The organism is uncultured Phycicoccus sp. (assembly GCF_947495705.1).
Taxonomy (GTDB): domain Bacteria; phylum Actinomycetota; class Actinomycetes; order Actinomycetales; family Dermatophilaceae; genus Phycicoccus.
Map to the genome: position 1 here is coordinate 227,148 of NZ_CANLZR010000002.1, position 186,271 is coordinate 413,418.

Annotated in this window: 172 protein-coding genes and 1 tRNA gene; 79 read left to right on the top strand and 94 right to left on the bottom strand. The window is 74.0% G+C overall.

Annotation, left to right across the window (positions count from 1 at the left end; all coding sequences use genetic code 11):
* Nucleotides 1-81: 81 nt before the first annotated feature.
* The 3 genes from Q0963_RS04325 to Q0963_RS04335 all read left to right on the top strand — a co-directional run bounded on the left by Q0963_RS04325 (nt 82) and on the right by Q0963_RS04335 (nt 2,402).
* Nucleotides 82-741, top strand: coding sequence for a metalloregulator ArsR/SmtB family transcription factor (locus tag Q0963_RS04325; RefSeq protein WP_299443108.1), 660 nt, complete (start codon nt 82-84; stop codon nt 739-741).
* Nucleotides 742-819: 78 nt separating this feature from the next.
* Nucleotides 820-1,545 (top strand): thioredoxin domain-containing protein, encoded by a 726-nt coding sequence (locus Q0963_RS04330; RefSeq protein WP_299443111.1) that lies wholly within the window; start codon nt 820-822, stop codon nt 1,543-1,545.
* Nucleotides 1,542-2,402, top strand: coding sequence for a cytochrome c biogenesis CcdA family protein (locus Q0963_RS04335; RefSeq protein ID WP_299443114.1), 861 nt, complete (start codon nt 1,542-1,544; stop codon nt 2,400-2,402). Before Q0963_RS04330 ends, Q0963_RS04335 begins: the two co-directional genes overlap by 4 nt.
* On the opposite strand, the gene Q0963_RS04340 is transcribed toward Q0963_RS04335, so the two are convergent.
* Nucleotides 2,399-2,749 (bottom strand): antitoxin, encoded by a 351-nt coding sequence (locus Q0963_RS04340; protein WP_299443117.1) that lies wholly within the window; start codon nt 2,747-2,749, stop codon nt 2,399-2,401. The genes Q0963_RS04335 and Q0963_RS04340 overlap by 4 nt on opposite strands.
* A gap of 78 nt (nt 2,750-2,827) precedes the next feature.
* A complete protein-coding gene (locus Q0963_RS04345; RefSeq protein ID WP_299443119.1) occupies nt 2,828-4,243 on the bottom strand; it encodes an NAD(P)H-quinone dehydrogenase in 1,416 nt (471 codons plus the stop codon).
* A 147-nt stretch (nt 4,244-4,390) separates the two neighbouring features.
* On the opposite strand from Q0963_RS04345, the gene Q0963_RS04350 reads away from it, so the two are divergent.
* From Q0963_RS04350 to Q0963_RS04430, 17 genes are all read left to right on the top strand, one after another.
* The gene (locus Q0963_RS04350; protein WP_299443122.1) at nt 4,391-5,533 is read left to right on the top strand and encodes an ABC transporter substrate-binding protein; all 1,143 of its coding nucleotides are present in this window, start codon (nt 4,391-4,393) and stop codon (nt 5,531-5,533) included.
* Nucleotides 5,526-6,419 (top strand): ABC transporter permease subunit, encoded by an 894-nt coding sequence (locus Q0963_RS04355; RefSeq protein ID WP_299443125.1) that lies wholly within the window; start codon nt 5,526-5,528, stop codon nt 6,417-6,419. The genes Q0963_RS04350 and Q0963_RS04355 overlap by 8 nt, the downstream gene beginning before the upstream one ends.
* Entirely contained in the window at nt 6,416-7,267 is an 852-nt protein-coding gene (locus tag Q0963_RS04360) for an ABC transporter permease (RefSeq protein ID WP_299443128.1), read from the top strand. The genes Q0963_RS04355 and Q0963_RS04360 overlap by 4 nt, the downstream gene beginning before the upstream one ends.
* Nucleotides 7,264-8,355, top strand: a complete 1,092-nt coding sequence (locus Q0963_RS04365; protein ID WP_299443131.1) for an ABC transporter ATP-binding protein — start codon at nt 7,264-7,266, stop codon at nt 8,353-8,355. The genes Q0963_RS04360 and Q0963_RS04365 overlap by 4 nt, the downstream gene beginning before the upstream one ends.
* A gap of 55 nt (nt 8,356-8,410) precedes the next feature.
* Nucleotides 8,411-9,823: a glycosyltransferase family 39 protein gene (locus Q0963_RS04370; RefSeq protein ID WP_299443134.1), complete on the top strand. Its 1,413-nt coding sequence runs from the start codon at nt 8,411-8,413 to the stop codon at nt 9,821-9,823.
* 108 nt (nt 9,824-9,931) lie between these two features.
* Nucleotides 9,932-10,771: a purine-nucleoside phosphorylase gene (locus tag Q0963_RS04375; protein WP_299443137.1), complete on the top strand. Its 840-nt coding sequence runs from the start codon at nt 9,932-9,934 to the stop codon at nt 10,769-10,771.
* A gap of 9 nt (nt 10,772-10,780) precedes the next feature.
* The gene (locus Q0963_RS04380) at nt 10,781-12,463 is read left to right on the top strand and encodes a phospho-sugar mutase (protein WP_299443140.1); all 1,683 of its coding nucleotides are present in this window, start codon (nt 10,781-10,783) and stop codon (nt 12,461-12,463) included.
* 256 nt (nt 12,464-12,719) lie between these two features.
* Complete coding sequence (locus Q0963_RS04385; protein ID WP_299443143.1) at nt 12,720-13,301, top strand: hypothetical protein; 582 nt, start codon at nt 12,720-12,722, stop codon at nt 13,299-13,301.
* Nucleotides 13,302-13,392: 91 nt separating this feature from the next.
* Complete coding sequence (gene deoC / locus Q0963_RS04390) at nt 13,393-14,382, top strand: deoxyribose-phosphate aldolase (RefSeq protein WP_299443145.1); 990 nt, start codon at nt 13,393-13,395, stop codon at nt 14,380-14,382.
* Between the two features lie 26 nt (nt 14,383-14,408).
* On the top strand, nt 14,409-15,857 hold the full coding sequence (locus Q0963_RS04395; RefSeq protein WP_299443148.1) for an aldehyde dehydrogenase family protein: 1,449 nt from the start codon (nt 14,409-14,411) through the stop codon (nt 15,855-15,857).
* Nucleotides 15,854-16,762, top strand: coding sequence for an aldehyde dehydrogenase family protein (locus tag Q0963_RS04400; protein WP_299443152.1), 909 nt, complete (start codon nt 15,854-15,856; stop codon nt 16,760-16,762). The genes Q0963_RS04395 and Q0963_RS04400 overlap by 4 nt, the downstream gene beginning before the upstream one ends.
* A gap of 42 nt (nt 16,763-16,804) precedes the next feature.
* Complete coding sequence (locus Q0963_RS04405) at nt 16,805-17,446, top strand: uridine kinase (protein ID WP_299443155.1); 642 nt, start codon at nt 16,805-16,807, stop codon at nt 17,444-17,446.
* A gap of 203 nt (nt 17,447-17,649) precedes the next feature.
* Nucleotides 17,650-18,660, top strand: a complete 1,011-nt coding sequence (locus Q0963_RS04410; RefSeq protein ID WP_299443158.1) for a hypothetical protein — start codon at nt 17,650-17,652, stop codon at nt 18,658-18,660.
* A gap of 8 nt (nt 18,661-18,668) precedes the next feature.
* On the top strand, nt 18,669-19,331 hold the full coding sequence (locus Q0963_RS04415) for a DUF4129 domain-containing protein (RefSeq protein WP_299443162.1): 663 nt from the start codon (nt 18,669-18,671) through the stop codon (nt 19,329-19,331).
* Nucleotides 19,328-20,572: a DUF4350 domain-containing protein gene (locus Q0963_RS04420; RefSeq protein ID WP_299443165.1), complete on the top strand. Its 1,245-nt coding sequence runs from the start codon at nt 19,328-19,330 to the stop codon at nt 20,570-20,572. The genes Q0963_RS04415 and Q0963_RS04420 overlap by 4 nt, the downstream gene beginning before the upstream one ends.
* Nucleotides 20,569-21,618, top strand: a complete 1,050-nt coding sequence (locus Q0963_RS04425; RefSeq protein ID WP_299443168.1) for a MoxR family ATPase — start codon at nt 20,569-20,571, stop codon at nt 21,616-21,618. Before Q0963_RS04420 ends, Q0963_RS04425 begins: the two co-directional genes overlap by 4 nt.
* On the top strand, nt 21,618-22,907 hold the full coding sequence (locus tag Q0963_RS04430) for a DUF58 domain-containing protein (protein ID WP_299443171.1): 1,290 nt from the start codon (nt 21,618-21,620) through the stop codon (nt 22,905-22,907). Before Q0963_RS04425 ends, Q0963_RS04430 begins: the two co-directional genes overlap by 1 nt.
* A gap of 119 nt (nt 22,908-23,026) precedes the next feature.
* Here the strand turns inward: Q0963_RS04430 and Q0963_RS04435 are convergent, their stop codons facing one another.
* A complete protein-coding gene (locus Q0963_RS04435) occupies nt 23,027-24,022 on the bottom strand; it encodes a stage II sporulation protein M (protein ID WP_299443174.1) in 996 nt (331 codons plus the stop codon).
* 53 nt (nt 24,023-24,075) lie between these two features.
* Here Q0963_RS04435 and Q0963_RS04440 point away from each other — a divergent pair, with 53 nt between their 5' ends.
* The gene (locus Q0963_RS04440; protein ID WP_299443177.1) at nt 24,076-24,909 is read left to right on the top strand and encodes an RDD family protein; all 834 of its coding nucleotides are present in this window, start codon (nt 24,076-24,078) and stop codon (nt 24,907-24,909) included.
* A 10-nt stretch (nt 24,910-24,919) separates the two neighbouring features.
* On the opposite strand, the gene Q0963_RS04445 is transcribed toward Q0963_RS04440, so the two are convergent.
* The 6 genes from Q0963_RS04445 to Q0963_RS04470 form a co-directional block, all read right to left on the bottom strand.
* The gene (locus Q0963_RS04445; protein WP_299443180.1) at nt 24,920-26,026 is read right to left on the bottom strand and encodes an adenosine deaminase; all 1,107 of its coding nucleotides are present in this window, start codon (nt 26,024-26,026) and stop codon (nt 24,920-24,922) included.
* Between the two features lie 50 nt (nt 26,027-26,076).
* Nucleotides 26,077-26,325 carry an SCO4226 family nickel-binding protein gene (locus tag Q0963_RS04450; protein ID WP_367180027.1) on the bottom strand — a complete coding sequence of 83 codons (249 nt, stop codon included), beginning with the start codon at nt 26,323-26,325 and terminating at the stop codon, nt 26,077-26,079.
* A gap of 88 nt (nt 26,326-26,413) precedes the next feature.
* Nucleotides 26,414-27,697: a thymidine phosphorylase gene (locus Q0963_RS04455; protein ID WP_299443183.1), complete on the bottom strand. Its 1,284-nt coding sequence runs from the start codon at nt 27,695-27,697 to the stop codon at nt 26,414-26,416.
* A 97-nt stretch (nt 27,698-27,794) separates the two neighbouring features.
* Complete coding sequence (locus tag Q0963_RS04460) at nt 27,795-28,199, bottom strand: cytidine deaminase (protein WP_299443187.1); 405 nt, start codon at nt 28,197-28,199, stop codon at nt 27,795-27,797.
* Nucleotides 28,196-29,416, bottom strand: a complete 1,221-nt coding sequence (locus tag Q0963_RS04465) for an amidohydrolase (protein ID WP_299443190.1) — start codon at nt 29,414-29,416, stop codon at nt 28,196-28,198. Before Q0963_RS04465 ends, Q0963_RS04460 begins: the two co-directional genes overlap by 4 nt.
* Nucleotides 29,417-29,506: 90 nt before the next feature.
* Entirely contained in the window at nt 29,507-30,019 is a 513-nt protein-coding gene (locus tag Q0963_RS04470; RefSeq protein ID WP_299443193.1) for a GbsR/MarR family transcriptional regulator, read from the bottom strand.
* A gap of 54 nt (nt 30,020-30,073) precedes the next feature.
* On the opposite strand from Q0963_RS04470, the gene Q0963_RS04475 reads away from it, so the two are divergent.
* A complete protein-coding gene (locus tag Q0963_RS04475; protein ID WP_299443196.1) occupies nt 30,074-30,991 on the top strand; it encodes an ABC transporter ATP-binding protein in 918 nt (305 codons plus the stop codon).
* Complete coding sequence (locus tag Q0963_RS04480; protein WP_299443199.1) at nt 30,988-32,586, top strand: ABC transporter permease; 1,599 nt, start codon at nt 30,988-30,990, stop codon at nt 32,584-32,586. Before Q0963_RS04475 ends, Q0963_RS04480 begins: the two co-directional genes overlap by 4 nt.
* Here Q0963_RS04480 and Q0963_RS04485 read toward each other — a convergent pair.
* The 3 genes from Q0963_RS04485 to trpS form a co-directional block, all read right to left on the bottom strand.
* Nucleotides 32,579-33,658 carry a mannose-1-phosphate guanylyltransferase gene (locus tag Q0963_RS04485; RefSeq protein WP_299443202.1) on the bottom strand — a complete coding sequence of 360 codons (1,080 nt, stop codon included), beginning with the start codon at nt 33,656-33,658 and terminating at the stop codon, nt 32,579-32,581. The two genes, Q0963_RS04480 and Q0963_RS04485, sit on opposite strands and share 8 nt — an antisense overlap.
* A gap of 62 nt (nt 33,659-33,720) precedes the next feature.
* A complete protein-coding gene (locus tag Q0963_RS04490) occupies nt 33,721-34,245 on the bottom strand; it encodes a 2'-5' RNA ligase family protein (protein WP_299443205.1) in 525 nt (174 codons plus the stop codon).
* An 11-nt stretch (nt 34,246-34,256) separates the two neighbouring features.
* The gene (gene trpS / locus Q0963_RS04495) at nt 34,257-35,282 is read right to left on the bottom strand and encodes a tryptophan--tRNA ligase (RefSeq protein WP_299443208.1); all 1,026 of its coding nucleotides are present in this window, start codon (nt 35,280-35,282) and stop codon (nt 34,257-34,259) included.
* Between the two features lie 41 nt (nt 35,283-35,323).
* Here trpS and galK point away from each other — a divergent pair, with 41 nt between their 5' ends.
* Nucleotides 35,324-36,481 (top strand): galactokinase, encoded by a 1,158-nt coding sequence (gene galK / locus Q0963_RS04500; RefSeq protein ID WP_299443211.1) that lies wholly within the window; start codon nt 35,324-35,326, stop codon nt 36,479-36,481.
* A gap of 112 nt (nt 36,482-36,593) precedes the next feature.
* Nucleotides 36,594-38,225 carry a cyclic nucleotide-binding domain-containing protein gene (locus Q0963_RS04505; protein ID WP_299443214.1) on the top strand — a complete coding sequence of 544 codons (1,632 nt, stop codon included), beginning with the start codon at nt 36,594-36,596 and terminating at the stop codon, nt 38,223-38,225.
* Between the two features lie 93 nt (nt 38,226-38,318).
* On the opposite strand, the gene Q0963_RS04510 is transcribed toward Q0963_RS04505, so the two are convergent.
* The 4 genes from Q0963_RS04510 to cysD all read right to left on the bottom strand — a co-directional run bounded on the left by Q0963_RS04510 (nt 38,319) and on the right by cysD (nt 42,601).
* Nucleotides 38,319-39,494, bottom strand: coding sequence for an FAD/NAD(P)-binding oxidoreductase (locus Q0963_RS04510; RefSeq protein WP_299443217.1), 1,176 nt, complete (start codon nt 39,492-39,494; stop codon nt 38,319-38,321).
* 152 nt (nt 39,495-39,646) lie between these two features.
* Nucleotides 39,647-40,444, bottom strand: coding sequence for an exodeoxyribonuclease III (locus tag Q0963_RS04515; protein WP_299443220.1), 798 nt, complete (start codon nt 40,442-40,444; stop codon nt 39,647-39,649).
* Nucleotides 40,445-40,448: 4 nt separating this feature from the next.
* Entirely contained in the window at nt 40,449-41,690 is a 1,242-nt protein-coding gene (locus Q0963_RS04520; RefSeq protein WP_299443224.1) for a sulfate adenylyltransferase subunit 1, read from the bottom strand.
* Nucleotides 41,690-42,601: a sulfate adenylyltransferase subunit CysD gene (cysD, locus tag Q0963_RS04525; RefSeq protein WP_299443227.1), complete on the bottom strand. Its 912-nt coding sequence runs from the start codon at nt 42,599-42,601 to the stop codon at nt 41,690-41,692. Before cysD ends, Q0963_RS04520 begins: the two co-directional genes overlap by 1 nt.
* Before the next feature lie 106 nt (nt 42,602-42,707).
* On the opposite strand from cysD, the gene cysC reads away from it, so the two are divergent.
* From cysC to aqpZ, 5 genes are all read left to right on the top strand, one after another.
* The gene (gene cysC / locus Q0963_RS04530) at nt 42,708-43,868 is read left to right on the top strand and encodes an adenylyl-sulfate kinase (protein WP_299443230.1); all 1,161 of its coding nucleotides are present in this window, start codon (nt 42,708-42,710) and stop codon (nt 43,866-43,868) included.
* Nucleotides 43,861-44,823: a sulfite exporter TauE/SafE family protein gene (locus tag Q0963_RS04535; RefSeq protein ID WP_299443233.1), complete on the top strand. Its 963-nt coding sequence runs from the start codon at nt 43,861-43,863 to the stop codon at nt 44,821-44,823. Before cysC ends, Q0963_RS04535 begins: the two co-directional genes overlap by 8 nt.
* On the top strand, nt 44,820-45,572 hold the full coding sequence (locus Q0963_RS04540) for a 3'(2'),5'-bisphosphate nucleotidase CysQ (RefSeq protein ID WP_299443235.1): 753 nt from the start codon (nt 44,820-44,822) through the stop codon (nt 45,570-45,572). Before Q0963_RS04535 ends, Q0963_RS04540 begins: the two co-directional genes overlap by 4 nt.
* Nucleotides 45,573-45,680: 108 nt before the next feature.
* Nucleotides 45,681-47,891, top strand: a complete 2,211-nt coding sequence (locus Q0963_RS04545) for an NADP-dependent isocitrate dehydrogenase (protein WP_299443237.1) — start codon at nt 45,681-45,683, stop codon at nt 47,889-47,891.
* 165 nt (nt 47,892-48,056) lie between these two features.
* Nucleotides 48,057-48,872: an aquaporin Z gene (gene aqpZ, locus Q0963_RS04550; protein WP_299443241.1), complete on the top strand. Its 816-nt coding sequence runs from the start codon at nt 48,057-48,059 to the stop codon at nt 48,870-48,872.
* 3 nt (nt 48,873-48,875) lie between these two features.
* Here aqpZ and Q0963_RS04555 read toward each other — a convergent pair whose 3' ends face one another.
* Nucleotides 48,876-49,691: a ceramidase domain-containing protein gene (locus Q0963_RS04555; protein WP_299443244.1), complete on the bottom strand. Its 816-nt coding sequence runs from the start codon at nt 49,689-49,691 to the stop codon at nt 48,876-48,878.
* A 96-nt stretch (nt 49,692-49,787) separates the two neighbouring features.
* Between Q0963_RS04555 and Q0963_RS04560 the strand changes: the two genes are divergently transcribed.
* Together Q0963_RS04560 and Q0963_RS04565 are read left to right on the top strand one after the other, a co-directional pair.
* On the top strand, nt 49,788-50,777 hold the full coding sequence (locus Q0963_RS04560) for a malate dehydrogenase (protein WP_299443247.1): 990 nt from the start codon (nt 49,788-49,790) through the stop codon (nt 50,775-50,777).
* A 19-nt stretch (nt 50,778-50,796) separates the two neighbouring features.
* Nucleotides 50,797-51,726: a mechanosensitive ion channel family protein gene (locus Q0963_RS04565; RefSeq protein ID WP_299443250.1), complete on the top strand. Its 930-nt coding sequence runs from the start codon at nt 50,797-50,799 to the stop codon at nt 51,724-51,726.
* A 27-nt stretch (nt 51,727-51,753) separates the two neighbouring features.
* Here Q0963_RS04565 and Q0963_RS04570 read toward each other — a convergent pair whose 3' ends face one another.
* Nucleotides 51,754-52,626 (bottom strand): bifunctional methylenetetrahydrofolate dehydrogenase/methenyltetrahydrofolate cyclohydrolase, encoded by an 873-nt coding sequence (locus Q0963_RS04570; RefSeq protein ID WP_299443253.1) that lies wholly within the window; start codon nt 52,624-52,626, stop codon nt 51,754-51,756.
* An 81-nt stretch (nt 52,627-52,707) separates the two neighbouring features.
* On the opposite strand from Q0963_RS04570, the gene Q0963_RS04575 reads away from it, so the two are divergent.
* Together Q0963_RS04575 and Q0963_RS04580 are read left to right on the top strand one after the other, a co-directional pair.
* Complete coding sequence (locus Q0963_RS04575) at nt 52,708-53,058, top strand: hypothetical protein (RefSeq protein WP_299443256.1); 351 nt, start codon at nt 52,708-52,710, stop codon at nt 53,056-53,058.
* A gap of 10 nt (nt 53,059-53,068) precedes the next feature.
* Nucleotides 53,069-54,202 (top strand): DUF418 domain-containing protein, encoded by a 1,134-nt coding sequence (locus tag Q0963_RS04580; protein WP_299443259.1) that lies wholly within the window; start codon nt 53,069-53,071, stop codon nt 54,200-54,202.
* Here the strand turns inward: Q0963_RS04580 and Q0963_RS04585 are convergent.
* The 3 genes from Q0963_RS04585 to Q0963_RS04595 are packed head-to-tail and all read right to left on the bottom strand — an operon-like array spanning nt 54,171 to nt 57,906.
* Nucleotides 54,171-55,577 carry a DUF1116 domain-containing protein gene (locus Q0963_RS04585; protein WP_299443262.1) on the bottom strand — a complete coding sequence of 469 codons (1,407 nt, stop codon included), beginning with the start codon at nt 55,575-55,577 and terminating at the stop codon, nt 54,171-54,173. The two genes, Q0963_RS04580 and Q0963_RS04585, sit on opposite strands and share 32 nt — an antisense overlap.
* Nucleotides 55,574-57,067 carry an FdrA family protein gene (locus tag Q0963_RS04590; RefSeq protein WP_299443265.1) on the bottom strand — a complete coding sequence of 498 codons (1,494 nt, stop codon included), beginning with the start codon at nt 57,065-57,067 and terminating at the stop codon, nt 55,574-55,576. The genes Q0963_RS04585 and Q0963_RS04590 overlap by 4 nt, the downstream gene beginning before the upstream one ends.
* Nucleotides 57,064-57,906 carry a DUF2877 domain-containing protein gene (locus Q0963_RS04595; protein WP_299443268.1) on the bottom strand — a complete coding sequence of 281 codons (843 nt, stop codon included), beginning with the start codon at nt 57,904-57,906 and terminating at the stop codon, nt 57,064-57,066. Before Q0963_RS04595 ends, Q0963_RS04590 begins: the two co-directional genes overlap by 4 nt.
* 76 nt (nt 57,907-57,982) lie before the next feature.
* Between Q0963_RS04595 and Q0963_RS04600 the strand changes: the two genes are divergently transcribed.
* Nucleotides 57,983-59,287 carry a CdaR family transcriptional regulator gene (locus Q0963_RS04600; RefSeq protein WP_299443271.1) on the top strand — a complete coding sequence of 435 codons (1,305 nt, stop codon included), beginning with the start codon at nt 57,983-57,985 and terminating at the stop codon, nt 59,285-59,287.
* Nucleotides 59,288-59,532: 245 nt separating this feature from the next.
* Here Q0963_RS04600 and Q0963_RS04605 read toward each other — a convergent pair whose 3' ends face one another.
* The 5 genes from Q0963_RS04605 to Q0963_RS04625 form a co-directional block, all read right to left on the bottom strand.
* Complete coding sequence (locus Q0963_RS04605) at nt 59,533-59,919, bottom strand: hypothetical protein (protein ID WP_299443274.1); 387 nt, start codon at nt 59,917-59,919, stop codon at nt 59,533-59,535.
* A gap of 45 nt (nt 59,920-59,964) precedes the next feature.
* Nucleotides 59,965-60,477 (bottom strand): 2'-5' RNA ligase family protein, encoded by a 513-nt coding sequence (locus tag Q0963_RS04610; protein ID WP_299443277.1) that lies wholly within the window; start codon nt 60,475-60,477, stop codon nt 59,965-59,967.
* Between the two features lie 39 nt (nt 60,478-60,516).
* The gene (locus tag Q0963_RS04615) at nt 60,517-60,696 is read right to left on the bottom strand and encodes a hypothetical protein (RefSeq protein WP_299443280.1); all 180 of its coding nucleotides are present in this window, start codon (nt 60,694-60,696) and stop codon (nt 60,517-60,519) included.
* A gap of 87 nt (nt 60,697-60,783) precedes the next feature.
* Nucleotides 60,784-61,032: a hypothetical protein gene (locus Q0963_RS04620; protein WP_299443282.1), complete on the bottom strand. Its 249-nt coding sequence runs from the start codon at nt 61,030-61,032 to the stop codon at nt 60,784-60,786.
* Nucleotides 61,029-61,949 carry a sigma-70 family RNA polymerase sigma factor gene (locus Q0963_RS04625; protein WP_299443285.1) on the bottom strand — a complete coding sequence of 307 codons (921 nt, stop codon included), beginning with the start codon at nt 61,947-61,949 and terminating at the stop codon, nt 61,029-61,031. Before Q0963_RS04625 ends, Q0963_RS04620 begins: the two co-directional genes overlap by 4 nt.
* A 212-nt stretch (nt 61,950-62,161) precedes the next feature.
* Here Q0963_RS04625 and Q0963_RS04630 point away from each other — a divergent pair, with 212 nt between their 5' ends.
* From Q0963_RS04630 to Q0963_RS04655, 6 genes are all read left to right on the top strand, one after another.
* A complete protein-coding gene (locus tag Q0963_RS04630; protein WP_299443288.1) occupies nt 62,162-63,661 on the top strand; it encodes a uracil-xanthine permease family protein in 1,500 nt (499 codons plus the stop codon).
* 102 nt (nt 63,662-63,763) lie between these two features.
* Nucleotides 63,764-64,636: a xanthine dehydrogenase family protein subunit M gene (locus tag Q0963_RS04635; RefSeq protein ID WP_299443291.1), complete on the top strand. Its 873-nt coding sequence runs from the start codon at nt 63,764-63,766 to the stop codon at nt 64,634-64,636.
* Nucleotides 64,633-65,136, top strand: a complete 504-nt coding sequence (locus Q0963_RS04640) for a (2Fe-2S)-binding protein (RefSeq protein WP_299443294.1) — start codon at nt 64,633-64,635, stop codon at nt 65,134-65,136. The genes Q0963_RS04635 and Q0963_RS04640 overlap by 4 nt, the downstream gene beginning before the upstream one ends.
* Nucleotides 65,133-67,538, top strand: coding sequence for an aerobic carbon-monoxide dehydrogenase large subunit (gene cutA / locus Q0963_RS04645; protein ID WP_299443297.1), 2,406 nt, complete (start codon nt 65,133-65,135; stop codon nt 67,536-67,538). Before Q0963_RS04640 ends, cutA begins: the two co-directional genes overlap by 4 nt.
* Complete coding sequence (locus tag Q0963_RS04650) at nt 67,535-68,167, top strand: carbon monoxide dehydrogenase subunit G (RefSeq protein WP_299443300.1); 633 nt, start codon at nt 67,535-67,537, stop codon at nt 68,165-68,167. The genes cutA and Q0963_RS04650 overlap by 4 nt, the downstream gene beginning before the upstream one ends.
* Complete coding sequence (locus Q0963_RS04655) at nt 68,167-69,066, top strand: carbon-nitrogen hydrolase family protein (RefSeq protein ID WP_299443304.1); 900 nt, start codon at nt 68,167-68,169, stop codon at nt 69,064-69,066. Before Q0963_RS04650 ends, Q0963_RS04655 begins: the two co-directional genes overlap by 1 nt.
* An 11-nt stretch (nt 69,067-69,077) precedes the next feature.
* On the opposite strand, the gene Q0963_RS04660 is transcribed toward Q0963_RS04655, so the two are convergent.
* On the bottom strand, nt 69,078-69,854 hold the full coding sequence (locus Q0963_RS04660; RefSeq protein ID WP_299443307.1) for a class I SAM-dependent methyltransferase: 777 nt from the start codon (nt 69,852-69,854) through the stop codon (nt 69,078-69,080).
* Nucleotides 69,855-69,989: 135 nt separating this feature from the next.
* Between Q0963_RS04660 and Q0963_RS04665 the strand changes: the two genes are divergently transcribed.
* The 6 genes from Q0963_RS04665 to Q0963_RS04690 all read left to right on the top strand — a co-directional run bounded on the left by Q0963_RS04665 (nt 69,990) and on the right by Q0963_RS04690 (nt 78,105).
* The gene (locus tag Q0963_RS04665) at nt 69,990-70,211 is read left to right on the top strand and encodes a hypothetical protein (RefSeq protein WP_299443310.1); all 222 of its coding nucleotides are present in this window, start codon (nt 69,990-69,992) and stop codon (nt 70,209-70,211) included.
* Nucleotides 70,212-70,335: 124 nt separating this feature from the next.
* Complete coding sequence (locus Q0963_RS04670; protein ID WP_299443313.1) at nt 70,336-70,833, top strand: hypothetical protein; 498 nt, start codon at nt 70,336-70,338, stop codon at nt 70,831-70,833.
* A 96-nt stretch (nt 70,834-70,929) separates the two neighbouring features.
* Nucleotides 70,930-72,468 carry a flotillin family protein gene (locus Q0963_RS04675; protein ID WP_299443316.1) on the top strand — a complete coding sequence of 513 codons (1,539 nt, stop codon included), beginning with the start codon at nt 70,930-70,932 and terminating at the stop codon, nt 72,466-72,468.
* 259 nt (nt 72,469-72,727) lie between these two features.
* Nucleotides 72,728-74,935: a hydantoinase/oxoprolinase family protein gene (locus Q0963_RS04680; RefSeq protein WP_299443320.1), complete on the top strand. Its 2,208-nt coding sequence runs from the start codon at nt 72,728-72,730 to the stop codon at nt 74,933-74,935.
* Complete coding sequence (locus tag Q0963_RS04685) at nt 74,932-76,914, top strand: hydantoinase B/oxoprolinase family protein (RefSeq protein ID WP_299443323.1); 1,983 nt, start codon at nt 74,932-74,934, stop codon at nt 76,912-76,914. The genes Q0963_RS04680 and Q0963_RS04685 overlap by 4 nt, the downstream gene beginning before the upstream one ends.
* Nucleotides 76,915-76,923: 9 nt before the next feature.
* Entirely contained in the window at nt 76,924-78,105 is a 1,182-nt protein-coding gene (locus Q0963_RS04690) for a CaiB/BaiF CoA-transferase family protein (RefSeq protein ID WP_299443326.1), read from the top strand.
* Nucleotides 78,106-78,186: 81 nt separating this feature from the next.
* On the opposite strand, the gene Q0963_RS04695 is transcribed toward Q0963_RS04690, so the two are convergent.
* Complete coding sequence (locus tag Q0963_RS04695; protein ID WP_299443329.1) at nt 78,187-79,125, bottom strand: DMT family transporter; 939 nt, start codon at nt 79,123-79,125, stop codon at nt 78,187-78,189.
* 162 nt (nt 79,126-79,287) lie between these two features.
* On the opposite strand from Q0963_RS04695, the gene Q0963_RS04700 reads away from it, so the two are divergent.
* Together Q0963_RS04700 and Q0963_RS04705 are read left to right on the top strand one after the other, a co-directional pair.
* Nucleotides 79,288-80,256, top strand: a complete 969-nt coding sequence (locus Q0963_RS04700) for a carbamate kinase (protein WP_299443332.1) — start codon at nt 79,288-79,290, stop codon at nt 80,254-80,256.
* 22 nt (nt 80,257-80,278) lie between these two features.
* Nucleotides 80,279-81,406, top strand: coding sequence for a ring-opening amidohydrolase (locus Q0963_RS04705; RefSeq protein WP_299443335.1), 1,128 nt, complete (start codon nt 80,279-80,281; stop codon nt 81,404-81,406).
* 43 nt (nt 81,407-81,449) lie between these two features.
* Here the strand turns inward: Q0963_RS04705 and purH are convergent, their stop codons facing one another.
* The 4 genes from purH to Q0963_RS04725 form a co-directional block, all read right to left on the bottom strand.
* On the bottom strand, nt 81,450-83,078 hold the full coding sequence (gene purH / locus Q0963_RS04710; RefSeq protein ID WP_299443338.1) for a bifunctional phosphoribosylaminoimidazolecarboxamide formyltransferase/IMP cyclohydrolase: 1,629 nt from the start codon (nt 83,076-83,078) through the stop codon (nt 81,450-81,452).
* Between the two features lie 157 nt (nt 83,079-83,235).
* Nucleotides 83,236-83,661, bottom strand: coding sequence for a TIGR03618 family F420-dependent PPOX class oxidoreductase (locus tag Q0963_RS04715; protein WP_299443340.1), 426 nt, complete (start codon nt 83,659-83,661; stop codon nt 83,236-83,238).
* Nucleotides 83,652-84,224, bottom strand: coding sequence for a phosphoribosylglycinamide formyltransferase (gene purN, locus Q0963_RS04720; protein ID WP_299443343.1), 573 nt, complete (start codon nt 84,222-84,224; stop codon nt 83,652-83,654). Before purN ends, Q0963_RS04715 begins: the two co-directional genes overlap by 10 nt.
* Nucleotides 84,221-85,471 (bottom strand): DUF6350 family protein, encoded by a 1,251-nt coding sequence (locus tag Q0963_RS04725; protein WP_299443346.1) that lies wholly within the window; start codon nt 85,469-85,471, stop codon nt 84,221-84,223. Before Q0963_RS04725 ends, purN begins: the two co-directional genes overlap by 4 nt.
* Before the next feature lie 185 nt (nt 85,472-85,656).
* Here Q0963_RS04725 and Q0963_RS04730 point away from each other — a divergent pair, with 185 nt between their 5' ends.
* Together Q0963_RS04730 and Q0963_RS04735 are read left to right on the top strand one after the other, a co-directional pair.
* A complete protein-coding gene (locus tag Q0963_RS04730; protein ID WP_299443349.1) occupies nt 85,657-86,184 on the top strand; it encodes an RNA polymerase sigma factor in 528 nt (175 codons plus the stop codon).
* Nucleotides 86,171-86,848 (top strand): hypothetical protein, encoded by a 678-nt coding sequence (locus Q0963_RS04735; RefSeq protein ID WP_299443352.1) that lies wholly within the window; start codon nt 86,171-86,173, stop codon nt 86,846-86,848. The genes Q0963_RS04730 and Q0963_RS04735 overlap by 14 nt, the downstream gene beginning before the upstream one ends.
* 5 nt (nt 86,849-86,853) lie before the next feature.
* Here the strand turns inward: Q0963_RS04735 and sucD are convergent, their stop codons facing one another.
* The 4 genes from sucD to Q0963_RS04755 form a co-directional block, all read right to left on the bottom strand.
* Nucleotides 86,854-87,747, bottom strand: coding sequence for a succinate--CoA ligase subunit alpha (gene sucD / locus Q0963_RS04740; RefSeq protein WP_299443355.1), 894 nt, complete (start codon nt 87,745-87,747; stop codon nt 86,854-86,856).
* 37 nt (nt 87,748-87,784) lie between these two features.
* A complete protein-coding gene (gene sucC / locus Q0963_RS04745) occupies nt 87,785-88,963 on the bottom strand; it encodes an ADP-forming succinate--CoA ligase subunit beta (protein WP_299443626.1) in 1,179 nt (392 codons plus the stop codon).
* 184 nt (nt 88,964-89,147) lie between these two features.
* Nucleotides 89,148-90,566: a M20/M25/M40 family metallo-hydrolase gene (locus Q0963_RS04750; RefSeq protein ID WP_299443358.1), complete on the bottom strand. Its 1,419-nt coding sequence runs from the start codon at nt 90,564-90,566 to the stop codon at nt 89,148-89,150.
* Between the two features lie 82 nt (nt 90,567-90,648).
* Complete coding sequence (locus Q0963_RS04755; protein ID WP_299443361.1) at nt 90,649-92,685, bottom strand: M4 family metallopeptidase; 2,037 nt, start codon at nt 92,683-92,685, stop codon at nt 90,649-90,651.
* Between the two features lie 199 nt (nt 92,686-92,884).
* On the opposite strand from Q0963_RS04755, the gene Q0963_RS04760 reads away from it, so the two are divergent.
* From Q0963_RS04760 to Q0963_RS04770, 3 genes are all read left to right on the top strand, one after another.
* Entirely contained in the window at nt 92,885-93,817 is a 933-nt protein-coding gene (locus Q0963_RS04760; protein WP_299443364.1) for a triacylglycerol lipase, read from the top strand.
* Nucleotides 93,818-94,054: 237 nt separating this feature from the next.
* Nucleotides 94,055-94,834, top strand: a complete 780-nt coding sequence (locus Q0963_RS04765; protein WP_299443367.1) for a M23 family metallopeptidase — start codon at nt 94,055-94,057, stop codon at nt 94,832-94,834.
* A 156-nt stretch (nt 94,835-94,990) separates the two neighbouring features.
* A complete protein-coding gene (locus tag Q0963_RS04770) occupies nt 94,991-96,160 on the top strand; it encodes a sialidase family protein (RefSeq protein ID WP_299443370.1) in 1,170 nt (389 codons plus the stop codon).
* Nucleotides 96,161-96,164: 4 nt separating this feature from the next.
* Here the strand turns inward: Q0963_RS04770 and pcrA are convergent, their stop codons facing one another.
* Both pcrA and Q0963_RS04780 read right to left on the bottom strand, forming a co-directional pair.
* A complete protein-coding gene (pcrA, locus tag Q0963_RS04775) occupies nt 96,165-98,612 on the bottom strand; it encodes a DNA helicase PcrA (RefSeq protein ID WP_299443374.1) in 2,448 nt (815 codons plus the stop codon).
* Nucleotides 98,613-98,734: 122 nt separating this feature from the next.
* Entirely contained in the window at nt 98,735-99,052 is a 318-nt protein-coding gene (locus Q0963_RS04780; protein ID WP_299443377.1) for a hypothetical protein, read from the bottom strand.
* A 147-nt stretch (nt 99,053-99,199) separates the two neighbouring features.
* Here Q0963_RS04780 and ligD point away from each other — a divergent pair, with 147 nt between their 5' ends.
* Nucleotides 99,200-100,189, top strand: coding sequence for a non-homologous end-joining DNA ligase (gene ligD, locus Q0963_RS04785; RefSeq protein WP_299443380.1), 990 nt, complete (start codon nt 99,200-99,202; stop codon nt 100,187-100,189).
* Nucleotides 100,189-100,632: an alternative ribosome rescue aminoacyl-tRNA hydrolase ArfB gene (arfB, locus tag Q0963_RS04790; RefSeq protein ID WP_299443383.1), complete on the top strand. Its 444-nt coding sequence runs from the start codon at nt 100,189-100,191 to the stop codon at nt 100,630-100,632. The genes ligD and arfB overlap by 1 nt, the downstream gene beginning before the upstream one ends.
* Nucleotides 100,633-100,661: 29 nt before the next feature.
* Here the strand turns inward: arfB and Q0963_RS04795 are convergent, their stop codons facing one another.
* Both Q0963_RS04795 and Q0963_RS04800 read right to left on the bottom strand, forming a co-directional pair.
* Complete coding sequence (locus Q0963_RS04795) at nt 100,662-101,597, bottom strand: FAD-binding oxidoreductase (protein WP_299443386.1); 936 nt, start codon at nt 101,595-101,597, stop codon at nt 100,662-100,664.
* Nucleotides 101,598-101,677: 80 nt separating this feature from the next.
* Nucleotides 101,678-102,475, bottom strand: coding sequence for a methyltransferase domain-containing protein (locus tag Q0963_RS04800; protein ID WP_299443389.1), 798 nt, complete (start codon nt 102,473-102,475; stop codon nt 101,678-101,680).
* An 84-nt stretch (nt 102,476-102,559) separates the two neighbouring features.
* Between Q0963_RS04800 and Q0963_RS04805 the strand changes: the two genes are divergently transcribed.
* Complete coding sequence (locus tag Q0963_RS04805; RefSeq protein ID WP_299443392.1) at nt 102,560-103,393, top strand: uracil-DNA glycosylase; 834 nt, start codon at nt 102,560-102,562, stop codon at nt 103,391-103,393.
* 85 nt (nt 103,394-103,478) lie between these two features.
* Nucleotides 103,479-104,465 (top strand): quinone oxidoreductase, encoded by a 987-nt coding sequence (locus tag Q0963_RS04810; protein WP_299443395.1) that lies wholly within the window; start codon nt 103,479-103,481, stop codon nt 104,463-104,465.
* 25 nt (nt 104,466-104,490) lie between these two features.
* Here the strand turns inward: Q0963_RS04810 and Q0963_RS04815 are convergent, their stop codons facing one another.
* The 3 genes from Q0963_RS04815 to Q0963_RS04825 are packed head-to-tail and all read right to left on the bottom strand — an operon-like array spanning nt 104,491 to nt 106,832.
* Nucleotides 104,491-104,838 carry a hypothetical protein gene (locus tag Q0963_RS04815; RefSeq protein ID WP_299443398.1) on the bottom strand — a complete coding sequence of 116 codons (348 nt, stop codon included), beginning with the start codon at nt 104,836-104,838 and terminating at the stop codon, nt 104,491-104,493.
* Between the two features lie 18 nt (nt 104,839-104,856).
* A complete protein-coding gene (locus Q0963_RS04820; protein WP_299443401.1) occupies nt 104,857-105,573 on the bottom strand; it encodes a response regulator transcription factor in 717 nt (238 codons plus the stop codon).
* Nucleotides 105,570-106,832 carry an ATP-binding protein gene (locus tag Q0963_RS04825; protein WP_299443404.1) on the bottom strand — a complete coding sequence of 421 codons (1,263 nt, stop codon included), beginning with the start codon at nt 106,830-106,832 and terminating at the stop codon, nt 105,570-105,572. Before Q0963_RS04825 ends, Q0963_RS04820 begins: the two co-directional genes overlap by 4 nt.
* A gap of 114 nt (nt 106,833-106,946) precedes the next feature.
* Between Q0963_RS04825 and Q0963_RS04830 the strand changes: the two genes are divergently transcribed.
* Together Q0963_RS04830 and Q0963_RS04835 are read left to right on the top strand one after the other, a co-directional pair.
* Nucleotides 106,947-108,296: a PspC domain-containing protein gene (locus tag Q0963_RS04830; protein WP_299443407.1), complete on the top strand. Its 1,350-nt coding sequence runs from the start codon at nt 106,947-106,949 to the stop codon at nt 108,294-108,296.
* Between the two features lies 1 nt (nt 108,297).
* Entirely contained in the window at nt 108,298-108,618 is a 321-nt protein-coding gene (locus Q0963_RS04835; RefSeq protein WP_299443410.1) for a hypothetical protein, read from the top strand.
* Here Q0963_RS04835 and Q0963_RS04840 read toward each other — a convergent pair.
* On the bottom strand, nt 108,609-109,298 hold the full coding sequence (locus Q0963_RS04840) for an NUDIX hydrolase (protein ID WP_299443413.1): 690 nt from the start codon (nt 109,296-109,298) through the stop codon (nt 108,609-108,611). The genes Q0963_RS04835 and Q0963_RS04840 overlap by 10 nt on opposite strands.
* Complete coding sequence (locus tag Q0963_RS04845) at nt 109,295-110,443, bottom strand: glycosyltransferase family 4 protein (protein ID WP_299443416.1); 1,149 nt, start codon at nt 110,441-110,443, stop codon at nt 109,295-109,297. The genes Q0963_RS04840 and Q0963_RS04845 overlap by 4 nt, the downstream gene beginning before the upstream one ends.
* A gap of 18 nt (nt 110,444-110,461) precedes the next feature.
* On the opposite strand from Q0963_RS04845, the gene Q0963_RS04850 reads away from it, so the two are divergent.
* Both Q0963_RS04850 and Q0963_RS04855 read left to right on the top strand, forming a co-directional pair.
* Entirely contained in the window at nt 110,462-111,310 is an 849-nt protein-coding gene (locus Q0963_RS04850) for a PIG-L deacetylase family protein (RefSeq protein WP_299443419.1), read from the top strand.
* Complete coding sequence (locus tag Q0963_RS04855; RefSeq protein ID WP_299443422.1) at nt 111,307-112,401, top strand: lysylphosphatidylglycerol synthase transmembrane domain-containing protein; 1,095 nt, start codon at nt 111,307-111,309, stop codon at nt 112,399-112,401. Before Q0963_RS04850 ends, Q0963_RS04855 begins: the two co-directional genes overlap by 4 nt.
* Here Q0963_RS04855 and Q0963_RS04860 read toward each other — a convergent pair.
* The 6 genes from Q0963_RS04860 to Q0963_RS04885 all read right to left on the bottom strand — a co-directional run bounded on the left by Q0963_RS04860 (nt 112,371) and on the right by Q0963_RS04885 (nt 118,659).
* Nucleotides 112,371-113,132, bottom strand: coding sequence for a type 1 glutamine amidotransferase (locus Q0963_RS04860; RefSeq protein ID WP_299443425.1), 762 nt, complete (start codon nt 113,130-113,132; stop codon nt 112,371-112,373). The two genes, Q0963_RS04855 and Q0963_RS04860, sit on opposite strands and share 31 nt — an antisense overlap.
* Nucleotides 113,129-114,430 carry a Mur ligase family protein gene (locus tag Q0963_RS04865; protein WP_299443428.1) on the bottom strand — a complete coding sequence of 434 codons (1,302 nt, stop codon included), beginning with the start codon at nt 114,428-114,430 and terminating at the stop codon, nt 113,129-113,131. The genes Q0963_RS04860 and Q0963_RS04865 overlap by 4 nt, the downstream gene beginning before the upstream one ends.
* 70 nt (nt 114,431-114,500) lie before the next feature.
* Nucleotides 114,501-115,427, bottom strand: a complete 927-nt coding sequence (locus Q0963_RS04870; protein ID WP_299443431.1) for an alpha/beta hydrolase — start codon at nt 115,425-115,427, stop codon at nt 114,501-114,503.
* A gap of 377 nt (nt 115,428-115,804) precedes the next feature.
* Nucleotides 115,805-117,379, bottom strand: coding sequence for a glutamine-hydrolyzing GMP synthase (gene guaA / locus Q0963_RS04875; protein ID WP_299443629.1), 1,575 nt, complete (start codon nt 117,377-117,379; stop codon nt 115,805-115,807).
* Between the two features lie 88 nt (nt 117,380-117,467).
* Nucleotides 117,468-117,812, bottom strand: coding sequence for a DUF3817 domain-containing protein (locus Q0963_RS04880; protein WP_299443632.1), 345 nt, complete (start codon nt 117,810-117,812; stop codon nt 117,468-117,470).
* Nucleotides 117,813-117,831: 19 nt separating this feature from the next.
* Complete coding sequence (locus Q0963_RS04885; RefSeq protein WP_299443435.1) at nt 117,832-118,659, bottom strand: SURF1 family protein; 828 nt, start codon at nt 118,657-118,659, stop codon at nt 117,832-117,834.
* Between the two features lie 154 nt (nt 118,660-118,813).
* On the opposite strand from Q0963_RS04885, the gene Q0963_RS04890 reads away from it, so the two are divergent.
* On the top strand, nt 118,814-119,935 hold the full coding sequence (locus Q0963_RS04890; protein WP_299443438.1) for an NAD(P)/FAD-dependent oxidoreductase: 1,122 nt from the start codon (nt 118,814-118,816) through the stop codon (nt 119,933-119,935).
* Between the two features lie 7 nt (nt 119,936-119,942).
* Here Q0963_RS04890 and Q0963_RS04895 read toward each other — a convergent pair whose 3' ends face one another.
* On the bottom strand, nt 119,943-121,586 hold the full coding sequence (locus Q0963_RS04895; RefSeq protein ID WP_299443441.1) for a helix-turn-helix transcriptional regulator: 1,644 nt from the start codon (nt 121,584-121,586) through the stop codon (nt 119,943-119,945).
* A gap of 97 nt (nt 121,587-121,683) precedes the next feature.
* Between Q0963_RS04895 and Q0963_RS04900 the strand changes: the two genes are divergently transcribed.
* Together Q0963_RS04900 and Q0963_RS04905 are read left to right on the top strand one after the other, a co-directional pair.
* Nucleotides 121,684-123,396: an ABC transporter ATP-binding protein gene (locus Q0963_RS04900; RefSeq protein ID WP_299443444.1), complete on the top strand. Its 1,713-nt coding sequence runs from the start codon at nt 121,684-121,686 to the stop codon at nt 123,394-123,396.
* Entirely contained in the window at nt 123,396-125,171 is a 1,776-nt protein-coding gene (locus Q0963_RS04905) for an ABC transporter ATP-binding protein (protein WP_299443447.1), read from the top strand. Before Q0963_RS04900 ends, Q0963_RS04905 begins: the two co-directional genes overlap by 1 nt.
* Before the next feature lie 64 nt (nt 125,172-125,235).
* On the opposite strand, the gene Q0963_RS04910 is transcribed toward Q0963_RS04905, so the two are convergent.
* On the bottom strand, nt 125,236-126,126 hold the full coding sequence (locus tag Q0963_RS04910) for a LysR family transcriptional regulator (RefSeq protein ID WP_299443450.1): 891 nt from the start codon (nt 126,124-126,126) through the stop codon (nt 125,236-125,238).
* 207 nt (nt 126,127-126,333) lie between these two features.
* Between Q0963_RS04910 and Q0963_RS04915 the strand changes: the two genes are divergently transcribed.
* On the top strand, nt 126,334-126,927 hold the full coding sequence (locus Q0963_RS04915; RefSeq protein WP_299443453.1) for a hypothetical protein: 594 nt from the start codon (nt 126,334-126,336) through the stop codon (nt 126,925-126,927).
* Nucleotides 126,928-126,996: 69 nt separating this feature from the next.
* On the opposite strand, the gene Q0963_RS04920 is transcribed toward Q0963_RS04915, so the two are convergent.
* From Q0963_RS04920 to Q0963_RS04940, 5 genes are all read right to left on the bottom strand, one after another.
* Nucleotides 126,997-127,320 carry a DUF1905 domain-containing protein gene (locus Q0963_RS04920; RefSeq protein ID WP_299443456.1) on the bottom strand — a complete coding sequence of 108 codons (324 nt, stop codon included), beginning with the start codon at nt 127,318-127,320 and terminating at the stop codon, nt 126,997-126,999.
* 12 nt (nt 127,321-127,332) lie between these two features.
* Complete coding sequence (locus Q0963_RS04925; RefSeq protein WP_299443459.1) at nt 127,333-127,518, bottom strand: hypothetical protein; 186 nt, start codon at nt 127,516-127,518, stop codon at nt 127,333-127,335.
* Between the two features lie 188 nt (nt 127,519-127,706).
* Nucleotides 127,707-129,440: a GMC family oxidoreductase gene (locus Q0963_RS04930; protein ID WP_299443462.1), complete on the bottom strand. Its 1,734-nt coding sequence runs from the start codon at nt 129,438-129,440 to the stop codon at nt 127,707-127,709.
* Nucleotides 129,437-131,020 carry a succinic semialdehyde dehydrogenase gene (locus tag Q0963_RS04935; protein ID WP_299443465.1) on the bottom strand — a complete coding sequence of 528 codons (1,584 nt, stop codon included), beginning with the start codon at nt 131,018-131,020 and terminating at the stop codon, nt 129,437-129,439. Before Q0963_RS04935 ends, Q0963_RS04930 begins: the two co-directional genes overlap by 4 nt.
* Nucleotides 131,021-131,068: 48 nt before the next feature.
* Nucleotides 131,069-132,190 (bottom strand): GuaB3 family IMP dehydrogenase-related protein, encoded by a 1,122-nt coding sequence (locus Q0963_RS04940; RefSeq protein ID WP_299443468.1) that lies wholly within the window; start codon nt 132,188-132,190, stop codon nt 131,069-131,071.
* Nucleotides 132,191-132,289: 99 nt separating this feature from the next.
* On the opposite strand from Q0963_RS04940, the gene Q0963_RS04945 reads away from it, so the two are divergent.
* On the top strand, nt 132,290-133,327 hold the full coding sequence (locus tag Q0963_RS04945; RefSeq protein ID WP_299443471.1) for a P1 family peptidase: 1,038 nt from the start codon (nt 132,290-132,292) through the stop codon (nt 133,325-133,327).
* 50 nt (nt 133,328-133,377) lie between these two features.
* Here the strand turns inward: Q0963_RS04945 and Q0963_RS04950 are convergent, their stop codons facing one another.
* Together Q0963_RS04950 and guaB are read right to left on the bottom strand one after the other, a co-directional pair.
* The gene (locus Q0963_RS04950; protein ID WP_299443474.1) at nt 133,378-134,316 is read right to left on the bottom strand and encodes a hypothetical protein; all 939 of its coding nucleotides are present in this window, start codon (nt 134,314-134,316) and stop codon (nt 133,378-133,380) included.
* Between the two features lie 45 nt (nt 134,317-134,361).
* Entirely contained in the window at nt 134,362-135,972 is a 1,611-nt protein-coding gene (guaB, locus tag Q0963_RS04955) for an IMP dehydrogenase (RefSeq protein WP_299443477.1), read from the bottom strand.
* 226 nt (nt 135,973-136,198) lie between these two features.
* Between guaB and Q0963_RS04960 the strand changes: the two genes are divergently transcribed.
* Nucleotides 136,199-136,489, top strand: coding sequence for a WhiB family transcriptional regulator (locus Q0963_RS04960; protein ID WP_299443480.1), 291 nt, complete (start codon nt 136,199-136,201; stop codon nt 136,487-136,489).
* 301 nt (nt 136,490-136,790) lie between these two features.
* Here the strand turns inward: Q0963_RS04960 and aroE are convergent, their stop codons facing one another.
* A complete protein-coding gene (aroE, locus tag Q0963_RS04965; protein WP_299443483.1) occupies nt 136,791-137,645 on the bottom strand; it encodes a shikimate dehydrogenase in 855 nt (284 codons plus the stop codon).
* A gap of 23 nt (nt 137,646-137,668) precedes the next feature.
* Here aroE and Q0963_RS04970 point away from each other — a divergent pair, with 23 nt between their 5' ends.
* Nucleotides 137,669-137,896: an RNA-binding S4 domain-containing protein gene (locus Q0963_RS04970; RefSeq protein WP_299443486.1), complete on the top strand. Its 228-nt coding sequence runs from the start codon at nt 137,669-137,671 to the stop codon at nt 137,894-137,896.
* A gap of 382 nt (nt 137,897-138,278) precedes the next feature.
* Here the strand turns inward: Q0963_RS04970 and Q0963_RS04975 are convergent, their stop codons facing one another.
* From Q0963_RS04975 to groES, 3 genes are all read right to left on the bottom strand, one after another.
* Nucleotides 138,279-138,971, bottom strand: coding sequence for an aspartate/glutamate racemase family protein (locus Q0963_RS04975; RefSeq protein ID WP_299443489.1), 693 nt, complete (start codon nt 138,969-138,971; stop codon nt 138,279-138,281).
* 94 nt (nt 138,972-139,065) lie between these two features.
* A complete protein-coding gene (gene groL / locus Q0963_RS04980) occupies nt 139,066-140,685 on the bottom strand; it encodes a chaperonin GroEL (RefSeq protein ID WP_299443492.1) in 1,620 nt (539 codons plus the stop codon).
* Between the two features lie 129 nt (nt 140,686-140,814).
* Nucleotides 140,815-141,108 carry a co-chaperone GroES gene (gene groES / locus Q0963_RS04985; protein ID WP_299443495.1) on the bottom strand — a complete coding sequence of 98 codons (294 nt, stop codon included), beginning with the start codon at nt 141,106-141,108 and terminating at the stop codon, nt 140,815-140,817.
* Between the two features lie 247 nt (nt 141,109-141,355).
* Here groES and Q0963_RS04990 point away from each other — a divergent pair, with 247 nt between their 5' ends.
* Nucleotides 141,356-142,597 (top strand): THUMP-like domain-containing protein, encoded by a 1,242-nt coding sequence (locus tag Q0963_RS04990; protein ID WP_299443498.1) that lies wholly within the window; start codon nt 141,356-141,358, stop codon nt 142,595-142,597.
* Between the two features lie 108 nt (nt 142,598-142,705).
* Here the strand turns inward: Q0963_RS04990 and Q0963_RS04995 are convergent, their stop codons facing one another.
* The 5 genes from Q0963_RS04995 to Q0963_RS05015 all read right to left on the bottom strand — a co-directional run bounded on the left by Q0963_RS04995 (nt 142,706) and on the right by Q0963_RS05015 (nt 148,042).
* Nucleotides 142,706-144,706, bottom strand: a complete 2,001-nt coding sequence (locus tag Q0963_RS04995) for an acyl-CoA dehydrogenase (RefSeq protein WP_299443501.1) — start codon at nt 144,704-144,706, stop codon at nt 142,706-142,708.
* Between the two features lie 54 nt (nt 144,707-144,760).
* Complete coding sequence (locus Q0963_RS05000) at nt 144,761-145,597, bottom strand: PfkB family carbohydrate kinase (protein ID WP_299443635.1); 837 nt, start codon at nt 145,595-145,597, stop codon at nt 144,761-144,763.
* Nucleotides 145,591-146,547: a nucleoside hydrolase gene (locus Q0963_RS05005; protein WP_299443505.1), complete on the bottom strand. Its 957-nt coding sequence runs from the start codon at nt 146,545-146,547 to the stop codon at nt 145,591-145,593. Before Q0963_RS05005 ends, Q0963_RS05000 begins: the two co-directional genes overlap by 7 nt.
* A gap of 101 nt (nt 146,548-146,648) precedes the next feature.
* Nucleotides 146,649-147,221 carry a maleylpyruvate isomerase family mycothiol-dependent enzyme gene (locus tag Q0963_RS05010; protein WP_299443508.1) on the bottom strand — a complete coding sequence of 191 codons (573 nt, stop codon included), beginning with the start codon at nt 147,219-147,221 and terminating at the stop codon, nt 146,649-146,651.
* Nucleotides 147,218-148,042 (bottom strand): SRPBCC domain-containing protein, encoded by an 825-nt coding sequence (locus Q0963_RS05015; protein ID WP_299443511.1) that lies wholly within the window; start codon nt 148,040-148,042, stop codon nt 147,218-147,220. Before Q0963_RS05015 ends, Q0963_RS05010 begins: the two co-directional genes overlap by 4 nt.
* A 91-nt stretch (nt 148,043-148,133) precedes the next feature.
* On the opposite strand from Q0963_RS05015, the gene Q0963_RS05020 reads away from it, so the two are divergent.
* A complete protein-coding gene (locus tag Q0963_RS05020; protein ID WP_299443638.1) occupies nt 148,134-149,372 on the top strand; it encodes a glycoside hydrolase family 3 N-terminal domain-containing protein in 1,239 nt (412 codons plus the stop codon).
* A 93-nt stretch (nt 149,373-149,465) separates the two neighbouring features.
* Here Q0963_RS05020 and Q0963_RS05025 read toward each other — a convergent pair whose 3' ends face one another.
* From Q0963_RS05025 to glmS, 10 genes are all read right to left on the bottom strand, one after another.
* Nucleotides 149,466-150,920 (bottom strand): hypothetical protein, encoded by a 1,455-nt coding sequence (locus Q0963_RS05025; RefSeq protein WP_299443513.1) that lies wholly within the window; start codon nt 150,918-150,920, stop codon nt 149,466-149,468.
* A 106-nt stretch (nt 150,921-151,026) separates the two neighbouring features.
* Complete coding sequence (tsaD, locus tag Q0963_RS05030; RefSeq protein ID WP_299443516.1) at nt 151,027-152,070, bottom strand: tRNA (adenosine(37)-N6)-threonylcarbamoyltransferase complex transferase subunit TsaD; 1,044 nt, start codon at nt 152,068-152,070, stop codon at nt 151,027-151,029.
* Nucleotides 152,063-152,554 carry a ribosomal protein S18-alanine N-acetyltransferase gene (gene rimI, locus Q0963_RS05035; protein ID WP_299443519.1) on the bottom strand — a complete coding sequence of 164 codons (492 nt, stop codon included), beginning with the start codon at nt 152,552-152,554 and terminating at the stop codon, nt 152,063-152,065. Before rimI ends, tsaD begins: the two co-directional genes overlap by 8 nt.
* Nucleotides 152,551-153,213 (bottom strand): tRNA (adenosine(37)-N6)-threonylcarbamoyltransferase complex dimerization subunit type 1 TsaB, encoded by a 663-nt coding sequence (tsaB, locus tag Q0963_RS05040; protein ID WP_299443523.1) that lies wholly within the window; start codon nt 153,211-153,213, stop codon nt 152,551-152,553. The genes rimI and tsaB overlap by 4 nt, the downstream gene beginning before the upstream one ends.
* Nucleotides 153,207-153,695 (bottom strand): tRNA (adenosine(37)-N6)-threonylcarbamoyltransferase complex ATPase subunit type 1 TsaE, encoded by a 489-nt coding sequence (gene tsaE / locus Q0963_RS05045; RefSeq protein WP_299443526.1) that lies wholly within the window; start codon nt 153,693-153,695, stop codon nt 153,207-153,209. Before tsaE ends, tsaB begins: the two co-directional genes overlap by 7 nt.
* Nucleotides 153,692-154,843, bottom strand: a complete 1,152-nt coding sequence (locus Q0963_RS05050; RefSeq protein ID WP_299443529.1) for an alpha/beta fold hydrolase — start codon at nt 154,841-154,843, stop codon at nt 153,692-153,694. The genes tsaE and Q0963_RS05050 overlap by 4 nt, the downstream gene beginning before the upstream one ends.
* On the bottom strand, nt 154,840-156,012 hold the full coding sequence (alr, locus tag Q0963_RS05055; RefSeq protein ID WP_299443532.1) for an alanine racemase: 1,173 nt from the start codon (nt 156,010-156,012) through the stop codon (nt 154,840-154,842). The genes Q0963_RS05050 and alr overlap by 4 nt, the downstream gene beginning before the upstream one ends.
* Before the next feature lie 92 nt (nt 156,013-156,104).
* Complete coding sequence (locus Q0963_RS05060; RefSeq protein WP_299443535.1) at nt 156,105-157,556, bottom strand: bifunctional ADP-dependent NAD(P)H-hydrate dehydratase/NAD(P)H-hydrate epimerase; 1,452 nt, start codon at nt 157,554-157,556, stop codon at nt 156,105-156,107.
* A complete protein-coding gene (locus Q0963_RS05065; RefSeq protein ID WP_299443538.1) occupies nt 157,553-157,918 on the bottom strand; it encodes a holo-ACP synthase in 366 nt (121 codons plus the stop codon). The genes Q0963_RS05060 and Q0963_RS05065 overlap by 4 nt, the downstream gene beginning before the upstream one ends.
* A 13-nt stretch (nt 157,919-157,931) precedes the next feature.
* Nucleotides 157,932-159,791 carry a glutamine--fructose-6-phosphate transaminase (isomerizing) gene (gene glmS / locus Q0963_RS05070; RefSeq protein ID WP_299443541.1) on the bottom strand — a complete coding sequence of 620 codons (1,860 nt, stop codon included), beginning with the start codon at nt 159,789-159,791 and terminating at the stop codon, nt 157,932-157,934.
* Between the two features lie 112 nt (nt 159,792-159,903).
* Between glmS and coaA the strand changes: the two genes are divergently transcribed.
* Nucleotides 159,904-160,887, top strand: a complete 984-nt coding sequence (coaA, locus tag Q0963_RS05075) for a type I pantothenate kinase (protein ID WP_299443544.1) — start codon at nt 159,904-159,906, stop codon at nt 160,885-160,887.
* Between the two features lie 7 nt (nt 160,888-160,894).
* Here the strand turns inward: coaA and Q0963_RS05080 are convergent, their stop codons facing one another.
* The 3 genes from Q0963_RS05080 to Q0963_RS05090 form a co-directional block, all read right to left on the bottom strand.
* A complete protein-coding gene (locus Q0963_RS05080) occupies nt 160,895-161,554 on the bottom strand; it encodes a hypothetical protein (protein ID WP_299443547.1) in 660 nt (219 codons plus the stop codon).
* 224 nt (nt 161,555-161,778) lie between these two features.
* Entirely contained in the window at nt 161,779-163,116 is a 1,338-nt protein-coding gene (locus Q0963_RS05085; protein ID WP_299443550.1) for a PhoH family protein, read from the bottom strand.
* Between the two features lie 208 nt (nt 163,117-163,324).
* Complete coding sequence (locus tag Q0963_RS05090; protein ID WP_299443641.1) at nt 163,325-164,077, bottom strand: isoprenyl transferase; 753 nt, start codon at nt 164,075-164,077, stop codon at nt 163,325-163,327.
* A 192-nt stretch (nt 164,078-164,269) separates the two neighbouring features.
* Here Q0963_RS05090 and Q0963_RS05095 point away from each other — a divergent pair, with 192 nt between their 5' ends.
* Entirely contained in the window at nt 164,270-164,986 is a 717-nt protein-coding gene (locus tag Q0963_RS05095) for a hemolysin III family protein (RefSeq protein ID WP_299443553.1), read from the top strand.
* Between the two features lie 34 nt (nt 164,987-165,020).
* Here the strand turns inward: Q0963_RS05095 and Q0963_RS05100 are convergent, their stop codons facing one another.
* On the bottom strand, nt 165,021-165,269 hold the full coding sequence (locus Q0963_RS05100; protein ID WP_299443556.1) for a hypothetical protein: 249 nt from the start codon (nt 165,267-165,269) through the stop codon (nt 165,021-165,023).
* Nucleotides 165,266-166,204 carry a mycothiol conjugate amidase Mca gene (mca, locus tag Q0963_RS05105; protein WP_299443559.1) on the bottom strand — a complete coding sequence of 313 codons (939 nt, stop codon included), beginning with the start codon at nt 166,202-166,204 and terminating at the stop codon, nt 165,266-165,268. Before mca ends, Q0963_RS05100 begins: the two co-directional genes overlap by 4 nt.
* A 91-nt stretch (nt 166,205-166,295) precedes the next feature.
* Between mca and Q0963_RS05110 the strand changes: the two genes are divergently transcribed.
* Nucleotides 166,296-166,667, top strand: a complete 372-nt coding sequence (locus Q0963_RS05110; protein ID WP_299443562.1) for a DUF4307 domain-containing protein — start codon at nt 166,296-166,298, stop codon at nt 166,665-166,667.
* 226 nt (nt 166,668-166,893) lie between these two features.
* On the top strand, nt 166,894-167,382 hold the full coding sequence (gene greA, locus Q0963_RS05115) for a transcription elongation factor GreA (protein ID WP_299443565.1): 489 nt from the start codon (nt 166,894-166,896) through the stop codon (nt 167,380-167,382).
* Between the two features lie 78 nt (nt 167,383-167,460).
* Here the strand turns inward: greA and Q0963_RS05120 are convergent, their stop codons facing one another.
* The 3 genes from Q0963_RS05120 to Q0963_RS05130 form a co-directional block, all read right to left on the bottom strand.
* The gene (locus tag Q0963_RS05120; protein WP_299443568.1) at nt 167,461-168,774 is read right to left on the bottom strand and encodes a glutamate mutase L; all 1,314 of its coding nucleotides are present in this window, start codon (nt 168,772-168,774) and stop codon (nt 167,461-167,463) included.
* 37 nt (nt 168,775-168,811) lie between these two features.
* The gene (locus tag Q0963_RS05125) at nt 168,812-169,990 is read right to left on the bottom strand and encodes a cystathionine gamma-synthase (RefSeq protein WP_299443571.1); all 1,179 of its coding nucleotides are present in this window, start codon (nt 169,988-169,990) and stop codon (nt 168,812-168,814) included.
* Nucleotides 169,991-170,364: 374 nt separating this feature from the next.
* A complete protein-coding gene (locus Q0963_RS05130; protein WP_299443574.1) occupies nt 170,365-171,375 on the bottom strand; it encodes a hypothetical protein in 1,011 nt (336 codons plus the stop codon).
* Nucleotides 171,376-171,403: 28 nt separating this feature from the next.
* Between Q0963_RS05130 and msrA the strand changes: the two genes are divergently transcribed.
* Nucleotides 171,404-172,099 (top strand): peptide-methionine (S)-S-oxide reductase MsrA, encoded by a 696-nt coding sequence (gene msrA, locus Q0963_RS05135; RefSeq protein WP_299443577.1) that lies wholly within the window; start codon nt 171,404-171,406, stop codon nt 172,097-172,099.
* 81 nt (nt 172,100-172,180) lie between these two features.
* Here the strand turns inward: msrA and Q0963_RS05140 are convergent, their stop codons facing one another.
* The 4 genes from Q0963_RS05140 to Q0963_RS05155 all read right to left on the bottom strand — a co-directional run bounded on the left by Q0963_RS05140 (nt 172,181) and on the right by Q0963_RS05155 (nt 179,858).
* On the bottom strand, nt 172,181-174,205 hold the full coding sequence (locus Q0963_RS05140) for an NADPH-dependent 2,4-dienoyl-CoA reductase (protein WP_299443580.1): 2,025 nt from the start codon (nt 174,203-174,205) through the stop codon (nt 172,181-172,183).
* A 183-nt stretch (nt 174,206-174,388) separates the two neighbouring features.
* Nucleotides 174,389-177,874 (bottom strand): Ig-like domain-containing protein, encoded by a 3,486-nt coding sequence (locus Q0963_RS05145; protein ID WP_299443583.1) that lies wholly within the window; start codon nt 177,872-177,874, stop codon nt 174,389-174,391.
* 185 nt (nt 177,875-178,059) lie between these two features.
* Complete coding sequence (locus Q0963_RS05150) at nt 178,060-179,436, bottom strand: cystathionine beta-synthase (RefSeq protein WP_299443586.1); 1,377 nt, start codon at nt 179,434-179,436, stop codon at nt 178,060-178,062.
* 35 nt (nt 179,437-179,471) lie between these two features.
* The gene (locus tag Q0963_RS05155) at nt 179,472-179,858 is read right to left on the bottom strand and encodes a thioesterase family protein (RefSeq protein WP_299443589.1); all 387 of its coding nucleotides are present in this window, start codon (nt 179,856-179,858) and stop codon (nt 179,472-179,474) included.
* 98 nt (nt 179,859-179,956) lie between these two features.
* On the opposite strand from Q0963_RS05155, the gene Q0963_RS05160 reads away from it, so the two are divergent.
* Nucleotides 179,957-181,066 (top strand): SGNH/GDSL hydrolase family protein, encoded by a 1,110-nt coding sequence (locus tag Q0963_RS05160; protein WP_299443591.1) that lies wholly within the window; start codon nt 179,957-179,959, stop codon nt 181,064-181,066.
* A 133-nt stretch (nt 181,067-181,199) separates the two neighbouring features.
* Nucleotides 181,200-182,423, top strand: a complete 1,224-nt coding sequence (locus tag Q0963_RS05165) for an acetyl-CoA C-acetyltransferase (protein WP_299443594.1) — start codon at nt 181,200-181,202, stop codon at nt 182,421-182,423.
* A gap of 12 nt (nt 182,424-182,435) precedes the next feature.
* Here Q0963_RS05165 and Q0963_RS05170 read toward each other — a convergent pair whose 3' ends face one another.
* The 3 genes from Q0963_RS05170 to Q0963_RS05180 all read right to left on the bottom strand — a co-directional run bounded on the left by Q0963_RS05170 (nt 182,436) and on the right by Q0963_RS05180 (nt 185,864).
* Complete coding sequence (locus tag Q0963_RS05170; RefSeq protein WP_299443597.1) at nt 182,436-182,798, bottom strand: hypothetical protein; 363 nt, start codon at nt 182,796-182,798, stop codon at nt 182,436-182,438.
* Nucleotides 182,795-183,625: a Bax inhibitor-1/YccA family protein gene (locus Q0963_RS05175; RefSeq protein WP_299443600.1), complete on the bottom strand. Its 831-nt coding sequence runs from the start codon at nt 183,623-183,625 to the stop codon at nt 182,795-182,797. The genes Q0963_RS05170 and Q0963_RS05175 overlap by 4 nt, the downstream gene beginning before the upstream one ends.
* A gap of 97 nt (nt 183,626-183,722) precedes the next feature.
* Nucleotides 183,723-185,864 (bottom strand): PAS domain S-box protein, encoded by a 2,142-nt coding sequence (locus Q0963_RS05180; protein WP_299443603.1) that lies wholly within the window; start codon nt 185,862-185,864, stop codon nt 183,723-183,725.
* 200 nt (nt 185,865-186,064) lie between these two features.
* Between Q0963_RS05180 and Q0963_RS05185 the strand changes: the two genes are divergently transcribed.
* Nucleotides 186,065-186,139: transfer RNA gene (locus Q0963_RS05185), tRNA-Leu, on the top strand.
* Nucleotides 186,140-186,271 lie beyond the last annotated feature (132 nt).

A 186,271-nucleotide genomic window follows, 5' to 3' on the forward strand; every position in this document is an offset into this window, starting at 1 on the left:
GGCCCGCAGCAGACCGGACCCCCGATCAGGTCCGTGGTGGCACGCTGTGTCATGCTGTTCTCGAAATCTTTGGAGGACTGGATGACAGAGTCGAGATCGAACGTCTACGACGAGCTGGCCGTGGTCGGCAAGGCCTTCGCCAGCGCCAAGCGCCTCGAGATCATCGAGCTGCTGGCCCAGAGCGAGCACTCCGTCGACGAGATCGTGCGCGCCACCGGCCAGGGCCTGAGCACCGTCTCGGCCCACCTGCAGATCCTGCGGGCCGCCGACCTCGTCCGGACCCGACGGTCGGGCACCCGCGTCATCTACCGAGTGGCGGGGCCGGACGTCGCCGAGCTGCACGCCCTGCTCGGGGCCGTCGCCCGGCGCCACTCCCCCGACGTCGGGGCCGCCCTGGCAGCGCATCTCGGCAGCGGGGGCGAGGTCCACGACATCAGTCGTGAGGACCTGACCGCCCGGATGCGGGACGGCACGGTGACCCTGCTCGACGTCCGCCCGGCCGAGGAGTTCGCGAGCGCGCACATCCCCGGAGCCGTGTCCGTGCCCCTGGCCGACCTCGGCACCCGGCTCGCCGAGGTGCCCGCCGACCGCGGCATCGTCGCGTACTGCCGTGGTGCGTACTGCGTCATGGCGCACGACGCCGTCACCCTCATCAACGCCCAGGGCAGGGAGGCGCGGCGACTCCAGGACGGGTTCCTCGAGTGGCGCCTCGCCGGCCTGCCCGTCACCGCGGACGCGTAACCACCCGACTCCCGCCCACCCCACCGGCTGCCCGAGCCCCGACCCGACCACGTCGACCCCCGTCGACCGAGGAGAAGCATGCAGACCCAGCCCACCAGCACCCGCCGCCGTTCGGTGGTCGTCCCGACGCTCATCGCGGTCATCGCGCTCGTCCTGACCGTCGTGGCCGTCGTCGCGTCCCGGCCCGACCCGTCCGCAGCGAAGCCCGGCGCCGCCGACCGGTCGTCGGCGGGCAGCGGCGCCGAGGACCCGCTGGCGCAGCTGCCCCGCCGGACCCCCGGGGACCCGCTGGCCGTCGGCGACCCCGACGCGCCGGTGGTCATGGTCAGCTACTCCGAGTTCCAGTGCCCGTTCTGCGGCAAGTTCGCCCGCGACACCGAGCCGGGCCTCATCGAGAAGTACGTCGAGGACGGCACGCTCCGCATCGAGTGGCGTGACTTCCCCTACCTCGGCGAGGAGTCGACGACGGCGGCGCTCGCCGGCCGGGCCGCGGCGCTGCAGGGGAAGTTCTGGGAGTTCCACGACGCCGTGTACGCCGAGCAGCGGCCCGTCAACGGCGGCGTCCTCACCGAGGAGTACCTCGCCTCCCTCGCTCGGGACGCGGGGCTCGACGGCGACCGGCTCGTGGAGGACATGGCCCGCCCCGAGCTCGCCGAGGCGGTTCGCGCCGACTTCGCGGAGGGTCAGGCCCTCGGCGTCACCGGCACCCCGGCCTTCATCGTCAACGGGCAGCCCATCATCGGGGCCCAGCCCGCCGAGGTCTTCGAGCAGGCCATCGAGAACGCAGCCGACGCGGCCCGATGAGCGAGGTCAGCTTCGTCGGGGCGCTGGTGGCCGGGACGCTCGCCCTGCTGTCCCCGTGCAGCGCCCTGCTCCTGCCGTCGTTCTTCGCGTACGCGTTCTCCAGCCGCTCGGCGCTGCTGGCCCGGACCGGCGTGTTCTACCTGGGACTGCTGGTCACCCTCGTCCCGCTCGGGACGGGCGCTGCGGCGGCCTCCGCGCTCTTCTACGGCCACCGCGCCGCCCTCATCACCATCGCGGGCTGGTCGGTCATCGGGCTCGGCGTGCTGCAGGTCCTCGGCCGCGGGTTCAGCCTGCCGTTCGCCGGGCGCCTGCAGGCCTGGTCCTCGGCCGCCGGTGCCGGACGGGGCGGCTACGCCTCCACCTTCGGGCTGGGCGCCGTGTACGGGCTGGCCGGGTTCTGCTCCGGACCGGTGCTCGGCGCGATCCTCACCGTCGCCGCCACCCGCTCGACCCCGCTCGAGGGCGGACTGCTGCTCGCGGTCTACGCACTGGGGATGTCCCTCCCGCTCTTCGTGCTCGCCGCGCTGTGGGACCGGCACCGGCTGGGTGAGCGTCGCTGGCTCCGCGGGCGGATGCTGACCGTCGGCCGCCTCCAGGTGCACACGACCTCGCTGGCCTCCGGGCTCCTCTTCATCCTCATCGGCGCCCTGTTCCTGCGGTACGACGGGACGGCCGGGGTGACGGGGCTCCTCGGGCTCGGCGACACCACCGAGCTGGAGGTGTCTGCGCAGACGGCGGTCGCGGAGGCCACCGCCGCGGTCCCCCTCTGGCTGCTCCCCGCCGCTGTCGCGGTCGGCGCCGGTCTCCTGGCCTGGTCGCGTGCCCGGCGCCGGGCCTCGGACTCGGCTCGCTCCTAGCCCGTCCGCTCCCCCGGGGTCATCGGGGCGTCGTCGTCGGCGGACCGGCGTGGCTGCGGGTCGTCCGGGGTGCCGGGCACCGGGTTGGGGGGCGGCGGGGGCGGCACCTGGCCACCCTGCGTGCCGGACCCGGGCGTCCCGCTCGCCCCGCCCGACGGGACCCCGAGCCCCTTGCGGAGGGCGTCCCCGCCCTTGCCCACCTTGTCGGCGTGCGCGGGCCCGGCCTTGGACCGGACGAAGCCCTCGACCTTGCCGATCGCGTCGGAGGTCTTCTCGGGGTTCTGACGGGCGTAGTCCTTGACCTTCGCGACGGCGGCGATCAGCGCCGCGGCCCGGAACCTGGCCATCGTGTCCTCCTGGGGTCGGCTGCACTGGACCCCCTCATCCTGCCCCAGCCGGGTTCGCGGCAGGTCGCCGGAGGTCCGTCAGTCGGTGGGATGCAGCCGGCGGGCGGCCTCGGCCACCGACCCCGAGAGCGAGGGGTAGACGGTGAACGTCGAGGCGATCTGGTCGACGTTGAGCCGGTGCTGCACGGCGAGGGTGACGGGGAAGATGAGCTCGGACGCGCGCGGCGCGACGATGACTCCCCCGATGACGGCCCCGGACCCCTTCTGCGCGAAGAGCTTGACGAACCCGTCGGTGATCCCGAGCATCTTCGCGCGCGGGTTGCGGGAGAGCTGGAGCATGAGGACCTCGGCGTCGACCCGCTCGTCGTCGACGTCGTGCTGGGTGACGCCGACGGTCGCGATCTCGGGGTCGGTGAAGATGTTCGCCGAGACCACCCCGAGGTTGAGCGGGGCGACGGCGTCGCCGAGCGCGTGCGACATCGCGATCCGCCCCTGCATCGCCGCCACCGAGGCGAGCGGCAGGACGCCGGTGCAGTCGCCGGCGGCGTACACCCCGCGCACCGACGTCCGCGAGACCTTGTCGACGGCCACGTGGCCCGAGGGCAGGAGGTCGACCCCGACGTCCTCGAGGCCGATCCCGCTGGTCTGCGGGACCGAGCCGACCGCCAGGAGTGCGTGCGAGCCGGTGACCTCGCGGCCGTCCTCGAGCCGGACGAGCACCCCCTCGTCGGTGCGCTCCACCGACGCCATCCGGGACCGGCCGAGCACCTCCATCCCGCGCTTGCGGAAGACGTCCTCGATGACCGTGGCCGCGTCGGGGTCCTCCCCCGGCAGCACCCGGTCGCGGCTGGAGACGAGGACGACCTCGGCACCGAGGCCGAGGTACGCCTGCGCGAGCTCGGCGCCGGTGACCCCGGAGCCGACGACGACGAGCCGCTCGGGAAGCTCCTCCAGGTCGTAGATCTGCTGCCAGGTGAGGATCCGCTCGCCGTCGGGGACGGCGGTGTCCATCACCCGGGGCGTCGCGCCGGTGGCGACGAGCACGACATCGGCCTCGAGGTCGCGGCTGCCGCCGTCGCCGTCCTCGACCCGCACGCAGGTCGGTGAGGTCAGCCGCGCGGTACCGGTGACGATGCTGACCCCGACCTCGGCGAGGCGGGCCGTGATGTCGCTGCTCTGGGCCGCCGCGAGAGCGACGACCCGGCGGTTCACCTCGGGCAGGTCCGCCACGGCGTCCGCCACGGGGTCGCCGTCGTGGTCCTCGAGATGGACGCCGAGGTCGGTGGCGGTCGCGAAGTCGCTGAGGTAGTCGGCGGTCGAGATGAGCGCCTTGCTCGGGACGCAGTCGGTGAGGACGGCGGCGCCGCCCATGCCGGTGCGCTCGACGACGGTGACCTCGGCACCGAGGTGCGCCGCGACCAGGGCCGCCTCGTACCCACCGGGGCCCCCACCGAGGATGACGACTCTGCTCGACCGCGCATTCACGGGATCCATCCAACCACCCGGGCCGGTCGCGGCCCCGGTGGCCCGGTCGAATCGTGACAAAGGTGCTATTCCGCACCACTCCGGAAGTCCCTAGAGTGCGACCTGCAGCCGTCTCCGGTCCCCGGTCGCGGCCGTCCGTCGCCCCAGGAGGTCCCCATGCCCAACCCCATCGGCCGCCGCGCCACCGCGCTCGCCGCGGCAGGCCTCACCGCCGTCGCCATCACCGCCTGCTCACCTCCCACCGAGAGCGGCTCGGGAGGCACCGACACCGGCGGTGGCGTCTCGGCCGCGACGGCCACCTCCGCCGAGGAGCTCGGGGGGATGGACGCGCTCGTCGCCGCCGCGAACGAGGAGGGCGCGCTCAACGTCATCGCGCTGCCGCCGGACTGGGCGAACTACGGCGAGGTCATCAAGGCCTTCCAGGCGAAGTACCCCGACATCACCGTCACCAGCGACCAGCCCGACGCGAGCAGCGCCGACGAGATCGCCACCGCCAAGCGGCTCAAGGGCCAGTCCGGCGCCCCCGACGTCTTCGACCTCGGAGCCGCCGTGGCCCTCGCCAACACCGACATGTACGCGAAGTACAAGGTCGCCACCTGGGACGACGTCCCGGCCGACTTCAAGGACCCCGACGGGTTGTGGATCAACGACTACGGCGGCTACATGAGCATCGGCTACGACTCCTCGAAGGTCCCCGCCCCGACGAGCGTGCAGGACCTGATGGGCGCCGACTACAAGGGCAAGGTCGCCCTCAACGGCAACCCCACTGAGGCCGGCGCCGCGTTCGCCGGCGTCCAGATGGTCGCGATCGCCGAGGGCGGCAGCGCCGGCGACCTCGCCAAGGGCGTGGAGTTCTTCAAGGAGCTCAAGGCGGCCGGCAACTTCCTGCCCGTCGACCCCACCCCGGCCACCGTCGAGTCCGGCCAGACGCCGGTCGTCATCGACTGGGACTACCTCAACGCCTCGCTGAGCGCCAAGGTCCCGACCTGGGAGGTGTTCGTCCCGTCGGACGCCGTCGTGGCCGGCTACTACTACCAGGCCATCAACGTCGACGCGCCGCACCCGGCCGCCGCGCGGCTCTGGCAGGAGTTCCTCTACAGCGACGAGGGCCAGAACCTCTGGCTGAAGGGCGGCGCCCGGCCGGTCCGCTTCGACGCCATGAAAGAGGCGGGCACCCTCGACGAGGCCGCCGCGGCGGCGCTGCCCGCCGTCGACGGCACCCCGGTCGTCCCGACCCAGGAGGACGCCGAGTCCGGCAAGACCTACCTCGCCGAGAACTGGGCCAACGCCGTTGGCTGACGCGGCGACGGCCCGCCCCGCGGGGGCGCTGCGACGGCTTCGTCCGTCCGGCGCCCTCGCCGGGGTGGTGCCGTTCTTCGCGTACACCACGGTCTTCCTGCTCATCCCGACGCTCGTCGTCGTCATCGGGGCGTTCCTCGACGGCGACAACCGGCCGACCCTCGGGAACGTCGAGGGCCTCACCCAGCCCTCGGTCGTCCGAGGCCTCACCCAGTCGCTCATCCTCTCGGCGGTGACCTCGGTCGGGGGCGCCGTCATCGGCGGCGTGCTCGCCTACGCGGTGAGCACCGCCCGGGAGGGGTCGGTGACGAGGCGCTTCTTCAGCTCGTTGTGCGGTGTGCTCGCCCAGTTCGGCGGGGTCGCCCTCGCGTTCGCCTTCATCGCCTCCTTCAGCGCGCAGGGGCTGCTGAGCGTGCTCCTCGGGCGGGTGGGGCTCGTCACGGGCGGCGGGCTGTGGCTCTACGAGTGGGACAAGGGCCTCATGCTCGTCTACCTCTACTTCCAGATCCCGCTCATGCTCATCGTCTTCCTGCCCGCGGTCGAGGGCCTGCGCCCGCAGTGGCGGGAGGCCACCGAGACCCTCGGCGGCACGACGTGGACGTACTGGCGCCGGGTCGCGGCCCCGATCCTCTTCCCGTCGTTCGTCGGCGCCACCCTGCTGCTCTTCACCAACGCCTTCTCGGCGTACTCCACGGCCAAGGCCCTGGTCCCGCAGGCCAACCCGCTGCTCCCCCTGCAGATCGGCGGCGCCCTCTCGTCCGAGGTCATCCTCGGGCAGGAGAACCTCGGCAAGGCGATGGCGCTCGCGATGGTCGTCGTCGTCGCGCTCGTCATGACGCTCTACGCCTGGATCGACAAGCGCGCCAGCCGCTGGATGACCCGATGAGCGGGCGGAGCCGGTTCCGCCGGCGCCAGCGCGCGTTCCGGTGGGTGACCCTCAGCCTGCTGCTTGCCTTCTTCGCGCTGCCCCTGCTGGGCATGCTGGAGTTCACGACCCAGGGCCGCGGCGGGGAGGGGCGGACCCTGGACACCTGGCGCACCCTCGCCGACGTCTCGACGGTCTCGCTCGAGTACCCGGCGCTCCGCGAGGGCTTCCTCGCCTCCGTGGGGCTCGGGGTCGTCACCCCGCTCGTCATGCTCGTTCTGCTCGTGCCGACGATGACCTGGGTGCGGCTGCGACTGCCGGGACTGTCCCGGACCGTCGAGTTCATCTGCCTGCTGCCGCTCACCGTGCCGGCCATCGTCCTCGTCGTCGGCCTGACGCCCATCTACGCCTGGGTCTACTACCTCGTGGGGTCCTCGACGCTGTGGCTGTCGCTGGCCTACGTCATCCTCGTGCTGCCGTACGCCTACCGGGCCCTGGACGCCGGGCTGCGCGCCATCGACGTCCGCACCCTCGCCGAGGCGGCTCGCTCGCTCGGGGCCGGCTGGGCCACCGTGATGTGGCGGGTCATCCTGCCCAACCTGCGCACCGCCGTCCTCTCGGCGTCCTTCCTGTCCGTCGCCCTGGTGCTCGGCGAGTTCACGATCGCGAGCCTGTTCAGCAAGAAGAACCTCCAGGTCGCCATGTTCGAGCTCGGCAAGTCCGACGCGAAGGTGTCGGTGGCCGTGGGGCTGGCGGCCCTCGTGTTCGGCTTCCTCGTCCTCTTCGCCATGTCCTTCGTCGGCAGCCGCGCGGCGGGCCCCTCCCGCTTCAGCCGGTTCCGTCGCTCCCGCAAGGAGACCCCCGCATGACCGCCACGACCGAGGCCAGCAGCACCCGCACCGACCGCGGGATCGCCGTCGAGCTCACCGACCTACGCCGCGTCTACGGCGGCGTGGCGGCCCTCGACGGCCTGACCCTGCACATCGAGCCCGGCGAGTTCGTGGCCCTGCTCGGCCCGTCCGGGTGCGGCAAGACCACCGCGCTGCGCTGCCTCGCCGGGCTCGAGGACCCCGACTCGGGCACCATCACCGTCGGCGGCCGGGACGTCACCTCGGTGCCGACGAGCAAGCGCGACATGGGCATGGTGTTCCAGGCCTACAGCCTCTTCCCGCACATGACGGCCCGCCAGAACGTCGAGTTCGGTCTCGAGCTGCGCGGGCAGGACAAGACCGCGCGCCGGGCCCGGGCCGGCGAGATGCTCGACCTCGTCGGGCTGTCCGAGCACGCCGAGAAGTACGCCCACCAGCTGTCCGGCGGGCAGCAGCAGCGCGTCGCACTCGCCCGGGCGCTGGCCATCGAGCCGCAGGTCCTGCTGCTCGACGAGCCGCTGTCGGCACTCGACGCGAAGGTCCGCACCCAGCTGCGCGACGAGATCCGCCGCATCCAGCTGGAGGTCGGCACGACGACGCTGTTCGTCACGCACGACCAGGAGGAGGCGCTCGCGGTCGCGGACCGCGTCGGGGTCATGTCGACCGGCCGGCTCGAGCAGCTCGCCGCCCCGGCCGAGCTGTACTCGGCCCCGGTCTCGCCGTTCGTCGCCGACTTCGTCGGGCTGACCAACCGGCTGCGGGCCCGCATCGAGGGCGGCCGTGCCCAGGTGCTCGGGGGCAGCGTGCCGGTGCTGCCGGGGTCGGCCGCCGGCCCGGACGTGGTGCTGCTCGTGCGGCCCGAGGGCGTCGAGGTGGCGCCGGCGTCCGGAGCCGGGTCGGAGCCTGGCTCGGCGACGGTCGAGAGCGCCAGCTTCCTCGGCGGGCACGGGCGGGTCATCGCGCGCACGGCGGCCGGCGAGGTCGTCACCGTGCAGGTGCCGAACACCGACGTCACGAAGTACCACGCGGGCGACCGCGTCGTCCTCAGCCCGCGGGGCGACGCCGCGCTGGCCGTGGCGGCCGACTGACGCGCCACGGCTCGTGGCGGTGATGCGGGCCGGCCGGCCGCGGTGGGGGGCGCCGATGGTCGCGGCGGCGACCCAGGCGGTCGTCCTCACGCTCGGTAGCGTCGGCTACGGGTACCACCGGGACGAGCTCTACTTCCGGATGCTCCCGCCGGACTGGGGGTACGTCGACCAGCCGCCCCTGGCCCCCTGGCTGGCGCGCACGCTCGCCGCCGTCGTCGACGAGCCCTGGGCGCTGCGCGTGCCGGCCACGCTCGCGAGCGCCGTGACGGTGCTGCTCCTGGCCCTGCTCGCCCGCGAGCTCGGCGGGGACCGGCGGGCCGAGGCGTTCGCCGCGTGGGGCGGCGCCTTCGCCACGCTGCCCCTGGCGCTCGGCCACCTCCTGCTCACGTCCACGATCGACCTGGCGATGACCGTCGGGGTCGTCGTGCTCGCCTGCCGGGCCCTGCGGGGCGACCCCCGCTGGTGGCTCGCCGTCGGCGCCCTCTCAGGCCTGGCGTCGCTGAACCGCCTGCTCATCCCGGTCGTCCTCGCCGGCCTCGTGCTCGGGGTGCTGCTGCTCGGGCCGCGGCGCTCGCTCGGCACTCCGTGGCCCTGGGCCGGGGCGCTCGTCGCCGTCGTGCTCGCCGGGCCGAGCATCGCCTACCAGGTCGTCAACGGCTGGCCCCAGCTCGCGATGGGCGCGGCGCTCGGCGAGAACAACGCGGCCGAGGTCCGCTCCCAGCTCCCGCTCATCCTCCTCGTCGCCATCGGCCCGCTGCTCGTCCCCGTGTGGCTGGCCGGCGCGGTTCACGCGTGGCGCAGGCCCGAGGCGCGCTGGCTCGTCGTCGCGGCGGTCGTCCTCGTCGCCTTCGCCTGGGTCTCGGGCGCGCAGCCGCACTACCCCGTGGCGCTGCTCGCCGCCCTCTTCGCGGCCGGGTGCGTCCCGGTGGCGCGGTGGACCCGTGCAGCCCCGTGGCGGCGGTGGACCCTGGCGGGCGTGCTGGCGGTGAGTGCCGGCGTGTCGACCGTGCTGGCCGTGCCGGTCGTCCCGCTCACCGTCGTCGGCGCGACGCCCGTGACGGAGGCGGGCCCGCTCGTCGGGGACCAGGTGGGCTGGCCGCGCTACGTCGAGCAGGTCGCCGACGTGTGGCGGGCGGCCGGCGACCCGGACGCGGCCGTCCTCACCTCGAACTACGGGGAAGCGGGGGCGGTCGCCCGCTTCGGTCCTGCGCTCGGGCTCGCCGGAGCCGTCAGCGGGCACAACCACCTGTGGGAGCTCGGGCCGCCACCGGAGGCCACGCGCACCGTCGTCGTGGTCGGCGCCCAGTACGAGGCGCTCGTCCCGCTCTTCGAGCGCTGCGAGGTCCGCGACCGGCTCTCGAACGGGGTCGGGGTCGACAACGAGGAGGAGGGGGTGCCGGTGGCGCTCTGCCAGGACCCTGTGGCGCCGTGGTCCGTCCTGTGGCCGCGCGTCCGCCACCTGGACTGACCCGACCCCCCACCCAGGCGGGGACGCCGTGCCCGACGTGATCCCAGCGAGGCCCGCGCCGTCGGCAGCGCTGTAGGTGACAGAGGGCCCCGTCGGTACGCTGCCCCGGTGACCGACACCGCCGCCGCCCACGACCTCTCCGACCCCGCCGTCGACCCGTTCTCCGTCGCCGAGGCCGCCGCCGCGGTCATCCGCGAGCGCACCGGGGTCGAGCGGCACGACGTGGCCCTCGTCCTCGGCTCCGGCTGGGGCCAGGCCGGCGACCTCGTCGGCGAGACGCTCGCCACGATCGAGAACACCGACGTCCCGGGCTTCGCGAAGGCGGCCGTCGAGGGCCACAGCGGCACGATGCGCTCGGTCGCGATCGGCGACACCGGCCGCCGGGCCCTGGTGTACGGCACGCGGACCCACTTCTACGAGGGCCGCGGGGTGCGCTCGGTCGTCCACGGGGTGCGCACCGCCGCGGCCGCCGGCTGCAGCGCCATCGTCCTCACCAACGGCTGTGGGGGCCTGCGGCCCGAGTGGGCACCCGGCTCCCCCGTCCTCATCTCCGACCACATCAACCTGACCGCGGCCACACCCATCGAGGGCGCGAACTTCGTCGACCTCACCGACCTGTACTCCCCGCGGCTGCGGGCCCTGGCCCAGGAGGTCGACCCGACCCTCGACGAGGGCGTCTACGTCCAGTTCCGCGGGCCGCAGTACGAGACCCCCGCCGAGGTCCGGATGGCACGCGTGCTCGGCGGTGACCTCGTCGGCATGTCGACCACGCTCGAGGCGGTCGCCGCCCGCCAGGCGGGCCTGGAGATCCTCGGCATCTCGCTCGTGACGAACGCGGCCGCCGGCATCTCGGCGACGCCGCTGAGCCACGAGGAGGTCCTGGACGCGGGCCGCGCGGCCGCCGACCGGTGCGGGCGCCTCCTCGCCGACGTCGTCGGCCTCATCTGAGGGGGAACGGTGACCGACATCGACCACGCCGACCTGGACGACCTCCTGGCCCGCGCCCGCTCCTGGGCCGCCGACGACCCCGACCCCGAGACCCGGGCCGAGCTGCTGGGCCTCGCCGACGCGGCCGAGCGCAGCGACGCGGCCGCGGTCGAGGAGCTCGCCGACGCGATGTCCGGGATGCTCGAGTTCGGCACCGCCGGGCTGCGGGGCAAGCTCGGCGGTGGGCCGAACCGGATGAACCGCGCGGTCGTCATCCGCGCCGCGGCCGGCCTCACCGCCTACCTGAAGACCGTCGCGGACGAGCCCTTCGTCGTCGTCGGCTTCGACGCCCGCACCAACTCCGACGTCTTCGCCCACGACACCTGCGCCGTCGTCACGGGGATGGGCGGGCGCGCCGTCGTCCTGCCGCACCCCCTGCCGACCCCCGTGCTGGCCTACGCGATCCGCTACCTCGGCGCCGACGCGGGCGTCATGGTGACGGCCTCGCACAACCCGCCGCAGGACAACGGGTACAAGGTCTACGTCGGCGACGGGTCGCAGATCGTGCCGCCGGTCGACGGCCTCATCGCCGAGCGCATCGCGGCGGTGGAGTCGGTCGCCTCGGTTCCGCTCGCGGACGACGGCTGGGAGACCCTCGGCGACGACGTGCTCGCGGCCTACCTCGACGACGTCGTCACCGTCCTCGCGCCGGACGGCCGCCGCGACGTCACCGTCGTGCACACCGCCCTGCACGGGGTCGGCTCCGAGACCGTGCGGCGCGCCTTCCTGGCCGCCGGGTTCGACGCGCCCATCCCGGTGGCGTCCCAGGCCGAGCCCGACCCGATGTTCCCCACCGTCTCGTTCCCGAACCCCGAGGAGCCGGGCGCGATGGACGCGGCCCTCGAGCTGGCCGAGCAGACCGACCCGGACCTCGTCGTCGCCAACGACCCGGACGCCGACCGGTGCGCCGTGGCCGTCCCGGGACGCGGCGGGTGGCGGATGCTGCGCGGGGACGAGGTCGGCGCGCTGCTCGGCTCGTACGTGCTCGAGCGTGGGGTGGCGCCCGACTCCCCCGACGCCGTCTTCGCCAACTCGATCGTCTCCTCGCGGCTCCTCGCGGCGATGTGCGGTGCGGCGGGGGTCCGGCACGAGGAGACCCTCACCGGCTTCAAGTGGATCGGGCGGGTGCCCGGCCTGCGCTACGGGTACGAGGAGGCCCTCGGCTACTGCGTCGACCCGGGGCACGTGCGCGACAAGGACGGTGTCTCGGCGGCGCTCCTCGTCGCCGAGCTCGCGGCCACGCTGAAGGCGCAAGGCCTGACCCTGGCCGACCGGCTCGACGACCTCGCGCGCACCCACGGGGTGCACGCCACCGACGCACTGGCGGTGCGGGTCGAGGACCTCTCGCTCATCGGCCGCATCATGGAGCGCCTCCGGGCCCAGCCCCCGGCGAGCCTGGCCGGCGTCGAGGTGACGCGCACCGACGACCTCGCCCGCGGCGACGGCGGCCTACCCCCCACCGAGGGGCTGCGCTACTTCCTCGCGGACGACTCCCGCGTCATCGTGCGGCCGTCCGGGACGGAGCCGAAGCTCAAGGTGTACCTCGAGGTCGTCGAGCCAGTGGCCGACGGGGACGTACAGGCGGCGCGCGAGCGGGCCGACCTGCGCCTCGCGGCCCTGCGCGAGGAGCTGGCCGCGGCGACCGCCGGCTGACCTCCAGTGGATCCGACGATGCCCCGTTCTCGAGATCCGGCCTACCACCGACTGACGGGATCTCGGTCGATCGCCTCGCCATTTACCCCATCGGCGTCGTACGTCTGATTTTCGATGTCCATTCTTTATGCGTTTCTTGTGGCGGGAGTTACGTCTGGGCCCTAGGGTGCTGGACGTCGGAGCCCTGGCACCCTGCGCCGTCCGGCCCCCGACACCCTGCACGACCTGCCGTTTCCCTGCACCGAGAGGCCGTCCGATGTCCCCTGCTGCCCAGCACCCCACACCCCGGGAGCCGATGCGCCCGTCCCGTCGTGCGGTCGCCCGAGGCGCCGCGTGGAGCGTCCCCGTCATCGCCGTCGGTGCCGCCGCACCGGCGATGGCCGCCTCCCCCACCCCCTGCCCGACCCTTCCGGCGTTCAGTGCGACCGACGGTTGGGTGATCTCCGAAGCCGGGACCCCCACGGCCGGAAGCGCTCGGTTCGCCAGCGGCACCTTCGTGGTCGACAGCGACGCCCAGCCCCTGTCGAGCTACTCCGCCTCGGCCTCGCACAGCCTCGACGTCGTCAACGGACAGTCCTACACGTTCCAGTACAGCTGGACGGCGCTGACGTCCAACCCGAATCCGATGACCTCGGAGCTCCTCATCGACGGCACGCTCGTCCCGGGGTCCCTCGTCGACACCACCACCAGCGGCCCCGGTGGCTCGGTCTCCGCCACCTATGTCGCCTCCGCGACGGGGACGGTCACAGTGGCTGTCCGGATGTCCACCTCCGACTCGTCCTTCGAGTCCGGTGACGACATCACCGTCGGCGCCATCACCATCGACTGCGGCACCTGACCGGCGCAGCGGCCCGGCCACCGGCACCGGTGGCCGGGCCGCTGCCGTCCCGGCGGTGCCCAGCGGGCGCCGCCGCCCGTACACTCGCGGGGTGAGCACCGCCATCGACGTCGACCCCACGACGCGCGCCCGCGACATCCTCGGAGTGTCGCGGCTGACCAACTCCGCCCTCACCGGATGGCTGCACGGCCTCCCGGGCGTCGACCAGGTCGGCTGCGAGGCCCGCGCCGCGGCCCTGTCCACCCGCTCGATCAAGACGACGAGCAAGGCGTGGGCCATCGACCTCGCCATCTCGATGATCGACCTCACGACGCTCGAGGGCGCCGACACCCCCGGCAAGGTCCGGGGCCTGGCCACCCGCGCGCTCGTCCCCGACCCGAGCGACCTGTCGACCCCCAGCCCCGCCGCCGTCTGCGTGTACGGCGACATGGCCGGCATCGCCCGCGAGACCCTCGGCTCCAGCGACATCAACGTCGCCGCCGTGGCCACCGCCTTCCCCAGCGGCCGCGCCAGCCGGGCCGTCAAGCTCGCCGACACCCGTGACGCCGTCGAGAACGGCGCCGACGAGATCGACATGGTCATCGACCGCGGGGCGTTCCTGACCGGCGACTACCTCACCGTGTTCCGCGAGATCGCCGAGACCAAGGAGGCCTGCGGCGACGCCCGCCTCAAGGTCATCATGGAGACCGGCGAGCTCTCGACCTACGACAACGTGCGCCGCGCCTCGTGGCTCTCGATGCTCGCGGGCGGCGACTTCATCAAGACCTCCACCGGCAAGATCTCGCCCGCCGCGACCCTGCCGGTCACCCTCGTCATGCTCGAGGCCGTCCGCGACTGGCGCGACGAGACCGGCGTCCAGGTCGGGGTCAAGCCGGCCGGCGGCATCCGCACGAGCAAGGACGCCATCAAGTACCTCGTCACCGTCAACGAGATCGCCGGCGAGGACTGGCTCGACAACCACTGGTTCCGGTTCGGGGCCTCGAGCCTGCTCAACGACCTGATCCTGCAGCGGCAGAAGATGGCCACGGGCGCCTACTCCGGCGCCGACTACGTCGCCGACGACGCCCCCAGCGGCTACTGACCACCACCACCTGAGGACAGCAGCGAATGCCCACCTTCGAGTACGCGCCGGCCCCCGAGTCCCGCGCCGTCGTCGACATCGCCAGCAGCTACGGGCTGTTCATCGGCGGCGAGTTCGTCGAGGCCACCGGCGGCACCCCGTTCAAGACCGTCAACCCCGCCACCGAGGAGGTCCTCGCCGAGGTCTCCGAGGCCGGCGAGGACGACGTCGACGCCGCCGTCCGGGCCGCCCGCACCGCGTACACCCGGGTCTGGTCGCGGATGAGCGGCGCCGACCGCGGCAAGTACCTCTACCGGATCGCGCGGATCATCCAGGAGCGCGCCCGCGAGCTGGCCGTCCTGGAGACCCTCGACAACGGCAAGCCCATCAAGGAGAGCCGCGACGTCGACGTCCCCCTCGTCGCGGCGCATTTCTTCTACCACGCGGGCTGGGCCGACAAGCTCGACTACGCGGCGCTCGGCGAGAACCCCCGGCCCGTCGGCGTCGTCGGCCAGATCATCCCGTGGAACTTCCCGCTCATGATGCTCGCGTGGAAGGTCGCCCCGGCCCTGGCCTGCGGCAACACCGTCGTGCTCAAGCCGGCCGAGACGACCCCGCTGACGGCCCTGCTCTTCGCCGAGATCTGCCGGCAGGCCGACCTGCCGCCGGGCGTCGTCAACATCGTCACCGGCGCGGGCCCGACGGGGCAGGCCATCGTCGACCACCCCGGCATCGACAAGCTCGCCTTCACCGGCTCGACGAACGTCGGCAAGATGATCGCCCGCTCCATCGCGGGGACCCGCAAGAAGGCGACCCTCGAGCTCGGCGGCAAGGGCGCGAACATCATCTTCGACGACGCCCCCATCGACCAGGCCGTCGAGGGCATCGTCAACGGCATCTTCTTCAACCAGGGCCACGTGTGCTGCGCCGGCAGCCGGATCCTGGTCCAGGAGAACGTCGCCGACGAGATGCTGCGCCGGCTCAAGCGTCGCCTCAAGACCCTGCGGGTCGGTGACCCGATGGACAAGAACACCGACGTCGGCGCCATCAACTCCAAGGCCCAGCTCAAGCGCATCGTCGAGATGACCGCCGCCGGCGAGGCCGAGGGCGCCGAGCGCTGGGACTCCGGCTGCGACCTGCCCGGGGCGGGGTTCTGGTTCCGGCCCACCGTCTTCAGCAACGTCTCGCAGACGCACCGGATCGCCCAGGAGGAGATCTTCGGGCCCGTCGTCTCGGTCCTGACGTTCCGCACGCCGGGCGAGGCCGTCGCGAAGGCGAACAACACCCCGTACGGCCTCTCGGCCGGCATCTGGACCGAGAAGGGCAGCCGCATCCTGTGGATGGCCGACCAGCTGCGCGCGGGCGTCGTCTGGGCCAACACGTTCAACAAGTTCGACCCGACCTCGCCGTTCGGCGGGTACAAGGAGTCCGGGTACGGCCGTGAAGGCGGCCGCCACGGGCTCGCGGCGTACGTGAAGACCGGGAGTGGCCAGTGAGCACGCGGGTGGACGTCCGCAAGACGTACAAGCTCTACATCGGGGGCAAGTTCCCCCGCTCCGAGAGCGGCCGGTCCTACGAGGTGCTCGCGACCCCCACCGGTCGCAGGTCGGCGCCGGCGTTCCTCGCGAACGCCGCGATGGGCTCGCGCAAGGACGCCCGCGACGCGGTCGTCGCCGCGCGCAAGGCGCAGCCCGGGTGGGCCGGTGCCACCGCCTACAACCGCGGCCAGGTGCTCTACCGCGTCGCCGAGGTCATGGAAGGTCGGCGGGCCCAGCTCGTCCAGGACGTCCGTGACTCCGAGGGGCTCACGCCCGCGCGTGCCGAGGCCACCGTGTCGGCCGCCATCGACCGGTGGGTCTGGTACGCGGGCTGGTCCGACAAGTACCCGCAGATCCTCGGCGGGCTCAACCCCGTCGCCGGGCCGTACTTCGACATCTCGGCGCCGGAGCCCACCGGGGTCGTCGCCGTCCTCGCACCGCAGACCTCCAGCCTGCTGGGGCTCGTGTCGGTGCTCGCACCGGTCATCGTCTCGGGCAACACCTGCGTCGTCCTGGCCTCCGAGCAGCGCCCGCTGCCGGCCATCGACCTCGCCGAGTGCCTCGCGACGTCCGACGTGCCGGGCGGGGTCGTCAACGTCGTCACCGGCCGCACCGCCGAGGTGGCGCCGTGGCTCGCGTCGCACCGTGACGTCAACGCCATCGACCTCACCGGTGCCGCGGGCGCCGACGGGGTCGAGTGGGGCGCGCTCGAGCTCGCCGCCGCCGAGAACCTCAAGCGGGTGCTGCGGCCCGGCGGGTCCGGCGTCGAGGCCGTGGAGCCCGACTTCGAGCCGACCCCCGACCTGTCGCGTCTCACGGCGTTCCTCGAGACCAAGACCGTCTGGCACCCCAAGGGCCGCTGACCCCGTCTGGGCAGCCCGCGCGGGGCCCTAGAATCGTCGCCCGTGGGTGAGCAGGCGACGGACTCCGACCAGGCCCGGCCCTCCCCTCGCCCCGGCCGCCGACGCGTCGTCGTCCTCGCCGGCCCGAGCGGCTCCGGCAAGTCCCGCCTCGCGCACCGGCTGCGCGCGGCCCGCGGCTGGCCGGTCTTCCGGCTCGACGACTTCTACCGCGACGAGGACGACCCCGCGATGCCCCGGCACCCCGACCTCGGCATCCTCGACTGGGACCACCCCGACAGCTGGGACGCCGACCGCGCCGTCGCCGGCCTGCGCGAGCTGCTCGACACCGGGCGCACCGAGCTCCCCGTCTACGACATCTCACGCAGCCGCGCCGTCGGCAGCCACGAGGTGACGGCGGCCCCGCACGACCTCGTCCTCGCCGAGGGGATCTTCGCGGCCGACATCGTCGCCCGGCTCGACGCCGAGGGGATGCTGCACAGCGCCTGGTGCGTGCACCACCGGCCCGTCGTGACGTTCGTCCGCCGCCTGGCCCGCGACCTCAAGGAACGCCGCAAGTCCCCGCCGGTCCTCGTTCGACGCGGCTGGCGGCTCATGCGCGACGAGCCGGGCATCGTCGCGCGGCAGACCGCACTCGGTGCCGCGGGTTCCCGCGCCGCAACCGTGGAGCGCAGCCTCCTCGGTTAGGGTTGCGGCGTGCCGCACGAGGGGACCCGCCGATGACCGACCAGCCGTGGGTCCCGCCGGGGTCCGCGCCCGGGACCCCGCCGTCCGCGGAGCCCACACCGCAGCCCCCACCGCCGCCGCCTCCGGCGCCGGGTCCCCCGCCCGGTTCCGCTCCGCCCCCCGGCGGCGGCTGGGCGCCTCCCGGCCAGGCCCCCTACGGCCAGATGGACTACCGGCCCGGCATCATCCCCTTGCGCCCGCTGACGCTCGGTGACCTGTACGGCGGCGTCCTCAAGGCCGTCCGCGGCAACCCCGCCGCGACCATCGGCCTCGCCGCGCTCACCACGCTCGCGTTCCTCGTCCCCGCCACCGCGCTCGGCTCCTGGCTCGCCGGGCAGACCTCGTTCTCCTTCCTCGACGACGGCTCGAGCGGCGCGTCCGACACGCTCCCCGACGGCTTCGGTCTCGGGATCCTCGGGGTCTACCTGCCCTCGATCGCCCAGGTGTTCGCCTCGATCCTCCTCGCCGGCTTCCTCGCCCAGGTCATCGGCCAGGCGGTCCTCGGCCGGAAGGTGTCGATGGGCCAGACCTGGCGCGCCACTCGCGGGCGGGTCCCCGCGATGCTCGGCGCGGTCCTCGTCACCCTGTTGGCCGCGCTCGTCGTCGTCGCGGTGACGGTCGGCATCCCGGTCGGCGTCATCGTCTTCGGGGAGACAGCCGGCGGGGGCAACATCGGGGTCTACGTCCTCGTCGGGATCCTGGGGTTCATCGCCCTCATGGCGGCGCTGTTCTACCTCTCGACGGCCTGGGCGTTCGCCACCCCCGCCATCGTCATCGAGCGGGTCGGCGTCTTCGCGGGCCTGCTCCGCTCGGCCCGGCTCGTGGGCAGCCCCGTGAAGGGCCCCTTCTGGCGGATCCTCGGGCTCCGGCTCCTCACCGGGCTCATCGTCGGGGTCGCCGCGTCGGTCATCACCCTGCCCATCACCTTTCTCCTGTTCTTCATCGTCGGCCTGACCTTGGCCGATGACCCCAGCGGCGGGAACTTCCTCGTGCTGCAGACCGTGACGTCGGGCATCGCCGGCCTCCTCACCGGGGCCCTCACCACCCCGTTCAGCGCGGGGGTCGACGCGCTGCTCTACGTCGACGCGCGGATCCGCCGGGAGGGTCTCGACGTCCAGCTGATCCAGACCGCGCAGGGCGCCGCGGCGCCACCGTGGCCGACGCCCCCCGGCTGAGCCCACCCGTGCCCACCCTCCCGCACCTCGTGCTGCCCCTCGACGTCCCCCTGGACCCCACGTCGGACGAGGCGCGACGCTGGCTGGAGGAGGAACTGTCGAGCGCCCGGTACAACGCCCAGCCCGGGCTGCTGGAGCGGCTGCGCGAATGGCTCGACCGGCTCCTGTCGAGCTCCCCCGACGGGGGGTTGCCGTCGGTGTTCCTCCCGGTCGCGATCGGGCTTCTCGTCGGGGTGCTCGCGCTGGTGCTGTACCGCGTCCTGCGCCGCGAGGTCGGCTCCTCCGGCGCCCAGGCCGGCTCCGGTGTCCTCGACGTCCCCGACCTCCCGGCCGCCGTCCTGCGTCGCCAGGCCCGGGCCGCTGCGGACCGGGGCGACTGGGACACGGCGGTCCTCGAGGGGGTGCGCGCCGTCGCGCGGGCCGCCGTGGAGCGGGTTGTGCTCGACGACGCACCGGGGCGGACGGCGCACGAGGTGGCCCTCGAGCTGGCCACTGCCTTCCCCGCCGAGGACGCCGCCCTCATCGCCGCGGCCGACTCCTTCGACGCCGTCCGCTACGGCGACCGGCCCGCCACCGAGGCCCAGGCGCGCGGCGTCCTGGCCCTCGACGACCGGCTCACCGCCACCCGCCCCTCCCGTCCGGGCCACGTCGCCGCGGAGGCGGCCGGATGACGACGACCACCCCCGCCGCGCCCGCGGGCATCGCCCCCGCCGGCGCCGACACGGGTCGTGCCGCCCGGCGCGTCCGCGACGTCGTGGTCTGGGTGCTCGTGTTCGTCGTCGGAGGCGTCCTCGTCGCCCTCGCGGCCGGGTCCCCGTCCCCCGAGGAGTACCTCCACCCCGACGGCACCGGGCAGTCCGGGACGCGTGCCCTCGTCGAGGTCCTCACCGACCAGGGCGTCGACGTCCGGGTCGTCGGCACGGCGGGTGACGCCGTCGATGCGACGGGCGCCGGCCCGGGGGTGACGGTCGTCGTCGGCAACTCCGACCTCCTCACCTCGACCGCCGCGCGTCGGCTGCTGCGGGAGACCCGTGGGGCCGACCGGGTGGTCCTCCTCGACGGAGCACCGCGCGTGCTCGCCGACCTCGGTCTCGGCGTCGAGGTGACGTACCCGCCGGTCGACCCCGACGCCGCGGACTGCGGCGTTCCGTGGGTGCGCCCGGACGACGAGCTCGCCCGGGTCTCGTGGTCGATCCTCGCCACCGCCGAGGACCTCCCGGCGGGCGCCCGGGCGTGCTACCCGCTCGTGCCGCCGGAGGATCGCGGCAGCAGCGCCGAGCCGCCCCCGACCGGCTGGGCCTCCGTCGACCTCCCGGCCACCGACGGCCACGCGCCGGTCACCGTCGTCGGCTTCCCCGACGCCGCCACCAACCGCTTCGTCACCGAGGCCGACCACGCGGGGCTCGTCGTCCGGCTCCTCGGGGCGTCGCCGACCCTCGTCTGGTACCACCCGGCGGCCGACGACCTCACCCAGAACCCCGCTCCGGCCGACGAGCAGTCGGTGTGGCCCGCGTGGGTCGAGCCCGGCCTGGCCGTCGCCGCCCTGGCCTTCCTCGTGTTCGCCCTGGCCCGGGGGCGGCGGCTCGGGCGGCTCGTGCCCGAACCCCTGCCGGTCGTCGTGCGGGCCACCGAGACCACCGAGAGCCGCGCCGAGCTCTACCGTGCCGCGGGCGACCGCGCGCGCGCCGCCAGCGTGCTGCGGCGGGCCGGCGCCGGCCGGCTCGCCGCCCGGCTCGGCCTGGCAGCCGGCACCTCCCACCCGGCGCTCGTCGCGGCGGTCGCCGAGGCCACCGGGACCCCCGCCGCCGAGGTCGACGCACTCCTGCGTGACGTCCCCCCGTCCGACGAGGCAGCCCTCGTCATGCTCGCCCAGCAGCTCGCCCATCTCGAGGAGAAGGTCCGTACGTCATGACTGAGCACCCCACCCCGCCCGCCCCGGCGACCGACGACCGCGGCACCGGGGCCGACTCTGCCGCCTCCGGGTCCGCCGGTGCGCCCGCCCCCGCGGCCTCCGACGCCCGCGCCGCGCTCGTCCGGGTGCGCGCGGAGGTCGGCAAGGCCGTCGTCGGGCAGGACGCGGCCGTCGCCGGGATGCTCGTCGCGCTGCTGTGCCGGGGCCACATCCTCCTCGAAGGTGTCCCGGGGGTCGCGAAGACGCTGCTCGTCCGCTCGCTCGCCGCGTCCCTCGACATCGGGACCAAGCGCGTCCAGTTCACCCCCGACCTCATGCCCGGCGACCTCACCGGCTCGCTCGTCTTCGACGCCAAGGAGGGCGACTTCAGCTTCCGCCCGGGCCCGGTGTTCACCAACCTCCTCCTCGCGGACGAGATCAACCGCACTCCCCCGAAGACCCAGTCGGCGCTGCTCGAGGCGATGGAGGAGCGGCAGGTGTCGGTCGACGGCACGCCGCACCCGCTGCCCTCCCCGTTCCTTGTCGCCGCCACCCAGAACCCCGTCGAGTACGAAGGCACCTACCCGCTGCCCGAGGCCCAGCTCGACCGCTTCCTCCTCAAGGTGCAGCTGCCCGTCCCCGAGCGGGCCGACGAGGTCGCGGTGCTCGAGCGGCACGCGGCCGGGTTCGACCCGCGCGACCTCGCGGCCGCGGGCATCCGGCCCGTCGCGACGGCCGCCGACCTCGAGGCCGGGGCCGCCGCCGTCCGGCAGGTGCAGGTCTCCCCCGAGATCATCGGCTACGTCGTCGACCTCGCCCGGGCCACCCGCGTCTCGCCGTCGCTGGCGCTCGGGGTGTCCCCGCGCGGGGCGACCGCGCTGCTCGCGACGAGCCGGGCGTGGGCGTGGCTCAGCGGCCGCGGCTACGTCACCCCGGACGACGTGAAGGCCCTCGCCCTGGCCACCCTCGCGCACCGGCTCATGCTCCGGCCCGAGGCCGAGCTCGAGGGCACCTCGGTCACCTCGGTGCTGCACAGCGTCCTCGCGTCGGTGCCCGTCCCCCGCTGATGACCCTGACGACCCGCGCCGCGGCGCTGCTCCTGCTCGGCCTCGTCCCGGTCGTGCTGCGGCCGGCGGCGTCGACCGTGTGGGTCTGGCTGCTCGTCTGGCTCGTGCTCGTCGGCCTCGACCTCGCGCTCGCCGCCGCTCCGGGCGGCCTGCGGCTGACCCGGGAGGGCGAGACCCAGGTGCGGCTCGGGGAGTCGCTGTCCACCAGCATCATCGTGGAGAACACCGGCCGCCGGACCGCCCGCGGCGTGGTGCGCGACGGGTGGCCCCCGTCGGCGGGGTCCCGGCCCGGACGGCACCCGGTCTCCGTGCCGCCGGGCGAGCGGCGCCGGGTCACCACCACGCTCGTACCGACCCGCCGGGGCGACCGGCGCGCCGACCGCGTGACGGTCCGCCTGGCCGGGCCGCTCGGCCTCGCCGCGCGCCAGCGCTCGGTCGAGGTGCCGGGGCGGGTCCGGGTCCTGCACGCCTTCCCGTCGCGCAAGCACCTGCCGAGCCGGCTCGCGGTGCTCCGCGAGCTCGACGGCCGGGCGGCGGTGCGCACGCGCGGGCAGGGCACCGAGTTCGACAGCCTGCGCGACTACGTCGAGGGCGACGACGTCCGGTCCATCGACTGGCGTGCCACGGCCCGGCGCCGCAACCTCGTCGTGCGGACCTGGCAGCCCGAGCAGCACCGGCGCATCGTCATCGTCATCGACACCGGGCGCACGAGCGCCGGACGGGTGGGCGACGCGCCCCGGCTCGACGCGGCGATGGACGCCGCCCTCCTCCTCACCGCGCTCGCGGGGCACGCGCGCGACCGAGTGCAGGTCGTCGCGGGCGACCGGCGGGTACGGGCCCGGGTCACCGGCGCCGACCGCGCGGCGCTGCTGCACGACGTCATCAGCACGCTGGCGCCCGTCGATCCGCAGGTCGTCGAGACCGACTGGGGGGTGCTGGCCGCCGAGGTGACCCGGTCGACCCATCGGTCGCTCGTGGTCCTGCTCACCCCGCTCGAGCCGGCCGCCGTCGAAGAAGGGCTGCTGCCCGTGCTGCCGGCCCTCGTCAACCACCACCGGGTCGTCGTCGCATCGGTGGCCGACCCCGCGCTGGACGCGATGCGCGCCGCCCGGGACGGGTCCACGCAGGTCTGGGGTGCCGCCGCGGCCGAGCGGACCCTCGCCCTGCGCGGCGCCGCCGCCGAGGCCCTCGGCCGGCTCGGCGTCGACGTCCTCGACGCACCACCGGACGAGCTGCCGGTGCGGCTGGCCGACCACTACCTGGCGCTCAAGCGCCAGGGCCTCCTCTGAGCGAACTCCCGCTCCTCGCAGTCGAACGACGAGAACATGCCGCGGGCCCTGGAGCAAACACGGCACGTTCTCGTCTCTCGACCGGGGTGGCCGCATGGTCACCGCTCGGCGAAGACTGCTCAGCCGGCGACCGGCAGGGTGTCGCCGACGTCGCGCACCGTGAGGTCCCCGGTGGCGCCCCGCGCGGCAGCGGCCCGCCCGACGACGAAGACGTAGAGCAGGAAGGCGGTCTCGGCGACGACGCCGATGCCGATGCGGGCCCAGGTCGGCAGCCCCGACGGGGTGACGAAGCCCTCGATGACGCCGCTGACGAAGAGGACGGCGACGAGGCCGAGCGCGACCGCGACGGCCGAGCGGAACTCCCGGGCCAGCGACTGCCCGCGCGGCAGCGGCCCGGGGCTGACCCAGGACCAGAAGATCCGCAGCCCCACGGCGCCGGCGACGAAGATGGCGGTGAGCTCGAGCAGCCCGTGCGGCAGGATCAGCCCGAAGAACAGCCCGGTCCGGTCGTGGTAGGCCATGAGCGCGCCCGCGATCCCGACGTTGAGGACGTTCGTCGCCAGGACGTAGACGACCGGCAGCCCGAGGATCCCGAACGCGATGACCTGGGCCGACACCCACGCGTTGTTCGTCCACACCAGGCCGGTGAAGTCGAGGTGGGCGTACTCGGAGTAGTACTGCTCGAAGTCGGTGCCGACGAAGGACTCGATCTGGGCGGGCGACATCACCGACGTCCACACCTGGGGGTGCCGGTAGGCGTACCACCCCACAGCGAACGCGATGGCGACGTTGGCCAGGGCCGTCGTGACCCACCACCACCGGAGCCGGTAGAGCGCGGCGGGGAAGGTCGTCGTGAAGAACGCGCCCAGCGCCGCCCAGGTGCCGGTGCGCTTCCCGGCGGTGGCCAGCCGGGCTCGGGACAGCACGGAGGACAGGTGCGCGACGACCGCCGGGTCGGGGCTGGCCGAGCGGACGACCGACAGGTGGGTCGAGACGCGCTGGTAGAGGTCGAGGAGCTCGTCGGCCTCGGCGCCGGTGAGGTGGCGGCGCCCGACGAGCTGCTCGAGCCGGTGCCACTGCGCGTGGTGCGCGGCGACGTACGCATCGAGGTCCACGCGGTCAGCCTAGGTGACCGGTCCGGGCCGGCGACGCCGGTTAGCCTGTCCCCGTGGACGAGAGCGGCAGCCGCGGGACCGGGTACCGGGCGTACGCCGCCGAGGACGTCGTCACGGGCGAGGGCGTCGCCGTCGAGCTGCCCGTGGCGAGCACGATGCACCGCGCGGCCAGCGGGATCATCGACCTCGCCGTCGCCGTCGCCCTCCTCATCGGCATGATCTGGGGGCTCGGCGTGCTCGTCGCCGACACCTCCAACGCCGTCGCCACCGCCGTCACCCTCGTCGGGGTCGTCGCGGTCACGGTCGCCTTCCCGGCCACCGTCGAGACCCTGACCCGGGGGCGCACCCTCGGCAAGCTCGCGCTCGGCCTGCGCGTCGTGCGCGACGACGGCGGCCCCATCACGGCGCGGCACGCCATCGCGCGGGCGCTCGTCGGGTTCGTCGAGATCTACCTCCTGTCGGGCATCGCGCCGCTCGTGTCGTCCATCGTCAACCCCCGGTGCAAGCGGCTCGGCGACCTGGCGGCAGGGACCTACGTCGTCACCCAGCGCTCGAAGCTGCGCCTGCAGCCGCCCCCGCAGATGCCCGCCCCGCTCGAGGCCTGGGCGCGCTCGGCCGACGTCGCGGCCCTGCCGTCGGGGCTCACCGTGGCCGTCCGCCAGTTCCTGGCCCGCGCCGGAGCCCTGACCCCCGAGTCCCGCGAGCCGATCGGCCGGCAGCTGCTGGGCGAGGTGCTCCGCTACGTCGCACCGGCGCCGCCGCCGGGCTTCCACGGCGAGTACGTCCTCGCGGCCGTCATCGCCGAGCGTCGGCGCCGCGACACCGAGCGGCTCGGCCGCGAGCAGGCGCTGCGGCACCGGGTCGTCGGCGCCGACCCGTTGGGCTGAGCTGCGAGGGTCAGCGCGCCGACCCGAGCGCGGCGTAGCCGGGCTTGACGACGTGCTCGATGAGCTCGAGGCGCTCGTCGAAGGGCAGGAACGCCGACTTCATCGCGTTGATCGTGGCCCAGCGCAGGTCCTCGAGGGTCCAGCCCGCCTCGTCGACGAGCAGCTGCATCTCGCGCGACATCGACGTGCCGCTCATGAGCCGGTTGTCGGTGTTGACCGTCACCCGGAAGCGCAGGTCCTTGAGCAGCGTGATCGGGTGCGTCGCGACGGATTCGGCCGCCCCGGTCTGGATGTTCGAGCTCGGGCACATCTCGAGCGGGATGCGGCGGTCGCGCACGTACGCCGCGAGCAGGCCGAGGGTGGTCTCGCCGTCGTCGCCGACGGTGATGTCGTCGACGATCCGGACCCCGTGGCCGAGCCGCTCGGCGCCGCACCACTGCAGCGCCTCCCAGATGCTCGGCAGGCCGAAGGCCTCCCCGGCGTGGATCGTGAAGTGCGCGTTCTCGCGCTGGAGGTACTCGAAGGCGTCGAGGTGCCGGGTGGGCGGGAACCCCGCCTCGGCCCCGGCGATGTCGAAGCCGCCGACGCCCCGGTCGCGGTAGGCGACCATGAGCTCGGCGATCTCGCGGCCGTTGGCGGCATGCCGCATCGCCGTGAGCAGCGCCCTCATCCGGATCGGGGTGCCCGCGGCGGCCGCCTCCTGCTCGCCTTCCCGGAAGCCGGCGAGGACGGCCTCGACGACCTGCGGCAGCGACAGGCCACCCTCCACGTGCAGCTCGGGGGCGAACCGGGACTCGGCGTACACGACGCCGTCGGCCGCGAGGTCGAGCGCACACTCGCGTGCGACCCGGGTCAGCTGCTCCGCGGTCTGCATGACCGCGACGGTGTGCGAGAAGGTCTCGAGGTAGCGCTCGAGGGAGCCGGAGTCCGCGGCGTCGCGGAACCAGGTGCCGAGCGCCTCCGGGTCGGTGGTCGGCAGCGCGTCGTAGCCCGAGGCCTCGGCGAGCTCGACGACGGTGGCCGGACGCAGCCCGCCGTCGAGGTGGTCGTGCAGCAGCGCCTTCGGGGCGCGGGCGACGACGGAGGCGGGCACGGCAGAGGTGGAGGCGGGAGGCACGGCCTCACCCTAGTGCGACCGCGCCTCCCCCCGGCCCCACCCCGACCGGCTCAGGCCGTGACGGGGACCGGGTGGATCTCGTCGTACGGGTGGCCGGCCCGCTCGTGGATCCGCTGGACGGCTTCGGCCGACGGACCCTCGGACAGGCAGTAGGCGACCCCTGACTCCGGGTCCGCCCAGGCGTGCTTGAAGACGACGCCTTCCTCGGACTGGATGGCGACGTCGGCGGCGTGGGCCTCTCTCAGCCCCTCCGGCGTGATCCCGACCATTCCGTGATGGACATCCATGAACTCCGGCATTGGGTTCCTTCCACAGACCCCGCCGACCGGCGAGGACTCCTCGACCGTAGGCCGCAGGATCACCCCCGGCAATGGGCCGGTCGAGCCACTAGGCGATGCGGTCGAGCACGACGGAGGTCGCCTCGGGCTCCGTCCCGCCGATCTCGATGCCGCCGTCGAGGGCCTCCTCGGCGCGGGCGAACCGCTCCGGGGTGTCGGTGTGCAGGGTGAGCAGCACGTCCCCCTCCCGCACGGTGTCCCCGGGCTTCGCGTGCATCTCGACCCCGGCCCCGGCCTGCACCGGGTCCTCCTTGCGGGCGCGGCCGGCGCCGAGGCGCCAGGCCGCGACCCCGACGGCGTAGGCGTCGAGGCGGGTGAGGACCCCGGAGGAGGTGGCCTTGACCTCCTGGGTGTGCTCGGCGACCGGCAGCGTCGCGTCGGGGTCGCCGCCCTGGGCCGCGATCATCCGGCGCCACGCGTCCATGGCGCGCCCGTCGGTGAGGGCGGCGCGCACGTCCTGGCCGCCGCGGCCGGCGGCCTCCAACATCTCCTCGGCCAGCCGGACGGTCAGCTCGACGACGTCGGCGGGCCCGCCGCCGGCGAGCACCTCGACGGACTCGCGGACCTCGAGCGCGTTGCCCGCGGTGAGCCCGAGCGGGGTCGACATGTCGGTGAGCAGCGCGACCGTCGTGACGCCGGCGTCCGTCCCGAGGGCGACCATGGTGCGGGCGAGCTCGGTGGCGTCCTCGAGGTTCTTCATGAAGGCGCCGCTGCCGACCTTGACGTCGAGGACCAGGGCGCCGGTGCCCTCGGCGATCTTCTTGCTCATGATCGAGGACGCGATGAGCGGGATGGCCTCGACGGTGCCGGTGACGTCGCGCAGCGCGTACAGCTTCTTGTCGGCAGGGGCGAGCCCGGAGCCCGCCGCGCAGATGACCGCGCCGACGTCCTCGAGCTGGCGGAGCATCGCCTCGTTCGACAGGCCCGCCTGCCAGCCGGGGATCGACTCGAGCTTGTCGAGTGTGCCGCCGGTGTGCCCGAGCCCGCGGCCCGAGAGCTGCGGCACCGCGACGTCGAACACGGCGACGAGGGGGGCCAGCGGCAGGGTGATCTTGTCGCCGACGCCGCCGGTGGAGTGCTTGTCGGCGGTCGGCCGGGACAGCGCGGAGAAGTCCATCCGCTCGCCGCTGGCGATCATCGCCGCGGTCCACGTGGCGATCTCGCGGCGGGTCATCCCGTTGAGGAGGATCGCCATCGCCAGGGAGCTCATCTGCTCCTCGGCGACGGCCTCGCGGGTGTAGGCGTCGACGACCCAGCGGATCTGCTCGTCGGTCAGCTCGTGGCGGTCGCGCTTGGCGATGATGACGTCGACGGCGTCGAAGGCTTCGCTCATCCGGACATCATGGCAGCCCCCGCGTTCCCCACTTTTCAGGCCCACAGCCGGGTACGCAGCGCGTGTCGCGCGGACGCCGGCCTGAAAAGTCGGGAAATCAGGGGCGGCGGGTCTCGAGGTCGTTAGGGCCGAACGCCTGCGGCAGCATCTCGCGCATCGTCCGGACCCCCTCGGGGGTCTGCAGCAGCGTGTCAGGAGTGCCGTTCTCCCACAACAGCTGCCGGCACCGGCCGCACGGCATCAGGGTGTCGCCCCGGCCGTCGACGCAGTACACGGCGACGAGCCGGCCGCCGCCGGTGGCGTGCAGCTGCGAGACCATGCCGCACTCGGCGCAGAGGGTGACCCCGTACCCCGCGTTCTCGACGTTGCACCCCGAGACGACCCGGCCGTCGTCGACGAGCCCCGCGACCCCGACGGGGAAGTCGCTGTAGGGGCAGTACGCGTGCTCGGTCATCCGGACGGCCTCGGCGTGCAGGGCGTCCCAGTCGATGTCGGCGCTCATGCGGTGTCCTCCGGGGGTGCGGTGCGGCGGGCGTCGAGGCCGCGGACGACGGCGACGGACGCGAGAAGACGGGCCCCGAGGGCGACGGAACGCTCGTCGACGACGAGGTCGCCCTGGTGCAGGTCGTACGTCGGGCCCCCGGGGGTCCGGGTGCCGAGGCGGGCCATCGCCCCGGTGCAGTGCGCGAGGTACCACGAGAAGTCCTCGCCGCCCAGGGACTGCGCCGTCTGGACGGGCGCGACCCGGCTCGCGAGTGCCGCCCGACGCAGCGCGGAGATCCCGTCGCCGGTGTTGACGACCGGCGGGACCCCCTTGAGGCGCTCCACCTTCGCCTGCACCCCGTAGGGCTGGACGACGCCGTGGACGATCTCCTCCAGGAGCGGCCCGACCGTCAGCCACGACTCGGCGTCGAGCATCCGCAGCGTGCCGCGGCACTCCCCCGTGGACGGGATGACGTTGGCGACCCGGCCGGCGCCGACCATCCCCCACACCAGCGCCGCGCCGGTGCGCGGGTCGAGCCGTCGGCCCAGGACGGCCGGGACGTCGGTGACGACCTTGGCCAGCGCGTAGACGAGGTCCTCGGTGAGCTGGGGGCGCGAGGTGTGGCCGCCGCGCCCGTGCAGGGTCACCGCGATCTGGTCGGCCGCGGCCGTCAGCGCGCCCTCACGCAGCCCGACCTCGCCGACGTCGATGCTCGGGTCGCAGTGGACGGCGAAGATGCTGTCGACGTCCTCGAGGGCGCCCGCCGCGATGGCGTCGATGGCACCGCCGGGCATGACCTCCTCGGCCGCCTGGAAGATGGCGCGCACGGCGATGCCCCGCTCGGCGAGGGACTCCTCGACCGCGTGCAGCGCGATGACGGCTCCGACGAGGGCGGCCGTGTGCACGTCGTGCCCGCACGCGTGGCACACCCCGGGGTTCTTCGAGCCGTAGCGCAGCCCGGAGCGCTCGCGCACCGGCAGCGCGTCCATGTCGGCGCGCAGGGCGACCCGGTACTGCGGCTCGGGGGCGCCGACATCGGCGACGACACCGGTGCCGGGGAGCCGCCGGACGGCCACGCCGGCGTCCGCCAGGCGTCGGGCCACCGACTCGGTCGTGCGCGTCTCCTCGCGGGACAGCTCGGGATGGGCGTGGAAGTCCCGCCGGAGGTCGATGAGCTCGGGTGACAGCGAGGTGATGCGCTCGCCGAGGGCGGCGAGGAGGGCATCATCGTTCATGGGATCGCCGAGTCTACGCCGGACGGGCCGCCCGGCCGGGCAGGTCCGGGTTTCCGGCCGACGGCGGCACCGCCGGGCGGGGACGCGTCGTCAACCCCGGCGGACGGCGCCGGCCGCCCGGTCGGGCTTGTACTCCTCCCACCGCACCGCCATGGCCCCCATCTCGCGCTGGACGAACTCCAGGAACTCGACCGACAGCTGCATCCGCTCCCCGGCCCGGGTGTGGGGCCCCACCCGGTCGTGGGCGGCGGCGAGCGCCGCGACGAGCGGCCGGTACAGGGTGTCCTTCTGCACGAGGACGTCGTGCCACGCGTCGTCCTGGACGACGTACACGTCCCGCCGCGACCCCCGCGTCCGCTCCCGGCGGATCATCCGGACCTGGGCGAGGTGGCGCACCGCCCCGGAGATGGCGGCGGGGCTGATGTCGAGGACGTCGGCGAGCTGGGCCGAGGTGAGCCGGCCGTCCTCGGTGGCGAGCAGCGCCGCGAACACGCGGGCCGGCTGCACCTGCATCCCGAGGTCGGCCAGCGCGCCGCCCAGCCGCTCGACGACGTCGGCGGGGGGCAGCGCGACATCCTGCAGTCGGGGGTCGGCAGTCGTCATGGGGCGAACGTTACAACATTCACAATCTTGTGAACCAGGTGTAGCGTCGAGGATGTGACTGACGCGATCACCGTCTCGGGCCTGCGCAAGGCGTTCGGCCGCACCGTCGCCCTCGACGGGCTGGACCTCACCGTGGCCGAGGGCGAGGTGCACGGCTTCCTCGGGCCCAACGGCTCCGGCAAGTCGACGACCCTGCGCGCCCTCCTCGGCCTCCTCCGCCCCGACGCCGGCACTGCGAGCGTCCTGGGCCGGGACCCCTGGCACGACGCCACCGAGCTGCACCGCGACCTCGCCTACGTCCCGGGGGACGTCGTGCTGTGGCCGACCCTCACCGGCGGCGAGACCATCGACCTCCTCGGCCGGCTCCGCGGCGGTGTCGACGAGGACCGCCGCCGCCACCTCGTCGAGCGGTTCGAGCTCGACGAGACGAAGAAGGGCAAGGCGTACAGCAAGGGCAACCGGCAGAAGGTGGCCCTCATCGCGGCCCTGGCCAGCGACGCCCGGCTGCTCCTGCTCGACGAGCCCACCGCCGGCCTCGACCCGCTGATGGAGCAGGTCTTCCAGGACGAGCTGGTGGCGGTGCGCCGCGACGGGCGCACCGTCCTGCTCTCGAGCCACATCCTCAGTGAGGTCGAGCGCGCCTGCGACCGGGTGAGCATCGTGCGGGCCGGCAAGGTCGTGGACTCCGGCAGCCTCGCCGAGCTCCGCGGGCTCACCCGCACGCGGGTGCGCGCCTCGCTCACCGACGTCCCGGACGTGGCCGAGGCGAGCCGCTGGCCCGGGGTCGGCGACGTCGCCGTCGACGGCACCCACCTGAGCTGCGCGGTCGAGGCCGAGCACCTCGGCACCCTCGTCGCCGAGCTCGCCCGCCGGGGGGTCACCGGGCTCACGTGCCAGCCACCGACCCTCGAAGAGCTCTTCCTCGCCCGCTACGACCGCACCAGCCCGGCCTACGAGGAGGTGCCGACATGACCCGCCTCGCCGGCACGGCCGAGCTGCTGCGCCTCGCCGTGCGCCGCGACCGGGTACTGATCCCGGCGAGCATCCTCGGGCTGCTCGTCCTCGCCCTCGGCTCCGCCCGGGCGACCCTGGACATCTACCCCGACGACGCGACGGCCGCGGCGGGTCTGGGCGAGATCATCGCCAACCCCGCGGTCGTCGCGATGTACGGCCCGCTGGGCTCGCCCACCGCCGACGCCCTGGCGGTCTTCAAGACGGTGATGATGGGTGCCGTCCTCACCAGCATCCTCGCGCTCGTCGTCGTCCGCCGACACACCCGGACCGAGGAGGACGACGGGCGGCTCGAGCTGGTCAGCGCCGGCGTCGTGGGGCGCTGGGCGCCGCTCGCCTCCGCCGTCACCCTCGCCGTCGGCGCCGTCCTCGTGGCAAGCGCGCTGGCCGGCGCCGGGCTGGCCGCCCTCGGGCTGGACGGCCGGGGCTCCCTGGCGTTCGCCGTGTCGTGGGCCACGGCCGGTCTCGCGATGGTCGGTATCGCCGCCCTCGCCGTCCAGGTGGCGTCGACCACCCGCGGCGCCGGGGGCCTGGCGTTCGGTGCCGTCGGCGCCGCGTACCTCGTGCGGGCCGCCGGCGACACCGCGACCGAGGGCAGCGCCGTGCACGCCCTCGGCTGGCTCTCGCCCCTCGGCTGGGCCGGACGGGTCGAGCCGTACGGCGCTGACCGGCTGTGGGTGCTCGGCCTCGGCGTGGGTGTGCTCGTCGTCGGCGTCACCGGCGCCGTGGCCGTCCTGGACCGGCGCGACCTCGGCGCCGGGCTGCTCCCGGCGCGGAGCGGGCCGTCCCGGGCGGGCCGCTCCCTCGGCGGCCCCTTGGGGCTCGCCGCCCGGCTCGCGACGGGCACCCTCGTCGGCTGGGTCGTGGGGCTCGTCCTCGGCGGGGCCGTCGTCGGCTCGCTCATGGGGTCCATCGGCAGCCTCGCCGACAACCCGCAGATGCGCCAGGTCCTGGAGGCGATCGGCGGCAGCGCCGGGAGCGTCGAGGAGATCTACCTCGCGACGGAGACGAAGTTCGTCGCCATCGCGGTCGCCGCCGCCGGCATCGGGCTCGTGCTGCGCCTCACCGCGGCCGAGCGAGCGGGGCTCACCGAGTCCGTCCTCGCCACCCCCACCCGGCGGGCGCACTGGTACGGCGCGCACGTCGCCGTCGGGATCGTCCTGCCAGCCGTCCTGATGACCGTCGTCGGACTCGTCGTCGGGTTCGTCGGCTCGCGGACCAGCGCCGCGGCCCCGGGCGTCGGCGAGACCCTCGCCGCGTCGCTCGCGACCCTGCCGGCGGTCTGGGTGCTCATCGGGGTCGCGGCCCTGCTGGCCGGCGCCACCCCACGGTTCGCCCCGACCGCGTGGGGGGTGGCCCTCGTGGCGTTCGTCGTCGGCGAGCTCGGCCCGACGATGCAGCTGCCGGGGTGGGTCGTCGACCTCTCCCCGTTCACGCACCTGTCCCAGCTGCCGGGAGGCTCGTTCGCGGCCACGGAGGCGCTGGCGCTCACCCTGCTCGCCGCGGCGCTCGTCCTCGCCGGGGCCGTCGCCTACGACCGGCGCGACGTCACGTGAGGTCGGTGCGGCCCGACGCCTTGAGGGCGTCGACGACCTTCTTCACGTCCTGCGCCCGGGCCCGGGTCGTGACGAGGACGGCGTCCGGGGTGTCGACGACCACGACGTCGTCGAGCCCCACGACGGCGACCCGCCGGCCACCGGCGGCGACGACGAGCCCCTCGGTGTCGACGCTCGTCACGTCGGCGGCGTCCCCGACGACCGTCACCGGCCCGTCGCCGTGCGGCAGGAGGCTCGAGAGGCTCGCGAAGTCCCCGACGTCGTCCCAGCCGAACGGGGCAGGCACGACGACGACCCGGCCGGCGTCGGCGGCCGGCTCGGCGACGGCGTGGTCGATGGCGATCTTCTCGAGCCCCGGCCACAGGTCGTCGAGCCGCGACGGGTCGGCCGCGATCGCCCGCAGGCCCTCCGCCAGATCGGGGTGCCAGCGCCCGAGCAGGTCGAGGAGCACGCCGGCCCGGACCACGAACATGCCGGCGTTCCACCGGAACTCACCGGACGCGAGGTAGGCGGCGGCGCGCTCGGCATCGGGCTTCTCGACGAACTCCACGGCGTGCAGCGCGGTCGCGAACCCGGCGAGCGGGTCACCGGCCCGGATGTAGCCGAAGCCGGTGGCCGGGTGCGTCGGCTCGACGCCGAGGGTGACGAGATGGCCCTCGCGGGCGACCTCGACGGCCTCGCGGACGGCGGCGTGGAAGGCGCCGACCTCGGGGATGACGTGGTCGGCGGCGAACGAGCCGATGACCGCGTCGGGGTCCGTGCGCTCGACGACGGCGGCGGCGAGCCCGATGGCGGCCATCGAGTCACGCGGGGCCGGCTCGGCCAGGATCCGGGCGCCGTCGAGGTCGGGCAGCTGGCCCCGCACGGCCTCGGCGTGGGCGGCTCCGGTGACGACGACGACGCGGTCCGACGTCAGCGGTACGAGCCGGTCGACGGTGGCCTGGAGCAGGGTGCGCCCGCTGCCGGTGAGGTCGAGCAGGAACTTCGGGCGCCCCGCTCGGCTCAGCGGCCACAGCCGGGTGCCCGCCCCACCTGCGGGAACGACGGCCCAGAACCCCTCGACATCAGGCATGGCTGTGAGGGTACTCGCCGCCCGCCCCTCGTTCCTCGGCTCCGGGGGGTGCCCGCGGCGGCTCAGGCGATCGTCGTCCCGGTGAGGTCGAAGGAGCGGACGGCGCGCCAGACCCCGTCGCTGTCGTGGAGGTACAGCTCGACGGTGCCGACGGCGAACTCGCACCGGAAGTCCGCGAGGTCCTCGAAGGCCCGGTCGAGCTCGTCGTCGCCGAGGTGGTGGGCGATCGTCACGTGCGGGTGGTACGGGAACTCCAGGACCCGGGTCACCGGCCCCGACCGCACCGCCGCCTCGAGCACCTCGCACGCCGCGATGCCGCGCGAGACCTGCACGAAGACCACCGGCGACACCGGCCGGAACGTGCCCGTCCCAGAGAGCACCATGTCGAACGGAGCCACGCCCGCGCACACGTCGCCGAGGTGCCGGACGAAGTCGTCGACGGCCTCCGGCTCGACGGCGGTCGGCGGCAGGAGCGTGACGTGCGGCGGGATCGCCTCGGCCATCGGGTCCCCGACGTCGCGGCGGGCGGCCTGCAGCCGGCTCCCCCAGGGCTCGGGGATGGTGACGGCGACTCCGTGGACGGGCATGACCGGACTCCTCAGCGCGCGGCCGGCAGCAGGCCGACGGCGTCGCGCACCCTCGACATCGTGGCGTGCGCGACCTCGGCCGCCCGGTCGGCACCGTCGGCGAGGATCCGGTCGAGCTCCGCGGGGTCGTCGAGCAGGGTGCTCATCCGCTGCTGGAAGGGGGTCAGGGCCTCGATGACGACGTCGGCGACCTCCTGCTTGAGGTCCCCGTAGCCGCGCCCGGCGAAGGCGTCGGCCACGTCGGCCACCGGGGTGCCCGAGAGCACCGAGTGGATGACGAGCAGGTTGGAGACGCCCGGCTTGCCCTCCGGGTCGTAGCGGACCTCGGCGTCGGTGTCGGTGACCGCGGACCGGATGTTCTTCGCGATCCGCGAGGGGTCCTCCATGAGGTCGATGAGGCCCTTGGGCGAGGACCCCGTCTTGCTCATCTTGGCAGTGGGCTCCTGGAGGTCCATGATCTTCGCCGCGCCCTTGACGATGTACGGGTCGGGCACGACGAGCGTCTCGCCGAAGCGGGTGTTGAACCGCTCGGCGAGGTCGCGGGTGATCTCGAGGTGCTGGCGCTGGTCCTCGCCGACGGGGACGTAGGCCGCGTCGTACATGAGGATGTCGGCGGCCATGAGCATCGGGTAGGTGAGCAGGCCCACGCTGGCGCTCTGCCCCTTGGCGACCTTGTCCTTGAACTGGGTCATCCGCCGCGCCTCGCCGTCGCCGGTGAGGCAGTTCATGACCCAGCCGAGCTCAGCATGCGCGGGAATATGGCTCTGGCAGAACACCGCCGAGCGGGTGGGGTCGACGCCGCCCGCGATGAACTGGGCGGCGGTCGCCCGCGTGCGACGGCGCAGCACCTGCGGGTCGGTGGGCACCGTGAGGGCGTGCAGGTCGGCGACGAAGTAGTAGGCGTCGAAGTCGTCCTGGAGCCCGACCCAGTTGACCAGCGCCCCGAGGTAGTTGCCGAGGTGCAGCGAGTCGCTGGTCGGCTGCATCCCGGACAGGATGCGGGGGCGTGCGGCATCGGCGGTGGAGGCGGCGGGCATCGCCCCATTGTGCCCTGTCGCTCCTGCCTAGACTCACCGGCATGACGAGCCCCGCCCGGACCCATCGCGACGTGTTCGGCGCCGACCCCGCGGGGGTGTGGTCGGCCCCGGGCCGGGTCAACCTCATCGGCGAGCACACCGACTACAACGGCGGCCTCGCGCTGCCGATCGCGCTGCCGCAGCGCACGGCCGCGGCCTGCTCGGCGCGCGGCGACGACCTCCTGCGGATCCATTCGGTGCAGGCCGGCGAGACCGTCGAGGTGGCGCTGGGGGACGTCGGCCCGGGGAGCCCGCACGGGTGGACGGCGTACGCGGCGGGGGTGTTGTGGGCCCTGCGCGCCGACGGGTGCGAGGTCCGCGGGATGGACGTCACGGTCGACAGCGCGGTGCCGGTCGGGGCGGGACTGTCGAGCTCCGCGGCGCTCGAGTGCGCCGTGGGGGCAGCGGCCAGCGACCTGTTCGGGCTCGGCCTGCTCGCCGACGACGCGGCGCGGGCCCGGCTGGCGCGGGCCTGCGTCCGGGCCGAGAACGAGGTCGCCGGCGCCGCGACCGGCGGCATGGACCAGTCCGCGGCGCTGTTGTGCCGCACCGGGTCCGCCCTGCTGCTGGACTGCCGCGACGGAGCCACCGAGCACGTTCCCTTCGACCTCGCCGCGGCCGGGCACGTCCTGCTCGTCACCGACACCCGCGCCTCGCACGCGCTCAACGACGGGCAGTACGAGAAGCGGCGGCGGGCCTGCGAGCAGGCTGCCGCGGAGCTCGGGGTCGCGACCCTGCGCGAGGTACCGCCGGGCGCGCTCGACGAGGCACTGGCCCGGCTCTCCACGGACGAGCTGCGGCAGCGGACCCGGCACGTCGTCACCGAGATCGCCCGGGTCGAGGCGGCGGTCGCGGCGCTGCGCGACGGGGACCTCGCGGAGGTCGGTCGGCTGTTCCGCGCCTCGCACGCCTCGCTGCGCGACGACTACGAGGTGAGCTGCGCCGAGCTCGACGTCGCCGTCGAGGCCGCCGAGGGTGCCGGCGCGCTGGGGGCCCGGATGACCGGCGGGGGCTTCGGCGGCTCGAGCATCGCCCTGGTCCCGGAGGACGCCGCGGACGACGCGGCCGTCGCCGTGCGGGCCGCGTTCGCCGCCCGGGGCTGGGCCGAGCCGCAGTGCTTCCCCGTCACCGCCGGCCCCCCTGCCGCGCGCGACATCTGACTCCCCCACAGCCGGACCCGACGGCTGCGGCTCTGGTCGGCGAGCCCCTGGCGGCCTATCGTGACGACCACTGCGCAGCCATGGTGAATGGCGGCGGGGAAAGGACTGCGCTGTGGACGGCTCCCCCAGCCTCGCCCCTCCGTCGCAGGGCCGGACCGAGGTGCTCCTCGGCGTGCTGCGCAACCCGCGCCTCCGGCGGGTGCTCATCGCCTTCCTCCTCTTCAACATCGTCGAGTGGGCGACCTGGATCGCGGTGCTCGTCTGGGCCTACGGCTACGGCGGGGTGCGGGCCGCGAGCCTCGTCGCCCTCGTCCAGCTCGTCCCGGCGGCGGTCTTCGCCCCGGGGCTGGCCCTCCTCGCCGAGCGCCTCGCACACGGCCGGGCGCTGGCCCTCGGGTACGCCGCGCAGGCCCTGGCGTTCATCGGCTGCGGCGCGGCGCTCGCCGCGGGGGCGCAGTTCGCGGTGGTGGCCGCGCTGGCCGCGGTCGCGTCGGTCACGGTGGCGACGACGCGCCCGGTGCACAACGCCCTGCTCCCCGAGCTCTCCGAGACGACCGCCGAGCTGACCGCGGGCAACGCGGCCTCCGGGTCGGTGGAGTCGGCGGCCATCCTCGCTGGGCCCCTGCTGAGCGGCCTGCTCATCGTCCCGCTCGGCGCGGGTGGCGTGCTGATGACGATGGGCACCCTCTCCTGCGTCGCGGTGGCCCTCGTCGCCAGGCTCGACGTCGCGCGCCTCCCCGCCGGCCCGGGCACGGCCGCGCACGGGGCCCGGTTGCGCGAGGTGGTACGAGACCCGGTCACCCGGGTTCTCACCGTGCTCGTGGGGGCCGAGTACGTCCTCATCGGAATGGTCGACATCCTGCTCGTGCTGCTGGCACTGGACCTGCTCGCGATGGGCGAGTCCGGGCCGGGGCTGCTCAACGCGATGCTCGGGGTCGGCGGGCTCGTCGGCGCCGCCGTGACCCTGCTGCTCGTCGGCCGGCAGCGTCTGTCTCCGGCCATCCTGGTGGGCGGCCTCCTCGCCGGCGGTGCCTTCGCCGTCGCCGGGCTGGCCGAGACCTCCCTCGTCGCCGTGGCCCTCATCGCCGCGAGCGGCTGCGGGAAGGTCCTCTTCGACGTGTCGGCCCGGACCCTCGTCCAGCGCCTCCTGCCCGAGCGGCTGCTCACGGCGGTCTTCGGTCTCCAGGAGGCGATGCTCAGTGGCGGCCTCGCGGTGGGCTCGCTGCTGGCACCGATCCTCGTCGCGCTCGTCGGGCCGCGCGGCGCCTTCATCGCGGCCGGCTCGTTCCTGCCGCTGCTCGTCCTGGTCACTCTCGCGCAGCTGCGCCGGATCGACCGGGAGGCCGAGGTGCCCGCCGATGTGCTGGCCCTGCTCCGCGGTGTGCCCCTGCTCGCCGTGCTGCCTCCGCGCGTCGTGGACCGGCTCGCCCGGGACGCGAGCGAGACATCCGTCGCCGCGGGCGCCACGATCATCCGGCAGGGGGAGCCGGGGGAACGGTTCTCCGTCATCGCGTCCGGCACGGTGGAGGTCGTGATGGATCGCGTGCCGGTGCGCCGGCTCGGCCCCGGGGACTGGTTCGGCGAGCTCGCCCTGCTGCGCGACACCCCCCGCACCGCCACCGTCATCGCTCTCGACGACGTCGTCCTGTGGTCGATCGAGCGCGAGCACTTCCTCGCCGTGGTGGCGGGCGTCCCGCGTGCCGTCGAGGCCGGCGAGGACTACGCCCAGGGGCACTACCGCTGAGCCGCGCCTCCCCCGACTTTTCAGGCCACGGTCCGCCGACACGCCGCACCGTGACGCATCGACGCGGACGCCAGCATGAGAAGTCGGGAGCTGTCAGACCTTGCCGCGCAGGATGCGGCGGAAGTACGTCTGCGGCAGGGCGTAGCGGTCGACCCACCACGTGGCCCGCCGAGGTCGGACGAGGTCGGGGAAGGGGACCGTGGGGGCCGGCCGGCCGTCGCGGTCGATCTCGACGAGCATCAGCCGGTGTCGGGCGACCGTGATCGGCATGACGGTGTAGCCGTCGTACCGGGCGAACACGCCGGCATCGGCGGCTGCCATGTTCTGGGTGAGCACGGCCACCTGCTTGCGCAGTGCGCCGCCGGAGGGCTTGATGCCGAGGTCCGCGACGTCGCCCAGCGACCACACCGCGCCATGCCTGGGGTGGCGCAGGGTCGCCGGGTCGACGTCGACCAGGCCGGCCGCGGAGGCGCCGGCCAGGTCGCTCTCGGCGACCCAGCGGGGTGCGTGGTAGTGCGGGACGACATGGGCGTAGCGGAGGTCGTCCAGGTGCTGGTCGCCCGCGGGGGTCGTGACGCTGACCCGTCGCGCGCCGACCGAGCTCACCCTGGCGTCCCGGAGCACCTGCACGCCGTACGAGGCCAGGGTCCGCTCGAGCAGGGCGTCGGCCCTCGGCACCCCGATCGGTGAGCTGCCCGGGAGGACCAGGTGGACGTCGAGGTCGTCGAGCACTCCCGCGCGGCGCCAGTGGTCGCAGGCCATGAACAGCGGCTTCAGGGCGGTCGCGCTGCACGGCGCCGGCTCGGGCGGCATCGTGAACACCACTCGCCCCCCGGCCAGGTCCCGCAGCGCGGGCCACACCCGGGGCGCGGTCTCGACGACGAAGGTCGACCCCGCCCAGCCCGCCGCGTACGCCTCGACGAGGCCGGGGGTGGCGTCCCAGTCCTCCTCCAGCCCGGGGCACACGACGAGCCGGGCGCAGCCGACCCGCCTGCCGTCCCGCAGCAGCACGCTCGGACCGCCCGGGTCGACCGACTCCACCACGGCCTGGATCCAGGTGGCTCCGTCGGGCATCACCGAGGCAGCGGGCCGCTCCAGCAAGGCCATCGACGCCTCCCCGGCTCCCACGTAGTTCAGGAGCGGGCGGTACCGGTGGACGGACTCGGACTCCACGATGGCGACGTCCTGCGCCCCGTCGCGCAGCAGCCGAGCGGCCAGGGAGATGCCGGCATTGCCCCCACCGACGATCAGGACGTCGTGATGCTCCATGCCGCCCTCTCCCGTCGCTGCCGGCTCACCCCTCGACCGTAGCGGCGGGCGCCGCCCCCACCCCCGTCCGTCCCCGACTTTTCAGGCCCCCCGTCCGCCGCCACGCCGGTCCGGCGGGGACGCCAGCATGAAAAGTCGGGAAAGCGCCGGGGTCAGAGGGCGTAGTCGACGAGGACCGGGGCGTGGTCGCTCCAGCGCTCGGCGTACGTCGGCGCCCGGCCGACGTCCGCCCGCACCGCCCGCGCGGCGAGGGGTGCCGTCGCGAGCTGGTAGTCGATGCGCCAGCCGGCGTCGGTGTCGAAGGCCTTCCCGCGCCAGGACCACCACGTGTACGGCCCCGGGCCCGGCCCGTGGAGCCGCCGGTGCACGTCGACGAGCCCGTGCTCGGCGGCCCACCGGTCCAGGTGCGCCTGCTCGTCGGGCAGGAACCCGGCCTTGCCCCGGTTGCCCTTCCAGTTCTTCAGGTCGTCGGCGGTGTGCGCGATGTTGAGGTCCCCGGTGAGGACCGCCGGCCGCCCCTGCGCCGCCCACGACGCGACCCGCTCCCCCAGCGCCTCGAGGAACCGGTACTTCTCGTCCTGCCGCGGCGTCCCCGCCTCACCGGTGTGGACGTACGCCGACGCCACCGTGACGGCCTCGCCGCCGACGACGACATCGGCCTCCACCCAGCGCCCGGCGCCCTCGAACTCGGCGCCGACAGCCGTCCGGACGTCCTTGACCGGGTGCCGCGACAGGACGGCCACCCCCGAGCGGCCCTTGGTCACGCACGGGCTGTGGGCGAGGTCCCACGTCTCGAACACGCTGCCGGACAACGCTGCCCGCAGCTGGGCATCGTCGGCCCGCACCTCCTGCAGGGTCACGACGTCGGGCGCGAGCGCGGCGAGCCGGTCGAGCCCGCCGCGGCGGACGGCGGCCCGGATCCCGTTGACGTTGGCCGAGGCGAGAAGCACGCCCCTAGTTGATCATCCCGGCGCCGACGGTGTTGCCGGTGGCCTCGTCGATGAGGATGAAGGAGCCGGTCGTCCGGTTCTGCTCGTACGGGTCGACGAGCAGCTGCTGGGTGGTGCGCAGCGTGACGCGGCCGATCTCGTTGAGCCCCAGCTCGCGGGTCTCGGTGTCGCGATGCAGGGAGTTGATGTCGAGGCGGTACTGGATGTCTTTGACCAGCGCCCGGGCACCGCGCGTCGTGTGCTTGATCGCGAGCTTCTGCCGCGGCCGCAGCGGCTCGCGGGTCATCCAGCACACCATCGCGTCGACGTCCTGGGTGGGCTCCGGCGCGTTCTTGACCCGGCAGATCATGTCGCCCCGCGAGACGTCGAGGTCGTCCTCGAGCCGGACGACGACCGACATCGGGGGGAAGGCCTCGCCGACCTCCCGGTCGAAGACGTCGATCCCCGCGATCCGGCTCGTGAGCCCGCTCGGCAGGACCATGACCTCGTCGCCGGGCTTGAGCACGCCGCTGGCGACCCGGCCCGCGTAGCCGCGGTAGTCGTGGTAGTCGTCGGACTTGGGCCGGACGACGTACTGCACGGGGAAGCGGACGTCGCGCAGGTCGCGGTCCGAGGCGATGTGCACGTTCTCGAGGTGGTGCATGAGCGAGGAGCCCTCGTACCAGGGCATGTGCTCGCTGCGGGTCACGACGTTGTCGCCCTTGAGCGCTGACAGGGGGATGACGGCGAGGTCCGGGACGTTGAGCCGCTGCGTGAAGGTCACGAACTCCTGACGGATCCGCTCGAAGACCTCCTGGTCGTAGTCGACGAGGTCCATCTTGTTCACCGCGAGGACGAGGTGCGGGACCCGCAGCAGCGACAGGAGGACGGCGTGCCGCCGGGACTGCTCGGTGAGCCCCTGGCGCGCGTCGACGAGGACGAGCCCGAGGTCGGCGGTCGAGGCGCCGGTCACCATGTTCCGGGTGTACTGCACGTGCCCGGGGGTGTCGGCGATGATGAACTTCCGTCGCGGAGTGGCGAAGTAGCGGTACGCGACGTCGATCGTGATGCCCTGCTCACGCTCGGAGCGCAGGCCGTCGGTGAGCAGCGCGAGGTCGGTGTAGTCGTAGCCCCGGGTCTTCGAGGTGGCCTCGACGGCCTCGAGCTGGTCCTCGAAGATCGCCTTGGAGTCCAGGAGCAGCCGGCCGATGAGCGTCGACTTGCCGTCGTCGACCGAGCCGGCCGTGGCGAAGCGCAGCAGGTCCATCAGAAGTACCCCTCCTTCTTGCGGTCCTCCATGGCGGCCTCCGAGAACCGGTCGTCGCCGCGGGTGGCGCCCCGTTCGGTGACCCGGGCGACGGCGACCTCCTCGACGATCTCCTCGAGGGTGGACGCGGCGGACTCGACGCAGCCGGTGAGGGTGAGGTCGCCGACGGTGCGGAACCGGACGGTGCGCTCGGCCACGACCTCGCCGTCGCGGCACGGGTTGTGCGGGCTCTCGGTGAGGAGCATCCCGTCGCGCTCGAAGACCCGGCGCCGGTGGGCGAAGTAGATGGACGGGATCTCGACGCGCTCACGGGCGATGTAGTGCCAGATGTCGAGCTCGGTCCAGTTCGACAGCGGGAAGACGCGCATGTGCTCGCCCTCGTGCAGCCGCCCGTTGTACAGCGACCACAGCTCGGGGCGCTGGTTCTTGGGGTCCCACTGGCCGAAGTCGTCACGGTGCGAGTAGACGCGCTCCTTGGCGCGCGCCTTCTCCTCGTCGCGCCGGCCGCCGCCGAAGGCCGCGGTGAACCCGTTGGTCTCGATGGCGTCGAGCAGGGTCGCCGTCTGCATCCGGTTGCGGCTCGTCTTGCCGTCGTCGACGACGATGCCGGTGGCGATGGCCTCCTCGACGGAGGCGACGACGAGGTTGGCGCCGAGCCGCTCGACCCACGCGTCGCGGGTGGCCAGGACCTCGGGGAAGTCGAGGCCGGTGTCGACCTGGAGCAGCGGGAACGGCAGCCGCGCCGGGTGGAACGCCTTCTCGGCGAGCCGCAGCATGACGATGGAGTCCTTGCCCCCCGAGAACATCAGGACGGGTCGCTCGAGCTCAGCCACGACCTCGCGGAAGATGTGGATCGACTCGGACTCCAGCTCGTCGAGGTGCGACAGCCGGTAGTCGGCGGGGGTCTGCACGGGTTTCACCTCTCGTCCCTGACAACGCTGCTGACCATACCGGCGGGGCCCGTCCAGTTCTGCCGCGTCCGGAACGAGGGACGGGCTCCGTTGGCACACTGGCTCCGTGACCGACAGCCCGCCCGCGTTCTGCCCTGCTCGGGAGGACCTCGACGACCTCGAGGTGCTCCGCCGCGGGCTCTACGGCCCGGACGCCACGATGCGGCCGCTGCCGGCCCCGGCCGAGGTGGCCGCGGCGGCCGTCGCGGCGGGCACGCTGGTGGTCCTGGACCCCGAGGGCGTCCCCGTCGCGCGGGTGCTCGACGTGACCCGGACCGGCGACGGGTGCCTGCTCGGGTCGCCCACCTGGCTGGCGGAGCCGTCCCCGCGACCCTTCCGGCGCCACCACCTGGACGCCCCGGTCGACCTGGCCGGCGCCGACGTCGTGCTCGTCGAGGCGGCGGCCCACGTCCCCTCCGCACTGCCGGACCGCGCCCACGTCCTCGTCCTGGCGTCCACCTCGCTCGACGGCCCGTCCGAGGGCAACGACACCGTCCGCGCAGCCGTCCGGTCCGCGTCCACCTGCGCGGACGCCTGGGTCGGCGTCGTCCCACTGCCCCCGGGCGACCCCGCCCGCAGGTCCGCGCTGCTGCGGACGCTCGGCCTCGACCCCACGCTCCGGCCCGCGCCGCACGACGACGCGGCGACCGACGGGCCGACCGAGCGCGGACCACGCGACGAGGCGGGCGTCGTCGTCCTGCTCACCGGGCTCTCCGGCTCCGGGAAGTCGACGGTGGCGCGCGCCGTGGCCACCCGCCTCGTCGAGGACGGCACCCCGGTCACGCTGCTCGACGGTGACGTCGTCCGCCGACACCTCACCGCCGGGCTGGGGTTCTCCCCCGCCGACCGCCGGACCAACGTGCTGCGGATCGGCTGGGTCGCCGCCGAGGTCGCCCACCACGGCGGCATCGCGATCTGCAGCCCCATCGCACCCGAGGACGCCGTGCGCCGCGAGGTGGCCCGGATGGCCAGCGACCGCGGCGCGCGCTTCGTCCTCGTCCATGTCGCCACCCCGCTCGCCGAGTGCGAGCGCCGCGACCGCAAGGGCCTGTACGCCGCCGCCCGGCGCGGCGACATCGCGGACTTCACCGGCATCTCGGCGCCCTACGAGGAGCCCGAGCACCCGGACCTGCGCCTCGACACGACCGGCCGGGACGTCGCGGGCTGCGCCGACCTCGTCCTGGACCTCCTCGGCGGGGCCGGGCGCCGGACGGACGCCGATGCCTGAAGCCATCCTCACCGCCGACGCGCTCGTCGTCCTCGTCGTCAGCCTGGCCGTCGGGGTCGTCGTCGGCCTCACCGGCATGGGCGGTGGGGCGCTGATGACCCCGGCCCTGGTCTTCCTCGGCGTCCCCCCGACGGCGGCCGTCGCGAACGACCTCGTCGCCGCGGCGTTCAACAAGTCCGTCGGCGCCGCCGTGCACGCGCGGCGCGGGTCGCCCGACCTGAGGCTGGCCGGGCTCCTCGTCGTGGGATCGGTGCCCTTCGCCCTCGTCGGCGCCTTCATCGTCGGCCGGCTCGGGTCCGGCGAGGAGCAGCAGGAGCTGCTGCGCCTGGCCATCGGGGCGACCCTGCTCCTCACCGCGGCGACGTACACCCTGCGCGTCTACGGGTCGGTCTTCCGCGGCTGGGGCCACGGCACCGGGCCGCAGCGGCCCGTGCGGGTCGTCCCCACCGTCGTGGTGGGCGCCGTCGGCGGGCTCCTCGTCGGGGTCACGAGCGTCGGGTCGGGGTCGATCATCATGATCGCCCTGTTGCTCCTCTACCCGGCGCTGTCGGCCAAGCGTCTCGTAGGGACCGACCTCGTGCAGGCCGTCCCCCTCGTCGTCGCCGCGGCCATCGGCCACGTCATCGTCACCGGGGTCGACTGGGCGGTGCTCGTCCCGCTCGTGCTCGGCGGCGCACCCGGCACCTTCCTCGGGGCGCGGCTCGCGGCGTGGGTGCCCTCGCAGGCGGTCCGTCGCGGCATCGTCATCGTCCTCACGCTCACCGGGCTCAGCCTGCTGCGCGTCCCGCCGGAGGCCGTCGGGGCCACCGGGGCCGCGCTGCTCGTCCTCGGCCCGCTCGGCTGGGCGGTGCTCCGCCGGCTGCACGGGCTGCCCGCCTTCGCGGGCCGGGCCGACGAGGACCACCTCCCCCCCACCGCCGACACCCCCACCGCCGACGACAGGACTGCTCCGTGACGACCGGCCCCACCGACCACGCCGTCTGCGCCGAGGTCGCGCAGGACACCGGACGGCTGCTCGTCGCCCTGCGCGCCGCTCGCACCGACCTCGAGGGCCGGGACCTCAAGGACGCCGGTGACGCCGCCGCCCACGAGCACATCGTGGGGCTGCTCGGTCGCCTGCGTCCCGGCGACGCGGTGCTCAGCGAGGAGGGGGCCGACGACTCACGGCGCCTCAGCGCGAGCCGGGTGTGGATCGTCGACCCGCTCGACGGGACCCGGGAGTTCTCGGAGCGCCCCCGCGACGACTGGGCCGTGCACGTCGCGCTCTGGCAGGACGGCGCGCTCGTCGCGGGGGCCGTCGCGCTCCCGGCCCGCGACGCCCTGCACCGGATGGACCGCCCGGTCCCCCTGCCGCCGCGCCCGGACGGCCCGGTGCGGCTCGCCGTGAGCCGCAGCCGACCACCGCGCTTCGTCCTGGCCCTCGCCGAGCGGCTCGGCGCCACCCTGGTGCCGATGGGCTCGGCCGGGGTCAAGGCCACCGCGGTCCTGGACGGGACGGCCGACGCGTACGTCCACGCCGGCGGCCAGTACGAGTGGGACTCCGCGGCGCCGGTGGCGGTGGCGCTCGGGCACGGGCTGGCGCCCACCCGGGTCGACGGCTCCCCGCTGCGCTACAACCGCCCCGACCCGTGGCTGCCCGACCTCGTCGTCGCCCGGCCCGAGGTCCTGCCCCCGCTGCGCGCCGCCCTGGACGAGCTCGGCTGACCCGCCGGTCGCCGCCCGACCCGCGGGCTGTCCCGATCGCGCGTCCTCCGGTAAGATTTGTCTTGACGTCAAGATATCCGCGAAGACCGAGGAGCGACGAGTACCCCCATGGCAACGATCATCTACACCCTCACCGACGAGGCCCCGATGCTGGCCACCTACTCGTTCCTCCCCGTGGTCCAGGCGTTCGCCTCGTCCGCGGGCGTCGACGTCGAGACCCGCGACATCTCGCTCGGGGGCCGCATCCTCGCTCTCTTCCCGGAGCACCTCACCGAGGAGCAGCGCATCGACGACGCCCTCGCCGAGCTCGGCGAGCTCGCCACGACGCCCGACGCGAACATCATCAAGCTGCCGAACATCTCGGCGTCGATGCCCCAGCTCAAGGCCGCGATCCGCGAGCTCCAGTCGCAGGGCTACGCGCTGCCGGACTACCCCGACGAGCCGGCCACCGACGAGGAGCGCGACATCCGCGCCCGCTACGACAAGGTCAAGGGCAGCGCCGTCAACCCGGTGCTGCGCGAGGGCAACTCCGACCGGCGCGCACCCGCCGCGGTCAAGAACTACGCCCGCAAGCACCCGCACTCGATGGGTGAGTGGAGCGCCGACAGCAAGACCTCGGTCGCGACGATGGGGCAGGACGACTTCCGGTCCAACGAGCAGTCGGTGGTCATCGACGGCGGCGACACCCTGACGATCCGGCACATCGCCGACGACGGCACCGAGACGGTCCTCAAGGACGGGCTCGCCGTGCTCGACGGCGAGGTCGTCGACGCCACCGTCATGCGCGCCGCCCCGCTCGAGGCGTTCCTGCGCGAGCAGGTGGCCAGGGCCAAGGCGGACGACGTGCTGTTCTCGGTCCACCTCAAGGCGACGATGATGAAGGTCAGCGACCCGATCATCTTCGGCCACGTCGTCAAGGCCTTCTTCCCCGAGGTCTTCGAGCGCTACGGCGCCGACCTCCAGGCGGCCGGCCTGTCGCCCAACAACGGCCTCGGCGGGATCCTGGACGGCCTCGACGCGCTGCCGAACGGCGACGAGATCCGCACCGCCTTCGAGCAGGGCCTCGCCGACGGCCCCCGGCTCGCGATGGTCAACTCCGACAAGGGCATCACCAACCTGCACGTCCCCAGCGACGTCATCGTCGACGCCTCGATGCCCGCGATGATCCGCACCTCCGGCCACATGTGGGGCCCGGACGGCGACGAGCACGACACCCTCGCCGTCATCCCGGACTCCTCGTACGCCGGCGTCTACCAGGCCGTCGTCGAGGACTGCCAGCGGCACGGCGCCTTCGACCCGACGACGATGGGCTCGGTCCCGAACGTCGGGCTCATGGCGCAGAAGGCCGAGGAGTACGGCAGCCACGACAAGACCTTCGAGATGACCGCCGCGGGGCGCGTCGAGGTCGTCGGCGCCGACGGCCGGGTGCTGATGAGCCACGACGTCGAGCCCGGCGACATCTGGCGCGCCTGCCAGACCAAGGACGCCCCGATCCGGGACTGGGTCAAGCTCGCGGTCACCCGTGCCCGGGCCTCGCAGACCCCCGCGGTCTTCTGGCTCGACGAGACCCGCGCCCACGACCGCAACCTCATCGCCAAGGTCGAGGCCTACCTGCCCGAGCACGACACCGAGGGGCTCGACCTGCGGATCCTGTCGCCGGTCGAGGCCGCGAAGCTGTCCGTCGAGCGGATCCGCCGCGGCGAGGACACGATCTCGGTCACCGGCAACGTCCTGCGCGACTACAACACCGACCTCTTCCCCATCCTCGAGCTCGGCACCTCCGCGAAGATGCTCTCGGTCGTCCCGCTGATGAACGGCGGCGGGCTCTTCGAGACCGGGGCCGGCGGGTCGGCGCCCAAGCACGTCCAGCAGCTCGTCGAGCAGAACTACCTGCGCTGGGACAGCCTCGGCGAGTTCCTCGCGCTCGCCGAGTCCTTCCGGCACGAGGCCGCGAACGGCAACGCCCGGGCCGGCGTCCTCGGCGAGACCCTGGACCGGGCCACCGAGTCGCTCCTCAACGAGAACAAGTCCCCGTCCCGGCGGATCGGCCAGATCGACAACCGGGGCAGTCACTTCTGGCTCGCGCGGTTCTGGGCCGAGGAGCTGGCCGGCCAGACCGAGGACGCGGCACTGGCCGAGATCTTCGCACCCGTGGCCGAGCAGCTCGTCGCGCAGACCGACGCCATCGAGGCCGAGCTCATCGCCGTCCAGGGCGAGCCGGTCGACATCGGCGGCTACTACCGGCCCGACGGCGACAAGGCCGCCGCGGTGATGCGCCCGAGCGAGACCTTCAACGGGGTCCTCGCGAGCCTGGCCTGACCGGATCGAGCGGCGTCTGCCGCGCCCGCCGGCGAACAGGGGCGCGGCAGACAGGCGGCGCCGAGCGTAGGGCAGTGATGGACGCAGGGCGGGTCGCCGCGACCGACGGCACGGGAATGCGGCGCGTTCCCCCACGGGGCCGCCGCCCGGGCCACACTGTGCGACATGACGACACCGACAATGCCCCAGCGACTCGGCGCCGAGATGCTCGGGGCCTTCTGGCTCGTGTTCGGGGGCTGCGGTTCGGCCGTGTTCTCGGCGGTGTACATCGCCCCGAACGTCATCGGCGGCCAGAGCGCGCAGGTGGGCATCGGCTTCCTGGGGGTCGCGCTCGCCTTCGGCCTCACCGTCGTGACGATGGCCTATGCCGTCGGCCATGTGTCAGGTGCGCACTTCAACCCCGCCGTGACCATCGGCGCTGCGGTGGCCCGTCGGTTCGAGTGGCGGGAGGTGCCGGGCTACATCGGGGCCCAGGTCGTGGGCGGCCTGCTCGCCGGCGCCGCGTTGTGGGGCATCGCCCGCGGCGTCCCTGGCTTCTCGCCGACCGGGAACCTCGCGGCCAACGGCTACGGCGAGCACTCCCCCGGCGGCTACTCCCTCGTCGCGGTCCTGGTCGCGGAGGCCTTGCTCACCGCGGTCTTCCTGTACGTCATCCTCGGGGCCACCGACTCCCGTGCCCCGCAGGGTTTCGCCCCCATCGCGATCGGGCTGTCGCTGACGCTGATCCACCTCATCTCGATCCCCATCTCGAACACGTCCGTCAACCCTGCCCGCTCCACCGGGGTCGCGTTCTTCAACGGTGACGGGGCCCCGGGCCAGCTCTGGCTGTTCTGGCTCGCACCGATCCTCGGCGCGGCCATCGCGGGCGCGACCTTCCACCTCATCACCGGCGTGGACCGGCGGGACCGTGACATCTCGGGCGAGATCGAACCTCAGGACGCCGTCGTCGCCGAGGGCGTGGACCCGGACGCCCCGCGCTGACCGTCACGGGGGCGGCGCCGGGCGCTCCGCGACGTAGTGCCGGAACAGCAGGTAGGCGGCCACGGCGCACAGCACGTGCCAGAGGCCGTGCCACTGCAGGAGCGAGCCGGGGTCGCACCAGGGGTGGCCCCGCCGGCCGAACTGCCACACCGTGTAGGCGACGAGCAGCGTCACGACCGACGCCAGCCCGAAGGCCGCGTCCTGGCGGGGGTCGCGACGCCGCCAGAGGGCGACCTCGACGGCGACAGCGAGCACGATCATGGCCGCGAAGGCGGCGTTGCCCGAGTGGCGCACCAGGGGCACCCGGCCCCCGCTGAGGAGGACCACCATCCCCACCGCGACGAGCACGGGGAACAGCAGCGCGAACAGGCCCGGGCCGCGGCGCGCGAGGCGCATTACGGCGTACGCGAGGGCGAACCCCGACACGAGGAACATGCTCAGCAGGTCGAGGTGGCCGCCGAGCCGGGTCTGGGTCGCGTGCATGGCCAGCGAGCCCGGCCCGAGGAGGACCACGACCACGGCGTAGGTCAGCGCCAGGCCGGGGTGCGCGCCCATCGTGACGCCGAGCCGAGCCCGGTCGGCGGCGTACGCGGCCACGGCCAGGCCGGCGACCACGAAGGCGAGGTTGCTCCAGGCGTTGGTCGGCTGCAGCACCCAGCCCGGCCGAGCGGCCTCACAGAACCCGCTGCCGCGGCCCACGTCGGCGCCCAGCCAGCCCCAGCGCGCGGCGGCGAGGACCACGCCGAGGGAGACCACCGCGGTCGCGGCCGCAGCGAGCACCGGGCGGCGGTCCGTCCGCTCGGTCTCCGGGGTCGCCACGACAGCCAGCCCACCACACCGCCGCGGGCGGCGCCATGGTCCGGCGCTGATAGCGTCGAGCCGTCATCGACACGCTCGTCACGAAGGGGTACCACCGTGAGCACCACGCCCGTCAAGGTCGCCGTCACCGGCGCCGCCGGCCAGATCGGCTACAGCCTGCTCTTCCGCATCGCGAGCGGCGCGCTCCTGGGCCCCGACACCCCGGTCGAGCTGCGGCTCCTCGAGATCACCCCGGCCCTCAAGGCGCTCGAGGGCGTCGTCATGGAGCTCGACGACTGCGCGTTCCCGACGTTGGCGAAGGTCGAGATCGGCGACGACGCCTCGACGGTGTTCGACGGCGTCAACCACGCCCTCCTCGTCGGTGCGCGCCCCCGCGGCCCGGGCATGGAGCGCGGCGACCTCCTCGAGGCCAACGGCGGCATCTTCGCCCCGCAGGGCAAGGCGCTCAACGAGGTCGCGGCCGACGACATCCGCGTCACCGTCACCGGCAACCCGGCGAACACCAACGCCCTCATCGCGATGAGCAACGCCCCCGACATCCCCACCGAGCGGTTCTCGGCCCTCACCCGGCTCGACCACAACCGCGCCATCTCCCAGCTGGCCGCGAAGCTCGGGGTGCCGGTCACCGAGATCCGGAAGATGACGATCTGGGGCAACCACTCCGCGACCCAGTACCCCGACCTGTTCCACGCCGAGGTCGGTGGCCGCAACGCCGCCGAGGTCGTCGGCGACCAGGAGTGGCTGGCGAACACGTTCATCCCGACGGTGGCCAAGCGCGGCGCGGCCATCATCGAGGCGCGCGGTGCGTCGTCGGCCGCCTCGGCGGCGTCGGCGACGATCGACCACGCGCGCACCTGGGTCGAGGGCACGCCCGAGGGCGACTGGGTCTCGATGTCGGTCCGCTCCGACGGCTCGTACGGTGTCGAGGAGGGCCTCATCTCCTCCTTCCCCGTCACCGTGCGCGACGGCCGCTGGGAGATCGTCCAGGGCCTCGACATCGACGACTTCTCGCGCGAGCGCATCGACGCCTCGGTGGCCGAGCTGGCCGAGGAGCGCGACGCGGTCAAGGGACTCGGCCTCATCTGACGCCCGGGCGGTGCCCTTCATGAGCGGGATCCTGACCGTGTCGCCGACGTCCTGGAGTGACGAGCTGCTCGGCTCCGCCGGCCGGATGGTCGACTCCCTGGTGGCCGCGGTGCCGCGCCTCGCCGTCGCTCTGGCGGTCCTGCTCCTGGGGTGGGCTGCGGCCCGGGCGCTGCGGTGGGCGCTGCGGCGCTGGCTGCGGGAGCGCCAGACACCGAGCTTCACCAACGTCATCAGCACGCTGTCCGGGTGGCTCCTGGTCTTCGTCTCGGTGCTCGCCGCCATCGCGGTCGTCTTCCCGTCGGTCCGTCCGGTCGACCTCCTCGGCGGCCTCGGGTTCTTCTCGATCGCGGTGGGGTTCGCGTTCCAGGACATCCTCGAGAACACCCTGTCCGGGGTGCTGATGCTGTTCCGGCAGCCGTTCCGTTCCGGCGACCAGATCGAGGTCCAGGGCCACGTGGGCACCGTGCAGGCGATCACCATCCGCGAGACCCGGATCCGCACGTTCGACGGCCAGCTGCTCCTCATCCCGAACCGCGACGTCTACAAGAGCGTCATCCGGGTCCAGACCCACTTCGAGCGGCGCCGCCTGGCCTTTGTCGTGGGCATCGCCTACGAGAACGACCCGGCCGAGGCGGCCGCCGTCATCGTCGACGCGCTGTCGGGCGTCGAGGGCGTGCTGCCCGAGCCCGGGCCGGAGGCGCTCATCCAGGCCCTGGGCGTGTCCACCGTGGACCTCGAGGCACGGTTCTGGTGCGCGCCGACCCAGCACGAGGCACTCGTCGTCCTGCACCGCAGCATCGACGCCGTCAAGAAGGCGCTGGACACCGCCGGCATCGAGATGCCCGCCGAGATCATCGCGCTCCAGGCGACCCCGAGCTTCCGGGCCGCGCTCCAGGGTGACGCCGACGTGACCCCCGGTGGTGCCGTCCGCAGCGGTCCGAGCGCCTGACGGCGGACCGTGGGGCCCCGGGCGGGGTCAGGCGGGGGTCGCGGCGAGACGCTCGGCGGCCTCGACGACGTTGGACAGCAGCATCGCCCGCGTCATCGGCCCGACGCCGCCGGGGTTCGGCGACACGTAGCCCGCGACGTCCCAGACGTCGTCGGCCACGTCGCCGGCCACCGACCCCTTGCCGGTCTCGGCGTCGACGATGCGGGACACCCCGACGTCGAGCACGGCGGCTCCCGGCTTGACCATGTCGCCCCGCACGATGCCGGGCACGCCGGCGGCCGCGATGACGATGTCGGCCTGCCGCACCTCGGCGGCCAGGTCACGGGTCCCGGTGTGGCACAGGGTGACCGTCGCGTTCTCGGAACGACGGGTGAGGATGAGCCCCAGCGGCCGCCCCACCGTGAGCCCGCGACCCACGACGACGACCTTGGCGCCGGCGATCGGGACGTCGTACCGGCGGAGCAGCTCGATGCAGCCGACCGGCGTGCACGGCAGGGGGGCCGGCCGGCCGAGGACCAGCCACCCGAGGTTCGTCGGGTGCAGGCCGTCGACGTCCTTGGCCGGGTCCACCGCCGAGAGGATCGTGTTCTCGTCGAGGCCCGTCGGCTGCTGCACGATGAAGCCCGTGCAGGCGGGGTCCTCGTTGAGCTCGCGGACGACGGCCAGGACCTCGTCCTGCGTCGTCCCGGTGGGCAGGTCGCGGCGGATGGAGTGCAGCCCGATCTCGGCGCAGTCCTTGTGCTTCGCCCCGACGTACCACCGGCTGCCCGGGTCGTCACCGACGAGGACCGTCCCGAGCCCGGGGACCACCCCGCGCTCGGCGAGCGCGGCCACGCGGGCCCGCAGCTCGTCCTTGATCGTCGCGAGGATGGCCTTGCCGTCGAGAGTCGTCGCCGTCACGACGGTCATCCTTGCATTGGCGGTCGCCCAACCCGTCCGACCCGTTCCCACGATGAGCCGGGAGTGACTAGCGTGGTGCCTGTGGCGAGCTACGCGGTGAACGGGGCGGCGGTCGAGCACGTGCGTGCCCTGATCGACGCCCGCCAGTACGTCCTCGACAGCGAGTGGGGTGAGGTGCAGCCGGACGCGGAGGCACAGAACGCCTACCTCGAGCGGCACCCCTGGGAGGAGTACGGCGCCTGGCACCTCGGCCTCACCGAGGGCGCTGCCGACGACACGAAGGCCCGCTACGCCTTCGCCGTCGGGGACTTCCGCCGGGTGCACCGCAGCGCGCTCATCGCCTGCGTCTTCCGCGCCTCGCAGTGGCGGCACAAGGACGTCGAGCTGGCGGCGCACGACCTGCTCCAGCACCTCGACGCCACCAGCGGCTGAACCGGCACCCATGGCAACCGACGCGACCCCGACCGGCGGCCGGCACCGGTCACGCACCCGCCGCGGCCCGGCCCCCGCCGCGACCCGTCCCGGGTCCACGGGCCCCCGTCTCGAGGGGCTCGACGTCGCGCGCGGCCTGGCGGTGCTCTCGATGCTCGTCGCCCACCTCAGCCCCGTCGGGGGCGTGCTCGACGTCTCGGAGTACCTGACCGCCCCCCTGTTCGCCGTGACGATCGGGGTCGCCCTCGGGGTGCGGCTGTCCCGCGCCGATGTCGACCGGCGCCGGATCGTGGCCGACGACGTCCTGCGCGGAGTGCTGCTCGTGCTCGTCGGCGTGCTGCTGCAAGCGCTCTACGGCCAGATCGACGTCGTCCTGCCCTACCTCGGCGTGCTCGTCGTCGTCCTCGCGCCGCTCGCGCTGCTGCTCCGCCGCCTGCCGGTGCTCACGCTCGGGCTCGTCACGGCCGGCGCCGTCCTCGGCCCGCTCGTCACCGAGCGGCTCCGCGACCGGGTCGCCGCCGACCCGTCGGTCGCGGCCGGGGTGACCGGGGACCTCCTGCGCTGGGTCGCGACGGGCCCGAACTACCGGCTCGTCTCGTTCCTCCCGATGGCGCTGGCCGGGGTCGTCCTCGTGCTGCTCCTGCCCCGCCTCACCCGCTTGGCGCTCACGTCCGGCATCGCGGCCGTCCTGCTCGGCACGAGCGCGGTCATCCACCTGATCGGGCGGACCACCGAGGACGGTGCCGCGCCCTACTCCGGGACGACCGCCGAGGTCCTGGCCGCGACGTTCCTCGCGTGTGGCGCCGTCGTCGCATCCTTCGCCGTCGTGCTGCTCGTGCGCGGCCCGGCCCCCGGCCTCGCGCGCGCTCTCACCCCGGTCCTGGCGGTCGGGCGCCTCGCCTTCACCGCCTACACGGTGCAGATCCTCGTCCTCGCCGCCATCTCGCTCGCGCGCGGCGGAGCCGACGACGACACCTGGCCGGTCCTCGTCGGGACGACGGCGGTCGTCGTCGGCGTGTGCTGGGTGCTCGACCGCCGCGTCGGCACCGGCCCGCTCGAGGCCCTCGTCCGGGCCACCCGGATGCCGTCCCGCGGCCGCCACGGCGGGCCGCTCAGCGGACTGCGGCCTCCGCGAGCGCGGTGATCGCCGCCGTGAAGCACTGCTCCGGGGGCGTGACGAGCCCGGCGCCCACCTGACCGGTCCCTGCGACCCGTCCGGCCATCCCGGTGTTGATCTGCGGGAGCTCGCCGGTGCGCACCACGGCCGTCACGTCGATCCCCACCGGCGTGCCCCGGAAGCCGAGGATCGGCACCTGGTACATGGGGTGCTCCCCCACCGTGACCTCGTACATCCGCCGGGTCGCGGCGAGCGCGAAGGGGACGTCGCCGCCGACGAACTTGACGATCGCGGGCGCGGCCGCCATCGCGAGCCCGCCGATGCCGCCGGTCTCGGTGATGGCCGAGTCGCCGATGTCGGGGTTGGCGTCCTCCGGGCCGAAGTCCCCGAGGAACAAGCCTTCCGGGGTGTTCGCCGGGCCGGTGAACCAGGCGTCGCCGGTGCCCGAGACGCGGATGCCGAAGTCGGTGCCGTTGCGCGCCATCGTCGTGACGACGGTGGAGCCCGCGATGCCCTCGGCGGCCCGGGTCGCGAGCTTGCACGCCGGCATCCCGAGGTTGAGGAAGAAGTGCTCGTTGGCGCCGGAGAAGCGCACGGCCTCGGCCACGTCGGTCGCGGGCGCGTCGGTGGTGATCATCCCCGGCAGCAGCTCGCGCAGCAGCATGAGCGACCCCGCCCGGTTCCGGTTGTGCCCCTCGTCGCCCATCTGGAGCATCTGCGCGATGATCGCCCGGATGTCGACGGGCCCGACGGACCGCACCGCCTGCTGCAGGATCGGCCCGAGGACCTCGCCCATCCACCGCAGCCGGTCGATGACCTCCGGCCCGTACGCGCCGTACCGCAGGACCTTGCCGAGGCCCTCGTTGAGCGAGCACCACGAGTCGTTCCCGTGCACCTCGTCGCGCAGGACGTAGACCCACATCGACGGGCTGACGACCCCGGCCATCGGGCCGACGCCACCGCGGTGGTGGCACGGCTCGAGGTCGAAGGCCCCGGCGGCCAGGTGCCGCTCGGCCTCCTCGGCGGTGTCGGCGAGGCCCTCGAGCAGGACGGCGCCGACGAGCGCGCCGCGCATCGGGCCCGACGCCCGCTCCCACGTGACCGGCGGCCCCGCGTGCAGGAACGTCCCCCGCTCGAGCCCGAGCGCCTCCGACGCCGGGAGGACGTCGACGAGGACCGCCTCGGCGGCGGTCATCCGGGCCACCGCCTCGGCGTTGGCGGCGACCCGGCGCGGGTCGGCCATGACCGCGGCGAGCGCGGCCTCGGTGCCGGGCAGCGGCGGGTGCCAGCCGGCGTCCACGACGGGGACCGCCTGGTCGCGCAGGGCGTCGGCGAACAGGGCGACGCCCGCGGTGGCGACGACGGGGTCGGCGGCCAGCAGACCGCGCAGCGGGGCGCTCATCGGGCACCTCCGAGCAGGGCGACGGCGTGCCGGGTCGCCGCCGCGTTGGACAGGAACACCGACGCCCCGGCGGCGGCGAGGACGCGGGCGCACTCGGCCCGGTCCTGTGGGTCGGCCTCGGTGCCCGTGAGCGAGACGACGACCGGGAGCCGTCGCCCGGCGGCCGACGCCCGGTCCCGCGCGTCCCGGATCGCGTCGGCGAGCTCGCCGGCGGGGTCGGGGTGGGCGCCGTGGCCGAGCACGAGGTCGAGCAGCAGGACGCCGCAGGTGGGGTCCGTGGCCTCGGCGGCGATGCGCTCCATCCGCAGCGTCGGGTCGATCATCGGGTGCGCCCGCCCGCGGGTGAGCTCATCGGCGCCGAAGTCGACGACGACGTGGCCGTCGTGGCGCAGGTCCGGCCCGAGCGCGAGACCGGGGTCGTGGCCGAGGTTGGTGCGGACCTCGCCGAGCGTCTCGGCCGCGACGAGCATCGTCTCCTCGGCGAGGGTGCCCCCGCAGAAGAGGCCGCGCAGGGACGGCCCCTGCGGGCCGGCGGCGTCGGCGTCCACCGTCGTCGCGGGCCAGGCCGGGACGTCGACGCCCTCGGCGGCCAGGGCGGCCTCGACGGCAGCGGTGAGGTCGGCCCGCCCGGCGCCGAGGATGGCCCAGTGGACCCGCAGGCCGAGCCCCGAGGCCTGGTGCTCGACCGACGCGAGCACGTCGGCGTCCGGCGGCTTGGACACGACGACCACCCACCCGGTGGCGGGGTCCTCGGCGAGTGCGCGCAACGCCTGGCGGGTGGACCGGCCGGCCACCGCGGCCGTGAGGTCGCGCCCGCCGACCCCGAGGCAGTGGCTCACGCCGACGCCGGCGGCGTCGAGCAGGCACATGACCTGCTGGGCCCCGGTGCCCGACGCCGCGACGATGCCGACGGGACCGGCGCGCACGACGTTGGCGAAGCCCAGCGCGACGCCCCCGACGAGAGCGGTGCCGCAGTCCGGACCCATGACGAGGACGTCGGCCGCGGCGGCGGCGTCCTTGAGCCGCACCTCGTCCTCGACGGCGACGTTGTCGGAGAAGAGCATCACCGAGGCGCCGGCGGCGATCGCGTCGTAGGTCTCGGTGACGGCGTGCGCCCCGGGGACCGAGACCAGGGCGAGCGTCGCGCCCGACCGGCGGACCGCCGACCCGAGGGTGGCGGGCGGGACCTCGTCGGCCGCGCCGGTGCCGGCGGAGCTCTGCGAGATGGCGCGCAGGGCGTCCTCGACGGCCGCCAGACCCGCCGCGAGGCCGCTGTCGTCGTCGGCTCGAAGCGCGACGACGAGGTCGTTGGGTGCCGCTGCACCGGGCACCGCGAAGCCCATGCCCGTGAGGACCTCGACGTTGAGCTCGGTGGCCATCGCGACCTGCGCCGCCTGCACGCCCGCGGTGCCCGCGACCGCCCGGGACACCTGCAGGAGGCTCACCGAGTCGTGGTAGGCGCCGCGGCGGAGCTCGACGTGGACGGTCATACGGCGACCCTTTCGGAGGAGGTGAGGGCCTCGAAGGCGGCGGACACCCCGGCGACGAGGTCACGCCCCGAGGTGTGCCCGATGGCCAGCACGGCCGGCAACGCTGAGCGGGCCCGGGCGGCGTCACCCCGCCCGACGGCGGTCACGAGGTCGACGACCTCGCCGGTGGCGAACCCGTCAGCGGCGGCCTGGAGGAGAGCGGCCGAGACGGCCGTCGTGGCCCATGCCCGGGCGCGGACCGCGTCGAGAAGCGGGTCCGGCGCACCCGGGCGCGGCCCCCGGCCGAGGGAGCGGCGCACGAGCAGTGCCCCGGCGAGCGCGTCGTCGCCGCTCGGGGTGAGCCCGGGCCCGCGCCCGACGAGGGCCGTCACCGCCTCCCGGGGGTCGGCGTCCCGCACGGCACGGGCGACCCCGGCGGTGAGCCAGTCGTCGCCGCCCGCGAGCGGGGCCCGGAGCACGGTGCAGACGTGAGCCAGGTCGCCCCGGTCCGTGGCACAGGTAGCGGGCACGCGGGCCGGACGCCACGTCCGCACGCCGCGCACGACGACGGTGGGCAGGCGGATGGCCCCGGCACCGACGACGGCGATGTCCCCGGGCCGGGCCCCGAGCCGCACCTCCCCGGAGGGCTGCCCGAGCCGCACGGCGCCGGGCAGCGCGAAGGCGTCGCTGGTGAGGACGGGCAGGACGCGGTCGCCGACACCCAGATACACGCCGGCCCGCGACGCGGCGAGGACGACGGCGGTGTGCCGTGGCCCCCGGACGAGGTCGGCGGTGAGCGGCGAGAGCGCCCCCGGCAGCACCGGCGGCCCACACGCCGGGGCGGGTGCGGGCGAGGACATACGTCGACGCTAGTGACGCCGTTACAGTGGCCTGATGGTGAGAGTTGCCAACGATGGCGATGCCGACACACAGACCTTGACAGCCGACGAGGCCGAGGTGGTTCGGCTGACCGCGGTCGTGGAGCAGCAGCGCGCCCTCCTCGAGCGCGAGGACGAGGTGCACCGGGTCCTCGTGCGGGTCGTCCTCGACGGCGGCGGCCTGCCCGAGATCGCCGGAGCGGTCGCCGGGTTCTTCGGTGGCGCGGCGGTCGTGACGACCACCGACGGGCGAGTCCTCGCCCAGGCCGGGTCCCTGCCCGGCCACGCCTCGCCGACCGAGCTGGACTGCTTCGACCGCACCGGGCGGCTCGTCGTCGAGCACGAGCCGGTGGGGCGGCGCGGCCCGGGCGGCGCCGCGGACCCGGCACGGGCCTTCGTGCGGATCGTCGCCGGCTCGGCCGACCTCGGGGTCCTCGGCGCCTTCTCCCCCGACCGCCCGCTGGGAGCCCCGGACGTCCACATGCTCGAACGGGCCGCCACCGTCGCGGCACTCGCCGTGACGAAGGAGCAGGCGGTGGCCGCCGTCGAGGGCAAGTACCGCGCCGAGTTCCTCCGTGACGCTCTCGCCGGGCGCGCCGGCGACGCGCACGACGCCGCCTCGCACGCCACGTCGCTCGGCTGGGACATCGACCGGCCCCTCGTCGTCGTCGTCGCCGAGACCGACGAGAACGACGCCGAGTCCACGCGCACCACCGCCGAGGTCCGTGACCTGCAGGACCGGTTCGCCCGGGCGTGGACCCAGGCGGTGCGCTCCCGCGACCCCTCGGTGGCCGTCGCCGGGTTCAGCCAGGAGGTCGTCGTGCTGCTCCCGGTCCCCGAGGACGCCGACGCCGACGCCGTGCTGCGGCCGGTGGGCGACCTCGTCCGCGTCGTCCGCGGCGACGGCGGCGGGGGCCGTCGCACCTTCACCGCCGGGGTGTCCCGGCTCGTCACCTCCGCCGCCGACCTGCCGCGCGCCTACGACGAGGCGTTGACGGCGGTGCACGTGGGCCGGCAGGTGGACGGCGGCTCGGGCCTGGCGCACTTCGACCAGCTCGGCATCTACCGGCTGCTCGCGCTCGTGCCGGACTCCGCGGACCTGCGGCGGTTCGTCACCGAGAGCCTGGGCGAGCTCGCGATCGACGACGTGCCCGAGCACGCGGACCTGCGGCACACCCTGTCGGTGCTCATCGACACCAACCTCAACGTCGCCGAGACCGCACGCCGCCTGTTCTTCCACTACAACACGCTGCGCTACCGCATCGCCAAGCTCGAGCGGATGCTCGGCCCCTTCACGACCGACCCCCAGCTGCGGCTCACCCTGGCGCTGGCCCTGCGGGTGCACCGGATGAAGGGCATCTGAGGGGGCGCCCCGGTGCCGGGGTTGTCGGCGTGGTCCGGGGATACGTGGCCGTCCTGCGCCGACAACCCCGTCCGGGCCATCGATCAGCCGTCGTCAGGGTCGGACAACGCCCGACCTGCGGCAGGAACGGCGACCCCGCCGGTGCGGTGAAGCGGGGTCCTGGCACCGGTCAACTGCACCGCTGATCTCGACGAGCGTCTCTGCGCTGCAAGGACGGGCCCCAGCCACACACCCCGTGAACGCGGTCAGCCCCGGAGCGCGGCCGCGAACCCGTCGACGTCGGCGACGGTGAACGTCGCCCCCGGGTGAAGCAGCCGGCCGCTGCGGTCCAGGGCCTGCACCGGCTCGTGGAAGCGCACGCACACCCCGCGGTCGCCGTTCGTCGCGAAGGTCACGCCCTTGTCGGTGAGCGACAGGTGCGCCGGACCCGCGGTCTTGAGGAACCCGTAGCCGCCGGAGACGGACACCTCGGCCACGTTGTCGAGCGGGGTGTCGAGGCGCCACGGCCCGAACCGGGCGCGCAGCCTCCCGTCGCCCACCTCGACCCAGGCGCGGCCCGGCGTGACGCCGAACGGGAGCCCGGCCGCCCGGTAGCGGGGGTCGAAGGCGAAGTCGAAGCGCTGGGTCGTCATGCCCCCGACGCTACGCGGCGGCCGAACGCGGCGGGGGCGCGGGCCTCAGCCGTCGAGCGGCTCGTCGAGCCGGGCGTCGGAGTCCCAGTGCCGAGCGCGGTCCAGGGCGGCCTCGCGCTCGGGGGCCTGCGCGAGGAGCGCCAGCGCCTCGGCGACCTGGCCGCCTGCCAGCCGGCGCCCGAGGGTGACGTGCGGGGTCCACCGGTCCGGGACGAGCAGATCCGAGGCAAGCGGTGGCAGCCGGTGGACGAGGTCGCGGTGCAGCGCGAGCAGCGCGCCGGTGGCGACGACGAGGCGGGCCAGGACGTAGGGGTCCCGGCCGAACACGACGGGCGCGCCGAGCCGGACCGGCAGCGGCAGGACGGCCAGGGGGGCGAGCACGTCCTGGCGGGCGCCGACGACGGGCCAGTCCTTGGTCATCGCCAGGGTGACGTGGGGCCGGTTGGACGTGCTGCGGTGCTGCGCCTGGCTCGGCAGCCCGGCCTCGTCGAGCAGCCGCCACTGGTCGCGGACCGCCGCGTCGGTGTCGGGGTCCAGGAGCAGCTCGACATGGTGCACCCGGACATCGTGCCCGACAGACGGACCGCGGCGCCGGGCTCAGAAGCCGGCGCCCGTGCCCCCGCTGTCGTGGTGCCGCGACATCTCGACACCGAACATGTGCTCACCGTTGCCCGCGACCCGCATCGTGTCGCGGTCGGAGGCGTGCGTCCCCCGCCGGTGCGCGACGACGATCGCCGCGACGACGACGACGAGCGCGCCGATGATCAGCCACCACATCGCGACACCTCCTTCGAGCCGTCGACCCATTGTCACCCGCAACGGGATGGGGTGTCCATCCTGAGGCCACGGGAGGCCCCGGGCCGGTCAGCGGTGGGGCGGGTCGTCGGGGAGCGCGGCGAACGCCTTCTTCGTGGCCCGGTACCAGCCCATCCCCTTGACAGGGTTCCGCCATCGGCCCTTCATCTCGTCGTGCGCCTGCTGGTGCGCCGTGTCCCCGGCTCGCACCTGGTCCTCGAGGTGGCGGTCCTGGGCCTTGATGACGTCATCGGCGCTCGCACCCGGCAGCTCGTGGTCGCACGGGCCGCCGAGCTGCCGGCAGGTCATGGTCTTCATCGGGTCTCCTTCGGTCGGGGTAGGGGTCGGGGTGGCGCCGTGGCGCCGGGCCGCCGCACGACCCGGGCGAGCACGCCCGGGTCGGCACGGAAGACGATGCCGCTGACGACGCCGTCCTCGACGGTGATGTCGAAGAGCACCCGGGCCTCGCCTCGGTGGTACCAGGCGGCGCCGGGCCGGTCGCCGACGAGCACGGGGAGGGCCGCCTTCGCCGCACCGTCGAACATCGCGGCCACCGCCTGGCGCCCTTCGAGCCGCTCGGGCGTCCCGGTGGCGACCGCGGCCGCGTCCGCGGTGACGACGACATCCGGAGCGAGCAGGGCGAGGAGCCGGCGGAGGTCCCCGCCGCGGGCCGCGGCGAGGAAGGCGTCGACGACCTCCCAGTCGGCCGGTGCGCCCTCGGTGGAGGCGGCACGGACCTTGGCTCGCGCCCGCGAGGCCAGCTTGCGGGCGGCGGCCGGGGACGTGTCGAGCGTCGCGGCGACCGTGGCGAACTCGACCCCGAAGGTGTCATGGAGGACGAAGGCGACCCGCTCGCCCGGGGTCAGCCGGTCGAGCACCACCTGGAGGGCGACGCTCACGGTGTCGGCGAGGGCGACCCGGTCGGCGGGGTCCGGCACCGCGTGCAGCGTCGGTCCGCCGGCCGCGAGGACCTCGGTCGGCTCCGTCGGGACCGGCGTCCGGGCCCGGAGCCGGTCGAGGCACAGCCGGGTCACCACCGTCGTCAGCCAGCCCGCCAGGTTCTCGATGTCACCGTCGGCGTGGTGCAGGCGGAGCCACGACTGCTGGACGACGTCCTCCGCCTCCGCAGGGTCGCCGAGGACGCCGCCCGCGATGCGCAGCAGCCGCGGCCGTTCGGCCTCGAACCGTTCGATCCCGTCCATGGTGCGCACCCCTCCGTCGACGAAGCCTGCCACCGTGGTGACGATCGCCGAGGGGGAGATGTGACGGCCCGGTGTCCGCGACGGGTCGCGCGGCCTCACCGCGACGGCACTGTGCCAACGGTCCGGGCCTTCGGCTGTCAACCATTGCTGAGGGTGTCGCCGGACAGCGTCACTAGGTTCCCGGTATCACGGTCCCTGTGAGCCGCGCCGGAGTGGGCGCGGACCCGGCTGGAAGAGGTCACCGCATGCCCCTCGGACTCGGTTGGACAGTCAAGGGCGACGGCTCGTCGCTCGCGCCCGGGGAGGTCGTCGCCCCCGACGAGCGTCTCTCGTGGGGCCGCACCGTCGGTCTCGGCGCCCAGCACGTCGTCGCGATGTTCGGCGCGACGTTCGTGTTCCCGCTCATCATGGGCCTGAACCCCCAGCTCGCGATCATGATGAGCGGCATCGCGACCATCGCGTTCCTCCTCATCGTCTCGGGGAAGGTCCCCAGCTACCTCGGCACCTCGGCGTCCTTCGTCGGTGGCGTCGCGGCCATCCGGGCCCAGGGCGGGGACTCCCCGACCGTCACGGGCGCGATCCTCGTCGCGGGTCTCGTCCTCGCGGCGGTCGGCGTCGCCATCCACTTCCTCGGCTCCTCGGTCCTGCACAAGGTTCTGCCCCCGGTCGTCACGGGCGCGGTCGTCATGCTCATCGGCTTCAACCTCGCACCGGTCGTCGCGGGCATCTACTGGCCGCAGGACCAGTGGGTCGCCATCCTCACGATGCTGTTCACGATCGTGTGCGCGGTGGCCTTCCGCGGCTTCGTCAGCCGGATCGCGATCTTCCTCGCCCTGATCTTCGGGACGGCGCTGTCCTGGTTCTTCGACGCGACGCTGGGCCAGATCAACTCCGTCCTCGGCGGGGCGACCGAGGCCACCGACCACTACCGCTGGGACACCTCGGGCATCGGCGACGCGGCGTGGTTCGGCTTCCCGAGCCAGACGATGATCGCCGCGGACGGCCAGGAGGTCGTCGGCTGGCACACCCCCAGCTTCTCGGTCGCGGCCGTCCTCCTCGTCCTGCCGGCCGTCATCGCCCTGATCGCCGAGAACACCGGTCACGTCAAGGCGGTCGCCGAGATGACCGGGCACGACCTCGACCCCGTCATGGGCCGGGCCATCGCGGCCGACGGCGTCGGCACCGTCCTCGCCTCCTCGGTCGGCGGCTCCCCGACGACGACGTACGCCGAGAACATCGGCGTCATGGCCGCCACCCGGGTCTACTCGACCGCGGCGTACTACGTCGCCGCGGCCGTCGCGGTCGTCTTCGGCCTCTCGCCCAAGTTCGGGGCGCTCGTGGCCTCGGTCCCCGGCGGCGTCCTCGGGGGCATCACCGTCGTCCTCTACGGGATGATCGGCCTGCTCGGCGCGAAGATCTGGAAGGAGAACGGGGTCGACTTCGGCAACCCGATCAACCTCGTGCCCGTCGCCGCCGGCATCATCATCGGCATCGGCAACGTCTCGCTCGACATCAGCGCGGACTTCTCGCTCACCGGCATCGCCCTCGGCACCATCGTGACGATCGCCGGCTGGCACCTCGCTCGGGCCATCGCTCCCCCCGAGATGCGCGCCGGGGCCGACGGCACCGCGATGGCGATCGGCGACCACATGTACGGCGACTCCGACGGCGTCGACGACCTCCGCCAGGAGGGCTACCCCGGCTCGCCCGGCGAGCGCGACCCGGGCCGCGACCGCCGGCCCTGACCCAGCACCGTTCGCCCCGCCCGGCGCCATCGTCGGGCGGGGCGAACCGTTTTCGTCACGTTCCCTTCCGCGACCGACCCTTCGAGAGGCAGGATCGAACAGGTGAAGCCCGCTCCGTTCGTCCATCACGCACCGCGGACCGTCGACGAGGCCGTCTCGGTGCTCGGCGAGGTCGGCCACGACGGGAAGGTCCTCGCGGGCGGGCAGAGCCTCATCCCCGTCCTCAACATGCGGCTGGCCTCGCCCGGCCACCTCGTCGACATCAACGGGGTCGCGGGTCTCGGCGCGGTCGACATCACCCCCGAGCACGTCCGCGTCGGGGCGCTCGTCCGGCACGCCGGGCTGGAGCGCCATGGCGGGGCCGCGGCTGCTCTGCCGCTGCTCCGCCAGGCCGTCCGGAACGTGGCCCATCCCGCGATCCGCACCCGCGGCACGACCGTCGGCTCCATCGCGCACGCCGACCCGGCCGGCGAGATGCCCTCGGTCGCGGTCCTCACCGGCGCGACCGTCGAGGTGGTCGGCCCCTCGGGGCCGCGCGAGATCCCCGCCGCGGACTTCTTCACCGGGCCGCTCGAGACCACCCTCGCCCCCGACGAGCTCGTCGTCGCGGTCCGCTTCGGCCGTCTCCCGGCGGGCACCCGCACATGGTTCACGGAGTCGGCCCGCCGGTCCGGCGACTACGCCCTCGCCGGGGTCGCCCTCGTCGTGACGCTCGACGGCGACGCGGTGGCCGCGGCCCGCGCGTCGTTCGTGTCGGTGACCCCCGTCCCGGACGTCCTCGACCTCACCGACCTCCTCGCCGGGCGCACCGTCGGCGACCTGCCCCTCGACGCGGTCGCCGAGGCCGTGCGGGCCCACGTCGACCCCGAGTCCGACATCCACGCGAGCGCCGACTACCGCCGGATGCTCGCGGCCGAGCTGACCCGGCGCGCGCTTGCCGCGTGCACGACCGACCACACGGAGGGTGCCGCATGAGCGAGCCGGCCACCGAGCAGATGCTCGACATCACGCTGCGGGTCAACGGCGTGCACCGCACGGCGGCGGCTCCGGCGCGACGGCTGCTGTCGGACTTCCTCCGCCACGACCTCGGGCTCACCGGCACCCACGTCGGCTGCGAGCACGGGGTCTGCGGCGCGTGCACCGTCCTCGTCGACGGCGAGCCCGCCCGGGCCTGCCTGATGTTCGCGGTCACCGCCCAGCCGCACGACATCACGACCGTGGAGGGCATCGGCAACGACCCGGATGCGCTGAGCCCGGTCCAGCAGGCCTTCACCCAGTGCCACGCCCTGCAGTGCGGCTTCTGCACACCGGGGTTCGTCACGACGATCAGCGCGTACCTCGAGGACCATCCCGACCCGACGCCGGAGGAGGCCCGCGAGGCCATCTCGGGCAACCTGTGCCGCTGCACCGGCTACCAGAACATCGTCAAGGCCGTCGTCCGGGCCGCCGAGATCCGGCGGGGTGAGGCGACGTGAGCACCCGGCAGTTCGGCGAGCGGGTGCAGCGCCGCGAGGACCCCCGCCTCCTCACCGGCAACGGCCGCTACGTCGACGACCTCGGCCGGGGCGCCCTGCACGCCGCCTTCGTCCGCAGCCCGCACGCGCACGCCCGGATCACCGACATCGACATCGCCGACGCGTGGGAGCTCGCGGGGGTCGAGGCGATCTACACGTGGGAGGACCTCGACGGCCGCGTCGCCGACCCCCTGCCGGTCCTCATCCCGCACCCCGCGATGACGCACGCCCGCACGGGCCACTGCCTCGCGAAGGACGCGGTCAACCACGTCGGCGAGGCCGTCGTCATGGTCGTCGCCCGCGACCGGTACGTCGCCGAGGACGCCTGCGCCCGCATCACCGTGACCTACGAGAGCCTCCCCGCCGTCGTCGGGGTCGACCGCGCCCGGGAGGGCGCCCACCTCGTCCACGACGACGTCCCCGGCAACGTCGCGGCGAACCTGCGCCAGGAGGTGGGCGACGTCGACGCCGCCCTCGCCGCGGCCCCGAACACCCTGACCCTCGAGCTCGCCATCGAGCGCAGCGCGTGCATGCCGATGGAGGGCAAGGGCGTCTATGCCCGCTGGGACGCCGACGAGGGGTCCCTGCGCCTGTTCTCCTCGACCCAGACGAGCACGGGGGTCCGCGCCGCCGTCGCCGCCAAGCTCGGGATGCCGCTGGCCAAGGTCGAGGTCGTCACCCCCGACGTCGGCGGCGGCTTCGGGGTCAAGATCGTGCACCCCTGGCCCGAGGAGGTGCTCGTCCCGTGGGCGGCCCGGGCCCTGGGCCGGGACGTCAAGTGGACCGAGGACCGCCGCGAGCACTTCGTGTCCAGCGCCCACGAGCGCGGCCAGCTCCAGGAGGTGACGGTCGGGTTCGACGACGACGGCCGGCTGCTGGCCCTCGACGTCCGCTTCTGGCACGACAACGGCGCCTACACCCCGTACGGGATCATCGTCCCGATCATCACGGCCACCCAGCTGCTCGGCCCGTACAAGCCCGGCGCCTACCGGGTCGAGTTCTGGTCGCTCTACACGAACACCGTCATCGTGACGCCGTACCGGGGGGCGGGCCGGCCGCAGGGCTGCTACGCGATGGAGCGGACGATGGACGCCATCGCGGCCCACCTCGGCCTCGACCGCGCCGAGGTGCGCAGCCGCAACTTCATCCAGCCCGACGAGATGCCCTACGACCAGGGCCTGATGTTCCAGGACGGCCGGCCGCTCAAGTACGACTCCGGCGACTTCCCCGCCTCGCTCGCCAAGCTCAAGGACCTCGTCGGCTGGGACGACTTCGCCGCCTACCGCGCCCAGGCCGAGCGCGAGGGCCGGCGGGTCGGGCTGGGCATCGGGTGCTACGTCGAGGGCACCGGCGTCGGCCCGTACGAGGGCGGGCACGTCCAGGTCGAGACGAGCGGGCGGGTCAACGTCGCCACCGGCCTCACGACCCAGGGGCAGGGCCACCAGACGATCCTCGCCCAGATCGTCGCCGACGAGCTCGGCGTGCCGATCGAGGACGTGCACGTGACGACCGGCGACACCCGCCGGATGGCGTACGCCGTCGGCACCTTCGCGTCGCGGGGCGCCGTCATGTCGGGCAACGCGGTGGCCCTGGCGTCCCGGGTGGTCCGCGCCAAGGCGCTGCGGATCGCCGCCGAGGCGCTCGAGGTGTCGGCGGACGACCTCGAGATCAGTGACGGCGTCATCTCGGTCAAGGGCGCGCCGGGGACCTCGATCGACCTCAAGACCGTTGCGGTGCTGTCGAACCCGCTCCGGTACGCGTTCGACACCTCGGCCCAGGCCGCAACGCAGTTCGCCGGCACCTTCGACCCCGACAAGCCGCCCGTCGCCGACGACGACGAGCCCGGCCTCGAGGGCCAGGACTTCTACTCCCCCACCCAGGCGACCTTCGCCAACGGGATGCACGCCGCGATCGTCGAGACCGACCCGGTGACGGCCGAGATCCGCATCCTGCGCTACTGCGTCGTGCACGACTGCGGCGTCATGGTCAATCCGCTGATCGTCGAGGGCCAGGTCCACGGCGGCGTCGCCCAGGGAGTGGGCGGCGCGCTCTACGAGCGGATGGTCTACGACGAGGGCGGGCAGCTGCTCAACGCGTCGTTCATGGACTTCCTCATCCCCTACGCCTCGGAGGTCCCGACGGTCGAGACCGACCACCTCGAGACCCCCTCCCCCCTCAACCCGCTCGGCATCAAGGGCGCCGGCGAGGCGGGCACGATCCCGGTGTCGGCGGTCATCGCCTCCGCCATCGAGGACGCCGAGGGCCTGACCATCCGCTCGATGCCGATCAGCCCCGCCGAGCTGTGGGAGCTGCGGCGGCAGCACTCCCCCGACCCCGTCACCGCCCAGGAAGGCCCGCGATGAAGCTCACCGGCACCTCGACCCTCGAGGCGACCCCCGCGCAGGTGTGGTCCGCGATCCTCGACCCGGCCATCCTCGCCCGGTGCATCCCCGGGTGTGAGGCGCTGACGACGGTCGGCGAGGACCGGTACGCGATGACCGTCACCGCCGGGGTCGCCGCGATCAAGGGCACCTACACCGGCGAGGTCGCCCTCACCGACATGGACGAGCCGTCGTCGCTGACGCTGCGCGCCAGCGGGTCCGGCGCCCCCGGCACCATCGACGCCGACGTCCGGGTCCGGCTCGAGCCGTCCGCCTCCGGCGGCACCGACCTCGCCTACGACGCCGACGCGACCGTGGGCGGGACCATCGGCGGGGTGGGCCAGCGGATGCTCGCCGGTGTCACCCGGAAGATGGCGACCCAGTTCTTCACCGCCCTCGACGACGACATCGCCGGGCGTCGCGTCCCCGTCGCGCCGGTCCCGGGGGTCCCGGTCCCGGCGGGCACTCCCGCCGTCGGCGAGACGTTCACCGGACGAGCGGCCGCCGCCCCCGCTGCTTCGACGCGCGACCTCGTCGTCGCCGCCCTGGCCGGCGGTCTACTCGCCCTCGCCGGCGTCGCCCTCGGCGCCCGGATCGCCAGGAGGCGCTGATGCGCGCGTTCACCGCCGCCGCCGTGCAGGTGGCCCCCGTTCCCGGCCCGCTGACCGCCGAGTCCGTCACGGCGAACATCACCAGGTGCGTCGAGATCACCCGGCGCTGCGTCGAGGACACCGCCGCCGAGCTCGTCGTCCTGCCCGAGTCGTGCACCACCGGCTTCACCCCCGGCTGCCCGACCGAGGAGCTGTGGGAGCTGGTCTCCGAGGTCCCCGGCCCCGTCACCCAGCGGCTGTGCGACGTCGCCGCCGAGCTGGGGGTCCACCTGGTCGCCGGCACCTACGAGCGCGGCCCCACCCCCGACATCGTCTACAACAGCTCGGTTCTCATCGACCCCGTGGGCGTCATCCGGGGCATCTACCGCAAGACGCACCCGTTCTGCTCCGAGGCCGTCGCCGGCGGTGGCTGGGTCACCCCGGGCGACACCGTCACCGTCGTCGACACCGAGCTCGGCCGGATCGGGATGATCGTCTGCTTCGACGGCGACTACCCCGAGCTCTCTCGCATCCAGGCGGTCCGCGGAGCCGAAGTCATCGCCCGCCCGTCGGCGCTGCTCCGATCGGCCGACATCTGGGAGCTCACCTCACGCGCCCGCGCCTACGACAACCACGTGTACGTCGTCGGCGCCAACGCCACCGGCACCGACGCCGCAGGGGTCCACTACTTCGGCAACAGCCACATCGTCACCCCGCTCGGGCACATCGTCGCCAAGGCCGCATCCCACGAGGGCTGGGTCTCGGCGCGCCTCGACCCGGCCGAGGCCCTCGCGTCGCTGACCCCGGGGTCGAACATCGGCCAGGGCTTCGACCACCTGCGGGACCGCAACCTCGACCTCATCCGCAACCACCGTGCGGACCTCGAGGCACCGGCCAAGACGACCTTCCCGCACGGCTGAGCAGGAGCCGGCTAGCCCGGGACGGTGCCGCGCACCCAGCGGGCCGTCGACGTCATCTCGATGACGCCGGACCCGAGCCGCCGCTCGAGCTCGGCCCGCAGCGCCTCCCTGGCGTCCTCGTCGAGCGCCGCGACGTACGCCCCGGCCGGCCCGATACCACCGAGGAGCGGGCTCCAGTAGTCCTCGAACGACGAGAAGCGCTGCGGCACGTCGGCCAGGCCTTCCTCCACGTCCGCGAGCCCGGCGTCCCTCAGGAGCGGCCCCAGCCCGCCACCGGCGGCGTGCCGGTCGAGGCCCTGGTCGACGACCTCCTGGCCCGGTCGCACGGCGGCCACGGCGTCCCAGAACACCCGGAGCATCGTCATCCCGCTCGCGTAGTCCCACACCGCGGCGCCGACGAGACCGCCGGGCCTGGTGACCCGACGCATCTCCCGCACTGCCGCGAGCGCGTCGGGAACGAAGTTGAGGACGAGCAGCGCCAGCGCCGCGTCGACCTCGTGCTCACGCAGCGGCAGGTCGAGCGCGTTGCCGACCTGGAAGCGCACGCGGGGGCTGCCGAGGCGCGCCTGCGCAGCGGCGACGAACGGCGGCGAGGGGTCGACCCCGGTGACCCGCACCGACGGGTGTCGCTCGAGCAGCGCCGCGGCGAGGTTGCCGGTGCCGCTGCCGACGTCGCAGACCGCCGTCGGGTCCTGCGTCCCCTCGAGCACGGCGTCCAGGAACTGTGGGGCCAGGGCCGCACTCCACCGGCCCATGAACCGGTCGTACCCCCGTGCGTCGTCGAACATCGGCCCAGCATGATGGCCGATCGCCGGGCGCGCCATGGCCCGGACGGGCTCCCCGCACGCACGGATCGGGCCCGACCGACAGGAGTCACCACCTCGCGGGACCATCGGGCCCCCGGAGGGCGCATACTGGGGGGGATGGCACAGCACCCCGCACGCGAACCTCGTTACTCCGCCGGCAGCCCCTTCAAGGCGCGCCCCGTCCCGGAGATCGAGGATTTCGCGGTCGGCGACCGGGTGACCCACGACAAGTTCGGGCTGGGTCGCGTCATCAAGCAGGGCAGCGGCGCGGTCGTCGTCGACTTCGGCGCCGAGCGCGCCCGCATCGCCAGCCCGTTCACCCGGCTCACCAAGCTGTAGCCGGCGCCGGGGGCCCGGTTCCCGCGACCACGCCCCCGACCCCGCAGCACCCGATACCCTCACCGGGACGGCGCCCGCGGACCGCGGCGCCACGGTCGTCGCCGGGGACGGGAAGGACGCACGCATGCAGGTCACGATGCTCGTCATCGGAGGGATCGGGATCCTGCTGCTCCTGGTGTCCTTCGTCCTCGGTGACATCCTCGACGGGGTCCTCGACAGCATCGGCCCCGAGGCCTTCTCGGGCCTGGCGATCGCCGGCTTCCTCGCCGCCTTCGGGTTCGTCGGCGCGCTCACCCTCGACACCGGCGCCTCCGCGGGCGTGGCGATCATCGCCGGTCTCGTGGCCGGCGTGGCCGCAGGTGCCGGGGCCGGGTATGCGAGCAGCCGCCTCATGCGCGGCGGCGACGAGTCCACCGTGCGGACCTCCGGGCTCGTCGGCCTCAGCGGGACCGTCGTCGAGGCCGTCCCGGCCGACGGCTACGGCATGGTCAGCGTCACCGCGGCCGGCCACATCACCCGGCTCAACGCGCGCTGCGAGGAGCCGCTCCCAGGCGGCACCGCGGTCGTCGTCACCGCCGTCCTCAGCCCCACCTCCGTCATGGTGTCGCGCCGCGGCAGCTGACGGCCCACACCGGACGGAACCGGGGGTCCGTCCGCAGCGTCCATCTCGACACAACCCACCCTGGGTGCCTCGGGCATCCGGAAAGGCCAGGCACCCATGTTCGGGTTCGATGTCTCCGTCGGGCTGATCTCCGTCCTCGGGCTCGTCCTCCTCGTCGTCCTCACCGGGCTCATCATCGCCTCGCGCTACCGCGTGGCCGGGCCCAACGAGGCGTTCATCGTCACGGGGCGCAAGGGCAACCGGGAGGTGAAGAACCCCGAGACCGGGCAGATCTCCACCGACCTGTCCGGGCAGAAGGTCGTCATGGGCGGCGGCGCGTTCGTCATCCCGTTCGTCCAGCGCCTCCACATCCTCGACCTGTCGAGCCGCCGCATCATGGTCCAGATCCGGGGCGCCGTCTCCGGGCAGGGCGTCAAGCTCAACCTCGACGGCGTCGCCATCGTCAAGGTCGGCGGCAACGAGGACTCGATCCGGGCCGCCGCCCAGCGCTTCCTCACCCAGCAGGGCGAGGTCGAGACCTTCACCCAGGAGACCCTCGCCGGCTCGCTGCGCTCGATCGTCGGCTCGCTGACCGTCGAGCAGATCATCCGCGACCGCGCCGCGTTCGCCCAGCGGGTCGCCGACGAGGCCGAGTCCTCGCTCACCGGCCAGGGCCTGGTGCTGGACACCTTCCAGATCCAGGACATCACCGACGACGGCACCTACCTGTCCGACCTCGGCCGTCCCGAGTCGGCGAAGGTCGGCCAGGTCGCCGCCATCGCCGAGGCCAACGCGCGGCAGGCGGCCGAGCAGGCCAGGATCGTGGCCGAGCAGGAGATCGCGATCAGCCAGCGTCAGCTCGCGCTGAAGCAGTCCGAGATCAAGGCCGAGACCGACGCGGCGTCCGCCCAGGCCGCCGCCGCCGGCCCGCTCGCGCAGGCCGACCGCGACCAGGCGATCCTCACCGAGCAGGAGAAGGTCGCCGTCCGGCAGGCCGCCCTCAAGGAGCGCCAGCTCGACACCGAGGTGCGCAAGCCCGCCGACGCCGCCCGGTACCAGGTCGAGCAGGAGGCCGAGGGCGCCCGCAACGCGGCGATCTACGAGGCCGAGGCGCGCAAGGCCGCCGCGATCGCGGCCGCCCAGGCCGACGCCGAGAAGGCCCGGCTCACCGGTGAGTCCGAGAAGGCCCGACGCTCCGCCCTCGCCGACGCCGAGGCCATCGAGGGCTCCCGCCGCGGTGAGGCCGACAAGGCGCTGCGTGTCGCGCAGGCCGAGGCGACCCGCGCCGAGGGTGAGGCGCAGGCGAGCGCCATCCTCGCCACCGGTCAGGCCGAGGCCGAGGCGATGAACAAGCGCGCCGACGCCTTCGCGCGGTACAACGAGGCCGCGGTGCTGCAGATGCTCGTCGAGGTCCTGCCGAAGGTCGCCCGCGAGGTCGCGGCCCCGATGGCGGCCATCGACCACCTGACGGTCGTGTCCACCGACGGTGCCGGTGCGCTGCCGAAGCAGGTGACCGACAACCTCACCCAGACCATGGCGATGCTGAAGAACACCACGGGCGTCGACATGCAGGAGATCCTCAAGCGGTACACCTCCAACGCCACGGGCAGCGCTCCGGCCGCGCCGGTCTCGACCGAGGGCGGCTCCGCGGACTGAGCCCGGCCCCGGGACCAGTCGAGGGCCCGCCGCGCGCCCCGGTGGCTGCGGCGGGCCCTCTGCCATCGCCAGGACCAGTTCCACCACCGCTGAGGGCAGAGGGCCGGCCTGTCTGGTGTTCGGTGCCGACACCACGCCGGATTGCCCGACCCGGCTCCACGGCCGCACCGCCGGGTTGGCGAGGATGGGGGCGGATCGGCCCGTCCGTCGGCAGCATCTGCCAACGCGACCCGGCACGGTTGCCGGTTGGATCGTGGGCATGGCGGTTGCGCAGCGGCGGATCAGGGTCGGCATCGACACCGGCGGGACGTTCACCGACGTCGTCGCCGTCGACGAGGACTCCGGCGAGGTCCTGACGACCAAGACGCCGAGCACTCCGGCCAACCCCGCCGACGGGTTCATCGCGGGCATCGAGAAGATCCTCGACCTCATGGGTGCCTCCGGGCACGACCTGAGCGCGGTGAGCCACGGGACGACGGTGGCGACGAACAAGCTGCTCGAGGGCAAGGTCGAGCGGCTCGGCTTCGTGACGACCGAGGGCTACGAGTTCATGCTCGAGATCGCCCGGCAGGCGGTCCCCGACGGCTACGGCAACTCGTACTTCTGGGTCAAGCCGCCGCGCATCGTGCCGGCCGACGCGGTGCGCACCGTCCGCGGCCGCCTCGACGTCTCCGGGGCGGAGGTGCGCCCGTTCTCGGAGGAGGACGCCGTGGCCGCCGCCCGGTGGTTCCGCGACCGGGGCATCACGACGATCGGGGTCTGCTTCCTGCACTCCTACGCCGACGACACCCACGAGCTGGCGATGCGCGAGGTGCTGCGCCGCGAGCACCCCGACGCGGTCGTGTCGATCAGCAGCGAGGTCCTGCGGGAGTACCGCGAGTACGAACGGGCGATGACCACGCTCGTCGACGCCGCCGTCAAGCCGAACGTCAGCCGGTACGTGACGAACATCCACGAGCGGCTCGACGGCTTCACCGGCGGGCGGCCGGTGCCGTTCTACGTCATGAAGTCCAACGGCGGGGTGCTCTCGGCCGACGAGGTCGTCCATCAGCCGATCACGACGGTGCTGTCGGGGCCGGCGGCCGGGGCGCTGGGGGCGGCCCTGATCGCCGAGCGGGCCGGCTTCCCGAAGGTGCTCACGTGTGACGGCGGCGGGACCTCCACCGACGTGTCCGTCGTCCTCGACGGGGAGCCCACCCTGACGACCGAGGGGTCGGTGGGCGCGTACCCGAGCAAGATCCCGATGATCGACGTCGTCACCGTCGGCGCCGGCGGCGGGTCGATCGCCTGGGTCTCCCCCGAGGGGATGCTCAAGGTCGGACCGCACTCGGCCGGGGCCGACCCGGGGCCGCTCTGCTACGCCCGTGGGGGCACGGACCCGACGATCACCGACGCGCACGTCGTCCTCGGCCGCATCCCCCCGCACCTGCTGGGCGGCGAGATCCCGCTCGACGTCGAGGCGGCCCGGTCCGGGCTCGTCGCGCTCGCCGAGCGGCTCGGGCTCGGGCTCGAGCGGTGCGCGGCCGGGGTCCTCGAGATCTCGGCGTGGAACCAGGCGAACGCGCTGCGCCAGGTGTCGGTCAAGCGGGGCCTGGACGTCCGCGACTTCATGCTCACGACGTTCGGGGGGTCCGGGTCGCTGCTCGCGTGCCGGCTCGTCGACGTCCTCGACCTGGCCGGGGTCGTGGTGCCGATGAACCCGGGCAACCTCAGCGCGTTCGGGCTGCTCACCGTCGACGTCCGCAACGACTACGTCCAGACCCACGTCGCCCGGCACGACGGCCTCGACCTCCGCGCGGTCGCCGCGGTCCTGGACACCCTGACCGGCCGGGCCACGGGCGCCCTGCGGGCCGAGGGGTTCGCCGACGCAGAGCACGAGTTCGTCCGCACCGCCGACCTGCGCTACTTCGGGCAGGCCTACGAGGTCCGGGTGCCCGCCGGTCCCGGCGTGGTCGACCAGGCGTGGGCGGCCGACGTCGCCCGGCACTTCCACGACGAGCACCGCCGCCTGTACGGGTACGACTTCCGCGACGACCCGACCCAGCAGGTCGAGTGGGTGAACCTGCGGGTCACCGGCGTCGGACCGATCACCCGCCCCGAGCCCCAGCCCCTCCCCGAGCGCACCCCCGACCCCACATCGACCAATAGGTCACAGCAGGTACACACCCCCGACCCCACATCGACCGATAGGTCACAGCCGGTCCACACCCCCGACCCCACCTCGACCGATAGGTCACGCGAGGTCCACGTTCCCGGTCTGCGCTCGACCCGGGATGTCTGCTTCGACCCCGACGACGGGTACGTGCCCACCCCGGTCCTCTGGCGCCCCGACCTGCGCGCCGGCGACACCTTCAGCGGCCCCGCCATCGTCGAGGAGTTCGGCTCGACCGTCCCGGTCCACCCCGGCTTCGCCGTCCGCGTCGACACCTGGGGCAACCTCGTCATCACGAAGGAGCCGACCCGATGACCGCCGACGCGCTGCTCCCCGCCGACCTCGAGGCCTACCTCGCCGCGGCCCCGGCCAACCCGGCGGGCCTCCCGACCGCGTACGAGCACGGCGGTCGCCTCACCCCCGAGGGGTCGGCGGTCGACCCGATCCTCGTCGAGATCGTCCAGGGCACCCTCGCCTCGGTCGAGATGGAGGTCGAGACGGCCATCGCCCGCACCTCGCGCTCCCCGATGATCCGCGACGCCCACGACTTCCGGGCCGGCATCCACGACCGGCAGCTGCGCAAGCTGACCGGCCGCTCGTACTCCGCACTCGTGCACCCGATCGTGCGGGACTTCCCCATCGAGCAGATGCGCGAGGGCGACGTCTACTTCCACAACGACGTGTACGAGTCCGAGGGCGGCATCGGCCACCTCCCCGACCTCTGCGTCACCGTGCCGGTCTTCCACGACGGCGAGGTCGTCGCGTTCGTCCAGGCGTTCGGGCACCACGACGACATCGGCGGCGCCGTCCCGGGCTCGATGCCGAGCGGGGCCCGGACGGTGTTCGAGGAGGGGCTGGCGGTCCCCCCGATCAAGCTGTGGGACGCGGGCACCCCGAACCGGGCGGCGCTGCGGATCATGACCCGTAACTCCCGCATGCCCGACAGCCTCGCCGCGGACCTCGACGCCGAGTGCTCGGCCTGCCTCATGGGCGCCCGGCGCCTCGGCGAGCTGTTCGCCCGCTACGGGCGCAGCACCGTGGAGACCGCGTTCGACGCCATCCTCGACGCGACGACCGAGACGTACCGCCGCGAGATCCTCGACCGGATCCCGGACGGCTCGTACGTCTGGGAGGACTACGCCGAGCACGACGGCGTCGACGACCCGATGCTGCACACCCAGCGGATCACCCTGACCAAGACGAGCACCGGCGGCCCCGGCCCCGGCGACGGCGGGCCGCGGATCATCCTCGACTTCACCGGGACCAGCGCCCAGGCGAAGGGCCCCATCAACCACTGCGGCGACTACGTCGGCGGCAACTTCCTCAAGAAGTGGCTCGCCCCGATCCTGCGCAACCTCGCCGACTCCCCCGAGCGGATGGCCGAGCTCGACGTCAACGAGGGCGTCGTGCCACTCATCGAGATGCGCTTCCCCGAGAAGGGCACGCTGCTGACCCCGGTGCACCCGGCTCCGACCAACGCCCGCACCTTCGTCATCCTCCGGCTGCTCGGGGTGCTCGCCGGGGTCGTCGCCAAAGCCGTCGACGGCCGGATGCCCGCCGACCAGGAGACGATCCGGTACACCGGCGTCTACGGCAAGGACCGTGACGGCAACGACTACCTCATGCGCGAGGTGCTGGGCGGCGGCTCGGGCGGGCGGTACTACGCCGACGGCGAGGACACCATCCACGTCGTCCCCGACAGCCGCAACCTGCCCACCGAGTTCACCGAGAGCCGCTTCCCGTTCCGGGTCGAGCGGCTCGGGCTCGCGGTCGACTCCGGCGGGGCCGGGCGGCACCGCGGCGGCCTCGGCTACGAGAAGCACATCCGGATGCTCCAGGACGCGCACTTCATGTCGATCGCCGACCGGTCGATCCTCGCCTGCTGGGGGGTCAAGGGCGGCAAGGCCGGCCGGTCGTTCGAGGTGACCGTCGACCTGGGCGGTCCCGACGAGCGGGTCGTCGACGCCCTCGCCGACGCCGAACCGGTGCGGGCCGGGCAGGTCGTCCGGATCCGGACCACCGGTGGTGGCGGCTGGGGCGACCCGCTCGAGCGGCCCTACGAGGAGGTCGAGCGCGACCTGCGCTGGGGCAAGGTCTCCTTCGACGGCGCCCGCCGGGACTACGGCGTGGTCGCGACCGGGACGAAGGACGACCCGGTGGTCGACACCGCCGCCTCGGACGCGCTGCGCGAGGCGCGGCGAGCCGAGCGCGGCGCGGAGCCCTTCTTCGACCGCGGCCCCGGCTACGCCAGACTGTCGGGCGGCGCGGCCGCCGCCGACGTCGACTGGCTCTAGGGAGGACCCGTGACCGGACCGCTGGACGGCATCACCGTCGTCGACCTCTCCCGCGCCCTCGCCGGGCCGCACGCGACGATGCTGCTCGGCGACCTGGGCGCGCGCGTCATCAAGGTCGAGTCCGCCGCCGGGGACGACACCCGCGGCTGGGGGCCGCCGTTCGTCGGGCCCGAGGACGACCCGGTGTCGACGTACTTCCTGGCGGCCAACCGCAACAAGGAGTCGATCGTCCTGGACCTGAAGTCCGACGACGGCCGCCAGACCCTGGCCCGGCTCGTCCGGCACAGCGACGTCCTCGTCGAGAACTTCCGCCCCGGCGTCATGGAGCGGCTCGGCTTCGACGTCGCCCGGCTCCACGAGCTCAACCCCGGGCTCGTCGTGCTCGCGATCAGCGGCTTCGGGCACGACGGCCCCGAGGGCGGCCGGCCCGGCTACGACCAGATCGCCCAGGGCGAGGCAGGCCTGATGTCGGTGACGGGTCCGGGCCCCGACGAGCCGACGCGCATCGGCGTCCCCATCGGCGACCTGCTCGCGGGCCTGCACGGCGCCTACGGGGTCGCGGCCGCGCTGCGCGAGCGTGAGATCACCGGGCGCGGGCGCGTCGTACGCACCTCGCTGCTGGCCTCCGTCGTCGGGGTCCACGCCTTCCAGGGCACCGCGTACACCGTCGCCGGGCAGGTCGGGCGCGCCCAGGGCAACCACCACCCCGCACTCGCCCCGTACGGGCTGTTCCACGCCTCCGACGGTCCCGTGCAGGTGGCGATCGGGGCCGAAGGGATGTGGGTGCGCTTCGCCGAGGCGTTCGGCATCGACCCGGCGGACCCGCTGCTCGCGACCAACGCGGCCCGGGTGACCAACCGGGAACACCTCATCGAGGTGATCGACGCCGCGTTCGCGTCCTGGACCGCGCTCGACCTGCTCGCCCGGTTGGCCGAGCTCGGGATCCCCGCCGGCAAGGTCCGCAGCATCGACGAGGTCTACGACTGGGACCAGACCCGCTCGCAGGGCCTCGTCATCCCCGTGGACCACCCCGTCCTGGGCCCGATCGAGCTGCCCGGGTCCGCGCTGCGCTTCGACGACAACGCCCACAGCGGGGGCCGCGAGACCCACCTGCCGCCGCCGGGGCTCGACGAGCACGGCGCCGCCGTCCGGGCCTGGCTCGACGAGCAGGACGGACCCGCCCCCCGCTGACCCCTCCATCACTGCGAACGTGGGTGAACACCGGCTGCTATCCGCCGATCTTCACCCACATCAGCGGACTCCCGGCTCCGGTCAGCGGGCGGCGGCCAGGGCGTCCTCGGCCCGGTCGGGCGCGACGACCGACGGGCGACGGCTGCGCTGCTCGTTGAGCGCGAGCCCGACGACCGACACGAGCACGATGACGAAGCCCAGCCACTGTGAGCCCTCGGGCCGGGCGCCCAGCGCGACGACGCCGACGAGCGCGGCGGACAGCGGGAAGGCGAGCTCGGCGAGGGTCGCCCGCGAGGCCGGGGTGCGCCCGAGCGCCCGGTAGTACAGGACGAGGGCCAGCAGCCCGGGCAGGAGCGCCAGCAGGAGGACGTTGACGACGGCGTCCGAGCCGAGCGCCAGCGGGGTCGAGGTGACACCGGCGATGACGGCGAGCGTCACCAGGCCGACGGCGAACCGCAGGGCGGTGAGGTCGGAGAACCTCAGCTCGGCGCTGGCGAGCCGGCCGAGCACCGTCCCGGCCGCCCACAGCGCGGCCGCGCCCACGGCGAGCAGGGCGGCCTGAGCGCTCGACACCGACACCCCGAGCGGGTCCGGGAACGCGAGCAGCCACGCGCCGACGAGCGCGGGGACGGCGAACGCGGCGTAGGCGGGGCGGAGCCGCTCGCCGAGGACGACGGCCGCGAGCGCGATGGCGATGAGCGGCTGCAGCTTCTGCAGGACCTGGGGGGTGATCGGGTCGCCCAGCCGGAACGCCGCCGTGAACAGCGTCGTCGCGAGCGCCGAGGACCCGGCGCCGATGACGAGCACGCTGACCTTCGTGCGGGCGCTGGCGGCCAGGACCCGCCGCGCGGCGGGCACGAGCCACGGCAGGGTCAGCGCGACGAGGACGAGGTGCTCCCAGAACACGATCGCGAGCGCGGGGTACTCCTGGGCGAGCGGCCCCCGCCACAGCGACGACAGCCCCCACAGCGACGCGGCGACGGCGACGAGCCAGGTGCGGTCCGATCGGGTGGCGGCCATGAGCGACAGCATCCCCCACGACTCCGCCGGCCGGTACACCAGGTCCGCCACCCGGCCAGCGGGTCGACTTCCCTTGCCAAGCCGTGGTGCGCTGTTGGGCAACTCTCGACGACGCCCGGTGCGCTCGTCCGCTCCTAGGGTCGAGGTCCGGGCACGCGCCCGGTGAGCCGACGGAGCGAGGTGACGATGCGGGTCCTGCTGGCACTCGGCGGCAACGCGATGACGGGCCCGGACGGCAGCGCCACCCCCGCGGCCCAGATCGCGGCCGTCACCGGCGCCATGGAGGCGGCAGCCCGGCTCGTCGCGGCGGGGCACGAGCTCGTCATCACCCACGGCAACGGCCCCCAGGTCGGCAACCTCCTCGTCAAGAACGAGCTCGCCGCGCACGTCGTCCCGCCGGTCCCGCTGGACTGGTGCGGGGCCCAGACCCAGGGGACGCTCGGCTTCACCATCCTCGACGCACTCGACGCCGCGCTCGCCCGGGCCGGTGCGACCCCCCGGGTCGCTGCCCTGGTCACCCGCACCCTCGTCGACCGCGACGACCCCGGGTTCACCCACCCGAGCAAGCCGGTCGGACGCTACCTCGACGAGGCGCAGGCGCGGCGGATGATCGACCACGACCAGGTGTGGGAGGACCGCGGCGAGAAGGGCTGGCGGCGCGTCGTCGCGTCCCCGGAGCCGCTGGAGGTGCTCGACGTGGGGGCGGCCCGCACCCTCGTCGACGCCGGGTACGTCGTCGTCGCGGCCGGCGGGGGCGGCATCCCGGTGGTGCGCGAGCCCGACGGGACCCTGCGGGGTGTCGAGGCGGTCATCGACAAGGACCTCACGGCGGCGCTGCTCGCCCGGGCACTGGACGCCCACGTCCTCGTCATCGCCACCGACGTCGCCCACGCGGCCGTGGGCTTCGGCACCGACGCCCAGCGGGACCTCGGCCGGGTCACGCTCTCGGAGCTGCACCGGCTCGCCGACGACGGGGAGTTCGCCCCGGGCTCGATGGGCCCGAAGGTCGAGGCCGTCTCCCGCTTCGTCGCCGGCGGCGGTGCACGCGGCGTCATCACCTCACTCACCCACATCACCGACGCCGTCGACGGTGCCTTCGGGACCGTCGTCGAGCCCGACCCGACCGCCTGACCCGCTACGAGAGGAATCCGCCGTGCCCGACGCCATCGAGGTCCGCAAGGTCCCCCTGCACTCCGTGTCCGACGCCTCCGAGCTCGGCGCGCTCATCGACGCCGGCATCATGGAGGCCGACCGCGTCATCGCCGTCATCGGCAAGACCGAGGGCAACGGCGGGGTCAACGACTACACCCGGATCATCGCCGACCGGGCCTTCCGCGAGATGCTCGTCGCCAAGGGCGCCGACCCCGAGCGGGTCAAGGACGTCCCGATCGTGTGGTCCGGCGGCACCGACGGGGTCATCAGCCCGCACGCGACGATCTTCGCCACCGTGCCGGCCGACCGGGCCGAGCAGACCGACGAGCCGCGCCTCACCGTCGGCTTCGCGATGAGCGAGACGCTGCTGCCCGAGGACATCGGGCGCACCGCCATGGTCAGCAAGGTCGCCGACGCGGTGCGGGTCGCGATGGAGCGCGCCGGCATCAGCGACCCCGCCGACGTGCACTACGTCCAGACCAAGACCCCGTTGCTCACGATCGACACGATCCGGGACGCGAAGAGCCGGGGGCACGACGTCTTCACCGAGGACACCCTGACCTCAATGGACGTCTCGAACGGCGGCACCGCGCTCGGCATCGCCGTGGCGCTCGGCGAGATCGAGATGCCCCGCGACGAGGACGTCCTGCGGGACCGCAGCCTGTACTCGTCGGTGGCCTCCTGCTCCTCGGGCGTCGAGCTCGACCGGGCCCAGGTCGTCGTCGTCGGCAACGCGCGCGGGGTCGGTGGCCGCTACCGGATCGGGCACTCCGTCATGGCTGACGCCGTCGACCAGGACGGGCTGTGGGCCGCCATCCGCGACGCCGGCCTCGACCTGCCGGAGCGTCCGCACCACAGCGACCTGGACGGCCGGCTCGTCAACCTCTTCCTCAAGTGCGAGGCGAGCCAGGACGGGCGGGTCCGCGGGCGTCGCAACGCGATGCTCGACGACTCCGACGTGCACTGGCACCGGCAGATCAAGGCCGCGGTCGGCGGCGTCACCGCGGCCGTGACCGGCGACCCCGCCGTGTTCGTGTCGGTGTCGGCGGCACACCAGGGCCCCGACGGCGGCGGCCCCGTGGCCGCCATCGTCGACCTCGGCGAGGACCCCACCGGCTACCGCCCCTGACCGCCCGACCTTCCGGGGTCTCCCCGGAAGGTCGGCTCCCCCGTCAGTGGGCGAAGTGGCGGGTGCCGGTGAAGTACATCGTCACCCCGGCCGCCTGCGCCGCCTCGACGACCTCGGCGTCCCGCATCGAGCCGCCCGGCGCGACGACGGCCCGCACCCCGGCGTCGAGCAGCACCTGGAGCCCGTCGGCGAACGGGAAGAACGCGTCCGAGGCCGCGACGGCACCGCCGGCCCGGTCCTCGCCGGCGCGGCTCACCGCGAGGTGGCAGGAGTCGACCCGGTTGACCTGGCCCATCCCGATGCCGACCGACGCCCCGCCGGCGGCGAGCAGGATGGCGTTGGACTTCACGGCCCGCACCGAGCGCCAGGCGAACTGCAGGTCGGCGATGGTCCGCTCGTCGGCGGGCTCGCCGCTGACGAGGCGCCAGTGGGCGCTGTCGTCGCCCCCCGTGACGGCGCCGGACTCGTCCTCGACCACGGCGTCCACATTGTCGCGCTGCTGCATGAGCAGGCCGCCGCTGATGGGCCGGACCTCGACCCCGCCGCGACCCGGGGCCGCGCACTCCAGGAGGCGGACGTTCTTCTTCCGGGTGAGGATCTCCAGCGCGTCGGGCTCGAACCCGGGCGCGACGACGACCTCGGTGAAGATCTCGGCCACCGTCTCGGCCATCGCGGCGGTCACCGGGCGGTTCGCCGCGACGATGCCCCCGAACGCCGAGACCGGGTCGCAGGCGTGCGCCTTGCGGTGCGCGTCGGCGATGTCGTCACCGACGGCGATGCCGCACGGGTTCGCGTGCTTGACGACCGCGACGGTCGGCTGGTCGCCGTGGTCGTAGGCGGCGCGGACGGCGGCGTCCGCGTCGACGTAGTTGTTGTACGACATCTCCTTGCCGTGCAGCTGCGTCGCCTGAGCCAGCCCCGGCCGCGGCTGGAAGCCGTTGGTGTACAACGCCGCCCGCTGGTGCGGGTTCTCCCCGTAGCGCAGGACGTCGGCCTTGTCCCACGTCGCGCCGACCCAGGCGGGGAAGCCGGTGCCGCCGGAGGTGTCGGTGTACGCGCTGGCCATCCACGACGCGACATGGACGTCGTACGTCGCGGTGTGGACGAACGCGTCCGCGGCGAGGCGCTTGCGCTGCTCCAGCGTGAAGCCGCCGCCCCGCACGGCCGCCAGGACCGTGTCGTACGACGCCGGGTCGGTGACGACCGCGACGCTCGGGTGGTTCTTGGCCGCCGCCCGGACCATGGACGGGCCGCCGATGTCGATCTGCTCGACGCACTCGTCCGGGGCCGCGCCGGAGGCGACGGTCGCCGCGAACGGGTAGAGGTTGACGACGACGAGCTCGAAGGCCTCGACGTCCAGCTCGTCGAGCTGGGCGAGGTGCTCGGGCTTGCGGGTGTCCGCGAGGATCCCGGCATGGACCCGGGGGTGCAGCGTCTTGACCCGGCCCTCGAGGCACTCGGGGAAGCCGGTGAGGTCCTCGACCTTCGTCACGGGCAGGCCGAGCGACTCGATGAGCGCGGCACTGCCTCCGGTCGAGACGAGGGTGACGCCCGCGTCGTGCAGCCCCTGCACGAGCTCGGGGAGGCCGGTCTTGTCGTAGACGGAGAGGAGGGCTCGGCGGACGGGGCGGACGTCCTGGCTCGGGCCGGGCGCGGTGACGGGGGCGGACATAACGGGCTCCTTGCGGGGTCGACGGTCGGTCCCGGAGCACCCAGGCGGGCGATGCCCCGACTGCAGACTTCCCGGTGGTGACCCACCCGCGCCAGTCGTCGTTCGTTCCTCAGACGTCGCCGAGTGTAGCGAGCCGGGACCGGGGCGCCGAACGGCGTCAGGCGCCGTACGGGGAGGGCGGCAACGGGTCGGGCCAGGACGCCCCGAGGACCCGGTCGACGTGGACGACGACGACGACCCGCTCAGGGTTGGGCCGGGGCTGCCGGTAGCGGGCCGCGTACCGCTCCTCGGCGTCGCGCACCGCGTCGGGGTCCTCGAGCACCTCGGTGGGCCCCTCGAGGGTGAGCCAGCGCCGGCGGTCGACCTGCGCGAGCGCCGCGCGCCGCCCCGCACGGGCCTGGACGACCTTCGCGCTCCCCCGGCTCGCGATGACCCGCGCGACGAGGGCGTCCTCGTCCCAGGTGAAGCCCACGGGCACGACGTGCGGGCTGCCGTCACGCCGCAGCGTCGTGAGCGTCGCGAGGTGCCGCTCGCGCATGAACTCCAGCGCCGCGGGCGGCAGCTCGGCCGGGGTCAGCGCCATGACGGGTCCGCGGCGAGGCCGGCGAGGACGTCGGCGAGCATCCGGCGCTCCTCGGTCTTGATCCGCTCGTGCAGGCTCTCGACGGTGTCGTCGGGCTCGACGCGTACCGCTCGCTGGTCGATGATCGGGCCGGTGTCGACCCCGGCGTCGACCCAGTGGCAGGTGCACCCCGTGACCCGCACTCCGTGGGCCAGGGCGTCGCGCACCCCGTGCGCCCCGGGGAAGCTCGGCAGCAGCGCCGGGTGGGTGTTGACGACGCGGTGGGCGGCGAGCACCGCCGGGCCCAGCACCTTCATGAACCCGGCGGAGACGACGAGGTCGACGTCGTGCTCGGCGAGGAGCCGGGCCAGGGCGCGGTCCCAGTCGGCCCGGGAGTCGAAGCCCGCGACCGGGCACACGAACGTCGGGATCCCCCGCGCGGTCGCTCGCTCGAGACCGCCGGTGCCGTCCCGGTCGGCCCCGACGACGACGACGGTGAACGGGGCATCCGCGGCGTCCAGGAGTGCCTGCAGGTTGGTGCCCGAGCCAGACACGAGCACGCCGAGGCGCAGCGCGGCGGTCACCGTCGCAGCCGCCACGCGTCGCGCAGGACGTAGCCGACCGCCCCGACGAGCAGCAGGGCGAACAGGGCGAGGGACAGGTACAGGGCGGGGGCGCCGACGCTGGCGAGCCGGAACTGCCCCAGCGAGCCGCCGCCGACGGCGTCGAGGAGGCCGACGAGCAGGGCCGCCGAGGCGCAGGCCGAGGCGGCGACCGCGAGCTTGGTGCGGAGCCGGGAGAGGCGAGCGACCGTGGCGACGGCGCGCCGGCCGACCCAGACCCCGCACGCGACGACGACGAGCACCGAGACGACCCCGACGGCGAGAGGAAAGGCTCCGGGCTGGGGCAGCGCGCCGAGGACGGGGACCAGCGGGAGCATCCCGCTCTCGACCCCACCCCACGAGACGGAGGCACCCTCGACGACGGAGAACCCGGGCCCGGCGAGGAACGAGACGGCCCAGACCGCGAGGTTCGGCAGCACCGCGACCTGGAGGCCGTCGAGGACGACCGCGCCGGTCGAGGTGGCACCGAGGTCGGCGTCCACCGCCTGGACCTGCGGCCACGCCAGCGCGACGGTGCCGAGGACGAGGACGAGCCCCACCCCGACCAGGAGTGCCGCACCGGCGACCCCCGCACCTGCGCCCCGGCGGAGGGTGTCCGGGAGGCGCGGGGTGAGCCGGGGCCCGAGGACGTCGGGGTCGTCCCGGCCGATGGGCCGCAGCGCGAGCCACAGGGCGAGGAGGGGGAGCGCGACACCCGGCGCGAGCACCGACAGCGGGCGCGGCGGGAAGGGGCCGGCGGCGGCGAGGATCCAGGCGATGCCGACGACCACGGCGTACCCGGCCCACCAGGCACCGACGGCGGCGGCGAGGGCGCGCGGGAGCAGGCCGCCCCAGTACTCGCCCTCGGTGCTCACCTGCACCATCGCCTCGCGGGCGCCGAGCCGGGCGAGGAGCAGGAGCAGTGCGGTGGCGAGCAGTGGGGTCAGCGAGATCGTGGCGGACCCGGCCCCCAGCTGGGCACCACCGGCGAGGAACCACAAGGCGGCTCCGACCCGTACGGCGTCCGTCGTCCCGGCGCCGTCGACGGGGTCCGCACCGCCGGCGAGGACGACCGGCACGACGACGACCAGCGCCGACACCAGGCCGGTGGCGACGCCGATGAGGCCGGAGCGTCGCCAGCCGGGGCCCCACGAGGGGGCGGAGTCGGCGGCGGCGTCAGCAGCACCGGCCCCGGGGAGGGCCGAACGGAGGCGGTCCACGACGGTCATCGGGACCAGTGTGTGCCACCCCCGCGCGCCGCGAGCGCCGCAACGCCGCGACGACCAGAATCGGTCCGTGGGGGGAGGTTCCTCCCGCGAACAGCCTGCCCCGGGTGCAACCGACCGCCGCTCCCGGGCGTCGGGAGCAGTGAGCCGGTGGACAGCCGGCTGACGACAGAGGGGGGTGGTGGCCGGTGCCGACGGACGAACGGACCCGTGAGTTCGACGCGTTCTACCGCGGGACGGCCCCGAGGGTGGTGCGCCTGGTGCATGCCACGACGGGCAACCTGGCGCTGGCTCAGGAGTGCACCCAGGAGGCGTACGCCAGGGCCTGGACCGACTGGGGGCGGGTCCGCGCGCACGACGACCCGCTCGCGTGGGTCCGTACCGTGGCCCGCCGGCTGGCCATCAGTGAGTGGCGCAAGGAGCGCAACCGCCAGGACGCGCACCGGCGCAGTCCGTCGCCGGTCGCCGTGGGCGCGCCCGGCCCCGACCACGTCGACGTCGTCACCGCCCTGCGCGGCCTCCCGGACGACATCCGCGAGGCGATGGTGCTCTTCTACGTAGGCGACCTGTCGGTGGAGGCGATCGCCGCAGAAACCGGCTCCCCGCCGGGCACCGTCAAGGCCCGCCTGCACCGAGGCCGCCGACGCTTGGCACCACTGCTGGCCCCCCACGACACCGTCACCGCCACCCGGGAGGACGACCATGACCCCCGATGAGCAGCCCTGGACCACTGCCCAGGACGACGCGCTGCGGTCCGCGCTGGCCGCTGTGGAGCTCGAGGCCGACGAGGCCGCGCTCGCGGAGCCCGCGTTCGTCCGCGCGGCCGGCGACCGGATGCGGCGCCGCAGGATGCTCGCGTGGACGGCCGCGGCCGCCGTGGCGGTCGTCGGCGTCGCCGGGGTCGGGTTCGCAGTCACCGGGCGGGCGGACGACCGACGCCTCGTCATCGCCACGCCGTCCACCACGGCAACCGCGAGCCCGAGCCCCGACACCTCCTCCAGCCCCACGTCCACCCCGACCAGCACACCCACGGCGACGCCGACCGGCTCCGCGGCGCCCAGTCGGACGCCGGCACCGAAGAACTCAGTGACGCCGCCGCCCCCGGTATCGACATCACCCGTCACCCGGTCCTGCCCGACGGTGGTCTTCACGCCGAACTCCGGAGACGGGGCGTATCAGGTCCGAGCCACGAACGTCACGTGCGACGAGGCCGAGTCGCTCATCCGCGCCGTCGACGAGGAGAACGGCTACCCGACGCCGTCGTCCATCGACGTCGACGGGTGGCACTGCACGTCTGAGGCCGTCGTCCCCGGGCCCAAGTATGTATACGACTGGCGCTGCGTTCGGGGTGCCGACCGGGTGAGCTGGCAGCGCAGCTGACGGCGTCAGCGGGCGAGCGACTCCATGATGTGGCGCATGAGGTCGGCGGTCTCGGACGGCGTCTTGCCGACCTTGACTCCGGCGGCCTCGAGGGCCTCCTGTTTGGCCGCGGCCGTCCCCGACGAGCCCGACACGATGGCGCCGGCGTGGCCCATCGTCTTGCCCTCCGGGGCCGTGAAGCCCGCCACGTAGCCGACGACGGGCTTGGTGACGTGGTCCTTGATGTAGGCCGCGGCCCGCTCCTCGGCGTCGCCGCCGATCTCACCGATCATGACGATGGCGTCGGTGTCGGGGTCGTTCTGGAACGCCTCGAGACAGTCGATGTGCGTCGTCCCGATGACCGGGTCGCCGCCGATGCCCACGGCGGAGGAGAAGCCGAAGTCACGCAGCTCGTACATCATCTGGTAGGTCAGCGTGCCCGACTTGGACACCAGCCCGATCCGGCCGCCGCCGGAGATGTCGGCGGGGATGATGCCGGCGTTGGAGACCCCGGGGCTGATGAGGCCGGGGCAGTTCGGGCCCACGATGCGGGTCGTGCCCTTCTCCTTGGCGTAGTTGTAGAACTCCGCGGTGTCCTTGACTGCGACGCCCTCGGTGATGACGACGCACAGCGGGATGCCCGCGTCGATCGCCTCGACGGCGGCGGCCTTGGTGAAGGCGGCCGGGACGAAGACGACGCTGACGTTCGCGCCGGTCGCCTCCATCGCCTCGGCGACGGTGCCGAACACGGGGACGGTGACGCCGCCCTCGAACTCGACCTCGGTGCCGGCCTTGCGGGGGTTGACGCCTCCGACGATGGCGGTGCCGGAGCGGAGCATGCGCTGGGTGTGCTTCATGCCCTCCGAGCCCGTCATGCCCTGGACGATGACCTTGGAATCAGCGGTGAGGAAGATGGCCATGGGTGTTGTCTGCTCTCTCTTGGTCGCTGCTCGTCGGTCAGTTCTGGGAGGCCAGCTCGGCGGCCCGGCGCGCGGCGCCGTCCATCGTCGCCTCGATGATGACGCGCGGGTGGTTCCGCTCGGCGAGGATGCGGCGGCCCTCCTCGACGTTGTTGCCGTCGAGCCGGACGACGAGCGGCCGGTCCTCCTCGTCGCCGAGGGCGTCCAGCGCACCGACGATGCCGTTGGCGACCGCGTCACAGGCGGTGATCCCGCCGAAGACGTTGACGAAGACGCTCTTGACCTGCGGGTCGGAGAGGATGACGTGCAGCCCGTCGGCCATGATCTCGGCCGACGCGCCGCCGCCGATGTCGAGGAAGTTCGCGGGCTTCTGGCCGCCGAACTCCTCGCCGGCGTAGGCGACGACGTCCAGGGTGCTCATGACGAGCCCGGCGCCGTTGCCGATGATGCCGACGGACCCGTCGAGCTTGACGTAGTTGAGGCCCTTCTCCTGGGCAGCGGCCTCGAGCGGGTCGGTGGCCGAGGAGTCCTCGAGAGCGGCGTGGTCCGGGTGGCGGAAGTCGGCGTTGGCGTCGAGGGTGACCTTGCCGTCGAGGGCGATGATCTCGCCGGACTCGGTCTTGACGAGCGGGTTGACCTCGACGAGCGTCGCGTCCTCATCGCGGTAGACCGCCCACAGCGCCTTGAGAACGGGCTCGACCTTCGCGGCGACGTCGGGCTCGAAGCCCGCCGCCTCGACGATCTCGCGGGCCTTGGCGTCGTCGATGCCGACGTTGGGGTCCACGGCGACCTTGGCGAGGGCCTCGGGACGCTCGACGGCAAGCTGCTCGATCTCGACGCCACCCTCGGTGCTGCACATCGCGAGGTAGGTGCGGTTGGCCCGGTCGAGGAGGATCGAGAAGTAGTACTCCTCGGCGATCTGCGCGCCCTGGGCGATCATGACGCGGTGGACGGTGTGGCCCTTGATGTCCATCCCGAGGATGGCGCGGGCGTGCTCCTCCGCCTCGTCGACGGTCTTGGCGAGCTTGACGCCGCCGGCCTTGCCGCGCCCCCCGGTCTTCACCTGGGCCTTGACGACGGTCACCCCGCCGCTCGCGGCGCCGACACGCTCGGCGGCGTCCCTGGCCTCCTCGGGCGTCGTCGCGACGGCCCCCGCGAGCACGGGCACGCCGTGCTTCTCGAACATGTCACGGGCCTGGTACTCGAAGAGGTCCACGAGGCGATCCGTCCTCACTGTCGGCAATGGTGGTCCGCACGGCAGCGTATCGGCGCCCGGGGCCGGCCACCGCACCGGAGGCGGCCGATGGGTCCAATCTCACCCCCGGCGGCGGCCCGCGCACCACGGGCGGTGTGCCACCGGCGACCAGCGGCACACCGCCCGGGTCACGGGCGCGGGGTGCTCACGACACCGTGACCGCGGTGTCGTCGACGACGAAGGAGGTCTGCAGGCTCGGGTCCTCGGTCATCGTGAACCGAACCGTGACCGTCCTGCCCCGGTACGCCGTGAGGTCGAACGTCTTCTGGGTGTACGTGGCGTTGGTGCCGACGTTCGAGTAGGTCGCCAAGGTCGTCACCGCACCGCCGTCGACGACCTGTGCGCGCATCGTGTCGTAGGCCGTCGCCCCCGTCTCGGCGGTGTCGGTGCGCAGCCAGAAGGACAGCGTCGCGGTCGTCGCGGAGGACGGGACGGCCACGCTCTGGCTCACCGTCTCCGTGCTCGACGAGCCGTTGCCACCGAGCCACAGCTTCCACGACCCGGTGCGCGCCGGGCGTCCGGTGTTGGCGGTGATGGGCCCGCTCGTCCCGGTCCACACCGTCGCGCCGGACTCGAAGCCCGGGTTGCCCAGCAGGTTGCCGCCGGTGGGCGGCGGGGTGCCGCCGCCGAGGTCCTTGGCCGCGTAGAGCCACAGCATGTGGCCGATGAGGTCGGCGCCGCGGTCGAGCGCCGTCACGTTGATGTTCGACGTGGTGTCGCACGACGCGTGGTAGCAGGGGTCGAAGGCGGCGTTCGCGGTCCCGCCCCACTTCTGTGCTTGGGCCGTTGTCTTCCTGGCCTCGGCGCCGCTGAAGATCCCCGATGTGGCGATCCCGTAGGTCCGGAAGGCCGCGTGGTCGCTGCGTCCCTGGACGTCGATGTACTCCCACGGGATGCCCTTGGCGGTGTACCAGGCCGTCAGGTCGTCGCGGGCCGTGTTCCCCACCGGGTTGTCGTCGTAGACGAAGTAGCCCGGGTTCGTCGAGCCGATCATGTCGTAGTTGAGGTACAGCTCGATCTTGTTCTTCTCGCTCGTGGGCAGCGTGTTCATGTAGTGCTTCGAGCCGAGCAGCCCCAGCTCCTCGGCGCCCCAGAAGCCGACCCGGATCGTGTTGCGTGGGGTCAGCCCGCCTGCGGCGTAGGCGAGCGCCGCTTCGAGCACCCCGGCGGAGCCAGAGCCGTTGTCGTTGATGCCGGCGCCGTTGGCCACGCTGTCGAGGTGGGCTCCCATCATGACGACGCTGTCGGGGTCCCCGCCCGGCAGCTCGGCGATGAGGTTGTACGACGTCCCGGCACTCGTGCTGAACGACTGGGTCGTCGTCGTGAAGCCGGCGGCCTGGAGCTTGCCCTTGACGTAGTTGACGGAGGCGAGGTACCCCGGCTTCCCGGTCCCGCGGTTGCCCCCGTTGGCGGTCGCGATGGACTGGAGCTGGCTCAGGTGGGCCTGGACGTTGGCGACCGAGATGTCCGGGGCGGCGGCGTGGGCGGGCGGGGAGGTCCCGGTGAGGGCCGACAGCGCGAGGGCTGCGGCAAGGAGCGGGGCGACGGACCGGGACGTGCGCATGTGGGTCTCGTTTCTGGCAGGGCCGGATAGGAGTGGGCCGGCCCGTGCCGGGCCGGCCCACTGCTGGTGGTGGTGGAGGTGCTCAGCTGACGGTGAGCGCGGTGTCGTCGACGACGAAGGACGTCTGGAGCGTGACGTCCTCGTTCATGAGGAACTTCACCGTGACCGTCTTGCCCTTGTGGGCGGTGAGGTCGAAGCTCTTCTGCACGTAGGTCGAGTTCTTGTCGAGGTTGCTGTACGTCGCGAGCGTCGTCGTCACCCCCCCGACCACGATCTGCGGCTTCATCGTGTCGTAGGCCGACGACGAGGTCGTCTCCGAGGAGTCGATGCGCACCCAGAAGCTGAGGACGGCCGAGGTGGCGGTCGACGGGATGGTCACCGTCTGCTGCTCGGTCTCGGTCGAGGTCGAGCCGTTGCCACCGAGCCACATCTTCCAGCTGCCGGTGCGGGCCGGGCGACCCGTGTTGTTGGTGATCGGGCCGGCGGTGCCGGTCCACACCGTGGCGCCGGACTCGAAGCCCGGGTTGCCGAGCAGGTTGCCACCGGTGGGCGGCGGGGGCGTCCCACCGCAGGTCTCGGACCCGGCCGCGACGCTGATGGCCGAGAACGCGGCGGCGACGGCGGTGCACTGCGCCGAGCCGGTGCCGTAGAGCTCCTTGGCCGAGGCGATGGCGCCGTTGCGCGCGGCCGCGTAGGTGCTCGACGACGTGAGCTTCGTGGCCAGCGTGCGGTACCAGATCTTCTCCATCGCCGCGCGGCCCGCACCGGTCACCGTGGAGCCGTTGCACGTCGGGCTGTTGTAGGAGACGCCGTTGATCGTCTTCGCGCCGCTGCCCTCGGAGGCGAGGTAGAACCAGTGGTTGAGCGGACCCGAGGAGTAGTGCGGGTCGAGGTTCTTGGTCCCGCTGGTCCAGCAGTCCTGGCTCTTGCCGTCCTTGGAGGGCTTGTCCATGTAGCGCAGCGGGGTGCCGTTGCCGTTGATGTCGATCTTCTCGCCGATGAGGTAGTCCCCCACGTCGGAGGAGTTGCTGGCGTAGAACTCGACCGCCGCACCGAAGATGTCCGAGGTGGCCTCGTTGAGGCCGCCGGACTCACCGGAGTAGATGAGGCCGGCCGTGTTCTCGGTGACGCCGTGGCTCATCTCGTGGGCGGCGACGTCGAGCGAGGTGAGCGGCTTGTTGTTGCCGGCGCCGTCGCCGTAGGTCATCTGGGTTCCGTCCCAGAAGGCGTTGACGTAGGCGTTGCCGTAGTGGACCCGGCTGCGGGCCCCGGTGCCGTTGTTCCAGATGCCGGCGCGGCCGAGGACGCCGTTGTAGTAGGCGTACGTCTTCTCGGCGCCGTACTGCGCGTCGACACCGGCGGTCTGCCGGTTGCTGGGCGCCCCGGTGCCCCAGACGTTGTCGGCGTCTGTGAACTGGGTACCGGCGCCCGAGGTCCCTCCGTTGAGGTCGGTCGTGTAGTTGCCCACGCTGTCCTTGAGCAGCCAGTTCGAGCCGCTCTGGATCGTGTTGAGCGTGACCGTGCCGGAGTACATCGAGTGGCCCGTGCCGTTGACGATCTCGTCCCAGCTCGTGATGACCTCGCCCCGCTCGGCGTCGACGATCGTGTGGAGCCGGCTCGGGGTCTGGTCCGCCTTGACCCCGGTCGTCACGACGTCGTAGGCGAGGGTCGGGGTGCCTTCGCCCGCCCAGACGACGAGCTCGGCGTCCGAGGTCTTCCCCGCGGCCTTGGAGCGGGCTGCGCCCTTCGCCAGGGCCGTGGACCGAGCGACCTTCGGCGTCGTCGTACGGGCCCCGACGGCGGCGTGCTCGGAGTTGAAGCGCGCCTCGCGGACCTTGCCCTTGCTGGACTTCTCGACGATCAGGTCGCCGCCGACGACGCGCAGCCCGCGCCAGGTGCGGTCGTAGCGGACGTGGGTGGTGCCGTCAGGGTCGGTGACGACCGAGCGGGTCACGAGCTTCTCGGCGGCGTCGAGGCCCAGGGCCGCGTGGTCGGAACCGGGGGAGCTCGCGGCGGAGGCGGCCGTGGTGGGGCTGCCGGCGGCGGTTGCGGCGGATACGCCGCCCACCATCGTCACGAGGGCCGCGCCCAGGGCGAGGCCGGGGGTGAGTCGTCTCACGGGGAAGGTCTCCTTCATGGAGGGACGCCCGGGTTCCGGGCACGAGGGGAAACTTCCTCCCGCGCATCCCCTTCCGACAATGGTTCTTGCGAAGAATTGACCGACCTGCCGGAACTCTTTACCCGGCGCCGTGTCGGCCTTGACCTTCCCTCAGGTCTCGCTGAGAAGAGTGGACAAGGGGCCGTACAGTGTGCCCGCGATGGCGACGTGGCCGCTCCGACCCCCGGTCGAGACCCACCCGGACGAGACGTCGGGCCCGGTCTCGGCCCTCGCCTGCGTGCGGGCGGCCGCGCGGGGCGTCGCCGCGCTCGCCGACCCGGCCGTCCTCGCGGGCGCCGCGGTCGAGGCGGTCTGGCTGGGCGCCCATGTCGCCACCTGGCCGGTCGGGCTCGTCACCGGGGCCGGGCGGCCGCCCGAGCCGTCGTACCGGCTCGAACATCTGCCCCCGGTGCAGCGCGGGCTGCTCGTGTCCGACGTGGAGGCGGCCGGGACGCCGATCCTGCTGGTCCACGGCGTGGTGAGCAACCGGTCGATCTTCACCCTGCTGCGCCGCGGGCTCACCCGGCGGGGCTTCTCCAACGTCTTCGCGATGAACTACTCGACGGTCGCGACCGACGTCCGCACCGCCTCGCTCCGGCTCGCCGAGGAGGTGGAGCAGATCGCCGCGGAGACCGGGTTCGAGCGGATCCACGTCATCGGGCACAGCCTCGGCGGCCTCATCGCCCGCTACTACGTGACCCGCCTCGGGGGCGACGCGCGGGTGCACACCCTGGTGACCCTCGGGACGCCGCACGAGGGCACCCGGGTGGCGTACGCCGTCCCGACCCGGCTGGCGCGGCAGATGCGTCCCGGCAGCGGGCTCATGCGCGAGCTGGCGCGCCCGGCCCACGGCTGCCGCACCCGGTTCATCTCGTACTGGTCCGACGCCGACGCCGCGATCTTCCCGCAGCGGTCCGCGGCCATCCGGCACCGCGACCTGACCGCCCGCAACGTGCGGCTCCACGGCGCCGGCCACCTGACATTGCCCATGCTCGGCGACGTCGTGCACGGGATCTCGGCGGCCCTCGCGCAGCTCGACGCCGACGGCACCACCGTGCGGAGCGGAGCGACGCCGCTGTCCCGCCGGGACTGAGCCGTGACCGGCTCCTGACGATCTCCAGAAGTTCCTGAGAGAACCCCGAGATTCGCCAAACGTTCGACAAACCGGGGTTTGCCCAGGTCACATGGGCCATACCCGCCGCGACGAGTGCTAAACCCGACGCGACACTCTCAGGATGTGAGTTCCGGTCACGGAATGGTCACGCTACGGTGGACGAGCCCGCCAGGCATGTTCTGCCCCACCTCTCACCCCCCTGAGGTTCATCTCTCCGTGAGTTCCCGGTCCTACCGCGGCCGCCACTCCGGGCGCCACCGCGCCCCGTCCCGTGGCCTGCGCCTCCCTCGCGCGTTCGGCGCCGGCTTCGTCCTCCCGACGACGGCCGCCGCCGCGCTCGTGGTGACGGCCACCGGGGCCAGCGTCGCGGAGTCGGCCGCACCCCCCACCTTCGACCTCAACGGTCAGCAGACGGCCATGGCGCGGACCCAGGAGGCGGCCGACGAGGCGACCTCCACCGAGATCGCGGTCCGCCGCGCCGACGCGGCCCTGTCCTCCGCCGCTCTCCAGGGCCGCGCCGAGGCCCAGCAGCGCGCCGCCCGCGCCGCCAAGCGCAAGGCCGCCCAGGAGGCCAAGGCCCGCGCCGAGGCCGAGCGGCGGGCGAAGAAGTGGGTCCGCCCGATCAGCGTCTGGAACGTCACGTCCAACTTCGGCTGGCGCTGGGGCAAGAACCACGACGGCATGGACCTCGGCGCCCCCACCGGCACTCCCCTCGTCGCCATGTCCAAGGGCAAGGTCATCAAGGCCGGCTGGGAGGACAGCTTCGGCTACAAGGTCGCGATCCTGTACTGGGACGGCAGCGTCTCCTGGTACGCCCACATGAGCCGCATCGACGTCGCCGCCGGCCAGGAGGTCCTCCCGGGCGAGCAGGTCGGGCTCGTCGGCAACACCGGGCACTCGTTCGGGTCGCACCTGCACCTCGAGATGCAGGCCGCGCCCACCGGCGACAACCCCCTCGACCCCGTGCCCTGGCTGAAGGACCACGGCCTCTGGTGACCCGGCGCCTCGGCGCCGACACCCCTCGGACCCCGGCCATCGGCCGGGGTTCTGTCATGTCCGGCCGCCTTGCCGAACCGCCGCCCGCTCGGAACACTGGGACGAGCCCCCCGCCGGTCACCCGGCGCGAGCGGGACCGAGGAAAGGGGTGGCTCCATGGACGGAGCGACAGTCCACTTGCTGGTGGGGACGACGAAGGGCGCGTTCGTCATCGACGGCGACGCCGGGCGCACGCGCTGGACGGTGCGGGGCCCGTTCTGCGACGGGTGGCCGGTCAACCACGTCATCGGTGACCCCGACACGGGGATGATGTGGGCCGGCGGCGGGGGCGACTGGTCGGGGGCGGGGGTCTGGCGCTCCGGCGACGGCGGACACACCTGGGACCTCACCAAGCTGACGTCCGGGCAGATGGACGCGTGGGCCGCCGGTGACCCCGAGTTCGCCGCCTCCATCGGGTGGACCGAGACCGCGCCACCGTTCGGGGAGGACTTCGTCCAGGTGTGGTCGCTGGGACGGGCCGGTGGCCGGCTCTACGCGGGGATGAAGCCCGCGACCCTGCTCGTCAGCGACGACGACGGTGCCACGTGGGAGGTGGTCAAGGGGCTCACGGACCACCCCTCGGCCGCCGACTGGGGCCCCGGCGCCGCCGGGTTGGTCCTGCACACGATCGTCGCCGACCCCGCGGACCCCGACAGGCTGTGGGTCGGCATCTCGGCCGCCGGCGTGTTCGCCTCCGAGGACGGCGGCGTCACGTGGGAGCGGCGCAACGACCTCGCCGATCCCGCCGACGGCGAGGGTCACACCCACCCGGCCGCAGCAGCGGACGGGCACACCGGGTTCTGCGTCCACCACCTCGTCCGGGCCGCCGGCGAGGGCGACCTGCTGTACCAGCAGAACCACCACGGGGTCTGGCGCTCCAGCGACGGCGGGCGGCGCTGGCACGCCGTGACCGCCGGCCTGCCCTCGACGTTCGGGTTCCCGATCCGGGTGCATCCCCGCGACGGTCGGACGATCTGGACGGTGCCGCTCAACGGCGACACCGAGGGTCGCTACCCGCCGGACGCCGCCGCCGCCGTGTGGCGCTCGCGGGACGGGGGCGCCTCGTGGCAGGACCTGCGCGACGGCCTTCCCCAGGAGTCCTGCTTCTTCACCGTGCTGCGGCAGGCGATGGCCGGCGACGGCGGCGACCCCGCCGGGGTCTACTTCGGCACCAACACCGGCTCGGTCTTCGCCAGCCGCGACGAGGGCGACACCTGGGACGAGATCGCCCGGCACCTGCCGACCGTCCTGGCCGTCGAGGCGTTCGAGCCCGCCCGCGGGCGCTGACGGGTCAGAGCTTCTCGAGGGGGGCGAAGCGCAGGACGAAGCGCTTGACGCCGAGCTCGGCACCGAAGTCGACCTCGGCCTGGGTCTTGTCGCCCTCCCCCATGGTCCGCACCACGGTGCCGAGCCCGTAGGTGTCGTGCGTGACGCGGTCGCCCGAGGCCAGGTGGATGATCGGGCGGTTGCCCGGGGACCGCACCCCCGGCCGCGCGGCGAGGGTCGCGACCGCCGGCCGCTGGTCGCGCCGCCCGACGGCCGCGGCCCCGCTGAGCTCGCGCTCCCACTCGAGCAGCTCGGTGGGGATCTCGTCGAGGAACCGCGACGGCGGGTTGTACTGCGGTGCCCCCCAGGCCGACCGGACCGCGGCCCGTGAGAGGTGCAGCCGCTCGCGGGCTCGTGTGATGCCGACGTAGGCCAGGCGCCGCTCCTCCTCGAGCTCCTTGGCGTCGCCGAGGCTGCGCAGGTGGGGGAAGGTGCCGTCCTCCATCCCGGTGAGGAAGACGACCGGGAACTCCAGGCCCTTGGCGGTGTGCAGGGTCATCAGGGTGACGACGCCCTGCTCCTCGGCCTCGGCGTTGTCGGGGATCTCGTCGGCGTCGGCCACGAGGCTCACCCGCTCGAGGAAGTCCTCGAGCGTGACGACCTCGCCGGTCTCGCGGCGGGCCTCGTCGAACTCCCGCGCGACGGCGACGAGCTCGGCGAGGTTCTCGACGCGGGTCTCGTCCTGGGGGTCGTGGCTGTCGCGCAGCTCGGCGAGGTACCCGGTGCGGTCGAGGATGGCCTCGAGGAGGTCGCCGACCCCGGCGTCCTCGTCGTCGCGGACCCGGCCGAGGTCTTCGAGGATGGTCGTGAAACCGGTGATGGCCGCGACCGAGCGGGTGGCGATCCCCGGCGCGTCCTCGGCCCGGGCGAGGGCGGCGACGAACGGGATGCGCTCGCGGTCGGCGAGGGCGACGAGGCAGGCCTCGGCGCGGTCGCCGATGCCTCGCTTGGGCACGTTGAGGATCCGGCGGAGGTTGACCGTGTCGGTGGGGTTGGACAGCACCCGCAGGTAGGCCAGGGCGTCCTTGACCTCGCGCCGCTCGTAGAACCGGGTGCCGCCGACGACCTTGTAGGGCAGCCCGACCCGGACGAAGACCTCCTCGAGGGCACGCGACTGGGCGTTGGTGCGGTAGAAGACGGCGACGTCGCCGGGGCGGGCCTGGCCCGCGTCGGTGAGGCGGTCGATGGTCCGCGCCACGAAGGACGCCTCGTCGTGCTCGTTGTCGGCCACGTACCCGACGATGCGCGCGCCGTCGCCGCTGTCGGACCACAGGTTCTTGGGCCGGCGGCTCTCGTTGCGGGCGATGACGGAGTTCGCCGCCCGCAGGATCGTCTGGGTGGAGCGGTAGTTCTGCTCGAGGAGGATGGTGCGCGCCTGGGGGTAGTCCTCCTCGAACTCCTCGATGTTGCGGATCGTGGCGCCGCGGAAGGCGTAGATGGACTGGTCGGCGTCGCCGACCACGACGAGCTCGCTCGGGGCCACGCCGTGCTCGCTGCGGGTCTGCTCGGAGCCGACGAGCTCGCGGACCAGCTGGTACTGGGCGTGGTTGGTGTCCTGGTACTCGTCGACCATGACGTGCCGGAACCTGCGGCGGTAGTGCTCGCCGACGTCGGGGAACGCCTGGAACATGTGCACCGTCGTCATGATGATGTCGTCGAAGTCCAGGGCGTTGGCCTGCCGGAGCCGCCGCTGGTACTCGGTGTAGGCCTCGGCGAGCATCTGCTCCTGGTGCGTACCCTCCTGCGCGACGCGGCTCGCGAAGGTCTCTTCGTCGACGAGCTCGTTCTTGAGGTTGGACACCTGGTGGCCGAACGCGCGGGGGTTGTACCGCTTGGGGTCGAGGTCCATGTCGCGCAGCACCATCGCCATGAGCCGCTGGCTGTCGGCGGCGTCGTAGATCGAGAACGACGAGCGCATCCCGACCTTGTCGGCCTCGCGGCGCAGGATGCGGACACAGGCGCTGTGGAAGGTGAGAACCCACATGGCGCGGGCGCGCGGGCCCACGAGCGTCGCGACGCGCTCGCGCATCTCGGCCGCGGCCTTGTTCGTGAAGGTGATGGCCAGGACCTGCCCCGGCTGGACGCTGCGATCGGCGAGCAGATGAGCGATGCGGTGGGCGAGGACCCGGGTCTTGCCGGACCCGGCGCCGGCGACGATGAGCAGCGGCGGGCCCTCGTGCAGGACGGCCGCCCGCTGCTGCGGGTTGAGGCCCTCGAGCAGGGCCGCGGCATCGACGTGAGGGGTGGGACCGGCCGGCCCGCCGTCGGGTCCGCGGCCCGCAGCCGCCGCCTCGGCCCACGTCGGGACGCCCGCGGCGTTGACGAGGGCCGCATGGGCGCTCGCGTGGGTGGCGGGGTCGACGTGGGGGTCGGGTGTGGCGCCGAAGTCGAGGCCGTCGAAGAGGGTGCTCATCGTGGACCAACCCTACGTCCCGGTGCCGACCTCCGGCACGACCCGCGGCGCCGGCCGGGGACCCGACGGCGGCCGGGCCCCCTCGACAGGGACCCGGCCGCCGTGAGCGGGGTGCGAGGGGGTCAGCCGCACCAGGGGTAGACGAAGAGGCTGTTGTCGCCCGCCCGGTGGTCGGCGAGGAGGAGCTTGAAGGGGATGGGGTCCGGGACGCCGGAGATGTCGGCGCCGGGGCGCACCGTGACACCGAGGCTCACGGCCGTCCCGATCGCGACGCCGTTGTCGCGGACCGCCTTGAAGGCGCCGATGCTCTTGAGGGTGGCGATGCCGGCGGCCTGGCAGCGGCCGTCCGCCGGTGCGGCGCTGGCCGCGCTTGCCCCCACGGCGGTCAGTCCGGCAGCGGCCAGGGCTGCAGCGGCGATGCGGGTACGGGTGCGGATCATGAGTGACTCCTTTGTCGGGCTCGACCGGGGCTCTCCGGCTGATGTCGTTCGACGTTAGACGTTCCGCGTTCCCGTGTCTAGTGTTTGTCCAATGTTTGTTCAGGGAGGCCGACCCCGTCTGCCGACCCGAGCCCCTACGGTGGGCGGGTGGCCTCGCGCAAGGGTGAGTTCGGGGAGCCGGTGGTCCTCGACGTCGACGGCTTCGACGTGCGCGTCTCCAGCCCCGAGCGGGTGTACTTCCCGGCCCGGGGCGAGACCAAGCTCGATCTCGTCCGCTACTACCTGTCGGTGGGCGACGGCATCGTCAACGCGCTGCGCGAGCGGCCGTGCATGCTGCACCGCTTCCCCGACGGGGTCGCCGGGCAGAAGGTGCACCAGAAGCGCCTCCCGCGCGGCGCGCCGCCGTGGGTCGAGACCGTCCGGCTGCACTTCCCCCGGTACGGGCTGCACGCCGACGAGCTGTGCGTCACCCGGCTCGCTGACGTCGCCTGGGCCTGCCAGATGAGCACGGTGGAGTTCCATCCGTGGAACAGCCGTCGTGCCGACACCGAGAAGCCCGACGAGTGGCGCATCGACCTCGACCCGATGCCGGAGGCGCCGTTCTCCCGGGTCCGGCGGGCCGCGCACGTCACCCACGAGGTGCTCGACGAGCTCGGCGCCGTCGGGTGGCCGAAGACCAGCGGGGGCCACGGGCTGCACGTGTACGTGCGGATCGCCCCCGACCACGGCTTCAGCGATGTCCGGCGGGCCGCGCTCGCCTTCGCACGGGAGGTCGAGCGGCGCATCCCCGAGGACGTGACGACCACGTGGTGGCGCAAGGACCGCGACCCCGAGGCCGTCTTCCTCGACTACAACCAGAACGCCCGCGACCACACCATCGCGGCGGCCTACTCGGTGCGGGGCAACGACATCGGCACCGTCTCGGCCCCCATCACCTGGGCCGAGGTCGACGACGTGGAGCCCGACGACTTCACGATCGCGACGATGCCGGACCGGTACGCGCGCCTCGGCGACCTGCACGCCGGCATCGACGACGCGGTGTTCGACATCGCGCCCCTGCTCGAGTGGGCGGAGCGGGACGAGGCCGAGGGGGCGCAGGCGCCGCCGGAGCCCGAGGACGACACCGGGAAGCCCTGATGGACCTCGTCGTCCCGCCGGGCCCCGGGGTCCCCCAGGGGCTCACCGTGCCCGGCTCCGAGCTCGTCGAACGCTTCTCGCGCTCGTCGGGCCCCGGCGGCCAGGGGGTCAACACGGCCGACAGCCGGGTCGAGCTCGAGCTCGACGTCGAGGGTCTCGGGCTGCTGACGCCGACGCAGCGGCGCCGGGTACTGACGGCGCTCGAGGGCCGCCTCGTCGACGGCCGGCTCGTCGTGACGGCGTCCGAGCACCGGCAGCAGCGCCGCAACCGGGTCGCCGCCCGCGACCGGATGGCCGACCTGCTGCGCGAGGCGATGGCCCCACCGCCCCCGGCCCGCCGGGCGACCCGGCCGACGCGCGGCTCCATGGAACGTCGGCTCGCCGCGAAGAAACGGCGCGGCGACCTCAAGTCCGCCCGGAGCCGACCGCCGGCCGACGCCTGACGCTCAGGCGCGCCGGCGCGGCCACGGCGTCATTCGAGTCCGTCGACGAGCGCGACGACCTCGTCGGCGCACCCCCAGGACAGGGTGATCCCGGCGCCGCCGTGCCCGACGTTCGTCACGACCGGCCGCCCGTGCACGTGGTGGAGCCGCAGGTCCACCGCGGGCGCCACGGGCCGCAGGCCGACGCGCGAGCCGAGCACCTCGGCGTCCCGCAGCTCAGGCACCGCGGCCCGGCAGCGCGCGACGATGGCGTCGTGCACCGCAGGGTCGGCCTCCTCGGAACCGTCCGGCACGTCGGTGCCGCCGCACACCACCCACCCCGGGTGCGGCAGGACGTACGTCATCGCGCCCTCGAAGCCGTCGTCGACGAACCAGCGGTCGATGCCGGGGTTGGCGAGCAGAGCCACCTGTCCCCGCGACCCGGTGACCTCCACGTCGGGCAGCAGCGCGGGGGCGCGCAGCCCGGCCGCGACGACGACCACGTCGTCCTCGATGTCCGCGAGGTCGTCGACCCGGCGGCCGGCGAGGGTCACCCCCGCGGCGACACACGCCGTCTCGAGCCAGCCGAGGTACACGGGCATGGCGACGAGCGGCACGGTGATGACCACGCCGGACTCCGCCCCGTCGGGCAGCTCGGCCGGCTCGGCGTCGCGCCAGCCGCTGACACCCTCGGTCCACCAGCGGTCCGGTCCGGCCCGCTCGACGAGCAGCCCCTCGCGCAGCGCCACCCCAGCCGTCGGGTCGTCGGCGAGCATCCCGAACCGGGCGAGCGACGCCAGGCCCCAGGCGACGACCCGGGACCGCGGCTCGACGTGGTACGGGAACCACAGCCCCCCGGCGACGGCCGAGACCGTGCCCGCCGCGGGGACGTCACGGACACAGGTCACGGCGTGTCCGTTCTCGGCCAGCCGCAGCGCCGAGGTCAGCCCGACGACCCCACCGCCGACCACCGTCACTGACGTCACGACACCATGGTCGCCACATCCGGCCCGCCGGGGTCGCATCGCCACGCCCTTCGGCCGACTGTGCTCAAACCGGCGTGCCGCTATCCGACGTCGAGGCTGACGAGGTGGGCCGGCGCGTCGAACACCATCTCCCCGTCGCCTGTGACGTAGCGGCCGAGCACGGTCTCCGCCTCCGCGAGGATGCTGCGCACCAGGTCCTCCTCGAGGTCGACGCCCATGACCGGAAGCCATCCGCGCAGGTCCGCCTCGACCATCGAGCGGATGCTCGGGAAGCGGGCGGTGCCCGACAGCGTCTCGACCTGCGCGTCCGGTGCCCCGGCCTCGGCGAAGACCCCGAGGAGCTCGTCGGGATCTCCGAGGACGAACGGGGCCCGCAGCGCATCGGCGGCCACGGGCCCGGCGCGCCGCAAGAGGAGGTCGACGGCCTCGGGGTAGGCCTGCGAGCGTTCGAGTGACTCCCAGACGGCGAGGACCACCCGGCCCCCGGGGCGTGCGACCCGGAGCATCTCACGCACCGCACCGACCCTGTCGGGGAAGAACATCAGCCCGAACTGGCACACCACCGCATCGAAGGTGTCGTCGGCGAACGGGAGGTCGCCGGCCGCGCCCTCGACCCATCGGATGTCCGGGTCGAGCTCCGCGGCGACCGCCAGCATCCCCGCGCCGAGGTCGAGCCCGGTCACGGTGCCCCGCGGACCGACACGCGGGCGTGCCTCACGAGCCAGGACTCCCGTCCCGCAGGCGACGTCGAGCACCTCGTGCCCCTCGCCCACCCGGGCTGCATCCAGCACCGGTCGGGTCCACTGCCGGAACAACGCCCCGACATGGAGTTCCTCGTACGCGCGCGCGGCCTCGACCGCGGGATCCGATGCAGCCATGGGTGCCTCCTGCCCGGAGACCGTCCATGCTCGTCGCCGCGACGGCGGGGGTCAAGGGACCGACCCGGCCCCTACGGTGAGGTCATGGAGCCTCGCGACCCCCACCCGGTCACCGGGGTGCCGTTCCCCTCCCCCGTGCCACCCGGCGACGGCTGGCCGGGCGACCCCGCGTCGGCGGACACACCGGTGGCCGGAACCGCCGCGCAGGTCCGCCGCCTCGCCGCGTCCGCCGGCTCCGTCGCCGACCTCCAGGCCCGGGTGTCGGTGTGCCGGGCGTGCCCCCGCCTCGTCAGATGGCGCGAGGACGTCGCCCGCACCGGCCGCCGGGCGTCGTTCGCCGACCAGCCCTACTGGGGGCGCCCGGGGCCCTCGTTCGGCGACCCGGATGCCGGCGTGCTCCTCGTCGGGCTGGCCCCGGCGGCGAACGGGACCAACCGCACCGGCCGGATGTTCACCGGCGACTCCTCCGGTGACTTCCTCTACGCGGCCCTGCACCGGACGGGGTTCGCGGCGCTGCCGACGTCCGAGGCCGCCGGCGACGGGCAGGCGCTGACCGACCTGCGCATCGTGGCCGCCGTGCGGTGCGCCCCGCCCGCCAACAAGCCGACGGCCGACGAGAAGGCGAGGTGCGCCCCGTGGCTCGAGCGGGACCTCGAGCTCGCCGTACCCCGGCTGCGGGCGGTGCTGTGTCTCGGCTCGATCGGGTGGGACGCCGCGCTGTCCGCCGCCCGCTCCCTCGGCTGGGAGGTGCCGCGACCCAAGCCGCGGTTCGGCCACGGGGCCGAGGTGCCGCTGGGGCTCCCGGACGGCCGAACCGTGCGGCTCGTCGGCAGCTACCACGTCAGCCCGCACAACACCTTCACGAGGCGGCTGACACCGCAGATGCTCGACGACGTGCTGGTCGGGCTGCGCCGGTGATGCCTTCGCGGACCCTCGAGGGCGTCGGCGACGGCAAGCGCCGCTACTGGCTCGCCGCCGCCTGAGCGGGACCTACGCTGGCGGGATGAGCGACCGCACCGGCCCCGCCCTCGTCGTCACCGCCCCCGGGGGGCGCGAGGTCCTCGCGGTGGAGACGCGACCGGCCGGCACTCCCGGGGCGGGCGAGCTGCTCATCGAGGTTGCCGCCGCCGGGGTGAACTTCATCGACGTGTACCAGCGCGAGGGCGTCTATCCGATGTCGACGCCCTTCGTGGCAGGCAACGAGGGCGCCGGCACCGTCGTCGAGGTCGGCTCCGGTGTCGAGGGGTTCGCGGTCGGGGACCGGGTCGCCTGGCCCCAGGGTCTCGGGAGCGCTGCGGCGCTCACGACGCAGCCGGCGGCGATGGTCGTCCACGTCCCCGGCGAGGTCGACCTCGACGACGCCGCCGCCGTCATGCTGCAGGGCCTCACCGCGCATTACCTGACCCGCAGCACGTACCCGGTCCGGCCGGGCACGGTCGCCCTCGTCCACGCGGCCGCCGGCGGCGTGGGGCAGCTGCTCGTCCAGATGGTCCGGACCCTCGGCGGTGTCGTCGTCGCCACCGCCGGCGGCCCCGAGAAGTGCGCCACGGCGGCGGAGCGAGGCGCCGACCACGTCATCGACTACCGGGCTGTCGACGACCTGGCGGCGGCCGTGCGCGAGGCCACCGGGGGCCGTGGGGTGGACGTGGCGTACGACGGGGTGGGCCGCGACACCTTCGACGCCTCGCTCGCGTCGCTGCGCCCGCGCGGCACCCTCGCGCTGTTCGGCGCGGCGAGCGGCCAGGTGCCGGCGTTCGACATCCAGCGGCTCAACGCCGGCGGGTCGCTGTTCCTCACCCGCCCGACCCTGGCCCATCACCTGCTCACCCGCGACGAGCTGGACCGGCGGGCGGGCGAGGTGCTGCGGGCGGTGGCGGACGGGTCGCTCGAGGTGACGATCGGTGGCCGCTACGACCTCGCCGACGCCGCCCGCGCGTACGAGGACCTGGAGAGCCGGCGCACCCAGGGCAAGCTGCTCCTCCTGCCCTGACAGCGCCAGGTCCCGCGGCCGGCGGTCAGTGCCAGAGCGTGGCGATCGCGGTGTTGAGGACGGCGAGCCACCCGGCGGCCTGCACGAGCTGGGGGCGCTCCCCCTCGCCCTTGCGCGCCTTGGCTGCCGCGATCTCGGCGCAGGCGGCGACCGCCACGGCCACGACGAGCTTGACGCCGACCTTCGCGTGGTTGACCGGGTCCTCGCCCATCTCGGCGAGACCCACGAGGATCAGCCCGGTGACGAGCTGGGCCCGGGCGCCCCACACCAGCGCAGGGGTGGCGCGGCCGCGGGCGACGAAGACGGCGCTGCCGACGACGGCGGCCATCCCGAGCAGGTGGGCCAGGACGAACACGTGCTCGACGAACTCCATGGCGACAGCGTAGGGGGCTCAGACGAGGCGACGGCCCATCGCCCAGGCGGTCAGCTCGTGCCGCGAGCTGAGCTGGAGCTTGCGGAGCACCGACGACACGTGCGTCTCGACCGTCTTGACGGAGATGAACAGCTCCTTGGCGACCTCCTTGTACTGGTACCCCCGCGCGATGAGGCGCATGACCTCCCGCTCGCGGGCCGACAGCCGGTCGAGCTCCTCGTCGACCTCGGCGATCTCGCCGGCCGCCGCCCCGAACGCGTCGAGGACGAACCCGGCGAGCCGCGGCGAGAAGACCGCGTCGCCGTCGGCGACCCGCCGGATGGCCGTGACCAGGTCGCGCGCGGTGATCGTCTTCGTCACGTAGCCCCGCGCCCCGGCCCGGATGACCGCGATGACGTCCTCGGCCGCGTCCGAGACCGACAGGGCGAGGAAGCGCACCGGCTTCCCGTCGGCCGTCTCGACCCCGGCGCACCCCTTGATGACATCGGCCCCACCGTGCCCGGAGCCACCGGGCAGGTGCACGTCGAGCAGGACGACGTCGGGGGCCTCGCGGCGGATGACGGCGACGGCGGCGTCGACGTCCGGCGCCTCCCCGACGAACTCGCACACCGGCGCTCCGGCGGACATCGCCTCGGTCAGCTCGGCCCGGACCCCGGTGCGGAACATCCGGTGGTCGTCGACGAGCACGACCCGGATGGGAACCGGCGGGCCGGCGGGAGTGCTGGCTGTACTCATACGGGGTCTCCTTCGATGGGCGGGAGTCGCAGCTCCACCTCGGTGCCGTCCTCGCGGCGGCGGACCCGCGCCGACCCGCCGTGCCGTTCCAGGCGGCCGAGGATGGACTGCCGGACGCCGAGCCGGTCGCCCGGGACGGCGTCGAGGTCGAACCCCGCGCCGCGGTCGCGCACGAACGCCTCGACCCCGGCCGGGCCGATCTCGACGTAGGCGGTGACGGGCGCCGCCCCGTGCCGGACGGCGTTGAGCAGCGCCTCGCGCATGGCTCGGGAGAGCGCGGCGCCGTGCTGCTCGAACGGCCGGTCGCCCGTGACGACGAGGTCGACGGGCACGCCGTGGAGGTCCTCGACCTCGTGCGCGACCTCGGTGACGGCCGCCGCGAGCGACGCCTGGGATCCCTGCGGCCCGGCGTAGAGCCAGGTCCGCAGCTCGCGCTCCTGGGCGCGGGCGAGGCGGGTGACGGCCTGCGGGTCGGCGGACTGCCGCTGGATGAGCGCGAGCGTCTGGAGCACGGAGTCGTGCAGGTGCGCCGCGATGTCGGCCCGCTCGGTGGCCCGGACGGCCGCCACCTGCTCGCGCCGGAAGTCGGACCACAGCCGGACGGCCCAGGGCGCCGCGAGGATGAGCGCGCCGACGAGGACGGAGAGGGCGGCGAGCATCGCGTCCCAGACGACCGACACCGACCGCCCCCGCGTGATGAGGACGAGGATGCCGACGAGGGCGAGCCCCGCCCCGAGCGTCACCCGGACCCAGGCCCGGCCGCCCGCACCGCCGGTGAGCCACCGCGAGCGCTGCGCCTCGTCGAGGGTCGACCACGCGACGACGGCCCCGACCGCGATGACGAAGACCGGCAGGATGACCGAGCCGCGGACCGTGACGCCGAGCCCCGGGACGAGCAGCACGAGGCCGACGACGACGATGAGCCCGCCGCCGAGCAGCACCAGCGCGGACCGGCGCCGTTCGCTCCACCGCAGCGACCCGGCGGTCTGGGGGGCGACCTCGTCCTCGGCGGTCATCGCCCAGAGGAAGAGGTAGGCCGCGACCCCGGCGCCGCCCGAGAACGCGAGGACGACGAACGCGACCTGGACGAGCCGGCGCGAGACCCCGAGGTGCCGGGCGACCGCGTCGCACACCCCCGGGGTCCATCCGGCCGCCCGGGCACGCACGAGCGGCGGACGCCGCGGCGGGAGGGCCGGGTCGGCGCCGGCGCCGGCGACCGGGCGTACCCGGGTCGCGGCGGTCTCGTACGGGGTGGGCACACCCCCATCCTGACGCACGCGAGCGCCCTTGGCGCCGCCCTCCGGGGTCCGTTCAGGGCCCGCTCAGGGTCGACCCCCATGGCGGTCGCGACGCCCCGGCGGGAGCCTTGACGTATGACGGACACCTCCAGTTACGGGCCCCCTCCGCCGCAGGCCGCGCCGGGACCCATCGACGACGCCCTGAACCGGCTCCGCTCCGGCCCGCTCCGTCGGGACACCGACCGCCGGTGGTTCGGCGGCGTGTGCGCCGGCATCGCCGCCCGCTTCGACGTCGACCCGCTCCTCATCCGCGCCGCAGCGATCGCCCTGACGATCGCCGGCGGCCTGGGGATCCCCGTCTACCTCGTCCTCTGGCTGCTCCTGCCGGACGCGCACGGCACCGTCCTGGCCGAGCGCGCCCTCCGGCACGGCGACGCCTGGCCGGTCGTCCTCGGCGTCGTCACGGCGCTGCTCCTGGTCGGCGGGCTCGTCTCGCTCGGCATCGGGGGTGACGGCTGGGGCGGCCCGATCTGGCTGCTCATCCCGGTCGGCCTCGTCGTGTGGCTGATCGCCACCCGCGCCCGCCCGGCCCCGCCCGGCACCTGGCCCGGCGCCGACTCCCCCACCGCCCCACCCCCACCCCCCGGAGGCACGACGATGTCCGCTCCGACCAGCTCCTTCGCCCCGGCGTATGGCGCCGCGGCGGCACCCACCACGCCGTACGGCGGGTCCACGCCGTACGCAGGGTCCACGCCCTACGGCGGGTCCTCGCCCTACGGAGGCCCCCCGGCGCCGCCCGGGCCGGCCCGCCCGCTCGCCCCGCCCCCGCCGCCGGCGCCCCGGCGACGTCGCCCCAGCGGCTCGGTCGGCGTCATCGCCCTCGGGCTGGTCATCCTCCTCTCCGGCCTCGGGACGGCCCTGGCCCAGGTCCTCGGCTTCCCCGGCGAGCCCGCCGTGCTCGGCGCCTCCCTCGCGCTGCTGGGCGTCTCGGCCCTCGTCCTGGGCCTCGGGCTCTCGGGCCGGGCCTCCGGCTTCAGTGGCTTCCTCGTCATCGTCCTCGGGTTCGTCACCGTCGTCTCGGTGCTCGTCGCGCACAACCCCGTCGCCCAGGGGGTCGGTGACCGGACGTGGACCCCGAGCGCGAGCGCCGTGCCCGTCAGCTACAGCCTCGGCGCCGGCGATGCGACCCTCGACCTGGGCGGGCTCCAGGCTGTGTCCGGCGCCGACGACCCGGCCGACGTCCGCGTCGACATGGGCCTCGGCTCGCTGACCGTCGTCGTGCCCGAAGGCATGGACGTCCGGGTCGAGGGCCAGGTGGGGCTCGGGGAGATCCGCCACGAGCGACCCATACCCGGTGGCGTCGAGCTGGTCGCCACGACCACCGGCGACGACCGGTCCTACCGCACCGTCATCGGCGAGGAGCCGTCCGACATCGTCGTCCGGGCCGAGGTCGGCCTCGGCGAGATCATCATCGAGGAGCGCTGACATGAGCACCGACGACACGACCGTCCACCCCACCCCCGACACCCCCGACAGCCCCGACCCCGGCGCCGACCCCCGCGCCACGGCCTCGGCCCCCGCGTCCGGCCCGGCCCCCGCGCCGCCGGTGTACCGCAGCGGACCGGCCCCCCTCGCGGTGTTCCTCGGCGTGGCCGGCCTCCTCCTCGCCGTGGGCGTCCTCGTCGGCGAGCTCGCCGACGTGACGATCCCGTGGTCCGGCCTCGGCCCGTGGATGGTCGTCGGCAGCGGGCTCCTCGTCGTCCTCGTCGGGCTCCTCGGCCTGCGCGCGAACCGCCGTCAGGACTGAGGCCCGGGGTGGTCCCAGTCCAGGCCGGCGGCCCGGATCGCGACCGGGACGCTGGCCACCACCGGGATCTCACCGAGCTCGGCCCACGGGACCCAGCGCGCGGCCGCGGTCGACCCGCCCACGTCGTGGACGACGGGGGCGGTCGGCTCCGGGCAGTGGGCCGTGTGGAGCAGCCGGACCGCGTGATAGTCCTCGGCGCCGCGAGGTGACCGCCCCACCCAGTGCTGGGTCATGACGTCGACGAGCCGGACGTCGACCACGACCTGGCCGGTCTCCTCGGCGACCTCACGGACCACGGCCTGCACGGGCGACTCCCCGGGGTCGACACCGCCGCCGGGCAGGTTCCACCGCCCGCCGGCGCCGGTGCGTCCCGACAGCTGGGTGAGCAGGAGACATCCCTGCGCGACGACCACCGCATAGGCGGCCAGCCGTTGCCGTGGTTCGACGTCCACGCGCTCGGCATCCCGCAACCCCGGCCCCTGAGGGCCGCCGGAGGCCGGGCCCGGCGCGGCGGCGACGACGACGTCGAACGCGACGACCAGCCGCCCATGCACCCCCTCGACCTCGGCCCGCCCGGCGGCCCAGCCACGACGGGCGAGCCCGGCGCGGGGGTCCTCCCCGTGACCGAGGACGAACGTCACGACGTCACGCCCGCCGGCCCGGCCGACGACGGTGATCACGCGGACGCCCCGGCCCGGCGGTACTCCCCGAGGGTCGCCGCGACGGCAGTCCCCCAGTCCTGGCGCGGCGGCACGCCCCGGAGCCGGTCACGCATCGTGCGGAGCCGCGCCCGGTCGGCGGCCAGCCCCGCCACGGCGAGCCCGAGGTCGGCGTCGCCGTCGACGAGTAGCCCGTCGGTCCCGTGCGCGACGATGTCGTCGACCCCCGTCCCGCGCAGCGCGACGATCGGCACCCCGGCGGCCCGGGCCTCCAAGGCGGCGATCCCGAAGGCCTCGAGCCGCGCCGCGGTGATGTACAGGTCGCCCGAGTGGTGAAGACTGCGCAGCCCCTCCCGGTCGAGCCGGCCCGGCAGGGTCACCCAGTCCATGCCCCGGGCCCGCAGGTACCCCTCCATCGCCCGGCGCTGCGGGCCCTCCCCGGCGATCGTCGCGCGCAGCGGCACCGCCGGGTCGAGGCGGGTGCGCGCGGCGTGCAGGGCCCCGAGCAGGGCCAGCGGCCGCTTCCGGGTGACCAGGCGCATCGCCGTCACGACGTGCACCCCGTCGCGGTCGTCATCGTGGTCGGCCGTCGGCCCGGCCCGCCACCACCCGGTGTCGACGCCGTTGTTGAGCACGGCGACATCCGCCCCGCCGGCGGCCCGGGCGACCTGGGCGGCGGCCATCTCCGAGACCGCGCTGAGGGCCACCCCGCGCCCCGCCCATCGGCGGAGGTGGCCGCCCATCCGGACCGCCGGGACGGCGCGCCCGAGGACGCAGTGGAACGTCGCCGCCACCGGCAGCCCCACGCCGAGCGCGGTGCGGACGAGATCGGTGGCGAACGGGCTGACGACCCCGAGGTGGGCGTGGGCGACGTCGAAGCCCCCCGCCTCCAGGCGCCGCCGCACCTCGGGCGGCGCGAACGGGTTGACCGGCACCCCCGCGGGGAGGCGGATCGCGAGTCGGTGGACGACGACGCCGTCCTCCTCGGCGGTCCGGGCGCCGTGCCGTTCCCCGTCCGGGCCGGCCGTGGCGGTGAACACCTCGACGGTGTGCCCGTCGTGGGCGAGCCGGTGCGCGAGGTCGTGGACCTGCCGTTCGATGCCCCCGAGCCGTGGCGGGTAACAGTCCGACAGGAGGGCGACCTTCACGAGGGACCACCCTGCCATGCGCGAGGATGGGTCACGATGTCCCGCACGCTCGTGGCGTTCCACGCCCACCCCGACGACGAGGCGCTCCTCACCGCCGGCACGATGGCCCGTGCCGTGGCCGAGGGGCACCGCGTGGTGCTCGTCCTCGCCACCGACGGTGGGGCCGGGCTTGCGGCCGAGGACCTCCGCCGCGACGGGGGTCTCGGGCGGCTGCGACTCCGCGAGGCGGAACGCTCGGCGGCGGCGCTGGGCGTGGCCCGGCTCGAGTGGCTCGGGTACGCCGACAGCGGCAGCGGCCCCGAGCCGGAGCCCGACCTGCCCGGGGTGACCCGGTTCTGCCGGGCCCCGGTGGAGGAGGCCGCGGAGCGCCTCGCGGCGATCCTGCGCACCGAGCGCGCCGACGTCCTCCTGTCCTACGACGCGAACGGCGGGTACGGGCATCGCGACCACCGCCGGGTCCACGCCGTCGGGGCCCGGGCGGCCGAGATCGCCGGCACCCCGCGGGTCCTCGAAGCCACCGTCCCCCGGGACACGATCGTGCGGGCGCTGCGGGCGCTCGGGCGGGTCTACCGGTTCCCGGCCGAATTCGACCCGAGCAGCATGGAGCGGGCCTACAGCGCCCGCGCCGACATCACGCACCGGATCGACGTCCGGCGCTACGCCCGGGCCAAGCGCGCCGCGATGCGGGCCCACGCCAGCCAGGCCACCGGCGGCGGCGCGGCCGACCCCGGCGACGACGGCCAGACCGGCGACCGGACCCTGGCGGCCTTCCTCCGCATCCCCCGGCCCCTCTACGATCTCGTCTTCGGTCGCGAGTGGTTCCGCGACCCGTCGAGACCACCGGGGGAACGGGTGAGCAGGGACGTCTTCGAGGGGCTGCCATGAGGGCGGCGGGCATCGAGGTGCCCACGCAGCGGCGCCACGTGCTGCAGTTCGTCGTCGGGCTCGGCCTCGCGGTCGTGCTGCTCGTGTGGGGGCTCCCCTACTTCGCGCAGACCTCCTGGTCCGACATCTGGGGCGTCATCCGCGGGGTGCCGCCGTGGCACGCGGTGGGCTTCCAGGTCCTGATGCTCCTCGGGCTGTACTTCTACACGTTCACCTTCACCGGGTCGCTGCGTGGCCTCACCCACGGCAAGGCCCTCGTCGTCAACCTCTGCGGGTCGTCGGTCTCGAACCTCCTGCCCGGCGGGGGCGCGGTCGGCCTCGCGGCGACGTACGCCATCTGCCGCTCGTGGGGCTTCTCGCGCCGGGCGACGTCGACCTCCGCCATCGTCACCGGGGTCTGGAACGTGCTCGCCCGGATCCTGCTGCCGGTCGTCGCCATCCTCGTGCTCGTCCTCGGCGGCGTGACCCTGCCGCCGGCCCTCACCGAGCTCGCGGTCGCGGGCTCGCTCACCGGCCTGGGGATCATCGCCGCGGTGGCCGGGATGATGGCGAGCGAGCGGGTGGCACAGCGCATCGGGGGGCTGCTCGACCGCGGGCTGCGCCCGATCCTGCGCCGTCACCGGCCCCGGTCGACGATGTCCCTGGAGGAGCTCGTCCGTGACCTCCGCGCCCGGATCATCGACGTCGTCCGCTGGCGCTGGTGGTCGATGAGCCTGGGGATGCTCGGTTTCTTCGGGATGTACTACGTGCTGTTCGTGCTCGTCATGCGCGAGACCGGCGTCGACCTCTCGCTCAACCTCCTGTTCGCGGCGTACGCGATCGGCCGGCTGCTCACGGCCGTCGGCATCACCCCGGGCGGGGTCGGCGTCACCGAGACGGCCACGACGATCGTCCTCGTCGGCTGGGGGGCGGACGCGGCGTCGGCGACGGCGGGGGTCGTCCTGTTCTCGATGATCACCCACCTCATGGAGGTGCCGCTCGGCGGGCTCGGCTGGCTCCTGTGGACGCTCAGCCCCAAGGTCGCTCCCCCGCCGGAGGGCGAGGAGCCCCTCTTCACCGATCAGCGGGAGCGGACCAAGCGGCGCACCTGACGGCCGCGGGCCTCGTCGGCCAGCGGGTCGTCGAGGTCCTCGGGCTCGAACGGCCGCCCGGTCGCCCGCTCGGCGGCCACGGCGATGAGCGCGTCCGAGATCATCGGGTTCGCCGGCAGCAGCGGCCCGTGCAGGTAGGTGCCGATGACGTTGATCGAGCGGGCCCCCTCGGTCCCGTCCTCGCCGTTGTTGCCGTAGCCGGCCAGGACGGTGCCGAACGCCTCCTGGCCCGCACCGAGCACGGTGGAGCCGGAGTGGTTCTCGTAGCCGACGACCTTGCCGTACTCGGTCTCGATGCAGACCGGTCCGACCATGCGCTTGTCGTTGCCCTTGGTCGTGACGTCGAGGATGCCCAGCCCCGGCAGCACCTGCCCGGTCACGGTGTGGAACGAGTTGCCGAAGAGCTGGTACATCCCGCAGATGACGACCATCGGGACGCCGTCGGCGGCCATCGCCTTGAGCGACGGGCCGATGGCCTCGAGGTCGGCCTCGACCCGGGCCTGACCGGAGTCCTGGCCCCCGCCGCCCATGAAGAGGTGCGCGTCGTCGCGCCAGGGGTCGCCGGGGTCGTGGAGGACGACCTCGGCGGTGTAGCCGTGGCGCCGGATGCGGCTGGCGAGCGCGTGCGTGTTGCCGCGGTCGCCGTAGATGCTCATCTCGCGCGGGTAGAGGTGGACGAGGGTGATCGTCCCCTTGCTCGGGCCGGCGGGCTCGAGGGTCGTGGTGCTCATGCCGGGCCGTCCTCTCCGAACTGGGCGAGGCCGTGGCGCGCAGCCAGGGTGCGGCGCAGCGCCATCATCGCGGTGTACGTGCAGAAGATGCGCTTCGGCTCGTCGGGGTGGGCGGCGACGAACCGGTCGAGGGCCTCGTCGAGGTCGGGGACGACGCGCTCGGTGGCGACGTCGTCGTAGTGCAGCCGCAGCGCCATGTCGTAGGCGCGCACTCCGCTCGTCAGGGCGACTCCCCGGTCGCGCAGCGAGGCGAACGAGACGTCGTAGAGCCACGAGACGTCCCGCCCGTCGGCGTCGTTGTCGTTGATCGCGACCATGGTCGCGGCCGGCGTCGTGCCGTACGTGCTGAGGGCCACCCCGAAGCCGGCGGGGTTCTTGACGAGGACGAGCTCCAGCGGCTGGCCGTCGACCATGATGACCTCGCCGCGACCGAAGGGCGGGCGGACCTCGCCGAGCGCGGTGGCCGTGGTGGCGGCGTCGAACGCGTCCCCGAGCAGCAGCCGGGCGGTGGTCGTGGCGGCGGTCGCGTTGATCATCGCCGCCAGCCCGCGCTGCTGGAGGGTGACGGGGCCGACCACCTGGTCGTCGAACACGATGTCGAAGGCCCGCTCGTCGCGCGGGCGCAGCCGGGCGTCGCCCGGGCCGGGGGGGCGGGCGCTGGTGTCGGCGTCGTCGAAGCGTGCGTCGTGCTCGGTGAGCTCGGGCAGCCGGTCGGCGATGGACTCGTCGAGCCCGAACCACCGCACGGGCACGTCGACGGCGTCGCCGGCCCGGGCGATGAAGGGGTCGTCGGCGTTGGCGACGACGCCCTCGGTGCTCGCTGTCCCGAGGCGGGCGAGGAGGTCGGCGGTGTGGTCGATCTCGGCGAAGCGGTCGAGCTGGTCGCGGGCGACGTTCAGCAGCAGCGAGTGGGTCGGGGGCACCTCGTCGATGAACCGCATCGCGTGGGCCTCGTCGAGCTCGACGACGACCATGTCGCTCGCGAGGCGGCCCGAGAGCGGCAGCTGGGGCAGCATCTCGCTCAGCACCCCGCGGGTGAAGTTGGAGCCCGTCGGGTTCGTGAAGACCGTGCGGCCGTGCGCTCGGAGGACGGCGACGAGCATCTTCGTCGTCGTCGTCTTGCCGTTGGTGCCGCTGACGACGACGATGCCGCCGCGGATGCCGGCCAGCGCCTGCCGGAGGATGCGGGGCTGGATGCGCTCGGCGACGAGCCCCGGGAAGGCCGAGCCGCCGCCGCGGCGCCGGGCGAGGGCTCGGGCGGTCTTGCCCGCGACGACTGCGGTGGCCGTTCTCAGCACGCGCCAACCCTAGCCAGCGACCCCCGGCGGACCCGAATCGGCGCCGACGGCCCGGGCGGTGGCGTACGGATCAGGAGCCCAGGTGGGCGTCGAGCCAACGGATGACGTCGGCGACCACCTCGTCGCGGTTCGTCTCGTTGAAGACCTCGTGGCGAGCCCCTGGGTAGAGGGTGCACGTGACGTCGACGATGCCCACGTCGCGGTACTGCTGCGCCACGGCGCGCGGGCCCTTGCCGTTGTCCCCCACGGGGTCCTTGTCGCCGGCCACGAGGAGGATCGGCAGGTCGCGCCGGACGCCGGCGACCTTCTTGGTGTCGTTGATGCCCCCGAGGCCGCCGAGGAGGTCGCTGAAGAAGCCGGAGGTGAAGGTGTTGCCGCACAGCGGGTCGGCGACGTAGGCGTCGACCTCGGCGTCGTCGCGGGAGAGCCAGTCGAAGTCGGTGCGGTTGGGCGTGAAGGCGGCGTTGTACTGGCCGAAGGTCAGCTTGTCCAGGAGGGCGCTGACATGGCGGCGGCCGCGGATGCGGGCCTCGGCGGCCGCGAGCCCGGCACCGACCTTGCCGAGCGCGCCGGGGTCGCCGGCGGTGCCGGACAGGACGAGTCCGGCGAGGTCGTGCGACCCCTCGATGACGTAGGCGCGCGCCAGGAAGGAGCCCATGGAGTGGCCGAGGAGGAACACCGGCAGCCCGGGGTGCTCGGAGCGGGCGTGGTCGGTGACCTGGCGGAGGTCGCCGACGACGGTCGTCCAGCCGTGCTCGTCGGCGAAGTACCCGTGGTCGGCCTCGGAGGCGGTGCGGCCGTGCCCGCGGTGGTCGTGGGCGTAGACGGCGTAGCCGGCAGCGGTGAGCGCCTCGGCGACGCGGGCGTACCGGGCGGAGTGCTCGGCCATCCCGTGGGCGAGCTGGACGACGGCCTTCGGGTCACCGTCGGGGAGCCAGCGGTGGGTGAACAGGGACGTGCCGTCCGTCGCCGTCACCGTCGTCGTCGTGCTCTGCATGGAACAAGTCCTCGGGGTCGCCAGGGGATGGTGGCCTCAGCCTGCCATGGACACCGACCGCCGAGGCCGAGGAGCCGCAGCCAGTGGGCCGGGAGCCGGGAGCCAGGAGCCAGGAGCCAGGAGCCAGGAGCCAGGAGCCAGGAGCCAGGAGCCAGGAGCCAGGAGCCGGGAGCCGGGAGCCGGGAGCAACATGTCCATCCCGGAATCGCTCCGCCACCCGGAGGTATCCGTCCGGATGCGGAGGAGGGAATGTCCGGATTCGGAGCGATACCTCCGCCATCCGGATCGATTCCGGGCCCCGTCTATTGAGTCTCTGGGGGTGGCCGGCTCTCGCTGGCCATCCCGGCGACGTCACCCGTCGAGCCCGGTGTCGCGGGCTACTCCCACTCGATGGTGCCCGGCGGCTTGCTCGTCACGTCCAGGACGACCCGGTTGACCTCGCGCACCTCGTTCGTGATGCGCGTCGAGATCTTCGCGAGCACCTCGTAGGGGATGCGCGTCCAGTCGGCGGTCATCGCGTCCTCGGACGACACCGGCCGCAGCACGACCGGGTGCCCGTAGGTGCGGCCGTCGCCCTGGACGCCGACCGAGCGGACGTCGGCGAGCAGGACGACCGGGCACTGCCAGATCTCGCGGTCCAGCCCCGCGGTCGACAGCTCCTCGCGCGCCACCTGGTCGGCGGCACGCAGGACGTCGAGCCGGTCCTTGGTGACCTCGCCGACGATCCGGATCCCGAGCCCCGGCCCCGGGAACGGCTGGCGCCACACGATCCCTTCGGGGACGCCGAGCTCGAGCCCGACCTGGCGCACCTCGTCCTTGAAGAGCAGGCGCAGCGGCTCGACGAGCTTGAACTGGAGGTCGTCGGGCAGCCCCCCCACGTTGTGGTGGCTCTTGATGTTGGCCGCCCCGGTGCCGCCACCGGACTCGACGACGTCCGGGTAGAGGGTGCCCTGGACGAGGAACTCGACCGGGTGGTCCGCCTCCCCGCCGTGCTCCCCGACGATGTCGCGCGCGGCCTGCTCGAAGACCCGGATGAACTCCCGGCCGATGATCTTGCGCTTCTCCTCGGGGTCACTGACGCCGGCCAGCGCCTCCAGGAAGCGGTCGGCCGCGTCGACGGTGACGAGGTCGACCCCGGTCGCGTCGACGAAGTCCTGCTGCACCTGCTCGGCCTCGCCGGAGCGCAGCAGCCCGTGGTCGACGAAGACGCAGGTCAGCTGGTCCCCGACGGCACGCTGCACCAGGGCCGCCGCGACCGACGAGTCGACCCCGCCGGACAGCCCGCAGATGACCCGCTTGTCGCCGATCTGCTCCCGGACGGCGCCGACGAGCTCCTCGACGACGTTGGCCGCGGTCCACTCCCCCGTGAGGCCGGCCCCCTTGTGCAGGAAGTTCTCCAGGACCCGCTGCCCGAACGTCGAGTGCATGACCTCGGGGTGCCACTGGACCCCGTAGAGCCGACGCTCGTCGTCCTCGAAGCCGGCGACGGGCGCCCCGGACGTCGTCGCCGTGACCCGCATGCCCTCGGGCGCCTCCTCGACGGAGTCGCCGTGGCTCATCCACACCGACTGGTCGACCGGCTGGCCGTTGAAGAGCGTCGAGGCGGTGTCGAGCACGGTCGCCGGCGTGGCCCCGAACTCCGAGAGCCCGGTCTTGGCCACCGTCCCGCCCAGGGCCAGCGCCATCGCCTGGAAGCCGTAGCACATGCCGAACACGGGGACGCCGGCCTGCAGGATCGCCGGGTCGAGGCGCGGGGCGCCCTCCTCGTACACCGACGACGGGCCGCCGGACAGCACGATGGCCGCGGGGCCCTTGGCGAGCATCTCGTCGGCCGGCATCGAGTGCGGCACGACCTCGCTGAAGCAGTTGGCCTCACGCACCCGCCGGGCGATGAGCTGGGCGTACTGGGCGCCGAAGTCGACGACGAGGACGGGCCGGTCGGCGAGATGCACGGGGGCACCGCCCTCGACGACGGCGTGGGAGGGGTCGACCGGGGACGGGTCGGCCGGCAGTTCGGGGGCGTCGCTCACGCGGCCAAGGTTATCGGCGCGAGGCCGCGAGTCCGGCCTCGACCTCCCGGGCCACGCGGCGCTCGACCCAGAAGGAGAGGAACGGCACACAGCCGGCGAGCATGACGAGCACCATCTTCGTCAGCGACCAGCCCACCTTGAAGCCGAGGACGGCCGTCGCGACGAGGTAGACCATGTAGATGAAGCCGTGCGGCTGGGGCCACCAGGCCAGCGGGTTCGCGTCACCCTTGAGCCCGTACCCGTAGGCGAGCACCATCTCGACGACGAGGACGAGCAGGCCGACCCCGACGATGAACGCCATGACCTTGAAGAAGGTGAGCCGGGGGCGGACGGCGTCGGCATCCTCGACGGCGATGGCGGTGTCCGGACGGGCGTCAGGGGTGCTCACGCACACCATTGTCTCCCGTGCGGGCGAGGGGACCGCCTGGGGGTTCCGGCGCCCCCTCCGGAGCCCCCTCCGGCGCCGCCCCGGGGGTCGCGCCCTCGCCCGACCCCGCGGTCCTCACGCGCTCCTCGCGGACCATCCGCCACCACAACCACAGCCCGAACCCGGCGAACACCCACCACTGCACCGCGTACGCGGCGTTGCGCCAGTTCACGCCGGTCGGCCCGAGCGGGGTGGGCACCTTCGTCAGCTGCGGGCCCGTCGCCGGGTCCTCGGCCTCGAGGAAGAGGAAGGCGTTGTAGAGGTCCCCGGGCCAGGTGTTGACGAGCACCGAGGTGTCGACCGAGCCGATCTCGCCCGGCCCGGCGGGCACGCTCGACGGTGACTCCGGCGGGGCGAGACCGCCCGCGAGGGTGACCGGCCCCTCCGGCGGTGGGCCGGCCTCGTCGGCGGACCGGACGAACCCCCGCAGCACCGGCAGCGTGGCTCCGGTCGCGTCGACGACGAACGGGGTGAGCACCCACGACCCGTCGGCGCCGTCGAGCCGCCGCTGCGGGACGAGCAGCTGACCGTCGGCGTACCGACCGGTGACGGTGACGGGCCGGGTCGACAGCTCACCCGGGAAGGCCGTGTGCGGGGTGAGGACGCTGGTCAGCTCGGCGGCCGGGGCCGATCGCGCCTGCTCCAGCGCCTCCTGGGCGGCCCGGTTCTCGGCGACCCCGAGCTGCCACCGGCCGAGCTGGACGAACGCGCCCCCCACGACGAGCACGATCACCAGCAGTCCGAGGAACCTCGGGGTGAGAGCCGTCCGCAGCACATCACGAGGCTACGCGACCCCCCTGAGCGCCCCCGCCCGGCGGGCGATGGTCATTGCACGCCACCGCCGGCCGCCCCAGATGGGCATCCCGGCCGATGCCCGCCCCTGCGCGCCGTTCCTACCGTGGCCTCACCCCTCACGACAGGAGAGCATCATGGACACCGTCGAGCATGTGGACACCGTCGTCGTCGGGGCCGGCCAGGCCGGCCTCGTCACCGCTCGCGAGCTCACGCTCCGCGGCCGGGAGTGCCTCGTCGTCGACCGCGCCGCGCGGGTCGGCGACGGCTGGCGCCAGCAGTACGACTCGCTGCGGCTCTACACCCCCGGCCGCTACACCAGCCTGCCCGGCCTGCGCTTCCCCGGGAACCCTGACGAGTGCCCGGGCAAGGACGAGGTCGCCGACTACCTGGAGGCCTACGCCCGGCACTGCGAGGTCCCGCTGCGGCTGCGCACCGGGGTCGACCGCGTCGCCCGTGCCGCGGACGGTACCGACGGCTTCGACGTCACGACGAGCCGCGGCACCATCCGCTGCCGCAACGTCGTCGTCGCCACCGGCACCTTCGGGCGCACCCCCGCCGTCCCGGAGTGGGCCGGCGACCTCGACCCCGATATCCTCCAGCTCCACTCGAGCTCCTACCGGCGGCCCGGGCAGCTGCGCGACGGTCCCGTCCTCGTCGTCGGCGCGTCCCACTCCGGCTGCGACATCGCCCTGGAGCTGGCCGCCGACCGCACGACCCACCTCGCCGGCCGGGACTGCGGGCAGCTCCCCGCGCGGTGGCGGGGCCGGCGGGCGCCCGGGGCGCTGCCCCTGATGGTCTTCGCCTGGAAGCACGTCCTCACCCGCAGCACGCCCATGGGTCGGCGGATGATGCCCGAGGTCCGGGGCCACGGCGGACCGATGCTCCGGGTCAAGCGCTCCGACCTCGCCGCCGCGGGTGTCGTGCGCCACCTCGACCGGGTCGAGTCGGTGACCCGGGGCCGCCCGACCCTCGCCGACGGCACCGTCCTCGACGTCGCGAACGTCGTGTGGGCGACGGGGTTCCGGCAGCAGTTCGGCTGGCTGGACCTGCCGGTCGTCGGCGACGACGGGTGGCCGCGGGAGTACCGCGGGGTCTCGGACGACGTGCCGGGCCTGTACTTCTGCGGGCTCGCGTTCCAGTACGCGTTCTCCTCGATGGTCCTGCCCGGCGTCGGCCGGGACGCCGCCTACGTCGCGGACCACCTGGTGCGCCACCGGTCCACGGATCCGGTGCGCGACCGCGCCCGGGCGGCGTGAGCACGGCCTACGAGCCGACGAGGTCGTGCTCGTAGGCGAACGCGGCGGCCGCGGTCCGGCTCGTCACGCCGAGCTTGGTGAAGATGTTGCTCAGGTGCCGGGCGACGGTGCGCTCGCTGAGCACGAGGTCGGCGGCGATCTGGGCGTTGCTCCGGCCGGTGGCGACGAGTCGGAGCACTTCCACCTCGCGCTCGCTGAGCCCGGCCGGACGGCCACCGGAGCCGAGCACCGCGTCGACGGCCTGCACCTCCGGGCGCGCGCCGAGACGGTGGAACGCGGCCCGCCCCGCCGCCAGCTCCTGCCGGGCCGACTCCTCGTCGCCCGTGGCGAGCAGCGCGAGCCCGGTGCCGACCGCGGCTCGGGCTGCGGGGTGAGCGAGGTCCAGTCGGGCCGCCAGCTGGCGGGCCTTGCGGAACCACGGCAGCGCGCCGACCGGGTCGCCGTCGTGTCGCAGCACCTCGCCCGCGGCGAGCGCGGCCTCGGCGTGCAGGCACGGGGAGCCGAACGACGCGGCGAGGTCCTCGAGCTCGCGGGCCGCCCGCCGGCACTCGTCAGGGGTGCCGCCCTCGTCGGTCGCGAGGAGCACCCGCACCACCCCCGGGAGGATCCTGGCCCGGGGCACCGGCCCGGTCACCTCCGCGAGGACCCGCAGCACGGCGCGGCGGGCGGCGGCGTCCCTCCCGTGCGCCAGCCACAGCTCGGCGAGCCCGGGCTGCGGGTCGACCCCGCGCTCCGCGGCGAGCCGATAGGCCTCCTCGGCCTCGGCGAGGTCCCCGCGCAGCCGCAGCAGGTCCCCACGCTCGGACGCAGCCTGTCCGACGGCGTCGACGGCACCCGCCCGGGTGTACCGCTCGACGGCGGCCTCGAGCTCGTCGAGGGCCTCGAGCCACGCCCCGTGGGCGCGAAGCACCTGCGCCCGGTGCAGCGAGCACTGGCCGGTGAAGACGACGAGCTGGGGGTGCGCCGCACACCAGCGACTCAGCAGGTCCGTCCACTCCGACACCCGGGCGACGTCGCTGACCTCCTGGCAGCCCTCGATCGCGGTGCAGTACACCTGCCCGAGCAGGACGGGGTCGAGCCGCTCCGTGCCCGCTTCGACCATCGACTCGTCGAGGAGGGCGATGCCGGCCGAGACCTGTCCCGCGTAGATGGCCAGTCGCCCCTGGGAGCACAGGCCGAGGGCGGTGAGCCCGGCATCAGCGTGCCGGCGCCCGGCTTCGGTCGCGCGGCCGGCGCACGCCGCGGCGTCGGCGAGCTCCCCTGCCCGGAGGTGGCTGAACATCTGTGCGAAGGCCACGTACCCGGCCTCGAGCGACCCCGGCGGCAGCGCCTCGACGACCCGTTCCGCCCGGGCCACCCACCCCGAGGAGGCGGCCGCGTCACCCGTGGTGCCCGCCATCATCGCGAGGTGGAAGGCGCACGTCACCGCTCCCGTCGGGTCACCGGCCGCGAGCCGCTCCTGGAACCCCCGTCGGTAGAGCTCGACCGACAGCGGGACCCGACCCAGGAGGTGGGCGGCGGCGGCCGCCGAGAGGAGGTCGTCCCCGGTCAGCGCATCCGGGGGCACCCCGGACCAGCGCTCCAGGGCTGCCGTCCACTCACCGCGCTCGAAGTCGGCGCGGGCGCGGACGAACTCGTCGACGACACCCATGACAGGCCTCCTCCGTCGAGGGTACGCGGACCGTGGCGCGAGCGGCCGGAAACCCGTTCGCGCCCGCCGGTCCCCGGGGCCTAGCGTGGACCGCGACATGCCGACGCGACCTGCCTGGACGTACGGCGTGCGACCCGGGGACGCACCGCCGGCGGACGCCGACCGCCTCCTCGTCTGGCTCGCACGCCGGCAATGGCGCACCCTCCTGGCCGGCGCGGGCTTCGGCATCCCCTGGATGCTCTCGGTCGCCCTCGTCCCCGCCGCGGTCGGCCGCGCCGTCGACGAGGGCATCGTCGCGCGCGACGGGCGGGCGCTGATCCTGTGGTCCCTGGCCGTCGTCGGCCTCGGCGTCGTCTCGGCGGTCGCCGGCAACGGGCGGCACTGGTTCGCCGTCAAGAACTGGCTCACCGCCGCCTTCCGTGCCGGAGTCGTCGCCGACCGCGCGGTCCGTCGCTCCGGGCCCGCGCTCACCCGGTCGATGCCCGCCGGCGAGGTCCTGGCCAGCTTCACCAGCGACTTCGGCCGGATGGGGCACAGCTTCGACGTCTTCGCCCGGTTCATGGGCGCGATCGTCTCGTTCGTCGTCGTCGCCGTCATCCTGCTGCGCGGCTCGGTGCTCCTCGGGCTCATCATGCTGTTCGGCGGACCGCTGCTCGTCGCGTCCCTCGCGTTCGTCATGAAGCCGCTGCAGCGGCGGCAGAGCGCCCAGCGTGAGGAAGCCGGCCGCCTCACCGCGCTCGGCGCCGACACCGTCGCCGGGCTGCGCGTGCTGCGCGGGATCGGCGGCGAGGAGTCCTTCCTCGCCCGCTACCGCGCCCAGTCCCGGACCGTGCGGCGGGCGGGGGTCCGGGTCGCCGGCACCCAGGCGACGCTGGACGCCGCCCAGGTCCTCCTGCCGGGCATCTTCGTCCTCGTCGTCACCGGGGTCGGGGCCAACCTCGCCGTCGCCGGGGAGATCAGCCCGGGCCAGCTCGTCGCGTTCTACGGGTACACCGCGTTCCTCACCATCCCCCTGCAGACGGCCGTCGAGATGGCCGACAAGCTCATCACGACCCGGGTCGCGGCCCGGCGGCTCGCCCGCATCCTCGCGGTCGAGCCCGACCACCCCGACCTGCCGGCTCGCGGCCTCGCCCCGGGGGACGGCCCCCTCGTCGACCCGGCGTCGGGGGTCACCGCCGAGCCGGGGCTGCTCACCGCGCTCGTCAGTGCCCGGCCCGAGGACTCCGCTACCGTCGCGGCCCGGCTGGGCCGGGCCCTGCCGGGCCGGCACGGCGTCACCTGGGGTGGGGTGGGGCTCGACGACCTCCCGGTCGCCGACGTCCGCTCGCGGATCCTCGTCTCGCCGCCGGACCCGCGGCTGTTCAGCGGCCCGCTCCGTCGCGAGCTCGGCGACGCCGACGACGACCTGCTGCTCGAGGCCCTCGAGGTCGCCGACGCCCGGGACGCGCTCGCGGCCGTCGAGGGTGGCCTCGACGGCGAGCTCGAGGAACGCGGGCGGTCCCTCTCCGGCGGCCAGCGCCAGCGGCTCGCTCTCGCCCGCGCGCTCCTGCGCGACCCCGAGGTCCTCGTCCTCGTCGAACCGACCAGTGCCGTCGACGCGCACACCGAGGCACGCATCGCGGGCCGGCTCGCGGCCCACCGCAAGGGCCGCACCACCGTGGTCGTCACGGCCAGCCCGCTGCTCCTCGACCACGCCGACACCGTCCACCTGCTCGCCGGCGAGCGGGTCGTCGCCACCGGGACCCATCGCGAGCTCTCCCGGTCGCACCCGGAGTACCGCGCGGTCGTCGTCCGCGGCGAGGAGGACTGATGTCGCCCCTGTCCGGGCGCACCGACCACGCCCGCCGCACCCTCCCCATCGCACCCGGGTCGGTCGTGCGCGCGCACGTCGCGGTCCTGCTGCGCGAGCACCGCCGGCCCCTCGCGTGGGTGCTGCTCTGGCACCTCGTCGCCGCCGTCGTCGGCCTCGCCGGGCCGTGGGTGATCGGCCAGGTGGTCGGCGCCGTCACGACCGGACGCGCGACCATCACCGACATCGACGTGCTCGTCCTCCTGCTCGGCGCCGCCCTCGTCGCCGAGACGGCCACGACCTGGGTGGCCCGCCGAGGGTCGTTCGTGCTGTCCGAGCACGTCTTCGCGCGGCTCCGCGAGGACTTCGTCCGCTCGGCCGTCCGGCTCCCGCTGTCGACGGTGGAGCGGGCCGGCACCGGCGACCTCCTGGCCCGCACGACCAACGACATCGACGCCATCAGCTACGTCATCCGGTTCGGGATCCCGACGGTGGTCGTCTCGTGCACGACGGTGCTCGTCACCGGCGTCGCGACCGTCCTGGCGTCCCCGCTCGCCGCCCTGCCGCTGCTCCTGACCCCGCTCATCTGGTTCCTCCCGACGCGGCGCTACCTGCGGCTCGCCGGGCCGGGCTACCTCTGGGAGCACGCCACGTACGCGCGCCTCAACGGGGTCGCGGCCGAGACCGTCGACGGCGCCGCCACCGTCGACGCCCTCGGCCTCCAGAATGAGCGCGGCGAGCGGTTCCTCGAGGCGATCGGCGAGAGCCACGACGCCGAGCGCTACACGGTGGGCCTGCGGCTGCGCTGGTTCCCGTGGCTCGAGGTGGGCTTCTTCGCGCCGGTCGCCGGCGCCCTGCTCTGGGGCGGCTTCCTCGCATGGGAGGGCGTCATCCCGGTCGCCACCGCCACCGCCGTCGTCCTGTACGTCCAGCGCCTCCTCGACCCGCTCGGCGAGCTCGTCGGCATGCTCGACGAGATCCAGTTCGCGGCGACGTCGATGTCGCGGATCCTCGGGGTCGGCGAGGTCCCGCCGGACCGGGTCGCCACCGGCGCCGAACCCGCCGACGACCGGATGCACGTCGACGGCGTCCGCTACGCGTACCGCACCGGCCAGGACGTCCTGCACGGGGTGTCCCTCGACCTGCGCCCGGGCGAGCGGCTGGCCGTCGTCGGGCCGTCGGGGGCGGGCAAGTCGACGCTCGGCCGGCTCATGGCCGGGGTCGACGGGCCTCGCACGGGGCGGATCACCGTCGGCGGGGTGCCCCTGGTCGACCTCGAGCTCGACGAGCTGCGCGGCCAGGTCGCCCTCGTGACCCAGGAGCACCACGTGTTCGTCGGCACCCTCGCCGACAACCTGCGGCTGCCCCGCCCGACGGCCCCGGACGAGGACCTGCTGGCGGCGCTCGACGCCGTCGACGCGCTCGACTGGGCGCAACGGCTGCCCGACGGGCTCGCCACGACCGTCGGCTCGGGCGGGCACCCCCTCACCGAGGCCCAGTCCCAGCAGGTCGCCCTCGCCCGGCTCGTGCTCGCCGACCCGCACACCCTCGTGCTCGACGAGGCGACCTCGCTGCTGGACCCGCGGGCGGCCCGGCACCTGGAGCGCTCGATGGCGGCCGTCCTCACCGGACGCACCGTCGTGGCCATCGCGCACCGGCTCCACACGGCGCACGACGCCGACCGGGTGGCGGTCGTCGACGACGGGCGGGTCCGCGAGCTCGGGTCGCACGCCGAGCTCATCGAGCGGGACGGTGACTACGCCTCCCTGTGGCGGTCCTGGCGCGACGAGGGCTGACCGTCACCGGGGGGCCTCCCTGCGGGTCGCCGGCGCCGACGGGAGTCCGGGGCGACGACCCGCGTCAGAACCAGCTCGGCGGCGGTGACATCCGCGTCGCGAGGTCCACGAGCCGGGCGACGCGCTGCCCGCCCCGAGGTCCTCGGAAGCACAGGTCCACCGACAACGGGGGCACGTCGCGGATGGGGACCATCCGGACACCGGCGGGGGCGTACAGCTCCGAGAAGAGCTCGATCGTCACCGTCGCCCCGTCACCGGCGCGGATGGCACCGATCATCCCCTCGATGCTCGACTGGACCTCGCCGCTGAGGCGGGGCGGACCGCCCCTGAGGTCGTCGAGCCTCCACGCCGCGTCCCAGACGTCGTCCCCGACGTCCACCGGGATCCACCCCAGACGGTCGACGTCCTCGAGGCACACGGTGTCGAGGTCGGCGGGGACCTCGTCCTCGGGCAGGAGCGCCATCCTCCGCTGCCGCCCCAGGGGTACCCGCGTCAACCGGGCGTCGATGGACGTCGGCCCGACGAGGATCGCCGCCTCGCTCTGGCGGGTCCGGAGGCCACAGGTCGGGTCGCTCCAGTCGACGACGCTGACGGTGAGCTGTGTCCGCTCGCGTGCCGCGGCGAGAGCCTCACCCACCTGCCGGAGCAGGGAGCTGCCCAACCCGTAGAAGCTGCCGACGACGAGCTCGTCGTGGTCCCGCAGTCGCTCGATCTCGTGGCGGACGTCCGAATGCGCCTCCACGAGCGCGGTCGCAGGTGCGAGCAGCGCGCGTCCCGAGGGGGTCAGCTCGACGGATCTCGTCGTCCTCGCGAACAGACCCTGTTGCACTTCGTGCTCGAGCTTGCGGATCGTCTGACTGACCGACGGCGTCGAGACCCCCAGCCGGGCCGCCGCACGCGTGAAGCTGAGCTCCTCGGCGACCGCCACGAACACGTTCGCGGCCCTGACGTCCATGCTCGTCACCTCGAGCGAATGCGGGTTTGTTAGGAGTACCTGAACGCAGACTTAGCCCCACCAGTCTGGCCCCGGCCCCGTGACCCTGCAAGCATCGAAGGAGCCAGGGCCTCTGCGGTCGAGTCCACACCCGACTTGCCCTGACCCCGTCGACGACACGGCCGGCGTGCCACGCGCGGCGGCGACGCACGCACAAGGGAGACGAGCATGGAACCACTCATCCGTCGGACCGCCGCCGTGGTCTTCGCGGGCGGAGTCCTCCTCGGCGGAGGCGTCACCGGCGCAGCCGCGGCGCCCCAGGGCTATGACGAGGTGGACCACGAGGCGGGGAGGTTCTACGGGAACTTCGACATCGACGTCCTGCTCTTCGCCGGGGAGACGGCCGAGTACTTGTGCAGCGGTGCTCCAGTACCGGTGGTCACCGCCCGGGTGTACCAGCGGAACGACGGCGGCGCCGACCTCAAGGTCAACTCCGCCGGCATGCCGGTCTACCTGTACCACTCACCGCTCGGCGCTCCGGAGTTCATCGACGAGACCTGTGCGGCGGTGGCCGACGGCGATCCGTCGACCGTGCCGGTCCCCCCGTTCGCCGTCGGGACGGCCCGTTTCAAGGAACGCATCACGGTCTCGGCCGAGGGGGTCGTGGAGATCTACAACGGCGTCAACGGGACTGCGAGCGACTCCGCGGGGACGACGTGGAAGGTCCGGACCTGGGCCGACTTCGTCCTCGATGACGACGGGGTGCCGATCGGCGATCCCGCCGACTTCCAGGGTCTCGCCCTCCACGAGATCGGGCGCTGACCGCCCCGCCCGGGCGCCGTCGACCTGCGCACCGGTCGAGCGCGCGACGAGGCTGACCCGTCCGGCCGGTCACGGACCGGCGGTGGCGTCGAGCACCCGGATCGTGACGGGGACGGCCCGGCCGTCCGCGAGGTCCTCGGCGACGCGGACCGCCTTCTTCACGGGCAGGACGTAGGCCGCCTCCTCCGTCGACGGAAAGAGGCTGGTGCGCCACACGGTGGCGCCAACGGTCACCTCGACCCGGACCGAGCCGAAGCCGCCGGTGGCGTCACCGACGACCTGGTCGACCTCGTCGCTGACGTCCTGTGGCACCGTGACGAAGTGCCAGGACCCCTCCCGCCAGCGCCACAGGGGCACGGTGAAGCTCCACACCTGCCCGGCGGAGGACTCCACCCGGTGAGTGTCTCAGGTGCCGGAGACACCGGCCCAGGTGAGGACGGGCGCCCGGGTGTGGCCGGGGATCGTCCCCGACGCCACCGTCGCCGCGAGGATCGCGGCACAGGCGACGGTCGCGACGGCGATGACGCGCAGGCCGAAGTGGACCCGGGACCAGCCGGTGGTGGCGATGGTGGCGGAGCGACGCGCCGGCATGGTTCTCCTTCTCGCACGAGGTTCGACGACCGAAGATTAGTGACGCGGTTCCGCCGCGGCCGCGGGAACCGGGCGCCACCGGTCCGAACGTCGACCCGGTCCGCGGACGTTCGGACGGGCCCGGATGGCTCTTCGGCTGACTGCGGGCGCTGGTGCGCGTGTCGGGTCGCGCTGCGGAACGTCCTCCGCTACAAGCGGACTCCCCCGACCTCGGAGCCCCTCTCGGCGGGTCGGGTCCCACCCCGGCCGCCCGTCGTCGAGAGCGCGGACTGCGCCGGACGCAGGTCGGCAGCGCCCCGGACGGGCCAGTGCGCCATCGCCCGCTCGGCCTGGGCGGTGATCGTCAGGGACGGGTTGGCGCCGAGGTTGGCCGAGACCGCGGAGCCGTCGAGCACCGAGATCCCGGGGTGGCCCCACACCCGCTGGTAGCGGTCGAGCACGCCGTCCCGGGGCGAGCCGGCGATCGGCGCGCCCCCGAGGAAGTGCGCGGTCATCGGCACGTCGAACACCTCGGCCCACGTCCCGCCGACGGCCGTGTACTCGCCGGTCGCGGCCTCCAGCCGCGCCGCCAGGGCCTCCATCCCGCGGTAGCCCTGCGGGATGTAGCTCGGGTTGGGCTCTCCGTGCCCCTGGGTCGAGGTGAGCCCCGGCCGCCCCCGCCGACGCACGCCCGAGACCCGCAGCGAGTTGTCGTGGGTCTGCATGACGAGCCCGACGACGGTCCGCTGGCTCCACCGCCGCGTGACCGGCATCATCCGGAGCAGCGGCCGGGGGTCGCGGGCCAGCGTGGCGAGGAACTCCAGCCAGCGCGGACGCCCGGTGCCACCGGGGACCGCGAGCGTCGTGAGCAGGCCCATCGCGTCCGAGCCCTTGCCGTAACGGCAGTTCTCGATGTGGGTGTCGGCGTCGACGTGGAAGCTCGTCGTGATGGCGACCCCCCGGGTGAGGTCGGCCGTCCGCGGCGGGCGCTCGGTGATCGCGCCGACGAGCGCCTCGGAGTTGGTGCGGGTGAGCGCCCCGAGCCGGTCCGAGAGGCGCGGCAGCTCGCCCGCGTCCTTCATCGCGTGCAGCAGGGTCTGGGTGCCCCAGGTGCCGGCGGCGACGACGACCCGCCGGGCGGTGACGACCTGCCGGTCCCGGCCCCCGACCGGGCCGGTGCGCTCGTGCAGGACGCGGTACACCGCGCCGTCGCCGTCGCCGTCGTCCGCTGACCCGGGGACGACCCCGAGCCGGGTCACCGTGCGCATCGGCCGGATCTCGACCCCGCGGCGCTCGGCGAGCGCGAGGTAGTTCTTCACGAGCGTGTTCTTGGCCCCGACCCGGCAGCCGACCATGCAGTTGCCGCACTCGGTGCAGCCGGTCCGCCGTGGTCCGGCGCCCCCGAAGTACGGGTCGTCGACGGTCTCGCCCGGCGTGCCGAAGTACACCCCGACCGGGGTACGCCGGAACGTGTCCCGGACGCCCAGGTCCGCGGCTGCCCCCTCCATCGCCCGCTCGACCGGCCCGTCGCAGGTGTTCGCCACGACGCCGAGCATCCGGCTCGCGGTGTCGTAGTGCGGGGCGAGCTCGGCCTCCCAGTCGGCGAGGTCCCGCCACTGGGGGTCCTGGTAGAAGGCCCGCGGCGGCCGGTACAGGGTGTTCGCGTAGTTGAGCGACCCCCCACCGACGCCGGCCCCGGCGAGCACGACGACGTCCGGGAGCCGGTGGATCCGCTGCACCCCGTAGCAGCCGAGCCGTGGAGCCCACAGGAACCGCCGGAGGTCCCATGACGTGCGCGCGAAGTCGCTGTCCGCGAAGCGCCTGCCGGCCTCGATGACGAGCACCCGGTAGCCCTTCTCGGCGGCTCGGAGTGCCGCCACGGACCCCCCGAAGCCCGACCCGATGACGACGACGTCGACATCGGGCTCGTCCGATGCCGTCACGGCAGTCCCACCGCCTTGAGGACGCGCAGCGCCCCCGTGAGCGCGCGGGCGTACCGCTCGCCGGCCAGCCCCGGCACGTCGGAGATGTTGACGAGCCGCTGGACGGTGACGTTCTGGCTCTCGGTGTACTTGAGGATGCCCTCGCGGCCGTGGCGCCGACCCAGCCCGGAGGCCTTCATCCCGCCCATCGGCGACCCGATGCTCCCCCACGCGGCCGCGTAGCCCTCGTTGACGTTGACCGTGCCCGTCTCGATCCGCGCGGCGAGGGCACGGCCACGAGCGATGTCACGGGTCCAGACCGAGGCGTTGAGGCCGTACTCGGTGTCGTTGGCAAGCGCGACGGCGGCGTCGTCGGAGGCCACCCGGTAGAGCGCGGCGACGGGACCGAAGGTCTCCTCGTCGCGGCACGCCATCGCCGAGGTCACCTCGGTCAGCACGGTCGGCTCGACGACGAACGGGCCGATGTCCGGCCTGGCCCGCCCCCCGGTGAGGACCGTGGCCCCCTTGGCGACCGCGTCGTCGAGATGAGCGAGGACGCGCTCCAGCTGTCCCGGCCCGGCGAGGCTGCCCATGTCGGCGTCCCAGTGCAGCGCCGTCGACAGGCGGATCCGCCCCATCGCGTCGAGGAGCCGCCCGAGGAACTCGTCGGCCACCGCCTCGTGGACGACGAGCCGCTCCGCGCTCACGCACAGCTGCCCGGCGGACGCGAAGCACGTCTGGATCACGCCGGGAACGGCCCGGCGCAGGTCGGCGTCCGCGGCGACGTAGACGGTGTTCTTGCCGCCGAGCTCGAGGGTGGCGCCGACGAGCCGGCGACCGGCGGTCTGCGCGACAACCCTCCCGGTGGCGGTCGACCCGGTGAAGCACACGTAGTCGGCCCGCTCCACGACGGCCTTGCCCGTCGGGTCGCCGGGGCCGAGCACGACCTGGACGACGTCGGCGGGCAGCCCGGCCTCGACCATGAGCGCGACGGCGGTCAGCGCGGTAAGGGACCCCTGCGGGTCCGGGCGGAGCAGCACGGCGTTGCCGGCGAGCAGCGCCGGGAGCGCATCGGTCACCGACAGGCTGAGCGGGTAGTTCCACGGCGAGACGATGCCGACGACACCCCGTGGCCGGTGGTGCGAGCTGCTGCGGGTGAGCACCGGGACGCCCCCGAGGTGCCGCTCGGACGCGAGGTGCCGCGGGCCGCGCCGGGCGTAGTACCGGGCGACCAGCGCGCAGTCGGCGACCTCCTCGAACGCGTGCACCCGGGCCTTGCCCGACTCGAGCTGGACGAGGTCGAGCAAGTCGGACTGGCGCTCGAGCACGAGGTCGTGCAGCCGGAGCAGGACCCGCGAGCGGTCGGCCATGGGCATCCGGGCCCACCGGCGCTGGGCCGCGCGGGCCCGGTCGAGCGCGACGGCGACGTCCGAGGCCGTCGAGGTGGGGAGGGTGGCGAGCGGGGCGCCGGTCATCGGCGTGTGCGTCGTCATCGGCGGACCCGACGCCACGACGCTCCCGAGGAGCCGGCGCACCCGCCCCGGGTCGACCGCGTAGGTGGCGCGGGGGTCGGTCTCCGGGTCGGCGATGACGTCGGGCATTACCGCAGAGTAACGACCGGGTCGGCCGCTGGCACCCCGTTCCCTCGGTCAGCTGCGCTGGTACGGCGCGACGACGACCTCGACGCGCTGGAACTCCTTGAGGTCGAGGTAGCCCGAGGTCGCCATCGCCCGGCGCAGCGCGCCGACGAGGTTCGTCGTGCCGTCGGCCAGCCGGCCGGGCCCGAACAGCAGCTCCTCGAGCGGGGCGACGGCGCCGACCTCGACGCGGTGCCCCCGCGGCAGCTCGGCGTGGTAGGCCTCCGGACCCCAGTGGAAGCCGCGGCCCGGGGCGTCGGTGGCCCGGGCGAGGGCGGCGCCGAGCATCACCGCGTCCGCCCCGCAGGCCACGGCCTTGACGAGGTCGCCGCTGGTGCCCACGCCGCCGTCGGCGATGACGTGCACGTAGCGCCCGCCGGACTCGTCGAGGTAGTCGCGGCGGGCCGCGGCGACATCGGCGATCGCGGACGCCATCGGCGCGTGGATGCCCAGCGTCGCGCGGGTCGTGTGGGCGGCGCCGCCGCCGAAGCCGACGAGCACGCCCGCGGCACCGGTGCGCATGAGGTGCAGCGCGGCGGAGTAGGACGCGGCGCCCCCGACGATGACGGGGACGTCGAGCTCGTAGATGAAACGCTTGAGGTTGAGCGGCTCGGCGCGGCCCGAGACGTGCTCGGCCGACACCGTGGTCCCGCGGATGACGAACAGGTCGACCCCGGCGTCGACGACGGTCTTCCACAGCTGCTGCGTCCGCTGCGGTGTCAGCGCCCCGGCCACGGTGACACCGGCGTCCCGGATGACGCGCAGGCGTTCGGTGACGAGCTCGGGCTGGATGTCGGCTCGGTAGATCTCCTGCAGCCGCTGGGTCGCCAGCGCGGGGTCGAGCGTCGCGATCTCGGCGAGCAGCGGCGCCGGGTCCTCGTAGCGCGTCCACAGGCCCTCGAGGTCGAGCACCGGCAGGCCGCCGTGGTTGCCGAGGGCGATCGCGGACTCCGGGGACATCACCGAGTCCATCGGGGCCCCGATGACGGGGATGTCGAAGTGGTACGCGTCGATCTGCCAGCCCGTCGACACCTCCTCGGGGTCGCGGGTGCGCCGCGAGGGCACGATCGCGATGTCGTCGAAGGAGTAGGCGCGGCGACCGCGCTTGCCACGGCCGATCTCGATCTCGGTCACCGGGGCAGCCTACCGACGCGGGAGGTCGTTCCCGTCGCCCCGGTCCCCCGCCCGCCCGTCGAGGTCGGAGACGAGGCCCGCATCGGTCATGCTGGGCGGGTGCGAGCCGGCCCCCACAACGCCATCACCGACGTCGACGGTGTCCTCCTCGGGCACGCCACCCGGGACGCCCCGGGCTGGCTCACCGGGGTGACGGTCGTCGTCCCGCCCGCCGGCACGGTCGGCGGGGTGGACGTGCGCGGCGGGGGGCCCGGGACGCGGGAGACCGACCTGCTCGACCCGGCCGCCCTCGTCGACGCGGTCGACGCCGTCGTCCTGGCCGGCGGGAGCGCGTTCGGGCTCGCCGCGGCGGACGGCGTCGCCGGCGCCGCCTGGGAGGACGGGCGCGGCTGGCCGGTGGGCCCTGGCGAGGACGAACGCGTCCCGATCGTGCCGGGGGCGATCCTCTTCGACCTCGGCCGCGGCGGGCACTGGCGGCACCATCCCGGCCCCGACGACGGCGCCTCCGCCTACCGTGCGGCGACGGGCGGGCCGGTGGCCGAGGGCTCGGTGGGCGCCGGGACCGGAGCGCGCACCGGCGGCCTGCGCGGCGGGGTGGGGACGGCCTCGGCGGTGCTCGACTCCGGGGTCACGGTCGCCGCCCTCGTCGTCGTCAACGCCGCCGGCGAGGCGGTCGGGGCCGACGGCACGCTGCTCGGGCTCGGGTGGGCCCTCGGGGACGAGCTGGGCGAGGTGCCCCGCCCCGACCCGGAGGCGGTGGCCGCCTACGTCGAGCAGCGGCGGGCCGAGGCCGAGGCCCTGCGGGCCGGGCGGGCGACGACGCTCGCGGTCGTGGCGACCGACGCGAGTCTCGACAAGGCCGGGTGCCGGCGTCTGGCGACCGTCTGCCACGACGGCATGGCCCGTGGCCTGTCGCCCGTCCACACCGCCGTCGACGGCGACACCGTCTTCACCCTCGCGACGGGGGCGCGGCCCGCCCCCGAGGGGGTCGACCTGTTCGGGCTCCACGACGCGGCGGCGCGGTGCGTCACCCGGGCCATCACCCGCGCGCTGCTCGCCGCGACCTCCGTCGACCGCAGTGCCGACGGTGGCCTCGTGGCCCCGACCTGGCGCGATGCGCTGACCCGGCGCGGCTGACCGCACCCCCGGGAGCGGCGACGACCGGGTCACCGCGGGTCCGCCACCGGTCAGCCGAGCCGCCGGGCCAGCAGGTCGGCGAGGCGGTTCATCTGCCAGACGTGGGCGGAGTCGCCGTCGGTCTGGACGACGGCCGGGCCGACGCCGACCGTGATGATGGCGACGGCGTAGCCACCGACGATGCCCATCTGGCGCGTCTCGGACGAGGGGGTGAGCCAGCCGCCCTTGAAGGCGCCCGCCCCGATCGTGCCGAGGCCCCACTCGTGGGCCGGGATGGGGTTCATCTCGCCGAGCAGGTAGCGGCTGGCCTGGGCGCTCACGACCCGGCCCCCGGCGAGCGCCGCCATGAACCGCACCTGTTCGCGGGGACTCCACGACATCGTGCCCTGTGATCGGTCCGGTGCGGTCGTCGTGCCGTCCCCGATGGCGCGCAGGACGTTGGTGATGGCGGCTCCGGGGCTGCCCGGGATCCTGTCGCGGATCGCCACGACGGCGTTGCCGTCGCTGCGGGTGAGCGCCGCCCGGATCCACCCCCGCTCGGTTGCGGGGATCTTCGACGGGTCGCCGTCGACGACGGTGTCGAGGTAGGCGGCGACGACGAGGACCTTCGACGTCGACCAGGCCCGGTGGCTGGGGACCGATCCCTCGACCTGCACGGCGGACGGGTCGGACAACGGGGCCCACACGATCGCGCTGCGGGTGTCACCGCGCAGGCTCGTCAGCCGGTCCGACCCCTCGACCTGCCCGCCCGGCGCCGGGGCGGGCGCGGCCGTGCCGGGCGCCGGGGTCGGGGCCGGGACCGCGATGACGAGGTCCTCGGTCGAGGAGGGTCGGGGCGAGGCCCGCGTCGGGGTGGGCGCCCGGGACGGCGCGACCCGGCCCGACGTCACCGTCTCGGGTGAGGCGCTCGGGGTCACCGGGGCAGCCTCGGACCCGCACCCGGTGACGAGGGCGAGCGCGAGGACGACGAGGACGGAGGCGCGACGCACCCGCTGGACCTTACGTGGCGCCAGCCGAGGGCACGATTCGGGCGGTCAGCGCTGGGACGAGTAGTTGGGCGCCTCGACGATGCCGGTGATGTCGTGCGGGTGCGACTCCCGCAGGCCCGCCGTCGTGATCCGGATGAACCGGCCGCGCTCCTTGAGCGCGGGCACGGTGTGCGCCCCGACGTAGAACATCGACTGGTGCAGTCCGCCGACGAGCTGGTGCACGACGGCGCCCACGGGACCCCGGTAGGCCACCTGGCCCTCGATGCCCTCGGGGACGATCTTGTCGTCGGAGGTGACGTCGGCCTGGAAGTAGCGGTCCTTGCTGTAGGACTTCTTGCCGCGCGAGGACATCGCCCCGAGCGACCCCATGCCGCGGTAGGCCTTGAACTGCTTGCCGTTGATGAAGACGAGCTCGCCGGGGCTCTCCTCGCAGCCGGCGAGCAGCGAGCCGATCATCACGGTGTCGGCACCGGCGACGAGGGCCTTGGCGATGTCGCCCGAGTACTGGAGGCCGCCGTCGCCGATGAGCGGCACGCCCGCCGGGGCGCAGGCGAGCGAGGCCTGGTGGATGGCGGTGACTTGGGGGACGCCCACCCCCGCGACGACGCGCGTGGTGCAGATGGACCCCGGCCCGACCCCGACCTTGACCGCGTCGACCCCGGCGTCGACGAGGGCCTGGGCGCCCGCGCGGGTGGCGACGTTGCCGCCGATGACCTGGACGTGCCGCAGGGCCGGGTCCTTCTTGACCCGCTCGATCATCTCGAGGAGGAGCCGGGCGTGGCCGTGCGCGGTGTCGACGACGAGCACGTCGACGCCGGCCTCGACGAGGGTGGTGGCGCGCTGCCACGCCTCACCGAAGTAGCCGACGGCCGCGCCGACCAGGAGCCGGCCGTCGGCGTCCTTGCTCGCATGCGGGAACTGCTCGGACTTCACGAAGTCCTTGACGGTGATGAGCCCCCGGAGCCGGTCGCCATCGTCGATGATCGGCAGCCGCTCGCGCTTGTGCTGGCGGAGCAGCGTCGTGGCCTCCTCGTGGCTGATGCCGACGTGGCCGGTGATGAGCGGCATCGGCGTCATGACGTCGCGCACGAGCGTGTCGCCCCACTCGGCGACGGGCGTGAACCGCAGGTCGCGGTTGGTGACGATGCCGAGCAGACGGTCCGTGGGGTCGACGACCGGCAGCCCCGAGACCCGGTAGCGGCCGCAGCGGTCGTCGAGCTCCTCGAGGGTGGCGTCCGGCCCGATCGTCACCGGGTTGGAGATCATCCCGGTCTGGGTGCGCTTCACGAGGTCGACCTGGTACGCCTGGTCCTCGATCGAGAGATTGCGGTGCAGGATGCCGAGGCCGCCGTGGCGGGCCATCGCGATCGCCATCCGGGCCTCGGTGACGGTGTCCATCGCGGCGGAGACGAGCGGCACCCGCAGCGAGATCTCGCGGGTGAGGCGGGCGGTGGTGTCGACCTCGCTCGGGATGACGTCGGTCTCGCCCGGCTGCAGGAGCACGTCGTCGTAGGTCAGCCCGATCTCGGCGAAGGGGCCCGCGGGGTCGGGCTGGGTGGACCCGGCCGGGACGCCGGCCGACGGGGCCGCCGGGTGGTCCTCGCGCGGCGCGGACGGCTCGGCGGCGGGGCTGGTCTCGTGGAGTCCGAGGCTCATCACCCGATTCTACGGTCCCGCGGGCCGCGGGACCGACCACGTCGCCGCACACCTCGGACGCACGAGGCGGGCGGCATCACCGCCTTCGCGGCTTTGCATCCGCTTGGCAGTCGCGCCTGCACCTTGACCAAAGGCTTACCTCCCCCTTGCCCACCCTCGGCGAAACGGCTCCTAGCGTGACTCTCGTCGCCGCTCAGGGGAAGCGGCCCAACTGGTGGAGGTACACATGGCCGAGATCACCCGGCTTCCGGGCCCCGTGGCCGACCTGTGGGACTGGCAGTACGACGGCGCCTGCCGCGCCGTCGGCCCCGATGTCTTCTTCCACCCCGAGGGCGAGCGGGGCAGCAAGCGCCACCGCCGGGCGAGCGCGGCCAAGGACATCTGCCTCGCCTGCCCCGTCATCCAGGAGTGCCGCGCGCACGCCCTGGCCGTGCGCGAGCCGTACGGCGTCTGGGGTGGGCTCACCGAGGACGAGCGCGAGTCCGTATACGCGCAGGCCCGGCACATCGCGTCCTGACCGGACGCACCATCTGCTCCGGCGCTCCACCACAGGGCGCCGGCTCGACCTCCGGGGGTCGAGAAGCCGGGTCACCGGTCGGCGGTCGTGGGGGCGAGAGCCCACGACCGGCCGGAACCGTGGGGGTGAGAGCCCACGGTGCACCGTGACCCACCTGGCCGCGGGCCGGGTCGTGGGGGCGAGAGCCCACGACCCGGCCCGCGGCCGTCGTGGACCCGCGCCCGGGCGGACGTGCTCCCGCCCGGGCGCGGACCCAGGCAGCCCCTGAGCGCCACTGACGCCTCGACGACCTGCGGGGCGCTCAGGGGTGCTCCCAACCTCCGATGGCCTCGTCCAGGGCGCTGCCCATGACCGAGCGGTCCGGATCGACCCCGGTCCACAGGGCGATGTTGACCGCGGCCTGGTCGATGAGCATGCCCCGTCCCTCGAGGGTCGTGGCCCCGGCCGCCCGGGCCCGCTGGAGGAAGTCGGTGTCGGGCGGGTTCGGGATCACATCGCAGACGACGAGATGCCCCGCATCCGGTCCAACGTCGAAGGGGACGTCCCCCGAGCCCGGCAGGCCGAGCGAGGTGGCGTTGACCACGACGGTCGTCCCGGCAGGCGGCGTCAGCCGACCGTCCCATGCCAGGACGTCGGAGGTCGTCGCGGTGTGGTCGGCGACGAGGGCGGCGACCTGGACCGCCTTGTCGACGCTGCGGTTGGCGACCGTTACGTGCGCGGCCCCGGCCAGGGCGAGCTCGACGGCGATGGCCCGGGCCGCACCACCCGCCCCGAGGAGGAGTACGTGCTGTCCGGCCGGGTCGGCGACCGTGCGCAGCGAGCCGAGGAAACCCTGGCCGTCGGTGTTGTGGCCGAGCATGCGGCCTTCGGTGAGCACCACGCAGTTCACGGCACCGATGAGCTCGGCAGACCGGTTCAGCCCGTCGATGAGGTCGATGACCGCGACCTTGTGGGGCAGCGAGCAGTTGAATCCGATCCAGCCCATCGCCCGGGCGCCGGCGACGGCGTCCGCCAGCCGTTCCGGAGCCACGTCGCAGTTGACGTAGCGCACGTCCAGCCCGTGATGGGCGTACGCCGCCTCGACCATGGCGCCGGTCGGGTTGCCGCCCGCCGGCGTCGAGAACGATCCTGTGATGTCCGGCAGCAGGCTGACCATGCCTGCAGCCTAACCTTGGGGCCATGACGTCCGAGCCGTTCGAGGTCCCCATCCGCGACGAGTCGATCAGGCTCGGCCAGCTCCTCAAGCTCGCCTCGCTCGTCGAGGACGGGGCGACCGCTCGCGAGGTCGTCGAGCGCGGGCTCGTCACCGTCAACGGTGATGTGGAGACCCGACGGGGTCGCCAGGTGCGCGTCGGCGACGTCGTCGGGCTGGACGGCGGGGAGAGCGTGCGGGTCGTCTCCGGCTGAGGCCGGCTGACCGGGCGGCGGGGAACGCACCCGGGTCGTGTACTTCGAGTGCCGTACGAGGACCGCGACCGTGCGGCCGGGTTCCTCGGCGACGTGTTCGGCTGGTCGGGGCGGCGAATGCAGGGGATGGGCTCCACGAGCGTGACCGCCGGTCCCGACCCACCTCGACGCGCGGACGCCGCCCGCCCTGAGGGCGGACGGCGTCCGGTCGTACGGGTCACCGGTCACCCGGTGACTTCAGGAGAGGCTCAGTGCCCGTGGCCGTGGCCGTGGCCACCGCCGGCGGCCGGCAGGTCGGGCTCGGCGACGTCGTGGCCCTGGACGGCGGCGACGCCGTCCGCGTCACGGCCGGCTGACCCCTCGCGGCGCGGGCCGAGCGCCGTCACCGGTCGCAGAGCCAGTCCACTCCCGCCGCCACGTGCAGGGCCGTCGTGTCGTAGAGCGGCACCTCGGTGTCGCCCTGATGGAGCAGCAGGCCGATCTCGGTGCAGCCGAGGACGACGGCCTCGGCGCCGTCGTCCGCGAGTCGCTGCAGGACGGCGCGGTAGGCCTCCCGGGACGCCGCCCGGACGACGTCGTGCACGAGCTCGTCGTAGATCACCTGGTGCACCAGCTCGCGGTCACCCACCCCGGGGACGACAACGTCGAGGCCCCGGTCCCGCAGCCGGGCGACGTAGAAGTCCTCCTCCATCGTGAACCGCGTCGCGAGGAGCCCCACCCGGCGCCGCCCGTCCGCGACGAGCGCGTCCGCGGTGGGGTCCGCGATGTGCAGCAGCGGGAGCCCGGCCGCGGCCTCGACCGCCCCCGAGACCTTGTGCATGGTGTTCGTCGCAAGCAGCAGCGCCTGCGCGCCCCCCGCGGCGAGCCCGGCCGCCGCGGCGCCGAGGATCCCGGCCGCTGCGTCCCAGTCGCCCGCGTGCTGCGCCTCGGCGACCGGGCCGAAGTCGACGCTGTGGACGAGCACCCGCGCCGAGTGCAGGCCCCCCAGCCGCGACGCCACCCCCTCGTTGAGGCCGCGGTAGTAGGCCTCGGTGCTCGTCCAGCTCATCCCCCCGAGGACGCCGAGCAGCCGCATACCCGCCAGCGTACGACGGACGCCGCCCGGCCCCAGGGGGCGGACGGCGTCCGGTCGTACGGGTCACCGGTCACCCGGTGACGTGAGGAGAGGCTCAGTGCCCGTGGCCGTGGCCGTGGCCACCGCCGGCGGCCGGCTCCTCGTCCTCCTTCTTCTCGACGACGAGGGTGTCGGTCGTCAGGACCATCGAGGCGATCGAGGCCGCGTTGCGCAGGGCGCTGCGGGTGACCTTGACCGGGTCGATGACCCCGGCCTTGACGAGGTCCTCGTACTCGCCCGTGGCGGCGTTGAGGCCCTGGCCCGACGAGAGCTCCTTGACCTTCGCCACGGCGACGTAGCCCTGCATGCCGGCGTTCTCGGCGATCCAGCGCAGCGGCTCGGCCGCGGCCTTGCGCACGATGTTCGCGCCGACGGCCTCGTCGCCCTCGAGCCCGAGACCCTCGATGACGCCGACCGCCTGGATGAGCGCGGAGCCACCGCCGGCGACGATGCCCTCCTCGATCGCCGCACGGGTCGCCGAGATGGCGTCCTCGATGCGGTGCTTCTTCTCCTTGAGCTCGACCTCGGTGTGCGCACCGACCTTGATGACGCAGACGCCGCCGGCGAGCTTGGCGAGGCGCTCCTGGAGCTTCTCGCGGTCCCAGTCGGAGTCGGTCCGCTCGATCTCCTGCTTGATCTGCGCGACGCGGGCGTCGACGTCGGCGTGCGCGCCGGAGCCGTCGATGATCGTCGTGTTGTCCTTGGTGACGACGACCCGGCGGGCCTGGCCCAGCGCCTCGAGCCCGACCTGGTCGAGCTTGAGGCCGACCTCCTCGGCGACGACCTGGCCGCCGGTGAGGACCGCGATGTCCTGGAGCATCGCCTTGCGGCGGTCCCCGAAGCCGGGAGCCTTGACGGCGACGACGTTGAACGTGCCGCGGATCTTGTTGACGACGAGCGTCGAGAGGGCCTCACCGTCGATGTCCTCGGCGATGACCAGGAGCGGCTTGCCGGCCTGGACGACCTTCTCGAGGACCGGGAGGACGTCGGCGATGGCCGAGATCTTGCCCTGGTTGACCAGGACGTAGGCGTCCTCGATGACGGCTTCCATGCGCTCGGGGTCCGAGACGAAGTACGGGGAGATGTAGCCCTTGTCGAACTGCATGCCCTCGGTGAACTCGAGCTCGGTGGAGGCGGTCGAGGACTCCTCGACGGTGATGACGCCGTCCTTGCCGACCTTGTCGAACGCGTCGGCGATCGTGGAGCCGATCTCCTGGTCCTGCGCGGAGAGCGAGGCCACCTGGGCGATCTCGTCCTTGGACTCGATCTCGCGGGCGGTCTCGAGCAGCCGCTCGGAGACGGCCTCGACGGCCTTGTCCATGCCGCGCTTGAGCCCGGACGGGGAGGCGCCGGCCGCGACGTTGCGCAGGCCCTCGTGCACCATCGCCTGGGCGAGGACGGTCGCGGTGGTCGTGCCGTCACCGGCGACGTCGTTGGTCTTGGTGGCGACCTCCTTCGCGAGCTGGGCGCCGAGGTTCTCGTAGGAGTCCTCGAGCTCGATCTCGCGAGCGATGGTGACGCCGTCGTTCGTGATCGTCGGGGCGCCCCACTTCTTGTCGATGACGACGTTGCGGCCCTTGGGGCCGAGCGTCACCTTGACGGCGTTCGCGAGGGCGTCGACGCCCCGCTCGAGCGCCTTGCGGGCGGAGTCGTTGAACTCCAGTTCCTTGGCCATTGATGTCCTTTGCTGGGGGTGACGGGCGGCGCGGTGGCGCCCGGCCCGTCGCGGGGTTCGCGGGTGGGTGCCGGACGCGTCCCGGCGGCACGAGGCCGCCGGGACGCGGTCACGGCGTCAGCGCGGTACTCAGGCGACGACGGCGAGAACGTCGCGCGCGGAGAGGATGAGGTACTCCTCGCCCTTGTGCTTGATCTCGGTGCCGCCGTACTTGCTGTAGATGACGCGGTCGCCGACCTGGACGTCGAGCGGGACTCGGTTGCCCTTGTCGTCGATGCGGCCGGGGCCGACTGCGAGGACCTCGCCCTCCTGGGGCTTCTCCTTCGCGGTGTCCGGAATGACAAGACCGGACGCGGTCGTCTGCTCGGCCTCGAGGCTCTTGATGACGATGCGGTCCTCGAGCGGCTTGATGGAAACCGACACGGTGTGCTCCTCCCCTTGCTGGGATGAGTCGAAGTGGACGGGGACTGCGCGCCCGGGCCGCTCTCGCCGTCGCGGGGGTCGATCCCGACCCGGGTGGCGCTGGCACTCGCCGTTGACGAGTGCCAATGGGGTAAATCTATGACCGGCGTTAGCACTCGGTCAACTCGAGTGCCAGCCGCGCGTCCCGGCCGACCCGGTGAGGGGCTGCGTGCCTCCCCCGCCGGGGCGGGTGGCAGGATGAGCGGCCGTGGACGTCGGCATCGTGCGAGCGCTGGGCTCCCCCGACGGGCAGAGCCTCCTCCGTTCCCTGCCACCGTACGACGACACCTCCGTCATCGCCCTCCAGGACCGGCTCCGCCGGGAGGGCCACGACCGGGCGCTCGTCGCGGCGGCCCTCACCCAGCAGCGTCTGCGGGCCCGGGCCGTGGCGAAGTTCGGCGAGTTCGCGAACGACCTCCTGTTCACGCCCGACGGCCTCGAGCAGGCCTCGCGGCTCGAGGTCGCGGCCACCCATGCCGGGCGCTACTACAACGCGAGCCTCGCGACGGTGCACGACCTCGGCTGCGGCATCGGCAGCGACGCCGTCGCGATGTCGGCGCTCGGGGTCACCGTCCAGGGCGTGGACATCGACCCCGTCACGGCGGCCGTCGCCGACGTCAACCTGCGCCCCTGGCCCGACTCTCGCGCCCGGGAGGGCATGGCCGAGGAGTTCGACCCTCCGCGCGACCCGCTGCGCTCGCGGGTCGGGGTGTGGCTCGACCCGGCCCGCCGCATCCCGGGGCGCACCGGCCGGCACGGCCGCATCAAGCGCGTCTTCCGGCTCGACGAGATCCGTCCGACGTGGGAGTTCGTCCTCCAGGTGGCGACGGCGGTGCCGGCCACCGGGGCGAAGCTCTCGCCGTCGATGCCGCACGACGCGATCCCGCTCGGGACCGAGGCCCAGTGGACCTCCTTCGGCGGCGAGGTCCTCGAGTGCGCCGTGTGGTGGGGGCCGTTGGCCTACCAGCCGGGCCGCACGGCGCGCATCCTGTCGCCGGGGGCCTCCCCCGTCGAGGTCGACGAGCGGATGGCCGAGCCGGACCCGCCGGTCGCGGCGAGCCCGGGCTCGATCGGGGCGTGGCTGTACGAGCCCGACCGGGCGGTGACCCAGGCGGGACTGCTCGGGGCCGTGACCGCCGCGACGCTGGGCAGCGAGGTCGAGAAGGGGCTCGGCTACGTGCTGTCCGAGGCCGAGGTCGACGTCCCGTTCGCCCGCCGGTACGCCGTGCTCGAGTCGATGCCGTTCTCGGTGAAGACGCTGCGCGCGTGGCTGGCCCAGCACGGCGTCACCGGCCTGACGATCAAGAAGCGGGGCGTCCGGCTCGACGACGACGAGCTGCGCCACCAGCTGAAGATCACCCGCAAGGCGGGCGACGGCGCGCAGGCGACGATCATCCTCACCCGGGTCGCCGGCCGGCAGACGGTCATCGTCGTCGACCCCGCCCCCTGACCGCGACCGCCTCTCCCCCGCGCTTTTCCCGACTTTTCAGGCCGGCGTCCGCCGCGTCTGGGCGTGTCGCTGCGCGACACGCCGACGCGAGGATGAGAAGTGGGGACGTCAGCCGACGAGGTCGCGGGCGCCGAGGACCTCGGCCGGGATGCCGAACGCCTCGACGAGCTCGCCGGCCACCGGCCGCAGCCGCCGGAGCACCTCCGAGACCTCCCGGGTGATGGCCTTCGACCGTGGCGCCGACAGCCGGCCGTGCTCGAGGAACCAGCCCCGGTCGGCCTCGATCGTCGTCAACGCGTACAGGTCGGACAGGGCGGTGAGGACGTCGCGCGCCGGCGACTCGGGCAGGGCGCGCACCCGCTCGACGAACGCCTCGAGCACGAGCCGCTCGACGTGCGAGCGGGCCGCCGCGATGACGTGGTCCTGGACGCGGCTGAACACCTCGCCGGTCGGGCGCCCGGCGTCGACCCCGGCCTTGAGGCGCCGCGCGACCCCCGCCAGCTGGTGCTCCTCGCGGAAGCGGAGCATCGCCAGCTGGTAGTCGGGGTCGAGCAGCCCGGCCTCCTGGTCCCAGCCGTCCCGGCCGCCGGGCAGGACGTCGCGGATCCGCTCCAGAAGCTGGTGTGCGGCCGTCCGCTCGATGACGGTCTCGACGGCGAGCCCGGTGACGAAGCGGACCATCCCGAACTGGTCGAGGTCCTCGAACTCCGAGGAGTAGTCGGTGAGCAGGCCCTTGGCGACGAGCTGGAGCAGCACGTGGTTGTCGCCCTCGAACGTCGCGAAGACGTCGGTGTCGGCCTTGAGCGCCGCGAACCGGTTGGCCGCGAGGTAGCCGGCGCCGCCGCACGCCTCACGGCACTCCTGGATGGTCCGCGTCGCGTGCCACGTGGCGAGCGCCTTGGTCCCGGCGGCCCGCGACTCCAGCGCCCGCCGGGCCCGGTCGTCGGCCTCGGGGGTGTCGGCCGAGAAGACCTCGTGGAGTTGGCGCGCGACCTCCTCCTGGGCGCAGGACAGCGCGTAGGTGCGCGCGAGCAGGGGAAGAAGCCGCCGCTGGTGCATCCCGTAGTCGAGGAGGAGGGTCTCCTCACCCTCCGTCGCGGACTCGAACTGGCGCCGCCGCAGGCCGTAGCGGATCGCGATCTCGAGCGCGACCTTCGAGGCCCCGACGGCCGCGCCGCCGATGCTGACCCGGCCCTGGACGAGCGTGCCGAGCATCGTGAAGAACCGGCGGTCGGGGTTCTCGATGCTCGACCGGTACGCCCCGTCGTCCTCGATGGACGCGAACCGGTCCAGGAGGTTGGCCCGTGGGACCCGGACGCCGTCGAACCAGATGCGGCCGTTGTCGACCCCTTCGAGGCCGAGCTTGGCGCCGCAGTCCTCGATGCGCACCCCGGGCAGGACCTCGCCGGCGGAGCGGATGGGGACCAGGACCGCATGCACCCCGTGCTGCTCCCCGGCCACCTCGAGCTGGGCGAAGACGACCGCGAGCTCGCCGTCCTCGGCGGCGTTGCCGATGTAGTCCTTGCGCGCGGAGTCGTCGGGGGTGGTCACGACGAGCTCGTCGGTGCCGGGGTCGTAGCGGGCGGTGGTCCCGATCGCCTGGACGTTGCTGCCGTGGCCCGTCTCGGTCATCGCGAAACAGCCGAGCAGGCGGCCCGAGAGGATGTCGGGGAGGTACGTGTCGTGGTGCCGCGCGGTCCCCAGCTGGAGCACCGCTCCCCCGAAGAGCCCGAACTGGACGCCGGACTTCACGAGCACCGAGAGGTCCCCGTACGCGAGGGTCTCGAACGAGGCGACCGAGGCCCCGATGTCGCCACCGCCGCCGTAGGCCGTGGGGAACCCGTGGACCGCCTGCCCCTGCCGGCCGATCTCGACGACGAGGTCGCGGACCCGTCGCCGCAGCTCGGCCCGCGGCAGGTCCACCCGCTCGTCGAGGATGGGCGCATGGTCGACGAGCCGCGCGCGCACGTCGTCGCGGACGGAGGCGTAGGGGCCGTCGAGGAACGCGCGCAGCGCGGCCGGATCGGCGACGAGCGGGGGTGGCGTCCGGGGGGCGTCGTCACCCGCGGATGGCGCGGGCGGGCGGGGGGCGGCGTCGGTGGAGGCCATGGACCACCCTTGCACGCCGGCCGGTCCAGGAGCACCGGTCGTGAGGAAGGTTACTCAGAGGTAGGGGTCGGGCTGGGCGCCCTCGCGGCGGACGGCCTCGGCCCCGGCGGCGAGGGCCGCGGCGAGCGCGGCGTCGGGGTCCGCCCCGCGTGCCAGGGCGGCCGCGAGCGCCCCGCAGAAGGCGTCCCCGGCTCCGGTGGTGTCCACGACGTCCGCGGCGGCGACCTCGACCGCCGGGCGGGTGCGACCGTCCCAGGAGGCCCCGTTGCCGCCGAACGTCACGAGCAGCGAGGCGGGCTGGGCGCCCGACTCGGCGAGCGCCTGCATCTCGTGCTCGTTCGCGACGAGGGGGTCGGCGAGCGCCACGACATCCGGCGGCAGCGCCTCGTACGGGGCGATGTTGAGCACGACCCGCGCCCCACGGCCGGCCGCCCGGCGAGCCGCGACGCAGACGACCGTCCGGGGCACCTCGAGCTGGAGGAGGAGGACGTCCCCGGGCCCGAGCGAGTCGACCGCGGCCACCTCGCGCTCGTCGAGCAGCGCGTTGGCCCCCGGGACGACGACGATCGCGTTCTCGCCGTCGTCGGAGATCTGGACGATCGCGTGGCCGCTCGGGGCGTCGGGGCACACCCGGACCCCCGCGACGTCGATGCCGAGCCCGCTGAGCCGGTGGAGGTAGGCCGCGCCCCCGGCGTCGTCACCCACGCACCCGACCATCGCCACGTCGGCGCCCGCCGCAGCCGCCGCGACGGCCTGGTTGGCGCCCTTGCCCCCGGCGAGACGGCGCAGCCCCTCCCCGAGCACGGTCTCGCCGGGGCGCGGGTGGCGCGCGACCCGGGTGACGAGGTCGACGTTGAGCGACCCGAGCACGACGACGCGGCCGGTCACCAGTCCTCACCCCCGACCGTGCGGAGCCAGACGTCGGCGATCCACGGACCGTTGATCTCGAGGGCGACGTCGACCTGCGCCGGGGCGAGACCGTGCGGGTCGTGGGCGAGGTCGCCGGTCCAGTCGCGGCGGTCCACGATGGTGCGCCCCCGGGTGAACGAGCCGGTGAGCTCGACCCGCACGGGCAGGCGCTCGGTGCGGACCGCGTCCGGGCAGACCAGCATCGCGACGGCCCCCGCGTCGCCGATGGTCGCCCCGCCGCTCGCGAACCGCCGGTGGTGGAACGAGACGAGCGCCGCACCCAGCTGGGCCGCTGCGCTGTCGATCTCGCGCAGCCTCGCCACGTGCTCGTCGGTGACCAGCGGGTCGTAGAACACGTCGAGGCCGTACATCGTCGCCGCGACCCCGTGGACGGCGCACGCGTCGAGGACGATGGCGGCCGCTTCCGGGTCGTGGAAGACGTTGAACTCCGCGGCCGCCGTCGCGTTGCTGACGTTGGCCCCGCCCCCCATGAAGACGATGCGGCCGATCCGGGCGAACACCGCCGGGTACAGCCGGGCGAACAGCGCGATGTTCGTCATCGGCGCCAGCGGAACGAGGGTCAGCGGCGTCCCGGCGTCGGCCGCCGCGGCCACGGTGTCGCGGAGCAGCTCGACGGCGAGCCGGGGGTCGGGCTCGAGCAGCGGGACGGGCAGGCCGAGGTCGGCCATCCCGTCGGAGCCGTGGACGTGCCGGGCGTCGACCGGGTCCTCCAGCAGCGGGCGGGCGGCGCCGACGCCGACGGGGACGTCGCGTCGCCCCACGAGCCCGAGCACGGTGAGCGTGTTGCGCACGACGTCGACGAGCGGGGCGTTGCCGCCGACGCACGAGACCGCCCGCAGGTCGAGCCCCGGATGGAGGGCCGCGAGGAGCAGGGCGCAGGCGTCGTCCACCCCGGTGTCCACGTCGAGCATCAGCGGAATCCCCGGCACACCCTCGATGATGGCGGATCCCGGGCGTCGCCGTTACCGGAACCCCGATACCGGCGCGCCGGCCGACCCGCGCTGCTGACGCCTCAGGCCCGCGCGCGGCGTCCGAGGAAGGCCGCGAGGCTGTCGGCGACGGTCGCCGCGCCCGTCGCGGCCCGGGCCGGCGCGAAGTTCGAGCCCCGCTGCGCGTCGTCGAGCAGCCCCCCGGCCAGCTGGAGGACGCTCGCCGCCTCGGGGTCCGTCAGCGCCGGCGCCCGCCCCATCGCGGTCGTCACGTCCCAGCCGTGGGCGGCGAGCTCGACGGCGCCGCTCTGGGCCGCGGCCATCGCCTGCCCCCGAACCCTCTCGTCGGCGCTGCCGGCGGCCTCCTGGATGGCGCTCGCCGCGCGCCGCAGCTGCGATCGGGCGCGCGCGACCGGATCGCCGGCCCCGGGCTCGGCGTCCGGCGGCGGGTCCAGGGAGAGCACTCCGGTGCGCGCGAGCCGAGCGAGGACGTGGGCGACGTCCGACACGTGCTCCACGAGGCGGCGGAGGTCCCACTCGGGGCACGGCGTGGACCGCGCGAGGTCCTCGTCGTCGCGCACCCCGTCGAGGGCGGTCAGCATCGCCGCGTGGCAGCTGTCGAAGCGCCGCACCGCCTCGCTCACGGAACCGCTCATGCCCCGGCCCCGGGGTGGTGGACGGCCGCCATCTCCCACGGTTGCTGGGGCAGGGCCTCGCCGGTCTCGAGGAGCGACTTGAGGTTCGCCAGGACGGCCGACCATCCGTGCGAGATCTGCTCGAGCGCGGTGACGTCGGCGAGGTTCTCGTGGACGACGTGGAGGCGGGTGATCCCGTTCCCGGCCTCGAGGGTGAACGTGACGACGGACGGGTCGGCACCGGGGAACTCCTGGGGTGCCTCGAAGGTGAAGCGGAGCCGCCGGGGCGGGTCCGCATCGAGCACCCGGCCGACGATGTCGTCCTTCCCTCCGTCGAGCGGCCGGTGGTGCCACGTGGCGCCGGCGGCCCAGTCGGACTCGTTGCGGTGGCCCCAGTACCGGGCGGTGAGGTCCGCGTCGGTCAGTGCCTGCCAGACCTGCTCGGGGGTGGCGCGGATGTAGGTGACGTAGACGTACTCGGGGACGGGCGGGGCGTGCGTGTCGGACATCGAGATCTCCTCAGCGGTGGTGCGGATGGTGTCGAGGGCGTGGAGGCGGGGCTCGTCGAAGACGGAGACCCACCGCTGCAGGACACGGCGGACGGGCCCGGGGTCCAGGTAGTGCAGCCGGAGCCGGCCGCTGCGGACGAGGACGACGAGGCCGGCCTCGACGAGGACGTCGACGTGCTGGGTGAGGGACTGCCGGGCCATGCCGACCCCCTCGCCGAGCGCCGTCAGCGTGAGCCCGTTGTCGGCGCGCAGCCGGTCGAGGACGGCCCGGCGGGTCGGGTCGGCGAGGGCCTTGAACACCCGGTCCGTCACGTCGTCGTCGGTCTCCTGCATTCACCCATCATGCAGGTAACCACCTGCCTATTGTCAAGCGGCGTCCGATTCCCGACTTCCGGGGCTCCTCGCGTAGCGTCGTCGGGTGACCATGCGCCCCACCCTCGACCGCCCCCGTCGCGCCGCCCTGGCGCTCACCGGCACCCTGGCCGTCGCTCTCGCCGGCTGCTCGGCAGGCACCCCCACCGCGGCGCCGTCGACGACCCCGCCCGTCGCGACGCCGACCACGACGAGCCCGTCCCCCACCCCCACGGCGAGCTGCGCCGAGGCGACGCTGGACTCGCTCGACGAGGACCAGCGGATCGGCCAGCTGCTCATGGTGGGCTTCGACACCAACGCCGCGCTCGACTCCCTCGACGATGCCATCACCGACGGCCACGTCGGCAACGTCATCTACCTCGGCGGCTGGGACGGGGCGGACAAGGTGACGAGCACCTCCGAGCACCTCCAGGGCCTGGTGGGCGAGGCGGCGACCGGGGACATCGGGCTGATGATCGCCGCCGACCAGGAGGGTGGCGAGGTCCACCAGCTGCGCGGCACCGGCTTCACCCGACCGCCGTCGGCGAGCGAGCAGGCGCAGATGTCGTCGTCGGCCCTGACCGAGGCCGCCACCGGGTGGGCGAAGGAGCTCAAGGCGACCGGGGTCAACGTCAACCTCGCACCCGTCACCGACACGGTGCCCGCCGACATCGGCCGGGCCAACGAGCCGATCGGCAAGTGGGGCCGGCAGTACGGGTCGGACCCGGCGACGGTCGAGAAGGCGTCGACGGCGTTCATCGACGGGATGCTCGCCGGCGGGGTCGAGGCGACGGTCAAGCACTTCCCCGGGCTCGGGCGTATCCGCAACAACACCGACTTCAGCTCGACCGGCATCACCGACGACGTGACGACCGCGGACGACCCGTACCTCGACCCGTTCCGGGCCGGGGTGGATGCCGGCGCCGGGCTCGTCATGGTCGGGTCGGCCGAGTACTCGAAGATCGACCCGGGGGTGCCGGCGATGTTCTCGAGCACCATCGTCACCGACCTGCTGCGCGAGGACCTGGGGTTCGACGGCGTCGTCATCACCGACGACGTCAACGCCGAGGCGGTCAAGGGCACGGCGCCGCCCGAGCGGGCGGTCAAGGTCATCGCTGCCGGTGGCGACATGGTGCTCACCGGCGACGCCTCGGTGGCCCCCGAGATGGCCGCGGCGATCGCCGAGCGGGCGGGCTCCGACGAGGACTTCGCGGACCAGGTGACCGCGTCGGTGCTGCGGGTGCTGGAGCTCAAGGACCGGATGGGCCTGCTGCCCTGCTCCTCCTCGTCCTCGTCCGCCGACTCGGACTGAGACCGACCCCGCTTTCCCGACTTTTCAGGCTCCCGTCCGCGCGACACCCCGCCACCGCGGGGTTTCGCGCGGACCCCGGCATGAGAAGTGGGGTCAGCGGGGCCAGACGATCGAGACCTCGGCGGGCGCTCCCGGCCCGCCGCTGCGTCGCGTGCGGTACTCGGGGACCCCGACGCAGGTCCACAGCAGACAGGCGACGTCCTCACCGAGAAGGGCCGGGATGTCGGTGTCGCGGAACGTCATCCCCGACGCGCCGAGCCCCATCGCCACGGCCGCGAGGTGGAGGCGACCCTCGACGAGCCCCGCCTCGAGCTGCACCTCGCGGTAGTGGTGGTCGTCGACGGTCGTGAGGTCGACGCCCGAGATCGCGACGAAGGCGGCGTCCCGCGGGAGCCCCTGCTCCAGGGACGCCCGGTACAGCTCGTCACGCAGCGCCCCCTCCGCGACTGCCCGTACGGGGTCGTCGAGGTCGGGCCAGCGATGCACGCCGGCCGCGACGCCGTCCACGGCGTTGGTGGCGACCCAGTGCGGCACCTCGGCGCCGCGCATCGAGACGGCCATCGCGTCGACGAGCGCGGTGCGCGGCACCGACGCGTCAGGGCGCATCCGCCGCATCGAGCCCTTCCGGAGCACCACGTCCTCGATCGGCGCCTCGTCGTGGGCGGCGTCGACCAGGGCCACGGACGCGCCCCGCGGGCGTTCCGGCCCGAGGGCGGTGCGGCGTCCGGCCCGTTGCGCGGCCGTCACGAGGGGGAAGACGACCCCGTCCCGGTCGTGCCGGCCCGCCATCGCGTCACCCGTGGGGTGCAGAGCCGGGTCGCCGGTCCCGAAGGCGACGACGGCCACCGGCCACTCCCGCAGCGAGTCCGCCCCGACGAGAACGGCGACCTCGTCGTCGGCGAACTCCGTGAAGAGCCGCGCGCCCAGCCCGGCGGAGTCGGAGGCGGCCAGCAGGTGCGACAGCATCGTCCCGGCGTCCCAGTAGACGTGGCGGAAGCCGCGCTCCCGGTAGCGCCAGCCGGTGCGCCACGGCACGCCGGTGACGACGACGGTCGGCGCGGCGCCGTGGGGTGGGGGGCCGACCGTCACGAGCGCGTGGGCCTCGGGGTCGTACCAGTGCACCCCGGCCGGCAGCCCGCCGCCGACCCCGTGCGGCACCGCCACGTAGAGCTCGAGCGGGAATCGGCCCCCGGCCGAGCCGGCCGCGCGGAACAGGTGACGCACCCCGCTGCGCTCCGAGGTCCGGGTCACTCCGCCGGCGAGGAACAGCACGCGGGCCAGGGCCGCGAGGTCGGTCTCGCGCGGCTCGACCGCGGCCGTGCCGGCGAGCACATCGAGCGCGGGCACGGTCGACCCCGGCAGGTCCGTGGGCAGGAGCAGCCGGTCGAGGTCCTCGTCGTAGGCCTTGTACGGCAGAGGGCGCCGGGCCGCGTCGTTGACCGCGAGCTCGCGGACGATGCGGTCGTCGTCGAGAGGCTCGGTCCACTCCCGGTCCGGCTGGTAGCTCGTGAGCCGGTGCAGCAGCTGCGTGGCGGTCTCGTCGGCCATGCCCCCATCTTCCCCACTTTTCATGCCAGCGTCCGCGCCGGGCCCCGCTCCTGCGGGGTGTCGCGCGGACGCGAGCATGAAAAGTCGGGAAAGGCGGGGGGTCGGGTCAGGCGGAGACGTCGGTGACGGGCATCGAGGAGTCGGCCGGGATGCCGAGGTCGGACGCCGGCCGGCCCTTGAGGACCATCTGGGCTCCCAGCGCGGCCACCATCGCGCCGTTGTCGGTGCACAGGCCCGGCCGGGGCACCCGCAGCTCGATCCCCGCGTCGTCGCACCGCTCCTGGGCCATCGCGCGGAGCCGGGAGTTGGCCGCCACTCCCCCGCCGATCTGCAGGTGGCCGACGCCGTGCTCCCGGCAGGCCAGGATCGCCTTGCGGGTCAGGACGTCGGTGACGGCCTCCTGGAAGCTGGCGGCGACGTCCGCCACCGGGACGGCCTCCCCCGCAGCCTCCCGGGCGGCCACCCAGCGCGACACGGCGGTCTTGAGCCCCGAGAACGAGAAGTCGAACCGGTGCCGCTCCATGTCCCGACCGGTCGTCAGCCCGCGCGGGAAGTCGATGACGACCGCACCGTCGCGGGCGGCCCGGTCGATGTGCGGCCCCCCGGGGAACGGCAGCCCGAGCACCCGCGCGACCTTGTCGAAGGCCTCCCCCGCCGCGTCGTCGATCGTCGAGCCGAGGCTGCGGACGTCGTGGGTGACGTCCGGGACGAGGAGCAGCGAGGAGTGGCCGCCGGAGACGAGCATCGCGAGGGTCGGCTCCGGCAGCGGCCCGTGCTCGACGATGTCGACGGCGACGTGGCTCGCGAGGTGGTTGACGCCGTGAAGGGGGACGCCGAGGGCCAGCGCGAGAGCCTTGGCGGACGCGACCCCGACCATGAGCGCCCCGGCGAGCCCCGGCCCCGCGGTCACCGCGACCGCGTCGACGTCGCGCAGGGTCACCCCGGCCTCGCGGCACGCGCGCTCGATGGTCGGCACCATCGCCTCGAGGTGGGCGCGGCTCGCGACCTCGGGGACGACGCCGCCGAACCGCGCGTGCTCGTCGACGCTGCTCGCGATCGCGTCGAAGAGCAGCGTCTCGCCACGGACCAGCCCGACCCCGGTCTCGTCGCAGGAGGTCTCGATGCCGAGGACCAGGGGTGCGTCAGCCATCGGAGGCTCCGTTCGGGGACAACGACTTACGCATGACGAGGGCGTCCACCGAGCCGGGCTGGTAGTAGCCGCGACGCCGGCTGAGGACGACGAAGCCCCGGCCCTCGTACAGCGCGACCGCGGCGGTGTTGTCGGCCCGGACCTCGAGCATGAGGTGCCCCGCTCCGCGAGCCGCCGCGCGCCGCTCGAGCTCGTCGACCAGGGCCCGGCCGAGGCCACGGCCGCGAGCCGCCGGTGCGACCGCCACGGTCATGACGTCGGACACCTCGCCGCCGTGGTCGAGGCCGCCGTAGCCGGCGACGCCGGAGCCGTCGGCCACCACGACGTAGTCGCGGCGGGGACGGGCCCCCAGCTCGGCCCACCAGGACGCCTCGGACCAGGCGTCGTGCGGGAAGAGGTCGGCCTCCAGCGCGGCGAGCGCGGGGACGTCGGTCCAGCGGGCGTCGCGCATCGCCGGGCCGGCCGGTACCGGGGCGGCGCTCATCGGGCGGCCCGCTCGGCCGTGGTGAGGGCGTCCGGGCGGCGCAGGTACAACGGCTCGACCGGCATCGGGGCACCGGCCGCGAGGCGTCGCCGCGCGACGGCGGCGAGCCGCGCGGGGTCGACGTCGAGCACATCGGGGAGCACCGCGGGGAAGGCGTCGGGGTACAGCAGGGCTCCGCGTCCGGCGGTGGGCAGCGCCCGCGTGTCCTCGGGGATGGTCGCGGCGGGCTCGACGGCGGGGGGCGTCAGCGCGCGGGCCCCGTCCTCGGCCCGCGCGTACCGCGCCCAGTAGACCTCGCGGCGGCGTGCGTCGGTGGCGACGAGGACCTCGTCGGCGTCGGTGGCCGCGAGCGCCTGCTCGGCGAGCACGTCGAGGCTGCACACCCCGTGGACCGGCACACCGAGCGCGTACCCCATCGTGACGGCGGTGACGAGGCCGACGCGCAGCCCGGTGAACGGCCCCGGCCCCGTGCCGACCGCGATGTCGGTGAGGTCACGAGGGGTCGAGCCGGCCTGCTCGAGCGCCCGCGCCACGAGCGGGGCGAGGTGCTCGGTATGGGCGCGGGCGTCGAGGACGACGGAGGTGACGGGGTCGGCGCCGTCCCGGTGCACGGCGACGCCGATGGCGGTCGTCGCGGTGTCGATGGCGAGGATCAGCACGGCACACCCCCGAGCCCGGCCAGGACATCGGGCTGCCCGGTCCAGCGGGCACCGACCCCGCTGACCGTCGCGGCCCGCTCCTCGGTGTCGACGTCGACGTCGAGGACGACCTCGAGCCGGTCCTCGGCCAGCCCTTCGGCGAGCCCGTGGCCCCACTCGACGACGGTGACGCTCTGCTCGAGCGAGGCGTCGAGGTCGAGGTCGTCGAGCTCGAGCGCACCACCGAGCCGGTACGCGTCGACATGCACGAGCGCGGGCCCCCCGACCGTCGAGGGGTGCACGCGGGCGATGACGAACGTCGGGGACGTGACGGCGCCGCGCACCTCGAGCGCGGCACCGAGCCCCTGCGTGAGCGTCGTCTTGCCGGCGCCGAGGGTGCCGGTGAGCACGAGCAGGTCGCCGGCTCGCAGCAGGCGGCCGAGCGCGGCACCGAGGGCCCGGGTGTCCTCCGGTGTCGGGAGGGCGACCCGCACCGCGGTCACGACGCCCTCCCCCGGCGCGGCCGCGCGCCCCGGCGCTTCTTCGACATGTCCCTGATCGTGCGGCGCACCCGTGGCTTCTCGCTGACGTCCACACCCTCCACGACGGCCCGCTGCGCACGTCGCACGAGCTTGAGCAGCTGGTCGGTGACGACGCCCGGGTGCTCGAGCATGATGATGTGGCCGGCGTCCTCGAGGAGCACGTGCTCGGCACCCGGGACGTGGCGCAGGATCTCCTCCGAGTGCGACGCCGGGGTGATGAGGTCGCCGCTGCCGTTCATCACGAGGGTCTCGACGCCGTGCAGGGCCCCGAGGGACGGGGTGAGGTCGAGGGCGTCCATGTGCGGCAGGAAGGCCGCCATCACCTCGAAGGAGGTGTCGAAGATCATCTCCGCCACGAGGTCGACCAGGGCCGGGCTGACCGGCGAGTCGAACGCCCACCGCTCGACGACGACGTCCTGCACGCCCTTGCCCATCTTGCGCAGGAGCCCGATCGGCCCGGCGTGCCGCGAGAGCCGGGTGAGCACGCCGGGCCCGATCGACCCCACGACCTTGCCGACCATCGGACCCAGCCCGAGCTGGGTGACCTCCTGCCCTCCGGAGCTCGTCGACACCAGCGCGACGGCGAGCACCCGGTCGCGCACGATGTCGGGGTGCTGCCCCGCGAACGACATGACGCTCATGCCGCCCATCGAGTGCCCGATGAGGACGACCGGGCCGGACCCGCACGTGGCGGCGAGCACCTGCGCGAGGTCCTTGCCGAGACGGTCGACGGTGCAGGACGCCAGGTCCGGGTGGCCGGAGCGCCCGTGCCCCCGCTGGTCGTAGCTGACGACGCGCAGGCCCTCGTGGATCAGGGCCCGACGCTGGAGGACCCAGGACTGCATCGTCAGGGCGAACCCGTGCACGAGGACGACCGTCGGGGCACGGCCGGCGAGGTGGCGGCGTCCGCGGCTGCCGGACTCCGGGGCGTCGATCTCGACGTGCAGGTCGACGCCGTCGTCGGTCGTGACGACGAGCGCCTCTGTGGGTGTGTGGCTCCACCTCTCGGCGGCGCCGGCGTCGCGGTACGGGGAGCGCGCGCGCCGGACCCGGGCACCGACCGCATCGGCGGCCGAGCCCAGGGCGGCGAGACCGGGCACGCTGGTCATCGGGGCTCGCCGCCGATGACCGCGCGGGGCAGGCGGGGCGCCATCCGGGTGACGATCTCGTAGTTGATGGTGTCGGCGGCCTCGGCCCAGTCCTGGGCGGTCGGCTCGCCGTCGGCGCCGCGGCCGAGGACGACGACCTCGTCGCCGGGGGCGCCGTCGAAGCCCGGCCCGAGGTCGAGCATCACCTGGTCCATGCAGACCCGTCCGGCGATGGTGTGGCGCCGACCCCGGACCTGGAGCGGGCCCCGGTTGCCCGCATGCCGCGGGATGCCGTCGGCGTACCCCATCGGCACGAGCCCGAGGACGGTGTCGCGCGCGGTCGTGTACTCGTGGCCGTAGCTGACGCCCTGCCCGGCCCGCGCCCGCTTCACCTGGGTGAGCCGCGCGGTGACCCGCATCGCCTCGCGGAGGCCGAAGTCGGCGGGGGTGCCGAGGTCGGGCACCGGCGAGAGGCCGTAGACGGCCAGGCCGGGCCGCACGAGGTCGAAGTGCGCCGACGGGTTGGTGAGCGTCGCCGCGGAGTTCGCGAGGTGGCGCAGGCCGGGGTCGACCCCGGCGCGCTCGAGCTCGGCGAGAGCCTCGACGTACCGCTCCTGCTGGGCGCGGACGGTCGGATGCCGGGGTGCGTCGGCCCACGCGAAGTGCGACCAGGTGCCGGTGACCTCGACCGCGCCGTCGGCCACGGCCCGGGCGAGGGCGACGGTGAACTCCGGCCAGTCGGTGAGGACCCCACCGCGACCGAGCCCGGTGTCGACCTTGACCTGGACGCGGGCCGGGCGGCCACGCTCCCGGGCCGCAGCGACGGCGGTCTCGAGGTTCCAGCGGCTCCCGACCGTCACCTCGATCCGCGCGTCGAGTGCGGCGCGCACGTCGGCCTGGGGCGGGTAGATCCAGGTGAGCAGCGGCGCGTCGACCCCCGCGGCCCGCACCGCGAGCGCCTCGTCGAGCTGAGCCACGCCCAGCCAGGCCGCACCGCCGGCGAGGGCCGCCCGGGCGGCCGTCACGAGCCCGTGGCCGTAGGCGTCGGCCTTGACGACCGCCATGACCTGGGCCGGTGCGGCCCGCCGCACGAGCTCGGCGACGTTGTCGCGGATGGCGGACGCGTCGACGGTGACCCACGCAGAAGCACCCGCGGTCGCGGGTGCGGAGGCGGCAGGAGCGTCGGTCATGGGCCGGACCATTCTAGGACCGGCCGCCCCACCTCGGGTCCGGCAGGTCGCCGACGGGGCCGGACGGCCGACCCCGGCCGGGCGGCGTGCCGTCAGCGGCGGAGCAGGGCGGCGATGGTGCCCGGGAGGGCCTGGGCCACACCGAGCGCCCGCACCGGGCCGCCGGGGTTGGCACGGTCGGCGGCGACGCCGTGGACGAGCGCCCCGAGCGCTCCGGCCACGTCGGCGTCGAGTCCTGCGGCGAGCAACGTGCCGAGCAGCCCGGCGAGGACGTCGCCGGCACCGGCGGTGGCGAGCCAGGCCGGAGCGTCGGCCTGGCTCCAGGCGGGCGCTCCACCGGGGGGCACGACGAGGGTCGTCGCGCCCTTGAGCAGGACCGTCGCGCCGGTCAGCTCGGCCGCCCGCCGCGCGTGCTCGAGCGGGGCCCCCTCGACCTGCGCCCGCGTCACCTCCGTCCTGGTGAGGCGCGACAGCAGCCGTGCGCACTCCCCGGCGTGCGGGGTGAGCAGCGTGACCCGCTCGTGCCGCCGGCGCAGGACGGCGTCCTCGAGGAGGTCGAGGCCGCCGGCGTCGACGACGACCGGCGCCTCACCGCCCAGCGCGTCCCGGGCCGCGTCGAGCTGCGCCTTGGACCCCGAGGCCCGCGACGTGGTGTCCAGTCCCGGCCCGACGACCCAGGCCTGGACCCGGCCGACCCCGTGCAGGGCCTCCGGGGCCGCGGCCCGGACGAGGGCGGTGGGCGTGGGGGTCCCGACGAAGCGGACCATTCCGGCACCGGACTCGACGGCGGCGGTGACGCTGAGCACGGCCGCGCCCGTGTACGGCTCCCCGCCGGCGACGATGCCCACGACGCCCCGCGAGTACTTGTCGTCGCCCGGGACCGGCACGGGCCACAGCCCGGCCACGTCGTCGTGGTCGAGGCGGCGGACGACCGGGGTGGCGTCGACGTCGAGACCGATGTCGACGACGGTGAGGACGCCGCAGGCCTGCTCCGTCGGCGGCAGCAGGTGCACCGGCTTGGCGACCGACAGCGTCACCGTCTCGTCGGCGATGACCCCGTCGACGTCGAACTCCGCGCCGGCGGGGTCCTGCCCCGAGGGCAGGTCGACGGCCAGGACGTACGCGGCCTCGGGCACGGCCTCGACCCATGCGCGCGCCCAGTCGGGCAGCCCGGGGCGGGCGCCGATCCCGAGGATCCCGTCGAGCACGAGGTCGGCCTCCGCGATGCTCGCCGGGTCGGTGGTGAGCACGACCCCGGCGGCCTCCGCTGCGGCCCGGGCGCCGTCGTGCACGGTCTCGCCGTGCACGGCCACGACGCTCCAGCCCGCCTCGGCCAGCCGCGCTGCGGCGTAGAGCGCGTCGGCCCCGTTGTTGCCGGGCCCGATGAGCGCGGCGACCGTGGTGGCCCCCTGGGCCTCGAGCCGGGCGGCGGCGACGGCCACGATCCCGTCGACGGCTCTGGCCATGAGCTCGCCCTCGTCGAGGCTCGCCATGAGGGCGGCCTCGGCCGCGTACACGTCCGCGATGCCGTAGGCCTCGATCATCCGGGCTGTCCGTCCCGCTCGGTGACGACGACCGCGGACGCGATGCCGGCGTCGTGCGACAGCGACACGTGGACGGTGGCGATCCCCAGCTCGGCCATCCGGGCGGCGACGGTGCCGCGGACGGTGAACGCGGGGCGGCGGTCGGGGCCCCGGGTGACCTCGGCGTCGTGCCAGCCGAGGCCGACGGGTGCGCCGAGGGCCTTGGCCAGCGCCTCCTTGGCCGCGAAGCGGGCCGCGAGGGAGGTGAGCGGCAGCTCCCGCTCGGCCTCGGTGAACAGGCGCTGCGCCAGGGCCGGGGTGCGCTCCAGGGACGCACCGAACCGGGCGACGTCGACGACGTCGATGCCGACTCCCGCGATCACCGCGTCACCGCCGTCACTCGACGGTGACGGACTTGGCCAGGTTGCGGGGCTGGTCGACGTCCAGACCCTTGGCCGATGCGAGGTGCAGGGCGAAGACCTGGAGCGGGACGACGGCGAGCAGCGGCGCCAGCATCGGGGGGCACTGCGGGATGCGGATGACCTCGCTCGCGAACGGCACCACGTCCTCGTCGCCGTCGTGCGCGATGACGAGCGTGCGGGCCCCCCGCGCCCGGATCTCCTGGATGTTGGAGACGACCTTCTTGTGCAGGTCGTGCGGGGTGTCCGGCCCGGGGACGACGACGAACACCGGCTGCCCGGGCTCGATGAGGGCGATCGGGCCGTGCTTGAGCTCGCCCGCCGCGAAGCCCTCGGCGTGGATGTAGGCGAGCTCCTTGAGCTTCAGCGCCCCCTCCATCGCCACCGGGAAGCCGACGTGGCGCCCGAGGAAGAGCACGGCCCGGCTGTCGGCCATGAACTCGGCCATCTCGGCGACCCGGTCCATCCGGCCGAGGAGGTCCTCGATCTTCTCGGGGATCTCGTGGAGGTCGCGCAGCACCGCCTTGGCGTCGTCGGCGTAGGTCTCGCCGCGCAGCTGCGCGAGGTAGAGCCCGAGGACGTAGCACGCGGTGATCTGGGCGAGGAAGGCCTTGGTCGAGGCGACGGCGATCTCGGGGCCGGCGTGGGTGTAGAGGACGGCGTCGGACTCGCGCGGGATCGTCGAGCCGTGGGTGTTGCAGATGGACAGCGTCATCGCGCCGAGCTCGGTGGCGTGCTTGACCGCCATGAGGGTGTCCATCGTCTCGCCGGACTGGCTGATGGACACGACGAGGGTGTTCTCGTCGACGATCGGGTCGCAGTAGCGGAACTCGTGGGCGAGGGCGACCTCGACCGGGATCCGGGTCCAGTGCTCGATCGCGTACTTCGCGACCATCCCCGCGTAGGCAGCGGTGCCGCAGGCGACGATCGTGATGCGGGTGACGCGGCGCAGCTGCTCCTCGGGGATGCGCACCTCGTCCAGGACGAGCCGGCCGGTGTCGTCGGTGCGACCCAGCAGGGTGTCGGCGACGGCGTGGGGCTGGTCGTGGATCTCCTTCTCCATGAAGGTGTCGTAGCCGCCCTTCTCGGCGGCGGCGGCGTCCCAGGTCACCTCGTACGCCTTGCCCACCGCGGGCGAGCCGTCGAAGCCGATGACGTCGTAGCCGTCGGGGGTGATCGTGACGATCTGGTCCTGGCCCAGCTCCACCGCGTGCCGGGTGTAGCCGATGAACGCGGCGACGTCGCTGCCGAGGAAGTTCTCGCCGTCCCCGACCCCGACGACGAGCGGGCTGTTGCGGCGGGCTCCGACGACGACGCCCGGGCTGTCGGCGTGGACCGCGAGAAGGGTGAAGGCGCCCTCGAGCCGGTCGACGACGGCTCGCATCGCCTCGGTGAGGTCGCCGAGCCGGTCGTACTCCCGGCCGAGGAGCTTGGCCGCCACCTCGGTGTCGGTCTCGGACCGGAAGTCGACGCCCTCGGCGAGCAGCCCCTTCTTCAGGGCGTGGAAGTTCTCGATGATGCCGTTGTGGATGAGCGCGAGCCGGTCGCCGTCGCCGCCACGGTGGGGGTGGGCGTTACCGTCCGTCGGCCCGCCGTGCGTGGCCCAGCGGGTGTGCCCGATCGCGGTCCGGGACGCGGACATCGGGTGCGCGTCGAGGGCGGACCTGAGGTTCTCGAGCTTGCCGGCACGCTTCTCGGTGGCGACGCCGTCGTCGGTGACCAGGGCCACCCCCGCCGAGTCGTAGCCCCGGTACTCGAGGCGCGCGAGCCCCTCCATCGCGACGTCGAGCGCCCTGCCGTCCGTGTTGCGGCCCACATAGCCGACGATTCCGCACATGCGCGCCAGCGTAGCCCGTGCGGCACGCACCTCCCGCGTCACGGCGGGTGCCGGTCGGGGGCCCCGGGCGCCGGCCCGCGCCGGGTCCGGGCCGATACGCCATGATGGCGCCGTGACCGCGGCCGACGAGGTACTCGCGCGTCTCGGCCTCGCCGGGGACGCCCAGCTGCCGACCCCGTACGTCGAGCTCGACCGCGCGGCGTGGTCCCGGCTGCGCGAGAACCACCCGATGAGCCTCACCCAGGACGACCTGTCACGGCTGCGGGGGCTCGGCGACCGGCTGGACCTGCAGGAGGTGGAGGAGGTCTACCTCCCGCTCTCGCGGCTGCTGCACTTCTACGTCGAGGCCGTTCACGGGCTCCGGCTCGCCACGAGCGAGTTCCTCGGCGACCGGCCCCGCCGGGTGCCGTTCGTCGTCGGTGTCGCCGGGTCGGTCGCGGTCGGCAAGTCGACGACCGCGCGCATCCTGCGCGAGCTCATGAGCCGCTGGCCGCACACCCCGCGGGTCGAGCTGGTGACCACCGACGGCTTCCTCTACCCGAACGCCGAGCTCGAACGCCGAGGACTCCTCCAGCGCAAGGGCTTTCCCGAGTCGTACGACCGCCGGGCCCTGCTGCGCTTCGTCGCCGACGTCAAGTCCGGGATGCCGGTGGTGGAGGCGCCCCAGTACTCACACCTGACCTACGACGTCCTCCCCGAGCCCACCGAGGTGCGCAGGCCCGACGTGCTCATCGTCGAGGGGCTCAACGTCCTGCAGCCCCCGAGCGTCCGCCCCGACGGCGCGAGCGTCACGACGGTGTCCGACTACTTCGACTTCTCGGTGTACGTCGACGCGCCCGCGACCGACGTGCGGCGCTGGTACGTCGAGCGTTTCCTCCGGCTGCGGCAGACGGCGTTCGCCGACCCGCAGTCGTACTTCCACCGGTACGCCCGGCTCAGCGACGACGAGGCGCGGGACACGGCGGGGGGCATCTGGGCGGCCATCAACGAGCCGAACCTCGTGGAGAACATCGAGCCGACCCGGGACCGGGCGACCCTGGTGCTCACCAAGGGCCCCGACCACGCGGTGACGCGGATCCGGCTGCGCAAGATCTAGCGCAGGGTCAGTACCAGTGCGGCGAGCGGCTCTGCCACACGCTGAGCGCGTTGCACGGGGTGCCGTAGGAGCGCTTGATGTAGTCGAGACCCCAACGGATCTGCGTGACGGGGTTGGTCCGCCAGTCGCTGCCCTCGGTGGCCATCTTGCTGGCCGGCAGTGACTGCGGGATGCCGTAGGCCCCTGACGAGGGGTTGGCGACCCACCAGCGCCAGTCGCTCTCGCCGATCCACAGCTGGTCGAGGCACGGCCACTGCTCCTGGCTGAAGCCGTACTCCGGAAGCAGCAGCTGGGCTGCGGCCTTGGGGTCCTCCTGGGCGTTGGAGAAGACCCGCTTGCGCTCGGCGGCGCGGGCCGCGCGCTCGGCGTCCTGCTGGCGCTTCTTCGCCAGCGCGGCGGCCTTCGCCCGCTCGGCCTCGTCGGCCTGGGCCGCGGCGACCGCACGCTGGGCGTTGGTGGCGGACCGGTCGGCGGCGACGCGGTCGTCATCGGCGTCGGCGACCCGGGCCTGCTCGGAGGAGCTGGTCGTCGTGAACGCGTCCACCGCGAGCGTCAGCGGGTCGGCGTTGGCCGTGTCCTCACCGACGCCGCTCAGGGCCACACCGCTGACCACGACGGCCGCGAGGAGGCCGGTGGTGACCACGGGACGCCCGACCGCAGCCAGCATCGACCCACCGCTCGAGCGCCGCGGGGCGGCGTGGCGTGGGGCGTGGCGGGGTGTGTAGCGAGCCATGGTGAAGCGCGGTGGGCCTTCCAGGGGTGGGGACAGGCGAGGGTCCCGGTCGCAGGCCGGGCGTTACGGAAACGAGACCTTAGCCTACTGGGGCGCCCCGGCGGGCGGAAACGAGGACCTGAGGGGACGCTCAGCCGACGGCCCGCCGGGGCCCGATCTCAGACCTCGATCCCCTCCAGCAGGTCGGTGACCAGCGCCGCGATCGGGCTGCGCTCGGACCTCGTGAGCGTGACGTGGGCGAACAGCGGGTGCCCCTTGAGCGCCTCGACGACGGCGACGACCCCGTCGTGGCGTCCGACGCGCAGGTTGTCGCGCTGGGCGACGTCGTGGGTCAGGACCACCTTGGAGTTCTGGCCGATCCGCGACAGCACCGTGAGCAGCACGTTGCGCTCGAGGCTCTGGGCCTCGTCGACGATGACGAAGGCGTCGTGCAGGCTGCGGCCGCGGATGTGGGTGAGCGGCAGGACCTCGAGCATCCCGCGGTCGAGCACCTCCTCGACGACCTCCCGGCTCACCAGGGCCGAGAGGGTGTCGAAGACCGCCTGCCCCCACGGGTTCATCTTCTCGGCCTCCGAGCCGGGCAGGTACCCCAGCTCCTGGCCGCCGACGGCGTAGAGCGGCCGGAAGACGACGACCTTGCGCTGCTGGCGTCGCTCCATGACCGCCTCGAGCCCGGCGCACAGGGCGAGCGCGGACTTCCCGGTGCCGGCGCGCCCGCCGAGGCTGAGGATGCCGACATCGGGGTCGAGGAGCAGGTCGAGCGCGATGCGCTGCTCGGCGCTGCGGCCGTGCAGCCCGAAGGCGTCCCGGTCGCCGCGGACCAGCCGCACCTGCTTGTCGGCGCCCACCCGGCCCAGGCCCGAGCCGCGGGGCGAGAGCAGCTTGAGCCCGGTGTGGCACGGCAGCTCGGCCGCCTGGGGGTTCTCGAGGCGGCCGTACTCGTAGAGGTGGTCCATCTCCTCGACCGTGACGTCGAGCTCGGCCATGCCGGTCCACCCGGACTCGACCGCGAGCTCGGCCCGGTACTCCTCGGCGTCGAGGCCGCACGCCGAGGCCTTGACCCGCATCGGGAGGTCCTTGCTGACGACCGTGACGAGGCGCCCCTCGTTCGCGAGGTTGCGCGAGACCGCGAGGATGCGGGTGTCGTTGTCACCGAGCCGGAACCCGGCAGGCAGCGACATGGCGTCGGTGTGGTTGAGCTCGACCCGCAGGGAGCCGCCGTCGTCGCCGACCGGCACCGGGGCGTCGAGACGGCCCGCCTTGATGCGGAGGTCGTCGAGCATCCGCAGCGACTGGCGGGCGAAGTACCCCAGCTCGGGGTGGTGCCGTTTGGCCTCGAGCTCGGTGACCACGACGACCGGGAGGACGACCTCGTGCTCGGCGAACCTGAAGATCGCGCGGGGGTCCGAGAGGAGTACCGAGGTGTCGAGCACGAACGTGCGACGCGGCTCCTTCCCCCGGGCTGTCGTGTCTGCCGTCCGCGTGGAAGAGGCCATTGCCGCTCCTGGTCATCGAAGGAGGTGGTGCCGTGGTGACGACGCTACGACCCACCCGATGCCGGGGGCCGGGATGCGGGCCCCGGCGTGTCGGCACGGGTGTGGCTGATGTGACTCACGAGGTCGCTGTGGCGAAAAGTCACCCGTTCGTCACGGCCCCGGTCGGCCGTTCGTCGTCGGCCGCCGAGGGCCGGACGCTCGCGGGCCGTCAGGCGCCGAAGCGGCGGTGGCGCTCGCCGTAGGCGCGCAGGGCGCGCAGGAAGTCGACCTTGCGGAAGTCCGGCCAGTACGCCTCGCAGAAGTAGAACTCGCTGTGGGCGCTCTGCCACAGGAGGAAGCCCGACAGACGCTGTTCACCCGAGGTCCGGATGACGAGGTCCGGGTCGGGCTGGCCCTTCGTGTAGAGGTGCTCCGCGATGTGCTCGACGTCGATGACCTCGGCGAGCTCCTCGATGCTCGTCCCCCGGCCCGCGTGTTCCTGCAGGAGACTCCGCACGGCGTCGGCGATCTCGCGGCGACCCCCGTACCCCACGGCGACGTTGACGAGCATGCCGTCGATGCCGGCGGTGCGCTCGGCGGCCGCCTTGAGTCGCTGGGTCGTCGCGGCCGGGAGCAGGTCCAGGGCCCCGACGGGGTTGATGCGCCAGCGGCCCGTGTCGGCAAAGGAGTCGACCGTGTCCTCGATGATGCCGAGCAGGGGCCGGAGCTCGGCCTCCGGGCGGTTGAGGTTGTCGGTCGACAGGAGCCACAGCGTGACGACCTCGACCCCGACCTCCTCGCACCACTCCAGGACGTTGCCGATGTTGACGGCACCGGCGCGGTGGCCCTCCTCGGTCCCGGCCCCGCGCAGCTTGGCCCAGCGGCGGTTGCCGTCGACGAGGACGCCGACGTGGCGGGGCACCGGCGAGGACCCGAGCTGGCGGGTGAGGCGCTTGGCGTAGGCGGCGTAGAGCACGTCCATGAACCGCCCCATCCCGCTCTCGTCCTCCCGCCAGACCTGAGCCGCCCGGGTCCGGACGACGGGGGTCACGCTACTCCGGCTGCCCGGGAGCCCCGCCGGAGATCATGTGTGGACCTCGTGTGCAGCTGGTGCGCAGTGGATGGAGGTGCACGTGTCCGCCAAACCTACGCTCGCGTAGGTTAGAATGAGGCGATGGATCCCGCCGAGCGCACCAGCCCTCCCGACGCCGGACGGCTCGACGCGCTCGAGAGCCGGGTCGAGGCGGCCATGAGCCAGGTGAAGCCTCACCTGCGCGGTTGGCTGCACGCCGGCATGGCTCCCATCGCGCTCGTCGCGGGCATCGTGCTCGTCATCATCGCCGGAACGGTCGAGGGCAAGGTCTCGGCCGCCGTGTTCGCCGGGACGGCCGTGCTCCTCTTCGGGACCTCGGCCATCTACCACCGCGGCACCTGGTCGCCCCGCGTGGGCGGCATCCTCCGACGCCTCGACCACTCCAACATCTTCCTCATCATCGCCGGCACCTACACCCCGTTCGCGCTGCTGCTGCCGGCGGACCAGGCCCGGCGCATGCTGCTCATCGTGTGGGCCGGCGCCATCCTCGGGGTGCTGTTCCGGGTCTTCTGGAGCCACGCCCCGCGCTGGCTGTACGTCCCGGCCTACCTCATGCTCGGCTGGGTGGCGGTCTTCTACTTCCGCCCGCTCCTGGACCACGTCGGCGCGGCCGCGATGACCTGGGTCGTCATCGGGGGTGTGCTCTACAGCGTCGGCGCCCTCGTCTACGGGACGAAGCGGCCCGACATCTCACCCCGCTGGTTCGGCTTCCACGAGGTGTTCCACGCGCTGACCGTGCTGGCGTTCACCGCGCACTTCGTCGCGGCGTCCCTGGCCCTCACCGGCACCCAGGCCTGACGCCGCCCGTGCGGCCCCCGGGGGTCCGGCTCGGTCAGCCCGGCCGGCCGTCTTCGGCGGTGGCCGACCCGTCGCCGGGCTCGTCGTCACCGGTCTCGGCCACCTCGTCCGGGCCCGCCTGCGCCTCGTCCGGCCCGCGGTGCGCGCGCTGTTGCCGGTAGGACATGCGCCGCATGCGCTCGTTCATGTTGCGCATGAGGAACCAGAGCGCGAGGGCGAGCAGCGAGAAGGCGATGAAGGCGAGGAAGCCCGGCAGCGCCGCGCTGGTTGCGGAGTCGTTCATGCGGCCCGTTCCGTCCTGGAGTCGTGGATGAGGCGGAGCCCCGGGGTGGTGGCCATCGCGTCGGCCTCGGTGACGTCGGCGGGGAGCCCCGCGAAGAGGTCGTCCTCACCCTCGCTGATCGGGACGTAGGAGGCGGCGGCCTCGAACTCCTCGACCGGCCAGACCTCCTGCTGCACCTCACGCGGCACCTTGAACCAGGTGCCGTCGGGGTCGACCTGCGTCGCGTGCGCGAGCAGGGCGGCGTCGCGGCGGTCGTACCACTCGGCGCACGCGACCTTGGTCGTGACGGCACGGTCCTGGCGGTCCCACCGCTCGAGCCACTCGGCGTAGGGGCTCTCCTCGCCGAGCGCGGTGAGGGCCTCGTGGAAGGCCTCGATGCGCGCCTTGCTGAAGGTCTGGTTGTAGTAGAGCTTCAGCGGCTGCCAGGCGGGGCCGGCGTCGGGGAACCGCGAGGCGTCGCCCGCCGCGGAGAACGCCGCCACCGAGACGTCGTGGCACATGATGTGGTCGGGGTGGGGGTAGCCGCCGTTCTCGTCGTACGTCGTCAGGACGTGCGGGCGGAACCGGCGGATCTCGCGCACGAGGGCCTCGGTGGTGACCTCGAGAGGCTCGAGGGCGAAGCAGCCGTCGGGCAGCGGCGGCAGCGGGTCGCCCTCGGGCAGGCCGGAGTCGACGAAGCCGAGCCAGGTGTGCTGGACGCCGAGGATCTGCTGCGCGCGCGCCATCTCGTCGCGCCGGACGTGGACGAGGTCGCGCAGGATGTGGATGTCGTCCTGGAGCCGCGGGTTGAGGATGCTGCCGCGCTCACCCCCGGTGCAGGAGACGACGAGGACCTCGTGGCCCGCGTCGACGTACTTGGCCATCGTCGCGGCGCCCTTGCTCGACTCGTCGTCCGGGTGCGCGTGGACGCACATGAGCCGGAGCCGTTCGGACATGCGGGACCCTTCGGTGTGGTGGGCTCGGGGCATCCCCGAGAATGGAGGTTCCCATTCTGTCACCCGGCCCCGACCGTCTCCGAGGAGCACCGTGCGACCGCCCGATCCCCGGACCCCGTCCGGCCGCCGCCAGTGGCTCGCCATCGCGGCGGTCCTCGCCGCCGTGGCCGCCGTGTCCTGGTACGGGTGGACCACGACCGCCGGTCAGGTGCGGCCCGAGGTGACCGCCTACGACGTCCGGTCCGACGCCGCCATCCGGGTCGAGTACGACCTGGTCCGGCCGGCGGGCACGCCGGTGACCTGCCGGGTCAGCGCCCTCGACAGCCGCAAGGGCCGGGTCGGCGTCGTGACCGACGAGATCCCGGCCGGCGGCGGCCCCGTCGTCCACCGCGTCGTCGACATCCGCACCAGCGCCCGAGCGGTGACCGGCGTCGTCGAGTCCTGCGTCCGCGTCGGTCCCTGACCTGCGCCGACGGCGCCGTCGGCGAGCAGCGCCGAGGCCGCTCGTCGGCCCCTGACGGCCGGAACAGATGTGCTTCCCGGGGTGCACGTTGCTAGACTGGTCACTTCACGTTCGGGTCTGGGTCGAGAAGCGCCGAGAAGAGGCGGTCGACCCGGGCCCGTTGCCGTAGCACCCTCGGCGCCACCCGCGAGGGTCCGGCGCCCCACGTACCAGGAGTTGACCACCCGTGACCGAGACGACGACCAACCAGAGCTACCTCACCCAGGGCGCGTACGACCGTCTCAAGGGCGAGCTCGAAGAGCTGTCCGGCCCGGGTCGTACCGAGATCGCCAAGCGCATCGAGGCCGCCCGCGAGGAGGGCGACCTCAAGGAGAACGGCGGCTACCACGCGGCCAAGGAGGAGCAGGGCAAGATGGAGGCCCGCATCCGCCAGCTCACCCAGCTCCTCGAGAACGCGACGATCGGCGAGACGCCCCCCGACGACGGCATCGTCGAGCCGGGGATGATCGTCACCGTCGAGATGTTCGGCGACGAGGAGCAGTTCCTCCTCGGCTCGCGCGAGATCATCGACCCCTCGATGCAGGTGTTCTCCGAGAAGTCCCCGATCGGCGAGGCCGTCAACGGTCACAAGGTCGGCGACACCGTCTCGTACGAGGCCCCCAACGGCAAGCAGATCGAGGTCGCCATCAAGGCCGCGACGCCGTACACCGGCTGATCCCTCGACCGCGACGACGGCCCGTCACCCCTGGGGGTGGCGGGCCGTCGTCGTGATCGCGGCCGGTCTCGGCCCGGGTCAGCCCGAGCCGACGAGGGAGCCGGCGAGCGCCCGGGCGGCCACCGGGTGCCGGGGTGCGAGCAGCCCGACGGCGAAGAGCACGTAGTCGCGGTCCACCACCGCGTCTGCCCCGTCCGGGACCCGCCACCCACCGCCATGGTCCGCCAGGGTGGCCCCGAGCACGGCCTCGGCCATCCCGGCGGGCGCATGCCGGAGCACGCCGCCGGAGCCGACGACGAGGCCGACGTCCGCGAGCGGCCTCGGCCGCTCCCCCGGCCCGGCCGGGCGGCCGTGCCGCCGGGCGGCGATGGTCACGGCCGCCCGCGCCAGCGACTCCTCGGCCGCCCACTCCGGCCCGGTCGTGGCGACCCGCCCCGGCTCGGCCGTCACGCCGGTCGCCCAGGCCTCGGTCGCCGGGGACAGGGGGAGGCGCTCGCGAGCCGCGGCGTCGACGACACCCCCCGCGTTCCAGCGCATCCCCAGGTCGGCCTCGACGGTGCGGGCGTGCCACACGGTGCCGACGACCTCGCGCCGGATCGTCGCGTCCTCGCCCTGCGGGGTGAGCACCGAGTAGACGTCGGTCGTCGCTCCCCCGACGTCGACGACGAGCACGTCCTGCCCGCGGACCTGCGCCAGCACCTCGACCCCGCGCAGCACGGCGTCGGGGGTCGGGGCCCGGACGAGGTCGGCGAACCCGCGGTCGCGGGAGAGCCCTTTGCCCCCGATGACGTGCTCGAGGAACACCTCCCGGATCGCGGACCGCGCCCCTTCCGGGGCCACCGCACCGATCGACGGGAGGACGTTGGCGGTCACGAGGTGCCGGCGGCCGGTGGCGTCCAGCTCGGCCGTGACCGCGGCCGCGGCCTGCGCGTTGCCGGCGACGACGACCGGGGCGCCGACCCGGGCCCGCGCGTACCGGCGGGCGTTGTGCACGAGGACGTCGGCGTTGCCCCCGTCGGTGCCACCGACGAGGAGGACGAGGTCCGGGCGGGCCGCCCGCAGCGCCGCCACGTCCGGGCCCGTCATCGGTCCGGCCGTGACGTGCACGACCCGCGCCCCGGCCGAGAGCCCGACCCGGTAGCCGGCCTCGGCGGTCACCTCGCGCTCGTAGCCGACGACGGCGAGCTGCAACCCGCCGCCGGCGCTGGAGCACACGAGGGTCTCCGCTGCCGCCTGGCCGCCGAGCTCGGCGCGGACCGCGTCGACGCCGTCCATGACGTCGGTCGCCACCGTCGTCGGGTGGGAGGCCCGCCCGAGCAGCGCGCCGTCGGGCCCGACGAGCACCGCCTTGGTGAAGGTCGAGCCGACGTCGACGCACAGGACCGCGGGCACCCGCGCACTCTAGTGAGGCGCCACCCGGGCCGGTGGCTCAGGTCAGCCGGTCGAGCGCCTGGCGCAGGTCGGCAATCAGGTCCGGGGCGTCCTCGATACCGACCGAGAGGCGGATGAGGTCGCCGGGCACCTCGAGCTCGGTGCCCGCGACGGAGGCGTGGGTCATCCGGCCGGGGTGCTCGATGAGGGACTCGACCCCGCCGAGGGACTCCCCGAGCGTCCAGAGCTCGGTCTCGCCGCACACCTTCGCCGCGACGTCCTCCCCACCCTTGACCCGGAACGCGACCATGCCGCCGAAGCGCTTCATCTGGCGGGCGGCGATGTCGTGGTTCGGGTGGTTGGGCAGCCCCGGGTAGTGCACCGCGGTGACCCCCGGGTGGCTCTGCAGGAAGTCGACGACGGTCTCGGCGTTGTCGCAGTGCCGCTCCATGCGCACGGCGAGGGTCTTCAGCCCGCGCAGGACGAGCCAGGCGTCGAACGGGCCGGCGACGGCGCCCATCGAGTTCTGGTGGAACGCGACCCGCTCGGTGACCGACTCGCCGTCCCGGGTCCGCGCGCCGGGCGCGACGACGACGGCACCCCCGACGACGTCGCTGTGCCCCCCGGCGTACTTCGTCGTCGAGTGGACGACGACGTCGGCCCCGAGGGCGATGGGGTTCTGCAGGTAGGGCGAGGCGAAGGTGTTGTCGACGACGAGCAGCGCCCCCGCCTCGTGGGTCACCTCGGCGATCGCCGCGATGTCGGCGATGCCGAGCAGCGGGTTGGTGGGGGTCTCGACCCAGACCATGCGGGTCTCGGGACGGATGGCCGCGCGCACCGACTCGACGTCGGCGACCGTCGCGATGGAGTGGTCGGCGCCCCAGGGCTTGAGCACCCGGTTGAAGAGGCGGTACGTGCCGCCGTAGGCGTCCGACGGCACGACGACGTGGTCACCGGGGACGAGGAGCGCCCGCAGCACCGTGTCCTCCCCGGCGAGGCCGCTGGCGAACGCGAAGCCGCGCTCGCCGCCTTCGAGGGCCGCGATGCACTCCTCGAGGGCCGCCCGGGTCGGGTTGGCCGAGCGGGAGTACTCGTAACCGCCGCGCAGGCCGCCGACCCCGTCCTGCTTGTACGTGCTCACCTGGTGGATCGGCGGCACGACGGCACCGGTCGTGGGGTCGGGCTCCTGACCGGCGTGGATGGCGCGGGAGGAGAAACCGAGGTCGTCGAGAGTCATGCCCACGAGGGTAGGCGCTCCGCCACCCCGCCTCGACGCCCATCCCCCGCCCGCCCGGCCGCACCCCATCCGCCGCTCGCCGGTCTCCACCAGGTGCCGGCTCGCACACTGCCCGGCCGTACCCCCTCCGACCAATAGGTCGATGTGCGGACGTCGGCCTCGTCGCCGGACCCGTACCTGGCGTGACCTATCGGTCGATGTCGGTACGCCTCTGCCTGCGCCCCGTACCTCACGCGACCAATAGGTCGATGTGCGTACATCCCCGCCACCCTCCGACCCGGTACCTGGCGTGACCTATTGGTCGATGTCGGGGCGCCGGCCTCGTCGTCGGCCGCGTACCTGGCGTGACCTATCGGTCGAGGTGGGGGTGGGGGTCAGTGCAGGTGCTTCTGCCACTCCCGGGTGTAGCCGCTGGGCCGGAACCCCAGTGCGGTGTTGACCGCGAGCATGTGGGTGTTCTCGACGGCGTTCCAGGTGCGGACCGTGCGAACCGCCGGCACCTCCTCGGCGAGCGCGCAGTGGTTGGCGAGCTTGAGCGCCAGGCCGAGACCGTGACCCCGGTGCTCCCGCAGGACGAGGGTGTCCTGCTGGTACGCGAGAGCCGGGGCGGCACGCGGAACCTGGACCACGGTGTACCCCACCAACCGGCCGCTCTCGAGGTGCCGGGCGTAGGTCGCCACCACACGGCGCCCCATCGCGGCGACCTTGGCGTCGTCGGCCCGGACCCGGTCCGCGTCCCACTCCTCCTCGGCGAGCTCGAGGTCACCGAGCGGTGCGTCGGTGCTGATCCGGCGCAGGAGCAGCGCGCGGTCCTCGAGATCGGTCTCCGGCTGGGCGTCGCAGTGCGTCTCGAGGGCGTACCCCGGTACGGCCACAGGCGGCCGAGGCGGCACCGACGGGTCCACGGCGAGGTCGGACCGGACGACCGTCTGGGCCGGCTCGAAGCCGCGCCGGCGGGCCCACGGGCCGTGCGGGTCCTCAACGTCGCCTCCGGCCCACTGCGTCTGCGCGACGACGGTGGTGCGGCCGAGCTCCCGAGCGTGCCCCTCGGCCCAGGCGAGCAGAGCGCCCCCCACCCCTGCCCGGCGCCGGTCCGGTCGCGTCGTCACCACGAGGGAGGCGACGCCCTGGTTGTCGAGCAACGGGGCGATGACAGCCCCGGCTCCGAGCACCTCGTGGCCATGGACCGCCAGCACGGTCGAGCGGTGCTTCGTCGAGTCCTGCATGATCCCGCGCAGCTCGTCCACCGTCCACGCGTCGTGGTCGTCGCCCAGGTCGTGCCGCGCCGCGACACCCTGCACCTCCGCCCATGCGTCGAAGCGGGCGGCGGCGGCGGGCTCGGAGTCCAGCCCGGAGACCGGGACGAGGTCGACCATGTGGAACACCGTGCCACCCTCCGGAGTTGAACACGACATGCTTTTCGGCTCCCGTGCGAAGTCCACGCTCCCCACCCGCGACGAGGCCCTGGCCGGCCGCGATCACCGGCCCTTCCCCGTGCCGACGACCCACGAGGTCCTCGGCACCCCGCTCGAGGGGCCCTGGCCCGACGGCACCGAGGTGCTCTACGTCGCGATGGGCTGTTTCTGGGGGGTCGAGCGCATCTTCTGGCAGCTGCCGGGTGTCGTGACGACCGCCGCCGGCTACCAGGGCGGCTTCACCCCGCACCCCACGTACGAGGAGACCTGCACCGGGCTCACCGGGCACGCCGAGACCGTCCTCGTCGCCTACGACCCGGCGGTCACCACCCCCGAGCTGCTGCTCAAGGCGTTCTGGGAGAACCACGACCCGACCCAGGGCAACCGGCAGTACAACGACATCGGGACGGCCTACCGGTCCGCGATCTTCACGACGACGCCCGGGCAGGCCGAAGCCGCCGCTGCCACCCGGGACGCGTTCCAGGCGGTCCTGACCGCCGCCGGCCGCGGCACCATCACGACGACGATCGCGTCCGCCGAGCAGGCCGGCCCCTTCTACTACGCGGAGGGGTACCACCAGCAGTACCTCCACAAGAACCCCGGCGGCTACTGCAACCACGGGCCCAACGGGCTCACCTGCCCGGTCGGCGTCGCGAACCTCCCGGCCCAGACGGACATCGCCCCACCCACCTGACAGGCCACACACACCGCGAACGTGTGTGAACACGCCGGCGATCCCCGGCGCGTTCACACACGTTCCGGGATGAGTGGGGGGTCAGATGGCCGCCGCCACCTCGGTGCCCTGGCGGATCGCCCGCTTGGCGTCGAGCTCGGCGGCGACGTCCGCCCCGCCGATGACGTGGACGGTCAGCCCACGGTCGGCGAGGTCGTCGGCGATGGTCCGCACCGGCTCCTGGCCGGCGCACAGGACGACGGTGTCGCAGGCCACGAGGCGACGCTCGCCGTCCGGCCCGACGGTGATGTGCAGCCCCTCGTCGTCGATCCGCTCGTAGGACGCCACCCCGGAGACCTGCTCGACCCCCTTGGCGCGCAGCGAGGCCCGGTGCACCCAGCCCGTCGTCTTGCCGAGACCCTTGCCGATGGCCGACGTCTTGCGCTGGAGCAGGACCACCTCGCGCGGGCTCGGCTCGGGGACCGCGGGGCGCACGCCGCCGCGCGACTCCGCCGGGTCACCGACGCCCCATTCCAGGCGCCAGGCCTCGGCGTCCGTCGTCGCGGAGTGCTCCGTCGTCAGGAGCTCGCAGACGTCCACCCCGATGCCACCGGCGCCGATGACGGCGACCCGCTGCCCCGCCGTGCGCTCGCCCCGGACGAGCTCGGCGTACGTCATGACCATGGGGTGGTCGACGCCGGGGATCTCCGGGAGCCGCGGCTCGACCCCGGTCGCGACGACGACGTCGTCGAACCCCTCGGCGACCAACGCGTCGGCATCGGCCCACGTCGACAGCCGCACCCGTACCCCGAGCACCTCGAGGCGCCGCGTGAAGTAGCGGATCGTCTCGACGAACTCCTCCTTCCCCGGGATGCGCATCGCGATGTCGAACTGCCCGCCGAGGTGGTCGCGCGCCTCGAGCAGCTCGACGTCGTGCCCCCGCTCGGCGAGGGTGACCGCGGCCGCCATCCCGGCCGGTCCACCCCCGACGACCGCCACCTTGCGGCGCGCCGGGGCACGGCCGATGACGAGCTCGGTCTCGTACGCGGCGCGCGGGTTGACCATGCACGACGCGCGCTGCTTGGCGAACGTGTGGTCGAGGCAGGCCTGGTTGCAGGCGATGCACGTGTTGATCTCGTCGGACCGGCCCTCGGCGGCCTTGCGGACGAAGCCGGGGTCGGCGAGGAAGGGCCGGGCCAGCGACACGAGGTCGGCGCCGTCGGTCAGGACCTGCTCGGCGACCTCCGGGGTGTTGATCCGGTTCGTCGCGCACACCGGGATGCCGACGTGCTCGCCCAGCCGGGCCGCGTACCCGGTGAACACCGCCCGCGGCACCGAGGTGACGATCGTCGGCACCCGGGCCTCGTGCCACCCGATGCCGAGGTTGAGGATGCTCGCGCCGGCGGCCTCGACCTCGCGGGCGAGGGCCACCACCTCGTCCCAGGTCTGGCCGTTCTCGACGAGGTCGAGCACCGAGATCCGGTAGACGAGGACGAAGTCGGGGCCCGCCGCCTCCCGGACCGCGCGGACCACCTCGACGGCGAAGCGTCGGCGGTTTTCGGGCGTCCCGCCCCACCGGTCGGAGCGGTGGTTGGTGCGCGGCGCGAGGAACTGGTTGACGAGGTACCCCTCGGACCCCATGATCTCGACGCCGTCGTACCCCGCCCGGCGGGCGAGCCGCGCCGCGCGGGCGAACGCCCGGATCTGACGCCGGACGCCCCGGGCGGTCAGCGCCCGCGGCGCGAACCGGCTGATCGGGCTCTTGACCGTCGACGGCGCGACGCACCAGGGGGTGTACGCGTACCGCCCCGCATGCAGCAGCTGGAGCGCGATGAGCCCGCCGGCCTCGTGCACCGCCGAAGTGACGACCCGGTGCCGGGCCAGCTCGCGCCGGCTCGTCAGCTTCGAGGCGCCCGGGTAGAGCGTCCCCTCGAGGTTCGGCGCGTACCCGCCGGTGACGATGAGGCCGGCCCCACCGCGAGCCCGCTCGGCGAGGTAGGCCGCGAGCTTCGGGGCGTCCCGGGCCCGGTCCTCGAGCCCGGTGTGCATCGACCCCATGACGACCCGGTTGGGCAACGTGACGTGGCCGAGGTCGAGCGGAGCGAGCAGGTGGGGGTAGTCGCTCATGCGGCCTTCCTCGTCGGGCGTCGCGCCGACCAGGCCCTGAGCCACACACCGGATGACGTGCCGGTTCGGACGGACGGAGGGTCGACGACGGCGCCATCAGCGGCGCCCGTCGAGCCTCCCCCGCCGCCTCCGCCGGGTCAACTCCGTGTGGCTGTGAGACTGCTCGCAGCCCCCGCGCAACCGCTACTGGGTGTAGATGAGCGCGGAGGGGTGGGCGCTGTCGAGCGGCAGCCACACGTCCTTGTGGTTGAAGCCCAGGCGGACTTTGACCGTGCGCCCGGCCGCCACCGTGCGGTTGGCGCTGCCGACCGTCACGGTGCGCTGCTCCCAGGTGGTCGTGGTGCTCCAGTTGTCGACGTGCACCCCGACGGTCGAGGCGATGAGTGAGCACGCACCACCACCCCCGTCGCAGTCGTAGACCCAGGCCGCGTAGTCGAGGTCCTGGTCGGCGTTGTTCTCCAGCGAGGTCCAGAGGCTCATCGTGATCGGACCGTTCATCGTGAGCCCGCCACCCGGCACCGGGTACGACCACTCCTGGTACTTCAGCGGGTCCGACTCGTCGGGCTTCAGCCCGCCCGACTTGATCGTGAGGCCGGGGTTGCCGTCGGAGTCGTAGTCGCCGATGCCGCCCGCCGGCGGTGTCGTGGTGAGCGAGCCCACCGCGAACGTGCCGACCGGCTGGAGGAACAAGTTGACGGTCGAGCCTGGCAGCAGGGTCACCGTGATGGTCATGGTTCCGGTGGCGGTGCCGCCGTTGCCGTCCGAGACGGTGTACGTGACCACCTCCGTCGTCGGGAGGACCCCGGTGTACGTGAACGACCCGTCGGGGTTGATGACGATCAGGAGGCTGTCGTCCCCGGTCACCGTCAGGGTGTCGCCGTCGACGTCGCTGTCGTTGGCCAGCACACCGTCGGCCGCCGTCGTCGTGAGCGTCTGCACGGTCGTGATGGCGTAGGCGTCCGGACCCGTCACCGGCGCGTCGTTGACCGGGGTCACCGTCACGGTCGCCACCCCCGTGTCGGTCCCGCCGTTGCCGTCGGAGATGGCGTAGCCCAGGCTCTCGGTACCGTTCCAGTCCTCGTCCGGGGTGTAGGTCCACACGCCGGGTGACTGCTCGGTGAGCGTGCCGTTGACGGCGCTCGTGACCGCGGTGATGCTGACGGTGTCGCCGTCGACGTCGCCGTCGTTGCCGAGCAGGTCGAGCGGCGCGTCGATCGAGTCCTCGGGCAGCGAGATGGTGTCGGCGACGGCCACCGGGTCGTCGTTCACCGCGGTGATCGTGATGGTGACCGCGGCGGACGCGGTCTCCCCGTTGCCGTCGGACATCGTGTACGACAGGGTCTCGACGCCGTTCCAGTCCGGGTCCGGCGTGTACGTCCACGCACCGGCCACCTGCCGGACCGCGCCGTGCGCCGGTGCAGACACCGAGGTGGCGGTGAGCGCGTCCCCGTCGATGTCGGTGTCGTTGGCCACCAGCGGCAGCGGGACGTCGACCGAGTCCTCCGGGGCCGTGACCGCGTCGTCGTTCGCGACGGGCGGGTCGTTGACCGGCGTCACGGTGATCCGCACCGTCGACGAGTCCGTCCCACCGTGGAGGTCCGACACGGTGTAGCTCAGGGTCTCGACCCCGGTGAAGTCGGGCTGCGGTCGGTACGTGAAGACGCCGCTGGTCGGCTGTGCGATCGTCCCGTGCGCCGCCCCGGTCACGGCGGTGACCTGCAACGAGTCGTTCTCGACGTCGGTGTCGTTGGTGAGCAGGTTGGCCAGGGTGATCGTGCCCGAGTCCTCGGCCATCGAGGCGGTGTCGGGGTGCGCCACGGGGGCGTCGTTGACCGGCGACACCGTCACGGACACGGTCGCGCTGCTCGTGCCACCGTGGCCGTCGGAGACGGTGTAGCTGAGCGTCTCGGGCCCGTTGTAGTCGAGGTCGGGGGTGTAGAGGAAGTCACCGGCTCGCTGCGTCACGGTGCCGTTGCCCGCGCCGGTGACCGAGACGACGGTCAGGGCGTCCCCGTCGACGTCGGTGTCGTTGCCGAGCAGCCGGAGCGGGGCGTCGGGGGTGTCCTCGTCGATCACCTGGGCGTCGTTCCTGGCCGTCGGCGGGTCGTTGACCGGGACGACGTCGACGGTGACCCGCGCGGTGCTCAGCCGCCCGGCGACGTTGCGCACGGTGTACGAGAACTCCTGGGTGCCGTGGACGTCCGGGTCGGGCGTGAAGAGGACCCTGTTGCCCACGACGGTCGACGCGCCGTGCGCCGGGGTGCTGACGCCGGCGATCGTCGACAGCCCGTCGAGGGTGTCGTTGGCCAGCACGTCGTAGACGCGGGCGGTGTCCTCGAGGGTCGACTCGACGTCGTCGACGAGGGCGAACCGGCCGGGCGGCGGCGTCGGCAGGGGCACCGGCGGCAGCGCGGCCGGGTCGGGCGGCAGCGGTGCAGGCGTCCGCGGGGACACGGTGGGGCCCGACGTCGTGGGCGCCGGGGTCGGCGTCGCAGTGGCCGTCGGTGACGGCGTCGGTGTCGCTCGTGGCGCGGGCGCGGTCGCCGTCACCGCAGGCTTCGGCTGCGCGGTCGTCGTCGGCTCCGCGTGTGCGACGCCGGGCGCGAGGTTCAGCCCGACGATCGTCGCGGCTGCCCCGACCGCGCCGGCGCCGGCACCCATGACCTGCCCCAGGATCGGGCCGGGACGGACCATCAAGATCTGGGCCAGCCACGCCAGCGGGCCGCTCGAGCGGCGCACGCCGCCGAGGGAGATGTTGAGGAAGGCCCGCACGATCTCCGGGTCGAAATGGGTCCCGGCGCAGGCGGTGAGCTCCTGGCGCGCCGCCAGCGCGGTCATCGGGCGCTTGTACGGACGGGCCGCCGTCATGACCTCGTAGCTGTCGGCCACCGCGACGATGCGGGCGCCGTAGCTGATCTCGTCGCCGGCGAGCGCATGCGGGTAGCCACTCCCGTCGAACTTCTCGTGGTGCTGCTCGATCGCCAGCCACCACGGGCCCAGCCACTCCCGCAGCGGCTCGCAGATCTCGGCGCCGTGGTGCGGGTGGCTGTGGAGCAGCTCCCACTCCTCCTCGGTCGGCCGGGCGGGCTTGTTGAGCACCTCGTGGGGGACCTTGAGCTTGCCGATGTCGTGGACGAGGGCGGCCCACATGAGCTTGCCCTTGTCCTCGTTGTTGAGCTTGAGCTCGTCGGCGAGCATCGTGACGAAGAGCTGGGTGCGCTCGGAGTGGCCGCGGGTCCGGGCGTCGTAGTCGCCGAGCGCGCCGACGAGGGCCAGGATCGTCTCGGCGGCCTCCTGGCGGTCCGATGCCATCCCGGCCTTGGCCAGCTCGGCGGCGATGGCCCGGCTGCCCGCCACCTTGCGGGCGACCTTGACGCGGGAGGGCGCCCGGTCGGGGAAGAGGATGGACAGCCGCATCAGGGTCGCCAGCGGCAGGACCTTGCGGGTCACCCGGTCCGCGGCGTACACCGCCAGGGTCGAGGACACGAGCACCGCGCTCCACCACAGCACGAGGCCGGGCGTGGACTCAGGGGCCGGCATCAACGCACCGACGACGATGCCGACGATGATCGAGACGACGAGGGGGAGCCCGAAGGCGAGTGCCCGGAGGGCGGCGGCACGGACCGGATGCGGCTGCCACTGACGGTCCTTGTCCTGCGAGCGACCCACGCCCCAACCCTTCTTGCGCACGAGGAGCGCCGCACACCCCGGTGACAACGCCGCCTCACCGTCGCAGAAGACGGCGTGCGGGATCAGGCGAACCCGCCCGCTACCAGCCGAACGGCTGGGGGGTGATCCACCGACCGGTCGCCCGACCCGCCGTCACGTGCCGTCGTGGGTCGCGCCCGGGTCGGTCAGTCGGCGAGGAAGGAGAGGAGGTCGGCCCGAGTGAGGACCCCGATGGGGTTGCCGTCCTCGATGACGAGCACGGCATCGGAGGTCTCGAGCTCGTGGCGTGCGGTGGCGACCGGCTCCCCGGCGCCGACGAGCGGCAGCCCGGCCTCCATGTGGTGCTCGACGGGGTCGGCCAGGTGCGCCTTGCCCGTGAAGAGCGCCTCGAGCAGCGCCCGTTCGGACACCGCCCCGGCCACCTCGCCCGACACGACCGGGGGCTCGGCCTTGACGACCGGCATCTGCGACACCCCGTACTCGCGCAGGATCTCGATGGCGTCGCGCAGCGTCTCGTTCGGGTGGGTGTGCACCAGGGCGGGGAGGTCGCCGGCCTTGGCGTGCAGGACGTCGCCGACGGTCCGTTCGCCCTCGATGTGGACGAACCCGTAGGACGCCATCCAGTCGTCGTTGAAGATCTTCGACAGGTACCCACGCCCGGAGTCCGGCAGCAGGACGACGACGACCGCGTCGTCGGGCAGGTCCTTGGCGACGCGCAGGGCCGCGACGACCGCCATCCCGCACGAGCCGCCGACGAGCAGGCCCTCCTCGCGGGCGAGGCGGCGGGTCATCTCGAACGAGTCGGCGTCGGACACCGCGACGACGTCGTCGACCTGGGCGGGGTCGTAGGCGGCCGGCCAGAAGTCCTCGCCGACGCCCTCGACGAGGTAGGGGCGTCCGCTGCCACCGCTGTACACCGAGCCCTCGGGGTCTGCGGCGACGATACGAACCCGCCCGGACGCGCGGTCGGCGCTGACCTCACGGAGGTACCGGCCGGCCCCGCTGATCGTCCCACCGGTGCCGGCGCCGGTGACGAAGTGGGTGACCCGGCCCTCGGTGTCGCGCCAGATCTCGGGCCCGGTCGACTCGTAGTGCGAGAGCGGGCCGTTGGGGTTGGAGTACTGGTCGGGCTTCCATGCCTTGGGGGTCTCGCGCATGAGCCGGTCCGAGACCGAGTAGTACGAGTCCGGGTGGTCCGGCGAGACCGCCGTCGGGCAGACGACGACCTCGGCGCCATAGGCGCGCAGCACGTTGCGCTTGTCCTCGGACACCTTGTCGGGGCACACGAAGATGCACGTGTAGCCCTTGCGCTGGGCGATGAGCGCCAGCCCGACCCCGGTGTTGCCCGAGGTCGGCTCGACGATGACCCCGCCCGGCTGGAGCTCGCCGGACTTCTCGGCGGCCTCGACCATCTTCAGCGCGATCCGGTCCTTCACCGACCCGCCCGGGTTGAGGTACTCCACCTTGGCGAGGACCGTGGCCCCGATGCCGTCGGTCACGGAGTTCAGCTTGACGAGGGGGGTGTCCCCGACGAGGTCTGCGATGTGCTCGGCGTACTTCACGCCGTGCATCCTCGCACGCCCGGCCGGGAGGGCCGTCAGCCCCGACGCAGCCGGGCCGCGAACCGGGCCTCGTCGACGACGACGCGCTCGATCCTCCCCCGGCCGACGCTCGACGCGTGCGCCGTGCGTGCCTCGACCTCGAAGACGACCCTCGCCCCGTCGACGGCGACGACCTCGGCCCGTACGTGCACGACCTCCCCGACCGCGCTCGGCGCGGTGTGCTCGAGCTCGACCCGCACCCCGACGCTGGTCTCCCCCACCCCCAGCGCCCCGTCGAGCGCCGTGACGGTCGCGGCCTCCGCCCACGCGAGCAGCCGCGGGGTCGCCAGGACCGCGACGCTGCCGGACCCGAGTGCGACGGCGGTGTCGGACGGGCCGACCTCGCACGACAGCTCCGCCCGACGGCCCTGGCTGACGTCCATCCGGCCACCGTAGACCGGGCGGCTCGGGGTTCGTGTCCACAGCGGCCCTCCCCGCGTTACCGTGGGAGGCCCGAGCAGTGGCAGGAGGACGCCGGAGCATGGGACGGGCACGACGCGCGCGCAGGATCGCCGCCACCGCCGCCTACGGCGGTGGGGGTCTTGCCGCGGCCGGGGCCGCGCTCGGTGCCCTCGGCTACGGCGTCATCAAGGCCGAGGCGGCTCTCGCCCGGCGCGTCATCGGCCGCCCCTTCGACGACTCCCCCGACGACACCGGGCAGTACGGGGCGGGTGGCGGCACCCCCTACGAGATCGTCGTCCTCGGAGACTCCTCCGCGGCGGGCCTCGGAGCCGACCATGCGCACCAGACCGTCGGGGCGATCGTGTCCCACGGCGTCGCGGCCCTCACCGGCCGACCCGTCCGGCTCACCAACCGCGCGGTCGTGGGCGCCGAGTCCAGCGACCTCGAACGTCAGCTGGCCAACGCCCTCGAGGAGGTGCTCCACCCGGACGTCGTCCTCGTCCTCGTCGGCGCCAACGACGTGACCCACCGGATCGACCGGTTCGCGGCGGTGCGCCACCTCGAGCAGACGGTGCGCCGGGTCCGCGCGCTCGGCGGCGAGGTCGTCGTCGGCACCTGCCCCGACCTCGGGACGATCCGGCCCATCCACCAGCCGCTCCGCGCGTTGCTGAAGCGGTGGTCCCGCGACCTCGCGGCAGCCCAGACCGTGGCCGTCGTCGAGGCCGGGGGCCGCACCGTCTCGCTCGGGGACCTCCTGGGTCCGGAGTTCACCGAGCGGCCGCACGAGCTCTTCAGCATCGACCGGTTCCACCCCTCCCCGGCCGGGTACGCCCGGGTGGGTGCGGCCCTGCTGCCCACCGTGTGCGCGGCGCTCGGCGTCTGGGGTGCCGACACCGTCGACCGGGCCCCCGAGCCGCGACGTGGCGAGGGCGTCGGCCCGGTCGCCGTCGCCGCCGGCCAGGCCGTCCTCGAGCCCGGCACCGAGGTGTCGCCCACGGAGGTGGCCGGCGAGGCCCGTGGCCCCCGAGGGCGGTGGGCCGTGCTCCTGCGGCGCCGGCACGACACCGTTCCCGCCCCCGACCCGTCCGAGCCGATCACGGAGGCAGGGACCCCCGGCGAGGACGATGCGGCCGAGGCTCCGAGCGCGAGCGAGGGCGCCGCGCCATCCGCACCCGACGCGCGGACCTGACCCCTGCCGGCGAGACCGAGGCCACACGACACGGCGACGCTCGAGCGCTTACCCTGGACCCGATAGTGAGCGAGCGCTTAGTGGTGGCACCGACCGCCGTCCGCACGCCGCCACCCGATCGAGGAGGATCCCCGTGACCGAGGCCGTCATCGTCGCCACCGCCCGCACCCCCATCGGCCGGGCCTTCAAGGGGTCCCTCACCGAGATGCGCCCCGACGACCTCTCGGTCCAGGTGGTCCGCGGGCTCCTCGACCAGCTGCCCGCCCTGGACCCCACGACCGTCGACGACCTGTACTGGGGCTGCGCCGACCCGAGCGGGAAGGCCGGGAACAACATGGCCCGGGTCATCGCCGTGCTGGCCGGCCTCGACGGGCTGCCCGCCGCCACCATCAACCGCTTCTGCGCGAGCTCGACCCAGACGATGCGGATGGCCTTCCACGCGATCAAGGCCGGCGAGGGCGACGTCTTCGTCGTCGGCGGCGTCGAGTCGGTGTCGACCAACGCCGCGTTCCGGGGAGCCGGCGAGTCCGACCCCGACGCCCTCAACCCCGTCTTCGCCGAGGCGATGGAACGCTCGGTGGCGATGGCCGCCTCGAACGCGCGCTGGTCCGACCCCCGCGAGCAGGGGTCCCTCCCCGACGTCTACCTCGCGATGGGGCAGACCGCCGAGAACGTGGCGACGCTGCGCGGCGTCTCGCGCGCGCGCCAGGACGAGTGGGGCGTCACGAGCCAGAACCGCGCCGAGAAGGCCATCGCCGACGGGTTCTTCGAGCGGGAGATCCTGCCCGTCACCCTCGCCGACGGCACCGTGGTCTCGCGCGACGACGGTCCGCGGCCGGGTGTGACCCTGGAGTCCGTGGGGGCGTTGAAGCCCGTCTTCCGCGAGGACGGGACGGTGACGGCGGGCAACTGCTGCCCGCTCAACGACGGCGCCTCGGGCGTCGTCGTCATGAGCGACCACCGCGCGAAGGAGCTGGGCCTCACCCCGATCGCGCGGATCGTCTCGACCGGGGTGTCCGGGCTCTCGCCCGAGATCATGGGCCTCGGTCCGGTCGAGGCGTCCCGTCAGGCGCTGGCCCGGGCCGGGATGACCATCGCGGACATGGACCTGTACGAGATCAACGAGGCCTTCGCGGCGCAGGTGCTGCCCAGCGCCGACGACCTCGGGATGGACCTCGACCGGCTCAACGTCAACGGCGGCGCCATCGCCCTGGGGCACCCCTTCGGGTCCACCGGCACCCGGATCATGACGACCCTGCTCAACGGGCTGGAGGCCCGCGACGGCACCTTCGGCCTGGAGACGATGTGCGTCGGCGGCGGGCAGGGCATGGCGATCGTCGTCGAGCGCCTCGCCTGACGGCGGCGCCGCTCAGGGAAGGGTCCTGCGCGCCTCGGCGAGCAGGTCGACGATGCCGTCACCCAGGCCGGCCGCGTAGGCGTCCCACACGACGACGGCCAGCTGGTCGGGGAGCACGGCCGGGCCGAGGTCGCCCACGGCCGCCTCGGGCGCGGTCCGCCGCGCGACGGCCTCGACGACGCCCCGGACCGCGGGCGCAGCGGCTGCGGCCTTCTCGAGCGTCAGCTCGGACCAGCGGCGCCGGATCCGGTCGACCTCGAGCGTCGCCTCGGGCGGGACGGAGTCGACGACGCCCCCGGGGCCGTCGCCCCGGACGGACGGCGGCGCCGGGCCGGCCTCAGCCGACCCGGCGCCGCCGGTCAGTGGTTCGGTCACTCCGAGCGGAGCCTCGCGATGAGGCGGAGGAACTCGATGTAGAGCCACACCAGCGTCACGATGAGCCCGTGGGCCAGCAGCCACGAGTACTTCTGCGGTGCGCCGGTGCGGATGGCGGCGTCGATGGAGTCGAAGTCGAGCGCCAGCGACAGCGAGGCGAGGCCGACGGCGAAGATCGAGATGCCGATGCCGAGGGCCCCGGTGCCGCCGAAGCCGAACGGCGTACTCGTGATCATGGCGTAGCCGAAGTTGACCATCGCGAAGATGGCGTAGCCGAAGATGGCCATCGTCATGATCCGGCGGAACTTGCTCGTGACCTTGATCAGGCCGGTCTTGTACGCGATGAACATGCCCGCGAACGTCGCGAGCGTCGCGAGGACGGCCTGCGCGACGATGCCCGGGTACATCGTGTTGAAGAACTGGCTGACCGCACCGACGAACAGGCCCTCGACGACGGCGTAGGCCACGATGAGGGGCACGCTGAGCGTCTTCTTGAAGGCGATGACGAGGCCGAGGACGAGGGTGGCGATCATGCCGCCCATCCACACCATGAAGCCGATGCCGGGGTTGACCGACGCGATGGTCCAGCCGACCGCGCCCAGCACGAGGACGAGGGCGAAGAGCCCGAGGGTCTTCATGATGACGTCGTCCATCGTGACGACCCGGTCGGTGCCCGGGCGCAGTGCCGAGGGAGCGTTGTAGAGGTCCTGGAGCTGCTGGGTCGTCATCTGGTCGGTGGCGGCGTGCGTGGCGCCCGCCGCCCCGGACCCGGGCCCGCCGCTGCGGGCATCCTTCTCGATCCGGTTGAAGGCCGGGTTGCTGGCCATCGATCCTCCGTGATGGTCGTGGTGGTCAACGTCGTCACCAGCGTAGACGCTCGGAGGGGTCGCTGAGTTCCCGCTGAGAGCGGTGGGTGACCGAGGGTCAGCGGCTCTCGTCCGCCCGGGTCGTGGGCGCGGTGGTGGCGGACAGCCTGGCGACCTGCCGGGCGAGCGCGGCAGACCGTCGCTCCGCCCGCTCCCGTTCGACGACGCGGCCCAGCTGCGCGCCGAGCTGCCGCATCACGAGGTCGGCCTCGGCGTCGAACGCACGCGCCTCGGTGCTGAAGAACTCCAGGACGCCCACCGGCTCGCTGCCGATGAGGATCGGTGCGCTGCTGCCGGACTCGAGGCCGGCCCGCCGGGCCGCCGGGGACCGCGCCTCGGCCACCGAGCCCGGGAGGTCGGCCACCCACATCGAGCGGCCCTTCGCCATGACCGCGGCCGGCAGCGGCAGGTCGGCGGGGGCCTGGGCATCGGTGGCGGCGATGAACTCCGCGTACCGCTCGCGCGGGAGGTCCGGCCCCACGTGCCAGGCCCGGTGCCGCAGCTCGCCCGAGGCGTCGTCGACGAGGTAGACGTGGGCCAGCTGCCACCCCCCGTGCTCGCACACCGCGACGAGGGCGGTGTCGAGCGCGTCACCCACCGACGTCGCGGAGTTCGCCGCCGTGGCGATGCCGCCGACGACCGCCAGGGTGCGCGCCCGGCGCTCGAGCGCGAGCTCGGCCGTGCGACGGTCGGTGATGTCCTGCATGACCAGGCCCAGCCCCCGCAGCCTGCCCTCCTCGTCGTGCAGCGCCGTGAGCAGCGTGGAGGCCCAGAACAGCTGCCCGTCCTGGCGCCGGCACCAGCACTCCTCGCGCGCCGATCCCTCCGTGAGGGCCCGCTGGAGCAGCCGCGCCGGTCGCGTCGCGTCGGCCCCCTCGTCGGAGAAGAAGACGGACAGGTCGGTCCCGAGGATCTCGTTCTCCGCGTACCCGATGATGCGGGCCGCGCCCTGGTTCCAGGAGGCCACCCGGCCCTCGGGGTCGAGGTTGACGATGGCGTAGTCCCGCACCTGGTCGACGAGGCGCTCGAGGCTCGCCTCCCGCTCGCGGACCTCGGCCTGGAGCCGCCGGGTCTCGGTGACGTCCCGGAAGCTCCACACGCTCCCGACGGGCTGGCCGTCGATGCGCTGCGGGCGCGAGGACCGCTCGAGCACACGCCCGTCGAGGGTCCGCAGCTCGCCGACGCTCGTCCGCTCGGGATGCTCGGCGATCCGCCGCAGGGTCTCGAACACCCCGGCGGGGTCCTCGACCTGGTCGAGCATCCGGTCGACGACGGCCCGGCCGTCACCGCTGTGCAGGACGGCCGGGTCGATGCGCCACATCTCGGCGAACCGGGTGTTGTGCGCCACGACCCGGTTCACCCGGTCGACCACACAGATCCCGTCCCCGGTCGACTCCAGCGTGGCGGCCAGCTGGGCGTACATGAGGTCGGCCCGCTCGCGTTCCGCGATCCGGGTCACGGCCAGCTCGACGAGGGCCGCGGCCCAGCCGGGCACCTCCCGGTCGGACGACGGCGGGACGACGCCGGGCGCGAAGTGGCAGGTGACCCGGCCCGCCACGGCGCCGTCGGGGGTCCGCGCCTCGGCCGTCACCGTCGCACCGTCGAGCGGCACGGCGGCCACATCGGTGCGCAGGGCGACGAGCGGGTCGCCGTCTGCTACCTCCACGACGCAGGCCACGGCCGACGTGGCCGTCAGCGCCGCTCCGGGCAGCTCTGCGAGGACCTCGGGCAGCGGGGTCCTGCCGGTCAGGCGCCCGACGACGACGGCCTGCGCGGCGAGCATCTGTTCCGCCCGGCGCTGGCTCGAGACGTCGACGAGGTAGCCGTCCATGACCGCGTGCCCCTCGGGGGTGTTGCTCACGACGGCGTCGTCGAGGAGCCACACCACCCGCCCGTCCGGGCGGATCACCCGGTAGTCCGCGCGCGCCCGGGAGTCGGGCTCGAGCCGGATCTCGCTGCCCATCAGCGTGTCCCGGTCGTCGGGATGGATGAGCGTGTGCCACAGGCCGCGGTCGGCGATCAGCGCCTCCGGCGGGACCCCGAGAATCTCCTGGATGGCCGGGCTCACGTGCAGCCATTCGCCCGTCGGGCCGGGCTCGGCGACGTACACCGCGATCCCCAGGCGGTGGGTCGACGGCGAGAGGACGGAGGCCAGCGGCCTGCGCGCCCAGTCGTCGAAGGGTCCGTCTGTTCCGTACACGGCCAACCTGTCCTCGTGGGCCCCGGCCCTCGGAACGATAGCGGCGGCGGGGTGGGCGGCACCGGGAATCGCGCCGAACCACCGCGGCGGCCCGGCACAGTTCGGACCATCGGCCCCGTGCGGGCGGCCGTTCGGTCGGCGCGAGGGCGCCGTTCGGACGCCCCCTGCCTCGCTCACCAGGTGCGCGCTACCGTGGGCGCGCCCCCGTGGCCCAACCGGCAGAGGCAGGCGACTTAAAATCGCCACAGGTGCGGGTTCGACTCCCGTCGGGGGCGCGCCAGCGCACCCGGAGGGAGTCGGGAGGCGCCCGAACGACGTGAGGTGGCCGGGTCCCGTCGGGGGCGCGCCAGCGCACCCGGAGGGAGTCGGGAGGCGCCCGAACGACGTGAGGTGGCCGGGTCCCGTCG

What these genes read in the sequence shown, in the direction of transcription:
- Q0963_RS04325 (WP_299443108.1), top strand. Translation starts at nt 82, where the DNA reads ATGACAGAGTCGAGATCGAACGTCTACGACGAGCTGGCCGTGGTCGGC.
- Q0963_RS04330 (WP_299443111.1), top strand. Translation starts at nt 820, where the DNA reads ATGCAGACCCAGCCCACCAGCACCCGCCGCCGTTCGGTGGTCGTCCCG.
- Q0963_RS04335 (WP_299443114.1), top strand. Translation starts at nt 1,542, where the DNA reads ATGAGCGAGGTCAGCTTCGTCGGGGCGCTGGTGGCCGGGACGCTCGCC.
- Q0963_RS04340 (WP_299443117.1), bottom strand. Translation starts at nt 2,749, where the DNA reads ATGGCCAGGTTCCGGGCCGCGGCGCTGATCGCCGCCGTCGCGAAGGTC.
- Q0963_RS04345 (WP_299443119.1), bottom strand. Translation starts at nt 4,243, where the DNA reads ATGGATCCCGTGAATGCGCGGTCGAGCAGAGTCGTCATCCTCGGTGGG.
- Q0963_RS04350 (WP_299443122.1), top strand. Translation starts at nt 4,391, where the DNA reads ATGCCCAACCCCATCGGCCGCCGCGCCACCGCGCTCGCCGCGGCAGGC.
- Q0963_RS04360 (WP_299443128.1), top strand. Translation starts at nt 6,416, where the DNA reads ATGAGCGGGCGGAGCCGGTTCCGCCGGCGCCAGCGCGCGTTCCGGTGG.
- Q0963_RS04365 (WP_299443131.1), top strand. Translation starts at nt 7,264, where the DNA reads ATGACCGCCACGACCGAGGCCAGCAGCACCCGCACCGACCGCGGGATC.
- Q0963_RS04370 (WP_299443134.1), top strand. Translation starts at nt 8,411, where the DNA reads ATGGTCGCGGCGGCGACCCAGGCGGTCGTCCTCACGCTCGGTAGCGTC.
- Q0963_RS04385 (WP_299443143.1), top strand. Translation starts at nt 12,720, where the DNA reads ATGTCCCCTGCTGCCCAGCACCCCACACCCCGGGAGCCGATGCGCCCG.
- Q0963_RS04395 (WP_299443148.1), top strand. Translation starts at nt 14,409, where the DNA reads ATGCCCACCTTCGAGTACGCGCCGGCCCCCGAGTCCCGCGCCGTCGTC.
- Q0963_RS04410 (WP_299443158.1), top strand. Translation starts at nt 17,650, where the DNA reads ATGGACTACCGGCCCGGCATCATCCCCTTGCGCCCGCTGACGCTCGGT.
- Q0963_RS04420 (WP_299443165.1), top strand. Translation starts at nt 19,328, where the DNA reads ATGACGACGACCACCCCCGCCGCGCCCGCGGGCATCGCCCCCGCCGGC.
- Q0963_RS04425 (WP_299443168.1), top strand. Translation starts at nt 20,569, where the DNA reads ATGACTGAGCACCCCACCCCGCCCGCCCCGGCGACCGACGACCGCGGC.
- Q0963_RS04430 (WP_299443171.1), top strand. Translation starts at nt 21,618, where the DNA reads ATGACCCTGACGACCCGCGCCGCGGCGCTGCTCCTGCTCGGCCTCGTC.
- Q0963_RS04450 (WP_367180027.1), bottom strand. Translation starts at nt 26,325, where the DNA reads ATGCCGGAGTTCATGGATGTCCATCACGGAATGGTCGGGATCACGCCG.
- Q0963_RS04455 (WP_299443183.1), bottom strand. Translation starts at nt 27,697, where the DNA reads ATGAGCGAAGCCTTCGACGCCGTCGACGTCATCATCGCCAAGCGCGAC.
- Q0963_RS04460 (WP_299443187.1), bottom strand. Translation starts at nt 28,199, where the DNA reads ATGAGCGCCGACATCGACTGGGACGCCCTGCACGCCGAGGCCGTCCGG.
- Q0963_RS04465 (WP_299443190.1), bottom strand. Translation starts at nt 29,416, where the DNA reads ATGAACGATGATGCCCTCCTCGCCGCCCTCGGCGAGCGCATCACCTCG.
- Q0963_RS04470 (WP_299443193.1), bottom strand. Translation starts at nt 30,019, where the DNA reads ATGACGACTGCCGACCCCCGACTGCAGGATGTCGCGCTGCCCCCCGCC.
- Q0963_RS04480 (WP_299443199.1), top strand. Translation starts at nt 30,988, where the DNA reads ATGACCCGCCTCGCCGGCACGGCCGAGCTGCTGCGCCTCGCCGTGCGC.
- Q0963_RS04485 (WP_299443202.1), bottom strand. Translation starts at nt 33,658, where the DNA reads ATGCCTGATGTCGAGGGGTTCTGGGCCGTCGTTCCCGCAGGTGGGGCG.
- Q0963_RS04490 (WP_299443205.1), bottom strand. Translation starts at nt 34,245, where the DNA reads ATGCCCGTCCACGGAGTCGCCGTCACCATCCCCGAGCCCTGGGGGAGC.
- trpS (WP_299443208.1), bottom strand. Translation starts at nt 35,282, where the DNA reads ATGCCCGCCGCCTCCACCGCCGATGCCGCACGCCCCCGCATCCTGTCC.
- galK (WP_299443211.1), top strand. Translation starts at nt 35,324, where the DNA reads ATGACGAGCCCCGCCCGGACCCATCGCGACGTGTTCGGCGCCGACCCC.
- Q0963_RS04510 (WP_299443217.1), bottom strand. Translation starts at nt 39,494, where the DNA reads ATGGAGCATCACGACGTCCTGATCGTCGGTGGGGGCAATGCCGGCATC.
- Q0963_RS04520 (WP_299443224.1), bottom strand. Translation starts at nt 41,690, where the DNA reads ATGGACCTGCTGCGCTTCGCCACGGCCGGCTCGGTCGACGACGGCAAG.
- Q0963_RS04535 (WP_299443233.1), top strand. Translation starts at nt 43,861, where the DNA reads ATGCCTGAAGCCATCCTCACCGCCGACGCGCTCGTCGTCCTCGTCGTC.
- Q0963_RS04545 (WP_299443237.1), top strand. Translation starts at nt 45,681, where the DNA reads ATGGCAACGATCATCTACACCCTCACCGACGAGGCCCCGATGCTGGCC.
- aqpZ (WP_299443241.1), top strand. Translation starts at nt 48,057, where the DNA reads ATGACGACACCGACAATGCCCCAGCGACTCGGCGCCGAGATGCTCGGG.
- Q0963_RS04565 (WP_299443250.1), top strand. Translation starts at nt 50,797, where the DNA reads ATGAGCGGGATCCTGACCGTGTCGCCGACGTCCTGGAGTGACGAGCTG.
- Q0963_RS04580 (WP_299443259.1), top strand. Translation starts at nt 53,069, where the DNA reads ATGGCAACCGACGCGACCCCGACCGGCGGCCGGCACCGGTCACGCACC.
- Q0963_RS04585 (WP_299443262.1), bottom strand. Translation starts at nt 55,577, where the DNA reads ATGAGCGCCCCGCTGCGCGGTCTGCTGGCCGCCGACCCCGTCGTCGCC.
- Q0963_RS04590 (WP_299443265.1), bottom strand. Translation starts at nt 57,067, where the DNA reads ATGACCGTCCACGTCGAGCTCCGCCGCGGCGCCTACCACGACTCGGTG.
- Q0963_RS04595 (WP_299443268.1), bottom strand. Translation starts at nt 57,906, where the DNA reads ATGTCCTCGCCCGCACCCGCCCCGGCGTGTGGGCCGCCGGTGCTGCCG.
- Q0963_RS04605 (WP_299443274.1), bottom strand. Translation starts at nt 59,919, where the DNA reads ATGACGACCCAGCGCTTCGACTTCGCCTTCGACCCCCGCTACCGGGCG.
- Q0963_RS04615 (WP_299443280.1), bottom strand. Translation starts at nt 60,696, where the DNA reads ATGTGGTGGCTGATCATCGGCGCGCTCGTCGTCGTCGTCGCGGCGATC.
- Q0963_RS04620 (WP_299443282.1), bottom strand. Translation starts at nt 61,032, where the DNA reads ATGAAGACCATGACCTGCCGGCAGCTCGGCGGCCCGTGCGACCACGAG.
- Q0963_RS04630 (WP_299443288.1), top strand. Translation starts at nt 62,162, where the DNA reads ATGCCCCTCGGACTCGGTTGGACAGTCAAGGGCGACGGCTCGTCGCTC.
- Q0963_RS04640 (WP_299443294.1), top strand. Translation starts at nt 64,633, where the DNA reads ATGAGCGAGCCGGCCACCGAGCAGATGCTCGACATCACGCTGCGGGTC.
- Q0963_RS04650 (WP_299443300.1), top strand. Translation starts at nt 67,535, where the DNA reads ATGAAGCTCACCGGCACCTCGACCCTCGAGGCGACCCCCGCGCAGGTG.
- Q0963_RS04655 (WP_299443304.1), top strand. Translation starts at nt 68,167, where the DNA reads ATGCGCGCGTTCACCGCCGCCGCCGTGCAGGTGGCCCCCGTTCCCGGC.
- Q0963_RS04660 (WP_299443307.1), bottom strand. Translation starts at nt 69,854, where the DNA reads ATGTTCGACGACGCACGGGGGTACGACCGGTTCATGGGCCGGTGGAGT.
- Q0963_RS04665 (WP_299443310.1), top strand. Translation starts at nt 69,990, where the DNA reads ATGGCACAGCACCCCGCACGCGAACCTCGTTACTCCGCCGGCAGCCCC.
- Q0963_RS04670 (WP_299443313.1), top strand. Translation starts at nt 70,336, where the DNA reads ATGCAGGTCACGATGCTCGTCATCGGAGGGATCGGGATCCTGCTGCTC.
- Q0963_RS04675 (WP_299443316.1), top strand. Translation starts at nt 70,930, where the DNA reads ATGTTCGGGTTCGATGTCTCCGTCGGGCTGATCTCCGTCCTCGGGCTC.
- Q0963_RS04680 (WP_299443320.1), top strand. Translation starts at nt 72,728, where the DNA reads ATGGCGGTTGCGCAGCGGCGGATCAGGGTCGGCATCGACACCGGCGGG.
- Q0963_RS04685 (WP_299443323.1), top strand. Translation starts at nt 74,932, where the DNA reads ATGACCGCCGACGCGCTGCTCCCCGCCGACCTCGAGGCCTACCTCGCC.
- Q0963_RS04695 (WP_299443329.1), bottom strand. Translation starts at nt 79,125, where the DNA reads ATGGCCGCCACCCGATCGGACCGCACCTGGCTCGTCGCCGTCGCCGCG.
- purH (WP_299443338.1), bottom strand. Translation starts at nt 83,078, where the DNA reads ATGTCCGCCCCCGTCACCGCGCCCGGCCCGAGCCAGGACGTCCGCCCC.
- Q0963_RS04715 (WP_299443340.1), bottom strand. Translation starts at nt 83,661, where the DNA reads ATGGCGCTGACCCCGGCCGAGCTGCCGCCCGCGGCGCTGGAGTTCATG.
- Q0963_RS04725 (WP_299443346.1), bottom strand. Translation starts at nt 85,471, where the DNA reads ATGACCGTCGTGGACCGCCTCCGTTCGGCCCTCCCCGGGGCCGGTGCT.
- Q0963_RS04735 (WP_299443352.1), top strand. Translation starts at nt 86,171, where the DNA reads ATGACCCCCGATGAGCAGCCCTGGACCACTGCCCAGGACGACGCGCTG.
- sucD (WP_299443355.1), bottom strand. Translation starts at nt 87,747, where the DNA reads ATGGCCATCTTCCTCACCGCTGATTCCAAGGTCATCGTCCAGGGCATG.
- Q0963_RS04750 (WP_299443358.1), bottom strand. Translation starts at nt 90,566, where the DNA reads ATGCGCACGTCCCGGTCCGTCGCCCCGCTCCTTGCCGCAGCCCTCGCG.
- Q0963_RS04760 (WP_299443364.1), top strand. Translation starts at nt 92,885, where the DNA reads ATGGCGACGTGGCCGCTCCGACCCCCGGTCGAGACCCACCCGGACGAG.
- Q0963_RS04770 (WP_299443370.1), top strand. Translation starts at nt 94,991, where the DNA reads ATGGACGGAGCGACAGTCCACTTGCTGGTGGGGACGACGAAGGGCGCG.
- pcrA (WP_299443374.1), bottom strand. Translation starts at nt 98,612, where the DNA reads ATGAGCACCCTCTTCGACGGCCTCGACTTCGGCGCCACACCCGACCCC.
- Q0963_RS04780 (WP_299443377.1), bottom strand. Translation starts at nt 99,052, where the DNA reads ATGATCCGCACCCGTACCCGCATCGCCGCTGCAGCCCTGGCCGCTGCC.
- arfB (WP_299443383.1), top strand. Translation starts at nt 100,189, where the DNA reads ATGGACCTCGTCGTCCCGCCGGGCCCCGGGGTCCCCCAGGGGCTCACC.
- Q0963_RS04800 (WP_299443389.1), bottom strand. Translation starts at nt 102,475, where the DNA reads ATGGCTGCATCGGATCCCGCGGTCGAGGCCGCGCGCGCGTACGAGGAA.
- Q0963_RS04805 (WP_299443392.1), top strand. Translation starts at nt 102,560, where the DNA reads ATGGAGCCTCGCGACCCCCACCCGGTCACCGGGGTGCCGTTCCCCTCC.
- Q0963_RS04810 (WP_299443395.1), top strand. Translation starts at nt 103,479, where the DNA reads ATGAGCGACCGCACCGGCCCCGCCCTCGTCGTCACCGCCCCCGGGGGG.
- Q0963_RS04815 (WP_299443398.1), bottom strand. Translation starts at nt 104,838, where the DNA reads ATGGAGTTCGTCGAGCACGTGTTCGTCCTGGCCCACCTGCTCGGGATG.
- Q0963_RS04820 (WP_299443401.1), bottom strand. Translation starts at nt 105,573, where the DNA reads ATGAGTACAGCCAGCACTCCCGCCGGCCCGCCGGTTCCCATCCGGGTC.
- Q0963_RS04830 (WP_299443407.1), top strand. Translation starts at nt 106,947, where the DNA reads ATGACGGACACCTCCAGTTACGGGCCCCCTCCGCCGCAGGCCGCGCCG.
- Q0963_RS04835 (WP_299443410.1), top strand. Translation starts at nt 108,298, where the DNA reads ATGAGCACCGACGACACGACCGTCCACCCCACCCCCGACACCCCCGAC.
- Q0963_RS04845 (WP_299443416.1), bottom strand. Translation starts at nt 110,443, where the DNA reads ATGGCAGGGTGGTCCCTCGTGAAGGTCGCCCTCCTGTCGGACTGTTAC.
- Q0963_RS04850 (WP_299443419.1), top strand. Translation starts at nt 110,462, where the DNA reads ATGTCCCGCACGCTCGTGGCGTTCCACGCCCACCCCGACGACGAGGCG.
- Q0963_RS04855 (WP_299443422.1), top strand. Translation starts at nt 111,307, where the DNA reads ATGAGGGCGGCGGGCATCGAGGTGCCCACGCAGCGGCGCCACGTGCTG.
- Q0963_RS04860 (WP_299443425.1), bottom strand. Translation starts at nt 113,132, where the DNA reads ATGAGCACCACGACCCTCGAGCCCGCCGGCCCGAGCAAGGGGACGATC.
- Q0963_RS04870 (WP_299443431.1), bottom strand. Translation starts at nt 115,427, where the DNA reads ATGCAGAGCACGACGACGACGGTGACGGCGACGGACGGCACGTCCCTG.
- Q0963_RS04890 (WP_299443438.1), top strand. Translation starts at nt 118,814, where the DNA reads ATGGACACCGTCGAGCATGTGGACACCGTCGTCGTCGGGGCCGGCCAG.
- Q0963_RS04895 (WP_299443441.1), bottom strand. Translation starts at nt 121,586, where the DNA reads ATGGGTGTCGTCGACGAGTTCGTCCGCGCCCGCGCCGACTTCGAGCGC.
- Q0963_RS04900 (WP_299443444.1), top strand. Translation starts at nt 121,684, where the DNA reads ATGCCGACGCGACCTGCCTGGACGTACGGCGTGCGACCCGGGGACGCA.
- Q0963_RS04905 (WP_299443447.1), top strand. Translation starts at nt 123,396, where the DNA reads ATGTCGCCCCTGTCCGGGCGCACCGACCACGCCCGCCGCACCCTCCCC.
- Q0963_RS04910 (WP_299443450.1), bottom strand. Translation starts at nt 126,126, where the DNA reads ATGGACGTCAGGGCCGCGAACGTGTTCGTGGCGGTCGCCGAGGAGCTC.
- Q0963_RS04915 (WP_299443453.1), top strand. Translation starts at nt 126,334, where the DNA reads ATGGAACCACTCATCCGTCGGACCGCCGCCGTGGTCTTCGCGGGCGGA.
- Q0963_RS04925 (WP_299443459.1), bottom strand. Translation starts at nt 127,518, where the DNA reads ATGCCGGCGCGTCGCTCCGCCACCATCGCCACCACCGGCTGGTCCCGG.
- Q0963_RS04935 (WP_299443465.1), bottom strand. Translation starts at nt 131,020, where the DNA reads ATGCCCGACGTCATCGCCGACCCGGAGACCGACCCCCGCGCCACCTAC.
- guaB (WP_299443477.1), bottom strand. Translation starts at nt 135,972, where the DNA reads ATGAGCCTCGGACTCCACGAGACCAGCCCCGCCGCCGAGCCGTCCGCG.
- Q0963_RS04960 (WP_299443480.1), top strand. Translation starts at nt 136,199, where the DNA reads ATGGCCGAGATCACCCGGCTTCCGGGCCCCGTGGCCGACCTGTGGGAC.
- aroE (WP_299443483.1), bottom strand. Translation starts at nt 137,645, where the DNA reads ATGGTCAGCCTGCTGCCGGACATCACAGGATCGTTCTCGACGCCGGCG.
- Q0963_RS04970 (WP_299443486.1), top strand. Translation starts at nt 137,669, where the DNA reads ATGACGTCCGAGCCGTTCGAGGTCCCCATCCGCGACGAGTCGATCAGG.
- Q0963_RS04975 (WP_299443489.1), bottom strand. Translation starts at nt 138,971, where the DNA reads ATGCGGCTGCTCGGCGTCCTCGGGGGGATGAGCTGGACGAGCACCGAG.
- groL (WP_299443492.1), bottom strand. Translation starts at nt 140,685, where the DNA reads ATGGCCAAGGAACTGGAGTTCAACGACTCCGCCCGCAAGGCGCTCGAG.
- Q0963_RS04995 (WP_299443501.1), bottom strand. Translation starts at nt 144,706, where the DNA reads ATGGCCTCCACCGACGCCGCCCCCCGCCCGCCCGCGCCATCCGCGGGT.
- Q0963_RS05005 (WP_299443505.1), bottom strand. Translation starts at nt 146,547, where the DNA reads ATGCTCGACGTGGACACCGGGGTGGACGACGCCTGCGCCCTGCTCCTC.
- Q0963_RS05010 (WP_299443508.1), bottom strand. Translation starts at nt 147,221, where the DNA reads ATGAGCGGTTCCGTGAGCGAGGCGGTGCGGCGCTTCGACAGCTGCCAC.
- Q0963_RS05015 (WP_299443511.1), bottom strand. Translation starts at nt 148,042, where the DNA reads ATGCAGGAGACCGACGACGACGTGACGGACCGGGTGTTCAAGGCCCTC.
- Q0963_RS05020 (WP_299443638.1), top strand. Translation starts at nt 148,134, where the DNA reads ATGCGCCCCACCCTCGACCGCCCCCGTCGCGCCGCCCTGGCGCTCACC.
- Q0963_RS05025 (WP_299443513.1), bottom strand. Translation starts at nt 150,920, where the DNA reads ATGGCCGACGAGACCGCCACGCAGCTGCTGCACCGGCTCACGAGCTAC.
- tsaD (WP_299443516.1), bottom strand. Translation starts at nt 152,070, where the DNA reads ATGGCTGACGCACCCCTGGTCCTCGGCATCGAGACCTCCTGCGACGAG.
- rimI (WP_299443519.1), bottom strand. Translation starts at nt 152,554, where the DNA reads ATGAGCGCCGCCCCGGTACCGGCCGGCCCGGCGATGCGCGACGCCCGC.
- Q0963_RS05050 (WP_299443529.1), bottom strand. Translation starts at nt 154,843, where the DNA reads ATGACCAGCGTGCCCGGTCTCGCCGCCCTGGGCTCGGCCGCCGATGCG.
- alr (WP_299443532.1), bottom strand. Translation starts at nt 156,012, where the DNA reads ATGACCGACGCTCCTGCCGCCTCCGCACCCGCGACCGCGGGTGCTTCT.
- Q0963_RS05060 (WP_299443535.1), bottom strand. Translation starts at nt 157,556, where the DNA reads ATGATCGAGGCCTACGGCATCGCGGACGTGTACGCGGCCGAGGCCGCC.
- glmS (WP_299443541.1), bottom strand. Translation starts at nt 159,791, where the DNA reads ATGTGCGGAATCGTCGGCTATGTGGGCCGCAACACGGACGGCAGGGCG.
- Q0963_RS05080 (WP_299443547.1), bottom strand. Translation starts at nt 161,554, where the DNA reads ATGCTGGCTGCGGTCGGGCGTCCCGTGGTCACCACCGGCCTCCTCGCG.
- Q0963_RS05085 (WP_299443550.1), bottom strand. Translation starts at nt 163,116, where the DNA reads ATGGCCTCTTCCACGCGGACGGCAGACACGACAGCCCGGGGGAAGGAG.
- Q0963_RS05090 (WP_299443641.1), bottom strand. Translation starts at nt 164,077, where the DNA reads ATGGACGTGCTCTACGCCGCCTACGCCAAGCGCCTCACCCGCCAGCTC.
- Q0963_RS05095 (WP_299443553.1), top strand. Translation starts at nt 164,270, where the DNA reads ATGGATCCCGCCGAGCGCACCAGCCCTCCCGACGCCGGACGGCTCGAC.
- Q0963_RS05100 (WP_299443556.1), bottom strand. Translation starts at nt 165,269, where the DNA reads ATGAACGACTCCGCAACCAGCGCGGCGCTGCCGGGCTTCCTCGCCTTC.
- mca (WP_299443559.1), bottom strand. Translation starts at nt 166,204, where the DNA reads ATGTCCGAACGGCTCCGGCTCATGTGCGTCCACGCGCACCCGGACGAC.
- Q0963_RS05125 (WP_299443571.1), bottom strand. Translation starts at nt 169,990, where the DNA reads ATGACTCTCGACGACCTCGGTTTCTCCTCCCGCGCCATCCACGCCGGT.
- msrA (WP_299443577.1), top strand. Translation starts at nt 171,404, where the DNA reads ATGCTTTTCGGCTCCCGTGCGAAGTCCACGCTCCCCACCCGCGACGAG.
- Q0963_RS05140 (WP_299443580.1), bottom strand. Translation starts at nt 174,205, where the DNA reads ATGAGCGACTACCCCCACCTGCTCGCTCCGCTCGACCTCGGCCACGTC.
- Q0963_RS05155 (WP_299443589.1), bottom strand. Translation starts at nt 179,858, where the DNA reads ATGGACGTCAGCCAGGGCCGTCGGGCGGAGCTGTCGTGCGAGGTCGGC.
- Q0963_RS05160 (WP_299443591.1), top strand. Translation starts at nt 179,957, where the DNA reads ATGGGACGGGCACGACGCGCGCGCAGGATCGCCGCCACCGCCGCCTAC.
- Q0963_RS05175 (WP_299443600.1), bottom strand. Translation starts at nt 183,625, where the DNA reads ATGGCCAGCAACCCGGCCTTCAACCGGATCGAGAAGGATGCCCGCAGC.